The organism is Rhodopseudomonas sp. BAL398, assembly GCF_033001325.1.
Lineage (GTDB): Bacteria > Pseudomonadota > Alphaproteobacteria > Rhizobiales > Xanthobacteraceae > JARJEH01.
Map to the genome: position 1 here is coordinate 1,417,312 of NZ_CP133111.1, position 224,030 is coordinate 1,641,341.

General features: G+C 64.8%; 221 protein-coding genes, 2 tRNA genes and 1 pseudogene (2 of these 224 only partly in view). 109 read left to right on the forward strand and 115 right to left on the reverse strand.

Annotated features, from left to right (window positions below; all coding sequences use genetic code 11):
* Positions 1–577: the 5' portion of an SDR family NAD(P)-dependent oxidoreductase gene (locus tag RBJ75_RS06760; protein ID WP_044411899.1), read on the reverse strand. Its footprint begins 233 nt before the window's first position; the window shows 577 of its 810 coding nt (coding positions 1–577); its start codon is at positions 575–577; the stop codon falls past the left edge of the window.
* A 47-nt stretch (positions 578–624) separates the two neighbouring features.
* Here RBJ75_RS06760 and RBJ75_RS06765 point away from each other — a divergent pair, with 47 nt between their 5' ends.
* Positions 625–1,008, forward strand: coding sequence for a winged helix-turn-helix transcriptional regulator (locus RBJ75_RS06765; protein WP_044411902.1), 384 nt, complete (start codon positions 625–627; stop codon positions 1,006–1,008).
* A 139-nt stretch (positions 1,009–1,147) separates the two neighbouring features.
* Here the strand turns inward: RBJ75_RS06765 and RBJ75_RS06770 are convergent, their stop codons facing one another.
* Positions 1,148–2,296, reverse strand: coding sequence for a sensor domain-containing diguanylate cyclase (locus RBJ75_RS06770; RefSeq protein WP_044411905.1), 1,149 nt, complete (start codon positions 2,294–2,296; stop codon positions 1,148–1,150).
* 196 nt (positions 2,297–2,492) lie between these two features.
* Between RBJ75_RS06770 and RBJ75_RS06775 the strand changes: the two genes are divergently transcribed.
* The 3 genes from RBJ75_RS06775 (at position 2,493) to RBJ75_RS06785 (ending at position 3,788) form a co-directional block, all read left to right on the forward strand.
* The gene (locus RBJ75_RS06775) at positions 2,493–3,161 is read left to right on the forward strand and encodes an oxidoreductase (protein ID WP_044411909.1); all 669 of its coding nucleotides are present in this window, start codon (positions 2,493–2,495) and stop codon (positions 3,159–3,161) included.
* A gap of 100 nt (positions 3,162–3,261) precedes the next feature.
* Complete coding sequence (locus RBJ75_RS06780) at positions 3,262–3,498, forward strand: hypothetical protein (RefSeq protein WP_044411912.1); 237 nt, start codon at positions 3,262–3,264, stop codon at positions 3,496–3,498.
* Positions 3,495–3,788 (forward strand): type II toxin-antitoxin system RelE/ParE family toxin, encoded by a 294-nt coding sequence (locus RBJ75_RS06785; protein WP_044411915.1) that lies wholly within the window; start codon positions 3,495–3,497, stop codon positions 3,786–3,788. Before RBJ75_RS06780 ends, RBJ75_RS06785 begins: the two co-directional genes overlap by 4 nt.
* A gap of 18 nt (positions 3,789–3,806) precedes the next feature.
* On the opposite strand, the gene RBJ75_RS06790 is transcribed toward RBJ75_RS06785, so the two are convergent.
* Together RBJ75_RS06790 and RBJ75_RS06795 are read right to left on the reverse strand one after the other, a co-directional pair.
* Positions 3,807–5,015 carry an MFS transporter gene (locus RBJ75_RS06790; RefSeq protein ID WP_044411918.1) on the reverse strand — a complete coding sequence of 403 codons (1,209 nt, stop codon included), beginning with the start codon at positions 5,013–5,015 and terminating at the stop codon, positions 3,807–3,809.
* 211 nt (positions 5,016–5,226) lie between these two features.
* Positions 5,227–5,451, reverse strand: coding sequence for a hypothetical protein (locus tag RBJ75_RS06795; RefSeq protein ID WP_317528818.1), 225 nt, complete (start codon positions 5,449–5,451; stop codon positions 5,227–5,229).
* A gap of 273 nt (positions 5,452–5,724) precedes the next feature.
* On the opposite strand from RBJ75_RS06795, the gene RBJ75_RS06800 reads away from it, so the two are divergent.
* Complete coding sequence (locus RBJ75_RS06800; protein WP_152647729.1) at positions 5,725–7,020, forward strand: MFS transporter; 1,296 nt, start codon at positions 5,725–5,727, stop codon at positions 7,018–7,020.
* A gap of 124 nt (positions 7,021–7,144) precedes the next feature.
* Here the strand turns inward: RBJ75_RS06800 and RBJ75_RS06805 are convergent, their stop codons facing one another.
* The 3 genes from RBJ75_RS06805 to RBJ75_RS06815 form a co-directional block, all read right to left on the reverse strand.
* The gene (locus RBJ75_RS06805) at positions 7,145–8,626 is read right to left on the reverse strand and encodes an amidase (RefSeq protein WP_044411927.1); all 1,482 of its coding nucleotides are present in this window, start codon (positions 8,624–8,626) and stop codon (positions 7,145–7,147) included.
* Positions 8,627–8,844: 218 nt separating this feature from the next.
* Complete coding sequence (locus RBJ75_RS06810; RefSeq protein WP_044411954.1) at positions 8,845–9,210, reverse strand: hypothetical protein; 366 nt, start codon at positions 9,208–9,210, stop codon at positions 8,845–8,847.
* Between the two features lie 80 nt (positions 9,211–9,290).
* Entirely contained in the window at positions 9,291–9,797 is a 507-nt protein-coding gene (locus tag RBJ75_RS06815; RefSeq protein WP_044411930.1) for a hypothetical protein, read from the reverse strand.
* A gap of 304 nt (positions 9,798–10,101) precedes the next feature.
* Here RBJ75_RS06815 and RBJ75_RS06820 point away from each other — a divergent pair, with 304 nt between their 5' ends.
* The 5 genes from RBJ75_RS06820 to RBJ75_RS06840 all read left to right on the forward strand — a co-directional run bounded on the left by RBJ75_RS06820 (position 10,102) and on the right by RBJ75_RS06840 (position 13,762).
* Positions 10,102–10,542 carry a hypothetical protein gene (locus RBJ75_RS06820; protein WP_044411933.1) on the forward strand — a complete coding sequence of 147 codons (441 nt, stop codon included), beginning with the start codon at positions 10,102–10,104 and terminating at the stop codon, positions 10,540–10,542.
* Between the two features lie 207 nt (positions 10,543–10,749).
* Positions 10,750–11,865 carry a beta-ketoacyl-ACP synthase III gene (locus tag RBJ75_RS06825; RefSeq protein WP_044411957.1) on the forward strand — a complete coding sequence of 372 codons (1,116 nt, stop codon included), beginning with the start codon at positions 10,750–10,752 and terminating at the stop codon, positions 11,863–11,865.
* A 104-nt stretch (positions 11,866–11,969) separates the two neighbouring features.
* Positions 11,970–12,128: a porin gene (locus RBJ75_RS06830; RefSeq protein WP_234707424.1), complete on the forward strand. Its 159-nt coding sequence runs from the start codon at positions 11,970–11,972 to the stop codon at positions 12,126–12,128.
* Positions 12,129–12,309: 181 nt separating this feature from the next.
* Positions 12,310–12,915, forward strand: a complete 606-nt coding sequence (locus RBJ75_RS06835) for a CPBP family intramembrane glutamic endopeptidase (RefSeq protein WP_044411939.1) — start codon at positions 12,310–12,312, stop codon at positions 12,913–12,915.
* Between the two features lie 94 nt (positions 12,916–13,009).
* Complete coding sequence (locus tag RBJ75_RS06840) at positions 13,010–13,762, forward strand: tyrosine-protein phosphatase (RefSeq protein ID WP_044411941.1); 753 nt, start codon at positions 13,010–13,012, stop codon at positions 13,760–13,762.
* A 23-nt stretch (positions 13,763–13,785) separates the two neighbouring features.
* Here the strand turns inward: RBJ75_RS06840 and RBJ75_RS06845 are convergent, their stop codons facing one another.
* The gene (locus RBJ75_RS06845) at positions 13,786–15,651 is read right to left on the reverse strand and encodes a potassium transporter Kup (protein ID WP_044411943.1); all 1,866 of its coding nucleotides are present in this window, start codon (positions 15,649–15,651) and stop codon (positions 13,786–13,788) included.
* 281 nt (positions 15,652–15,932) lie between these two features.
* Positions 15,933–16,718: a tetratricopeptide repeat protein gene (locus tag RBJ75_RS06850; protein ID WP_080901041.1), complete on the reverse strand. Its 786-nt coding sequence runs from the start codon at positions 16,716–16,718 to the stop codon at positions 15,933–15,935.
* 366 nt (positions 16,719–17,084) lie between these two features.
* On the opposite strand from RBJ75_RS06850, the gene RBJ75_RS06855 reads away from it, so the two are divergent.
* Positions 17,085–17,258, forward strand: a complete 174-nt coding sequence (locus tag RBJ75_RS06855) for a DUF1328 domain-containing protein (protein WP_044411948.1) — start codon at positions 17,085–17,087, stop codon at positions 17,256–17,258.
* Between the two features lie 201 nt (positions 17,259–17,459).
* On the forward strand, positions 17,460–17,759 hold the full coding sequence (locus tag RBJ75_RS06860; protein ID WP_276156485.1) for a hypothetical protein: 300 nt from the start codon (positions 17,460–17,462) through the stop codon (positions 17,757–17,759).
* A gap of 197 nt (positions 17,760–17,956) precedes the next feature.
* Here the strand turns inward: RBJ75_RS06860 and RBJ75_RS06865 are convergent, their stop codons facing one another.
* Complete coding sequence (locus RBJ75_RS06865) at positions 17,957–18,592, reverse strand: GNAT family N-acetyltransferase (protein ID WP_044410791.1); 636 nt, start codon at positions 18,590–18,592, stop codon at positions 17,957–17,959.
* A gap of 259 nt (positions 18,593–18,851) precedes the next feature.
* A complete protein-coding gene (locus tag RBJ75_RS06870; protein ID WP_044410794.1) occupies positions 18,852–19,250 on the reverse strand; it encodes a PaaI family thioesterase in 399 nt (132 codons plus the stop codon).
* A gap of 115 nt (positions 19,251–19,365) precedes the next feature.
* Here RBJ75_RS06870 and RBJ75_RS06875 point away from each other — a divergent pair, with 115 nt between their 5' ends.
* A complete protein-coding gene (locus RBJ75_RS06875; RefSeq protein WP_044410798.1) occupies positions 19,366–20,151 on the forward strand; it encodes a cobalamin-binding protein in 786 nt (261 codons plus the stop codon).
* Between the two features lie 72 nt (positions 20,152–20,223).
* Here RBJ75_RS06875 and RBJ75_RS06880 read toward each other — a convergent pair whose 3' ends face one another.
* From RBJ75_RS06880 to RBJ75_RS06890, 3 genes are all read right to left on the reverse strand, one after another.
* On the reverse strand, positions 20,224–20,424 hold the full coding sequence (locus RBJ75_RS06880; protein ID WP_044410801.1) for a hypothetical protein: 201 nt from the start codon (positions 20,422–20,424) through the stop codon (positions 20,224–20,226).
* Between the two features lie 95 nt (positions 20,425–20,519).
* Positions 20,520–21,611 (reverse strand): helix-turn-helix transcriptional regulator, encoded by a 1,092-nt coding sequence (locus RBJ75_RS06885; RefSeq protein WP_044410888.1) that lies wholly within the window; start codon positions 21,609–21,611, stop codon positions 20,520–20,522.
* Positions 21,612–21,826: 215 nt separating this feature from the next.
* A complete protein-coding gene (locus RBJ75_RS06890) occupies positions 21,827–23,107 on the reverse strand; it encodes an ArgE/DapE family deacylase (protein WP_044410804.1) in 1,281 nt (426 codons plus the stop codon).
* Positions 23,108–23,318: 211 nt separating this feature from the next.
* Between RBJ75_RS06890 and RBJ75_RS06895 the strand changes: the two genes are divergently transcribed.
* On the forward strand, positions 23,319–23,471 hold the full coding sequence (locus tag RBJ75_RS06895) for a hypothetical protein (RefSeq protein ID WP_173427348.1): 153 nt from the start codon (positions 23,319–23,321) through the stop codon (positions 23,469–23,471).
* Positions 23,472–23,554: 83 nt separating this feature from the next.
* A complete protein-coding gene (locus tag RBJ75_RS06900) occupies positions 23,555–23,758 on the forward strand; it encodes a DUF6719 family protein (RefSeq protein WP_411194496.1) in 204 nt (67 codons plus the stop codon).
* 24 nt (positions 23,759–23,782) lie between these two features.
* Here the strand turns inward: RBJ75_RS06900 and RBJ75_RS06905 are convergent, their stop codons facing one another.
* The 3 genes from RBJ75_RS06905 to RBJ75_RS06915 form a co-directional block, all read right to left on the reverse strand.
* Positions 23,783–24,160 carry a hypothetical protein gene (locus RBJ75_RS06905; RefSeq protein WP_234707403.1) on the reverse strand — a complete coding sequence of 126 codons (378 nt, stop codon included), beginning with the start codon at positions 24,158–24,160 and terminating at the stop codon, positions 23,783–23,785.
* A 38-nt stretch (positions 24,161–24,198) separates the two neighbouring features.
* Positions 24,199–24,357 (reverse strand): hypothetical protein, encoded by a 159-nt coding sequence (locus RBJ75_RS06910; protein ID WP_173427349.1) that lies wholly within the window; start codon positions 24,355–24,357, stop codon positions 24,199–24,201.
* Between the two features lie 738 nt (positions 24,358–25,095).
* Positions 25,096–25,659, reverse strand: a complete 564-nt coding sequence (locus tag RBJ75_RS06915) for a CreA family protein (protein ID WP_044410810.1) — start codon at positions 25,657–25,659, stop codon at positions 25,096–25,098.
* A 231-nt stretch (positions 25,660–25,890) separates the two neighbouring features.
* Here RBJ75_RS06915 and RBJ75_RS06920 point away from each other — a divergent pair, with 231 nt between their 5' ends.
* The 4 genes from RBJ75_RS06920 to RBJ75_RS06935 all read left to right on the forward strand — a co-directional run bounded on the left by RBJ75_RS06920 (position 25,891) and on the right by RBJ75_RS06935 (position 29,836).
* A complete protein-coding gene (locus tag RBJ75_RS06920) occupies positions 25,891–27,420 on the forward strand; it encodes a L,D-transpeptidase (protein WP_052628918.1) in 1,530 nt (509 codons plus the stop codon).
* A gap of 120 nt (positions 27,421–27,540) precedes the next feature.
* Positions 27,541–28,113 (forward strand): glutathione peroxidase, encoded by a 573-nt coding sequence (locus RBJ75_RS06925; RefSeq protein WP_044410812.1) that lies wholly within the window; start codon positions 27,541–27,543, stop codon positions 28,111–28,113.
* A 168-nt stretch (positions 28,114–28,281) separates the two neighbouring features.
* Positions 28,282–29,241, forward strand: a complete 960-nt coding sequence (locus RBJ75_RS06930) for a polysaccharide deacetylase family protein (protein WP_044410816.1) — start codon at positions 28,282–28,284, stop codon at positions 29,239–29,241.
* An 88-nt stretch (positions 29,242–29,329) separates the two neighbouring features.
* Entirely contained in the window at positions 29,330–29,836 is a 507-nt protein-coding gene (locus RBJ75_RS06935; RefSeq protein WP_044410894.1) for a dihydrofolate reductase family protein, read from the forward strand.
* Here RBJ75_RS06935 and RBJ75_RS06940 read toward each other — a convergent pair whose 3' ends face one another.
* The 3 genes from RBJ75_RS06940 to aspS all read right to left on the reverse strand — a co-directional run bounded on the left by RBJ75_RS06940 (position 29,837) and on the right by aspS (position 34,602).
* Entirely contained in the window at positions 29,837–30,298 is a 462-nt protein-coding gene (locus RBJ75_RS06940) for a DoxX family protein (RefSeq protein WP_044410819.1), read from the reverse strand.
* Positions 30,299–30,468: 170 nt separating this feature from the next.
* Complete coding sequence (locus tag RBJ75_RS06945) at positions 30,469–32,778, reverse strand: NADP-dependent malic enzyme (protein WP_044410822.1); 2,310 nt, start codon at positions 32,776–32,778, stop codon at positions 30,469–30,471.
* Between the two features lie 48 nt (positions 32,779–32,826).
* The gene (gene aspS / locus RBJ75_RS06950) at positions 32,827–34,602 is read right to left on the reverse strand and encodes an aspartate--tRNA ligase (RefSeq protein ID WP_044410824.1); all 1,776 of its coding nucleotides are present in this window, start codon (positions 34,600–34,602) and stop codon (positions 32,827–32,829) included.
* A 258-nt stretch (positions 34,603–34,860) separates the two neighbouring features.
* Here aspS and RBJ75_RS06955 point away from each other — a divergent pair, with 258 nt between their 5' ends.
* The 3 genes from RBJ75_RS06955 to RBJ75_RS06965 all read left to right on the forward strand — a co-directional run bounded on the left by RBJ75_RS06955 (position 34,861) and on the right by RBJ75_RS06965 (position 40,745).
* Complete coding sequence (locus RBJ75_RS06955) at positions 34,861–36,339, forward strand: protein adenylyltransferase SelO (protein WP_044410826.1); 1,479 nt, start codon at positions 34,861–34,863, stop codon at positions 36,337–36,339.
* 114 nt (positions 36,340–36,453) lie between these two features.
* Positions 36,454–37,602: a ribonuclease D gene (rnd, locus tag RBJ75_RS06960; protein ID WP_044410828.1), complete on the forward strand. Its 1,149-nt coding sequence runs from the start codon at positions 36,454–36,456 to the stop codon at positions 37,600–37,602.
* Between the two features lie 911 nt (positions 37,603–38,513).
* Complete coding sequence (locus RBJ75_RS06965; RefSeq protein ID WP_234707404.1) at positions 38,514–40,745, forward strand: autotransporter domain-containing protein; 2,232 nt, start codon at positions 38,514–38,516, stop codon at positions 40,743–40,745.
* A gap of 201 nt (positions 40,746–40,946) precedes the next feature.
* Here RBJ75_RS06965 and RBJ75_RS06970 read toward each other — a convergent pair whose 3' ends face one another.
* Together RBJ75_RS06970 and RBJ75_RS06975 are read right to left on the reverse strand one after the other, a co-directional pair.
* Positions 40,947–41,588, reverse strand: a complete 642-nt coding sequence (locus RBJ75_RS06970; RefSeq protein ID WP_044410831.1) for a response regulator transcription factor — start codon at positions 41,586–41,588, stop codon at positions 40,947–40,949.
* Position 41,589: 1 nt separating this feature from the next.
* Complete coding sequence (locus tag RBJ75_RS06975) at positions 41,590–42,972, reverse strand: histidine kinase (protein ID WP_044410834.1); 1,383 nt, start codon at positions 42,970–42,972, stop codon at positions 41,590–41,592.
* A gap of 326 nt (positions 42,973–43,298) precedes the next feature.
* On the opposite strand from RBJ75_RS06975, the gene RBJ75_RS06980 reads away from it, so the two are divergent.
* From RBJ75_RS06980 to RBJ75_RS06990, 3 genes are read left to right on the forward strand one after another with little or no spacing between them, the layout of a single operon-like run.
* Entirely contained in the window at positions 43,299–44,060 is a 762-nt protein-coding gene (locus RBJ75_RS06980) for a MotA/TolQ/ExbB proton channel family protein (RefSeq protein WP_044410897.1), read from the forward strand.
* Entirely contained in the window at positions 44,057–44,686 is a 630-nt protein-coding gene (locus tag RBJ75_RS06985) for a hypothetical protein (RefSeq protein WP_044410837.1), read from the forward strand. The genes RBJ75_RS06980 and RBJ75_RS06985 overlap by 4 nt, the downstream gene beginning before the upstream one ends.
* Positions 44,687–44,692: 6 nt before the next feature.
* Complete coding sequence (locus tag RBJ75_RS06990; RefSeq protein ID WP_044410840.1) at positions 44,693–45,313, forward strand: hypothetical protein; 621 nt, start codon at positions 44,693–44,695, stop codon at positions 45,311–45,313.
* Positions 45,314–45,409: 96 nt separating this feature from the next.
* On the opposite strand, the gene ppx is transcribed toward RBJ75_RS06990, so the two are convergent.
* The 4 genes from ppx to RBJ75_RS07010 form a co-directional block, all read right to left on the reverse strand.
* Positions 45,410–46,912 (reverse strand): exopolyphosphatase, encoded by a 1,503-nt coding sequence (gene ppx, locus RBJ75_RS06995; protein ID WP_044410902.1) that lies wholly within the window; start codon positions 46,910–46,912, stop codon positions 45,410–45,412.
* A gap of 15 nt (positions 46,913–46,927) precedes the next feature.
* The gene (locus RBJ75_RS07000; RefSeq protein ID WP_044410842.1) at positions 46,928–49,129 is read right to left on the reverse strand and encodes an RNA degradosome polyphosphate kinase; all 2,202 of its coding nucleotides are present in this window, start codon (positions 49,127–49,129) and stop codon (positions 46,928–46,930) included.
* Positions 49,130–49,275: 146 nt separating this feature from the next.
* On the reverse strand, positions 49,276–49,953 hold the full coding sequence (locus RBJ75_RS07005) for a DnaA ATPase domain-containing protein (protein ID WP_044410845.1): 678 nt from the start codon (positions 49,951–49,953) through the stop codon (positions 49,276–49,278).
* Positions 49,954–49,989: 36 nt separating this feature from the next.
* Positions 49,990–50,544 (reverse strand): CDP-alcohol phosphatidyltransferase family protein, encoded by a 555-nt coding sequence (locus RBJ75_RS07010; RefSeq protein WP_044410848.1) that lies wholly within the window; start codon positions 50,542–50,544, stop codon positions 49,990–49,992.
* 260 nt (positions 50,545–50,804) lie between these two features.
* Here RBJ75_RS07010 and purM point away from each other — a divergent pair, with 260 nt between their 5' ends.
* Both purM and purN read left to right on the forward strand, forming a co-directional pair.
* Positions 50,805–51,878, forward strand: a complete 1,074-nt coding sequence (gene purM / locus RBJ75_RS07015) for a phosphoribosylformylglycinamidine cyclo-ligase (protein ID WP_044410851.1) — start codon at positions 50,805–50,807, stop codon at positions 51,876–51,878.
* A gap of 49 nt (positions 51,879–51,927) precedes the next feature.
* Complete coding sequence (gene purN / locus RBJ75_RS07020) at positions 51,928–52,536, forward strand: phosphoribosylglycinamide formyltransferase (protein ID WP_044410854.1); 609 nt, start codon at positions 51,928–51,930, stop codon at positions 52,534–52,536.
* A gap of 61 nt (positions 52,537–52,597) precedes the next feature.
* Here purN and RBJ75_RS07025 read toward each other — a convergent pair whose 3' ends face one another.
* Complete coding sequence (locus tag RBJ75_RS07025) at positions 52,598–52,801, reverse strand: cold-shock protein (RefSeq protein WP_044410857.1); 204 nt, start codon at positions 52,799–52,801, stop codon at positions 52,598–52,600.
* Between the two features lie 195 nt (positions 52,802–52,996).
* Positions 52,997–53,488, reverse strand: a complete 492-nt coding sequence (locus tag RBJ75_RS07030; protein WP_044410860.1) for a hypothetical protein — start codon at positions 53,486–53,488, stop codon at positions 52,997–52,999.
* Between the two features lie 443 nt (positions 53,489–53,931).
* On the opposite strand from RBJ75_RS07030, the gene RBJ75_RS07035 reads away from it, so the two are divergent.
* Complete coding sequence (locus RBJ75_RS07035; RefSeq protein ID WP_234707406.1) at positions 53,932–54,624, forward strand: Crp/Fnr family transcriptional regulator; 693 nt, start codon at positions 53,932–53,934, stop codon at positions 54,622–54,624.
* 39 nt (positions 54,625–54,663) lie between these two features.
* On the opposite strand, the gene RBJ75_RS07040 is transcribed toward RBJ75_RS07035, so the two are convergent.
* Together RBJ75_RS07040 and ndk are read right to left on the reverse strand one after the other, a co-directional pair.
* Positions 54,664–55,521, reverse strand: a complete 858-nt coding sequence (locus RBJ75_RS07040; protein WP_044410866.1) for a TerC family protein — start codon at positions 55,519–55,521, stop codon at positions 54,664–54,666.
* A gap of 75 nt (positions 55,522–55,596) precedes the next feature.
* Entirely contained in the window at positions 55,597–56,019 is a 423-nt protein-coding gene (ndk, locus tag RBJ75_RS07045; protein ID WP_044410869.1) for a nucleoside-diphosphate kinase, read from the reverse strand.
* Positions 56,020–56,222: 203 nt separating this feature from the next.
* On the opposite strand from ndk, the gene RBJ75_RS07050 reads away from it, so the two are divergent.
* Positions 56,223–56,417, forward strand: a complete 195-nt coding sequence (locus RBJ75_RS07050) for a hypothetical protein (RefSeq protein ID WP_044410872.1) — start codon at positions 56,223–56,225, stop codon at positions 56,415–56,417.
* Between the two features lie 87 nt (positions 56,418–56,504).
* On the forward strand, positions 56,505–58,394 hold the full coding sequence (locus tag RBJ75_RS07055; protein ID WP_044410875.1) for an ABC-F family ATP-binding cassette domain-containing protein: 1,890 nt from the start codon (positions 56,505–56,507) through the stop codon (positions 58,392–58,394).
* An 80-nt stretch (positions 58,395–58,474) separates the two neighbouring features.
* Here the strand turns inward: RBJ75_RS07055 and RBJ75_RS07060 are convergent, their stop codons facing one another.
* The 3 genes from RBJ75_RS07060 to RBJ75_RS07070 form a co-directional block, all read right to left on the reverse strand.
* Positions 58,475–59,050: a hypothetical protein gene (locus RBJ75_RS07060; protein WP_317528828.1), complete on the reverse strand. Its 576-nt coding sequence runs from the start codon at positions 59,048–59,050 to the stop codon at positions 58,475–58,477.
* Between the two features lie 112 nt (positions 59,051–59,162).
* Complete coding sequence (locus RBJ75_RS07065; protein WP_044410877.1) at positions 59,163–59,615, reverse strand: DNA polymerase III subunit chi; 453 nt, start codon at positions 59,613–59,615, stop codon at positions 59,163–59,165.
* Between the two features lie 9 nt (positions 59,616–59,624).
* On the reverse strand, positions 59,625–61,133 hold the full coding sequence (locus RBJ75_RS07070) for a leucyl aminopeptidase (protein WP_044410880.1): 1,509 nt from the start codon (positions 61,131–61,133) through the stop codon (positions 59,625–59,627).
* 441 nt (positions 61,134–61,574) lie between these two features.
* Between RBJ75_RS07070 and lptF the strand changes: the two genes are divergently transcribed.
* The 8 genes from lptF to RBJ75_RS07110 all read left to right on the forward strand — a co-directional run bounded on the left by lptF (position 61,575) and on the right by RBJ75_RS07110 (position 71,360).
* Complete coding sequence (lptF, locus tag RBJ75_RS07075) at positions 61,575–62,753, forward strand: LPS export ABC transporter permease LptF (RefSeq protein ID WP_044410883.1); 1,179 nt, start codon at positions 61,575–61,577, stop codon at positions 62,751–62,753.
* Position 62,754: 1 nt separating this feature from the next.
* On the forward strand, positions 62,755–63,840 hold the full coding sequence (gene lptG / locus RBJ75_RS07080) for an LPS export ABC transporter permease LptG (RefSeq protein WP_044410885.1): 1,086 nt from the start codon (positions 62,755–62,757) through the stop codon (positions 63,838–63,840).
* Positions 63,840–66,350, forward strand: a complete 2,511-nt coding sequence (locus RBJ75_RS07085) for an LPS-assembly protein LptD (protein WP_276156808.1) — start codon at positions 63,840–63,842, stop codon at positions 66,348–66,350. Before lptG ends, RBJ75_RS07085 begins: the two co-directional genes overlap by 1 nt.
* 74 nt (positions 66,351–66,424) lie before the next feature.
* Complete coding sequence (locus tag RBJ75_RS07090) at positions 66,425–67,339, forward strand: SurA N-terminal domain-containing protein (RefSeq protein ID WP_044405830.1); 915 nt, start codon at positions 66,425–66,427, stop codon at positions 67,337–67,339.
* Between the two features lie 39 nt (positions 67,340–67,378).
* Positions 67,379–68,377 carry a 4-hydroxythreonine-4-phosphate dehydrogenase PdxA gene (gene pdxA / locus RBJ75_RS07095; protein WP_044405828.1) on the forward strand — a complete coding sequence of 333 codons (999 nt, stop codon included), beginning with the start codon at positions 67,379–67,381 and terminating at the stop codon, positions 68,375–68,377.
* Positions 68,374–69,228 carry a 16S rRNA (adenine(1518)-N(6)/adenine(1519)-N(6))-dimethyltransferase RsmA gene (rsmA, locus tag RBJ75_RS07100; RefSeq protein WP_044405826.1) on the forward strand — a complete coding sequence of 285 codons (855 nt, stop codon included), beginning with the start codon at positions 68,374–68,376 and terminating at the stop codon, positions 69,226–69,228. Before pdxA ends, rsmA begins: the two co-directional genes overlap by 4 nt.
* 19 nt (positions 69,229–69,247) lie before the next feature.
* Complete coding sequence (locus RBJ75_RS07105) at positions 69,248–70,306, forward strand: alcohol dehydrogenase (RefSeq protein WP_044405823.1); 1,059 nt, start codon at positions 69,248–69,250, stop codon at positions 70,304–70,306.
* A gap of 205 nt (positions 70,307–70,511) precedes the next feature.
* Positions 70,512–71,360: a hypothetical protein gene (locus RBJ75_RS07110; RefSeq protein WP_044405821.1), complete on the forward strand. Its 849-nt coding sequence runs from the start codon at positions 70,512–70,514 to the stop codon at positions 71,358–71,360.
* Positions 71,361–71,362: 2 nt separating this feature from the next.
* Here RBJ75_RS07110 and gmk read toward each other — a convergent pair whose 3' ends face one another.
* From gmk to fabD, 7 genes are all read right to left on the reverse strand, one after another.
* Entirely contained in the window at positions 71,363–72,022 is a 660-nt protein-coding gene (gmk, locus tag RBJ75_RS07115; RefSeq protein ID WP_044405819.1) for a guanylate kinase, read from the reverse strand.
* Between the two features lie 2 nt (positions 72,023–72,024).
* Positions 72,025–72,912, reverse strand: coding sequence for a YicC/YloC family endoribonuclease (locus tag RBJ75_RS07120; RefSeq protein ID WP_044405817.1), 888 nt, complete (start codon positions 72,910–72,912; stop codon positions 72,025–72,027).
* Between the two features lie 101 nt (positions 72,913–73,013).
* Positions 73,014–74,240 carry an endolytic transglycosylase MltG gene (gene mltG / locus RBJ75_RS07125; RefSeq protein ID WP_044405815.1) on the reverse strand — a complete coding sequence of 409 codons (1,227 nt, stop codon included), beginning with the start codon at positions 74,238–74,240 and terminating at the stop codon, positions 73,014–73,016.
* A 285-nt stretch (positions 74,241–74,525) separates the two neighbouring features.
* Positions 74,526–75,791, reverse strand: a complete 1,266-nt coding sequence (fabF, locus tag RBJ75_RS07130; RefSeq protein WP_044405813.1) for a beta-ketoacyl-ACP synthase II — start codon at positions 75,789–75,791, stop codon at positions 74,526–74,528.
* Positions 75,792–75,889: 98 nt separating this feature from the next.
* On the reverse strand, positions 75,890–76,129 hold the full coding sequence (locus RBJ75_RS07135; RefSeq protein WP_006610957.1) for an acyl carrier protein: 240 nt from the start codon (positions 76,127–76,129) through the stop codon (positions 75,890–75,892).
* Positions 76,130–76,431: 302 nt separating this feature from the next.
* Complete coding sequence (fabG, locus tag RBJ75_RS07140) at positions 76,432–77,169, reverse strand: 3-oxoacyl-[acyl-carrier-protein] reductase (RefSeq protein WP_044405801.1); 738 nt, start codon at positions 77,167–77,169, stop codon at positions 76,432–76,434.
* An 18-nt stretch (positions 77,170–77,187) separates the two neighbouring features.
* Positions 77,188–78,147 carry an ACP S-malonyltransferase gene (gene fabD / locus RBJ75_RS07145; protein ID WP_317528838.1) on the reverse strand — a complete coding sequence of 320 codons (960 nt, stop codon included), beginning with the start codon at positions 78,145–78,147 and terminating at the stop codon, positions 77,188–77,190.
* A 454-nt stretch (positions 78,148–78,601) separates the two neighbouring features.
* Between fabD and RBJ75_RS07150 the strand changes: the two genes are divergently transcribed.
* The 5 genes from RBJ75_RS07150 to rplI all read left to right on the forward strand — a co-directional run bounded on the left by RBJ75_RS07150 (position 78,602) and on the right by rplI (position 82,536).
* Complete coding sequence (locus RBJ75_RS07150; RefSeq protein WP_160297940.1) at positions 78,602–79,720, forward strand: GGDEF domain-containing protein; 1,119 nt, start codon at positions 78,602–78,604, stop codon at positions 79,718–79,720.
* 302 nt (positions 79,721–80,022) lie between these two features.
* The gene (gene rpsF / locus RBJ75_RS07155; RefSeq protein ID WP_044411881.1) at positions 80,023–80,511 is read left to right on the forward strand and encodes a 30S ribosomal protein S6; all 489 of its coding nucleotides are present in this window, start codon (positions 80,023–80,025) and stop codon (positions 80,509–80,511) included.
* Positions 80,512–80,516: 5 nt separating this feature from the next.
* The gene (rpsR, locus tag RBJ75_RS07160) at positions 80,517–80,756 is read left to right on the forward strand and encodes a 30S ribosomal protein S18 (RefSeq protein WP_027536720.1); all 240 of its coding nucleotides are present in this window, start codon (positions 80,517–80,519) and stop codon (positions 80,754–80,756) included.
* 136 nt (positions 80,757–80,892) lie between these two features.
* On the forward strand, positions 80,893–81,879 hold the full coding sequence (locus tag RBJ75_RS07165; protein WP_044411884.1) for a hypothetical protein: 987 nt from the start codon (positions 80,893–80,895) through the stop codon (positions 81,877–81,879).
* 60 nt (positions 81,880–81,939) lie between these two features.
* The gene (gene rplI / locus RBJ75_RS07170; protein ID WP_044411875.1) at positions 81,940–82,536 is read left to right on the forward strand and encodes a 50S ribosomal protein L9; all 597 of its coding nucleotides are present in this window, start codon (positions 81,940–81,942) and stop codon (positions 82,534–82,536) included.
* A gap of 79 nt (positions 82,537–82,615) precedes the next feature.
* Here rplI and RBJ75_RS07175 read toward each other — a convergent pair whose 3' ends face one another.
* A complete protein-coding gene (locus RBJ75_RS07175) occupies positions 82,616–83,836 on the reverse strand; it encodes a hypothetical protein (protein WP_276156387.1) in 1,221 nt (406 codons plus the stop codon).
* Positions 83,837–84,080: 244 nt separating this feature from the next.
* Between RBJ75_RS07175 and RBJ75_RS07180 the strand changes: the two genes are divergently transcribed.
* From RBJ75_RS07180 to alr, 4 genes are all read left to right on the forward strand, one after another.
* A complete protein-coding gene (locus RBJ75_RS07180) occupies positions 84,081–85,334 on the forward strand; it encodes an SAM-dependent methyltransferase (RefSeq protein ID WP_173427343.1) in 1,254 nt (417 codons plus the stop codon).
* A gap of 393 nt (positions 85,335–85,727) precedes the next feature.
* Positions 85,728–85,871: a hypothetical protein gene (locus tag RBJ75_RS07185; protein WP_160297928.1), complete on the forward strand. Its 144-nt coding sequence runs from the start codon at positions 85,728–85,730 to the stop codon at positions 85,869–85,871.
* Positions 85,872–86,119: 248 nt separating this feature from the next.
* Positions 86,120–87,619 (forward strand): replicative DNA helicase, encoded by a 1,500-nt coding sequence (locus tag RBJ75_RS07190; RefSeq protein WP_044409804.1) that lies wholly within the window; start codon positions 86,120–86,122, stop codon positions 87,617–87,619.
* A gap of 47 nt (positions 87,620–87,666) precedes the next feature.
* Positions 87,667–88,911, forward strand: a complete 1,245-nt coding sequence (alr, locus tag RBJ75_RS07195) for an alanine racemase (RefSeq protein ID WP_044409801.1) — start codon at positions 87,667–87,669, stop codon at positions 88,909–88,911.
* 97 nt (positions 88,912–89,008) lie between these two features.
* On the opposite strand, the gene RBJ75_RS07200 is transcribed toward alr, so the two are convergent.
* Positions 89,009–89,197, reverse strand: a complete 189-nt coding sequence (locus RBJ75_RS07200) for a hypothetical protein (RefSeq protein WP_234707381.1) — start codon at positions 89,195–89,197, stop codon at positions 89,009–89,011.
* 338 nt (positions 89,198–89,535) lie between these two features.
* On the opposite strand from RBJ75_RS07200, the gene RBJ75_RS07205 reads away from it, so the two are divergent.
* Entirely contained in the window at positions 89,536–90,744 is a 1,209-nt protein-coding gene (locus tag RBJ75_RS07205) for a sensor histidine kinase (RefSeq protein WP_044409586.1), read from the forward strand.
* Between the two features lie 5 nt (positions 90,745–90,749).
* Here the strand turns inward: RBJ75_RS07205 and RBJ75_RS07210 are convergent, their stop codons facing one another.
* Complete coding sequence (locus RBJ75_RS07210; RefSeq protein WP_044409588.1) at positions 90,750–91,046, reverse strand: hypothetical protein; 297 nt, start codon at positions 91,044–91,046, stop codon at positions 90,750–90,752.
* A gap of 184 nt (positions 91,047–91,230) precedes the next feature.
* Here RBJ75_RS07210 and RBJ75_RS07215 point away from each other — a divergent pair, with 184 nt between their 5' ends.
* The 9 genes from RBJ75_RS07215 (at position 91,231) to RBJ75_RS07250 (ending at position 100,371) form a co-directional block, all read left to right on the forward strand.
* Complete coding sequence (locus tag RBJ75_RS07215) at positions 91,231–91,965, forward strand: sulfite exporter TauE/SafE family protein (protein ID WP_044409591.1); 735 nt, start codon at positions 91,231–91,233, stop codon at positions 91,963–91,965.
* 180 nt (positions 91,966–92,145) lie between these two features.
* Positions 92,146–93,222: a histidinol-phosphate transaminase gene (gene hisC, locus RBJ75_RS07220; protein WP_044409594.1), complete on the forward strand. Its 1,077-nt coding sequence runs from the start codon at positions 92,146–92,148 to the stop codon at positions 93,220–93,222.
* A 185-nt stretch (positions 93,223–93,407) separates the two neighbouring features.
* Positions 93,408–93,650 (forward strand): DUF4160 domain-containing protein, encoded by a 243-nt coding sequence (locus tag RBJ75_RS29465; protein WP_080900986.1) that lies wholly within the window; start codon positions 93,408–93,410, stop codon positions 93,648–93,650.
* A complete protein-coding gene (locus tag RBJ75_RS07225; protein WP_201776309.1) occupies positions 93,637–94,179 on the forward strand; it encodes a hypothetical protein in 543 nt (180 codons plus the stop codon). Before RBJ75_RS29465 ends, RBJ75_RS07225 begins: the two co-directional genes overlap by 14 nt.
* Before the next feature lie 126 nt (positions 94,180–94,305).
* The gene (radA, locus tag RBJ75_RS07230) at positions 94,306–95,778 is read left to right on the forward strand and encodes a DNA repair protein RadA (protein WP_044409597.1); all 1,473 of its coding nucleotides are present in this window, start codon (positions 94,306–94,308) and stop codon (positions 95,776–95,778) included.
* A gap of 213 nt (positions 95,779–95,991) precedes the next feature.
* Positions 95,992–96,618: a CvpA family protein gene (locus tag RBJ75_RS07235; protein ID WP_044409600.1), complete on the forward strand. Its 627-nt coding sequence runs from the start codon at positions 95,992–95,994 to the stop codon at positions 96,616–96,618.
* 23 nt (positions 96,619–96,641) lie between these two features.
* A complete protein-coding gene (gene purF / locus RBJ75_RS07240; protein WP_044409603.1) occupies positions 96,642–98,171 on the forward strand; it encodes an amidophosphoribosyltransferase in 1,530 nt (509 codons plus the stop codon).
* Positions 98,172–98,289: 118 nt separating this feature from the next.
* Entirely contained in the window at positions 98,290–99,039 is a 750-nt protein-coding gene (locus RBJ75_RS07245; RefSeq protein WP_044409606.1) for an SDR family NAD(P)-dependent oxidoreductase, read from the forward strand.
* An 81-nt stretch (positions 99,040–99,120) separates the two neighbouring features.
* Positions 99,121–100,371: an ABC transporter substrate-binding protein gene (locus RBJ75_RS07250; RefSeq protein ID WP_044409609.1), complete on the forward strand. Its 1,251-nt coding sequence runs from the start codon at positions 99,121–99,123 to the stop codon at positions 100,369–100,371.
* A 15-nt stretch (positions 100,372–100,386) separates the two neighbouring features.
* Here the strand turns inward: RBJ75_RS07250 and RBJ75_RS07255 are convergent, their stop codons facing one another.
* The 14 genes from RBJ75_RS07255 to gatA form a co-directional block, all read right to left on the reverse strand.
* Positions 100,387–101,676: a TCR/Tet family MFS transporter gene (locus RBJ75_RS07255; RefSeq protein WP_044409633.1), complete on the reverse strand. Its 1,290-nt coding sequence runs from the start codon at positions 101,674–101,676 to the stop codon at positions 100,387–100,389.
* A 298-nt stretch (positions 101,677–101,974) separates the two neighbouring features.
* A complete protein-coding gene (gene der / locus RBJ75_RS07260) occupies positions 101,975–103,363 on the reverse strand; it encodes a ribosome biogenesis GTPase Der (RefSeq protein WP_044409612.1) in 1,389 nt (462 codons plus the stop codon).
* Positions 103,364–103,459: 96 nt separating this feature from the next.
* A complete protein-coding gene (locus tag RBJ75_RS07265; RefSeq protein ID WP_044409614.1) occupies positions 103,460–103,966 on the reverse strand; it encodes a hypothetical protein in 507 nt (168 codons plus the stop codon).
* 50 nt (positions 103,967–104,016) lie between these two features.
* Positions 104,017–104,670: a tetratricopeptide repeat protein gene (locus RBJ75_RS07270; RefSeq protein WP_044409617.1), complete on the reverse strand. Its 654-nt coding sequence runs from the start codon at positions 104,668–104,670 to the stop codon at positions 104,017–104,019.
* Positions 104,671–104,826: 156 nt separating this feature from the next.
* Complete coding sequence (gene panB, locus RBJ75_RS07275) at positions 104,827–105,663, reverse strand: 3-methyl-2-oxobutanoate hydroxymethyltransferase (RefSeq protein ID WP_044409620.1); 837 nt, start codon at positions 105,661–105,663, stop codon at positions 104,827–104,829.
* A gap of 12 nt (positions 105,664–105,675) precedes the next feature.
* A complete protein-coding gene (locus RBJ75_RS07280) occupies positions 105,676–106,260 on the reverse strand; it encodes an NnrU family protein (RefSeq protein WP_044409623.1) in 585 nt (194 codons plus the stop codon).
* A gap of 485 nt (positions 106,261–106,745) precedes the next feature.
* Complete coding sequence (locus RBJ75_RS07285) at positions 106,746–107,012, reverse strand: hypothetical protein (protein WP_044409626.1); 267 nt, start codon at positions 107,010–107,012, stop codon at positions 106,746–106,748.
* Between the two features lie 659 nt (positions 107,013–107,671).
* The gene (locus tag RBJ75_RS07290) at positions 107,672–107,815 is read right to left on the reverse strand and encodes a hypothetical protein (protein ID WP_173427342.1); all 144 of its coding nucleotides are present in this window, start codon (positions 107,813–107,815) and stop codon (positions 107,672–107,674) included.
* A gap of 563 nt (positions 107,816–108,378) precedes the next feature.
* Positions 108,379–109,863: an Asp-tRNA(Asn)/Glu-tRNA(Gln) amidotransferase subunit GatB gene (gatB, locus tag RBJ75_RS07295; RefSeq protein WP_276156423.1), complete on the reverse strand. Its 1,485-nt coding sequence runs from the start codon at positions 109,861–109,863 to the stop codon at positions 108,379–108,381.
* Positions 109,864–109,913: 50 nt separating this feature from the next.
* Entirely contained in the window at positions 109,914–110,324 is a 411-nt protein-coding gene (locus RBJ75_RS07300) for a type II toxin-antitoxin system VapC family toxin (RefSeq protein ID WP_044415283.1), read from the reverse strand.
* Between the two features lies 1 nt (position 110,325).
* Entirely contained in the window at positions 110,326–110,751 is a 426-nt protein-coding gene (locus tag RBJ75_RS07305) for a hypothetical protein (protein WP_044415281.1), read from the reverse strand.
* A 65-nt stretch (positions 110,752–110,816) separates the two neighbouring features.
* Positions 110,817–112,193 carry a patatin-like phospholipase family protein gene (locus tag RBJ75_RS07310; RefSeq protein WP_044415279.1) on the reverse strand — a complete coding sequence of 459 codons (1,377 nt, stop codon included), beginning with the start codon at positions 112,191–112,193 and terminating at the stop codon, positions 110,817–110,819.
* 218 nt (positions 112,194–112,411) lie between these two features.
* Entirely contained in the window at positions 112,412–113,506 is a 1,095-nt protein-coding gene (locus RBJ75_RS07315) for a sensor histidine kinase (RefSeq protein WP_044415277.1), read from the reverse strand.
* An 84-nt stretch (positions 113,507–113,590) separates the two neighbouring features.
* A complete protein-coding gene (gatA, locus tag RBJ75_RS07320; protein ID WP_044415275.1) occupies positions 113,591–115,066 on the reverse strand; it encodes an Asp-tRNA(Asn)/Glu-tRNA(Gln) amidotransferase subunit GatA in 1,476 nt (491 codons plus the stop codon).
* A gap of 167 nt (positions 115,067–115,233) precedes the next feature.
* Between gatA and RBJ75_RS07325 the strand changes: the two genes are divergently transcribed.
* Both RBJ75_RS07325 and RBJ75_RS07330 read left to right on the forward strand, forming a co-directional pair.
* Complete coding sequence (locus tag RBJ75_RS07325) at positions 115,234–115,515, forward strand: BrnT family toxin (RefSeq protein ID WP_044415273.1); 282 nt, start codon at positions 115,234–115,236, stop codon at positions 115,513–115,515.
* Complete coding sequence (locus tag RBJ75_RS07330; RefSeq protein WP_234707484.1) at positions 115,493–115,756, forward strand: BrnA antitoxin family protein; 264 nt, start codon at positions 115,493–115,495, stop codon at positions 115,754–115,756. Before RBJ75_RS07325 ends, RBJ75_RS07330 begins: the two co-directional genes overlap by 23 nt.
* 3 nt (positions 115,757–115,759) lie before the next feature.
* Here the strand turns inward: RBJ75_RS07330 and RBJ75_RS07335 are convergent, their stop codons facing one another.
* The 4 genes from RBJ75_RS07335 to RBJ75_RS07350 form a co-directional block, all read right to left on the reverse strand.
* Complete coding sequence (locus tag RBJ75_RS07335; RefSeq protein ID WP_044415269.1) at positions 115,760–115,966, reverse strand: hypothetical protein; 207 nt, start codon at positions 115,964–115,966, stop codon at positions 115,760–115,762.
* A 12-nt stretch (positions 115,967–115,978) separates the two neighbouring features.
* A complete protein-coding gene (gene gatC, locus RBJ75_RS07340) occupies positions 115,979–116,266 on the reverse strand; it encodes an Asp-tRNA(Asn)/Glu-tRNA(Gln) amidotransferase subunit GatC (protein WP_044415267.1) in 288 nt (95 codons plus the stop codon).
* 65 nt (positions 116,267–116,331) lie between these two features.
* The gene (locus tag RBJ75_RS07345) at positions 116,332–117,408 is read right to left on the reverse strand and encodes an NAD(P)H-dependent flavin oxidoreductase (RefSeq protein WP_276156422.1); all 1,077 of its coding nucleotides are present in this window, start codon (positions 117,406–117,408) and stop codon (positions 116,332–116,334) included.
* A 76-nt stretch (positions 117,409–117,484) separates the two neighbouring features.
* Positions 117,485–117,712 carry a hypothetical protein gene (locus RBJ75_RS07350; RefSeq protein ID WP_044416742.1) on the reverse strand — a complete coding sequence of 76 codons (228 nt, stop codon included), beginning with the start codon at positions 117,710–117,712 and terminating at the stop codon, positions 117,485–117,487.
* A 250-nt stretch (positions 117,713–117,962) separates the two neighbouring features.
* Here RBJ75_RS07350 and RBJ75_RS07355 point away from each other — a divergent pair, with 250 nt between their 5' ends.
* The 4 genes from RBJ75_RS07355 (at position 117,963) to RBJ75_RS07370 (ending at position 120,805) form a co-directional block, all read left to right on the forward strand.
* Complete coding sequence (locus RBJ75_RS07355; protein WP_044416746.1) at positions 117,963–118,898, forward strand: cyclase family protein; 936 nt, start codon at positions 117,963–117,965, stop codon at positions 118,896–118,898.
* A gap of 80 nt (positions 118,899–118,978) precedes the next feature.
* Positions 118,979–119,479 carry a Holliday junction resolvase RuvX gene (ruvX, locus tag RBJ75_RS07360; RefSeq protein ID WP_044416748.1) on the forward strand — a complete coding sequence of 167 codons (501 nt, stop codon included), beginning with the start codon at positions 118,979–118,981 and terminating at the stop codon, positions 119,477–119,479.
* Positions 119,473–120,399 carry an AEC family transporter gene (locus tag RBJ75_RS07365; RefSeq protein WP_044416750.1) on the forward strand — a complete coding sequence of 309 codons (927 nt, stop codon included), beginning with the start codon at positions 119,473–119,475 and terminating at the stop codon, positions 120,397–120,399. The genes ruvX and RBJ75_RS07365 overlap by 7 nt, the downstream gene beginning before the upstream one ends.
* Before the next feature lie 16 nt (positions 120,400–120,415).
* Positions 120,416–120,805, forward strand: coding sequence for a YchJ family protein (locus RBJ75_RS07370; protein ID WP_044416752.1), 390 nt, complete (start codon positions 120,416–120,418; stop codon positions 120,803–120,805).
* A gap of 164 nt (positions 120,806–120,969) precedes the next feature.
* Here RBJ75_RS07370 and RBJ75_RS07375 read toward each other — a convergent pair whose 3' ends face one another.
* From RBJ75_RS07375 to ipdC, 6 genes are all read right to left on the reverse strand, one after another.
* Positions 120,970–121,113: a hypothetical protein gene (locus RBJ75_RS07375; protein WP_276156491.1), complete on the reverse strand. Its 144-nt coding sequence runs from the start codon at positions 121,111–121,113 to the stop codon at positions 120,970–120,972.
* A gap of 170 nt (positions 121,114–121,283) precedes the next feature.
* Positions 121,284–121,688 (reverse strand): host attachment family protein, encoded by a 405-nt coding sequence (locus RBJ75_RS07380; protein WP_044419249.1) that lies wholly within the window; start codon positions 121,686–121,688, stop codon positions 121,284–121,286.
* Between the two features lie 88 nt (positions 121,689–121,776).
* Positions 121,777–123,423 carry an acyl-CoA dehydrogenase family protein gene (locus RBJ75_RS07385; RefSeq protein ID WP_276156492.1) on the reverse strand — a complete coding sequence of 549 codons (1,647 nt, stop codon included), beginning with the start codon at positions 123,421–123,423 and terminating at the stop codon, positions 121,777–121,779.
* 99 nt (positions 123,424–123,522) lie between these two features.
* A complete protein-coding gene (locus RBJ75_RS07390) occupies positions 123,523–125,811 on the reverse strand; it encodes a heavy metal translocating P-type ATPase (protein WP_044412913.1) in 2,289 nt (762 codons plus the stop codon).
* A 194-nt stretch (positions 125,812–126,005) separates the two neighbouring features.
* Positions 126,006–126,500, reverse strand: a complete 495-nt coding sequence (locus RBJ75_RS07395) for a hypothetical protein (protein ID WP_152647749.1) — start codon at positions 126,498–126,500, stop codon at positions 126,006–126,008.
* Positions 126,501–126,651: 151 nt separating this feature from the next.
* Positions 126,652–128,280, reverse strand: a complete 1,629-nt coding sequence (ipdC, locus tag RBJ75_RS07400) for an indolepyruvate/phenylpyruvate decarboxylase (RefSeq protein ID WP_044412917.1) — start codon at positions 128,278–128,280, stop codon at positions 126,652–126,654.
* Positions 128,281–128,451: 171 nt separating this feature from the next.
* Here ipdC and RBJ75_RS07405 point away from each other — a divergent pair, with 171 nt between their 5' ends.
* The 4 genes from RBJ75_RS07405 to dprA all read left to right on the forward strand — a co-directional run bounded on the left by RBJ75_RS07405 (position 128,452) and on the right by dprA (position 132,755).
* Positions 128,452–129,405: an aspartate carbamoyltransferase catalytic subunit gene (locus RBJ75_RS07405; RefSeq protein ID WP_044412920.1), complete on the forward strand. Its 954-nt coding sequence runs from the start codon at positions 128,452–128,454 to the stop codon at positions 129,403–129,405.
* A 20-nt stretch (positions 129,406–129,425) separates the two neighbouring features.
* Positions 129,426–130,727 carry a dihydroorotase gene (locus tag RBJ75_RS07410; RefSeq protein ID WP_044412923.1) on the forward strand — a complete coding sequence of 434 codons (1,302 nt, stop codon included), beginning with the start codon at positions 129,426–129,428 and terminating at the stop codon, positions 130,725–130,727.
* A gap of 54 nt (positions 130,728–130,781) precedes the next feature.
* The gene (plsY, locus tag RBJ75_RS07415; protein WP_276156493.1) at positions 130,782–131,372 is read left to right on the forward strand and encodes a glycerol-3-phosphate 1-O-acyltransferase PlsY; all 591 of its coding nucleotides are present in this window, start codon (positions 130,782–130,784) and stop codon (positions 131,370–131,372) included.
* A gap of 261 nt (positions 131,373–131,633) precedes the next feature.
* A complete protein-coding gene (gene dprA / locus RBJ75_RS07420; protein ID WP_044418903.1) occupies positions 131,634–132,755 on the forward strand; it encodes a DNA-processing protein DprA in 1,122 nt (373 codons plus the stop codon).
* Positions 132,756–132,758: 3 nt separating this feature from the next.
* Here dprA and RBJ75_RS07425 read toward each other — a convergent pair whose 3' ends face one another.
* Positions 132,759–133,154: a winged helix-turn-helix transcriptional regulator gene (locus RBJ75_RS07425; protein ID WP_044418905.1), complete on the reverse strand. Its 396-nt coding sequence runs from the start codon at positions 133,152–133,154 to the stop codon at positions 132,759–132,761.
* A 132-nt stretch (positions 133,155–133,286) separates the two neighbouring features.
* Here RBJ75_RS07425 and RBJ75_RS07430 point away from each other — a divergent pair, with 132 nt between their 5' ends.
* Entirely contained in the window at positions 133,287–133,901 is a 615-nt protein-coding gene (locus tag RBJ75_RS07430) for an FMN-dependent NADH-azoreductase (RefSeq protein WP_317528845.1), read from the forward strand.
* Between the two features lie 163 nt (positions 133,902–134,064).
* Here the strand turns inward: RBJ75_RS07430 and RBJ75_RS07435 are convergent, their stop codons facing one another.
* On the reverse strand, positions 134,065–134,838 hold the full coding sequence (locus RBJ75_RS07435; RefSeq protein WP_044418595.1) for an SDR family NAD(P)-dependent oxidoreductase: 774 nt from the start codon (positions 134,836–134,838) through the stop codon (positions 134,065–134,067).
* A gap of 102 nt (positions 134,839–134,940) precedes the next feature.
* On the opposite strand from RBJ75_RS07435, the gene RBJ75_RS07440 reads away from it, so the two are divergent.
* Positions 134,941–135,384 carry a winged helix-turn-helix transcriptional regulator gene (locus RBJ75_RS07440; protein WP_044418587.1) on the forward strand — a complete coding sequence of 148 codons (444 nt, stop codon included), beginning with the start codon at positions 134,941–134,943 and terminating at the stop codon, positions 135,382–135,384.
* Between the two features lie 3 nt (positions 135,385–135,387).
* Here RBJ75_RS07440 and RBJ75_RS07445 read toward each other — a convergent pair whose 3' ends face one another.
* Positions 135,388–135,615 (reverse strand): hypothetical protein, encoded by a 228-nt coding sequence (locus tag RBJ75_RS07445; RefSeq protein ID WP_044418589.1) that lies wholly within the window; start codon positions 135,613–135,615, stop codon positions 135,388–135,390.
* Between the two features lie 248 nt (positions 135,616–135,863).
* Here RBJ75_RS07445 and topA point away from each other — a divergent pair, with 248 nt between their 5' ends.
* The 4 genes from topA to RBJ75_RS07465 all read left to right on the forward strand — a co-directional run bounded on the left by topA (position 135,864) and on the right by RBJ75_RS07465 (position 142,281).
* Positions 135,864–138,650 carry a type I DNA topoisomerase gene (topA, locus tag RBJ75_RS07450; RefSeq protein WP_044418591.1) on the forward strand — a complete coding sequence of 929 codons (2,787 nt, stop codon included), beginning with the start codon at positions 135,864–135,866 and terminating at the stop codon, positions 138,648–138,650.
* 2 nt (positions 138,651–138,652) lie between these two features.
* Entirely contained in the window at positions 138,653–141,010 is a 2,358-nt protein-coding gene (rnr, locus tag RBJ75_RS07455) for a ribonuclease R (protein WP_317528846.1), read from the forward strand.
* Positions 141,007–141,438, forward strand: a complete 432-nt coding sequence (locus tag RBJ75_RS07460) for a DUF983 domain-containing protein (protein ID WP_044418402.1) — start codon at positions 141,007–141,009, stop codon at positions 141,436–141,438. Before rnr ends, RBJ75_RS07460 begins: the two co-directional genes overlap by 4 nt.
* 84 nt (positions 141,439–141,522) lie before the next feature.
* Positions 141,523–142,281, forward strand: coding sequence for an NUDIX hydrolase (locus RBJ75_RS07465; RefSeq protein WP_044418398.1), 759 nt, complete (start codon positions 141,523–141,525; stop codon positions 142,279–142,281).
* Between the two features lies 1 nt (position 142,282).
* Here the strand turns inward: RBJ75_RS07465 and RBJ75_RS07470 are convergent, their stop codons facing one another.
* Both RBJ75_RS07470 and RBJ75_RS07475 read right to left on the reverse strand, forming a co-directional pair.
* On the reverse strand, positions 142,283–143,161 hold the full coding sequence (locus tag RBJ75_RS07470; protein ID WP_276156300.1) for an NAD(P)-dependent oxidoreductase: 879 nt from the start codon (positions 143,159–143,161) through the stop codon (positions 142,283–142,285).
* A gap of 43 nt (positions 143,162–143,204) precedes the next feature.
* Complete coding sequence (locus tag RBJ75_RS07475; protein WP_044407819.1) at positions 143,205–144,413, reverse strand: MFS transporter; 1,209 nt, start codon at positions 144,411–144,413, stop codon at positions 143,205–143,207.
* A gap of 92 nt (positions 144,414–144,505) precedes the next feature.
* Here RBJ75_RS07475 and RBJ75_RS07480 point away from each other — a divergent pair, with 92 nt between their 5' ends.
* Both RBJ75_RS07480 and rpmG read left to right on the forward strand, forming a co-directional pair.
* Entirely contained in the window at positions 144,506–145,435 is a 930-nt protein-coding gene (locus tag RBJ75_RS07480; protein WP_044407818.1) for a LysR substrate-binding domain-containing protein, read from the forward strand.
* 127 nt (positions 145,436–145,562) lie between these two features.
* Positions 145,563–145,730, forward strand: coding sequence for a 50S ribosomal protein L33 (gene rpmG / locus RBJ75_RS07485; RefSeq protein ID WP_011472688.1), 168 nt, complete (start codon positions 145,563–145,565; stop codon positions 145,728–145,730).
* Positions 145,731–146,094: 364 nt separating this feature from the next.
* Here the strand turns inward: rpmG and RBJ75_RS07490 are convergent, their stop codons facing one another.
* Positions 146,095–147,468, reverse strand: coding sequence for a PleD family two-component system response regulator (locus RBJ75_RS07490; RefSeq protein WP_044407816.1), 1,374 nt, complete (start codon positions 147,466–147,468; stop codon positions 146,095–146,097).
* Positions 147,469–147,478: 10 nt separating this feature from the next.
* Positions 147,479–147,844, reverse strand: a complete 366-nt coding sequence (locus RBJ75_RS07495) for a response regulator (RefSeq protein WP_044407814.1) — start codon at positions 147,842–147,844, stop codon at positions 147,479–147,481.
* Between the two features lie 138 nt (positions 147,845–147,982).
* On the opposite strand from RBJ75_RS07495, the gene RBJ75_RS07500 reads away from it, so the two are divergent.
* Both RBJ75_RS07500 and RBJ75_RS07505 read left to right on the forward strand, forming a co-directional pair.
* Entirely contained in the window at positions 147,983–148,282 is a 300-nt protein-coding gene (locus RBJ75_RS07500) for a DUF3572 domain-containing protein (RefSeq protein WP_044407812.1), read from the forward strand.
* Positions 148,279–149,574, forward strand: a complete 1,296-nt coding sequence (locus tag RBJ75_RS07505; RefSeq protein WP_044407809.1) for a DNA polymerase IV — start codon at positions 148,279–148,281, stop codon at positions 149,572–149,574. Before RBJ75_RS07500 ends, RBJ75_RS07505 begins: the two co-directional genes overlap by 4 nt.
* A gap of 89 nt (positions 149,575–149,663) precedes the next feature.
* Here the strand turns inward: RBJ75_RS07505 and RBJ75_RS07510 are convergent, their stop codons facing one another.
* Complete coding sequence (locus tag RBJ75_RS07510) at positions 149,664–150,539, reverse strand: cell envelope integrity EipB family protein (protein ID WP_080900929.1); 876 nt, start codon at positions 150,537–150,539, stop codon at positions 149,664–149,666.
* A 129-nt stretch (positions 150,540–150,668) separates the two neighbouring features.
* On the opposite strand from RBJ75_RS07510, the gene dmeF reads away from it, so the two are divergent.
* From dmeF to RBJ75_RS07535, 5 genes are all read left to right on the forward strand, one after another.
* Positions 150,669–151,724 carry a CDF family Co(II)/Ni(II) efflux transporter DmeF gene (gene dmeF, locus RBJ75_RS07515; protein ID WP_044407806.1) on the forward strand — a complete coding sequence of 352 codons (1,056 nt, stop codon included), beginning with the start codon at positions 150,669–150,671 and terminating at the stop codon, positions 151,722–151,724.
* Between the two features lie 131 nt (positions 151,725–151,855).
* A complete protein-coding gene (locus RBJ75_RS07520; protein WP_044407803.1) occupies positions 151,856–152,323 on the forward strand; it encodes a RidA family protein in 468 nt (155 codons plus the stop codon).
* A gap of 29 nt (positions 152,324–152,352) precedes the next feature.
* Positions 152,353–153,105 carry a glycerophosphodiester phosphodiesterase gene (locus tag RBJ75_RS07525; RefSeq protein ID WP_044407799.1) on the forward strand — a complete coding sequence of 251 codons (753 nt, stop codon included), beginning with the start codon at positions 152,353–152,355 and terminating at the stop codon, positions 153,103–153,105.
* 97 nt (positions 153,106–153,202) lie between these two features.
* A complete protein-coding gene (locus RBJ75_RS07530; RefSeq protein ID WP_152647640.1) occupies positions 153,203–154,435 on the forward strand; it encodes a GNAT family N-acetyltransferase in 1,233 nt (410 codons plus the stop codon).
* Between the two features lie 50 nt (positions 154,436–154,485).
* Positions 154,486–154,914: an HIT family protein gene (locus RBJ75_RS07535; RefSeq protein WP_044407793.1), complete on the forward strand. Its 429-nt coding sequence runs from the start codon at positions 154,486–154,488 to the stop codon at positions 154,912–154,914.
* Between the two features lie 199 nt (positions 154,915–155,113).
* Here RBJ75_RS07535 and tsaA read toward each other — a convergent pair whose 3' ends face one another.
* The 4 genes from tsaA to RBJ75_RS07555 all read right to left on the reverse strand — a co-directional run bounded on the left by tsaA (position 155,114) and on the right by RBJ75_RS07555 (position 157,244).
* Complete coding sequence (gene tsaA, locus RBJ75_RS07540; protein ID WP_044416786.1) at positions 155,114–155,575, reverse strand: tRNA (N6-threonylcarbamoyladenosine(37)-N6)-methyltransferase TrmO; 462 nt, start codon at positions 155,573–155,575, stop codon at positions 155,114–155,116.
* Positions 155,576–155,660: 85 nt separating this feature from the next.
* On the reverse strand, positions 155,661–156,041 hold the full coding sequence (locus tag RBJ75_RS07545) for a response regulator (RefSeq protein ID WP_044416788.1): 381 nt from the start codon (positions 156,039–156,041) through the stop codon (positions 155,661–155,663).
* Between the two features lie 121 nt (positions 156,042–156,162).
* Complete coding sequence (locus tag RBJ75_RS07550) at positions 156,163–156,507, reverse strand: AzlD domain-containing protein (RefSeq protein WP_044416790.1); 345 nt, start codon at positions 156,505–156,507, stop codon at positions 156,163–156,165.
* The gene (locus tag RBJ75_RS07555; protein WP_044416792.1) at positions 156,504–157,244 is read right to left on the reverse strand and encodes an AzlC family ABC transporter permease; all 741 of its coding nucleotides are present in this window, start codon (positions 157,242–157,244) and stop codon (positions 156,504–156,506) included. The genes RBJ75_RS07550 and RBJ75_RS07555 overlap by 4 nt, the downstream gene beginning before the upstream one ends.
* A 157-nt stretch (positions 157,245–157,401) precedes the next feature.
* On the opposite strand from RBJ75_RS07555, the gene RBJ75_RS07560 reads away from it, so the two are divergent.
* Positions 157,402–157,761, forward strand: coding sequence for a PilZ domain-containing protein (locus tag RBJ75_RS07560; RefSeq protein ID WP_044416794.1), 360 nt, complete (start codon positions 157,402–157,404; stop codon positions 157,759–157,761).
* A gap of 28 nt (positions 157,762–157,789) precedes the next feature.
* Here RBJ75_RS07560 and RBJ75_RS07565 read toward each other — a convergent pair whose 3' ends face one another.
* On the reverse strand, positions 157,790–158,779 hold the full coding sequence (locus RBJ75_RS07565) for a lytic transglycosylase domain-containing protein (protein ID WP_044416796.1): 990 nt from the start codon (positions 158,777–158,779) through the stop codon (positions 157,790–157,792).
* A gap of 104 nt (positions 158,780–158,883) precedes the next feature.
* Between RBJ75_RS07565 and RBJ75_RS07570 the strand changes: the two genes are divergently transcribed.
* Together RBJ75_RS07570 and RBJ75_RS07575 are read left to right on the forward strand one after the other, a co-directional pair.
* The gene (locus RBJ75_RS07570; RefSeq protein WP_044416799.1) at positions 158,884–159,816 is read left to right on the forward strand and encodes a glycine/sarcosine/betaine reductase selenoprotein B family protein; all 933 of its coding nucleotides are present in this window, start codon (positions 158,884–158,886) and stop codon (positions 159,814–159,816) included.
* A 331-nt stretch (positions 159,817–160,147) separates the two neighbouring features.
* Positions 160,148–160,492 carry a PilZ domain-containing protein gene (locus RBJ75_RS07575; RefSeq protein WP_044415886.1) on the forward strand — a complete coding sequence of 115 codons (345 nt, stop codon included), beginning with the start codon at positions 160,148–160,150 and terminating at the stop codon, positions 160,490–160,492.
* Between the two features lie 110 nt (positions 160,493–160,602).
* Here RBJ75_RS07575 and RBJ75_RS07580 read toward each other — a convergent pair whose 3' ends face one another.
* A complete protein-coding gene (locus RBJ75_RS07580) occupies positions 160,603–160,803 on the reverse strand; it encodes a hypothetical protein (protein ID WP_080901177.1) in 201 nt (66 codons plus the stop codon).
* A gap of 163 nt (positions 160,804–160,966) precedes the next feature.
* Between RBJ75_RS07580 and RBJ75_RS07585 the strand changes: the two genes are divergently transcribed.
* Positions 160,967–162,493, forward strand: a complete 1,527-nt coding sequence (locus RBJ75_RS07585; protein ID WP_080901176.1) for a glycosyltransferase family 39 protein — start codon at positions 160,967–160,969, stop codon at positions 162,491–162,493.
* A gap of 81 nt (positions 162,494–162,574) precedes the next feature.
* Here RBJ75_RS07585 and clpA read toward each other — a convergent pair whose 3' ends face one another.
* Together clpA and clpS are read right to left on the reverse strand one after the other, a co-directional pair.
* Entirely contained in the window at positions 162,575–164,977 is a 2,403-nt protein-coding gene (gene clpA / locus RBJ75_RS07590; protein ID WP_276156299.1) for an ATP-dependent Clp protease ATP-binding subunit ClpA, read from the reverse strand.
* A gap of 193 nt (positions 164,978–165,170) precedes the next feature.
* A complete protein-coding gene (gene clpS, locus RBJ75_RS07595) occupies positions 165,171–165,503 on the reverse strand; it encodes an ATP-dependent Clp protease adapter ClpS (protein ID WP_152647763.1) in 333 nt (110 codons plus the stop codon).
* 467 nt (positions 165,504–165,970) lie between these two features.
* On the opposite strand from clpS, the gene RBJ75_RS07600 reads away from it, so the two are divergent.
* Complete coding sequence (locus tag RBJ75_RS07600; RefSeq protein WP_044413669.1) at positions 165,971–167,359, forward strand: pilus assembly protein; 1,389 nt, start codon at positions 165,971–165,973, stop codon at positions 167,357–167,359.
* A gap of 106 nt (positions 167,360–167,465) precedes the next feature.
* Here the strand turns inward: RBJ75_RS07600 and RBJ75_RS07605 are convergent, their stop codons facing one another.
* Complete coding sequence (locus RBJ75_RS07605) at positions 167,466–167,807, reverse strand: phasin family protein (protein ID WP_044413672.1); 342 nt, start codon at positions 167,805–167,807, stop codon at positions 167,466–167,468.
* Positions 167,808–168,208: 401 nt separating this feature from the next.
* Between RBJ75_RS07605 and RBJ75_RS07610 the strand changes: the two genes are divergently transcribed.
* Complete coding sequence (locus RBJ75_RS07610; RefSeq protein WP_044413675.1) at positions 168,209–169,927, forward strand: D-alanyl-D-alanine carboxypeptidase; 1,719 nt, start codon at positions 168,209–168,211, stop codon at positions 169,925–169,927.
* A 243-nt stretch (positions 169,928–170,170) separates the two neighbouring features.
* On the opposite strand, the gene RBJ75_RS07615 is transcribed toward RBJ75_RS07610, so the two are convergent.
* The 4 genes from RBJ75_RS07615 to RBJ75_RS07630 all read right to left on the reverse strand — a co-directional run bounded on the left by RBJ75_RS07615 (position 170,171) and on the right by RBJ75_RS07630 (position 174,052).
* Positions 170,171–170,899 (reverse strand): DnaJ domain-containing protein, encoded by a 729-nt coding sequence (locus RBJ75_RS07615; RefSeq protein WP_044413684.1) that lies wholly within the window; start codon positions 170,897–170,899, stop codon positions 170,171–170,173.
* 73 nt (positions 170,900–170,972) lie between these two features.
* Positions 170,973–171,719: a hypothetical protein gene (locus RBJ75_RS07620; RefSeq protein WP_044413678.1), complete on the reverse strand. Its 747-nt coding sequence runs from the start codon at positions 171,717–171,719 to the stop codon at positions 170,973–170,975.
* 275 nt (positions 171,720–171,994) lie between these two features.
* Entirely contained in the window at positions 171,995–172,834 is an 840-nt protein-coding gene (locus RBJ75_RS07625; protein ID WP_044413687.1) for an alpha/beta fold hydrolase, read from the reverse strand.
* Between the two features lie 294 nt (positions 172,835–173,128).
* Positions 173,129–174,052, reverse strand: coding sequence for a division plane positioning ATPase MipZ (locus RBJ75_RS07630; protein ID WP_044413681.1), 924 nt, complete (start codon positions 174,050–174,052; stop codon positions 173,129–173,131).
* Positions 174,053–174,281: 229 nt separating this feature from the next.
* Here RBJ75_RS07630 and panC point away from each other — a divergent pair, with 229 nt between their 5' ends.
* Positions 174,282–175,133 (forward strand): pantoate--beta-alanine ligase, encoded by an 852-nt coding sequence (gene panC / locus RBJ75_RS07635; protein WP_044417610.1) that lies wholly within the window; start codon positions 174,282–174,284, stop codon positions 175,131–175,133.
* Between the two features lie 64 nt (positions 175,134–175,197).
* On the opposite strand, the gene RBJ75_RS07640 is transcribed toward panC, so the two are convergent.
* From RBJ75_RS07640 to RBJ75_RS07655, 4 genes are all read right to left on the reverse strand, one after another.
* Positions 175,198–175,635, reverse strand: a complete 438-nt coding sequence (locus tag RBJ75_RS07640) for a DUF1489 family protein (RefSeq protein ID WP_044417612.1) — start codon at positions 175,633–175,635, stop codon at positions 175,198–175,200.
* Between the two features lie 37 nt (positions 175,636–175,672).
* Complete coding sequence (locus RBJ75_RS07645) at positions 175,673–176,644, reverse strand: polysulfide reductase NrfD (RefSeq protein ID WP_044417614.1); 972 nt, start codon at positions 176,642–176,644, stop codon at positions 175,673–175,675.
* A 436-nt stretch (positions 176,645–177,080) separates the two neighbouring features.
* On the reverse strand, positions 177,081–177,272 hold the full coding sequence (locus tag RBJ75_RS07650) for a hypothetical protein (RefSeq protein ID WP_044417616.1): 192 nt from the start codon (positions 177,270–177,272) through the stop codon (positions 177,081–177,083).
* A gap of 207 nt (positions 177,273–177,479) precedes the next feature.
* Entirely contained in the window at positions 177,480–178,136 is a 657-nt protein-coding gene (locus tag RBJ75_RS07655) for a glutathione S-transferase family protein (RefSeq protein WP_044417618.1), read from the reverse strand.
* Positions 178,137–178,268: 132 nt separating this feature from the next.
* Here RBJ75_RS07655 and RBJ75_RS07660 point away from each other — a divergent pair, with 132 nt between their 5' ends.
* Complete coding sequence (locus tag RBJ75_RS07660; RefSeq protein WP_044417620.1) at positions 178,269–178,544, forward strand: DUF3253 domain-containing protein; 276 nt, start codon at positions 178,269–178,271, stop codon at positions 178,542–178,544.
* A gap of 16 nt (positions 178,545–178,560) precedes the next feature.
* Here RBJ75_RS07660 and RBJ75_RS07665 read toward each other — a convergent pair whose 3' ends face one another.
* The 3 genes from RBJ75_RS07665 to mgtE form a co-directional block, all read right to left on the reverse strand.
* The gene (locus RBJ75_RS07665) at positions 178,561–179,355 is read right to left on the reverse strand and encodes a YdcF family protein (RefSeq protein WP_044417622.1); all 795 of its coding nucleotides are present in this window, start codon (positions 179,353–179,355) and stop codon (positions 178,561–178,563) included.
* 73 nt (positions 179,356–179,428) lie between these two features.
* Positions 179,429–180,247 (reverse strand): aldo/keto reductase, encoded by an 819-nt coding sequence (locus RBJ75_RS07670; RefSeq protein ID WP_276156592.1) that lies wholly within the window; start codon positions 180,245–180,247, stop codon positions 179,429–179,431.
* A gap of 167 nt (positions 180,248–180,414) precedes the next feature.
* Positions 180,415–181,836: a magnesium transporter gene (gene mgtE / locus RBJ75_RS07675; RefSeq protein ID WP_044415333.1), complete on the reverse strand. Its 1,422-nt coding sequence runs from the start codon at positions 181,834–181,836 to the stop codon at positions 180,415–180,417.
* Between the two features lie 160 nt (positions 181,837–181,996).
* Between mgtE and RBJ75_RS07680 the strand changes: the two genes are divergently transcribed.
* Both RBJ75_RS07680 and RBJ75_RS07685 read left to right on the forward strand, forming a co-directional pair.
* Positions 181,997–182,776 carry a polysaccharide deacetylase family protein gene (locus RBJ75_RS07680; protein ID WP_044415335.1) on the forward strand — a complete coding sequence of 260 codons (780 nt, stop codon included), beginning with the start codon at positions 181,997–181,999 and terminating at the stop codon, positions 182,774–182,776.
* 127 nt (positions 182,777–182,903) lie between these two features.
* Positions 182,904–184,205, forward strand: a complete 1,302-nt coding sequence (locus RBJ75_RS07685) for a polysaccharide deacetylase family protein (protein WP_152647811.1) — start codon at positions 182,904–182,906, stop codon at positions 184,203–184,205.
* A gap of 16 nt (positions 184,206–184,221) precedes the next feature.
* Here RBJ75_RS07685 and RBJ75_RS07690 read toward each other — a convergent pair whose 3' ends face one another.
* The 5 genes from RBJ75_RS07690 to efeU form a co-directional block, all read right to left on the reverse strand.
* Positions 184,222–184,596 carry a hypothetical protein gene (locus RBJ75_RS07690; RefSeq protein WP_044415337.1) on the reverse strand — a complete coding sequence of 125 codons (375 nt, stop codon included), beginning with the start codon at positions 184,594–184,596 and terminating at the stop codon, positions 184,222–184,224.
* A gap of 894 nt (positions 184,597–185,490) precedes the next feature.
* On the reverse strand, positions 185,491–186,318 hold the full coding sequence (gene efeO / locus RBJ75_RS07695) for an iron uptake system protein EfeO (RefSeq protein ID WP_044406760.1): 828 nt from the start codon (positions 186,316–186,318) through the stop codon (positions 185,491–185,493).
* Positions 186,319–186,322: 4 nt separating this feature from the next.
* Positions 186,323–187,642 (reverse strand): iron uptake transporter deferrochelatase/peroxidase subunit, encoded by a 1,320-nt coding sequence (gene efeB, locus RBJ75_RS07700; protein WP_044406757.1) that lies wholly within the window; start codon positions 187,640–187,642, stop codon positions 186,323–186,325.
* A 13-nt stretch (positions 187,643–187,655) separates the two neighbouring features.
* Positions 187,656–188,732: a cupredoxin domain-containing protein gene (locus tag RBJ75_RS07705; RefSeq protein WP_052628830.1), complete on the reverse strand. Its 1,077-nt coding sequence runs from the start codon at positions 188,730–188,732 to the stop codon at positions 187,656–187,658.
* A complete protein-coding gene (gene efeU / locus RBJ75_RS07710; protein WP_044406754.1) occupies positions 188,732–189,601 on the reverse strand; it encodes an iron uptake transporter permease EfeU in 870 nt (289 codons plus the stop codon). Before efeU ends, RBJ75_RS07705 begins: the two co-directional genes overlap by 1 nt.
* A gap of 636 nt (positions 189,602–190,237) precedes the next feature.
* On the opposite strand from efeU, the gene nikR reads away from it, so the two are divergent.
* Positions 190,238–190,669: a nickel-responsive transcriptional regulator NikR gene (gene nikR / locus RBJ75_RS07715; protein WP_234707326.1), complete on the forward strand. Its 432-nt coding sequence runs from the start codon at positions 190,238–190,240 to the stop codon at positions 190,667–190,669.
* Positions 190,670–190,755: 86 nt separating this feature from the next.
* Here nikR and RBJ75_RS07720 read toward each other — a convergent pair.
* Both RBJ75_RS07720 and RBJ75_RS07725 read right to left on the reverse strand, forming a co-directional pair.
* A tRNA-Leu gene (locus RBJ75_RS07720) sits at positions 190,756–190,840 on the reverse strand.
* An 80-nt stretch (positions 190,841–190,920) separates the two neighbouring features.
* Positions 190,921–191,163, reverse strand: a complete 243-nt coding sequence (locus RBJ75_RS07725; protein ID WP_044406750.1) for a FliM/FliN family flagellar motor switch protein — start codon at positions 191,161–191,163, stop codon at positions 190,921–190,923.
* Between the two features lie 64 nt (positions 191,164–191,227).
* Here RBJ75_RS07725 and lipB point away from each other — a divergent pair, with 64 nt between their 5' ends.
* Positions 191,228–191,962: a lipoyl(octanoyl) transferase LipB gene (lipB, locus tag RBJ75_RS07730; protein ID WP_044406747.1), complete on the forward strand. Its 735-nt coding sequence runs from the start codon at positions 191,228–191,230 to the stop codon at positions 191,960–191,962.
* Positions 191,963–192,039: 77 nt separating this feature from the next.
* The gene (locus RBJ75_RS07735) at positions 192,040–192,960 is read left to right on the forward strand and encodes a PepSY domain-containing protein (protein ID WP_044406744.1); all 921 of its coding nucleotides are present in this window, start codon (positions 192,040–192,042) and stop codon (positions 192,958–192,960) included.
* A 10-nt stretch (positions 192,961–192,970) separates the two neighbouring features.
* Here RBJ75_RS07735 and RBJ75_RS07740 read toward each other — a convergent pair whose 3' ends face one another.
* The 4 genes from RBJ75_RS07740 to RBJ75_RS07755 all read right to left on the reverse strand — a co-directional run bounded on the left by RBJ75_RS07740 (position 192,971) and on the right by RBJ75_RS07755 (position 198,145).
* Complete coding sequence (locus tag RBJ75_RS07740) at positions 192,971–193,270, reverse strand: acylphosphatase (protein ID WP_044406741.1); 300 nt, start codon at positions 193,268–193,270, stop codon at positions 192,971–192,973.
* Between the two features lie 6 nt (positions 193,271–193,276).
* Complete coding sequence (locus tag RBJ75_RS07745; protein WP_044406738.1) at positions 193,277–194,152, reverse strand: oxaloacetate decarboxylase; 876 nt, start codon at positions 194,150–194,152, stop codon at positions 193,277–193,279.
* Positions 194,153–194,156: 4 nt separating this feature from the next.
* Positions 194,157–196,172 (reverse strand): acetyl/propionyl/methylcrotonyl-CoA carboxylase subunit alpha, encoded by a 2,016-nt coding sequence (locus RBJ75_RS07750; RefSeq protein WP_044406735.1) that lies wholly within the window; start codon positions 196,170–196,172, stop codon positions 194,157–194,159.
* A 440-nt stretch (positions 196,173–196,612) separates the two neighbouring features.
* Entirely contained in the window at positions 196,613–198,145 is a 1,533-nt protein-coding gene (locus RBJ75_RS07755) for an acid phosphatase (protein WP_276156266.1), read from the reverse strand.
* Between the two features lie 135 nt (positions 198,146–198,280).
* Between RBJ75_RS07755 and RBJ75_RS07760 the strand changes: the two genes are divergently transcribed.
* Positions 198,281–199,561 (forward strand): cytochrome-c peroxidase, encoded by a 1,281-nt coding sequence (locus tag RBJ75_RS07760; RefSeq protein ID WP_234707510.1) that lies wholly within the window; start codon positions 198,281–198,283, stop codon positions 199,559–199,561.
* A 62-nt stretch (positions 199,562–199,623) separates the two neighbouring features.
* Here the strand turns inward: RBJ75_RS07760 and RBJ75_RS07765 are convergent, their stop codons facing one another.
* Positions 199,624–200,205 carry a hypothetical protein gene (locus RBJ75_RS07765; RefSeq protein WP_044416225.1) on the reverse strand — a complete coding sequence of 194 codons (582 nt, stop codon included), beginning with the start codon at positions 200,203–200,205 and terminating at the stop codon, positions 199,624–199,626.
* Positions 200,206–200,528: 323 nt separating this feature from the next.
* Positions 200,529–200,930 (reverse strand): DUF2177 family protein, encoded by a 402-nt coding sequence (locus RBJ75_RS07770; protein WP_044416229.1) that lies wholly within the window; start codon positions 200,928–200,930, stop codon positions 200,529–200,531.
* Between the two features lie 123 nt (positions 200,931–201,053).
* Here RBJ75_RS07770 and RBJ75_RS07775 point away from each other — a divergent pair.
* Both RBJ75_RS07775 and RBJ75_RS07780 read left to right on the forward strand, forming a co-directional pair.
* A pseudogene (locus tag RBJ75_RS07775) lies at positions 201,054–202,503 on the forward strand (cryptochrome/photolyase family protein).
* Positions 202,504–202,597: 94 nt separating this feature from the next.
* Positions 202,598–203,008 carry a hypothetical protein gene (locus RBJ75_RS07780; protein ID WP_160297970.1) on the forward strand — a complete coding sequence of 137 codons (411 nt, stop codon included), beginning with the start codon at positions 202,598–202,600 and terminating at the stop codon, positions 203,006–203,008.
* Positions 203,009–203,256: 248 nt separating this feature from the next.
* Here the strand turns inward: RBJ75_RS07780 and RBJ75_RS07785 are convergent, their stop codons facing one another.
* The gene (locus RBJ75_RS07785) at positions 203,257–204,132 is read right to left on the reverse strand and encodes a DMT family transporter (RefSeq protein ID WP_044416221.1); all 876 of its coding nucleotides are present in this window, start codon (positions 204,130–204,132) and stop codon (positions 203,257–203,259) included.
* A gap of 101 nt (positions 204,133–204,233) precedes the next feature.
* On the opposite strand from RBJ75_RS07785, the gene RBJ75_RS07790 reads away from it, so the two are divergent.
* Entirely contained in the window at positions 204,234–205,361 is a 1,128-nt protein-coding gene (locus RBJ75_RS07790) for an S-(hydroxymethyl)glutathione dehydrogenase/class III alcohol dehydrogenase (protein ID WP_317528855.1), read from the forward strand.
* A 316-nt stretch (positions 205,362–205,677) separates the two neighbouring features.
* Entirely contained in the window at positions 205,678–206,586 is a 909-nt protein-coding gene (locus RBJ75_RS07795) for a PhzF family phenazine biosynthesis protein (protein WP_044415639.1), read from the forward strand.
* Positions 206,587–206,659: 73 nt separating this feature from the next.
* On the opposite strand, the gene RBJ75_RS07800 is transcribed toward RBJ75_RS07795, so the two are convergent.
* Both RBJ75_RS07800 and RBJ75_RS07805 read right to left on the reverse strand, forming a co-directional pair.
* Positions 206,660–207,106, reverse strand: coding sequence for a hypothetical protein (locus RBJ75_RS07800; protein WP_044415636.1), 447 nt, complete (start codon positions 207,104–207,106; stop codon positions 206,660–206,662).
* A 542-nt stretch (positions 207,107–207,648) separates the two neighbouring features.
* Positions 207,649–209,136 carry a porin gene (locus RBJ75_RS07805; protein WP_276156239.1) on the reverse strand — a complete coding sequence of 496 codons (1,488 nt, stop codon included), beginning with the start codon at positions 209,134–209,136 and terminating at the stop codon, positions 207,649–207,651.
* A 460-nt stretch (positions 209,137–209,596) separates the two neighbouring features.
* On the opposite strand from RBJ75_RS07805, the gene RBJ75_RS07810 reads away from it, so the two are divergent.
* Positions 209,597–210,010 carry a MarR family winged helix-turn-helix transcriptional regulator gene (locus RBJ75_RS07810; protein ID WP_317528856.1) on the forward strand — a complete coding sequence of 138 codons (414 nt, stop codon included), beginning with the start codon at positions 209,597–209,599 and terminating at the stop codon, positions 210,008–210,010.
* 157 nt (positions 210,011–210,167) lie between these two features.
* On the opposite strand, the gene RBJ75_RS07815 is transcribed toward RBJ75_RS07810, so the two are convergent.
* Complete coding sequence (locus tag RBJ75_RS07815; protein WP_152647860.1) at positions 210,168–210,887, reverse strand: alpha/beta hydrolase family protein; 720 nt, start codon at positions 210,885–210,887, stop codon at positions 210,168–210,170.
* On the opposite strand from RBJ75_RS07815, the gene RBJ75_RS07820 reads away from it, so the two are divergent.
* From RBJ75_RS07820 to RBJ75_RS07845, 6 genes are all read left to right on the forward strand, one after another.
* Complete coding sequence (locus RBJ75_RS07820) at positions 210,867–211,235, forward strand: hypothetical protein (RefSeq protein WP_152647861.1); 369 nt, start codon at positions 210,867–210,869, stop codon at positions 211,233–211,235. The genes RBJ75_RS07815 and RBJ75_RS07820 overlap by 21 nt on opposite strands.
* Before the next feature lie 457 nt (positions 211,236–211,692).
* Positions 211,693–211,769, forward strand: a tRNA-Arg gene (locus tag RBJ75_RS07825).
* 216 nt (positions 211,770–211,985) lie between these two features.
* Entirely contained in the window at positions 211,986–212,750 is a 765-nt protein-coding gene (locus tag RBJ75_RS07830) for a Crp/Fnr family transcriptional regulator (RefSeq protein ID WP_044416945.1), read from the forward strand.
* 104 nt (positions 212,751–212,854) lie between these two features.
* On the forward strand, positions 212,855–213,118 hold the full coding sequence (locus RBJ75_RS07835) for a hypothetical protein (protein WP_044416937.1): 264 nt from the start codon (positions 212,855–212,857) through the stop codon (positions 213,116–213,118).
* 4 nt (positions 213,119–213,122) lie between these two features.
* A complete protein-coding gene (locus tag RBJ75_RS07840; RefSeq protein WP_044416939.1) occupies positions 213,123–213,371 on the forward strand; it encodes a hypothetical protein in 249 nt (82 codons plus the stop codon).
* Positions 213,372–213,519: 148 nt separating this feature from the next.
* Positions 213,520–213,870 carry a GrlR family regulatory protein gene (locus tag RBJ75_RS07845; protein WP_044416941.1) on the forward strand — a complete coding sequence of 117 codons (351 nt, stop codon included), beginning with the start codon at positions 213,520–213,522 and terminating at the stop codon, positions 213,868–213,870.
* 53 nt (positions 213,871–213,923) lie between these two features.
* On the opposite strand, the gene RBJ75_RS07850 is transcribed toward RBJ75_RS07845, so the two are convergent.
* Positions 213,924–215,609, reverse strand: a complete 1,686-nt coding sequence (locus RBJ75_RS07850; protein ID WP_411194497.1) for a methyl-accepting chemotaxis protein — start codon at positions 215,607–215,609, stop codon at positions 213,924–213,926.
* A 542-nt stretch (positions 215,610–216,151) separates the two neighbouring features.
* The gene (locus RBJ75_RS07855; protein WP_044417420.1) at positions 216,152–218,854 is read right to left on the reverse strand and encodes a PAS domain S-box protein; all 2,703 of its coding nucleotides are present in this window, start codon (positions 218,852–218,854) and stop codon (positions 216,152–216,154) included.
* Positions 218,855–219,784: 930 nt separating this feature from the next.
* Here RBJ75_RS07855 and RBJ75_RS07860 point away from each other — a divergent pair.
* On the forward strand, positions 219,785–221,350 hold the full coding sequence (locus RBJ75_RS07860; RefSeq protein ID WP_234707480.1) for an anti-phage dCTP deaminase: 1,566 nt from the start codon (positions 219,785–219,787) through the stop codon (positions 221,348–221,350).
* Between the two features lie 688 nt (positions 221,351–222,038).
* On the opposite strand, the gene RBJ75_RS07865 is transcribed toward RBJ75_RS07860, so the two are convergent.
* A complete protein-coding gene (locus RBJ75_RS07865; protein WP_044412392.1) occupies positions 222,039–223,664 on the reverse strand; it encodes a peptide chain release factor 3 in 1,626 nt (541 codons plus the stop codon).
* 167 nt (positions 223,665–223,831) lie between these two features.
* Here RBJ75_RS07865 and sugE point away from each other — a divergent pair, with 167 nt between their 5' ends.
* Positions 223,832–224,030: the 5' portion of a quaternary ammonium compound efflux SMR transporter SugE gene (gene sugE, locus RBJ75_RS07870; RefSeq protein ID WP_044412394.1), read on the forward strand. It continues 116 nt past the right edge of the window; the window shows 199 of its 315 coding nt (coding positions 1–199); the start codon lies at positions 223,832–223,834; its stop codon lies off the right edge, out of view.

A 224,030-nucleotide genomic window follows, 5' to 3' on the forward strand; every position in this document is an offset into this window, starting at 1 on the left:
CGCTATGGATGGTTCCGGGCGATACCGTGTTCGCCGTAATGCCATCCATGGCGACCTCCTTTGCCAGCGAGGCCGTCATCGCGATCATCGCAGCCTTGGCGGCACCATAATCGGGCCTTTTCGCTGGAGCCATCATCGCTGCCATGCTGGAGATATTGACGATCCGTCCCCATTTGGCGGCCCGCATGCCTGGCAGCAGCCGAGCCGTCACCCTGACTGCCGCCAGCACGTTGCGGTCGTAACCCGATGCCCATGTCTCCGGGCGCGTGGTCGTCCAGTCTTCTGCCTCGCCGGAGCCGCCTGCGTTGTTGACCAGGATGTCGACCGGTTTCACGAAAGCCTGCGCAGCATCGGTGAGCCGTTGGACGTCGTCGTCATTCGTCAGGTCGCCAAAAACCGTATAGGCACGCCCCCCCTGGGCGACGATGTCGTGGGCGACCACTTCGGTCCTGATCTTGTTGCGGCCATGAACGATAACGATCGCACCTTCACGCGCCAAGCCTCTGGCGATTGCTTCGCCGATGCCCCTGCTGCTTCCCGTGACAAGCGCGATTTTTCCATCAAGCTTTAAATCCACCTGGCAATTCCCATGTTGGTGCGATGCACCGATAAAGGGACAAGCCGATGAACGAGGCAATTACGCACTTTAAAGTGCCTGTCGAACCAGAACCAAGGGAGCTTTGTCTCGGCCCCAAAGGTTCGGTCGCACATGTCGCCAGGGTGCTTCGAATGATCACGGGTCGGTGGAAGCTACCCATCCTGTTCCGGCTCTTTGCCGAGCCGTCGATGCGGACTTCGCAATTCATGAGGAGCATTCCTGCCGTCTCCCAAAAAATGCTGACGCAACATCTTCGCGAACTGGAGAATGATGGCCTTGTTGAGAGGCAAGATTTCAACGAGCGGCCGCCCCGCGTCGAATACAGTCTCTCGATCGCTGGCCGCGGTCTTATGCCGGTCTTGATGGCCGTGCGGGAATTTTCCCGGGATCACCCTGAAACGTCTGCCTGAAAATCATGCGCTATTGGCTGCAATTGGCGCATTCTTACTATCAATGCCGCAATAAGCGTCGCCCGGGTGAGCGCAGCGACACCCGGGCGCCGCTGAGATGCTGGTCCCGAATGTCGCTTCGCTCATCCGGGCAACGGGACTACACGCCACGGTCGACCGTCTGGTCGCGGCCCGATGCCTTGGCCCGGTATAGTCGACTGTCCGCCATCTTGTAGAGCGCGGCCCAGTCGCCGGCCTCCTGGATCGTCGCCACCCCGAAGCTCGCCGTCACCGACCTGTTGCCGAGCCCCGGAATTTGGCTGTTCGCGATCGTCTGCCGGAGCCTTTCGGCGCACTCATAGGCGTCGGACAATGATGCATCCGGCAGGAACACCGCAAACTCCTCGCCACCCAAACGGCCGATGAGATCGCCCTTGCGCGCGGTTCTGCGCAGGATCGCGCCAATCTCCTTGAGAACGACGTCGCCGACAGCATGACCGAACGTGTCGTTGATCGATTTGAAATGGTCGACGTCGCACAAGATCAGCGACACCCCTTCGGGAGCGCGATGCATCGGAGCCGCGATCTCCGCCTCGAAGCCGCGGCGGTTGAGCAGCCCGGTCAGATGGTCGAGATCCCGTTCGCGGCGCAGATCATCCATCAGGTCGGACACCGCCGCAGCCAGGATGGCCATCGCCAAGGCAGCGCCCAGCACCGCGAGGGACAATTGCAGGGTCTGCCAAAACACGGAATCGGCGAAGGCCAATTCACCTGCCGGCGGCGACACGCCGACGGTGAAGACGGTGCGGGGAAAGAAGTGAAGTCCGAACAGAAACAGTGTCCAGAACAGGATCCGGTCCACGACCCGACCGCGGCGAAGTCGCGACAGTCTGAGCGCGGCCGCGCAAAGCAGCAGTCCGTAGCCGAAGTTCTGCACGTAGATGCGCGCCAGCAGACTGCGATCGACATAGAAGAAGAACCATAATGCCAGAGAAAACCCGGCGAAGATCGCAACGTCTATCCAGAGTCCGAAAGCCCTGCCCGACCGGATCAGAACGCCTTCGACCGTCGCAATGACGGCGCAGGTGTAGAGCGCCCCCGACACCATCGCGTTCAAGCCCGTATCGCGAGGCCAGTAGATGATCTGACTCGAGGCCCCGAGAGCGAATAGCGCACAGGCGGCGGCCAGGATGCCGAGATAGGGCCGCCGCCGCTCATAGCTCCAGGCCGCAAGAAACGCACAACCGAATACGCCGATGATGCCTGGCCCGATCAGGGACAGCGTGACTCTAACAACCGAACCCTGCATCTTGAACGTCGTGACCCCGCAAGCTGAAGCCCGCGTCTTTTGCCTCTATCCGCTGTAGGAATCCACCACACACCCCGTTCAATTTGAGTCAAAATGAAAGGGCGCCGTTGCGAGCGTCGACGCTCGACCCCGCCATTGTCCCTGGCCCTTCCTCATGCGATCCTGCCGGCCTGTCCCCGTCCCGTGAGACCCCGCCATGAAAACCGCCCTCGTGTTCGGCGCCACCGGCCTGATCGGTTCGCATCTCGTGCGCGGCCTGCTCGACAGCCCGGACTACGCAGAGGTGATCGCGGTGGCGCGGCGGCCGCTGCCGTTGAGCGATCCGAAGCTGACGGTGCTGATCGGCGACCGCGACGCCCTGCCCGCGCTGGCGCCCCAGCTTGTCGCCGACGAGGTGTTCATCGCGCTCGGCACCACGCGCAAGCACACGCCCGACGAGGCGGCGTATTACCGGATCGACCATGATTATCCGGTGGAGGCGGCGCGGATCGCGCGGCGCAACGGCGCGCGGGCGGTGTTGCTGGTCACGGCGGTGGGCGCCAAGGCCGCGTCGGGGCAGTTCTATCTCCGCACCAAGGGCGAGACCGAGCGCGACGTCATCGCGCTGGGGTTCGACGACACCCACATCTTCCGCCCGTCAATGCTGATCGGCGAGCGCGCCGAGCACCGCCCGCTGGAGCGGCTGTTCATCGCGCTCGCGCACCTCGTCAACCCGCTGCTGCGCGGCGCGGCCGACCGCTATCGCGGCATCGACGCCGCTGACGTCGCAGAAGCGATGCTCGCGGCGGCCCGGACCGGCGCCGCCGGCCTGGGAATCTATCACTGGCGGGAGATGATGGCGCTGCTGCCGGGCCGGCGGGCGTAGCCCCGGATGCCAAGTTGGGTTCGCCCTCACCGCCCAACACGCAGCGCTCTTGCGCCCTGCGACGCTTTTCCGTCGGCGGGGGCCATGCTAAAAACCCGCGATGAAAACCAAACCCTTGGCTGAGATTCTCGAACGCGTCGAAAGCTGGCCGCCGCATCTGCAGGACGAGCTGGCCGCCTTTGCGCGTGAGCTCGACGCCGGTGCCGACGGCCGCGACTATCAGCCGACGCGGGAGGAACTGGCGGGGATCGACCGCGGTTTGCGCGATGCGGCCGACGGGCGCTTCGCCAGCGATGCGCAGGTCGACGCCGCGTTCGGCAAATTTCGCGGTCAATGAAGGTTGTCTATACCGACCAAGCGCTGCGTGATCTCGATGCCATCGCCGATTGGTTGACCGCGCACTATCCAAAGGTGGCGCCGGCCGTCGGTCGGCGCATTCGGAGCGTGGTGGCGCATATCGCGCGCTGGCCCGCGAGTGCCCGACGTTCCGCCGGTCGACCGGACGTTCGCGTCGTACCGCTCGGTCGCTATCCCTATCTGATCTTCTACCGCGTCACTGCGGACACCGTCGAGATCCTGCACATTCATCATGCGGCCCGGCAGCGTCCGGATGACGATCCGTCATGAGCCCGGCACCCATTCGCGCTACGCCCTCGCCGCCTCCATCTCCGCCGTCCGGAACGGCCGGAAGCTCAGCGCCATCAGGAAGGCGCCGATGCCCATCCCCCAGGCGCCGATATAGAGCCAGGCGTAGCTGGCAAAGCTGTCATAGATGAGCCCACCGGCGATCGGACCGATGGCCATCCCGAGGCTGCCCGCCATCGCCAGGCCGCCGATCACGCTGCCCATCATCGACAGCGGAAAGTTCTCGCGCGCCAGCACGGCATAGAGCGGCATGACCCCGGCATAGATGAAGCCGAACAAGGCTGCGACAGCGTAGAACGCCGCAAGGTCGCGGACGAACACATAGGCCAGCGCGCCGAACGCCTGGACCAGCAGGCCGCCCGCCAGCACGCGCCTGGCGCCCAGCCGGTCGCCGAGAATGCCGAAGGCGACGCGGCCGAACAATCCGGCCAGCCCCTCAACGCTGTAGATCGACACCGCCGCCAGCATCGGGATGCCGCAGCTGAGGGCGTAGCTCACCGTATGGATGATCGGGCCGGAATGGGTCGCGCAGCAGAAGAAATTGGTCATCAGCAGGGTGATGAATTGCGGCGAGCGGACCGCGCGGGCGAGTGACATCTCGACTGGTGCCGTCTCGCCTGATTGCGGCGCCTGGCCGGCAAGCGCCGGCGGCCGGCGCACCAACAGTGCTGCCGGAATCATCAGCATCGCCACCACGACAGCCAGGATCTGCAGCGCGGTGCGCCAGTCGTAGCTCGACACCAGCCAGGCCACCAGCGGCGACATCGTCATCGGCGCCATCCCCATCCCGACCGACACCAGCGACACCGCCAGGCTGCGATTTGTGTCGAACCAGCCGGTGACGCAGGCCATCATCGGCGCGAAAATCGCGGCGGTCGCGCTCCCCACCAACAGCCCGAACACCAGTTGAAACTCGACCATCGAGGACGCCCGGCTGGCGAGCGCCAGCCCCGCCGCGACAGCAATCGAACCGGCCAGCACCACTGGCAGCGGCCCGATCCGGTCCGACACAGTGCCCCACACCACGCTGCCAACCGCCATCGCCAGAAAGCCGATCGTCATCGCGCTGGAGATGCCGCTCACCGACCAGCCGGTGTCGCCGGTGATCGGCCGCAGCAGCACCGGCAGCGAAAACATCCCGCCAGCCGCGACGCAGCCCAGCAGCGCGCCGGCGGCGACGATCACCCAACGATAGCGCGACTGTTCCATCCTGTTTCCCCCGATCCGGCCCGCAGGACGAACGAGAACGCCCCCAGCCGACAGCCGGCGCAGGGCGACGGCTCACTTTCAGGTGAGCGGTGTCGCGGCATTCTCGCGGCGGCCCGCAACACAGCAAGCCTAGGAAAGGCCCCCTTGTGCCGTGCCCACGCGAGACTCCGCAAGCCAGGACAGGATGGCCTGCCCCCTACGGTCTGGCTAACTACCCCGAATTCTTCGCGATCTTGTGCGCGAGATGGCCGGTCTCGTGGTCGCGCAGGATCTGGCCCAAGGACGCCTCGCTGAGATGGGGCAGGACGTCGCTGAGCTTTTGGGAGGCCGGATAGCCCGCCGCGAAATACTGGCCGTAGATCTTGCGCAGCGTGCCGACGGGCGTTTCGCCGTATTTGGTGTTGATCGGACCGTTCGCGTCGCGGTGCTTGCTCATGGTGCTCTCCTGTGGTGCGAGCATCCTCCCGGCCACACGCGATGGCAACCGACCCGCCTTAGCCTTTAGGATTAGCAATCCGCTCCGCCCTGCCCGGGATCGGGCCGCGCCTAGCGCCACGAGCTGCCCGGATTGCTCAGTGCAGATCTGCATCCGCCGCCTCAGGGGTATTCCGGGTACCGCGCCCTCCGGTATTGGGCTAAAGCGCGCGTTCCTCGCGGTTGGGCGTCACGCCGTCACGGCCGACCCCATTTCTGACGGATCTGACCCATCATGGACGCGATCAATTATGCGCCGGCGGCCGCCGGCCACGGCCGGCCGTTGAATTCGCCCGCGCAAGTGCTGCTGGCGAGCCTGATCGGCACCACCGTCGAATTCTTCGATTTCTACGTCTACGCCACCGCCGCGGTGCTGGTGTTTCCGACGCTGTTCTTCCCCAACAGCGATCCGACCACGGCGCTGTTGGCCTCCTTCGCCACCTTCTCGATCGCGTTTTTCGCCAGACCCTTCGGCGCCATCATATTCGGCCATTTCGGCGACCGGATCGGACGCAAGACCACTTTGGTCGCCGCCTTGCTGACCATGGGGATTTCGACCCTGGTGATCGGGCTGTTGCCGACCTATCACCAGATCGGCTTGATGGCGCCGCTGCTGCTGGCGCTGTGCCGGTTCGGTCAGGGCTTTGGGCTCGGCGGCGAATGGGGCGGCGCGGTGCTGCTCGCCACCGAGAACGCGCCGGAGGGCAAGCGCAGCTGGTACGGGATGTTTCCCCAGCTTGGCGCGCCGGTCGGGCTGTTTCTGGCCTCCGGGGTGTTCTGGATCCTGCTGCACTTCATGTCGCAGGAGGCGTTGCTGAACTGGGGCTGGCGGATTCCCTTCATCGCCTCGATCGTGCTGATCGCGATCGGGCTGTGGGTGCGGCTGTCGATCACCGAGACCCCCGAATTCCAGCGCGCCATCGACAAGGCCGAGCGGGTCTCGGTGCCGGTGCTGGAAGTGTTCCGGCATCACAAGCGCAGCCTGGTGCTCGGCACCTTCATGGCGCTGGTGACCTTCGTCGCCTTCTACATCTGCACGGCCTATTTGTTGTCCTACAACGTCAAGGTCGCGGGGGTGTCGTTTCGCGACGCGCTGATGGTGCAGATCTACGGCTCGGTGCTGTTCGGCGTCAGCACGATCGCGGCCGGCAAGCTCGGCGACCGCTTCGGACGTCGCTTCTTGCTGCTGGCAAGCACCATCATCTTCGGGCTGTTCTCGTTTGCGCTGGCGCCGCTGCTGGGCGCCGGGCTGCTCGGCATCTACGCCTTCACCACCGTCGGCATGCTGCTGTTCGGCATGAACTATGGGGTGATCGGCGCCGCTTTGGCGGCCCCCTTCCCGACCCGGGTGCGCTACACCGGGTCGTCGATCACCTTCAACCTGGCCGGCATTTTCGGCGCGTCGCTGGCGCCCTATATCGCCACCTGGCTCCAGGCCAATTACGGCATGACTTATGTCGGCTATTATCAGCTCGCGGCCGCGCTGGTCTCGCTGCTATGCATCCTGGCGGCGCGCAAGGGCGAGCTGTAACGGCGCGCGCAGGCGGCGCTGCCCGACCGGCGCCGCGGGCCCGAGTGCGGCCTCGGCGCCCGCCATTCCAAACCGATCTGCGCCGGGTCCCGCCCGACGCATGGGGGAGCCGTCGTCACCCGCCCTACGGCCCCTCGTCGCGGCAGACATGCCGCGCCGGCAGCCTGCCGGCGTTCCACTTGCCGTCGATCGCGCGTTCGATCTGCGCCGCCAATTGCAGCAGCAGACCGTCATTGGCCTGTGCCGCCTGGGCCTGGATGCCGAGCGGCAGGCCGTTCTCCTGCGCCGCCAGCGGCAGCGAGATTCCGGGGATGCCGCACAGATTGGCCAGCGGCGTATAGGCGAAATTCTCCCACAGATTGGCGAACCAGTCGTGCACCGACGGGTTGGCGCTGGTGGTGAGATAGTCCGATGTACCGACCTTCGGCGTCGGCCGGGCGGTGATCGGCGTCAGGATGATGTCCCAATCCTGGAAGAAATCGCCGAAGGCGCGCGACGTGGTGTTGAACACCGCCTGCATCGCGGCGCGTTCGGTGTAGGAGATCGGCAGGCCGGCCTCCCAGATCTTGATGTTGATCGGCTCCAGCCGGTCGACGGGTGGCTGCTGCAGCCCGAGCCGCGCCAGATGGCCGGCGATCACCTGGGCGAAATTGCTGATGTAGCAGGTGGTCTGGGCGGCGAAGGCGGCGCGGAAATCGACCTGCGGCAACGCCCATTCGACGTGGTGGCCGAGCCCTTCGAGCAGCCGGCCGGCGCGCTCCAGCTCGGCGACGAAATGCGGCGGCGCGGAGTAATCGCCCCATTCATGCGACAGCGCGATGCGCAGCCGGCCGGGGTCGCGCTTGATCAGCTCGCCATAGGATTCTTTCGGTGACCAGAACGGCATGAACTCGCCCGGCGCACCGCCGCGGCAGGCATCGACAAAGGCGGCGGTGTCGCGCACGGAGCGCGACAGACAGCCCTGGATCGACACCAGCCCCGAGAGGTCCGACAGGTTCGGCGCCAGCGAGAACACGCCGCGCGACACTTTGAGGCCGATCGAGCCGGTGGCGCCGGCGGGAATCCGGATCGATCCGCCGCCGTCGCTGCCATGCGAGATCGGCAGCACGCCGGCCGCCACCATCGCCGCTGTGCCCGCCGAGGAGCCGCAGGTGGTGTAGTCGGTGTCCCACGGATTGCGGGTGACGTAGAGCGCGTTCTCCGCCGAACTGCAGACGCCGAATTCCGGCGTGGTGCTGCGGCCGATGATGTTGAGCCCGGCATTGCGGATCTTGCCGGTCAGGAAGCTGTCCTGCGCGGGCCGGTTGCCCTGCATGATCATCGAGCCGAATTCCTGCAGCCGCCCCTTCAGCGTCGGGCCGAGATCCTTGATCAGCATCGGCACGCCGGCAAAGGGACCGGCGGGATTCATGCCGTCTTTGGTGGGATCGGCCACCACGTCGTCGAACACCTCGACCACGGCGTCGAGCGCGGGATTGAGGCGGGCGATCCCGGCCCTCGCCTGCGCCGCCAGCTCGGCCGGCGTCAGCTCGCCGCGGCGCACCCGATCGGCCAGCGCCACCGCGTCGTGTTCGGCCCATTCGTCCCAGCTCATCGCCAACGTCATGTCGCCATTCCGATTCGAGATCCGTTGGACGCAGCGTGACCCGGATACAGGCCAGTGCACAATCCGCGACTTTGCAATGCCGCGATCTGCCATCCGCCGGGCGCCGAACCGCGGTCGCGGCGCCGTCAGCGCGCAGCATTCAACCGGTTCGGCGAGGGGGCAAATGATCGTGCATCGGCGCGGGTTCGGTGGGCTTCAGATCGACCGCCCGGTCCGCCTCAGCGGCCGCAATTCCACACCGGCCCGATCGGCGTCTGGGTCCAGCACGGCCCGAGACTGCCGCCATTGTAGCGGCCGCCATAGAAGCCCGGTCGGCCGAGATAATGATGCTCGCCGTCCCACCAGTCCCAATAGCCGGGCGTCGGGTCGATATACCAGGGGCGCCGATCGCGGCGGGCGCGGCGCAGATCGGCGGCCTTCTGCCGCGTCAGCGGGATGGCGTTGTTCAGCGGCTGCTGATAGCCGGGCAGGAAGCCGTAGCCATGCCAGCGCAGCGGCTTGCGCTTGTGATGCGGCGCCGCCTGCGCGGCGGCACACAGCAGCGACAGAATCAGCACAATCGATAGAGATGAAAAACGCGACATCAGCCGACCATAGACGCGCGGTGCGCCGCAGGCCATTCAATTCCCGGTGCGCCAATTCCGGTGCGCGCCAAGGCGCCTGGCTACTTCTTGTCGCCCGCTGCCGGCTTCTGCTTGGTCAGGATCGCGACCAGGCTGTAATCCGGCGTGATGCAGGGCTTGCTGGCGATCTGGTCGTAGATCAGCATATCGCCATCGAGCCGCATCTTGATGTCGTCGATCTTGTCGTCGTCGATCGGGTTCAGCGTGGTCAGCCGATTGCCCTTGACCGATCCCACTTTGGTGTTCGGCTTCAGCGTCGTCGCGGTACCTTCGACAAAGGTGATCACCCCGTCCTGGTCGATGGTGAATTTGTCGATTTCGGTGAAGGTCTGTTTGCCGAGATCCTCGCAGGTCATCTCCGCTTCGCGGACCTCGTAGCTGGTCGCACTGCCGACGAAGGTCATCTTGATGTCGCCGCAGCTATAGATCTTGTCACCCATCTGAAAGGTGCCCTTGCCGACCCAGATCCCGTCGACAAACGCGGCGCCACCGGCGACGGCCGGTGCCCCCAACGCGATCAGGATCGCGGCGCTCAAGCTGAATTTCATCGCACGACCTCCGGCCGGAAAAGGTTTTAGAGTACCAATTATTCCAATGATTACAGTATGTTGACATGATTTCAGCGCTATCGCAAGCCCCCGGGAAGCGCAAGTTGTCCACCCCCCTCCCCGCAGTCCGAACATCGCCGCGGTGCGCGCGCGCCTCGACAAACATCTGCGCAGCGCTCGGCCGCCACCGCGGCGTCGTTGCGTGCGCCCGACTCCTGTGGTCTCACTCCTCACCATCATCCGCCGCGGAGTCGCATTGACGGCATTCAAACGGCAGGCTGATTGCAAACCCAAAGGACCCACCATGTCATTGCGCAACGTTCGCATCTTCGTCGTCGCTCTGATCGCCATGTTCGCCGCCGGCCTGGCGCCGGCTGCTCATGCCGATAGCGGCACCATCCGGATCTCGTTCCTCAAGGCCGGCTGGGTGATCGGCGGCTCGTTCGGCAGCGGCACGTTGCGGTTCCACGGTCGCGACTATCCGCTGTCGATCGGTGGCCTGAGCTATGGCCTGACCTTCGGCGGCTCGCAGACCGAGCTGCATGGCCGGGTCAAGAACATCCGCCGCCCGCAGGATATCGAAGGCGTCTATGGCGCCGCCGGCGCCGGCGCCACCGTGCTGCGGGGCTCGCAGGCCATCGTGCTCACCAACCAGAACGGCGCGGTGCTGGAACTCAGCGGCCAGCAGACTGGCCTGATGGTCAATCTCGACCTCAGCGGGATGGCGCTGTCGCTCAGCCGCTAATCGCCGCGGGCGCCGCGGCTGGACCGCCGCGGCGCCCGGGTAAACTACGGTGGGTCAACAGGCTTGCCGGACGGCGCGAAATCCGGGATGATTTGTCTGGCGTCAAAGCACGCTACCCTGAATCGGCGTCGGATATTGGCATGGGCATTGCGCCTGCGCAGATCCATCGGCCGCCGCGCCCCCTCAACCATCCATCCGGAGTTTACGGTGCGCCCTGCCGTCATTGCCGCTACCGGCCTTCACACCCCGCCCGATAGCATTTCGAATGCCGAACTGGTGGCGGCGTACAACGCCTATGTCGAGCGCTTTAATGCCGACCACCACAGCGATATCGAGTCCGGCCAGATCGCGCCGCTGCAGCCCTCCTCGGTGGAGTTCATCCAGAAGGCCTCCGGCATCAAGTCGCGCTATGTGGTGCAGAAATCCGGCATCCTCGATCCCGCATTGATGCGTCCGGTAATTCCGGAGCGCCCCAATGAGCAGATTTCGATCCTGGCCGAGATCGCCGTCGCCGCCGCCGAGGACGCGCTGACGCGCTGGGGCAAGCCCCGCGAGCGGATCGGCGCGGTGCTGTGCGCGGCGTCGAACATGCAGCGCGCCTATCCGGCGATGGCGGTCGAGATCCAGGACGCGCTCGGGCTCGGCGGCTTCGCCTTCGACATGAATGTGGCCTGCTCCTCGGCGACGTTCGGGATCAAGACCGCGGCGGATTATGTCGCTACCGGATCGGTCGACGCGGTGCTGATGGTCAATCCGGAAATCTGCTCCGGCCACCTCAATTTCCGCGACCGTGACAGCCACTTCATCTTCGGCGACGTCGCCACCGCGGTGATCGTCGAACGCGCCGATCAGGCCGAGGGCGGCTGGGACATTCTCGGCACCCGGCTGAAGACCCAGTTCTCCAACAATATCCGCAACAACACCGGCTTCCTCAACCGCGCCGCCCCGGAGGGCCGCGATCTGCCCGACAAGCTGTTCGTCCAGCAGGGCCGCAAAGTGTTCAAGGAAGTGGTGCCGATGGTGTCGGACATGATCCTGGCCCATGCCGCCGATCTCGGGCTGGACCCGCAGGCGTTGAAGCGGCTGTGGCTGCATCAGGCCAATATCAACATGAACGAGATCATCGGCCGGCGCGTGCTCGGCCGCGAGCCGTCGCCGCAGGAAAACGTCATCATCCTCGACCAATATGCCAACACCTCGTCGGCCGGCTCGATCATCGCCTTCCACAGCCACTCCGACGATCTGGTCGCCGACGATCTGGGCCTGATCTGCAGTTTCGGCGCCGGCTATTCGGCCGGCACGGTGTTCGTGCGCAAGCGCTGAGCGCGCCGGTGCCGGCTGGAAAACGGGCGCCGGCTGCGTTATCAAGGCGGATGCGCCATGGTGTTCTCGCAGCTTTTCTCATCGCGGCATTGCCGGTCTCGGCGATGGCCGACGACAAGCGCGCAACCAAGCCGCCGCCGCGGCAGGTCAAGTCCAACCCCTGCGCCGCCTTCGGCCCGGGCTTTGTGATGGCCGAAGGCACCTCGACCTGCGTCAAGCTCGGCGGCAGCATCAGCGTCGGCGTCGGCAGCCGCACGCGCTGAACGACCGCGCCGCGCGGCGCGCTCGCCGTCGCGCTGATCCCGCGCAGGGAACCCGTCCGCCAGACCGGCATTTAAAAATCCCGGCCACCGACCTCGGGCGATTGCGGGGACGCAAACGTGATCGGCGGCGCGGCGTTCGGCCACACGAATCCAGCCTCCATGATGCTATGTTGACGGTGAGATGACATATTTGCGTCAATTGCGCCCCTTCGCGCCGCTGGTGGGATTTGCGGTCCTGCTCACTCTGCCCGGATTGGCGATCCAGGCGGGGCTGCTGCCGTTCGAATACCGGTTCTACGCCCTGCTGGCGGTGTCGGCGCTGTGCATCGCGCTGTGCCTGCTGGCCGGCTTTTCCTATGTCGAGCTCGGCTTCGGTCGGCCCCATGAACGCTGGCACTGGATCGGCTGCGGCACGCTGACGGTCGGACTGGCGGCGATCATGGTGCTGGCCACAAGGCTGTTCAGCTTCGATCAGCAGCAGCCGGTCTGGCTGAGTTTCGCGCCGTTCTACGTGCTGGTCTCCAGCCCGTGCCAGGAGGTGGTGTGCCGCTCGATCCCCAAGCTGATGACCGACCGGCTGCAGAGCAGCGGCTGGACCTATGTGCTGTATTCGGCGACGATGTTTTCGCTGATCCATCTGGCCTATGGCGACACCGCACTGCTGTTGAACACCTTCCTGCTCGGCGTGGTGTGGGGCATCGCCTATCTGCGGATGCGCAACATCTGGCCGTTGATCATCTCCCATGCGGTGGTCGGAACGCTGGCGTTTTCGCTCGGTCTGGCCTGATCGCGCATTGCGACCGCTGATCGGCGCGCCTGCTTTCATTGCAGCGCAACCCCACCGTCATTCCTTCGCCGCGCCGATGGCGTAAGTTGGTGGCATGCCCGATTCGCTCACGCGCCATCTCGCGCTGGCCGGTGCCAGCAATTTCCGCGATCTCGGCGGCTATCCCGCCCGCGACGGCCGCCTGGTTCGCTGGCGGCGGCTGTTCCGCTCCAGCCACCTCGGCGATCTGACAGTACCGGATATCGAACTGCTGCGCGGCCTTGGCCTGAAAAGCGCGTTCGATCTGCGCGGCATCGAGGAGCGGCTGTCGAGCGCGTGTTGCGACGACACTATCACGGTGCATTCGCTGCCGATCGAGCCCTCGGTTCTGGTGGCGCTGAAGACCCGACTGCTGAGCAGCGAGCCGCTGACGGGCGCCGAGACCGCGGCGCTGATGCGGGAGTCCTATCGCGGCTTTGTGCAGGAGAACACGCCGGCATTCCGCACCTTGTTTACACATCTGCTTCGGGACGACGGACCTTTGGTGATCCATTGCACCGCCGGCAAGGACCGCACCGGTTTCGCCTGCGCGCTGATCCTGAACGCGCTCGGCGTGTCCGAGGACCTGGTCGTCGAGGATTATCTGCTGACCAACCGGCACTACCGGATCGATCCGGCGACGGCGCGCAGCATCGATCTGCCCGATGACGTCAAGGCGGTGCTGATCTCGGTCGAGGGATCGTTCCTCGCTGCCGCATTCGAGGCGGTCCAGGCCAGCTATGGCGGTGTGGACGCCTATCTGGCGGACGGGCTCGGCATCGGCCCGCGCGAACGCGCGGCCCTCGAGCAGCGCTATCTGGAATCCTAGCCGACGCCCCGGCCGCAGCGGCTTCAGATCTCCAATTGGGTGCCGAGCTCGACCACGCGCTCCGCGGGAATCTTGAAGAAGATCGTCGCCCTTGTGGCGTTCAGCGTCATGAAGGTGAACAGCCGCTCCCGCCACAGCGCCATGCCGGGATTGAGGCTCGGCACGAAGGTTTCCCGGCTGAGGAAGAACGAGGTCGACATCATGTTGAACTCGTGGCCGAACTTCTTGCACAGCCTCAGCGCCTCCGGCACGTCGGGGGTCTGCATGAAGCCGTAGCGGATGGTCAGGCGATGAAAGCCGTCGCCGAGATCGGTCATGTCGACCCGCTCCGATTCCGGCACATAGGGTGTCTCCGCGGTCATCACCGTGGCGAGGATGACGCGCTGGTGGACGGTCTGGTTGTGCTTGAGATTATGCAGCAGCGCCGGCGGCACGCCGTCGGCGGAGGCGGTGAGAAACACCGCGGTGCCGCGCGCGCGGGTGACCGACGAGCCCAGCGCGCGCATCACCACGTCGAGCGGCACCGCTTGCTTTTTCAGCTGCTTGCGCACCAGCGAGCGGCCGCGACGCCAGGTCGTCAACACCGTGAACGACACCAGGCCGATGACCAGCGGAAACCAGCCGCCTTGCGCGACCTTGATAATATTGGCGAAGAAGAAGGCGACATCGATCAGCAGCAGCGTGCCGGACACCGCCGCAATCGCCAGCCAGTGCCAACGCCACATCAGCGCCATCACAAACGAAACCAGAATCGTGTCGATCATCATCGTGCCGGTGACGGCGATGCCGTAGGCGGCCGCCAGATTGCTCGATGATTGGAACCCGATCACCAGCGCCATCACGGCGATGTACAGCGTCCAATTGGTGAACGGCACGTAGATCTGGCCGGCTTCCTCGCCCGAGGTGTGGACGATCGTCATCCGCGGCAGCAGCCCGAGCTGAATCGCCTGTCGCGCCACCGAATACGCCCCGGAGATCACCGCCTGCGAAGCGATCACGGTGGCGAGCGTCGCCAGCCCGACCATCGGCATCACCATCCATTCCGGCACCAGCCGGAAGAACGGGTTCTGGATCGCCGTCGGCTGGGTGATCAGCAACGCGCCCTGGCCGAAATAATTCAGCAACAGCGCCGGCAGCACCAGACCGAACCATGCAAGCCGGATCGGGAATTTGCCGAAATGTCCCATATCGGTGTACAGCGCCTCGCCGCCAGTCACCGCCAGCACCACCGAACCCAGCGCATAGAAACTCATGACCGGATGAGCGACCACGAACGCCGCCGCATAGGTCGGGCTGATCGCCGTCAGCACCTCGGGTGCCGCCGCGATATTGATGATGCCGAGCACCGCCAGGGTGGCGAACCACAGGCACATCACCGGCCCGAACAGCCGGCCGACCAGGCCGGTGCCGCGCTTCTGGATCATGAACAGGCCGGTCAGCACCACCGCGGTGATCGGCACCACATAGGGCGCCAATTCGGGGGTCACGACCTCGAGGCCTTCGACCGCGCTCAGCACCGAGATCGCCGGCGTGATCATGCTGTCGCCGTAGAACAACGCCGCGGCGGTCACGCCGAGCAACATCAGCGGGTAGTAGACCCGGCGGCCCTTGGTCAGTTCGGTGACCAGCGCCAGCAGCGCGAGGCTGCCGCCCTCGCCGTGATTGTCGGCGCGCATGATGACGATGACGTATTTCACCGTGACCAACAGCATCACCGTCCAGAACACCAGCGACAGTACACCGAACACATTGTCTCCGGTGACCGGGATCGGATGGTGGCCGGCGAAGGTTTCCTTGAGCGCGTAGAGCGGGCTGGTGCCGATGTCGCCATAGACGACGCCGATCGCGCTGACGACCAGTCCGACACCCTTGTTCTTTGGTGCGCTCATCGTCCGCCTCTGGCGTGCATCAAGGGTTTGGCCAGGGAAAGCGTCGGCCGCGAACCAGCGTCGAGGCCGTCCCGACGGCGCATCGGCGCTGCAGCGCGCGCGATCCCGTCGCCATTCGCTTCGACTCTGGTCGTGTCATTCCACATCGGATCGGCTTCTTGTTGAGCTGGATCATGGCGGCGGCTCGGGCCCCGATCCGGCGCTGGACAGGTTTCGATAGACTGAACTGAGATTCTTATGAGTTCGCGGCGCCGGCGATCGGCATTGTCACCAGCACAGAGTCAAAAGCACAGATTGGTCACCAGCTTGCCGCGCTTGTCCTTGATGGCAAATGGGCAATCCGCGCGTTTCAGCGCCGCCTTGGCGTCGTCATTACCGAGTGCCGCGGCTTTTTCATAGTACGCTTTGGCTGCGTCCGAATCCCGCGGCCCGCCGCGGCCGGCCTGGGCGAAGGCACCCAGCCGTTCCAGCGCGCCCGGATGGTTCTGCGCGGCGGCCTTTTCGAACAAGGCCTTGGCGCCGGCGTCGTCCTTGGCGCCGCCGAGTCCTTGGGCCAGCATCATGCCGAGCTGATATTGCGCCTCGGCGTTGGTTCCAGCGCCTTTTTCGAGCAGCGCCCGCGCCCGCACCGGATCGGACGGCGCGCCGCCCGATAGCGCCGCAAGGTTGCTGACGCCGCGGGGGTTACCCGCCTCGGCCGCGCGTTCGAACAGCGCGCGCGCCTGGGCCTCGTCCTTGGGTAGGCCGTTGCCGGTCGCATAGATCACGCCTAGCTCCACCATCGCCGAGCTGCTGCCCTTGTTCGCGGCCTTGCGAAAGCTGTCGATCGCCTGCGGCAATTGCCTGTTAGCGGCGTAAGCGCGCCCGAGCTCATAGAGCGCCCGGCGTGACGAGCCCGCGGCGTTTCGGCAATATTTGATCGCGGTCGCAATGTCGGATGGCGCGATCTCGGCGACGCCACTGACATTCGCCGGCTTGTCCGGATCGGATGGATCGGCGGCGACGCGATCGCACAGCACCAGATCCGCCGATTGGGCGCGAACCGGCGTCGGAGCCAGAATCAACATCTCGACCAGCGCCAGCGCAACACCGAGGCAGGCCGCCGGACTTGCATTCAAGCGAAATGTCATCACGCGATCCCCTACACGCGGCATCGGTCCGGTCGAAGCCGGAACGTCACCAGCGCGCTTTCAGTTCCGCCTTCCGGGCTGCAGCCGCCGGAAGATCGGACCGACCTCTTAGCCGCCCGCGTTCGGGGGCTCAACCCCGACCGGGATGCCTTCCGACATGCGGTTTCATGAGAGCCTGCGGCCATTCGCGATTGCGCCATTGCTCGATCGCCAGCGCCAAGTCGCCGCTCGCGGCCCGATGGAACCATCCCCAGATTGCGCCGTTCCAACCTGGAACCTGACCAAGCCGATAGGAGCATATGCATGACGATCTTGAAGTGGGCGCTGATTTTTCTCGCAATTTCGGTCGTCGCCGGTATCTTCGGCTTCGGCGGGGTGTCGGCAGCCTCGGCGGACATCGCCCGGCTGCTGTTCTACGTGTTCGTTGTGATCTTCTTGGTCCTGCTCGTACTGGGACTAACGATATTCAGAGCCTGACGCCGTTGTCGCCGCTCGCTCACTGCGCCAATCAACGCGCAGCTGGGCGGCGACTGCCGTTCCTTTGAATCGCTCTCGTGTTGATTTGTCGCAACAGCAACGCCCGCTATTGCGACCATTGTTGCCCCAGCGTCGCCGATTCACATATTGCAATGCACCATCGGCTCCACTAGGTAAGCAGAATTCAAACCGAGGCGATCGATGAGCGAAGATTGGAACACAAAATACGGCACGCGACGGGTACGGCGCGATCCGCCAACGCTTGACGAGGCCATCTTCGCCGCCATGGGCATCACCGACGATCTCGATTCCCAGGCCGAGATTGCGGCGTCGCTGATGGGGCTGCCGCTCGAAGCGGTGCAGCCGGAGGTCAAGAAGGCCGGGCGCGCCGCGGCGCGCAGCACGCGGGTCATCACCGGCGAGCAGGGTTTTCAGCGTTCGATCGTTGTCGAACGCAAGGTGTCGCGCAAAATCTCCCCCGACAAACGGCTCGGTTCCTGAGCCGACCGCCGCGATCTTTTCGATCACTCACGAGCAGACACGACAATGCCGCGCATGACGCGCGGCATGGCGTTGTGCCGTCAATAATGGCTGGCTAGAGCAATTCCGGTTCTGATGGAATCAGAACCGGAGCTCTAGATTCTTGTTTTGACGCGTTTTCTTCACGCGAACCGGTATCCACTTCGCTCGAAAACGCTCTAAGCGACTCGGCTGACCCCGGACATTTTCAAGAACAGCTTCCAGCACGCCTGATTGAAATCCATCAAGGCGCTGGCCGCGCCTGCCGGAATCTCGATCGTCGGCTGATCTTCGCCGGGCTGATCGGCACCGTCGCGATCGCGATACAGATCGATGGTGCCGGTCGACTCGCCTTGACGGAAGTTCAGATGCGCGCCGAACTTGTTGGCCAGCGCCCGCATCGCCTGATTCTGTGATCCCGTGGTGATGCGCAGATTCTCATAGCCGAGCGAACGCGCCACCGCGATCAGCTGCTTGAACAGGATACTGCCGATCCCCTTGCGGCGAAGATGGCCTTCGACGCTGAACGCGATCTCGGGCAAGGAATCGGTAGAAAGATCTGGCTGATGCAATTCGGCCGCCGCATGCACCGAGCCATCCTCGGCGAAATACGCGATGATGATGGTTCCATCACTGGCGCATTTCTTCGCGTAACGGTCGACAAAGCCTTCATCCGCGTATCCGTTGAATCGATCGCGACGGCTTTCGGGATCCAGCCGCAACAAATGATCTTTCAACAGCGGAAGCTCTTGATTGATCAGGGACCTGATCGTGCCCTTGGAGCCGGTCAGGACCTCGATTACAGCGTCGTGCATATTTGTCTCCTCTTGGAAGGCCCTCAAGGAGGCGTTCGAATCCCTAGACCATCTATATTGTGCGACGCACAATAATATTCAAGATGAATTGGCGGGCAGTCGCATCAAACCTTGGGCTGCCGGGCGGCATTTTCTCGACTTCGTCATATTCGACGGGGCTTAACAATCGCTTGACCCAACTCAAATTTGCCCTCGCACACGCTCCCGACAGCCGTGGTTGCACTGCAACAGTGGTAGTCCTACTGAGGCCGCGGGCCGGCTACAGCACCATCTGGGTCTGGGTCACGATCGCGACCAGCTTGCCCTCCTCGGTTTCCAGCCGGGTCTGCCAGACCTGGGTCCGCCGGCCGCGGTGGACAGGCGTCGCGATCGCCCGGATCGTGGTGCCGGCCTTGGCAGCGCCGATGAAATTGGTCTTGCTCTCGATCGTCGTGGTGCCTTTGGCGTCGGCCGGCAGGTTGATGACGGTCGCCGCCGCGCCGACGCTGTCGGCCAGCGCCATCACGGCACCGCCATGGACCGCGCCACCGAGGGTGCACAGATCGTCCCGCACCATCATGGTGGCGACGACGCGCTCCTTGTCTGCCTCGATGAAGCGGATGCCCATCAGCACGGCGAATGGCATCGGCCGCGCATTGATCAATTCGAGCGGTGTCATTGTGGATCTCCCCTGGATGCCCGGCTTGATGGCACGGGACGATGTTGCGTCGGCCGGCCGCCGCCGATGGCGACAACCATCTGGCCAACCTTGCGCATTGTGCATATCACCGCGCATGCGCCAATTCCCTCCCCGCCGGATCGTCTGCCTCACCGAAGAAACGGTGGAGACGCTGTATTTGCTTGGCGAGCAGGACCGCATCGTCGGCGTTTCCGGCTATGCGGTGCGACCGCCGCAGGTCCGCCGCGAGAAGCCGCGGGTGTCGGCCTTCATCTCGGCCGATGTCCCAAAAATCCTGGCGCTGGAGCCCGATCTGGTGCTGGCCTTTTCCGACCTGCAGGCGGAGATCGCCGCGGCGATCGTGCGGGCGGGAATCGCGGTCCACGTCTTCAATCAGCGCGACATTGCCGGAATCCTGGCGATGATCCGCACGCTGGGCGCCCTGGTCGGCGCGGCCGATCGCGCCGAGGCGCTGGCGACCAGCTATCAGCGGCGCCTCGCGGCGATCGCCGATGTCGCGCGCCGGCATCCGATCAAACCCAAAGTCTATTTCGAAGAGTGGGACGATCCGCTGATCAGCGGCATCGGCTGGGTCGCCGAACTGATCGCAATTGCGGGTGGCGAGCCGATCTTGCCGCATCTGCAAACCAAGCAGGCCGCGACCGACCGGATCGTTGCGCCCGACGCGGTGCGGGCCGCCGCCCCGGATGTGATCCTGGCGTCGTGGTGCGGCAAGAAAGTCGTGCCGGAGCGGATCCGGCAGCGCCCCGGCTGGCACGAGATCCCGGCGGTGCGCAACAACCGCATTGTGGAGATCAAGTCACCGCTGATCCTGCAGCCCGGCCCCGCCGCGCTGACCGAAGGTCTCGATGCCATCGTGGCGGCGCTATGGCCGCGGTGACGCGCGCGGGATCGCCAGCCGCCGAGGGCTGTGGGCCCACCGGCAAAGCAGTGAGCCCCAGACAGCCGCGCCCTAACAGCGCTGGCCGTTGGACAGACGGCACTTGCCGCTGCCCGGCTGGCTGCGCGGGTCCGACGCGGTCTGGGCCTGCGCGATCGATCCGCCGATGAAAACCGCAAGCGCAAAGGCCGCTGCGACAACAGTCGAAAAACGAGTCATGGGTTCCTCCGAGTTTTCAAACGCCAGCTCCGGCTCGACGAAGGCTGGTGACATGGTCTGTCATGCCGATCATGCGGTGGGCCTATCGGGGCGTCATCCTCAATATGGATGAAACCGGTCGCATTCGATCCGGCGCGCGCCCGCGTCGCTCAGGGCTTCGGCGCGCTGCGCGCGAGCGTGACATTGCCCAGCAGCGACACCACCTCGGCCTGACGCGCGCAGCCGGTCTTTTCCAAAACCCGGCGCAGTTGCGAACGGACGGTGGAGATCGCCACGCCGCCGCTGGCGGCGATGTCGTCCAGGGTTTCGCCGGCGGCGAGTGCGCGCGCCACGCGGGCTTCCGACGCGGTCAGGTCAAACAGCGAGCGCATCAGTTCGATCGGCGGCGCGGCCGGCGCCGCGACCGGCGTGATCACCAGCAGCGCGTAGCTGCCGGCGAATATATCCCGGGCGGAGCGCCGGATCGGAACGACATGGGCCACCAGCACCGCCGTATCCGCATCCCTGATCGGAAACGAATGCACCGCCATGTCGGAGGCGCCGTCGAGCGCCGCCAGCGCCGCCGCCAACAGCTCATTGGCACGGCCGTCGATCAGCGCGATGCGATTTTGCGCGCGCCATTGCAGATGCCCGCTCAGATCCCCGACCAGCGGATTGGCCTCGATCACCGTGCCGTCATGGCCAAGCAGCAGCGCCGGCAGTCCCATCGTGGTCAGCGCTTCGCTCGCGCCCCTGGCGCGCTGCAACCCGAGCCGGGCCGCCACAAAGGCGCTGCGCGCCAGATGGGAGCGCAGTTCATTGAGCGCGTCGATCCGGTCCTTTTCGATCGGCCCGCGGCTATGGGCGCGCTCGATGCTGAAGACGATGCGATCGCCGGTCGGCATCTGCAGACCGGTCCCGGCCGACCAGCCGAGCCCATGGGGGCGAAAGAAATCACGATAGATCGGATTGGCGTCGATCTGATCCGGCGTCCAGAAATCATGTTCCACGAAGAAGCCGGGCTGCGCCTGACCGAACAGGCAGACCCGGCGGGTGCAGCGCGGAAACCAGCCGTCTTCCACATAGGCGCGAAAGATGTCGCTCAGACTGTCGGAGGCGGTCCATTTCAGCACGCGGTCACGGGCCGAGAACAAAAGCCCGCCGCTTGAATCGGTCAGTCGGGCGAGGTCGTCGAGAACTCCAGGCCACAGTTCCGGCACGAAGGAACATTCGTAGATGCGGTCGATCAGCGCGCTCGTCACAAAGATCCCATCCGGCAACGGCCAGCCACGCTTAGCGGCGAACCAATCCGACCGATCACGCCCGATGACTACTCACCCTCGCGGCGCGATGGTCGTCCGGCATCCTAAAGGCTTCGCCGGACCGATCAAGTTTGCCTGCGCTGATGACGGGTCCCGCGGTCGACATCGCGACGAAGTCGACCACGTCGTTGGCCGGGCGAAACCGGCTGCGCGCGCTAAACCGGCTCGACGCCGCACCACTCGGCGATGAACAAGGCCGTCGCCTTGGTCGATTGGCGCAGCGACTCCAAATCGACATATTCATTGAAGCCGTGCATCGCCGCACCGCTGGCGCCGAAGCACAGGCTCGGGATGTTGTAGTTCAGCCCGTAGAACCTGGTATCGGTCAGCGCGGTGAATGCCAACTCCGGCGTCGCTCCGCCATAGACCGCGTCATAGGCCTTGCCGAATGCGGCTTCGGGCGCAGCCGAATCCGTCAGCTCATAGCCCTCCGACAGAAAGCCGGACCATTCCACCTGCGGCGGATTGTTCGACAGGAAGCGGTGGTCGCGCGCCGCCTTGTTGATGCAGGCGAGGATCTCGGCCTGATGATCGGCCACCGACCAGCCCGGCAGGATCGCGATTCGGCAATCGACATCGCACCAGGCCGGCACGCTGGACGCCCAGTCGCCGCCCTTGATGATGCCGGGATTGAAATTGATCGGGTGGTTCACCGCCTTGAAATGCGGATCGGAGGCCGCGCGCTTGTTCCATTCGATCTCGAGCTGCTCGACCGCGTGAATCAGGTGATAGGCCGCCATGATCGCGTTGGCGCCGGAGCCGGCCTCGAACACATGGACCGGGAAGCCGCGCACCTTGATCCGGAACCAGATCACGCCGACCTGCGAGCGCACCATCTGGCCCGAAGTCGGCTCGGGAATGAAGCAGGCATCGGCGCGATAGCCGCGCTGCAGCGTCGACAGCGCGCCGACCCCGGTGCTCTCCTCCTCGATCACCGACTGGAAATGAATCCGCGCGGTCGGCTTCAGCCCGGCGGCCTTGATCGCATCCAGCGCATAGAGCGCGCCGATCGTGCCCGATTTCATATCGCAGGCGCCGCGGCCGAACATCTTGCCGTCCTTGACGGTCGGCGAGAATGGCGGTGTCTCCCACATGTCGAGCGGGCCGACCGGCACCACGTCGCAATGGCCCTGCAGGATCAGCGATTTGCCGGCATTGGTGGCCGGCCGATAGGTGCCGACCACGGTGCGGGCCTTGGAGAAATCATGTTCGATCGGACCGAAGCCGCGCAGATCCTTGAGATTGTCGAGATCGATATGCCAGTCGTCGACCTCATAGCCGCGCTGCCGCAACAGATCCGCCATCATATCCTGGCACGGCCCTTCGGCGCCGCGGGTGCTGGGGATGGCGACAAAGTCGCGCGTGGTCGCGAGCTGGGCGTCAAAGCCGGCATCGACGGCGTCGAGAATTTTGCGCTGCTGTTCGGTAACGCTCATGAATGACAGGTCCTATCGATCTTGCGGGTTCGGTTACGCTGGCACAATAGCGCGCCCCCGGATCGCCGGGTATCGCAGATAATAGGCATTGGCTGTCGCTTCGCCGAGCAACCAGGGCCTGAACAAAAAGCCACAAACCGTTCCGCGACTTTGAGAATCGGCCGCAAGCGGCTAGACTCTCGGGCTCAATCAGTGGTCACGGAGACACAGCATGTCCGGCAATCGTAATCTTCTTTATGTGATCGTCGGCGCGCTCATCGTGGGCATCGGCGTGCTCGGCTACAATCTCTATCAGGCCAAGAAGGAGCCGAGCGGCGTCCAGATCAATGTCGGCCCCGACGGGCTGAAGATCCAGAACAAGTAAGCAGCGGAGAGCAGGTGATGTCGCATGTCACGCGGTCCACCCCTCGATTGTCGCGCCCGGTTGTTGCCCTGCTCGGAGCGGTGATGCTTGTCGCGGCTGCCGGCCCGGCCGCCGCGGCGCAGATCACGCGCGAGCAGGACATCGTCGGGTTGCGGCTGGGACAGAAGGTTCTGGTCGATGACGGGTCCTGCCCCACCGGGCAGATCAAAGAAGTCACCGGCACCACCCTGACCGCGGCCGGGGTCACCCGTTCCGCCAAATGCGTCCCCCGCGCCGGCCGACACTAGGCCGGCACACAAGGCCTGACGCGCCTACTCCCGCGGCGCGAACATGCATTGCAACGTCGGCTTGGCGATCGCCGTGAAGGTGGTGCTGATCTGGGATTGCTTCGACGCCGGCACCGAGCCGCTGTCGATGTTGGGCACCCCGCTCTCGCTGATTCCGCGCAGCACGGCGGCGCGCAGATCGTCGTCCACGACCGCCGCCGCCACGTGATCGTGCAGGCAGCCGCAGACCGCCTCGGGATGGGCCCAGCGTCCGGTCATGTGGGTGATGCAGCGGCGAATGAAATCGGCCCGCGAATCCTGCGCCTGCACCAACGATCGAAACTGGGCGTGAGCGGGACCGCCGACGGAGGCGCCAGCTGAAACGAGGACTGTGACCGCGAACAGAACTTGACGATACATCATAAACGGAACCGGCAGTTGATCGATGAGATGCCGGTGCCTTAACGCACTGCAACAACAATGACGGGCTCGGCCACCGGAGCCGGCGAGCCGATATAGGCGAAGGTGCCAATCCCGGGCAATCCGGGGTCCGATGAGCCCGCGATCGACGGCCCCATCAAGACGATACCGAAAGCGACCATGAAGCTGAGGGTCCGCATCTGCCTGTCTCCAAGTTGAGGCGCTCGCCGTTGCCTTGACAACGTCGTTAACCACCCCCGGTTTCCGGATATCTGCGTCGACGGCGAAAAATGGTTTCGTGGCGCGCCGAAGTGTTTCGTCGGCACCGACGGGACGAAACAATCACAGACAGCCCGGTCACGCCTCCGGCCCTGATTAAAAGTCGGGCCAGATAAGGCGTGGCGTCGCCGCCATATCGTTGCGGGAACAATCCTATCACCGAAGGATTATTTCAGGATTGGTCCCTCTCCAATGGAAGGATGAACGTGGTGATCAGCAGCACGCAACGAAGCAGCGCTCCTGACTTCGAAGAGTCGCAGAATTCGACTAATTACCCTGAACAGGGTACCGCTGGATCTGCATCGGCCGACAAGTCGAGCGCAGCGGGAGACGGTGCCGTCCACGATCGCCCGCGACCCGCGCGCAAGGTTGAAGCTGTGCCATGCAGGGAGATGGCACTGCAGGGGCTGTTCGACCACCACGGAACGGACTCAGCGCCGCAGAAGCTCCTCCATCTGGTCGGACACCGGGAACCGACTGCACCGACGGAGCGGCAGCCTCCGGCCACCCCGGGCAAGGCTGGCTGACGTCCGATAGTGACGTCTATCGCATTGAACTATTCAGAACACATCGAGGCGCCACAATCGGCGCCTCGATTGTTTTAGCCCGGATTGCAGCGCGCCGCCGTCATCGGCGGCGGCGAATCCCTGGCCGTCGATTCACTTAATGAAATCGCCGCATTTTTCCACCGATCCAGCGGCCGTTCCCCAGGGCATGACCGGTACCGACGAGGTCGAGTTCTTCGGCGAACCTTCGATCAGCCTGTCCGAATACACCATGTAGACCAGCACATTGCGCTTGGCGTCGCAGCCTCGGACGATCTGCATCTTCTTGAAGAACAAGGAGCGGCGCTTGCTGAACATGTCCTCGGCCTGGTCGAGCTTGGCCTTGAAGTGGATCGGGCCGATCTGCCGGCAGGCCAGCGAAATATCCGACACTTCCTCGGCGAGTCCGAGCCATCCCTTGAAGCCGCCCTTCTCCGGAACCGTGAAGTGGCAGGCCACGCCCTCGATTTCCGGATCATCGACCCCATAGGTCGCCAGCTTGTCGTTGGGGCTGAGCAATTTGAAAACCGTGGAGCGGCGGAAGATCAGATCCGGCTCGTCGGCCGCAACGGCTGGCGCGCCCGACAGAGTCGCCGCCGACAGTGTCGCCAGGACAAGCGCGGCCAGCGCACCGGATTTCAAACGTGTGACAAAAGGCATGGACTCGCGAGCGCTCATCGAAATCTCCGTGAACAAAGGTTCCTCGCATGTGGGGTCGGAGGAAACGTCTTGAAAGGTGCTGATCGTTCGATCCCTGCCATTAACCTCCCGTGAGGCTTTTTTGCTATAGTTGGATTCAAATGCGTGGTGAACTTTCGACAGGCGGTGCTGAACGAGGCCCCCCGCTTGCGAGACTGGTGTAGACCGATTGTGAATGAATTCGGGGGCGGTCGCGTGCGTACGCAGCAAATGTCGATTTCAACCGGGTGGTATCAACCACTTACCGGCAGTGCTGCCTTCGGCAGCAATCTGAGCATCTGCGGCGCGCTGTTGCGCGTCGGTGTTCTGACCGCGGCGGGGATCGTCGGCATCTCCTGCTCTGCCGAAGCAGCCCCGTCATCCTCATTGTTCTGGCCCGATAGCGACCCGGTCTATGATCGCCAGGAACCGGTCCGACCGGTCGCGAAACGCCGGCCAACGGTTCGGCACCATCTGGATACCAAGCGCGAAAAGCAGGCCAAGCAGGCCGCCAAGCCGCAAGGCCCGCTGATCGTCTCGATCTCGATCAAAGACCAGACTCTCAAGGTCTACGACGCCAACGGCCTTTTTGCCGAAACCCCGGTCTCCACCGGGATGCGCGGACATTCGACGCCGATGGGCGTTTTCAGCGTGATCCAGAAGCACAAATACCACCGCTCCAACATCTATAGCGGTGCGCCAATGCCCTATATGCAGCGCCTCACCTGGTCCGGCATCGCGATGCATGCCGGGGTGGTGCCCGGCCATCCGGCGTCGCATGGCTGTATCCGGATGCCGCGGGATTTCGCGATCAAGATGTGGAGTTGGACCAAGATGGGCGCGCGGGTGATCATCACCCCCGGCGAGATCGCGCCGGAGAGTTTTTCGCATCCGTTGCTGATCGCTAAGAAACCGGTGCCGGTCCCAGAGCAGCCGGTGGCCGCAGCGACATCGAACTCGGACGATGCTGCACGCGCAGCGGAGATGCCGACCGGCACCACGCCGACGCCAGCCGTCGAATCCGCCAAATACGAATTGCGCGCCGGCATCAACTTGATCGATGCCAAGAGCGGCAGTGAGGCCGGCACGACGGCCGCGCGCGAACCGGTGCGGACCGCGGACGCCAGCCCGTCCGGCTCCGCCACGCCGGTCGTCGCGTCCGACGCCAGCGCCGCAACGGCTCCAGCCACGACCAAACCGGGCAGCATTACCGCACCGACCACCAATACCGCCAATTCGACCGTCGACATTGAGCCGACAAGCGCTGCCACCACCACGCCCCCCGCAGCCAAAGCGGAGCCTGCTGCCGTTCCGAAGCGGACCGGTCGGATCGCCGTCTTCATCAGCCGCAAGGACGCCAAGATCTACGTCCGCCAGAGGCTCGAGCCGCTGTTCGACGCGCCGATCACGATCGCGCCTGGCGACCGACCGCTGGGCACGCATATCTTCACCGCGCAACTCGCCAAGGACGACACATTCAACTGGTCGGTGGTGTCGCTGCCGACGACCGCGCGCCAAGCCGCGGCGCATGATCGCGATCGCGTCTCGCGACGTCGCAAAGCCGCCGGCGCGGTCGAGACCGAACCCGCTCCGCTGCCCGACAGCGCCACCGAAGCCCTCGATCGCCTGACCATTCCGCCCGACGCCATGACCCGAATCGCCGACGCGCTGTCGACGGGCGGCTCGATCATCGTCTCCGATCAGGGCATCGCCGGCGGCGAGACCGGCGAAGGCACCGATTTCATCGTGCCGCTGCATTAGGCGTCGCGACGATCATAACGGCTTGTTGAACGCGGCGCCGGCCCGTTCGCGCTAGGCTCGCCGGATGCAGCGCCTCACCTTCACAGATCGCCGCGAGCGGCGATCACGGAGATCAGCGATATGATCGACCGCAGGACGATCGTCGGCGCAACGCTTGGCGCATTCGTAGGCGGTCTTGTCGCGCCGGCGCGCGCGCAAATCGCGATGAGCCGGATCACTGCTTACGGCTTTTCCTTCGCCGCGCTGAGCGGCGACGACATCCGCCTGGCGGATTTCGCAGGTCGGCCGTTCATGGTCGTCAATACCGCCTCGCTGTGCGGTTACACGCCGCAATATGCCGGGCTGCAGACGCTGTGGACCACATATCGCGACCGCGGTCTGACCGTCATCGGCGTTCCCTCCAATGATTTCGGTGGACAGGAGCCGGGCGGTGTCGCCGAGATCGCGCAGACCGCACAGCATCAATATGGCGTCACCTTCCCGATCGCGGCCAAGACCGTGGTGATCGGCGCCAATGCCCACCCGTTCTACAAATGGGCCGCCGAAGCCCGACCGCGCGACGTCCCGCGCTGGAATTTCCACAAATATCTGATCGGTCGCGACGGCTATATCGCCGATGTGTTTCCGCAGGCGGTCGAACCGACCGACAGCAGGGTCCTGACCGCGATCGGCCGGGCGCTGGCCGACAGCTGAGCTTCCATCCACAGGAATCGAACAGCACCGCCGGCAAATCGCCGCCGCGCCGTAAAAACCGTTGCCGCGATGGCGCGGCTGCCACTAGGCTGCGGTCCAGTCAGGCGACTATCGCCATTTCCGCGGTCAATTGATCCCGGTCGCGGCCTATCGCTGGAGGGAAACACGATGAGGATTGCGGCTGGACTGATCTTTGCGGGGGCGGTTTCGGTCTTTGCCTTGGGCGTGACCGGGTCACAGGCAGCCCCCCGCAGCGCCGGCCCCGCGCCGCAAGCCGCGACCTCAACCGCGCCTCCTGGCGCTACGCCGCAGCCGGCAACGGTCGCAACTCCAGCGTCTTCAGCTTGCACCAATCCGGATGCGCTCGGCGTGTCCCGCGTGGTGCAGATCGATACCTCCGGCGGGCCGGGCTTCGGCTTCGAACATTTCAAGCAACTCGATTTTCTGCGCGACAAGGAAGTGGTGCTGACCTTCGACGACGGCCCCTGGCCGGTCAACACGCCGTCGGTGCTCAAGACGCTGGCCGAACAATGCACCAAGGCGATTTTCTTTCCGATCGGCAAGCACGCCACCTACCACCCGGAGATCCTCAAGCAGGTGGCGGCGGCCGGCCACACCATCGGCGCGCATACCTGGTCGCACGCCAATCTCAGCAACAAGAAACTCAGCGAACAGCAGCGCAAGGACGAAATCGAAAAGGGTTTTAGCGCGGTGAAATGGGCGCTCGGATCGCCGCCGTCGCCGTTCTTCCGTTTCCCGGCGCTGCGCCACCCACCCGAGATGGTCACCTATCTGGGCACCCGCAACATCGCGATATTCTCCTGCGATCTCGACTCGTTCGATTTCAAGGCGCGTAATTCCAAGCAGGTCGTCGACACCGTGATGAAGAAGCTCGACAAGCTCGGCAAGGGCATCATCCTGATGCACGATTTCCAGGCGCATACTGCGCAAGCGCTGCCGGATTTGCTGCGCCAGCTGAAAGCCGGCGGCTACAAGGTGGTGCAGATGAAGGCCAAGGCGCCGGTCGCAACGATCCCACAATATGACGAGGACCTCGTCAAGAACGTCGCCTTGCCGACGATCAGCACCCGGCCGCTCAGCAGCGTGGTGCAGACGATTTCGGAATGAGCCACGCCATGCTGCGATTCCCCGCGCGGTGACATTGCCCTCACCCGCGATCATCATCGAAGGCTACGTCATCGTTTCCGCCGACGGCATGTTGGCGGATGCGCAACGCGTGATGCCGGATGCGTTGAAATTTCCCGGTGACCAACGCTTCTTCGCCGCCGCGCTGGACCGCGCCGACCTCATCGTGCATGGCCGCAATTCATTCGAGGATCAGCCGAATTCTGCACAGCGCAAGCGCATCGTGCTGACCCGCACGGTGGCTGCGCTGGCGCCCGACCCGTCCAATCCCAATGCGACATTGTGGAATCCGGCGGGCGCCGCATTCGATAATGCCCGCGCGCAAACCGGCGTCGATGCCGGCACCGTCGCGATCATCGGCGGCCCGGAGGTGTTCGCGCTGTTCTTCGATCGCTTCGATCGCTTTTGGCTGTCGCTGGCACCGCGCGTCACGCTGCCCCGCGGCGAGCCGTGCTTTCCCGGCGTGCCGCAACGCACGCCGCAGCAGATACTTGCGGCGCATGGCATGCACCCGGCCGAGACCGAGATCCTCGACGCCGCGGATGACGTCAGCGTCACTATCTGGCGGCGCGGCTAGCTACAGATCGGTGTAGCTCCGCTCGGCGGGGGGCGGCGTCGGGCCGATCCCGGCGATCATGAACAAGCCGCCGATCAGCGACAGGTTCTTCAGCGCATGGATCATGTTGTTGGTGGATTCCGCACCGGTCTGGTTCCAGAAGTCATGATAATAATAGGTCGCGGCGACAACGAACAGCACCAACACCCAGGCGAAAAACCGGGCGCCGAAATTCAACGCAATCATCAGTCCGCAGACCAGTTCGAGAATTCCAGCGCCGATCGCCAGCTGCTGGGCGATCGGCATGCCGGTGAGGGTTTCAAGCTGCGTGACATAAGGCGACGTGTAAGCGGCCAGGAATGCCGGCATCACCAGCTTTTCCGTCAGCAGTGTCGTCGCCGCGACGTCGAGCAGCTTTGACGCACCCGAGACGATGAACAGCACCGCGAACAGGAAACGTCCGAACGAAATCAATGCCGGCATGTCAAACCTCATTGGGGTGCAGCCGATGCGGCACGATCGCGCGCAATTATGGCCGTTCGCGGGAGGTTTTCAAACTATCAAATCAGAATGTGGTGCCGATGACACGCCTGCGGTGTCCGTTCGGATCGCAAGAGATCGCTGCCGGGTCCCCGGCAGCGATATTCAAACAATCAGGTGAACAGCGTCGGCTGATGCCGGCCGGCCCTTTCCTGGGCCTCGACCGCGGCGACCGCGGTCATGTTGAGAATGCCCCGCGACGTCACCGATGGGGTCAGGATATGCGCCGGGCGCGCCGGACCGATCAGGATCGGCCCGACCGGCAGCGCGTCGCCCAGCACCTTGACCATCTGATAGGCGACATTGGCGGCGTCGAGATTCGGCATGATCAAGACGTTGGCCACGCCCTCCAACCGCGAATGCGGCAGGATCAGCTTACGCGCCGCCTCCGACAACGCGGTGTCGCCCTGCATTTCGCCGTCGGCCTCGATCTCCGGATGGTTCTCCGCCAGGATCGCGGTGGCGCGACGCATCTTGCGCGAGGATTCGGTGTCGTAGCTGCCGAAATCGGAATGCGACACGAAGGCGATCTTCGGCTTCAGGTTGAAACGCTGGACGTGGATCGCCGCCAGGGCGGCGATTTCCGCCAATTCCTCGGCGCTCGGATTCGGCCGCACCTGGGTATCGGCGATGAAATAGGCGCCCTTGCTGGTGATCATCAGCGCCAAGGCCGCGAATTCGGTGACGCCGGGAAGCGTGCCGATGATCTCGCGGACGTGCCGCAGATGGCTCATGTAGCGGCCATCGACACCGCAGATCATCGCATCGGCCTCGCCGCGGCTCACCGCCAGCGCGGCGATCACCGTCGCATTGGTGCGAACCACGGTGCGGGCGCTGTGAGGCGTCACGCCATGCCGGCCGGCGACGTCGATATAGGACTGCACGTAAGACCGGTAGCGCGGATCGTCCTCGGGATTGATCAGGTCGAAATCCTGCCCGGCCCGGATCGACAGTCCGTACCGCTTGATCCGCGCTTCCACCACCGAGGGCCGCCCGACCAGGATCGGCCGCGCCAGCTTCTCCTCGAGGATGGTCTGGGTGGCGTGCAGCACGCGTTCGTCTTCGCCTTCGGCGTAGATCACCCGGACGGGCTGCGCCTTGGCCTTGGTGAACAGCGGCTTCATGACCAGGCCGGAGCGGAACGCGAAACGTTCGAGCTGGGCGTAGTAATCGTCGAAACTGGTGATCGGACGGGTGGCGACGCCGGACTCCATTGCCGCCCGCGCCACCGCCGGAGCGATGCGCAGGATCAGCCGCGGATCGAACGGACTGGGAATCAGCGAGCCCGAGCCGAAGCCCAGCACCTCGTCGGCATCGAAACCGACCGCGACCGCTTCCGACGGCGGGTCGCGCGCCAGCTGCGCGATGGCGTCGACCGCGGCGTGCTTCATCGCCTCGTTGATCGCGGTGGCGCCGACATCGAGGGCGCCGCGGAAGATGAACGGAAAGCACAACACATTGTTGACCTGGTTCGGAAAGTCCGACCGCCCGGTGCAGATCATCGCATCCGGCCGGACCTTGCGGACTTCGTCCGGCATGATCTCCGGGGTCGGATTGGCCAGCGCCATCACCAGCGGCCGCTCCGCCATCTGCTTGACCATCTCGGGCTTCAACACATTGCCGCCCGACAGGCCGAGAAAGATATCGGCGCCGCTGATCACGTCGCTAAGCGTGCGCTTGTCAGTCTTCTGCGCATAGATCGCCTTCCAGCGGTCCATCAGCGTGTTGCGGCCCTCATGCACCAAACCATCGACATCGCAAACCCAGATGTTCTCGCGCTTGGCCCCGAGCGAGACCAGCAGATTGAGGCAGGCCAGCGCCGCGGCGCCGGCACCGGCGGTGACGATTTTGACGTCCTCCAGCTTCTTGCCGTTCAGCAGCAGCGCGTTGGTGACGGCGGCGCCGACGATGATCGCAGTGCCGTGCTGATCGTCGTGGAACACCGGGATCTTCATCCGCTCCTTGAGCTGGGCTTCGATCTCGAAGCATTCCGGCCCCTTGATGTCCTCGAGATTGATGCCGCCAAAGGTCGGCTCCAGCGCCGCGACGGTCTCGACCACGCGCTCGACGGTGTCGGCGGCGATCTCAATGTCGAACACGTCGATGCCGGCGAACTTCTTGAACAGCACCGCCTTGCCTTCCATCACCGGCTTCGCCGCCAGCGGGCCGATATTGCCGAGCCCCAGCACCGCGCTGCCATTGGTGACCACCGCCACCAGATTGGCGCGGATGGTCAGCGCGGCGGCCTGCGACGGATCGGCGGCGATCGCCAGGCACGCGCTGGCGACGCCCGGCGTATAGGCCAGCGCCAGATCGAGCTGGTTGGCCAGCGGCTTGATCGCTTTGATCTCGAGTTTGCCTGGGCGCGGCAGGCGGTGATACGCCAACGCCGCGGCTTGCAAATCTTCAGAATTGGACGCCATGAGTTCTCCCGGCGACTTTCGTCGACTTCGAAATTTCAGAAAAGTTGATTATTTGCTGTCCGGCAGATTGAGCCGGATGTGCAAGTCGCGCAGCTGCTTGGGGGCAACCTCGGAGGGCGCTCCCATCAACAGGTCTTCGGCTCGCTGGTTCATCGGAAACAGCGAGATCTCGCGCAGATTGTTGGTGCCGCAAAGCAGCATCACAATGCGGTCGACGCCGGCCGCCATGCCGCCATGCGGCGGCGCGCCATACTGAAAGGCGCGGTACATGCCGCCGAAACGGTCGACCACTTCCTGCTCACCATAGCCGGCGATCTCGAACGCCTTGACCATTGCCTCGGGGCGATGATTGCGGATGCCGCCCGAGGCGATCTCGTAGCCGTTACAGCTGATGTCGTATTGGAACGCCTTGATGGTCAGCGGATCCTGCGTGAGCAGCGCGTCCATGCCGCCCTGCGGCATCGAGAACGGGTTGTGTGAGAAGTCGACCTTCTTGTCGTCCTCGTTGTATTCGTACATCGGGAAATCGACCACCCAGGCGAGTTCGAAGCGGTCCTTGTCGATCAGGTTCAGCTCCTCGCCGAGCCTGCTGCGCGCCAGGCCGGCGAATTTGTAAAATTTGGCCGGGTCGCCGGCGACGAAAAACGCCGCATCGCCCGCCTTCAGGCCCAGCTGATCGCGGATCGCCGCGGTGCGCTCCGGGCCGATATTGTTAGCCAGCGGACCGGCCCCCTCGCCGGCTTCGCGCCACATGATGTAGCCCAAGCCCGGCTGGCCCTCGCCCTGCGCCCAGGAATTCATCCGGTCGCAAAACGCGCGGCTGCCGCCGCCCGGTGCCGGGATCGCCCAGACCTGGTTGCGCTCTTCTTCGAGCATCCTGGCGAACACCTTGAAGCCGGAGCCGCGGAAATGTTCGGAGACGTTTTGCATCTCGATCGGATTGCGCAGGTCCGGCTTGTCGGTGCCGTATTTCTTCAAGCTGTCCGCATAGGCGATCCGCGGCCAGCCCTTGGTCACCGGCTTGCCCTTGGCGAAATCCTCGAACACGCCGGTAATCACCGGCTCCATCGCAGCAAAAACATCGTCTTGGGTGACGAAGCTCATCTCGACGTCGAGCTGGTAGAACTCGCCCGGCAGCCGGTCGGCGCGCGGGTCCTCGTCGCGGAAACACGGCGCGATCTGGAAATAGCGGTCGAACCCCGACATCATCAGCAGCTGCTTGTATTGCTGCGGTGCCTGCGGCAGCGCGTAGAACTTGCCCGGATGAATGCGGCTCGGCACCAGGAAGTCGCGCGCGCCTTCCGGCGACGAGGCCGTCAGGATCGGCGTCTGGAATTCGAAGAAGCCCTGCTCCTTCATCCGCTTGCGCATCGAATCGACGATCGCGCCGCGGGTCATGATGTTCTGGTGCAGCTTGTCGCGACGCAGGTCGAGGAATCGGTATTTAAGCCTGATGTCCTCGGGATATTCCTGCTCGCCGAACACCGGCAGCGGCAATTCGCCGGCCGGACCCAGCACTTCGATCTCGGTGATGAAGATCTCGACCTGCCCGGTCGGCAGCTCAGGATTTTCGGTGCCTTCGGGACGGCGGCGGACCTTGCCGTCGATCCGCACCACCCATTCGGCGCGCAACTTCTCGGCGTCCTTGAATGCCGGCGAATCCGGATCGGCGACGCATTGGGTCAGGCCGTAATGGTCGCGCAGATCGATGAACAGCAACCCGCCATGGTCGCGGATGCGGTGGCACCAGCCGGAAACGCGGACGGTCTGGTCGATGTCGCTGTCGCGGAGCGCGCCGCAGGTGTGGGATCGGTACCGGTGCATGGAAATCCTGGAAAGCCGTCAGAGGGCAGAATCAAGCGGTTCCGCAGCCTTGCGGAGAGCGTCAGGGTTTAGCCGAGCCGACCCATCGCGGCAACACAATGAGCCAGCGCAGATCGCGCATCAGCATCGCGCGACCCGGAAAAACCGCCATGAAATCAACGGCCGTGCTCCGCCGCGGCGCAAAAACCGCCGAACATATTGAAGCCGGGCGGATTCTGGCGGATTGTCTCGGCTCGATCCTTACCTATCTGGATACGGATGACCGTTCATTTTCCCTTCGACAACAGCTACGCCGCGCTGCCCGAGAATTTTTTCGCGCGGGTGGCGCCTTCCCCGGTCGCCGCGCCGCGGCTGATCAGGCTGAACCGCCCGCTGGCGCGCCGGCTCGGGCTCGACCCGGATCTGCTCGCCAGCCCCGAAGGCGCAGCGATACTCGCCGGCGCCACCAGGCCGGACGGCGCCGCCTTTATCGCGATGGCCTATGCGGGGCACCAGTTCGGCCATTTCGTGCCGCAGCTCGGCGACGGCCGCGCGCTGCTGCTCGGCGAGGTGATCGACAGTGACGGCAAGCGCCGCGACATCCAGCTGAAGGGCTCGGGCCGCACCCCGTTTTCGCGGATGGGTGACGGCCGCGCCGCGCTCGGGCCGGTGCTGCGTGAATATATCGTCAGCGAGGCGATGGCGGCGCTCGGGATTCCGACCACCCGCGCGCTCGCCGCCGTCCTGACCGGCGAGCGCGTCGCCCGCGACGGCATGCTGCCCGGCGCGGTGCTGACACGAGTGGCGTCGAGCCATATCCGGGTCGGCACCTTCCAATATTTCGCCGCGCGCCGCGACGATGACGGCGTCCGCAAACTCGCCGATCACGTCATCGCCCGGCACTATCCCTCTGCGATGGCAGCAGAAAACCGCTATGTCGCGTTGCTGGAGAACGTCGTCGCCCGGCAAGCCGAGCTGATCGCGCGCTGGATGCAGATCGGCTTCATCCATGGCGTGATGAACACCGACAATTGCTCGATCGCCGGCGAGACCATCGATTACGGCCCCTGCGCCTTCATGGATGCCTTCGATCCGAAGACCGTGTTCAGCTCGATCGACCAGATGGGCCGCTACGCCTATGGCAACCAGCCGGCGATCGGGCTGTGGAATCTGACCCGGCTGGCCGAATGCCTGATCCCGCTGCTGGCGGCCGACCAGGACGAAGGCATCGCCGCCGCCGAAACGGCGCTGGGCGGCTTCGCCGAGACCTTCAACGCCGCTTATCAGTCCGGCTTCACCGCCAAAATCGGACTGACGAGCGGGCGCGCCGACGATCTGGCGCTGCTGCAGGACCTATTAGTGGCGATGAAACAGGGTCAGGCCGACTTCACCCTGACGTTCCGGCGCCTCAGCGACGCAGCGGGCGATCCGTCTGAGCTCGGGGCGGTGCGCGCTTTGTTTACCGACCCGACCGGATTCGACGACTGGGCGGTGCGCTGGCAGAGCCGGATCGCGGCGGAGCCGCAGGACGGCGCGGCGCGGCAGGCCGCGATGCGGGCGGTGAATCCGGCCTATATCCCGCGCAATCACCGCGTCGAGGCGGTGATCGAGGCCGCGGTGAACCGCGACGATTTCGCGCCATTCGAGCAATTGCTGGCGGTACTCGCCAACCCATTCGAGGAGCGACCGGAATTCGCTCGCTATGCCGATCCTCCGCAGCCGCATGAGCGCGTCACAGAAACGTTTTGCGGAACTTGATCGCGGCCGGTCGAGCGTGTCTAGTGCATCGGATTCGACTGGTTCATGTGCGAAAGTCTTCGACACATCAGCACGTTCAGCCGAACGCCGCTCTCATAGTGTGATGGACTTTTCATGGATCTGATTACCACCACCGACGAACTCGCCGCCGTCTGCGCCCGCCTCGCCAAGCATCCCGTCATCACGGTCGATACCGAATTCCTGCGCGAGACCACCTATTACCCGCTGCTTTGCGTGGTGCAGATGGCCAGCGCCGAGGAAGCCGTGGTGGTCGATACGCTGGCGCCCGGCATCGACCTTGCGCCATTTTTCGACCTGATGGCCAATGAAAGCGTGCTCAAGGTATTCCATGCGGCGCGGCAGGACATTGAAATCGTCTGGCACCGCACCGGCGTCGTGCCGCGTCCGATCTTCGACACCCAGGTCGCCGCGATGGTGCTCGGATACGGCGATTCCATCGCCTATGACCAGCTGGTCGAACGCATCACCGGGCATCGCCCGGACAAGACCCATCGCTTCACCGACTGGTCGCGGCGGCCGCTGACCGAAGAGCAGATGCATTATGCGGTGTCGGACGTCACCCATCTGCGCGACGTGTTCGCCGCGCTGGACGCCGACCTGAAGAAGCGCGGCCGCAGCGACTGGGTCAGCGAGGAAATGGAAGTCCTGACCTCGCCCAAGACCTATGATTTCGATCCCGGCAGCGCCTGGGAACGGCTGAAGACTCGGGTGCGCAAGCCGAAGGAACTCGCCGTGCTGATGGAAGTCGCCGCCTGGCGCGAACAGGAGGCGCAGAGCCGCGACGTGCCGCGCTCGCGGGTGCTCAAGGACGACGCGCTCGGCGACATCGCCACCCATGCGCCGACCACGCTGGAGCGGCTGGCCAATCTGCGCTCGCTGCCGAAGGGATTTGATCGCTCGAAATGGGGCGCCGACATCATCGCCGCCGTGCAACGCGGCATCGCCCGTGATCCCGCCACCCTGCCCAAGATCGAAAAGCCGCGCGGCAATTCCAACGGCGCGGCAATCGTCGAACTGCTCAAGGTGCTGTTGCGCATGACCTCGGAGCGCCACGCGGTGGCCGCCAAGGTGATCGCCACCGTCGACGACCTCGAACAGATCGCCGCCAATGACGAGGCCGATGTCGGCGCGCTGCGCGGCTGGCGCCGCGAATTGTTCGGCGAAGCGGCGCTGGCCCTGAAACAGGGCCGCTCGGCGCTGGCGATCGACAAGGGCAAGGTCATCAAGGTCGATCGCGACTGAGCGCGCGACGGAGCACTGCACCGATCCCAGAAGACTCGGCCATGACTGCAGGTCCTGGCGGTCCTCGTCGAAGTCCTGCGGCTGCCGCTTTGTCTGGGAGCGATTCCATGCGGTCTGCCACGCCTGCTCAGGCGACTTCAAACATCATGACCGTGACGGCTCCGCCTTCACCGGAGTGTGCGCCGGGATAGATGCCGCAATCCCACGACCCGGTCGCACCGCGTCCGGGGAGACGGGACCTGATCGTAGGTCGGAATCGAAGCCGGCGCTTCGCTCAACCCGCGCGGCAACTACCTGCCGGTTCCACCGGCCTGTCGACCGGCTGCACGCAACGCGTGTGAACTTTTGCGGCAGTGGCCTGAATTGTTTGCGAATTGTTAGAAAGCGCGCTTTTTCAGACACTTACGCGGAGCATTTTCGTCACCGAACGCCAAGTCTGGTTGTGAAGGTGCCCCACTCCGCGTTGTACTGCCCTTCAGGGATGCGCCACGGCGCGGGATGATGGGGCGAACATGCAGTTTGGTCGGGGACAGGGATGGATGCGGAGCGTTGCCAGCGCGGCTTTGGCGATCGGGTGCGCCGGGCTTGGTTTCGCAGGAACGGCACTGGCCCAGACCGCCGGCGGCTCAGGCGGCCAAGGCTCGACGGTAGGCGGAGCTGGAGGCGCGGGCGGAACCGGATTCTCGGGGATGGCCGGAGCGGATGGCGGCAGCAGTAATCTCGGTGGCGGCGGTGGTGGTGGTGGCGCGGGAGGCGGGCTAGGCGGCGCTGGGGGAATGGGCAGCACGACCATGCAGTCTGGTGGCGCGGGCGGTGCCGGAGGTGCCAACGGCAATGGCGCAGGCGCCGCTACGATCAGCAACACCGTCCCGTTGTCTGGCCTCGACGGTCTGACCGGTGAAGGCACGGGGATGACAGGATCGGGCGGCTTCGGTGGCGGAGGCGGCGGCGGCGGTGCCGGCGGTTACGGCGCGATCGTCACCGGCCCGTCCGCCAGTTCGAACACCAGCACCGTTTCCGGCGGTCGTGGCGGCGCTGGGGGCGTGAGCGGCGACGGCACGTCGGGAAACGGTGGTGACGGGGGCATCGGCATCTATTTTACGACGCCGGGCGCGACGCTGGCGAACTCCGGATCGATTTCCGGCGGTGCAGGCGGGGCCGGCGGGGCTGCCGGACCGTCCGTCGGACTCGGCGCGGGCTCGGCTGGTGCGGGCGGTGCGGGTATCGTGGGCGCTGATCTGACCATTATCAATTCGGGCGCCATCGCGGGAGGTCTCTCCGGCGGAGCGACCCCGGTCCGGGCCGACGCGATCACCTTCACCGGCGGCGCCAATACCCTGACGTTGCAGGACGGTTTTTCGCTCACGGGAAATATTGGCGTCACCGGCAGCGTCAACTTCAATCAGGTCACCGACCAGACGCTGGGCAACGCGATCACCGGCACCGGCAGCGTGGTCAAAACTGGAGCGGGGACTCTGACGCTCTCCGGCGCCAGCACCTATTCCGGCAACACCACCGTGAATGCCGGCACGCTCAGTGTCATCGGCTCGATCGCGTCGTCCTCGCTGGTCAGCGTGAATGCCGGCGCCACGCTCGGCGGTACCGGCTTTGTCGGCAACACGCTGATCAACGGCGGCAGCCTGGCGCCGGGCAACTCGGTCGGCACGCTCAACGTCACCGGCAATCTCGCCTTCACCTCGACATCGCGCTACATGGTCGACGTCACGCCGGCGGATGCGGATCGGGTCAACGTATCGGGCACGGCGACGCTCGGCGGCGCCACCGTCAATGCGTCGTTCGCCGCGGGCAGCTACGTCAACAAGCACTACACCATCGTCAACGCGACCGGCGGCGTGACCGGCACGTTCGGCTCGCAGGTCAACACCAACCTGCCATCGAACTTCACCTCGGCGCTCAGCTATGACGCCAATAACGCCTATCTGGATCTGACGCTCAACCTGGCGCCAGAGGCATCGGCGCCGCTCAATGGCAATCAGCAGCAAGTGGCCAATGCGATTGCCAGTTCCTTCAACACGAACGGCAGCATTCCGCTCATCTTCGGCTCGCTCGGTCCATTGGGGCTGCAGCAATTGTCGGGCCAGCTCCGGACTGGAATACAGGCAATGTCTTTCAGTTTCAGCAATATGGCGATGAAGATCCAAAGTGTCTTTGCTCCCATCCCGACCCCATATGGTGCACTCGGCTATGCCGACGAGGCGTTGACCGACAGGTCGCAGCGCCGGCCGAGCGATGCGCTCGCCGCGATCTATCGCAAGGCGCCGCCGAGGGCGCCGGTGTTCGTCGAGCGCTGGAACGTATGGGCGTCCGGTTTCGGCGGATCGCAGACCACCGACGGCAACGCCACGATCGGATCGAGCAGATCCAACAGCCTGATTTTTGGCGCCGCAGTCGGCGCTGACTACTTGTTATCGCCGGCAACGACGGCCGGCTTCATGCTGGCCGGTGGCGGCACCAATTTCGGCACCGACGGCGGCGGCTCCGGCCACTCCGACGTGTTCCAGGTCGGCGTTTCCATGCGGCACTCGATGGCTTCAAGCTACATCGCCGCCGCTATGGCCTATGGCTGGCAGGACGTCACCACCGAGCGCTCCATCGGCACCGGCCTGTTGCAGGGTCGCTTCCAGACCAATTCCTGGTCGGGTCGCATCGAGGCCGGCAACCGCTTTGCCGCGCCATGGTTCGGCGGCGTCGGGCTCACGCCCTACGCAGCCGCGCGGGTCACGGCGCTCGTGCTGCCGGCCTATGCCGAAAGCGGTTTCGGCGGCTCCAGCATTTTTGCGCTGAACACAGCCGGCCAGACGGTGACAGCGCCGCGCAGCGAACTCGGCCTGCGAACCGACAAGTCCATTGCCCTCGACGACGCGATCCTGACCTTGCGCGGCCGCGCAGCGTGGGCGCATGACTTCAACACCGAGCGCAGCGTGCAGACGACGTTCCAGGCGCTGCCGGGGGCGTCCTTCGTGATCAACGGCACGCCGGCAGCGAGCGACGCCGCGCTGACCACCGCGGAAGCCGAATTGCGCTTCGTCAGCGGCATATCGGTCGGCGCGACCTTCGAAGGTGAGTTCTCGGACGTGACGCGCAGCTATGCCGGCAAGGGCGTGGTGCGCTATGCTTGGTAGCTCCGTCGCGTAGCGTTCCACAACCCTGTCGTATGAATTTCCGGCTCACTCGCCGCTGACGCGGCTGGCGCCGCGAATTGTTCGGCGAAGCCGCCCTCGCCCTGATACAGGGCCGCTCGGCGCTGGCGATCGACAAGGGCAAGGTTATCAAGCTCGATCGCGCGCAGCGCGCGCCGCGCGACCGATCAGCGCGGCAGGATGTTAGTCCAACGTCACCAGCCCGGCCGCGGTCGCCAGCCATACCAGATGCGCGTCGGTGCGAGCGCCAATCTTGGCCTTGATCTGATAATGATAGTTTTGGATGGTCTTGGCGCTGAGATTGAGTGCGGCGGCGATGTCATCGGTGGTCCAGCCCGACGCGACCAGCCGCAGGATCTCGGTTTCCCGCGGTCCCAGATCCTCGACCAGCGAGCGTTCGCAGGACAATCGCTCGGCGGCGACCTCACGGGCGATGTCCTCACTGACGGCGCGGCCGCCACGGGCCACGGTGGCAATCGCCCGCAACAATTCGGGCGGCGCGCTGCTCTTGGTGACGTAGCCGCGCACCCCGGCCTCGAACGCTTTCAGCGCGAAGGCGGCGCTGGCGTGCATGGTGAACACCAGGATTTTGGCGGCGCGGTCCCACTGCCTGATGTGCCGCACCGCCTCCAGCCCGCCGGCGCCGGGCAGCGACAGATCCATCACCACCACATCGGGCTTGGAGTCGCGATAGGCCTGGTAGGCCGACGCCGCATCCTCGGCCTCGGCGCAGACCCGAAACCCGGGCTGGCGTTCCAACAGCCGCCGATAGCCTTCACGCACGATCGGATGATCGTCGACCAGCATGATGCTGAGCGCGCTCACCTCACGCCGCCGCAGCGGTCGGACGCGACGCCGGCAGCGGGATCGAGGCGGCGACCCGCACGCCGCGCGCAGCGCCGGAAATCGACAGGCTGCCGCCGAGCGCACTGATGCGTTCGCGGATCCCCAAAATGCCGTGGCCGGAGGCGGCGTTGATCTGCCCGGCATCGCCGCCGCCGTCGTCCTCGACGCTGAGTGCCACGCTGTTGGCGGCATCGGTCAAATGCGCGACCCGCAGATGGACATGGCGCGGCCGGCCGTGGCGCGCCGCGTTGGTCAGGCACTCCTGCGCGATCCGATAGACATTGACGGCGGCATCGGCCGGCACGGTGGCGAGATCGCCGGCCATTTCGAGGTGGAAGACCGCGCCGTGGGTGCCGCAATTCCAGCGCGCCACCAATTGCGCCAGACTGTCCTGCAGGCCCAGTTCCTCGAGATCCTGCGAGCGCAGCCGCGCCAGCGCGCCGCGCAAGGTGCTCATCATCTGCTTGGTGATACGGGTGATGGCGCGGGCGTCGTCGCGCATGTCGGGGCGATCGCCGGCGTCGGTCTCGATCGCGGCGGCCAATGCCGCGGTGGCGGTCAGGCATTGGCCGAACTCGTCGTGCAGGTCGCGCGCGAGTGCCCGGCGTTCGTCTTCCTGCACCTGGAACAACCGCTTGGTCAGCGCCACCCGCTGGGCGGTGGTGTGCGCGAGGCGATCGGCCAGATCGTTGGTCGCGCGCGCGATGTGATTGAATTCGGCGGTGGCGAAGCCGGGCAGCCGATGCCGATAGTCACCCTGTTCGAGCTGGCGCAGTCCGCGCACGATGCGGCGCGCCGGCTGCAGCGCATGGCCAAGCAGCGCGGCCGCCAACAGCCCGATGCCGATCGCCATCGCCGAGGCAAATCCCAGCATCACCACCACCTGCCGCCACGCCTGCCGGATCGCGGCGGCCGGATCGGCGCGCGCCGCGATCGATCCGGCATCGCGGTCGCGGATCGTCAGCGGCCGTGTGGCGATGCTGTGCGGGCCGAACACCGCCGTATAGGCGGCGACGAACCAGTTCGGCGCGGCGCTGCCGATCGCGTCGGTCTGGCTGCAAACCTCGCGCGGGTCCTGCCGTGCCAGCCGGAAGCCGACGCAGATGCCGGGCGCGATCACCTTCAGGGTGGCGATCGAATCCCAGTCCGGCGCCGGCAGCAGCGCCTCGCGATAGACCCCGTCGCGCCACAGCAATTCGCGCCAATACAATGATTGCAGCCGGGCGGCGACGCGGTCGGCGGAGCCGGCGATGTCGGCCTCGATGCTGCGCTGCGCATCGATCAGCACCCAGCCCATGGTGCAGACGAGGCACAACAGCACCACGCCGACCAGCCGCAAGATCAGGTGAATCAGCAGGCGCATGACCCAAAACCCTCCCGTCGCGTATCCGCATCTAAGAGGAGCCGACCCGGGCTTGGCAAGGGTTTGTGCGACAGATCGGGCAATTTGCCCGGCCGCGCGCGGGTGGATTGCCCTGTCCCCGGCGCCGCGGCGGCGTCTACCATGAGGAGCTCAATTTCGTCATTGCGAGGAGCCCTTGCGACGAAGCAATCCAGGGCAGCGCGAAAAGCCTGGATGTGCGGCCGCTGGATTGCTTCGCATTCGGACGGCGCGTTGCGCCGCCCTTCGTTCGCAATGACGAGGAAAAGCGCGGAACAATCCGCAGCGCAGACGTCGGAGGCAGCGCGATGGCCAAACCCGAAGCGGACACGGCCGATCGCGCCCCGCTGCTGCGTTGGCTGATCTTTACCGGGGTCTGGCTGTTCGGGCTGCTGCTGGCGTGGCGGTTCGGGCTGATCCGGCAAATGCTGGCAGCGGATCGCACCTATCTGTCACTGCTGATCGTGCTGTTCTATGGCGGCGCCGCGCTGCATTGCCTGTGGCGCACCATCGTGGTGTCGCGCGAGGCCGATGCGACGCGACGCACTGCGGCGCTATTTTTGCGCGGCGGACCACGACTCGTGGTGAGCCCGGACGCGGTGGCGCTCGATGGCGTCGGCGCCTTGCCGCGCAGCCTGATCGCCGATTTCATCCGCGATCTGGCCATCAAATCCGGACTGCAGGGTGGCCGGCCGCTGGACTACACCATGCTGCTACGCAGTTTTGCCGGGCATCTGCGCGGCTCCAACGCGTTCGGCGCCTTTGCGGGCGATACGCTGATGAAGCTCGGGCTGATCGGCACCATCATCGGCTTCATCATGATGCTGGCGCCGATCGCCGGCCTCGACACCGCCGACCGCGCCGCGATCAAGTCCTCGATGAACCTGATGAGCGAGGGCATGGCGGTGGCGATGTACACCACCTTGGCCGGCCTGGTCGGCTCGATCCTGGTCCGGGTGCAGTACTATATGCTGGAGAGCGCTACCGCAAAACTGTTTTCCGATTCGGTGGCGCTGGTCGACGTCCACGTCGTGGCGCTGCTCGACCGCACCACGGAGGCCGCGGAGTGATCGACGATTTCGATTTCGCCGAGCGCGACGGCGGCTTCGATCCGTTCGGGGTGATGCTGTTCAAGGCGCTGCAGGTGCTGGCGTTCCTGTTCTTCATCGCGCTGCTGGCGATCAACCCCAAGGACGACGGCGGCAAGATCGATCCGAAGCTGGAATTTCTGGTGACGGTGAGCTGGCCCGACAACCATCCGGACGACATCGACATGTTCGTGCAGGATCCGCTCGGCAACATGGTCTGGTATCGCCGCCGCGAGTCCGGCTTCATGGTACTGGATCGCGACGATCGCGGCGGCCTGAACGATTTCATCATGGTCAACGGCCGCAAGGTGCCCTCGCCGATCCGCCAGGAGATCGTCAGCATCCGCGGCGTGGTCGCCGGCGAATATACGGTCAACATCTATCACTTCGCCGCCCTGACCGGAAAGCCGGTAGCAGTCACCGTCAAGGTGGAAAAGCTCAATCCGACCGTGCAGGTGGTGTTTTACGATAGTCTGCCGCTCGATCATGGCGGCCAGGAAAGGACCGCGGTACGCTTCGTGCTGGACGGCGCCGGCAAGGTGCTGGATGTCAACCGCAACGACAAATCTCTGTTGCAGACATTGCGCAAGCCGCGCAATGCCGGGTAGGACGTCATGAGCCTGCGCGGTGAAATTCTGGCGCTCTCGCTCGGCTACGCGCTGCTCGGCGTGGTGCTGCTATTGGGGCTGCTGCGGGCGCGGCTGCCCTGGGGCGTCAAGGCGGCGGCGATCATCGTCACCAGCGCGTTCTACGCCGTCGTGTATTTCAAGACCGAGGGGCTGCTCGGCTGGTCGGCCTATTCAAAACTGCCGCCGCGATTTCAGGTGCTGTGGACCCGCGTCGTCGAGCCCAATCTGGCGCTGGACGAGCCCGGCGCGATCCATCTCTGGGTCGAAGAACTCGACGACGCCAATCTGCCGAGCGGGGTGCCGCGGGCCTATCGGCTCCCCTATGCGGACAAGATTGCCCGCAAGGTCGATCATGTCCGCGACGAGATCGCCGCCGGCCGGCCGCAAGGCGGCCGCGCCGAGCAGTTCGGCTCGGCCGATGCGCCGCCGGCGCCGGCGGATGCAGTGATTGCGGTACGCGGCGAAGAGGCCGGCGGCGATGCCTCGAGCGGCGGCTTTCTGGATTCGGCGTTTTTGGGCGGCGATTCGCAATCGGTGGAATTCGCCCCGCTGCCCGTGCCGAAATTGCCGGACAAAGACGTTCTGCCCCGCGCTCCGGCACAGTAGGTCGGTCATTGCGGCGCGATCAGCGTCAGCCGCACGCAGCCGGAACAAGATCTGAAGCTCCAGTTCTGATTCGATCAGAACCGGAATTGCTCTCGTCTAGCGCCGCACGATCGATCCCGAGCGCCCCGCCAGCTTCGCCAGCTGCTTGAAGCGGCTGCCGACGCGGTCGGCGACCAGATCGACCAGCCGATGCTCGAACACCAGCGTCAGCTTGCGGCCCTTGCTGGCGAAATGCGTCGCCGGCAGCACGCCCGGCATCGCCGCGCTGATCAGATGGGCGACCCGAAACGCCGCGCCGAGCAGCCGCGCGCGCTCGTCCATCGCCGGGGTCACCAGCGCGCGGACCGATGCCGGCGGCTCGTTCTGCTCGCTGAAGCCGGCATAGCGATAGAACACCGACAGCGCCATGAACGCCCTGCCCTGGTGATTGACGTCGCCGAAATTGCCGTTGGTGATCAGATTGAGGGTCTGCTCGCCGCGATGATCCGGATGCACCCGCCAGCCGACGTCGGACATCAGGCAGGCGGCGTGGCGCAGCCGGCGATCCTCCTCGGTTTCGCGCAGCTTGGCGACCCGGACGAAGCGATCGGTCCAGCCGATCAATTCCTCGGCGTGGCGCGCCGAGCGCGACAGCAATTCGTTCAAGGTCTGCGCCGCGCAAATCAGCCCGTCCTTGGCCCGCTCCGGCGCCGGCAGCATCGCATAGAGCAGCCCCTCGCGGACCCCATAGGTGGAGAACACGATGGCTTTCGGCTTGGCCACGAGAATGATGTGTTCGAGCACCAGCGCCGCATAGACCAATAGCGGCCGCCGCGCCTCGGCGATGGTTTCGATGTCGGCCAGCGTTCCGGCGGCCACCAGCCGGCGCAGCCGCCGCGCAAAGGCCAGCGCGTCGGCGGCCGGAATCGTGTAGCCGTGCATCACCTTGAGCTGATAGCCGCTCTGCATGATATGCAGCCGCGCCAGCGCCCGCCAGGTTCCGCCGACTGCGTAGAAATTGCGATCGCGGCCGGCCTTCAGCGGCACCGAGCCGGTCAAGGCGGATTGCACGATCCGCGCCGCGCGCTTCAGCGATTTTTGCGATTCATCCTGCAGCGCCAGGCTGCCGAGCGGCAGCGTGATGCCGGTGCCGACGCGGTTGCCGTGCACGCCGATCAGTTCGAGCGATCCGCCGCCGAGATCGCCGACGAGGCCATCGGGCTTGTGAACACCGGAAATGACGCCCAGCGCCGACAGCTTGGCCTCGCGCTGGCCGGTCAGGATCTCGATCTCGACGCCGCAGATCCGCTCGGCATTGCCGATGAACTCCGCGCCGTTCTTGGCGTCGCGGCAGGCCGCGGTGGCGATGGCGTGAACCTGGCCGACCTTCATCACCCGGATCAGGGCGCGAAACCGCCGCAGCGCGGTCAACGCCTTGGCGACGGCGTCCGGCGCCAGCAGGCCGGTCGACTGCACCTCGCGGCCAAGCCCGCACAGCGCCTTTTCGTTGAAGACGGTGACCAGGCTGCGCGCCAGCGACCTGTAGACGACAAGGCGCACGGAATTCGAGCCGATGTCGATCACCGCCACGCTAGATTCGCGCTTGCGCGCCCGCTTGATCACTGCGGGGATTCCTTAAGAAGGCTGATGCCGCTCCGAACGGCGCGTGAGGCGTCGCGGCGAAGATTCCTTGAGCGACTTTCCACGGCCAGACAGACTCGGATTCGTCATGAAGTAATTATGCACGTTGAAAGGCTCCTCGCCCTTCGCGGCCTTCATACGCGTTGACGATCCATCCGGCAATAACTGCCAGCTCTGCTCGGTATCTTTCAGGTTGGCGACCATGATCTGCTCGAGCACCTGCTGATGCACGGTCGGGTTCTGCAGCGGGCACAGCACCTCGACGCGACGGTCGAGATTGCGCGGCATCAGGTCGGCCGAGGAGATGTAGACCGCAGCCTTCGCGCTCGGCAGCCCGTGCCCCATGCCGAAGCAATAGATTCGGCCATGCTCGAGGAAGCGGCCGATGATCGACTTGACGCGGATGTTCTCCGACAATCCGGGGACGCCGGGCCGCAGGCAGCAGATGCCGCGCACCACCAGCTCGACCGACACCCCGGCCTTCGAGGCGTCGTACAGCGCATCGATGATTTCGGGATCGACCAGCGAATTCATCTTCAGCCAGATCGCCGCGGGCTTGCCCTGGCGGGCGAAGGCGGATTCGCCGCGGATGTGATCGAGCAGGGTCTTGCGCAGCGTCAGCGGCGACACCGCCATCTTCTCGATGTCGCTCGGCTCGGCATAGCCGGTGATGTAGTTGAACACCCGGGCGGCGTCGCGCCCGATCGTCGGATCCGAGGTGAAATAGGACAGGTCGGTGTAGATCCGCGCCGTCACCGGGTGATAATTGCCGGTGCCGGTGTGGACATAGGTGGTGAGGCCACCGCCCTCGCGGCGCACCACCAGCGACAGCTTGGCGTGAGTCTTCAACTCGAGGAAGCCGTACACCACCTGCACGCCGGCGCGTTCCAGATCGCGCGCCCAGCGGATATTGGCTTCCTCGTCGAAGCGGGCCCGCAATTCGATCAGCGCGGTGACCGATTTGCCGGCCTCGGCGGCTTCGGCAAGGGTCTTGACGATCGGCGAATTGTTGGAGGTGCGATACAGCGTCTGCTTGATCGCCACCACGTCGGGATCGCGCGCCGCCTGCTGCAGAAACTGCACGACGACGTCGAAGGATTCATAAGGATGATGGACGATCAAATCCTTCTTGCGGATCGCCGCGAAAATGTCGCCGCCATGATCGCGAACCCGTTCCGGGTGCCGCGGCACATAGGGCACGAATTCCAGATCGGGCCGGTCGAGCCGGGTCAGTTGCGACAATTCGTTCATCGCCAGCACGCCGTCGACGAGCAGCACCTCGTCATTGGCGGCCGGCAGCGCGCGCTGCACGAAGGCGCGCAGCTCCTCGGGCATCTCCGCCTCGACCTCGAGCCGGATCACCGAACCGCGCCGGCGCCGCTTCAGCGCGGTCTCGAACAGCCGCACCAGATCCTCGGCCTCTTCTTCGATTTCCAATTCGCTGTCGCGGATGATCCGGAACGAGCCCTGCCCCTTGACCACGTAACCGGGAAACAGCCGGCCGATGAACAGCGACGTGGCCTGCTCCAGCGTCATCACCCGAACGATCCCGTCCTTGCCGCTCGCCGGCAGCCGGATGAAGCGGTCGATCTTGCCCGGCATGCGGATCAGCGCATTCATCGGCCGGCCGTCGGACACCCGGGCCAGCTGCAGCCCGATGGTGAAGCCAAGGCTGGGAATGAACGGGAACGGATGCGCCGGATCGATCGCCAGCGGCGTCAGCAGCGGAAAAATGTTGTGGAGGAAATGGTCCTCGATCCAGGCCCGCTCGGCCTTGGTGGCGTCGCGGCCGTCGAGCAGCACGATCCCCTTTTCGGTCAGAATGCCGCGCAGGTCGCGCCAGATCGCCTGCTGGTCGGTGGCGAGCCGGGCTACGGCCTCATTGATCAGCGTCAGTTGTTCGGACGGCGACAGCCCGTCGGGGCTGCGCTCGGTGATCCCCTCGCGCACCTGGGCCTTGATGCCGGCAACCCGGACCATGAAAAATTCGTCCAGGTTATTGGCCGAAATCGACAGGAACCGGACCCGTTCCAGCACCGGATGTCCCGGATTGACCGCTTCCTCAAGTACCCGGCGGTTGAAGTGCAACCAGGACAATTCGCGATTGATGAATCGCTCGGGTCCCGACGCGACCACGGAGGCCGGCTCCGGCGCGCCGTTCTTTTCTGCAATTACAATAACTTGGTCGCTGTCCATGAGAAGCAGGTCCACTCGCGCTTGGGGCTACGGCATTTCGGGGTCATTGGCGGCGAACCTTGCGGCAACCAGATGACGTTCCCATGACATTGGCGACTTGCGGATCGCGCCGTCAAGCCGGGCAAGATGCCACAGCACGCCGCCGCTCAAGCGTGGCGCAGCAGCTCCGCCGCCAGCGCCCGGGTGACCGGCCGGCCCAGGCGCAACGCCTCGGTATCGAGCAGCTCGACCGCCTGCCGCGCCGCCGCAAAGGAGCGGTCGATCCGGTTGGCCAGATAGCCGACCAGGGCTTCGTCGACGCTCATCTGGCGGTCGGCGCAGAATTTCACGATCAGGGCCCGCAGCAGCCGGTCGTCGGGCGGCATCAGCTGCACCACCGGCACCGCGCGCAGCCGCGAACGCAGGTCGCGCAGCTCCGGGGGAAAGGCTGATGGCGCATCCCGCGCCGTGATCAACACATAGGCCTCATATTCGCGCGCGAGATTCAGCAGATGAAACAGCGCGCGCTCGTCGAAACCGCCCGGCACCAGGTCTTCCACGACCAGCGCCCCGGTCGCCAGCGCCGCCGGAACCGCTGCCGCGGTCAAAGCGTGCGCCGCGGTCGACCGCGCGCCAGCCAGCTCGGCCCAGATCGCGGCCAGATGGCTCTTGCCGGCCCCCTCGGGGCCGACCAGCAGCATCACCCGGTTCGGCCAGTCCGGCCAGCGCTCGATCAGATCGAGCGCCGCCGCATTGGCGGAGCCTTCAAGAAAATCCTCGCGGGACAGATTTTCGGCATGCGGCAACGCCAAAGCCAGCTGACGCGGTTGAAACGGGGGTGCCACGCAATATGCTCCATGCCGGCCTGCGGCGTGCCTGGCCTATTTCTGCTGCTGGCCGGGTTCGATAGTGCTCATATGCCGCATCCACTCGACGAGATAGAAGGACACCGAAACCAAGGTCAAGGCCGCGACGAAGCCCATCATGATAACGTCATACGGACCCCATTCAAAGCCGAAGCTGAGCGCGGCCAGCACCGTCGCGGCGAAAGCCACCTGCGCCGCGGTATTCAATTTCGAGACCATCAACGGCTTCATCGGTATCGGCTTGCCGAACAGCCATGAGATCAGCACCGCGCCGACGATCATGATGTCGCGCGACACCACCAGAATCACGATCCAGCGCGGAATCGCGCCCCAGATCCCGAGCGCGATATAGATCGACACCAGCAGCGCCTTGTCGGCCAGCGGATCGAGCAGCGCGCCGAGTTCGCTGGCCATGTTGAAGCGCTTGGCCAAAAAGCCATCGACCGCATCGCTGACGCCTGCGACGATAAACACCCCGAAGGCGATTTCCATCTCATTTGACGCGATCGCCCAGACAATGACCGGCACCAGAAGGATCCGGCCAAGCGTAATGATATTCGGAATACTCACACCACATTCCCGGCTTCCGGCCCGACATCGCAACCGCGTTGAGCGGTTGCGAGCCGGATCGGCTGGCAGTCTACATAGTACAGGCCGGCCCCGCATGCGAGCCATTGCACGCCGGCAGAATCCGACGTAACCACCCAAAAAGACAACGCCAGCCTCGAACAAGTGGCCTTTGGTCTAGCAGTCACGCACGGCCGATTGGGCCGGGCGTTTGTCGGAAATTCGCGGTGCGTGCCGCCGCAAGGGCGATTTGGGAACCGGTCATGACCGAGCATAACAACGGCCTCACCTATGCCGATTCCGGCGTCGATATCGACGCCGGCAACCGCCTGGTCGATCTGATCAAGCCGCTGGTCCGCCTCACCGCCCGCGCCGGCGCCGACGCCGAAATCGGCGGTTTCGGCGGGCTGTTCGATCTGAAAGCCGCGGGCTTCACCGACCCGATCCTGGTGGCCGCCACCGACGGCGTCGGCACCAAGGTCAAGATCGCGATCGAAGCCGGGCTGCACAACGGAATCGGTGTCGACCTGGTCGCGATGTCGGTCAACGACCTCGTGGTTCAGGGTGCCGAACCCTTGTTCTTTCTGGACTATTTCGCCTGCGGCAAGCTCGACCCGGAGGCCGTCGCGGCGATCGTCGCCGGCATCGCGGAAGGCTGTCGGGAATCCGGCTGCGCCCTGATCGGCGGCGAGACCGCGGAAATGCCGGGCCTCTACAAGGACGGCGATTACGATCTGGCCGGGTTTGCCGTCGGCGCCGCCGAGCGCGGCACGCTGCTGCCCGCCGCCGACATCGCCGCCGGCGATGCGGTGATCGGGCTGGCCTCGTCCGGAGTCCATTCCAACGGCTTTTCGCTGGTGCGCAAAATCGTCGAGCGGTCGGGGCTGGGCTATGACGCGCAGGCGCCGTTTTCCCCGGTGATGACCTTGGGCGGCGCGCTGCTGGCGCCGACCCGGCTCTATGTCAAATCCTGTCTCCGCGCGATCCGCGAGACCGGGGCGATCAAGGGGCTGGCACATATCACCGGCGGCGGCTTCACCGACAACATCCCGCGGGTGCTGCCGAAGCATCTCGGCGTCGGCATCGATCTGCCGCGGCTGCCGGTGCTGCCGGTGTTCAAATGGCTGGCGGCGCAAGGCGGCGTCGCCGAACTGGAGCTGCTGCGCACCTTCAATTGCGGGATCGGCATGATCGCGATCGTCAAGGCCGAGGCCACCGATCAGGTGATCGAGCTGTTGACCGAAGCCGGCGAGACCGCCGTGCTGCTCGGCGAGGTGATCCCGGCAGAAAGCGAGCATCGCGTCGTCTACAGCGGACATCTCGACCTTGCCTGGTAACATCGCAAAACGCCGGGTCGCCATCCTGATCTCCGGGCGCGGCTCCAACATGGCGGCGTTGATCGAGGCCGCGGCCGAGCCCGGATTCCCGGCCGACATCGTCATGGTGATCGCCAACACCGCCACCGCCGGTGGGCTTGCGATCGCGCAGCGTAGCGGCATCGCCGCGCTGGTGATCGAAAGCAAGCCGTTCGGCAAGGATCGCGCCGGGTTCGAAGCCAAGCTGCAACAGGCGCTCGACGAGCACCGCATCGAGCTGATCTGCCTCGGCGGTTTCATGCGGCTGTTCACCGCCGACTTCGTGCAGCGCTGGCACGGCCGGATGCTGAACATCCACCCCTCGCTGCTGCCGTCCTTCCCCGGTCTGGACCCGCACGGCCAGGCCTTGCGCGCCGGGGTGAAAATTTCCGGCGCGACCGTGCATTTCGTCATCCCCGAAACCGACGCCGGTCCGATCGTGATGCAGGGCGCCGTCGCCGTCCGCGACGACGATACACCGGAGACATTGGCGGCCCGGGTCTTGTCGGTCGAACACCGCATCTATCCCGACGCGTTGCGGCTGGTGTCATCCGGCGCAACGCAGATCGATGGCGACGTCTGCAAATCCGCGGCGCCCGCGACGCGCGACGATGTCCTGGTCGTGCCGGCGCTGCGCTGAGATCACCGCGCCAGCCCCGACCGCTGGACAGGGCTGGCGGGATCAGGTCGTCGTGACGGCGCTACGAGACCTTCAGATTTTCCGCCGAGGTCTTGCCGCGGTTCTCGACAAGCTCGTATTCGACCGTCTGGTTTTCATTGAGCGTGCTTAGTCCGGCGCGCTCGACCGCCGAGATGTGAACGAATACGTCCTTGTCGCCGACGCTCGGCTTGATGAAGCCATAACCCTTGGTCGGGTTGAACCACTTGACGGTGCCCTTCTGCATCGCCTGTCTCCTGATCTAGAAACCAAAAAGACGCGGCACGCTTCACGCGCGCCACGCCACAAACGGTGATCCCGATACTTGCTCAATTTCCCAGTCGTGAAACATACAGCCGAACGGCCCAAATCCGAATGTAGCTAGATTGCAACACGAAAATACCAGGTACGCAAGCCTCTGCGCGCCGAGGCCCCGGCGCGACTAGTCGTCCTGACCGTCGCCGCCGAAGTCGCGTTTTTGATGGGCGGGCCGGCCGGGGTTTACGCCCCTGCCCCGGTTGTCATGACCAGTGGCGCGATGTCGATCATTGTTGTTGCCCGAGCCGATGATCGCCCCGAGAACCCCGAGCCCGACAGCCGCGGCGGCTGCGCCGTCGTCGTCGTCGTGATGGGAGCGCCGGCCGTCGCGACGCCGCTCGTCGCGAAAATCGTCGGGGCGCTGAAAATCCTCGACGCATCGGTCGCGGCTGTGGCTGAAGCGCATGCCGCGGCCGCAACCGTCGCGAATCTGGATCAGGTTGCTTTGCAGGGGCGCCGCACCGAGCGGCCGCGGTGCAGCCTTGGCGGTGGTCGCAAGGGCGAGCCAGACCGCCCCGACAGCGAGCGCAATCCCCGCCGCCAAGGCAATCGACAAGACATTCCGCTTGAAACCGGCTGTCGCGCCATTCGTTGCGAATTGATGGTGATCACGCATTGCCAGTCTCCTTTGGGTGCTGTCGTGCATAGCGGCGTTCCCTTCCGGTAAGCGGTCGACGTTCGGAGCTACTAACAGGTCAGTCGTTGCTGACACGCCGGCTGCATTCACGCAGCCGCCGCTCTCGTGACGCCTTGGAACCGGAATGTGTTCACGTCGGTTCCATCCGCGCAACCGCAGTTCCTGCCGACGGTACGCTACTGCACGAATTAAATTGGTACGCTGCCGTGCTCGATAGGGTTCGCTAAATCCTCGTATTTTTACCTGCTGTTGAACCTCGTCGCGATGTCATCATACTAATCAGCGGCTTGGCCTGGTCTCGTCGGGTCGCAGTGGGGGATCAACGGACATTGACATTTGCTCGGCATGACCGCGTCACAACAGTCAGGAATAGGGTTCTGGCAGCGCTTTCCGTTGATGACTTCCGCGCCCTCAAGCCCTTCTTGAAGCATGTCGTGCTTCCCGGCCGGGCGGTCCTGCAGGACGCCGGCAAACGCGTCGACCAAGTTGATTTCATCGAGGACGGCCTGGTCTCGCATTTCTCCGGCAGCCGCGCCGGTTTTGTCGAGACCGCGATAGTGGGATGTTTCGGCTATGTCGGCATTGCGCCGGTGCTTGGGGCGCCGGTGGCGTCACAGCGCTCGATCGTCAGCCTGCCCGGCAGCGCGCTCCGGATCGCCGCCGACGATCTCACCGGCGTGATGCAGCAACGTCCGCAAATCAGGGACGAAATGCTGCGCTATCTTCAAGCGCTGATCGCGCAGAACAGCCAAAGCGTGTTGTGCGCCGCCAAACACGAGATCCATCAGCGCCTGGCGCGGTGGCTGCTGCTGGCCAAGGATCGGATCCAGAGCGACGTTCTGTTGGTGACGCACGATCTGCTGGCCTCGAGCATGGGGGTGCGCCGCGCCGGCGTGACCAATGCGCTGCTGCAATTCGAGGCCGACGGCATGTTGCAGAAGACGCGCGGGGCGTTGCGGGTGGTGGATCGCCCGGCACTGGAGCGACGCGCCTGCGACTGCTATCAGATCGTCCGCGACGCCTATGCATGGGCGCAGGCGCCGCAATGCGCCGATCATCAGCTCGAATTGCCCCATCCGGCCCGCCACGCCGTGGCGATCGCCGGCACGGCGTGATCGCAAGCACCATCTCTTTCGACTGGTGCAGCGACCTGACTAAGCTTCGGGGGGCGAGCGATCGGCCGGGCGCGCCAGCGCCGCAGCTTCGCGCGACAATCGCATGCGTCGCCAAATCGATCCGCCGATCAGAACCACCGCCACGCCGAGCAGCGACAAGATAAGCTCACCGACGCTGCCGCCGCCATCGAAGCGCGGCGCCAGGCCGACTAGCGCCAGCCACACGTCTAGCCTGGCGGCGAGCGGATCGAAGATCGATAGCAGAGGATGGATGGCCGGATCGGTCGCAATCACGCCGCCGGCGATCCAGCCCAGCAGCGCTGCCCCGGCCCAGACCAGCAGCGGCAGCCGGGTCAACACCATCATGATCAGCGCGGCGCCGGCGACGATCAGCGGCACGCTGACCGCAAGGCCCAGGATCAGCAGCGGCAAACTGCCATTAGCAGCGGCCGCCACCGCAATCACATTGTCGAGGCTCATGACGACGTCGGCGATGACGACGATCTGGATCGCTTGCCACAGATGCGATCCGGCGGCGACGTCGGACTCGTCCTCGTCGTCGGGCACCAGCAATTTCGCCGCGATCACCAGCAGCGCCAGGCCGCCGATCAGCTTGAGATACGGCCACTCCATCAAAGTGACGACGATGCCGGTGAAGACGATGCGCAGAACAACGGCGGCGCCGGCGCCCAGCAGCATGCCCCAGAAGCGGTGTCGCGGGCTGAGGCCGCGGCACGCCATCGCGATCACCAGCGCGTTGTCGCCGGACAGCAACACGTTGATCCAGACGATCTTGCCCACCGCGAGCCAGAATCCCGGCTGCTGGAAGTCGCTGCGGAACTCGCCAGCCAGGCCACCGATGGTCGCCGGATCGACGAAATTCAGCAACCAATCCACGGCGATGTCCCTGCTGGCCGAGCTTCATCCGCGCCCCAACCGTCAGCGGGTTGCGCGCGCGGTCGCAAGGAAAGCTTAGCCGACGATCTCGTTGCCGGAGAAGAACTGGGCGATTTCGATCGCGGCGGTCTCGGCGGCGTCGGAACCATGCACCGAATTCTCGCCGATCGACTTCGCATGCAGCTTGCGAATGGTGCCGTCCGCGGCTTTCGACGGATCGGTGGCGCCCATCACGTCACGATGCTTGAGCACGGCGTTCTCGCCCTCGAGCACCTGGACCACGACCGGGCCGGAGGTCATGAAATCCACCAGCTCGCCGAAGAACGGGCGGGCCTTATGGACCGCATAGAAGGTCTCGGCCTGGTCCCGGGTCATGCGGATGCGCTTTTGCGCCACGATCCGCAATCCGGCCTGTTCGATCAGGGCGTTGATCGCGCCGGTGATGTTGCGCTCGGTCGCATCGGGCTTGAGAATCGAGAAAGTCCGTTCAATCGCCATGGGTTGTCCTTGCTAAGCAGCTGGTCGGTGAGTTGCCGCGCTTATATCGACGCAGTTCCCGCACGGCAAGCCGGGCCGACGCGCCGACGGCCCCACATTCATTCAATGTTTACCGATTCAGCGTGCAATCCATTTGCTACGAAACTATTGGTGCCCCCAAGACTTGGTATGCAGCGACGAGACTGAACCGATTGGAACTCGCGATGCCGATGCGAACCGACAGAAACGAAACCATCGATGGAGTCACCAGCCGCTCGATCTGCGGCGCGATCGGCGAGCGACTGCGGCGTAACCTGCGTCCCGACGATTCGGAGCTGCCGCCGTCGATGCAACGCCTGCTGCTGGAAATGCAACAGCAGGAAAGCCGCGAGCGCCAGCAAACCAGTGAGCGGGCCTGAGGCTGCGAATCGCCCTCGCGGCACCCGTTGGCGGACATTTGATCCGATAATTGTTGCGTTTACGCCCGGTCCCGGTCAAAACGCCGGATGCTTTCAATCACAGACATTTCTGTCCGGATCGCCGGACGGCTTTTGATCGATCAGGGCTCGGCGCAGATCGCGCCCGGGGCCCGCGTCGGGTTTATTGGCCGTAACGGGGCCGGCAAGTCGACCCTGTTTCATGCCATTCGCGGCGAACTGCCGATCGAGACCGGCAGTATCAGCATTCCGCCGCGCTGGCAGATCGGAAGTCTGGCGCAGGAAGCGCCGAACGGACCGGAAAGCCTGATCGACGTGGTGCTGAAGGCCGATCGCGAGCGCGACGCGCTGCTGATCGAGGCCGAAACCGCGCATGATCCGCACCGGATCGCCGAAATCCAGACCCGGCTCGTTGACATTGACGCCCATTCGGCCCCGGCCCGCGCCGCCGCCATCCTAGGCGGCCTCGGCTTCTCCACCGCCGACCAGGCCCGGCCCTGCTCCGAATTCTCCGGCGGCTGGCGGATGCGGGTGGCGCTAGCCGCCACGCTGTTCTCGGCGCCGGACCTGCTGCTGCTCGACGAGCCGACCAACTATCTCGATCTCGAAGGCACGCTGTGGCTGGAAGACCATCTCGCCAACTATCCGCGCACCGTGATCGTGATCAGCCATGACCGCGACCTGCTCGACACCTCGGTCAACGAGATCCTGCATCTGGATCGCGGCAAGCTGGTGCATTATCGCGGCACCTACAGCGCCTATGAGGAGTTCCGCGCCAATAAGGAGGCGCTCGACGCTAAGAATGCCAAGCGCCAGGAGGCCCAGCGCAAGCATCTGCAATCTTTCGTCGACCGCTTCAAGGCCACCGCCTCGAAGGCGCGTCAGGCGCAGTCGCGGGTCAAAATGCTGGAGCGGATGAAGCCGGTCTCGGCGCTGGTGACGCAGGACGTCAAGGAATTCCACTTCCCTGCCCCCGAGAAGATCCTGTCGCCGCCGATCATCGCGGTCGACGACGTCACCGTCGGCTACGACAAGAAGCACCCGGTGCTCAAGCACGTCACGCTGCGGATCGATACCGAGGACCGCATCGCCCTGCTCGGCTCCAACGGCAACGGCAAGTCGACGCTGGTCAAGCTGCTCGCCGACCGCCTGGCGCCGTTTTCCGGCTCGGTCACCCGCGCCGACAAGCTGGCGATCGCTTACTTCGCCCAGCATCAGCTCGACGAGTTGAACGAGGACGGCTCGCCCTACGACCATGTTCGCAAATTGATGCCGGAGGCCACCGAGACCAAGGTGCGCGCCCGCACCGGCGCGATCGGCTTTTCCGGCAAGGCCGGCGACACCATCGTGCGGAGTCTGTCGGGCGGCGAAAAGGCCCGGCTGCTGTTGGGGCTGGCGACCTTCTTCGGCCCCAACATGATCATCCTCGACGAGCCGACCAACCATCTCGACATCGACAGCCGCGCCGCCTTGGCCGAGGCGATCAACGACTATCCCGGCGCGGTGATCATGGTGTCGCATGACCGCTACCTGATCGAGGCCTGCGCCGATCAGCTATGGGTGGTCGCCGATCACAAGGTCACGCCCTATGACGGCGATCTCAACGATTATCGCCGCACCGTGCTGTCGGCACGCGGCATGCGCTCGAGTTCGCGCGACCGCGGCGGCAACGCGCAGGATCGTGGCCAGGACCGCGGCAACGGCAAGCCGGCAGGCGGCAAATCCGAAAAGAAGGTGCCGCTGAAGCGCCAGATCTCGGAAGCCGAGGCCGAAATCGAACGTATCACCGGCATCATTGCCAAGATCGATACCGCGCTGGCGCTGCCCGGCCTGTTCAAGCGCGATCCCAAACAGGCCGCGCAACTCAGCAAGGCCCGCGCCGGCGCCGAAAGCGCGCTGCAGCGCGCCGAGGAGCAATGGCTGGCGGCGAGTTCGTCCTATGACGAGGCCCGCGGCTGAACGCCGTGTTGATTAAGCTGAGGTCGATCAGTCCCAAGCCCGCGCGGTGATCAAGCCGATCGCCGCGGCTGGCAAAGCGTTCAGCGCGCCGCGCGTTTGTGGTGTCGGGGCTTGGTGGATCGGGATGGCGCCGCCGCTTCCGGCAACCGCTCGATCGAGCGCAGCCGTCCGGCCCTGAAGGTATAGAGTCCGGCGCGCGGACCGCTCGAATAGGTCAGCGTCGCGATGCGGTCGCCGCGCTCATTGGCCGAGATGTTGACGCTGTCGGGGGCGCCGGCGCCGCGCGCGACGTCGCATTCGGTATGGCCGAGCGCGACGATTCCCGTCGTTGACGGTCCGGCGCCCGCCTCCGTGTCGGACAAGGCGCTGGCGCCATTCGCAGCGGGCGGCGCCATCCCGGGGCACATCCCGTTAGCGCTGATCAGATCTTCCGGCGTCACCGGCTTTTCCGGGGTCAACGGCGGCGTTTCGATCGACACGTTCTTGATGAACAGCCGGCCGGAGCGCTGGAACCAGGCGTTATCCCGCGACAACAGGTCTGATGAGAACATATCCGCCGTGCTGCCACAGCCGGCCAATAGCGGAGCCGTCAGCACCAGACCGAGCAATGCCCGCCGATAAGTAGATTGATAAGAAGAATGCTGACGCACGATCAAATTGGTCCCACCCCAAAGCCGCAAGCGGCTGTACAAACATCCATTTACGGCACCACCATGGCCGCTGGCGCGTTCATCAGCAACGCGGAATGTCATTAACCAGGTCTTATCACTAATTTCGCCGCCGCCAGCGGCCGTCCTCGTCCGCCTGCCAATAGGTGACATCGAAGCCGGCAGACTTGCTCTGGGTCCAGGCGGCGCGCGCCATCGCTACAGCGTCGGCATCGCCGCCATTGAACACCAACACCATGCGCTCATAGGCCTCCGGATCGGCGGGCAGCGCGGCGTTGTCGACCAGAAACCGGACGTTGGCCCGGTTCGGATTGCCGTCCTCCGCCATCAGCACGATCGGCTGATGCGCTGCATCAGCCGCCCGCCAGGTCGCATGCGGCAGAAACGAATCGTCGCGATAGGTCCACAGATGCGCGTCCAGCGCGTCGACGTGCTGTTCCGAACCGGACTGCACCACGACCCGCCAGCCACGCTCCAGCGATTTCTCCAGAAGTGCCGGCAACACCTTCTCAAGCGTCAAATTTTCCAGATGATAGAACAGCACTTCTGGCATTGCGCGCGATTACTTCTTGGATTTGGCTTCGTAGTATTCCGCCACCAGCCGATCGAGCAGCCGGACGCCATAGCCGGAGCCCCAGCTGTGATTGATGTCGGTATTCGGCGCGCCCATTGCGGTGCCGGCGATATCGAGATGCGCCCATGGGGTGCCGTCGACGAAGCGTTGCAGGAACTGCGCGGCGGTGATCGAGCCGCCATTGCGGGCGCCGGCGTTCTTCATGTCGGCGAATTTCGAATCCATCATCTTGTCGTATTCGGGACCCATCGGCATCCGCCACACCAGTTCGCCGGTCGACAATCCGACCGTGGTCAGCCGCTCCGACAATTCGTCATTATTGGAGAACAGGCCGGCATGTTCGGTGCCGAGCGCGACCAGGATCGCGCCGGTCAGGGTGGCGAGATCGACCATGAATTTCGGCTTGTGCTTCTTGGCCACGTACCAGAGCACGTCGGCCAACACCAACCGCCCCTCGGCGTCGGTGTTGATGATCTCGATGGTCTGCCCCGACATCGAGGTGACGATATCGCCCGGTCGCTGGGCGTTGCCGTCCGGCATGTTCTCGACCAGGCCGATCGCGCCGACCACATTGACCTTGGCCTTGCGGGCCGCCAGCGCATGCATCAGCCCGACCACGCAGGCGGCGCCGCCCATGTCGCCCTTCATGTCTTCCATGCTGCCCGACGGCTTGATCGAGATGCCGCCGGTGTCGAAACAGACGCCCTTGCCGATGAAGGAGATCGGCTGCTCGCCCTTCTTGCCGCCGTTCCAGCGCATCACCACCAGCCGGCCGGGCTGGGTTGAGCCCTGCGACACGCCGAGCAACGCGCCCATCCCCAGCTTGGTCATCGCCTTGACGTCGAGAACCTCGACGCCGACGCCGAGCTTGCGCAATTGCGCGGCGCGACGGGCGAATTCCACCGGAAACAGCACATTCGGCGGCTCATTGACCAATTCGCGCGCCAGGATGACGCCGTCGACCACATGGCTCTCGGAGCTGAAGGCTTTTTTCGCCGCGGCGACGTCGGCCACCGCGATCGACACATTGGCGCTGATCGGCCCCTGATCGTCGTCCTTCTTCTTGGTCTTGTAGCGATCGAATTTATAGGCCCGCAGCCGCATCCCCGCCGCCACCGCCGCGGCCTGACCAGGCGTCAGCGCCGCCCCAGGCAATTCGGCGATCACCGTGACGGCGTCGGCGCCGGCGTTGAGCTTGCCGGCGATCTTGCCGCCGAGCTTGAGGAAGTCATAATCCTTGATCGCGTCCGATTTACCGACCCCGAGCACCACCAGCCGGCCAACTTTGAGGCCTTCCGGCTCCAGAATCTCCAGCGCCGAGCCGGACTTGCCCTTGAACTGCTTGGTCGCCGCCGCCCGCTTGACGAGGTTCGTCGCCGCGCCCAGCGCCTTGGCGGTCGCCGCGCCGAATTTCAGAGTGTCGTCACACAGCACAAAGAGAGTGCCGCGCGCGCTCGCGGAAAACGGGACGAAGCCGACCTTGACGGCGTCGGTCATGAGCAATCCTCCAAATCAGGGCTAGCGCAGGAACAGAATTCCGCTGCGCAATGGTCGGTGAAAGGTTTTGGTTTCCTGAGCCATTATGTCAAGGCAGCTTCTGAACCATAGTCAAACTCTGAATAAATTGCGGCTGCCGATTCCCCCCGCGCGGCACGGACCGCCCAGCGCCGCAATCAGCGGCCAATCGCGCAAATCCCGGACGGGCGATCTCGCCCCACCTCAATACCACTCGGCAGCGGCGGGCGTGTCTTTCGGGCGACACTCCATTCTCCATTAACCATATTTCGACGCCATCACGGCTCAGCCATTTTGTTGACAGATCAAACAGATGGTAATGCCAAACTGGGACCGGAGACGGCCTGGCCGCCATGGGGGGGATTCACCATTGAATCCTGGCAGCCGGAGATGTCGCATCTTTAACGGGGATCGTGCCGACCGATGGGGTCCGTCGACAGCTACATTTTTCGGATGACCATGACCTCCTTCACGGTGGTTCTGGCGAGTCTGACCGGCGTGATCTGGATCACGCAGGCGCTGCGCGGCATCGACCTGATGACCAGTCAGGGCCAGACCATCGTGACGTTTCTCGGCCTCACCGGCCTCGCCGTACCCGTGCTGGTGCTGGTGATTGCCCCGGTGGCGCTGATGATTGCGGTCGCCCATACGCTCAGCCGGTTGGCCACCGATTCTGAAATCATCGTGATGAATGCCGCTGGCCTGTCGCCGATCCGCCTGCTCCGCCCCTTCATCTTCGCCACCATCGCGGTCTCGATCCTGGTGACGATCATTTCGGCCTATATCGCGCCCGACGGGCTACGCCGCATCAGTCGTTGGGACAGCGAGATCACCGCCGACATTCTCGCCAATATCCTGCAGCCTGGGCGGTTCGCGCAGATCGAGCCGAACCTCACCATCCGGGTCCGCGAAAGGCAGCCGGGCGGGCTGCTGGTCGGCGTGTTCATCGACGACCGCCGCGATCCCAAGGAGCGCATCAGCATCGTCGCCGATCACGGTTCCGTGGTGAAGAACAAGGATGGCTCGTTTCTGGTTCTGGAGGACGGCAATCTCGAGCGCTTCGAGGCCGGCAAACAGGATCCGGTGCTGGTCGCGTTTACCCGCTATGCCTTCGACATGTCGAAATTCTCCCGCGCCCGCGACGTCACCTATGGAATTCGCGAGCTCTATCTGTGGGAATTGATGTGGCCTGCGGCCGACGACCCGCTTTACGTCAAGATGCCGAACCGATTCCGCTCCGAAATGCACGACCGTCTGATGGCATCGATCTATCCGTTCGCCTTCACCGCGATCGCATTCATGTTTCTCGGCCTGCCGCGCACCACGCGGCAAAGTCGCAATTTCTCGATGATCGGCGCGGTCGCTCTGGCGTTTACGGTGCGGCTGGCCGGCTTCGCCTGCTCGGTCGTGACCCACAACATGCCCTGGGTGGCCGCGGTCCAATATCTGCTGCTGGCGGTTTCGATCGGCGGCGGGGTCTGGGTGATCGCGAACCACGTCGTGATCGAACCGCCGGCGAGGTTGACCGAAGCGCTGAAGACCCTGAGCGAATCCTTGACCCGCCTGCTCCGCCGTCCGCAGCCATCCGGAAGCGGAGCCTGAGATGGTGGGCACAACCCTCGGACGTTACTTCGCGGGCCGCTTCGTAGCGGCGTCGCTCGGCGTGTTCTTCGGCCTGTTCGTGCTGCTGGTCTTTGTCGACTATATCGACATGCTGCGGCGCGCCGGCAATCTCAACGTCTCGGCTCTGGTGCTGGCGCAGGCCTCATTTTACCGGGTTCCGCAGCTGCTCGAGCGGATGATGCCGTTCTGTATCCTGATCGGCGGCATGACCTGCTATCTGGCGCTGTCACGAAGCCTCGAACTCGTGGTCGCTCGCGCCGCCGGACTGTCCGCCTGGGAATTCATTTCGCCGGCGCTGTGGAGCGCGGTGGCGCTGGGCATATTCGCCAGCACGGTGTTCAATCCAGTCTCGGCCTATATGCAGGAACGGGCCAAGCAGATGGAGGCCGAACTGTTCGGCGACGGCTCGGGCAGCCTGCAGGACGCCAATGGGTTCTGGATCAATCAGATCACCAGCGAGGGCCAGGCCATCATCAGCGCGGCGCAGAGCCAGCGCCAGGGAGCCCTACTCACTGGCCTGACCGTCTTCCGATTCGAACCGAACTTTCAGTTCAAGGAACGGATCGAAGCGCGCGAGGCGACGCTGCAACCGGGCTATTGGCTGTTCAAAGGCGTCCGCCGCTACACATTGGGGGAATTGCCCGTCGATCAGGACAGTTTCCGCCTGCCGACCACGCTGACCGTGGCCCAGATCCGCAATGATTTCACGGTCCCCGAGAGTGTGTCATTTTGGCAACTTCCGGATTATATCCGGTCGTCGGAGAGTTCCGGGTTCGCGACGTCGGGCTATCGCCTGCAGTATTATAAGCTGTTGGCAAAGCCGTTTTTGCTGGCCGCGATGGTCATGCTAGCGGCTTCTGTAAGCTTGCGATTCTTTCGATTTGGCGGCGTGCAGAAGATGGTTTTGAGTGGCGTGGCTGCAGGGTTTCTGCTCTACATCCTGTCGAAAGTCACCGAGGATTTGAGTAAGGCTGAATTGATGAATCCACTCGCTGCGGCTTGGCTACCTGTCTCGGTGGGTGGTCTCGCCGGATTTTTGGCCTTGCTGTACCAGGAGGACGGGTAGTGGCAGTTTTCGCCGCCCTCCACGGAAAGCTGACCGCCCTGCAGCCGCGCGTCGTAACGCGCGGCGACCGCCGGGCCGTGGCTTCACGGCTGGGGCCATTTCTGGCAATCCTGCTGCTGGCGGGCGCGGTCGATCTGACCGCCACGACACCCGTTTCCGCCCAAAGCTTCAATTATAACCAGCCTCCGGTCCGCCCCAAGACCCCTCGCCCGGCCAATAACGGGCAGATGTTCGTGCAGGCGACCGAGGTGAATTACGATTACAACAATTCGCGGGTGTCGGCCGTCGGCAACGTGCAGATGTATTTCAACGGCACCACCGTCGAGGCCGACCGGATCGTCTACGATCAGAAGACCAAGCGGCTACAGGCCGAAGGCAACGTCCGCATGACCGATGTGGATGGCAAGATTACCTATGCCAATCTGCTCGATCTCAGCGACGATTACCGCGACGGATTCGTCGATTCGCTGCGGGTTGAAACCGCGGACCAGACCCGAATCGCCGCCTCGCGTGCCGACCGCACCGGCGGCAACTACAACGTGTTCCAAAACGGCGTCTACACCGCCTGCGCCCCCTGCAAGGACAACCCCAAGAAGCCGCCGCTGTGGCAGGTGAAGGGCGCGCGGATCATTCACGACCAAACCGACAAGATGCTGTATTTCGAGAATGCGCAGCTCGAATTCTTCGGCGTGCCGCTGGCCTATCTGCCGTATTTCTCGACGCCGGATCCGACGGTTAAGCGCAAGACCGGATTTTTGATGCCGTTCTATGCGAGCAGCAGCACCTTCGGCTCGGCATTCGAAGTGCCGTTCTATTGGGCGCTGGCGCCGGATTACGACATCACGCTGTCGCCGCGCTACACCACGACCCAGGGTCTGTTGATGCAGGGCGAGTTCCGGCAGCGGCTGATGGGCGGCGCCTACCAGATCCGCGCCTATGGGATCGACCAACAGAGCCAGTCGACCTTCGCCGGACAGCCCGGCGACCGCGCCTTCCGCGGTGGCGTGGAGACCAAGGGCCAGTTCGCCATCAACGACAAATGGGTCTGGGGCTGGGACGCCGTCGCCCTGACCGACAAGGCGTTCTTCACCGACTATCGGCTATCGCAGTATAAGGATCCCTGGGGCTCGTTCCTGACGCAGTCGACCGAAGGCGTCTCGCAGCTGTATCTGACCGGCGTCGGCAACCGCAGCTATTTCGATGCCCGCACCATCTACTATCTGGGCTATTCCTCGGCCGACATCCAGGGCCAGATCCCGATCGTTCATCCGGTGATCGACTATGCGAATGTGCTGGATCATTCGCTGCTGGGCGGCGAATTCAGCTATCTGACGAACTTCACCAGCCTCAGCCGCGATACCGCGCAGTTCGATGCGATAACCTCAGCCGCCAACAACAGCAGCCTGTGCTCGCTGACCTCGGCCGATCCGACGGCGCGGACACCAGCCAACTGTCTGCTGCGCGGCGCACCGGGCACCTACACCAGGCTGACTGCCGAAGCCAAGTGGCGCCGCACCTTTACCGATTCCTACGGGCAGCTCTGGACCCCGTTCGCCTCGATCCGCGCCGATGCGATCGACTCCTCGATCTCGAATCAGCCAGGCGTTTCCAACTTCCTGCCGAGTGGCGATACCCAGGCGCTGCGGCTGATGCCGACGATCGGCCTGGAATATCGCTACCCCTTCATCAACGTCCAGCCCTGGGGCACCACGACGATCGAGCCGATCGCGCAGGTGATCGTGCGGCCGAACGAAACCTATGCCGGCAAGCTGCCCAACGAAGACGCGCAAAGCATGACCTTCGATGCCAGCAACCTGTTCAGCGTCGACAAGTTTTCCGGCTATGACCGGGTCGAGGGTGGCGGCCGCGCCAATGTCGGCGTTCAGGCCACCACGCAGTTCGACCATGGCGGCGCGATCAATGTGCTGTTCGGCCAGTCCTACCATCTGTTCGGGCTGAACTCCTACGCGGTCGCCGACGCGACCAATACCGGACTCGATTCCGGACTGGCGACGTCGCGGTCGGACTATGTCGGCCGGGTGTCCTACGCGCCCAACAGCACCTACAAGTTCACCGTGCGGGCGCGACTGGATGAGGCCACGCTTGACGTCAATCGCTTCGAGGCCGAGGCCAACGCGAATTTCAATCGCTGGTCGGTGAGCATGATCTACGGCAATTATGCCGCACAGCCGGATCTCGGTTATCTGACGCGGCGCCAGGGTATCCTGGGCACCGCGTCGTTCAAGCTGGCATCGAATTGGGTGGTGACCGGCGGCGCACGCTGGGATCTCGAAGCCAACCAGATCAATCAATATATCGTTGGCGCCGGTTACGTTGACGACTGTTTCGTGATGGCTCTAAATTACGTCACATCCTACGGCTACACGACCTATGCGACGTCGCCCACGCTCAGTCATTCGGTGATGCTGCAGATCGGGCTGCGAACCATCGGCATGAGTGCCGTATCGCAGAATGTGGCGGGCCTCGCGAACGGCGGCATCGGCCAATAGCGTATATTGCGCACACGCGGCGCCGTCGCATTCGGAACAGGGCAACCTCGAATCGCTGGATACCTGACTTGACCATGACGACGATATTTCGCACTCGTTTCCTCTCCCTGCTGCTGTGCTGCGCCGCGATGCTGATCGCCGGCACGGTGTCGTCGCAGGCGCAATCCGTCGCCGTGATGGTCAATGGCGAGCCAATCACCAATTTTGACATCGAGCAGCGCAGCAAGCTGCTGCAGATCTCGACCCACAAGACCCCGAGCCGCAAGGATGTCATCGACGAGCTGATCGACGAGAAAGTCAAACTCAAGGAAGGCAAGAAATACGGCGTCGATCCCAGCGCCGCGGAGGTCGACGCGTCATTCGCCACCATGGCCTCGCGCCTGCGGATCTCCCCGGAACAGCTGGCCAAGTCACTCGAAAGTCAGGGCGTACGAGCCGACACGCTGAAGAGCCGCATGAAGGCCGACATGGTCTGGACCAGTCTGGTGCGCGGCCGGTTCAAGGATGCCCTTCTGGTCGGCGAAAAGGACGTGATGCAGGCGCTCGGTAGCGACGACAAGCAGGCCACCGACAGCTTCGAATACCAGATGCGGCCGGTGGTGCTGATCGCCCCGCGCGGCGCCAATCTGGAAGCAAGGCGCAAGGAAGCCGAAGTGCTGCGCGACCGCGTCCAGAGTTGCGCGGAAGCCAACCGGCTGTTCAAGAACATGCGCAATGCCGCGATCCGCGGAACCGTCACCAAGACCTCGGCGGATCTTCCTCCGGTGCTTCGCGAATTGCTCGACAAGACTCCGATCGGCCATCTGACCCCGCCCGAGGTCACCAAGCAGGGCATTGAAATGGTCGTGCTGTGCAGTCGCAAGCCGACCAAGGCCGACACGCCGAAGATGCGGGAAATCCGCGACAAGATGTATGCCAAGAAATATGAAGCGAAGTCGAAGGCCTATTTGCGCGATGTGCGCAACTCGGCGATGATCGAGTACCGCTAGCGCACGCGATACTGCGCGAGAAAGACTCGAGTCAGCGACATGACACACCCTCTGGCGCTGACCCTCGGTGACCCCGCAGGCATCGGAGCGGATATCGCGCTGGCCGCCTGGCTACGGCGCAACGAATTGTCGCTGCCGCCCTTCTATCTGCTCGGCGACCGCGCCTTTCTCGCGCAGCGCGCCAACGCGCTCGGCCTCGACATCGCCTGCGCCGAGGTCCTGCCCGAGCAGGCTGCCGATTGCTTCGCCGATGCGCTGCCGGTGGTCTCGACCGGGGTCGGCGTCACGGCGAAACCCGGCGCGCCCGACGATTCCAGCGCGCCCGCCGCGATCGCATCAATCCGTCAGGCGGTCGCCGACGTCACGGCCGGCCGCGCCAGCGCGGTGGTGACCAACCCGATCGCCAAGAGCGTGTTGTACAAGGCCGGCTTTGCCTTTCCCGGCCATACCGAATTCCTCGCCGCCCTTGCCGGCGGCGACGGCCCGGCGCCGCAGCCGGTGATGATGCTGTGGAGCGCGCCGCTCGCGGTGGTGCCGGTCACCATCCATGTGTCGCTGCGCGACGCCATCGCGCAATTATCGACCAAGCTGATCGTCGCGACCGCGCGCATCGTGGTGGCGGCGCTGCGGGATCGCTTCGGGATCGCGCGGCCGCGGCTGGCGATTTCGGGGCTCAATCCGCATGCTGGCGAGGACGGCGCGCTCGGCAGTGAGGATCGCGCCATCGTGGCGCCGGCGGTAGAAATCCTGCGCGCCGAGGGCATTGACGCGCGCGGCCCGCTGCCGGCCGACACCATGTTTCATGCCGCCGCGCGGGCGCGCTATGACTGCGCGATCTGCATGTATCACGACCAGGCGCTGATCCCGATCAAGACCATCGCCTTCGATGACGGCGTCAACGTCACCCTCGGCCTGCCCTTCATCCGCACCTCCCCCGATCACGGCACCGCCTTCGACATCGCCGGCAGCGGTCGCGCCAATCCGTCGAGCCTGATCGCGGCGCTGCGGCTGGCGGCGCGGATGGCGGCGACGCCATGATCGACGATCTGCCGCCGCTGCGCGACGTCATCAAGCGGCACGATCTGGCGCCGCGCAAAGCGCTCGGCCAGAACTTCCTGCTCGACCTCAACCTCACCACGCGGATCGCCCGCGCCGCCGGTCCGCTCGAGGATACCACAGTGATCGAGATCGGCCCCGGTCCGGGCGGACTGACCCGGGCGCTGCTGGCGCTGGGCGCCCGGCGCGTGATCGCTATCGAGCGCGACGAACGCGCGCTCGGCCCGCTGCAGGAGATTTCCGCGCATTATCCCGGCCGGCTCGATATCGTCTGCGCCGATGCGCTGGAATTCGATCCGCGGCCATTGCTCAACGGCGAGCGCGCCAAGATCGTCGCCAACCTGCCCTACAACATCGCCACCCCGCTGCTGATCGGCTGGCTCAGTACCGAACCGTGGCCACCCTGGTACGACGCGATGGTGCTGATGTTTCAGCGCGAGGTGGCGCAGCGCATTGTGGCGGGCGCGGACGACGAGGCCTATGGCCGGCTCGCCGTGCTGGCGAATTGGCGCGCCGAGACCGCGATGCTGTTCGACATCGCGCCGGCGGCCTTCGTGCCGCCGCCCAAGGTGACCTCCTCGGTAGTGCGGCTGCTGCCGCGCGCAACACCCGCACCTTGCGACCGCAAGGCGCTGGAGCAGGTCGCGGCGGCGGCCTTCGGCCAGCGCCGCAAGATGCTGCGGCAGAGCCTGAAATCGCTCGGCGTCGATCCGGCGCGGCTGGCGGCGGCGGCCGGGGTCGAGGCCTCGCGGCGCGCCGAGACAGTCCCGGTCTCGGGCTTTGTTGCCATGGCCAATGAATTGACCAATATACGCGGCACAAAATCAAACTGACCTAAGGGAGAGACCGACCATGGCGCAGATGCGTCGCCAATCGCTCGTCAAATTCGATGCCCCGCTGTGCGAGACCATCATCGATACCCCGAAGCCGCAGGGCACCGAGGTGCTGGTGCGGATCGAACGCTGCGGACTGTGCCATTCCGATCTGCACATTCAGGACGGCTATGCCGATCTCGGTGACGGCAACAAGCTCGATACCACGCGCGGCATGACGCTGCCCTTCACGCTCGGCCACGAGATCGCCGGGATCGTCGACGAGGTCGGCCCAGACGCGCCCCAGGATCTGATCGGCACCAAGAAGGCGGTGTTTCCCTGGATCGGCTGCGGCAAGTGCCGCGACTGCCTGGCCGGCGACGAGAACCTCTGTGCGCGCAACCGCTTTCTCGGCGTCGCGATCGACGGCGGTTTCGCCACCCACGTGCTGGTGCCGGACGCCAAATATCTGTTGGATTACGATCCGCTGCCGATCGACGTCGCCGCCACGCTGATGTGCTCGGGCATAACCGCCTATGGGGCGTTGAAGCGGTTGGTCGATCGGCCGCGCCAACGCAACATTCTGCTGATCGGCCTGGGCGGCGTCGGCATGATGGGGCTGTCCTTGGCGCAGGCGAGGTTCAAACAGGACATCTCGGTCGCCGACCTCAATCCGGCGGCGCGCGACGCCGCGCTCGCGAACGGCGCATCCTTCGCCTACGATCCGTCCGAGCCCAACATCGCCAAGCGCATCTTCAAGGAAACCGACGGCGGCTTCGACGCCATCGTCGACTTCGCCGGCAATGACAAGTCGATGAATTTCGCCGTGTCCACCGTGGCACGCGGCGGCAAGATCGTGGTGTCGGGCCTGATGGGCGGCAATTTCAGCCTGCCGATGGTGCAGTGGATCTACAAGCGGATGACCATCGAGGGCTTCATGGTCGGCACGCTCGACGAGGCCAAGGAGTTGATGGCGCTGGCGCGCGCCGGCAAGATCAAGCCGACGCCGATGAAGGAAGAGCCGATGGGCGAGGTCCAGAAGTGGATCGATCAATTGCGCGCCGGCAAGGTCGTCGGCCGTATCATGCTGAAGAACTGACGCGGCGGCGTGTTGAGCGGCGTTGGCGCACCCCGCCTTCGCCGGCTCTGACCCGATCGAGACGGTCCGGCCCGCAGGCGAGTTCCACCTCGCGGGTCAGACTTTTGCCCAATCAACTCCGGATTCGTGGCTTATTGCGACCCCATTTTTCGCGCAGAACGGACACTAAGCTTCCTGTTTCAGCCGAGTTCTACCGGGGGATGACATGAACAACCGAACCGCGAAATTCGCCGCATGGGCGGTCGTGGCCGCAGGCGTTGCACTGCCGGCGATCACCGCCGCTCCCGCCCTTGCCGCCGACGAATGTCTCGCCAAACCCAACGCGCCGGCGCCGCAGGGCAGCCATTGGTACTACCGGACCGATCGCACCCAGAATCGTAAATGCTGGTATGTCCGAGGCATCGACGAAAAGCCCGCGGCGATTCCGACGGCATCCGCCGAGCCGGCTGCGCCCGAGCCCGCCGCAACGCAGCCGGTGTTGCACCCAGGGGTCGCCAATGCGCGGGCCGAATTTGCGCAGGACGCTGTGACGCCCGCCCCCGCTCCGGAAAATGCGCCCGTCGCGCAACCCGCCGAATCACCATTTCCGAATCCCGCGGTGGCGCTCAATGCCGAGCCGCAAGTGCAGCCCGCCGCAGCCTGGCCGGATCGGCGCGATACGCTGAGTTCGGCGGATCGCGATCCGGGCGCAAGCACTGCGACGCAGACCGCAGTACAGGCCGCGCCCGCCGCCGTGGCGGCCGAAACGCCGGCCGAAACCGCCGCCGGCTCCTCGATCCGGATGTTGCTCGGTGCACTGGTCACCGCGCTGGCGGTGGCGGGCCTTGCCATCGGAGCGATCGTAAAATTCGGCGGCACCCGGCCCAAGGTCCGGCGTGACGCCAATGGCCGCCCCGATATCTGGGGCGATGCCTTCCCCGCGGCGCCCTCCCCCGACGCCCGCAGCGAGCCGCAGATGCAGTGGATCAAGGTCGCGCGCCAGCGCGAGGAAGTGCTCGATCAGAGCAATGAGATCGAGCGATTGCTCTCGGGCGCAGCCAAGCGGTCGGGTTGAGCCTAACGCTCCAACTGCTGTTGCAATTCGCGCACAAAGGCAGTGAGCCCGGTGCGGCGCTCGCGCTTCAGCCGCTCGGCTTTGAGGATCGACTGCACCTCGGCGAAGGCCTCGTCGAGATCGTGATTGATGACGATGTAGTCGTATTCGGCGAAGTGACTCATCTCATGGCTGGCGCGGCTCATCCGACCGCGAATGACCTCGTCGGAATCCTGCGCCCTTGTGTGTAGCCGCTTTTCCAGATCCGCCGCCGATGGCGGCAGGATGAACACGCTGACGACGTCGTCGCGGGCCTTCTCGCGCAGTTGCTGGGTGCCCTGCCAGTCGATGTCGAACAGCACGTCCTCGCCGGCCGCCAATGCGGCTTCGACAGGCGCCCGCGGGGTGCCGTAGCAATTGTCGAACACATTGGCCCATTCCAGCAATTCACCGTTGTCGGTCATTGCCTTGAACCGCGGATGGTCGACGAAGTAATAGTCGCGCCCTTCTTCTTCGCCCGGACGCTTGGTTCGGGTGGTCGCCGACACCGACATCTTCAAGCCGGACATGCGCGCGATCAGCAGCCGCGACAGCGTCGTCTTGCCGGCGCCGGATGGCGACGACAGCACGAACATCAAGCCGCGCCGCTCGAGACTTTCGAAGCCGTGCCCCGAGGCCGTCATGGTCACTCCAGATTCTGAACTTGCTCGCGGAACTGCTCGACCACGTTCTTCATCGCCAACCCGGCATTGGTCAGGTCGAGGTCGTTCGACTTCGAGCAGCAGGTATTGACCTCGCGGTTGAATTCCTGGGACAGGAAATCGAGCTTGCGACCGACCGCGCCGCCCTTGGCGAGCATCTCGCGGGCCTGGGCGATGTGGGAGGCGATGCGGTCGAGCTCCTCGCGGATATCGGCCTTGGTGGCGATCATGATGGCTTCCTGATGCAGCCGGTCGGCGTCGAAACGGTCCGACGAGTCGATCAATGCGGCGATCTGTTCCGCCAGCCGCGCCTTGATCGCCTCCGGCTTGCGTCCGGGCGCCGCCTCGGCCTTGCTGGCGAGCACCTCGATCTCGTCGAGCCGCAGCGACAGGATCTCGCCCAGCGTCGCGCCTTCGCGCTTGCGCATCTCGACCAGGCTGGCGAGCGCCTGCGCGAACGCGGCCTCGACGGCGACCCGCGCCGCCTTGTCCTCGGTCTCGTCGCTTTCCGGCTCGGCCACTTCGATCACGCCCTTGATCGCCAGCAGCCCATCGACGCTTGGCGCCACCGCATCGATCTTGCCGGCCAGTTCGGCGGCGACCTTCAGGATCGAATTCAGCACGTCCTCATTGATGCGGATCGTCGACAACGCGCCGGCACGCTTGACGCTCAGATTGGCGTAGATCGTGCCGCGCGACAGCACTTCCGCGGCGCGCTTGCGCGCGGCCAGCTCGACGTCGTCCCACCCCGGCGGCAGCCGCATCCGGAAGTCGAAGCCCTTGGCGTTGACCGACTTCAATTCCCATTCGAACGTATACGGCCCGCTATTGCCGTGGCTGCGTGCAAACCCGGTCATGCTCGATAACGACATCGCGTGATGGTCTCCGCAGATTTCAGGTTTGAGATTCGGTCAGACGACGGCGGCGACCTTAGCCATGATCCGTCGCCGTGTGAACGGTATGACCGGCAAAGCTATTGCCGGTGGGCTCCGGTGCGTCCGCGCCGCTTGGACGGTTTCGGAGTCGGCAGGGGCTTGTCCGGCTCGGCCGAGGCATTGGCGTCGGGCGCGATCGTGGCGGTCGGGTCCTGATCGTCCGTCGATTCGGCCGCGTCGTTCTTGGTCTGCTTTTCCTGCGCGCGCAGCTTGGCGACGTTCTTCTGGTGCTGGTCGTAGGTCTCGGTGAAGGTGTGACCGCCGGTGCCGTCGGCGACGAAGAACAGATCTCGGGTCCGCGCCGGATTGGCGGCGGCTTCCAGCGAGGCGCGACCGGGATTGGCGATCGGACCCGGCGGCAGGCCGTCGATCACATAGGTGTTGTAGGGTGAAGGCTGCTGGATCTCGCTGCGCTTGATCGGGCGGCCCAACGTGCCCTTGCCGCCGACCAGCCCGTAAATAATGGTCGGGTCGGATTGCAGCTTCATGTTGCGCCGCAACCGGTTGACGAACACGGCTGCGACCCGGCTGCGTTCGTCGGCCCTGCCGGTTTCCTTCTCAACGATCGAGGCCAATGTCACCAGTTGCTCGGGCGTCTTGACCGGAACGTCGGGATTGCGCCGCTCCCAGATCTCGGCGAGCACCCGCTTTTGCTCGCGCTCCATGCGCTGGATCACCTTCTCGCGCAACGTGCCGCGCGGAAACTTGTAGGTCTCCGGCATCAACGAGCCCTCGCGCGGGATCTCCCGGATCCCGCCGGAAAAAATATCATTGTCGGACAGCCGGGCCACGATCTGTTCCGAGGTCAGGCCTTCCGGAATCGTCACCGCGTGCTGCACCACCTTGCCTTCAACGATGGTGCCGATCACGTCGCGCAGGCTGGCGTTCTTCTGGAACAGATACTCGCCCGGCTTCAGGCCGGCGCGCGCCTTCAGCGCGAACACGCTGCCGATGAAGGCCCAGCGGTTGCTGTCGATCACCCCCTGGCGCTGCAGAATGTCGCCGATGTCGCCCATGCCGGCGCGCGGCGGAATGTTGACGATCTTGTCTTCCTGCAGCGGCCCGGGCGCCTCGATCTTCTGCTTGCCATAGACGTAAATGCCGCCGGCACCGAGCATCACGACGAGCAACAGCGTAATGATGGCATTGCCTATCACGATGAACGGATTGCGGGCCCGGTCGGACCGCTTCGGCGGCGGCGGCACCTGCTCCGGCTCCAACGCTGCGCGCGGGCTTCTCGGTGAAATCGGCGGCCTTTCACTCATCGGTGCAACCTAAAGTCCTATCGGTTCAATTTTGACTTGTCGCAACGACCGCTTAGTCGCTGCGCGCCGGTTCCGATCGATTGCGGCATCGCCTGCTCGCGGGGATTCTTTAGCTTATTTCGGCTCCTACGGCACAGCTGAAACTTCGGAATCGCATCACAACCGGGGTTGTACCGGAGTTGTTTCAGATCGCTTTGCACCGTCGCAGGCGCCAAGTCAAAATGATCGGCCACCCTAGAAGATCGCAGCGATTGCGGCGAAATGGTGAAGCCGCCGCATCGCGCGCTAATTGACCACGCGCTGGACAATCAACGATGCGTTGGTGCCGCCGAAGCCGAATGAATTGGACAGCGCAACATTGATTTCGCGCGACCGCGGCTTCCACGGCACGAGGTCGATCGCGGTGTCGACCGATGGATTGTCGAGATTGATGGTCGGCGGCGCAACATTGTCGCGAATCGCCAGGATGCAGAAAATCGCCTCGACCGCACCGGCCGCGCCAAGCAGATGCCCGGTGGAGGATTTGGTCGAGGACATCGACACCGTCGATGCCGCATTGCCGAGCAGGCGTTGCGCCGCGCCGAGCTCGATCTCGTCGCCGAGCGGCGTCGAGGTTCCGTGCGCGTTGATGTAGTTGAGATCGGACACCGAGATGCCGGCGCGCTTCATTGCCGCGCTCATGCAACGAAACGCCCCGTCGCCGTCGGGAGACGGCGCGGTGATATGATAGGCGTCGCCTGACATGCCATAGCCGATCAGTTCGGCGTAGATCCGCGCGCCACGCGCCTTGGCATGTTCGTATTCCTCGAGCACGACGACCCCGGCGCCCTCACCCATCACGAAGCCGTCGCGATCCTTGTCGTAGGGCCGCGAGGCCTTTTGCGGCGTATCGTTAAACCCGGTCGACAGCGCCCGCGAGGCGCAAAATCCCGCCATCGCCAGCCGGCTGATCGGTGATTCGGTGCCGCCCGCGACCATCACGTCGGCGTCGCCCAGCGCAATCAGCCGGCCGGCGTCGCCGATCGCATGCGCGCCGGTCGAGCACGCCGTCACCACGGCGTGGTTCGGCCCCTTCAGGCCGTGCGCGATCGACACATAGCCGGAGGCGAGATTGATCAGGCGGCCGGGAATGAAGAACGGCGAGATCTTGCGCGGCCCGCGTTCCTTGAGCAGCAACGCGGTATCGGCAATGCCGGACAGCCCGCCGATGCCCGACCCGATCATCGTGCCGGTGGCGCAGCGCTCATCCTCGGTCGAGGGGTGCCAGTCGGCGTCGTCGAGCGCCTGCTTGGCCGCACACATCGCATAGACGATGAAGTCATCGACCTTGCGTTGGTCCTTCGGCTCCATCCACTGATCGGGATTGAAGGTGTCTCCGGTGCCATCGCCACGCGGAATGACGCAGGCGATTCGGCTGGTCAGATCGGACACGTCGAACGTATCGATCTGCTTGGCACCGCTGTCGCCGTTGAGGATCCGCTTCCAGGTCGCCTCAACGCCGCAGCCGAGAGGCGAAACCATGCCAAGGCCTGTGACGACAACCCGCCTCATATACAATACTCCAGCTCGGCACCCGCGACCCACAACAAGAAGCCGGTGGACCGCGGCGTCGCGGCCCGTCCGGCTTCATCAGTTGCTGCGCGAAGGTGTCAGCTCTTCGCGTTCTTTTCGAGAAACTTGGTGGCATCGCCGACCGTCAAGATCGTCTCGGCGGCATCGTCCGGAATCTCGCAACCGAATTCTTCTTCGAACGCCATCACGAGTTCGACCGTATCGAGGCTGTCGGCGCCGAGATCGTCAATAAAGCTCGCATTGTCGACCACTTTTTCGGGTTCGACACCAAGGTGTTCCACCACGATCTTCTTAACCCGCTCGCCAATCTCGCTCATCGTATAACCCCGTGCTGTTCCATTGGACCCGACCGACAAACGATACGAGCCATCGTGGTGCGTTAACTCGTTAAGTTCTCGTCGCAATCGCGCAGTGTAGTGATTTTGCCCCGTCCCCGACGGTCGAAGCCGGGCTATCGACGCCAAGCTCCGCACCGCCAATATACAGGGTTTCGAATTCCTGCAATGGCCTTCTTTGTCCATCCGCTGGTGGTTCGGTTATCATACTTCCGATGCATTGACCACAAGGCCCAACGGCCCCCAAGTGACGCATTTGCACCGCCAAATGCGCGCAAGTCACGTCAAATCATCGCCATGCCGCCGTTGACGTGAAGTGTCTGGCCGGTGACATAGGCGGCTTCGTTGGAGGCGAGATAAACCGCCGCCGCCGCAATGTCGTCCGGCGAGCCCAATCGTCCGGCCGGTACCTTTGTCAGAATCGCCTCGCGCTGCTTGTCGTTCAGCGCATCGGTCATCGGCGTTGCGATGAAGCCCGGGGCGATGCAATTGGCGGTGACGTTGCGCTTGGCGTATTCGGCGCCCAGCGTCTTGATCATGCCGATCAACCCGGCCTTGGCCGCCGTGTAGTTGCCCTGCCCCGGATTGCCGGTGACGCCGACCACCGATGTGATCGCGATGATGCGGCCGAATCGCTTGCGCATCATCAGCTTGGTCGCTGCGCGCGCCAGCCGGAAGGTCGCGGTCAGATTGACATTGATGACCTCGTCCCAGTCCTCGTCCTTCAACTGCACGAACAGATTGTCGCGGGTGATGCCGGCATTGCTCACCAGGATATCGAGCTGCCCCATCGCCTGCTCGGCCGCCGGCACCAGCGCCTCGACCGCGGCGGCGTCGGACAGGTTGCACGGCAGGATGTGGGTGCGCTCACCGAACTTGGCGGCCAGCGCCTCCAGCGCCTCGTGCCGCGTCCCCGACAGCGCCACCGTGGCGCCCTGGGCGTGCAACGCCTGCGCGATCGCCCCGCCAATGCCCCCGGTCGCGCCGGTGACCAGCGCGGTCTTGCCTGTTAGATCGAACATGCTGTCTCCTTGGTCGGCTCACGCCGAATGCGACGCGGCGAGCGCGTCCTTGGCCGCCGCGATATCACTGGGGCCACCGACCGACACGCCAACGGCGCCATCGGCGATGCGCTTGACCAGACCGCTCAAAACTTTGCCGGCGCCGAGTTCGAAAAACCGGGTGACGCCATGGTCGGCCATATAGGCCACCGATTCGCGCCAGCGTACCGTGCCGGTGACCTGTTCGGCCAGTCGGGTGCGGATTTCGTCCGGATCGGTGATCGGCGCTGCCAGCACGTTGCACACCAGCGGCGATACCGGAGCCTTGATGGCGACGCCGACAAGCGCCTCCGCCATCGCCTCGGCCGCCGGCTGCATCAGGGTGCAATGGAACGGCGCCGACACCGGCAGCAGCATCGCGCGCCGGGCGCCCTTGGTCTTGGCGATCTCGAGCGCGCGCTCGACCGCGCCCTTGTGGCCCGAGACCACCACCTGACCGCCGCCATTGTCATTGGCGGCCTGGCAGACCTCACCTTGCGCGGCCTCGTCTGCGATAGCGACCGCCGCCTCGTAGTCGAGCCCGAGCAACGCCGCCATCGCGCCGACCCCGACCGGGACCGCCTTCTGCATCGCCCGCCCCCGGGTCCGCAGCAATCGCGCGGCATCGGTGATGGTCAGGCTGCCTGCGGCCGCCAGCGCTGAATATTCCCCGAGCGAATGCCCGGCGACGAATGCGGCATCGCGGCCGACCGAAAACCCGGCCTCGGTCTCCAACACGCGTAACGTCGCCAGCGACACTGCCATCAGCGCCGGCTGGGCATTTTCGGTCAATTGCAGCGTTTCGGCCGGGCCATCCCAAATAATCGCGGTCAGTTTCTCGCCGAGAGCCGCGTCGACCTCGTCGAACACCGCGCGCGCCGCCGGAAATGCCTCGGCCAGCGCCCTGCCCATGCCGACCGTCTGGGAACCTTGCCCCGGAAAGGTAAATGCTGCGGTCATCTGCGCCCCTGAATGTCACTAAAGTGCGCCGAAAGACACCGCCCGGCCCGGCAATGTCAAGCTGGACTGAGGCCGGACGCCATAGCAGCCCCGCCGCCATTCTGGACGATGGCACCGCCATCGCGAGCGCAACCGGCCTTTATGGAAAGCCGCGGCACAACAGCCGATCAGCCGATTCGCTGCCAGAGAAAATTTACCCTGGCCCGCAATTGCGGATAATTCTTAAAACCCTTTCGACATTCGCGTCGTTATTGGATGACATCATTCGAATGGCGCCTCCTTGAATTTGAACATGAACAATGCAACGAACGACCATCGGCATTCTGCTGCAACAGCAGATCAGCGATGGCGATCAAACCGCTTGAGCAGATGGCTGGTTTGCGGGCCTCAGCCGCAGCCACAGCCGATCGCCAAGAAATTGCTCCTGCAGGGCCAGACCAAGCTGCGGACGCTTGTGCTGGCGATCGTCGGAACCACACTGACCGTTGGCTTTGCCGCTTACCTGACAGGAGCCGTTTGGGCTTACGTCTGGTTGGGGATCGAACTACTGCTCGACGTCGGCAGGATGGTCTCCGTGGTCGCCCTGCAAAGGGCGACGGCATCGGGCCGCGACGGCGATACCTCGTCGCCGATCATTCTCGCTCTTATCTGGTCGACGACCTTTGCGGTTGGCTGCGCGATGTGCGTGCTGTCGGGCGTTCCGGCACTGACCTTGCTCGCCGGCATGGCGGTCGCGGGGCTGGCGGGCGGGATTTCCTCTCGCAACGCGGGAACGCCGCGGTTTGGAATTGCGCAGATCGTCATCCTGGTGACGCCCTTCGCCCTGGCCACGATCTTCTCGCCGATTCCCCATTTGCACATCGTGGCCGCGCTGTTTCCGATCTACGGGATCGGCGTGGTGGTCATTTTGCTGGAGAACTACCAAATCCTCCTCGATTTGCTGCTCTCCGAGAGCAAGAACCTTCGGCTGGCGAGCTACGACGCCCTGACCGGCCTGCCCAACCGGATGATGAAAAGCAAACGGCTGGCCCAATTGCTCGACAAGAAGGTCTTGGCATCCCGAACCGGCCGCAAGCCGTTCACGGTGTTCTGGCTCGATCTCGACGGCTTCAAAAAGATCAATGACGAGTACGGCCACGCGGCTGGCGACGCCGTCCTGGTTTGCGTCGCGGACCGGTTGCGCGATGTCGTTCGTGACGACGACGTCATCTTCCGCATCGGCGGCGATGAATTCGTCACCATCCTGCCGGGTGCAGCGCCGGCCGAAGCCGAAGCCTATGCGCGCCGAATCATCGCCCGCATCACCGAGCCCTTCGACCTCGGCCTCGGCACGCCTCTCAATGTCGGGATCACCATCGGCAGCGCCTGCTTCCCGCAGGATGGCGTCACCGCCGATGAATTATTGCGCGCGGCCGACAGCGCCATGTACGCAGCCAAACGCCGCGGCAAGGGCGTCCACGTCGCTCACGGCACCTGGTCCGTCGAGACCGTGGAACTTGTTCCCGAGCCCGACGCCGACCTCGGAATGGCCCGCCGCACCGAGAAGCCTGCGGAACCCGGCTATCATATCTGATCAGCCGGGCTGATCAGCTGCCGGCGAAATTGCCCGGGCGACGGCTGGCCGCGCTGATCTGCGGCCAACGCTTGCCAATTCGTCAAAACCCCCTATAACCCGCGCATCCGCAGATCCCGGCCGGGAGCTGAACGGACGGTCTCATCAATTTCACCTGCAAATTCAATCTGTATGGCGATTTGATGCGGCAGGGCCAGTTGGCCCGTCGTCCCGTGCTTCCGCCTTCTGAGCATTCCGAGTCCTTTCCGAAGGTCTCGAAGGGCTTGCCGCCAGGATCAGCGCTAACCTTGGAAAGGACAGCCATGCCTCTTTATGAGCATGTTTTTCTCGCGCGTCAGGATGCGAGCACCCAGCAGGTGGAAGAACTGACAACCCAGATTACCGGCGTGATCGAAGGTCTCGGCGGCAAGGTCGTGAAGATGGAAAACTGGGGCGTCCGCTCCCTGACCTATCGCATGAACAAGAATCGCAAGGCGCATTTCGTGCTCCTCAACATCGACGGCCCCTCCGCGGTGGTCGCCGAGATCGAGCGCCAAGAACGCATCAACGAGGACGTGATTCGCTACATCACCATTCGGGTCGAAGAGCACGAGGAAGGCCCGTCGGCGATGATGCGCAAGGCCGATCGCGATCGTGATCGCGACGACCGTGGCGGCGGCTTCCGTGGCGACCGCGAAGGCGGTGGCTTCCGTGGCGGCGATCGCGAAGGCGGCGGCTTCCGTGGTGATCGTGGTCCGCGACGTCCGCGTGAAGACGCCGACGCCCCCGCTGCCGCATCGGTTGAGGAGTAAGAATCATGGCTGAAGCAGGTGCCCGCCGTCCGTTTTTCCGTCGTCGCAAGACATGCCCGTTCACGGGTGCGAATGCGCCGAAGATCGACTACAAGGATTCCAAGCTGCTGATGCGTTACGTCTCCGAGCGCGGCAAGATCGTGCCGAGCCGCATCACCGCCGTCTCCGCCAAGAAGCAGCGTGAACTCGCGCGCGCCATCAAGCGCTCGCGCTTCCTCGGTCTGCTCCCCTACGTGATTCGCTAACACGGCCGGTCCCGCGGCGTTCGCGCCGCGGGACTTGTCTTTCAGTCGTTTGTTTTCAGTCATAAGGCGTCCGGGTCGTCCGCGCGCCGATGGTTGGGGTCCCAAGACCTCTAACCGCTCGAAGGGAGCGGGACAGCTGATGATGCCAATCCTGATCGCCCTCGCGGCCGGTTGCGCTTCGGCGCTGATGTTCGCCTCGATCATCTCGGGCGCGCTGGTGTCGCTGCTGCTGTTCTATCTCGCCCCGCTGCCCTTGCTGGTCGCGGCGCTGGGATGGGGGACCACCGGCGCGGTGGTTGGCGGGCTGGTTGCCGGCATCAGCCTTGGCGCCCTTTTCGGCATACCCTATTTCATTACCTTTGCCGTGACCGTCGTATTGCCGGCCTGCTTGCTCGGCCACGTCGCCCTGCTCGCGCGGCAGCTGCCTGCGCCGGCAGCCTCGGGCAATGATTCGGCGCCGCAGCCGACGACCGTCACCGAATGGTATCCGGTCGGCCGCCTCGTCGCCTGGATCGCCGGCTTCGCCGCCTTGACCACGATGGCCGCGCTGTTCACCCTCGGCACCGACGCCGCAACGATCACGAGCGCGCTGCGCGGCGGCTTGCAGCGCATGTTGGGCGCCCGCGACGCCACTGACGCCGCTGACATTGCCGACATCGCCAAGCTGGCCGGCGCAATGGCGGTCGTCGCCCCGGCCGCCGCGGCGATCGTGGCGACGATGATGTTGACGCTCAACCTATTCCTCGCCGCCAAGATCGCCAGGATCTCGGGACGGCTGCATCGGCCGTGGCCCGATTTGAAAGCGACCGAACTGCCGCCGATGACGCTGGCGGTGCTGTCGGCCGCGATCGCACTGTGCTTTCTCGACGGGCTGCCGGCGATGTTCGGGCAGACTTCAACCGCGGCGCTGACGATCGCCTATGCGCTGGCGGGTTTTGCTGCGCTGCACACGCTGACACTGCCGATCCGTCACCGCACCTTCGTCCTCAGTTCGACCTACGCCTTGGTGATGGTGTTCGGCTGGCCGGTGCTGGCGATGGTCGCGCTCGGCATCGCCGACGCAGTGCTGGGGCTGCGCCATCGCAACGTCCTCCGGCCACCACCGCCGCCTTCGCCGGTCTGAACATCGGACTTGTCCAACCACGCTTTCCCAACATTCCAACCAACCCACGAGGAGAACAATATGGAAGTCATTCTATTGGAGCGCGTCGCCAAGCTTGGCCAGATGGGCGAACTGGTCCACGTCAAGGACGGTTACGCCCGCAATTTCCTGCTGCCGCGCGGCAAGGCGTTGCGCGCCACCGCCGGCAACCGCGATAAATTCGAACACATGAAGGCCGATCTCGAGGCCCGCAATCTGCAGGCCAAGGAAGAAGCCACCAAGGTCGCCGAGAAGATCACCGACCGCAACGTCGTGGTGCTGCGGCAGGCCTCGGAAACCGGCCAGCTGTTCGGCTCGGTCTCGGTGCGCGACATCATGACGGCCTTCGAGAGCGACGGCGTCATGATCAGCCGCAGCCAGGTGATGCTCGACGCGCCGATCAAGACCATCGGCAAGCACAAGATCGCCATCGCGGTGCATCCGGAAGTCGAGGTCGAAGTGTCGGTGACGGTCGCGCGCAGCGCCGACGAGGCCGAGCGGATCAACCGCGGCGAGGATATCTCGAGCCGCAAGGAAGATCAGGACGCGGCAGCCGAGGCCTTGGCCGCGGCCGGCGAATTCTTCGACCCCGACGCTCAGAACCGCGACGACGAAGCTGAAGCCAACACCGAGGAATAGGCCGCAAGATCTTCATCAGATTAAATAAAATAGCCCGGCCGCAAGGCCGGGCTATTTCGTTTGAGGCTACCGCCCGCGTCTACCGCGAACTCGGCGGCACCGGCCCCGCAGGCGCCGGCACAACATTCGTGGCCGCCGGCGCTGGGCTGGATTCAGTTGTAGCCGGCGCATCGTCCGCCGCGGGCGCGTCCGACTTCTTTTCCGTCTTGGTTTCAGTCCTGGTTTCCGTCGCTTTCGGCGAAGCCGCCGGGGGTGCCGGTGGGGTCGTCTGCGCCGGCGCGACGGCATTTTCCACCGGAGCCGGCGTCACCGGCGGAACCGGATCGGCCCGCAACGGCACAGCGTCCTTGCTGGCAGCAGCCTTGTCAGCGTCAGCCTTGTCATCGCCAGCCTTTTCATCGCCAGCCTTGCCGCCATCCGCCTTGGGCACGTCGGTCTTACTGGCGTCGGTCTTGGGGGACGCGGTCTTGGCCGCATCAGACTTCGCCTCGGACTTGGCGTCCTCAGACTTGGCGTCCTCAGACTTGGCGTCCTCAGACTTGGCGTCCTCAGACTTGGACCGCGCCGGCTTGGCTTCGGGCTGGGCCGCACCCTTGGCGCCGTCTTTGGCCTCGTCGGATTTCGTCTCGCCAGTCTTCGCGGTGTCTTCGCTCGGCGCCCCGGGTTTGGCAGTTTCGGTTTTGGCGGGCTCGTCCTTGCGCGACTCGCTCTTGGCGGAATCCTTCGCCGATTCCGTCGTGGGCTTCTTTGACGTCTCTTTGGCGGCCTCGGCGGCGGGCGCTTCCGGATGCCGCTTGCCTTTGTGACCACGTTTGCGCTTGCTGTGGGCGGCCGGCTTGTCCGGCTCCGACGTCGCCGCCTCGCGCTCGCTCTCCGTCGCGGTGTCCGGCTTGGCGGTTTCCTGGACAGCGGGCCGCTGCCGGCGGCGCGGACGCTCCTCGGCCTGAACCGGCTCCGGCCTGGATTCGGGCTTTGCCGCTCTCTCCTCGCGCCGCTCTCTGGCCGGCTCGTCCCCGTAGCGCTTGTCGGTCGCGCCATTGGAAATCAGATAGCCGCTGAGCAACCCGGCCATATTGCTGCTGGTGGTGTAATGCTGACGCAGGAACGACGTCAACGAACCCGGCGGGACCGTCTTGAGCAGGCCCCGAGGGCTCTTGTGGCATGCAGTGCAGGACCCCGCGAAGATCTGGCCGGCGCTCTTGCCGGCCTCGAGATTCTGGGCCTGCGCCTCGGTCTGCAATGCCAGCAAGGTGCCAATCAGAAGCACCACCGCCGCTGAACTGAGCGCTCGGGTCGACATAAAATCCTCCAGATGCGGAAATCGCCGTGGCTGCGGCGGTCACCTTTTAGCCGATTGTGAAATGAATGGAAGCGGACAGATGATGCAGCGTCGCGAATGTTGCGCGCTCATCCCAGCCCTGCGGCTGCTGCATTGCGGACCGCGATTTTTAGCTCGAATGTTTGAGCAACCAGTGACAATTTACCGCGTTGGATCGTCGGAACCGGTCGAATGACGGATTGAAATTGGTCACTGGGTGCTAGCGATGGACCGCCTGTTGCGTTTCTTGTTGAGTCGATACATCCGCCGCGGAAATATCCTGTTCACCACCGCCGGGGGCAATTCGTTTAGCTGCGGCGACGGCACCGGCGATCAAGTCGCCGTCAGATTCCTGACCGCATCAGCCCAGCGCCGCTTTGTGACCGACCCCGAACTGGCGTTCGGCGAAATCTATATGGACGGCGACTTCGTAGTCGAGCGCGGATCGATCGCCGACGTACTCGCAATCGCCATGGACCAGCCCGACATGGCGCCGCGCTGGGCCAGAGCGCAATGGTGGATCCGCTACCTGGTGCGCGATCTGATGCAATTCAATCCGCGGCGGCGCGCCAAGCACAATGTCGCGCATCATTACGACCTCGACGGCCGGCTCTACGGCCTGTTTCTCGACGCCGACAAGCAATATAGCTGCGCTTATTTTGACAGCCCCGACGCCACGCTCGACGATGCCCAGCTCGCCAAAAAGCGTCACGTCGCCGCCAAGCTGCTGCTCGCGCCCAGTCACCGCGTGCTCGACATCGGTTCGGGATGGGGCGGGCTCGGTCTCTATCTGGCGGAAAGCTGCGCGGCCGACGTCACCGGCATCACCCTGTCGCAAGAGCAATTGCAGGCCTCGAATGCCCGCGCCGCCGAAAAGGGCCTGAACAGCGGGTCGGCGCAATTTCTGCTGCAGGACTACCGCGACATCCCCGGCCCGTTCGACCGCATCGTCTCGGTCGGGATGTTCGAGCATGTCGGCATCGCCCATTACGACACCTATTTCAAGCGCTGCGCCGAGCTGCTCGACGACGACGGCGTGATGCTTCTGCACGCGATCGGCCGCTCCGAAGGCCCCGGCATCACCAATCCGTGGATCGGAAAATACATCTTCCCCGGTGGCTATCTGCCGGCGCTGTCCGAGGTGCTGCCGGCGATCGAGCGGGCCGGACTGCTGGTATGCGACATCGAAATTCTACGGCTGCATTATGCCGAGACGCTGAAGGCTTGGCGCGAGCGCTTCCTGGCACGGGAAGAGGAAGCCGAAAAACTCTACGACGCGCGGTTCGTCAGAATGTGGGAGTTTTATCTCGCCTGCTCCGAAATGGCATTCCGCAAACAAAACACCATGGTGTTCCAGATTCAGATCAGCAAACGCCAGGGCGTGGTGCCGATCACCCGCGATTACATCATGCGCGAGGAAGCGCGGCTGCGCGGGATCGAGCGCGGCCAGCGACCACGACTGCAAATGGCGGGCGAGTGAGCAAGACCTGAGCCGGCGCGGCGTGAACCCGCTGCTCGACCGAACCGGCGAGATGCGTCCGCGCGGCCATCAGGACCGCGGGATCGCAGGGCGTCGTCCTGATATCGGCGCGCGCGACCCATTCCAACGAATCGATCAGCCGGCGTAGCCACGCGCATTCCTCGCCGGCTCCGGAACGCCAATTCGGTTGCTGAATGTGCCGCGCCATTATACGCTCCGTTGTGTCTCTGACCCCACTTCTATGGCACCCCTGCGTTCCCGCAGCGTTAGCGGGACTATCGGTTTTTTATGTGATTTTGCTCACGGTGCCACCTGGGCATCAGACGTAAACGCATTTCCTGACCAAGAGGTCCATTCCTCGCCCAGACATTTTTAACCAAGAGATTCATCGCAATGACCAAGAGATTCGTCGCCCTCACCGAGAGATCCACCAAATCCCTGGACCAGATCCGGAAGGATTTTGCCATCGATTACGCGCTGATCGCGGTCGGTTTCGCCTCCTGCCTGCTCGGTCTGATATTTCTGCTGCTGATCTGACTGGATCGGCCGGTTCGGCGTTGGTCTGCGCTGCGCCCGCGCAGGTTCACCCCGGTCCGGAGCGCGTTGCGGCCGAGGAGCGCCGGCGATTCGCCCGAAACTTGGTCAAGGCAATTGCGTCCGCTCGCACAGGTTTAACCCTTTGGATTGTGTGAATCGGGCATAAGGAGGGTTCGCGCTTTCGCCTCTGCGCGCAGAGGTGCTTAGTCGCGCCCGCAACCGCCATATCCAGAGAACAAGCACGCTCCATGGTCGCCTCCGATTCCAACGTTCTCAAGCTCTCCCCCGATCCGGGAACTCCGGCCTACCGGACGGCCCCGCACAATATCGAGGCCGAACAGAGCGTGCTCGGCGCCATTCTGGTCAATAATGACGCGTTTTACCGGGTCTCCGACTTTCTCGAGCCGCGGCATTTCTTCGAGCCGATCCACCAGACCATCTTCGAGACCGCCTCCAGCATCATCCGCGCCGGCAAGGTCGCGACCCCGGTCACGCTGAAGACTTTCGTCGCCGCCGACACCGATCTGGGCGGCATGACGGTCGGGCAATATCTGGCCCGCCTCGCCGCCGAAGCCACCACCATCATCAACGCCCATGATTACGGCCGCACCATCTACGAGCTGGCGCTGCGCCGCGACCTGATCGGGATCGGCACCGACATGGTCAATGTCGCCTTCGACGCCCCGGTCGATTTCGCGCCCAAGGCCCAGATCGAGGACGCCGAGCGCAGGCTCTATGAGCTCGCCGAATCCGGACGCTATGACGGCGGTTTCCAGCGCTTTTCCCAGGCGCTCACCATCGCGGTCGACATGGCGGCCAAGGCGTTCCAGCGAGACGGCAAGCTGTCGGGCGTCGCCACCGGGCTGCGCGACCTCGACGACAAGATGGGCGGGCTGCAATCGTCCGATCTGATCATCGTGGCTGGCCGCCCCGGCATGGGCAAGACCGCGCTCGCCACCAACATCGCCTATAACGTCGCCCGGGCGCATCGCGCCGAGCTGCAGGCCGACGGCACCAGCAAGACCGTCAATGGCGGCATCGTCGGCTTCTTCTCCTGCGAAATGTCGGCCGAACAGCTCGCCACCCGTATTCTCGCCGAGCAGACCGAGATCGCCTCCTCGAAGATCCGGCGCGGCGGCATTTCGGAGTCCGATTTCGACAAGATCCGGGATTATTCGATCGAGCTGCAATCGCTGCCGCTCTATGTCGACGAAACCGGCGGCTTGTCGATCTCGCAGCTGACCGCGCGGGCGCGGCGGCTGAAGCGGCAGAAGGGTCTCGACCTGATCATCGTCGACTATATCCAGCTGCTGCAGGGCTCCGGCAAACGCTCCGACAACCGCGTCCAGGAAGTCACCGAAATCACCACCAGCCTGAAGGCGCTGGCCAAGGAGCTCAACGTTCCGGTGATCGGACTGTCGCAGCTGTCGCGTCAGGTCGAAAGCCGCGACGACAAGCGTCCGCAATTGTCGGATCTGCGCGAATCCGGATCGATCGAGCAGGACGCCGACGTGGTGATGTTCGTCTACCGCGAGGAATACTATCTGCAGAACAAAGAGCCGCGGATCGGCACGCCGGAATACGAAAAATGGCAGCTCGACATGTCGCTGGTGCACGGCAAGGCCGAAGTCATCATCGGCAAGCAGCGTCACGGTCCGACCGGCACGGTCGAATTGCAGTTCGAGGGCCAGTTCACCCGCTTCAGCGATCTGGCGCAGGACAGCCATCTCCCCGCGCCGCACGACTGATACCGCGGCACGGTTGAACGCCCCGCTGCCCCCGCGTAAAGTGCAGCATGAACATCGTCTATGACGCGAAATCGATAGCGGCTGATGCCGCGGTGTCTGCCGAGGCCGACCAGGCCGCGGCGCTGGCCGCCGCCATTGCCACCTCTCCGGGCCTGCTCACCATCGACCTCGACGCCATCGCCGCCAACTGGCGCAAGCTGGAAAAGACCGCGGTTCCGGCCGAATGCGCCGCCGTGGTCAAGGCCAATGCCTATGGCTGCGGCATCGGCCCGGTGACCCGCGCGCTCGCCAATGCCAGCTGCAAGACCTTCTTCGTCGCCACCCTCGACGAGGCCCGCGCGGTGCGGGCGATCAGCTCGTCGGCGGCGGTCTATGTGCTCAGCGGTTTCATGCAGAACAGCGGCGACGCGTTCGCGCAGATCAATTGTCAGCCGGTGATCGGCGACCTCTACGAGCTGGCCGAATGGGACGTGTTCTGCCGCCGCACCGGCTGGAACGGCGGCGCCGCGATCCATATCGACACCGGCATGAGCCGGCTCGGCCTCACCATCACCGAAGCGCAGGGCATCGTGCCGCGCATCAATGCCGGCGATCACGGCATCACATTGGTGTTGAGCCATCTGGCCTGCGCCGACACCGTCAACCACCCGTTGAATGCCAAGCAGGTCGCGAGCTTCCGCGAGATCGCCAGCCTGTTTTCCGGGGTACCGGCCTCGCTCGCCGCCTCCTCCGGAATCTTTCTCGGCTCGCACTTCCATTTCGATGTGGTGCGACCGGGCGTCGCGCTATACGGCGTCAATCCGACGCCGGAGGCCGACAATCCGATGCTGCCGGTGGTCGATCTCAAGGCCAAGATCCTGCAGGTCCGCAACGTCGAAAAGGGCGACAGCGTCGGTTATGGGGCGACCTGGACCGCGCGGCGGCCGACCAGGCTGGCGGTGATCGCCACCGGCTATGCCGACGGCTATTTCCGCGCCTGCGGCAGCAGCGACGGCACCCGCGGCGCCGACGTGGTGATCGCCGGCAAACGCTGCCCGGTGGCGGGGCGGATCTCGATGGACCTGCTGGCGGTCGATATCACCGACCTGCCCGCCAACGCCGCGCGCCGTGGCCATCTGGCGACGCTGATCGGCGACGGCATTACCGTCGACGAGCTGGCGCACCATTTCGGCACCATCGGCTATGAGGTGCTGACAAGCCTCGGGCGCCGCTATGCGCGTGTCTATAAGGGCGGCGACGCCGTCGCCGTGACGCCGGCGGAACATCCCGAGGGCGAGACCGCCGCCAGCTAGAGCAGGATGACTTATCTTCGAATCGTCATCCCGCTCTAGCTTCTTGTTTGAGCATGATCTTTTCCGAAAACCGGGATCCATTTTTCGGGATCATGCTCTAATCGTCCGATGAAGCCATCAGGAACGCGGTCAGCGCCGCGCCCAGCGCGAAGTGGAAGGCGACGCCGATCACGAACAGCACCTGAATCGTGCGCGGCGCGACGCTGGCCGCGATCATGTCGGACAGGCCGAAGCCGTTGCGCCACAGCAGCAGCACCGCGAACACCGTGCCCAGCGCCGCGCCCATGGCGAATTGCCCGGCGAGTCGCCGCGCGGTCGCCCTCTCTCTGCGCCGTCGCTGGTCCGACCACATCCTGCGCTGCCCTGCTGGTTCGCCCCTGTGATTATTTCCACAAACCAAGCCCACCGCCAACCGCATCGCTTTGGCGGCGGTACCGCAAAGCCGCCGCGGCGCGACGGTCAGATGCGAAATGCGGAATCACCGCTCCGAGGGTTGCTTGCAGCCGGTGTGCGGTCCATCCTCCGCCGAGTTGCAATGCCAATTTGGTCTGTCTTGGATCCGCGCCCCGCTCGATGGCGCAGGTCCCAACGTGTTGCGTGTCGCTCGCTTCAGAATGGTTTTCGATGTCAGACGATCCGGTGACGGGCAAGGCGCCACAAGCAGCCACGGAGAAACTTCGTGGCAGCGATGAATTGCGCTACCGGCTGCGGCAGCAATCGCTGCTCGGCGAATTCGCCCGCCAGGCTCTGCTGACCCGCGATTTCGGGCAGATCCTGCAACGCGCCACCGAATTGTGTGCGCTAGGCCTGGAAACCCCATTCGCCAAAGTGCTCGAATATATCCCCGAGACCGACCGCCTGCTGGTGCGCGCCGGCGTCGGCTGGGCGCCCGGCACGGTCGGCGAAGTGACGCTCGGCGCCGATATCGACTCGCCGGCCGGCTTTTCCTATCAGACCGGCCAGGCGGTGATCTCCAACCATTTGCAGGCGGAGACCCGCTTTCGCACGCCGCGTCTGCTCGTCGATCACGGCATCAAGCGCGCCATCAACGTCTTGATCACCCGCGGTGGCGAGGGCGCCGCCGCCTTCGGCGTGCTCGAGGTCGACAGCGACGAGATCGGCCAGTTCGACCAGGGCGACGCCTATTTCCTCGACGGCTTCGCCGGCCTGCTCGGCATCGCCATCGAGCGCCAGCAGGCCGACGCCAAATTGCAGTCCGCGCTGGAACATCAGGCCCTGTTGACCCGCGAGATGAGCCATCGGGTCAAGAACAGCCTGACCTCAGTGGTCAGCCTGTTGCGGGTCCAGGGCCGCAGTGCGACGTCGCAGGCCGTCCAGGACGCGCTGGCGGACGCCAGCTCACGCGTCGCCACCATCGCCCAGGTGCACGATCATCTGTGGCGTGGCAGCAAGGTGGGATATGTCGAGCTCGCCGACTTCCTGTCCGAGTTGTGCGGCAATCTGCAGGGCAATTCGTCCGGCCACACGCTGCGTTGTGAGGCCGACGCGATGCTGATTGCGGCGGATCACGCGATCCCGCTCGGCCTGATCGTCAACGAACTGGTCACCAATGCGGTGAAATACGCCTATCCGGGCGGCGCTGGCGTGATCGATGTCATCGCCCACGAAATCGACGGCCGGCTCCATCTCGAAATCGCCGATCATGGCGTCGGCCTGCCGATAGGTTTCGACATCGATCAGCCGCGCGGCAGCCTCGGATTCAAGGTGGTCAAGGGGTTGGTGCAGCAGCTTCAGGGCCGGCTGGAGGTCGCCGTCGGCGCCGATGGCGGCGCGCGCTTCCTTGTCGATGTTCCGGTGTTGCTGGAAAACTAGGTTGGTCAGGCCGGCTGCAGCCGCCGAGCATTGGCGGCGACGTGTTGGCGATAGCGATCGACGATGCTGGCGGCGCTGGCGCCGGACTGCATGCTGGCCATCGCCTCGAAACTGGCGTCGATCTTTTCATTGACCATCAAGCTGGCCTCGCGACACGCGGCGTGATCGCCGCCAGCCAATTTCATCGTCCGCAGGCAAATCACCTCGAACGACTCGATCGCCAGCATCGTGGCGGCGAGCCACGGAAACGCATCGTCATGGCGGGCGGCAGGCGTGGCGGGTTTGTTGGCGCGTGACGTCATCGTGGCATTCCCTCTTGGTTGGGGACAGCATGCGCGCACGGCTTTAACATTGCGGCCGCTCCGCGACGCCAAACTGGCGCGGCCGATCCACCTGAAATTAACATCATGCCCGGCCAGCTTGAGATTCGCCGTGGCCTACTCGACAAAGGCCGAGTCGCCAACCTTGCCGCCGGGGGCATCGGATTTGAATTTCATCTTTGTCCTCGCGGTCGGCCTCGTCGCCGGCACGCTGTCCGGCATTGTCGGCACCGGCTCGTCGATCATGCTGGTGCCGGTGCTGGTCTATCAGTTCGGGCCCAAGCAGGCGGTGCCGATCATGGCGGTGGCCGCGGTGATGGCCAATGCCTCGCGGATTCTGGCGTGGCTGCGCGAGGTCGACTGGCGCGCCTGCGCCGCCTATTCGGTCACCGGGATTCCGGCCGCCGCGCTCGGCGCCCGCACCCTGTTGGTGCTGCCGTCGCGCGGCGTCGATGTCGCGATCGGACTATTCCTGATCGCGATGGTGCCGGTGCGGCACTGGCTGGCGCGCCACCAGTTCAAGCTGTCGCTGTGGCATCTGGCGGTCGGCGGCGCCGTGATCGGCTTTCTCACCGGCATCGTGGTCTCGACCGGGCCTTTGAGCGTGCCGCTGTTCCTGTTCTACGGATTGTCGCGCGGCGCCTTTCTCGGCACCGAGGCGGCCAGTTCGCTCGGGCTCTATGTCAGCAAATCGGTGACGTTCCAGCAATTCGGCGCGCTCGATTGGGACGTGCTCCTGAAGGGCCTGATCGCCGGCTCGTCGCTGATGCTGGGCGCCTTCATCGCCAAGCGCTTCGTGCTGAAGCTGGAGCCGGAGGTGTTCCGGCTGGTGATGGACGGGATCATGATCGTGGCGGGGCTGAGCATGCTGTGGAACGCCCATTGGTCGCCGGCCAATTGACGGGCGCGGCGCGTCAGGCTGGTCTCGATCTTCGGGTTTCGGCGACGCGACGCGGCTGCTAAAGAGATCGCCGAGCCAGGGATTGCCATTTGGCTCGCCTGTGTCTCACAACCGACGCCGCGGTCCTGCGCGTCAACGGGGCGCCGCCGCGCCGCCGCTTCTGAGCAATTTGGATAGAGCATGAGCCGGTTCTGGAGCAGCTTGACGCGCGACCTGAAGCCTTATGTGCCGGGCGAACAGCCCCGCATGGCGGATCTGGTCAAGCTCAACACCAATGAAAATCCACTCGGTCCCTCGCCGCGCGTGCTGGACGCGATTCGCGGCGAAGCCAGCGACGCGCTGCGGCTATATCCGGACCCGCAGGCCGCCGCGCTGCGGGCCGCCTTGGCGACCTATCACCGGGTCCGCCCCGAACAAGTCTTCGTCGGCAACGGCTCCGACGAGGTGCTGGCCCACGCCTTCGCCGCGCTGCTCAAGCATGACGCGCCGTTGCTGTTTCCGGATATCACCTACAGTTTCTACCCGGTCTATTGCCGGCTGTTCGGCATCGCCTACGAGACCGTGCCGCTCGACCCGGCGATGCGGATCCGCATCGCCGATTATCGCCGCCCGGCCGGCGCGCTGATCATGCCCAATCCGAATGCGCCGACCGGGGTGGCGCTGTCGCGGGCCGAGATCGTCACCCTGCTCGACGACCATCCTGACGCACCGGTGGTGATCGACGAGGCCTATGTGGATTTCGGCGCCGAAACCGCGATTCCGCTGGTCGCCTCGCATCCGAACCTTCTGGTGGTGCAAACCATGTCGAAGTCGCGGGCGCTGGCCGGACTGCGGATCGGCTACGCGATCGGCGACGCCGCGCTGATCGAGGCGCTCAACCGGGTCAAGGACAGCTTCAATTCCTATCCGCTGGGCCGCCCCGCCCAGGCCGGCGCCATCGCCTCGCTTGAGGACGAAGCCTATTTCCAGCACAGCCGCGCTTGCGTCATCGACGGCCGCGAGCGGCTCAACCGCGGGCTCGCGCAGCTGGGCTTCGATGTGCTGCCGTCGGCGGCGAATTTCGTGTTCGCGCGACATCCGGCGCATCAAGGCGCGGCATTGGCGGCCGCGTTGCGGCAACGCGCGGTGATCGTCCGCCATTTCCCCGCGCCCCGCATCGCCGACTATCTGCGGATCACGGTGGGCACCGACCAGCAAACCGACCGGCTGCTATCGGCCTTGACCCAGATTTTGAGCGGCGCGCCTGGATCGAGCTGAAATCAATCGCCGGCCCATCGCTGATGCGGGCACCTTCATCGCCCCGCGCTTCGTGCCTGAGCTGAATGTTGTTCGGCGGACAGCGCCGTGGGCGTCAAATACCAGGCAGGAAAATGCGCAACCATTGCACAATTTATTGACCGTGTGAGCCTGCTGTCCTATCCTCGCCTCGCCGGAGAGCCGTCATGGTGAGTTTGGATGCGAAACTAACCAATTGTAAAATATGCATTTATCCCGGAGATCACCACCCGCCTCACTTTCATCTACGGGGACCGAATTCGAACGCCCTAATCGACATGGTGACCTTGGAAGTCGTGATCGGCAGAGCTTCGCGACAGGACCTGGACGAGGCCCGCGCCTGGGCCAGCCAGCCTGAGCACCTGGCGTTGCTGATGAGCGAATGGAGACGGCTCAATGAGCGAGACTGAGATCATCGACAGCGGCATCGAACTACCATTGCTCGGAAGCATCGAAGCCCTTCCGGATTTTTCGCTGCGGGTGACGTGGGCCGCAGGCAGTCGCAGCGGCGTCACTGAGATCGTCGACCTGCGCCCGGCGCTGGGCAGCTTCAAGATCTACAAGCCGCTGCGCGGCAATCCGCCATTGTTTTCCACCGTCCGCCTCGCCGACGACGGCAATGCCGTGAGCTGGGATGGCAAGGATCTGGAGATGTCGGCCGAGATGCTCCTGTCCTGGGCCGAACAGGCGATGCGCCCGCAGGATTTCGCCGCCTTCCTGAAGCGCAACGGCTTGACCCAGGAGGCGGCAGCGGCGCTGCTCGGCCGCAGCCGCCGCCAAATCGCCAACTACCTGGCAGCCGGCCCGATCCCGCGCATCGTCGCGCTGGCCTGCTACGGCTTCGAGGCGCGCCAGCGCGACCGGGAGATCGCCCGTACATTGCAAGACGCCGCCGCCTCGTTCAGCGACCCGACCGGCAACGACAAGCGCGCCGCGTGAACCGCAAGGCCGCCTCGCGACCGTCTCGCTGATGCCAGCGTGAAATGCGCCGCCAAATCCGCGCCGACTTGACAGCGATGGCTACGTCAGAACAAATGGCGAACACACTCCGTCGAGTCATTGCCTATGGCCAAAGCCACCCTCTCCTTCGTCTGCCAGAATTGCGGCGCGGCGTTCAATCGCTGGCAGGGCAAGTGCGAATCCTGCGGCGAGTGGAACACGCTGGTCGAGGAGGATGCCGGCGGCGCCTCAATTCCGGCCTCGATCCGCTCCAAGCGGCGCGGTCGGCTGTTCAAGCTGGAGAGCCTGACCGGCCAAAGTGTCGACGCGCCCCGCACCCCGTCGGGCATGGCCGAGCTCGACCGCGTCACCGGCGGCGGCTTTGTCCGCGGTTCGGTGCTGCTGGTCGGCGGCGATCCCGGCATCGGCAAGTCAACGCTGCTCACCCAGGCTACCAGCCTGATGGCCAAGGCCGGGCATCGCGCGGTTTATATTTCGGGTGAAGAAGCCGTGGCCCAAGTCCGGCTGCGCGCCGAGCGGCTCGGCCTCGCCGACGCGCCGGTCCAGCTCGCCGCTGAGACATCGGTCGAAGATATCATCGCAACCCTTTCGGAAGGTGCGGTACCGCGGCTGATCGTGATCGACTCGATCCAGACCATGTGGACCGACACGGTGGAATCCGCCCCCGGCACGGTGACGCAAGTCCGCGCCTCGGCGCAGGCGCTGATCCGCTTTGCCAAGAAATCCGGCGCCACCATCATCCTGGTCGGCCATGTCACCAAGGACGGCCAGATCGCCGGGCCCCGCGTGGTCGAGCACATGGTCGACGCGGTGCTGAGCTTCGAGGGCGAAGGCTCGCAGCAATTCCGGATTCTGCGCGCGGCCAAGAACCGGTTCGGGCCGACCGACGAGATCGGCGTGTTCGAAATGACCGGGCTCGGCCTGCGCGAGGTGCTCAACCCGTCGGAACTGTTCCTGTCGGAGCGCGATCTCGGCAGTCCCGGCACCGCGGTGTTCGCCGGGCTCGAGGGCACCCGCCCGGTGCTGGTGGAATTGCAGGCGCTGGTGGTGCCGACCACGCTGGGCACGCCGCGGCGCGCCGTTGTGGGCTGGGATTCCTCGCGACTGTCGATGGTGCTGGCAGTGCTGGAGGCCCATTGCGGCGTGAAACTGTCCGGCTACGACGTCTATTTCAACGTCGCCGGCGGGTTGCGCATCAACGAGCCGGCCGCAGATCTCGCCGCTGCCGCCGCCCTGGTGTCGTCGCTGGCCAATGCGCCGCTGCCAACCGACGCGGTGTATTTCGGCGAGATCTCGCTGTCGGGCGCGGTGCGGCCGGTGGCGCAGACCGCGGCGCGTCTGAAGGAAGCCGCCAAGCTCGGTTTCGCCCGCGCGGTACTGCCGGAATCAGCCCGCGGCGATTCCGGCGGCGACGCCGGAATGACGCTCGGCACCGTCGCCGGCCTGTCCAGCCTGGTTGCCGATATCGCCGCCCGCGGCACCGCGCGGCCGAGCCGCGACACCGGCAAGGACACCGCCAAGGTCGACGCGGCGGAGAAAAATGCCACACCGGCGCGATTCCGGCGCGACAATCACTGAACCGGGGTGACGCTGGCGCGCACCGCCGCTATACAACGCTCGCAGCTGGCACGCGGCCTGCAACACTGACCTTTAACCGACCCGAGCGATGCTATTGCGATGGGTCCGTTAGTGGTTTTCCAGCCTTGCGGGACGTGCCATATCACCGTCACTTGTGCCGGCACCCACCACGCCGATTCGCGCCCTGACTGACCGAGCGGACCTGAGCAGCCGATGCCGATTACGATTCTCGATTTCGTTGTGCTCGCGGTGATGTTGGTGTCGGGCCTGCTGGCGATGGTCCGCGGCTTCATGCGCGAGGTGCTGTCGATCGCCGCCTGGGGCGCCGCCGCGCTGGTCACGCTCTACGCCTTCCAGCGGCTGCTGCCGACCGCCAAGACCTATTTCAACAACGACACCGTCGCCGCCGCCGTGGTGATCGCCGGCGTGTTCATCGGCACGCTGATCGTGGTGTCGATCGTCACGGTGCGGATCTCCGACATGATCCTGGATTCGCGGATCGGCGCGCTCGACCGCACCCTCGGTTTCCTGTTCGGCCTCGCGCGTGGGTTGTTGATCGTGGTCGTGGCCTATCAGTTTTTCATCTGGCTGGTTCCCGACAAGCAGCGCCCGGACTGGGTGACCGCCGCGAAGTCGCGCACCGTGCTGGAAGGCACCGGACAATGGCTGATGGCACTCTTGCCGGATGACCCTGAAAATACCATCTTGAAGAGGTTCAAGAAGACCAAGCCGGACGATGACCAGACCGACGAGGCTGCGACGCCCGGGGCTGCCGACGGCTACAGCAAGAATCAGCGCGACAATCTGAAGAAGCTGATTGAGAAACCGGCCGCCCAGTAATTCGCAGCGAATAGAGAGGCGCGATGGACACGATACAGAGGCCTTCCGACGACGCAGGCAAGCCTGAGCAGCTCGATCCCGATCTGCAGGATTTCATTCTGCAGGACGCCGATCTGAACGGCGACACGCTGCGCGAGGAATGCGGCGTGTTCGGCATCTTCAACCATCCGGACGCCGCCGCCATCACCGCCTTGGGCCTGCACGCCTTGCAGCATCGTGGCCAGGAAGCCGCCGGCATCGTCTCGTTCGAAAACGGCCGCTTCCACTCCGAGCGCCGCCTCGGCCTGGTCGGCGACACCTTCTCCCGCGCCGATGTGATCGCGCGGCTGCCGGGAACCGCGGCGGTCGGCCATGTCCGCTATTCCACCACTGGCGAGACCATCCTGCGCAATGTGCAGCCGCTATTCGCCGAGCTCAATGCCGGCGGCTTCGCCATCGGTCATAACGGCAATCTCACCAACGGGCTGACGCTGCGCCGCGAGTTGGTGCGCAACGGCGCGATGATGCAATCCACCACCGATACCGAAGTGATCCTGCATCTGGTCGCACATTCCAAACGTCCGCGCTTCGTCGATCGCTTCATCGAGGCGCTGCGCGCAATCGAGGGCGCCTATTCGCTGGTGTCGCTGACCAACAAGAAGCTGATCGGCGCCCGCGACCCGCTCGGGATTCGCCCGCTGGTGTTGGGCGAACTCGACGGCTGCCCGATTCTGGCGTCGGAGACCTGCGCGCTCGACATCATCGGCGCCAAGCACGTCCGCGACATCGAGCCCGGCGAAGTCGTGGTGTTCGACCGCCACGGCGTCACCAGCCACAAGCCGTTTCCGCCGCAGCCGCCGCGGCCCTGCATCTTCGAATACATCTATTTCTCGCGCCCGGATTCGATCGTCGGCGGCCGCTCGGTCTATGACGTCCGCAAGGCCTTCGGCGCGCAGCTCGCGCGCGAAAGCCATGTCGAGGCCGACGTGGTGGTGCCGGTGCCGGATTCTGGCGTCCCCGCCGCGATCGGCTACAGCCGCGAATCCCATGTGCCGTTCGAACTCGGCATCATCCGCAATCATTATGTCGGGCGCACCTTCATCCAGCCGACCCAGAGCGTGCGCGAGCTCGGCGTGCGGATGAAGCATTCGGCCAACCGCGCCGCGATCGAGGGCAAGCGCATCGTCCTGATCGACGATTCGCTGGTCCGCGGCACCACCTCGCGCAAGATCGTCAAGATGATGCGCGACGCCGGCGCCAAGGAAGTGCATTTCCGCATCGCCTCGCCGCCGATCGCCTATCCGGATTATTACGGCATCGACACGCCGGACCGCGCCGGACTGCTGGCGGCAACCCGCACCCTGGAAGAAATGCGGGATTTGATCGGCGCCGATTCGCTGGCGTTCCTGTCGATCGACGGCATCTACCGCGCGATGGGCGAGCCGGGGCGCGATCCGGCCAATCCGAAATTCACCGATCACTGCTTCACCGGCGACTACCCGACGCCGCTGACCGATCTGAACCAGACCGAGTCGCAGCCGCGGCAGCTGTCCTTGCTGGCCGAGGCGAGCTGAGCCGCGACCCGGCGCAGCACTAAAGTTCGTCATGCCCGGCCTTGTGCCGGGCATTCACGTCTTTAAAAGGACGGTGAGAATGGCCGGGACGAGCCCGGCCGTGACGGATGAAGCAGCCATGACCCTTCCCCTTGCCTCCCGCATCGCTCTCGTCACCGGCGCCTCGCGCGGCATCGGCTTTGCCACCGCGCTGGCTTTGGCAAAAGCCGGTGCCCATGTGGTGGCGGTCGCCCGCACCCAGGGCGGCCTCGAAGAGCTCGACGACGAGATCCGCAAGCTCGGCCGCGATTCCGCCACGCTGGTCCCGCTCGACCTCACCGATTTCGACGCCATCGCCGGGCTCGGCGCGGCGCTGTATGAGCGCCACGGCAAGCTCGACATCCTGGTCGGCAATGCCGGGATCGGCGGTCCGTCGTCGCCGCTCGGCCATATCGAGATGAAGCTGTGGAACGAGGTGATCGCGCTCAACCTCTCGGCGAATTTCCAACTGATCCGCTGCATGGAGCCGCTGCTGCGCGCCTCCGACGCCGGCCGCGCGGTGTTCGTCACTTCCGGCTCCGGCACCAAGGCGCCGGCCTATCGCGGCCCCTACGCGGCCTCGAAGGCGGCGCTGGATTGCCTGGTCCAGGTCTGGGCCAAGGAAATCGCCAATACCACGCAGATCCGCGTCAACCTGTTCAATCCGGGCCCGACCCGCACCAAGATGCGCGCCAAAGTGATGCCGGGCGAGGATCCGCAGACCCTGACTACGCCGGACCAGGTCGCCGAACTGATCGTGCCGATGTGCGCGCCAGCCTGGACCGCGACCGGACAGCTTTATGACTATCCAACCCGCGCGCTGCGGGCCGTCGGGGTTCCGGCTGATTGACTCCTGATCGGTGGCGCGATTGACTGACGTCCAAGCGGGGCCAACACCCGCTGTCAATCAATACCGATAGAGGAAACCACCATGAGAGCCATGTTCTCACGACGCCACGCGATGGCTATCGCGCTGGCCGGCGCAGCCTTCGCGTCGCCCGCTTTGGCCCAAGACAAGACCCAAGACAAGACGCAAGACAAGACCGTCAAGATCGGCGTGCTCAACGACATGTCGAGCCTGTACGCCGATATCGGTGGGCCGAATTCGGTGGTCGCCGTCAAGATGGCGGTCGAGGATTCCGGCCTATTGAAGAAGGGCTGGACCATCGAGGTGGTCAGCGGCGATCATCAGAACAAGCCGGATGTCGGCGTCAACATCGCCCGCCAGTGGATCGACGTCGACAAGGTCGACGCCATCGCCGATACGCCGAATTCCGGCGTCGGCCTGGCGATCTCGACGCTGGTCAAGGAAAAGAACGCGGTGCTGCTGAATTCCGGCGCCGCCACCGCCGACCTCACCGGCAAGGCCTGCAACGCCAACACCGTGTCGTTCACCTACGACACCTACATGCTCGCCCACGGCACCGGCGCCGCCCTGACCAAGGCCGGCGGCGACACCTGGTTCTTCCTGACCTCGGACTACGCGTTCGGCCATGCGCTGGAGCGCGACACCACCGCGGTGATCCTGGCCAATGGTGGCAAGGTGGTGGGCGGCGTCAAGCACCCGATCAACACCGCAGACTTCTCCTCGTTCTTGCTGCAGGCGCAGTCCTCCAAGGCCAAGGTGATCGGGCTGGCCAATGCCGGCGGCGACACCACCAATGCGATCAAGCAGGCGGCCGAATTCGGTATCGTCCAGGGCGGCCAGAAGCTCGCGGCGTTGCTGCTGTTCATCAACGACGTGCACTCGCTCGGGCTGAAGACCGCGCAGGGCCTGTCCTTCACCACCTCGTTCTACTGGGACATGAATGACAGCACCCGCGCCTGGTCGAAGCGCTTCGCCAAATTGACCAACAAGGGCGCGATGCCTTCGATGACCCAGGCCGGCAACTACGCTGCGGTGCTGCATTATCTCAAGGCCATGGAAGCGCTCGGCGGCAATCCGCATGACGGCGCCAAGGTGGTCGCCAAGATGAAGGAGTTGCCGACCGACGATCCGTTGTTCGGCAAGGGCACGCTGCGGATCGACGGTCGCAAGATGCATCCGGCCTATCTGTTCGAGGTCAAGAAGCCCTCGGAATCCAAATATCCGTGGGATTATTTCAAGCTGGTCGCGACCATCCCGGCCGAGCAGGCCGCGCGCCCGCTGTCCGAAAGCGAATGCCCGCTGGTCAAGAAGTAAGCGCCATTGACGCTGTCATCGATCAGACGCCGCTTGCGGCGCCTGATCTCTGTTCATCGCCGTGATCGCGCTCGCCGCGATCAGCATCGACAGCGCCAGCAGCGCGCCGGCGAGCAGGAACGGGGCGCCGGGCAGATGCAGCGGCGCGCCACCGCCGATGAAATACGCAAAGATCATGGTGAACAGAAACGGCCCGATCAGTTGGGCGACGCTGTTGACGCTGGTGGTGGCGCCCTGCAGCTTGCCCTGCTGCTCCGGCGATACCAGCCTTGTCATCAGCCCGGAGGTCGCCGGCTTGGCAATGCCCCAAATCGTCATCACCGGAATTCCGATCCAGAACAGCGCACCGGTCGGCGCCAGCGCATAGATCAAGAATCCCAGCGCGCCGCCGCCATAGCCGATGATCATGGCGCGGCGCTCGCCCAGCAGTCGCAATGCCGGGGCGACCGCAAAGCCCTGCACCACCGCGGTACAGACGCCGACGAAGGCCAGCGCCAGCCCGACCGTGGTCTGGTCCCAGCCATAGCGATAGGTGGTGTAGAGCACGAATACGGCGGGCAGCGCGATATGCGCCACCTCGGTGCAGAACACCACCACCGCCAGCGCCGCCAGCGTGGCGTTGGAGCGCAGCAGCCTGAGTGCGCCGAGCGGATTGGCGCTCTTCCAGCGAAATCCCGAGCGGCGCTCCTTGGGCAGCGATTCCGGCAGGATCAGAAATCCGTATAGCGCGTTGGCCAGGCTTAAGCCCGCCGCGACCCAGAACGGCAGCCGCGGATCTACGCCGCCAAGCAGGCCGCCAATTGCCGGGCCGAAGATGAAGCCGAGCCCGAACGCCGCGCCGACCTTGCCGAACACCGCGGCGCGTTTTTCCGCCGGCGTCACATCGGCGATATAGGCAAAGGCGGTCGAGATCGACGCCGAGGTGATGCCGGAAATCACCCGCCCGACAAACAGCCATAACAGCGACGGCGCCAGCGCCATCAGGACGTAGTCGAGCCCGAGCCCGAAATTCGACAGCAGGATCACCGGGCGACGGCCGAAGCGGTCGCTCAGTCCGCCCAGCACCGGCGAGGCGAAGAACTGCATCAGCGCCCAGGCGGTGCCGAAAATGCCGTAGATCCTGGCGGCTTCGGCGGTGTTGTTATTGGCAAAGCTCTCGATCAGCTTCGGCAGGATCGGCAGGATCATGCCGACGCTGAGCATGTCGAGCAGGATGGTGACGAAGATGAAACCGACCGCGGCGCGGCGCGGCTGCTGCACCGGCGGCGTCGTCATTTCCGCCGTTGCGGGCTGCTCGAAGCTCATCAGATCGCCGAAATTGCGCTGCGCCCTGACGTCCATCGCCAGCGCTTCTTGCGCCGCAAACTAGTGCGTCGCGGTTAGCCCGGCAATTCGAAACAAGACATAGGGCGGAGGCAACATAGTAGTGGGATCGGCGAGCCGAGCCACAACCCTGGTCATTCCGGGGCGCCAGGCCGCAGGCCGAGCGAACCCGGAATCCTGCCGCGAAGGAAGCTTTCACCCGCCGCGAGATTCCGCGTTCGCACGAGCTTTGCTCGCGCACCCCGGAATGACGCCTGAAGGAGTAGCCGGGTAACAGGCCTCAGCGCGTCGGCCGCTTGCGCTTGTGGGCGAAGGGGTTGGCCTTTTCGCGCAGCATGATCCGGACCGGCGTGCCGGGCAGATCGAAATAGCTGCGCATGCTGTTAACGAGGTAGCGCTGATAGGATTCCGGCACCGCGTCGGCGCGCGAGCAGAACACGATGAAGCTCGGCGGCCGCGCCTTGGCCTGCGTCACGTAGTTCAGCTTCAGCCGTCGGCCCGATACCGCCGGCGGCGGATTGGCTTCGATCGCCTGCTCGAACCAGCGGTTCAGCGTCGCGGTCGGCACCCGCTTATTCCACACCGCATAGGATTCCTCGATCGCCTTCATCAGCCGATCGATGCCCTCGCCCATCAGCCCGGACACCGCGACGATCGGCACGCCCTTGACCTGCGGCAGCAAATGATCGACGTCGGTGCGCAATTGCCCGACCAGATTGGCCTGCCGCCCCATCAGATCCCATTTATTGGCCGCCACCACCAGCGCGCGGCCCTCGCGTTCGATCAGATTGGCGATCCGCAGATCCTGTTCCTCGAACTTGTTCTGCGAATCCATCATCAGCACGACGACTTCGGCGAAGCGAATGGCGCGCAGCGCGTCGGCGACCGACAGCTTTTCCAGCTTGGCCTCGATCCGCGAGCGCCGCCGCAGCCCGGCGGTGTCGAAGATGCGGAATTCGCGGCCCTGATAATTGACCTCGACGGAGATCGAATCCCGCGTGGTGCCGGCCTCGGGGCTGGTCAGCAGCCGCTCCTCGCCGAGCAGATAGTTGATCAGCGTCGACTTGCCGGCATTGGGCCGGCCGACGATCGCCACCCGGATCGGGCGCTTGGCCAGTTCCTCTTCGGATTCGATGATGTCGTCGTCATCGAACTCCTCCGCCTCCTCGACCGGCTCCGGCATCAGCGCGCGCAGCGAATCGTAGAGATCGCTGAGGCCCTCGCCGTGCTCGGCGGAAATCTGGATCGGATCGCCGAGACCCAGCGCGTAGGATTCCATCGCGCCCACCTCGCCGTGGCGGCCCTCGCTCTTGTTGGCGACCAGGACCACCGGCTTGTTGGCGCGGCGGGCGAAATCGGCGAAGGCGCGGTCGTTTGGGGTCAGGCCGGCACGGGCGTCGATCACGAACATCAGCGCGTCGGCCAGCGCGATGGCGACCTCGGTCTGTTCCTGCATCCGCGCCGTCAGCGAGCCCTTGGCGCCCTCGTCGAGCCCCGCGGTGTCAATCAGCGTGAATTCGAGATCACCGAGCTTGCCCTCGCCCTCGCGGCGGTCGCGGGTGACGCCGGGCGTGTCGTCGACCAATGCCAATTTCTGCCCAACCAGACGGTTGAACAGCGTGGATTTGCCGACATTGGGCCGGCCGATAATCGCAATGGTGAAGGACATCGGTGATCCCTGCGCCCTAATGCGGCGCCATGTCAATGTCGGCGCGCGGCAGGACCCGCCCGATCAGCGGGCGGCAAGGCCGGATCTGCGGCCGGATCAGCGCGAGAAGCTGCCGCTGGGCAGTGGCGCCGGGAATGGCGGCGGCGACGATTGGTCGTCGGCTGGCGCGGCAGATTGCGCCGGCGGCTGCTTCGACGGCTGGGCTGTCGGCGTGGCGGTCTGGCGCCGCGCCGGCCGCTCCCGCTTCGGCGCCGGCGCGGAACTCGCTGCGGCCGGCTTGTGCCTCACCCGGGCGCGTCGTTGCGGCTTGGGTTGCTCCGGCGGCGGCGCCGGGGCGGCTTCGGTTGCGCCGGCCGCCGCGGCGTTCTGCTGATCGATCATCTCCTGCTGCGAGCCCTTGTACAGGTCCTTCGGCACGCCCTGCTCAAGCCCAGGGACGCCCTCGGGAAACACCGGCCTGCGGTCACCCGGCAGCTTCTTCTTGGTGTCGAGAAAATCAAACATGTCGGTCGGATCGAACCCACCCATGCTGCCGCACCCGGCCAATGCGCTCGACAGCGCCACCAGCACGGCAAGAGAGATCAAACGTTGGCTAGGGCGCATGGTCGGTTCTCACTCAACTCTTGTCGGTCAGATCAGCCAGATGGTGGGCATCAGCTCTTGGCGACAGGCGGCAGCAATGCCTGCAATATTTCGGCCCGGCTGCGCAGGCTGCTCGGTGTCTCGGCGTCGGTATTGATCAGGTCGAGCCATTTCCGCGTCGCCGCGACATCGTTGGAATGCCACGCCGACAGCGCCAGCATTTCGCGGGCGCTGTGGCGATAGGTGGCGGTCGGCGCGGCGGCGGGTTCGAGGCGCGGCAGCATGTCGGCATAGCTCGTGGTGTCGAGCAGCAGCCCGGCGGCGCGAAGCACGGCAAGGTCGCGATCGGCAGCAGGCACGCTGCGGTCGGCCGCGATCTGGTCATAGAGAGTCACCGCTGCCTTCGGGTCGCTCACCCCGACTTCCGCGGCCTGACGCAGCCGCGCCAAGGTGCGATATCCGGACGGCGCAGTGGTCGCCAGCTTGGCGAAGGCGGCCGCCGCCTCAGCGTGCTTGTTCTGCTCGGCCAGATCGGCGGCCGCGGAGAACGACGCGCCAGCTTCGGCGGCCTTCTTGGCCTCGAAATACTGATAGCCGCGCCAGCCACCAACTCCGACGATGATCAGAATCGCGCCGGCGATGATCAACAGCGAATAGCGGTCCCACAGCCCCTTGAGCCGTTCGCGACGCAGCTCTTCGTCGACTTCATTAAATAATTCAGACACTTGAATTGACCCCGTCCCGGCTTGGCCGCGTCCCGAATGGGCGGCACCGCGCGCGCGCCCCCGGGCATCGCGGCGGCGATACCTTAGTGATATGGCGACGACAAGGCAAAGCAAGCCCGATCAACGCGTTAACCGACGCAATCGCGCCCGCGGCGTTCAAGCCTTCGGCGTCGTCTGCGCCTTCATGCCGTAGACGTGCTCGGGCCCCGGAAAGGCGCGCGAGCGGACCTCGCTGGCATAGTCCTTGATCGCAGCTTCGATGCCGGGGCCGAGATCGCCGAACCGCTTGACGAATTTCGGCGCCCAGGGCGACAGCCCGAGCATATCCTCCAGCACCAGCACCTGACCGTCGCAGGCGGCGCTGGCGCCGATGCCGATGGTCGGGATTGCGATGTCCTGGGAGATCTTGCGTCCGAGCGGCTCGGCCACCGCCTCGATCACCACCGAGAACGCGCCGGCCTCGGCGACCGCGCGGGCATCGGCTTCGATCGGCTCCCAGCTGCCCTCCTCGCGGCCCTGAGCGCGGAACGAGCCCAGGGTGTTGATCGATTGCGGCGTCAGCCCGATATGGCCCATCACCGGCACGCCGCGCTCGGTCAGGAAGCGGATGGTCTCGGCCATCTTCACCCCGCCCTCGAGCTTCACCGCCCCGCACAGACTTTCCTTCATGATCCGCACCGCGGCATGAAACGCCTGCTCCTTCGACGCCTCGTAGGAGCCGAACGGCATGTCGACGACCACCAGCGCGTGCTGCGAGCCGCGCATCACCGCGCGGCCCTGCAGGATCATCATGTCGAGGGTCACCGGCACCGTGGTCTCGAAGCCGTGCATCACATTGCCGAGCGAATCGCCGACCAGGATGACGTCGCAATAGCGGTCCACCAGCGCGGCAGTATGGGCGTGGTAGGAGGTCAGCATCACGATCGGATCGCCACCCTTGCGCGCGCGAATCTCCGGCGCGGTCTTGCGCCTGATGGCGGATTGTACCGACATTTTTGCTCTTCCTTAGTTGCCGAACACAGAGACGCCGATCACCATCGGGTGGAACACGAAGGCGAGCGCGGCATAGACCACGATGCCGAGCACCACGGCGATCACATCGTTCTTGACGCCGCCCACCGGGATCGGCGGGCCGCCGGGATCGGCACGGCGCTTCAACGAGATCCGGTCAAACACCGCCCAGCCGAGAAACGAGCCGAACAGGATGATCGAACCGAGGTCGCCATTGGCCAACAGATGCGCCGCTGCCCACAATTTGACCGCGGTGATCATCGGGTGCTTGACCGCCCGGTAGATCCGGCCGCGGCTATAGGCCGCCACCAGCAGGATCGCCGCCGGCAGCATCAGCGCCGCGGTGACATGCTTGGTCCATTTCGGCGGATACCAGAGGTCGATCATCCCGGCCGAGCGGTATTCGGCAAAGCCGTAGGCGATCAGCACGATGCCGCCTAGCGCCAGCAGCGCGTAACCGATCTTGTAGACCGCCTCGCCGCCGATGCCGATCAAGCGGGCGCGCAGATCCCGCCGCGTGGTCACGACATGGGGGCCGATGAACAGCACCAGGCCGAGGATCATCACCACAAGTCCCATCACGCTACCCCCTGTATGGACGCACATTGCGGCTTCGGCGCCGGTGACATGCATTCTGGTCCGCGCCGTCGCGCCCGCCAAAGCGCAGCGGGCATCAGCTTGGAACGGCTTCGGGTATCATTTTTTGTGGGACGGACGCAATGCCGCGGGGAAGACGCGGCAAACCACGGCTGCGGCCGAGGTCGACCAACCCACGCCGGACGCGCCGCCGACCTGGGCGGTCAGGTCGCTGCGCGCGGCGCCGGCATGCCGTCACAGTCTGAATGTCGTCGAAGAAAAGCAGCGTCACCGTGGTTCGGTCGGCGGGGCCCCCCAGGGTGCCGACCTAACTGATCTGACCGCGGGCCGCATTGCGCTGCCGGGGCGAGCGATGATGACCAAGGATAAGATGCGCCGCGGCGGCCAGCCCGGCACGGCCCGATCTGGATCGCATGCGATCGGGGAACTCTACGCGAACGCCGCCTCCTTCGACGGATCCGGCGCAATCAGTTCGAGGCCATCCAGGCTCGCGCCTCGCGCTGCGCCCTGGCGATGTCGTCGGCCGACATCAGCTCGGCGATCTCGCGACGCAGCGCGATGGCGTCGACGCGGCCCTTCAGCGCCGCGAGATTGAACCATTTGTGCGCCGCCACCAGATCGACCGGCGCGCTGCGACCCGACGCGAACAACATGCCGAGGTCGAATAGCAGGTCGGGGCTGGCGCCGGCTTCCACCCGCATCGCGGTATCGAGATTGAAGTGACCCTGAAACATCGTACCCTCCATCTGCGGCCGGCTCGGTTCCGAGCGAGGCTCCTGTCCAACCGTTCAACACATCCCACCGCCGTAACCCGGCGCGTTGGGATCATCATGTCGTTCAAATTTGAAGAGCTGTTTAAGTATCGCGATGAATCGAATCTGAACGCGGCACGCCGATGACCGGTCGGAAAACGCCAAAACCGTTGTGCCGCAGCGATTCCTGCGCCATCTCCAGAGCTTGTTTACCCTCGGTTTTGGGGAAACGATAACCAACGCGGTCGATGCCGCCGGCGGCGACCGTGGCGCGCGGAAGCCGGCATCGCTGCCAAGTCCAGGGATGGGAAGGGTTTGATTTCGGGGCCCGGCATACTAAGCGGGGCAAAAAACGAGGGCGTCGGCGAACACGTCAGGGCCAGATCTCACCCAGCGGTGAGCGCCGGTGAAACTGCGGACGCGAGGTCCACATCGTAAGAAGAAAGACCGTTCCTTCTACCGGTCCGGCTCAACCAGGGTCACCCCTGTCGAAACTTCGATCCGGCCGCCTGACCTGATGTCTCGCCGACACCCTCTGTCGTCGACCAAAGCCTCCCCGCCATCCGCTTCGCAAAGCAAACCGTCCTGAGGGCTCTCGTGACGTCGCCGGCATCGACCTGCCGGCAAACTCGTTGTGGCAGTTACTTCTTCTTGGCAGCCTTCGCCTTCTTGGCGACCTTCTTGGTCTTCTTCGCGGTCTTCTTCACGGCGCTCTTCGAAACCTTCTTCACTGCCTTCTTCGGCGCCTTCGTTGCCTTCTTCGCGGTCTTAGCTTTCTTGGCCATGTTGCCCTCCTGGATAAGTGAGATGGCTTAAACGCTGCGTGCACTCGGGAATCGAAATGCACTACATTCCGAATACACCAACACATTGAAAAAAACAGTGTCCCGCTTAAGGAAGTGTTGATGACGCTATGTCGCCGCGCGCACCTCGCGCGTGTTCGTAGCAGCGGGACGCATCGGCGACCCGATGCAAATTGTCCGCGAAAACACTACGTCGGCGATTGTCAAGATTGCATAAAACCCTTTAACGGCAGGCATTTCTGTATTTCTAACTACCAACGAACAATGCACATCGAGCCCAAGCCCGACTCACCATGCCGAGCAGCAAAGCGCGGGCGCGGACTCTGAGTCGGGAATTTTGGCAATGAAAAAATTTTCGTGCCGATGGGGTTGGCGTCGCATCAAGCCTCGCCTAGGCGCAGTTTTGAAGCGAATCGGAAATGCTGATTCGCGATGCGGCGGGCCAGGCGCGGTCGTCCGCTAGGCGCGCGACGCGATCGAAACCGCCCCCACCGCACCGGTGGAACGCCCGCGCCGCGCCGGAAATCCGGCGCCGCGCGCCGCCTTCACAGGCCGAGCTTTTGCTTCAGCAGATCGTTGACCGCCTGCGGATTGGCTTTGCCGCCGGACGACTTCATCACCTGGCCGACGAACCAGCCGATCATCGCCGGCTTGTCGCGCACCTGCGCCGCCTTGTCCGGATTGGCCGCGATGATGTCGTCGACCACCTTCTCGATCGCGCCGAGGTCCGTCACCTGCTTCATCCCGCGCGCCTCGACCAGCTCGCGCGGGTCGCCGCCCTCCTGCCAGACGATCTCGAACAGGTCCTTGGCGATCTTGCCGGAGATGGTGGCGTCGCCGATCAGGTCGACGATGGCGGCGAGTTGCGCGGCAGAGACCGGCGAGCTGGCGATGTCCTGGCCGTCCTTGTTGAGCCGGCCGAACAATTCGTTGATCACCCAATTGGCGGCGAGCTTGCCGTCGCGGGCGGCGTTGGCGAGCTGGCCCAGCACCGCCTCATAGAAATCGGCGCTCTCGCGCTCGGCGACTAGCACCCCGGCATCCTCCGCCGACAGGCCGAAGTCGCGAATGAACCGCGCCTTCTTGGCGTCCGGCAGTTCCGGCAGTTCGGCCTTCAGCGCGTCGACGTAAGCTTGCGAGAATTCCAGCGGCAGCAAATCGGGGTCGGGGAAGTAGCGGTAGTCATGCGCCTCTTCCTTGGAGCGCATCGACCGGGTCTCGCCTTTGACCGCGTCGAACAGCCTGGTTTCCTGGTCGATGCTGCCGCCGTCCTCGAGCACGCCGATCTGGCGCCGCGCCTCGTAGTCGATCGCCTGGCCGATGAAGCGGATCGAATTGACGTTCTTGATCTCGCAGCGGGTGCCGAGTTCCCCGCCGGGCTTGCGCACCGAGACATTGACGTCGGCGCGCAGGCTGCCCTTCTCCATGTCGCCGTCGCAGGTGCCGAGATAGCGCAGGATGCTGCGCAGCTTGGCCACATAGGCCTTGGCCTGTTCGGCGGAGCGCAGGTCCGGCTTGGAGACGATCTCCATCAAGGCCACGCCGCAGCGATTGAGATCGACCAGGGACATCGTCGGGTTCTGGTCGTGCAGCAATTTGCCGGCGTCCTGCTCCAGATGCAGCCGCTCGATCCCGACCGTGGCGCTGTCGCCATCGCCGAGGTCGACGATCACCTCGCCCTCGCCGACGATCGGCGATTTGTATTGGCTGATCTGATAGCCCTGCGGCGAATCCGGATAGAAATAGTTCTTGCGGTCGAAGGTCGAGCGCAGATTGATCTGTGCCTTCAGCCCGAGCCCGGTGCGCACCGCCTGGCGGACGCATTCCTCGTTGATCACCGGCAGCATGCCCGGCATCGCGGCGTCGACCAGCGAGACATGGGCGTTGGGATCGCCGCCGAATTCGGTCGATGCGCCGGAGAACAGCTTGGAGTGCGTGGTCACCTGGGCATGGACTTCCAGCCCGATCACGATCTCCCAGTCGCCGGTGGCGCCCTTGATCAGCTGTGATGGTTTGACAGGTGCGTTCATGGTGTCCGTTCTCGCAGGTCGACGATGCAGGTTTGGGGTCTAGCGAGACCTTAGCAGGCCAAGGCGCGAATATGCCCTCGATCAGAATAAGCCAATAGTTGCTTATCGCGCGTCAACAAAGTGAAGCCATATTCGCGGACGGTGGCGACGATGATGCGGTCGGCAGGATCGCGCAACGGAAAATCCGGGAGAAACGATGCTGCGATCAGGACTGCCGGTGGCATTTCGGCCAATCCGATACCGGATTTTTGCATGACAGCGTCGAACCATCGCTTTGGCTCCATCGAAAGGTTGATCCGGCCAAGCGAAACCAGAATCCCAATCTCCCACGCCGAAATCGGCGAAACGAAAACCATTTCGTCGGTCTCGTAAGCGCGCTGCAACTCCGCCTTAACGGAGTCGGCCTGAGCCTCGTTCGTGGTCAAGAAAAGCAGGGCACAGGTGTCCAATAGCAGCGCCACGTCACCGCGCCCATTTCGACATATCGCGACCGTAAGCGAGCTCACCCCATCCGGGGTCGGCTGGTTCGGTCAGGTCCACGCCGTGCGGGAGATGCACCGTGCCTTTCATGCATCCAATCAGCGGATGCTGACCTGATTTTCTTGCCATCGTTCCAGCCGGAAGATCGTCTTTTTTCGTGTTTGGTCCGACCACCCGGCGAAATACCAATTTGCGGCCGGCAATATCGACCTGCTCGGTCTGGAAACCGGCATTGAGCCACACCCTGGTCATCGGATTGTTCATCGGGTTGTTGCTCCACCACGCCGGATAGCGCTGGGAGCCCGGGAGTTTCCCGCCAATGATCTTCTCAATCTCGGCGAAACTGACGTGAACCCGTCCGGTCCGTTGTTTACTCAGAAAACTGCCCAAGGCGGCATATTTGCTCATATCATGCCTCCGATCAGTCGGCTTAACTTAAGTAAGCTTAGTTAAACTGTCAACCGAAGGGCCTCTCACATACTGGCCGCAAACGCCTTGAACACCGGGCTCACGCGCAGCACGTCGCGCCCCGCGGCGATCACCTCATCGACCTGCTGCGGCGGCAAGTGGAACCGGCTCGGCACCGCCTCCAGCAGCGCGGCGCGCGCCGGATCGAGCTGGTCGAAGCCGAGCCGCCCGATGAAGAATTTGAGGTCGCGGCAATTCCAGCCCGGCCGCGCTCCGTAGCGGGTCCGCTCCGCCGCCGACAGGCCGCAGCGCCAGCGCACCAGCGAGGTCTGCCAGTCGCTCATGGTCTGGTCGAACGCCGCATAGCTGGAGCCGACGCTGGCATCCATCGTGGTATCGACCGCGGCCTTGATCAGGTCGATGCCGCTCGGCCCCTCGACGCTACGCACCCAGTCTCCGGAGATCCCAGCCTTGGCATCCACCACCAGGAACAGCGCCCGGCGCAGCTTCACCGCCTGCCGCGGCGTCATCGGACCATAGGCGGTCTCCGAGGATTGCCGTTCGATGGTGAAGCCGGAGATGCCGTAATTGTCGACCAGCCCGCCATCGAGCAGCTTGATGAAGGGCACTTTGCCGTCGCGGTAGCGCATGATCGCCTTGGCGTAGGTATTGAGCATCGGCGGCGCGTTGCGATCGGCGGCGGCGCGCGCGATCCAGCGCGGCAGCGGATCGTCGCACGAGCCCGGGAAGGCCTGAACCACCGCCGGCGCGAAGGCCAGCGGCACTGCGGCCGACGCCGCCACCGCGTTGGAGATCGGGTAGCGCGACAGATCGCTGCAGATTGCCGTGAAAGCGGTGGCGCCGAACACGAACGGAACCCGGTTGTAGATGTCCGAAGCGTTGATCCAGACCTGCGGTCCGCCGTCGGTGCCGAACTGGCCGAGCGTCGCGCCGTCGAACAGATGGGCATCAAGCCAGTTGGTGAAGCCGACGGAATCATTGACGCCGCCGGAGAACGCCCGGCCGATGGTGCCGAGCGTCAGCGAGGTCTGCAGCCCCTCCTCGGCATTGCGCACCAGAAAGCGCTCGCGGAAATCCGCCAGCGCCGCCCGCTTCTTCAGGCCGAAATAGGCGGCCGTCACCGAGCCGCCGGACACGCCGGAGACGAAATTGATCCGCTCCAGCATCGAGCCCGCCGCGCCGTGCACCGGCATCTTGTCCATCGCCTGCAGCACGCCGAACGAGAACGCCGCCGCCCGGGTTCCGCCGCCGGAAAACGACAGGCCGACGACGACATCATCCATGTCGGCGGCGGTGTTGAACCCGGTCTTGGCGTTTTGAGGCTCGCCGGCGGCCAGCGGCACATTGACAGGAACGTTGTGCACCGAGGCACAGCCGATCAGCACGGCGCAGACGGCAAGGCTGAGCAGGGAGGACCGCATCCTAAACATGGTGTTTGCCTGAGCGTCACTTCAGGCGAAGCGTCGCGGTTGAGGTTAAGCTTGGGTCAGCCCCATGCCGACAATGATCCTGCCCTCGGAAAGGTGCAGCTTACCTTAATGGAGGGGCCGATCAGCATCCGCGCCTTTATCATGGTGATTGCAAGGCGCTCCGGCCCGATCCGTCCGGCTCACGGCATCAGCGCCACAAGGATAGGCGCTCAATTGACCGGCGGCTGCGCCGCGTCGAAGGTCAGCGTGAACCAGGTGCCTTGACCGCGGATGGTCTCGACCCGGAACACGACATTCCTGGCGTTTTCCTTCAGCGTCTGCAGGATCAGGGCGCCAAGCTTGCGCGGCGACGGCCATTCCTGATGCTCGCCGAGACCGACGCCGTCGTCGGACACGATGATCGTAAAGCGGCCCTGCTCCAGCTTGCAGATCAGCTTCAATTTTCCCGCGCTGCGACCCACAAAGGCGTATTTCAAGGCGTTGGTCAGCATCTCGTTGACCAGCAACCCCGCCGGCATGGCGACATTGATCGACATCGGGCAATATCCGGTCTCGAGCTCGATCTCGATATCCGACGCGGCATTGGCCTCCATCACCGCGGTGGCGACGTCGGACAGATATTGGCCGAGGTCGATCTCGGCCAGCGCGTCTTCCGCCGACAAGATCCGGTACAGCACCGTCAAGGCATCGATCCGGCTCGCCAACCGGCCGAGCGCCACGGTCTCGCCCTCGGCGGCCGAGCGCGCCTCCATCCGCACCAAAGCGGTGATCAGCTGCAGATTGTTCTTTACCCGGTGCTGCAACTCCCGCATCAGCATATCGCGATCGCGGATCTGGCTCTCGAACCGTTCGATCTGGGCACGCTCGCGACCGCCGACATCGACCAGCGCGGCGATCCGGAAATTCTCGATGCCGTTGTCGCTTTCGATCACCGAGGCATAAGCCTGCACGATCACCAGACGGTCGACCGGCCCTACCGGCCGAAACACACCGATAAAATCCTCGCCGTCGCGGATCGCGGCGCCCAATGTCTGGGTCTGATTGTCTTCGTTGAGGAAACCGTCGAGACAGGTCCAGCTCTGGCCTTCGACGTCCGCCCGCGCCATCGCCATCAAGGTCTCGAATGCCTTGTTGGCATAGACGACGTGCTGCGCCGCGCCGGACCCGCGCGAGACCGCGACCGCGACCGGAACGTGATCCAGCAGATGCTTGTAGCGGTCGCTTTCCAGCGCCACGGCGAGCTTCGACGAGCCGAGAATCTGGTCGACCTGTTGGGAGGACGGAGTTCCCTCGTCAGTGCTCATGCCGGACCCTGCTCATGCGCAAACCATGGCGAAACACGGGCCTGAACGCAACAAAACACATGCCGCCAAGCGCAAGATTTGCGCCTACCACCATTTCGAAGGCGTGAAGCGCCCGGCGGCCTGTTCGATCACCTCGCCGAGCGAGAACAACGTCTCCTCGTCGAACGGGCGGCCGATCAGTTGCAGCCCGAGCGGCAGGCCCTGCGCATCCTTGCCGGCCGGCACCGCGATGCCCGGCAATCCCGCCATGTTCACCGTCACGGTGAAGATGTCGTTGAGATACATCTCGACCGGATCGGCGCCGCCCTTCTCGCCAATGCCGAACGCCGCCGACGGCGTCGACGGGGTCAGGATCGCCGACACGCCCTTGGCGAAGCAGTCCTCGAAATCGCGCTTGATCAAGGTGCGGACCTTCTGCGCGCGCAGGTAATAAGCATCGTAATAGCCCGCCGACAGCACATAGGTGCCGATCATGACGCGGCGCTTGACCTCGGCACCGAAGCCGGCGGCGCGGGTATTCTCGTACATGTCGGTGATGTTGCGGCCATTGACGCGGGCGCCGTAGCGCACGCCGTCATAGCGCGCCAGATTCGACGAGGCCTCCGCCGGCGCCACGATATAATAGGCCGGCAGCGCGTATTTGGTGTGCGGCAGCGAGATGTCGACCAGTTCGGCCCCGGCGGCCTGCAGCCACGCCGCACCCTCGCTCCACAGTTTTTCGATTTCGGCCGGCATGCCGTCGAGCCGGTATTCCTTCGGAATCCCGATCTTCATGCCCTTCACCGAGCGGCCGATCGCAGCCTCATAATCCGGGACCGCACGCTCGACCGAGGTGGTGTCCTTGGGATCGTGGCCGGCCATCGAGCGCAGCAGGATCGCGGAATCGCGCACCGTGCGGGCGATCGGGCCGGCCTGGTCGAGCGAGGACGCAAAGGCCACGATGCCCCAGCGCGAGCAGCGGCCATAGGTCGGCTTGATCCCGACCGTGCCGGTGAACGCCGCCGGCTGCCGGATCGAGCCGCCGGTGTCGGTCGCGGTGGCGCCGAGGCACAGACCGGCCGCGACCGCCGAGGCCGAGCCGCCGGACGAACCGCCAGGGACCAGCTTGGTATCCGAGCCGTCGCGCCGCCACGGATTGACCACCGGGCCGAAGCAGGAGGTCTCGTTCGACGAGCCCATCGCGAATTCGTCATTGTTGAGCTTGCCGAGCAGCACCGCACCGGCGCGCCACAGCTGCGACGACACCGTCGATTCATAAGGCGGGGTGAAGTCGTCGAGGATCTTCGAACAGGCGGTGGTGCGCACGCCCTTGGTGCAGAACAGATCCTTGATGCCGAGCGGCAGCCCCTCGAGCGGACCGCCCTCGCCGCCGGCGAGCCTGGCATCGGCCGCCCGCGCCATGCCGCGCGCCTGCTCCGGGGTTTCCAGGACAAAGGCGTTGAGCACTCGGGCGGCTTCGATCGCCGCCAGATGGGCGTCGGTCAATTCCAGCGCGGTGAAGGATTTTGCCGCCAGCCCGTCGCGGGCCTCAGCGAGCGTCAGCGAAGTGAGATCGGTCATTAGGACGGTACAGCCGTATTGATGTCGAATGAAGGCCCGAAAAAGCGCGGGCATCGTGATGGGCTGCGGGCTAGCATAGCGAGGGCGGAAAATGAAGCAATTGCGGCGCTCCGATTTATGGAGTTACATTAATCTTGACGGCGCCATTTAAGTAGCTACATATTTCCATGGCGATCAGCTTCGATCCCGCCAAGCGCGAGATCACCTTGAAGGAGCGCGGCATCGATTTCGCCACCGACGCGGCGCTGGTGTTCGCCGGCAAGACCGCGACTTTCGCCAGCGATCAGACCGGCCATGGCGAGTTGCGTCAGATCACCGTCGGGTGGTTGAACCGTCGCATGGTGATGATGGTCTGGACGCAGCGGGGCGCCGACCGCCATGTGATCTCGATGAGGTACTGTCATGCCCGAGAAGAGAAGAAACTCGTTGAGCGCTTCAGGCAAATCTAAACCCTGGGTCGACCCGGACGATGGACCGGAACTGACCGATGAGATGTTGGACCGCGCGGTATTTCGTGACGGCGACAAGGTAATCCGCCGCGGCCGGCCGCCGCTCGGCGACAGGCCGAAATCCTCGGTGACGCTGCGGCTCGATGCCGATGTGCTGGACTCCTACCGCGCGCTGGGCCCCGGCTGGCAGTCGCAGATCAACGCCGACCTGCGCCGCGTCCGCAAACTGAAGAAAGCATGAGAGTCATTTATTGACCGGGCTGCAGAAGAACGGCGACAGCGTCTTGTCGTTTTCCGGTGCGTTGGCGCGGGCCTTGTCGGCGGCCTGCAGCTGGTCTAGCACGGCGTCCATCGCCTTATCGGGATCGGCGGCCTTGCCCTGGCGCTCCATCGCGTCGAGGTAATCCATATAGGCCTGATAGGCCTTCTCGTCGTCGCACAGCAGGCACATCGGCTTTCCGTCCTATTCGACGACCTTCGGCACCAGGAAGAAATGCTCCTCGGTGGCCGGCGCATTGGCCACCACCGAATCGGCGATCTCGCCGTCATTGACCAGGTCGGCGCGCGGCTTCATCTGCATCGGCATCACCGAAGTCATCGGCTCGACGCCGTCCACATCAACCTCGGAGAGCTGCTCGACAAAGGCCAGCATCGCATTGAGCTCGCCCTGCAGATGCGGCACCTCGTCGTCGCTGACCGCGATCCGGGCGAGATGGGCGATCCGGCGGACCGTGGCGGCATCGACCGACATGATGTTTGGCCTCGTATGATTGAGCCTCGCTCTATAGCAGAACGGGCTTCGCCGCCGCAACCGCGTCAGCCGGCGAGATAGCCGAACCGCGCCAGTGCGGCGCCCGCCAGCGCCCTTGTGAGTTCCGCAGCCGGCATGTCGCGGCCGAGCCGCACCGCCTGCCCGGCCCACAGATTGGTGAAATCGGTCTTGCCCAGCTTTTCCGCCGCAGCCTTCAGCGGACCGAGCGCGGTGGCGGCATGCGGGAACACCGGCGCGTCCGCCGAGATCGGCCCGAGGTCGCGCATCACCCGGTTAGGAACGCCGCGCGCCGGGCGGCCGCTCATCACATTGGTCATCACGGTGGAATCGTCGAACGCCTGCGCCAGCACCGCGCGGGCCAGCGCGCTCACCTTGGATTCCGGGCAACGCAGATAGGCGGTGCCGATCTGCACGCCGGCGGCGCCCAGCGCGAAAGCGGCCGCGATGCCGCGCCCGTCGGCGATGCCGCCCGCCGCGATCACCGGCGCCCGCACCGCGTCCACCACCTGCGGCAGCAGCGCGAACAGGCCCGGCTGCTGCGCGATAGCGTCGGTCAGGAACATGCCGCGATGGCCGCCGGCTTCGGCGCCCTGCGCGATGATGACGTCGGCGCCGTGTTCCTCCAGCCAGATCGCCTCGCGCACTATCGTCGCCGAACCCATCACCACAGCGCCTGCGGCCTTGACCCGTTGCAGTAGGGCCGGCGCCGGCAGACCGAAATGAAAGCTGACCACTGCGGGCTTCAACTCCTCGACCAGCGCGCACATCGCCTCATCGAACGGCGCGCGGTTGGCGGCGTTCGCCGACGCCGCCGGATCGAGCCCCAATTCCTGATAATAAGTGCTAAGCCGCGCGCGCCATCCGTCCTCCCGTGCCGGATCGGCATCGACCGGCTGGTGGCAGAAGAAATTCAGATTGATCGGCGCGGTGACGCGCTGGCGAAAGATTCCGACCTGCTCGCGCGCCTTGTCGGCCGTCAGCATCGCGCAGGGCAGCGAGCCCAGCGCGCCGCCTTGCGCCGCGGCAATCGCCAGGTCGGAATCCATCACCCCGGCCATCGGCGCCAGCACGATCGGAAATTCAATGTCGATCAGGTCGAGAAGTCGGCGGTCCGGCCACATGGTTTGCTCTCGTGCTGATGGGAGGGCGGCCGGCATCAGGCCGGTGACGGGTCTAACATGCCCAAGCGCCGCAGCGCTATATGCGCTGCGGACGCGGCGTCAACATCCAGCGCCGCAGCGCTACCCCGGCCCAGATCGCCTCCACCAGCCCGAACGGCCAGGCGCCCTGCAGGAATCCGTAGATCGATCCAAGCCCGCAGGCGCCGGCGAAGGCCAGAACGAACCAATGGCTGCGCTGCTCCAGCGCGTAACAGATCAGCATCGCGGTGACGGCGAACAGGCCGAACAGGGTCAGAGCATCCATGCAAATCTCTCGGTTGAGGCGCGCAGCAGCATAGCCTTGCGCGCCGCGCTGATCGCAACAATTCGAATTGATCGCCGCATCGAGCGCGCATTTCCGCGTTGCGAAATTGGCGGATTGCCATTGTGCGGCGAGATGTCGCGAGCGGCGACGCGGCCACCTTGCGGGTCCCGGATGACGCTCGCATCCGCCATGCACTAACATCCAACCGCGATTAACAACAAACATAACGACAAGATCAGGGAGGACTGCAATGCTGAGGACAATCATCTTGAGCTGCTCCGTCACCTTGTTGGGAATGTTGGGGACGGCAACCGCACAGGACTGGACCAAATCGAAATGGGGCCCGACCGACGAGATCGGCGCGGCGAACTATCTAAAACCAGAACTGGCGCTGAAGGCGGCAGAGCTGGTCAAGACCGGCAAGGTCTATGCGCTCGGCATTCCGGTGGATTCGACAACCCCGGCCTACCCGCCGCGCGGCTTCAAGATTACCATCGTTCAGCCGGGACAGGCCGGTATCCCGGGAATCGGTCCCAGCAAGACCACCTATAATGACGACATCATCGAGGGCTGGCTCGGGATCGGCAGCCAGATCGACGGGCTCGGCCATATCGGCGTCGAGCACGTCTATTACAACGGCAACAAGCTGGCCGATTTCGCCGACCCGAAAGGGCTGAAGAAGCTCGGCGTCGAGAAGATCCCGCCGATCGTGACCCGCGGCGTGCTGCTCGACATGGCCGCCTATTACGGCACCGACGTCGTCAAGGAAGGCACCGCCTTCAACGTCAAGGAAATCGAGGAGGTCGCGAAGAAACAGGGCGTCGAGATCCGCCAGGGCGACGTGGTCCTGTTCCACACCGGCTGGATCAGCCTGATCGGCAAGGACGACAAGCGCTACAGCGCCGGCGAACCGGGGCTCGGCGTCGAAGGCGCGAAATATCTGACCGGTAAGGGTGTGGTCGCGATTGGGGCCGACAGCTGGGCGCTCGAGGCGATCCCGTTCGAATCCAAGAATGTGTTCGAGGTTCACCAGATCCTGTTGCCGATGAACGGCACCTATATTCTGGAGAACATGGACACCGCAGAACTCGCCAAGGACAAGGTCTACGAGTTCATGTTCGTGCTGGGGCAGCCGCGTTACAGAGGCGCGGTGCAAAGCATCATCAATCCGGTTGCGATCCGCTGACCCGTCGGCGCGGCGCCGGCTCGTCCGGCGCCGCGCCGCAATCGGCTTTGCGGGCCATATCCCGCGTGCTATGCGGAGCCATGCCTGCACCCATCCTCCCATTGATCGAGGCCGCCGCGCTGTGGCCCGCCCGCGGCGCGCTGATTGGCCTTGATCTCGGCACCAAGACCATCGGGGTGGCGGTGTCGGATCCCGATCGCCGGCTCGCGACCGGGGTCGAAACCGTCGCCCGCACCGCCTTCAAGGCCGATGCAGCGCGGCTGCTGGTGCTGGCCGGGCAGCGCGGCGTCTGCGGCTTCGTGCTCGGCCTGCCGATCAACATGGACGGCAGCGAGGGACCGCGGGCGCAATCGACCCGCGCCTTCGCGCGCAATTTCGCCAGATTGACCGAATTGCCGATCGGGCTGTGGGACGAGCGGCTGTCGACCTCGGCGGTGGAACGCGAATTGATCGCCAACGATGTCAGCCGCGCCAAGCGTGCCAAGATCATCGACGAACACGCCGCCATTTTCATCCTGCAGGGCGCGCTCGATCGTCTGGCGGTGCTCAACCAGACGCCCGGAGATCGCCCGCGATGCTGACGGTGTTCGGGGCGCTGGTGCCGGTGTTCCTGCTGATCGTACTCGGCTATGTGCTGCGCCGGGTGCTGCTGAAACAGGACCTGATGTGGACCGGGCTGGAACACCTAGTCTACTACGTGCTGTTTCCGGCGCTGCTGGTCGACACGTTGTCGCGCGCCAATCTGGCCTCGGCGCCGATCGCCGGCGTCGGCGGCGCGCTGCTGCTGGCGGTGATCGCGATGGCGGCGCTGTGCCTGGCACTGCGGCCCTGGCTGGCGCGCGGCTTCAATGTCGACGGCCCGGCGTTCTCCTCGGTGTTTCAGGGCTCGACCCGCTGGCAGACCTTCGTGGCACTGTCGGTCGCCGGCAATCTGTGGGGCGATCGCGGCATCACGCTCGCGTCGGTGGCTATGGTGGCGATGATCCCGTTGCTCAACGTGCTGGCGGTCTGGGTGCTGGCGCATTACGCCGCGCCGCAGCGGATGTCGTGGCCGAAGCTGCTGCTCGCCATCATCCGCAATCCGCTGATCTGGGCCTGCATCGTTGGCCTGGCGATCAATCTCAGCCATCTGCCGGTGCCGGGCCCGCTGCACGAATTCGCCGACGCGCTCGGCCGCTGCTCGCTGGCGCTCGGTCTGCTGCTGGTCGGCGCCGGGCTGCATCTCGAAGGCCTGCGGCGGCCGCGCGCCGCGGCCGGGCTGACGGTGGTTCTCAAACTGGTGTTGCTGCCGCTGATGGCGATCGGTTGCGGACACGCTTTTGGCCTCTCCGGCGTCGATCTCGCCATCGTGGCCTGCTGCGCCTCGGTGCCGAGCGCCTCGAACGGCTATATCCTGGCGCGGCAGATGGGCGGCGACGCGCCGCTCTTGGCGCAGATCCTGACCATGCAGACCATCCTGGCGGTGGTCACCATGCCGCTATTGATCGCGCTGGCGGGTTGAAACCGGAGTGAGCGCGATGCAATGCCTGTGCGGCTCCGGCCTGGACTATGAGCAATGCTGCGGGCCGCTGCTGGCCGGCACCCGACCGGCGGCCTCGCCCGAGGCGCTGATGCGTTCGCGCTACACAGCCTTCGCGTTGAACAATTACGACTACGTCTATGAGACCACCGATCCGGAGCGCCGCGACCTGTTCGATCACGACGCCAATCGCGCCTGGATGAGCAGTTCGACTTTCACCGGGCTCGAGGTGTTGAGCCATTCGCAGCGCGGCAGCAAAGGCACGGTCGAATTCATCGCCCGCTTTCGCCGCGACGGCGGCCCCGAACAGCGCCACCACGAACGCTCGCAATTCCGCAAGCATCGCGGCCGCTGGTATTTCTCCGATGGCGAGACGGTGGAGTCCTAAACCGTCACAGGAGGCAACGTGTCCCGGGCGCGATGCGGCACGCAGTGCCGCTTCGCAGAACCGGGACCCCGCTCTTGGCGCAGACAACAACAGCGGGGCCCCGGCTCCGCAGCGCACCACGCCGCTCCGCGGCGCGCTGCGTCCGGGGCACGCATCGGATCAGGCTAAATCTCCGGCAGCGTCAGCAGCGCGCGGCCCTGCTCGAGGCTGAGATCGGCGGCGCCGTAGAGGATGCCCAATTGCGGCTTCAGCCGCGAGGCGGCGAATAATTCGACGTGGGCCGGATGCACCGCGTTCAGCGCAATCACCCCGCCCGCCTCGCGGTCATGCCGGGACGCACCCATCGGGCGAGCGAACCCGGAATCTTGCGGCAAGGCAGAATGCTTGAGCGAGATTCCGGGTTCGCTCGCAGCTATCGCTGCGCGCGCCCCGGAATGACGCCGATTCTCTTGAAGCGCAACGACGCGACTTCGCGAGGTCACGCCGCCGCGATGGTTTTCTCGATATCGTGCAGGGCATGCCCGGTGAGATCCTTGGCGATTTCGCCGCGCAGCACCTCGGACAGTTTCTTGTGATAGCTCTTGCGCAATTCGCCCAAGGTGCGCGGTGCCGCGATGATCACCAGATCGGCGATCTTGCCGTCCAGCACCCGCTTGTTGAGCAATTCGGCAATGCCGCCGGCGAAACCGTCTTCCGCAGCCTGGCTGGCGTCCGGGTTGCCCGAGCTGTTCTGGTGGCCCGATCCGGATCCCGCGTTGACGCTTTCCACTTCCGGCTCAGACATCGCGCTCAGCGCCGGATTGCTCTCGTCGCCGGTGTTCTGGAACAGATTGAACTTCTCGCCGTCGGCGACAGCCACGATTGTTCCTTGGGGAAGCAGCATAAGGTTTCCAATATGTTGGGGTGGCCGATGGTCGGCTGCCGAACCAACCGCTCACCCCGCATATTGTTCCGGATCCGTGGGCGCGCCTTCAGTCGGGCAGCGCCCGCGTCAGCAGTTCGCGGCCCTGCTCGGCGCTGAGATCGGCGGCGCCGTAGAGGATGCCCAATTGCGGCTTCAGCCGCGAGGCGGCGAATAATTCGGCGTGGGCCGGATGCACCGCGTTCAGCGCCGCGGCGGCGGCGAGCTTGGCCAGGGTTTCGACCGCGAGCCGCGCGGCGCGTTCGCTGTCCGGCCGCAGGAACGTCCGCGCGATCAGGCTCGCCGCCTCGGCGGCGCCGGTCAGGCCGGCGGTCTCCATCATCAGCCCCTGCAGCACACTCATCGCCGCGTCGCTTTCGCGCGACAGCGCGCGCAGCACGTCGAGGCACATCACATTGCCGGAGCCTTCCCAGATCGCGTTGACGGGCGCCTCGCGGTAGTGTCGCGCCAAAATCCCGTCCTCGACATAGCCATTGCCGCCGAGGCACTCCATCGCCTCGTAGATGAAGCCCGGCGCGGACTTGCAGACCCAGTATTTCACCGCCGGTGTCAGCAGCCGCATATAGGCGGCCTCATTGGCATCGGCCGGCGCCTCGTCGAAGGCGCGGCACAGCCGCATCACCAGCGCCACCGAGGCCTCGACCTGCAACGCCATGTCGGCCAGCACGGTCTGCATCAAGGGCTGGTCGGCGAGATGTTTCTGGAACACGCTGCGGTGCCTGGCGTGATGCAGCGCATGCGCCAGACCCGAGCGCATCAATCCGGCGGAGGCGATGGCGCAATCCTGCCTGGTCAATTGCACCATCTGGATGATGGTGCGGATGCCGCGCCCCTCCTCGCCGACCCGCAGCGCATAGGCGCCGGTGAACTCGACTTCCGACGAGGCGTTGGAGCGGTTGCCGAGCTTGTCCTTCAGTCGCTGGAACTGCAGCCCATTGACCGAGCCGTCGGGCCGGAACCGCGGCATGAAGAAACAGCTCAGCCCGTCATCGGCCTGGGCGAGCACCAGAAACGCGTCGCACATCGGCGCCGACATGAACCATTTGTGGCCGACAATGCGATAGGCCTCGCCGTCGCGGATCGCGGTCGTGGCGTTGGAGCGGACATCGGTGCCGCCCTGCTTTTCGGTCATGCCCATGCCGATCGTCATGCCGAGCTTATCGGGCCAGGGCGCGAAGCTGTGATCGTAGCGTTTGGAGCCCAGCACCGGCATCACCTGGGCCAACAGATCCGGCTGCGCGCCGAGCGCCGCCACCGCGGCGCGGGTCATCGTCACGGGACACAGATGCCCGGTCTCAACCTGGGCCGCCATGTAGAATTTCGCGGCGCGGATCACCTCGGAGGCGTCGCCGGCCGGCGTGCCGTGGGCAGTCCAGGTCGAATTGTGAATCCCGGCATGAACGCTCTCGGTCATCAGCTCGTGATAGGCCGGATGAAACTCGACCTCGTCGCGGCGCTGGCCGCGGGCGTCGAAGGTTTTCAGCTTCGGGGTGTTCTCATTGGCGAGCCGGCCACGCGCCGCCATCTGCGCCGAGCCCCAATGGTGTCCGAAGGCCGACAGATCGGCATGCGCCGCGCTGCCTTGATTCATCGCCACCGCCTCGACCAGCGGCCGGTCGAGTCCGAACAGATCGACGTCCTCGAATGGCGGCGACTGGTTGAACACCTCGTGGGTGGCGAAGGATGTCTCGGTCATGGCTTCCCCGGTCAGGTCATCAAGGTCAGATCATCGGATTCGGGCCGCATGTTACGCAGAAATCGGCGCGACATCACCCCGCATCGCGCCGACCCGCAGCTAGCCGACCGTCGCCTGGTCGTAGATGTCCTCCTCCTGGGCGTTGTGCATCCGCACCAGGGCCTCGATCGATTCCACCACGCGCTGGGCGTCGCGAATGGCGTAGCGGTCGACGGTCTCGGCGGTCAGCCCGGTGCTGAGCCGCGCCAGCAGCCGGGCCAGATGCATGATCTCGCGATGCGCCCGGCTCATCGCGGTCAGCCCGTGATTGTCGCCGAGCGCCTTGGTGATCCGCGGATAGACCGCGCTTTCGTCGTCACGCTCATGCGCGATGATATTGTCGTCGACCACGCCGCTGGCCTCGGCGATCAGCGCCACGGCCGCCGCCGGATCGGCGTCGTCGAGTTCGTCGGTGATTTCGCGCAGCCGATCCAGCGGGCGCTCCAGCGCCCGGTGCTCGTCGTGCAGCGCAACGGCGGCGCTCGATGACAGCCCGTGCACCCCGGCGCGGCGGCCCGGTCCGAGCGCGCGCAGCGCGTTGAGGATCACCGCGACGTCGATCGCCTCCTGGATCAGCGCACCCGCCACCGGCGTCAGATAGCCGAAGGCCGCGGCCAGCATGGCGACGGCCGACAGCGCCATGCCGACGCCGATGCTTTGCAGTGCGATGCGGTAGGCGCGCCTTGCAATCACCACGGCGTCCGAGACGCGATCGAGCCGGTCGACCAGGATCACCACATCGGCGGCCTCCGACGACGCGGTGGCGCCGCGCGCGCCCATCGCGATGCCGACTTCGGCGGCGGCCAGCGCCGGCGCGTCATTGATGCCGTCGCCGACCATCAAGGTCGGGTGCAGCCGCTGCTCGATCGTCACCGCTTCGAGCTTTTCCGCCGGGGCGCGCTCCGACAACACCTCGTCGAGATCGAGCGCGGCCGCGATGGTCTCGGCGGATTCCGCGCGGTCGCCGGTCACCATCACGATGCGGACGATGCCGGCGGCGCGCAGCGCCTGTACCGCGCGCGGCGTCTCGCGGCGCAATTCGTCGGCCAGCAGCAGCGCGCCGATCGGGCGATCGTCGACGGCGACGAAGACACACAGCGCCGATCGCCACGACGCCCGGCGTAGCGCCCGCATTGCCCAATCGGCCGGCCGCGCATGGCCGAATGCCAGATCCTGCGATCCGATCCGCACCCGCGCGCCGCCGATCAGCCCTTCCAGTCCCGCGCCATGGGTCTCGCGCACCTGCTGCGGCATCTCGAGCGAGAGCCCGCGGAGCTTGGCCGCCGCGACGATCGAACTCGCCACCACATGTTGCGAGGATTGCTCCAATGAGGCGGCGAGCCGCAGCACCTCGTCGGCACCCTGCTCTGGCGCGCATTCGATCGCCACCAGCCGCGCGCCGCCGACCGTCAGCGTCCCGGTCTTGTCGAACAACACGGTGCGGGCGCGCGCCAGCGCTTCCAGCGGCCCGCCACCCTTGATCAGGATGCCGCGCCGCGCCGCCTGGGCGATGCCGGCGACGAAGGCCACCGGCGCGGCCAGGATCAGCGGACATGGCGTTGCCACCACCAGCACGGCAAGCGCCCGAATGCTGTCGCCCGATAACCACCAGGCGGCGCCCGCCATCGCCACGGTGACCGGCAGCAGCAGCAGCGCGAAGCGATCGGCGACGCGGATGAAGGGCGACTTGCCGGCCTGGGCGGCTTCCACCAGCCGGACGATGCCGGCGTAGGTACTTTCGCCGGCGCTGGCCGAGGCAATCATCTCGAAACTGTCGCCGGCATTCACGGTGCCGCTGCGCACCAGATCGCCGCGCGCGCGCGCCACTGGAATCGGCTCGCCGGTCAGCGCCGATTCATCCAGCGTCGCCGCCGCCGAATTGACGCTGCCGTCGACCGGCACCACCTCCCCGGAGCGCACCAGCAGCAAATCGTCGATCGCCACGGCGTCGATGGCGATATCCGCCACGGCGTCGCCGCGCCGCAGATGCGCAATGCGCGGCGCGCGGTCGGCCAGCGCCCGCAAATCGCGTTGCGCGCGCGACACCGCGAAATCCTCCAGCACATTGCCGCCGGCCACCATCACGGCCACCACCGAGGCGGCCAGGTTTTCGCCAAAGCCGAGCGCCGCGCTCATCGACAGCAGAGCCACCGCATCGACGCCAAATCGGCCGGCGAGGACATCGCGCAGGATCGCCACCGCCAGCGCGATCACCACCGGCACGGTGCCGATGAGCCAGATCAGGCTGGCCCAATCGTCGCGCCCGAACGCGTAGCGCGCGCCCAGCCCGGCGGCGAGGCCGCATAGAGCGATCACGATCAGCGATCGGCGCATCAGGCTCTCGGTCATCTTGTCCCCATGGCACGGCGCGGCGCGCGATCATAGCCGATGATTGCATCAACTACGCGTCCGTAGTTGCGACTGATACGCGCGAGCGACGCTCGCAATGCAGCATCAGCGCCGACCGTTCTGCCTGAGCCAAGCTGTCAGCTGGCTCACCGAGCTGGCAAAGCCCACCGCGGGTTGCGCGCGGACCGCGACGGTCAGGCCGCAAAGCGGATCGGCGCCAGTCCCGCAGCGGCCGTGCTTATTCGTTGCGCCAATTGCCTTGCCCGCGCCAGACAGTCCGCCGCGCTGCCGCGCTCGGCATGGCTCACCGTGGCGTCAATGGCGCGCCGCTCCGCGGCGGGGCCGAACATGGTGATCAACTCGCTGGTCACCCGCGCGGCGGCCTGCAGCAGCACGCGCGTCTCATCGGCATCGAACGTGCCGTCGACATGATCGAGCAGCCGGGCCAGCTGCCAGATCCGGGACGACAGCGCCTGGGTATGACGCTGCGCGATATCGCCGGCGGCCTCCGACCGCTCAGCCGGCCGCAGCAGCGGCGACTGGCTCTCAACCAGGCACAAAGCGGTTTCGAACGCATAGCCCGCGATGCTTTCGCCCGTCGACCAGGCGGCCGGATCGCCGTCATCGCCGCCGAAGCGGACGGTCCGTGCATGCGCGACGAGATGTGTGCTGCTGTTGCTATGGGACATCGTCTTGGCCTCCAACTGCCCGATGCGACCAATCGCATCGACGACGGCAATCTGCGCCAGAGCCGCTGACCGGCCGCTGTCCGGCGGTGTCAGGCGATTGTCATCGGGCAGCGGGGCCGTCGCGGCCCGGGGGCGCCGAGCCGCGAACCGATCACGCCATCCGTTCGCGCGCGGCCTTAAAGCCTTTGACGAAGCGCGCCAGCGTGTCGGAGGTGACGCCGCGCGGCAGCATTACCTCGATCAGCGAAAACTGCCCGCGTCGGACCACGGCGGCGTCGAGCGCGCTGGCCAATTCGGCCCGGGTCGTCACCCGCAGGCCATGGCCGCCGATCGATTTGGCGATGTCGGCGAAATGCCAGTCGTCGAGATCGTTGAATTTCGATTCCGGCTGGAACACCCGCAGCATTTCCCAGCTGCAATTGTTGAACAGCACCACGATCGGATCGAGGCCGTAGCGCTTGCAATTGCCGAGTTCCCAGCCGGTCATCTGGAACGCGCCGTCGCCGACCAGCACCAGCGGGCGGCGGCCGATCGCCGCCACGCCGAACCCGGCCGGCACGCCGAAGCCCATCCCGGCATAATAGCCGGGCGCGGCCAAGGCAGTGTTGTCGATTTCCATCGCGGTGAATAGGCAATCGCCGATATCGGCGGTCATCGGCATCTTGCCGTGGCGGTCGAACAGGTCATTGATGGCGGCGGCGATGTCCGAGGGCGCGATCGGGTGATCATCGGCCGGCAGCCCGCGCGGATAGGCCATACCCTGCCCCGGCTGGCGCGGCCGCGGCGGATGCTGCGTGGCGCTATCGATGAGCCCGGCGATCAGGTCCGCCAGCGGCAGGTCGCGATAGAGGTGATGGCCGACCTGAACCTCGCGGCCGGCGGCGAAGATGGTGCGGCGCGGGTCCGGCGCATTGGTCGACAGCGCGAAATTGGTGTCCGACAGGATCACGCCGACCATCAACACCAGATCGGCGTCGTCGACCAGCGCCGACACCGCCGGATCGCCGGCGGCGCCGAGATAAGTTCCGGCGACGACGTCGGCCGCGGCCAGCAATCCGCGCCCCATGAAGGTTGTCACCACCGGGATCCCGAGCTTGCGCGCCAGCGCCGCGACCTGATCCTCGATGCCGTAGCGGCGGATCTCGACATCGACCACCAGCACCGGCGATTTGGCCTTGGCGATCCGCGTCAGGATTTCCTCGGTGCATTCGCCGAGCGCGCCCGGTTCGGCGGCGCGGCGCGGCAGGCGTTTAACCGGCTCGACCCTGGCCTCGACCATGTCGCGGGGAAATTCGATATAGACCGGCAGCGACAATTCCATCGCGCTGCGCAACACCCGGGCGATTTCAGCCGGCGCGGTCGCGGGATCGGTCAGCACCGCCTGGTCGCAGGTGAATTCCCGGAATACCGCCAGCTGGGTGTCGACGGTGCGGACCTGGTGATGCAGCAGATAGCCCGAGGCGCGCTCACGCGCCCCCGGCGCGCCGGCGATCACCACGACGGGCGAGCGCTCCGCATAGGCGCCGGCGATCGAATTCACCAGATTGAAGGCGCCGGCCCCATAGGTCACCGCCGCCACGCCGATGCCGCCATGATAGCGCGCCGCAGCGTCGGCGGCGAAGCCGACCGCCGGTTCATGGCTCAGCGTGAAATAAGGCAGCGTGCCGCTTTCCTCGATCACCTTGAAGAATGGCAGCACGAAATCGCCCGGAATGCCGAAAATCTCCTTGGCGCCGTGGTCCTTGAGGGCGTCGAGCAGGGCTTGAGCGAGTGTCGGCATGTGCAATCCTGACATGGTGTCGATGACGCTGCCGGACTTATCTACCAGAGCGGCCGAAACAGACCAATATCGCGCGCCCACCACCGTCTTCCGACGCAGCGGGGGATTATTCCGGCGAGCTGCTTTTCGGCCTTGCCCCGTTTTGCAACTCTGCCTATAGCTCTTGCTTTAATGACCCCTGCATCAAAATCGACTTTTGTCCTCGCGCACCGGCATTTGCTGGGAATTGAGGGACTTTCCGCTGCCGACATTACCGGCCTGCTCGACCTCGCCGAGGAATATGTCGAGCTCAACCGGCAGATCGACAAGAAGCGCACCTCGTTGCGCGGCCGCACCCAGGTCAATCTGTTCTTCGAGGCCTCGACGCGGACCCAATCCTCGTTCGAAATCGCCGGCAAACGGCTCGGCGCCGATGTGATGAACATGTCGGTGTCGTCGTCCTCGATGCGCAAGGGCGAGACGCTGATGGATACCGCGGTGACGCTGAACGCGATGCACCCCGACATTCTGGTGGTGCGCCACCATGCGTCGGGCGCGGTCGAGCTCTTGGCGCGAAAAGTCGACGGTTCGGTGATCAATGCCGGCGACGGCGCCCATGAACATCCCACGCAGGCGCTGCTCGACGCGCTGACGATCCGCCGCAACAAGGGCCGGCTCGAGGGCCTGGTGATTGCGATCTGCGGCGACGTCACACATTCGCGGGTGGCGCGCTCCAACATCATCCTGCTCAACACTATGGGCGCCCGCGTCCGCGTGGTGGCGCCCTCGACGCTGCTGCCGCCCGGCATCGAGCGGATGGGCGTCGACGTTCATCGCGACATGCGCGAGGGGCTCGACGGCGCCGACATCGTGATGATGCTGCGGCTGCAGCGCGAGCGGATGAACGGCTCGTTCGTGCCGTCGTCGGGCGAATATTTCCAGTATTTCGGGCTCGACCAGAAAAAGCTGGCCTATGCCAAGCCGGACGCGCTGGTGATGCATCCGGGGCCGATGAATCGCGGCGTCGAGATCGATTCGATCGTGGCCGACGGCGCGCAGTCGCTGATCCGCGAACAGGTGGAAATGGGCGTGGCGGTGCGGATGGCAGTGCTCGAAGCGCTGGCCCGCAACCTCCCCAACGCGTGATGCCTAAACCGGGATATTCGATGCTGACCGACCGCCGTCCGATATTGCTCGCCAATGCCCGCCTGATCGATCCGGCGCGCGATTTCGACGGCGTCGGCGACGTGCTGATCGCCGACGGCGTGATCCGCGAGGCGCGCCGCGGCATCGGCGCCGCCGGCGTCCCCGAGGGCACCGACATCGTCAATTGCGCCGGCATGATCGTGGCGCCAGGGCTGATCGACATGCGCGCTTTCGTCGGCGAGCCCGGCGCCAGCCATCGCGAGACCTTCGCCTCGGCCAGCCAGGCCGCCGCCGTCGGCGGCATCACCACCATCATCTGCCAGCCCGACACCTCGCCGGTGATCGACAATTCGGCGACGGTGGATTTCGTGATGCGCCGCGCCCGCGACACCGCGATCGTCAACATCCATCCGATGGCGGCGCTGACCAAGGGCATGAACGGCGTCGAGATGACCGAGATCGGCCTGCTCAAGGCCGCCGGCGCCGTCGCCTTCACCGATGGCGAGCATAGCGTGATGAACGCCCAGGTGATGCGCCGCGCCTTGACCTATGCGCGCGATTTCGACGCGCTGATCGTGCATCACACCGAGGATCCCGATCTGGTCGGCGAAGGGGTGATGAATGAGGGCGAATTCGCCAGCCGGCTCGGCCTGGTCGGCATCCCCAACGCCGCCGAGACGGTGGTGCTGGAACGCGACATCCGCCTGGTGATGCTGACCCGTGGCCGCTATCACGCCGCCTCCGTCACCTGCATCGAGTCGCTCGAGATCCTGCAGCGCGCCCGCGACCTCGGCCTGCCGGTGTCGGCCTCGGTGTCGATCAATCATCTGACGCTGAACGAAAACGACATCGGCCCCTACCGCACCTTCCTGAAACTGTCGCCGCCGCTGCGCAGCGAGGACGATCGCAAGGCGCTGGTCGCGGCCGTCGCCTCGGGGCTGATCGACGTCATCATGTCGGATCACAATCCGCAGGATGTCGAGACCAAACGGCTGCCCTTCGCCGAAGCCACTCCCGGGGCGATCGGGCTGGAGACGATGCTGCCGGCCGGGCTGCGGCTGATCCACAATGGCGAGATGGATTTTCTGACGCTGATCCGCGCGATGTCGACCCGCCCGGCCGAACTGCTCGGCCTGCCCGGCGGCACGCTGCGCGCGGGCGCACCGGCCGATCTCATCGTGATCGACGCCGAAGTGCCGTGGGTGGTCGATCCGGACGAGTTGAAATCGAAATGCAAGAACACCCCGTTCGACGAGGCGCGGTTCTCCGGCCGGGTGGCGCGCACCATCGTCGGCGGCCGCACCGTGTATGAACATGTCTGAGCGCGACCAGACGCCACTGTTGCATCCGCTCGCGCGCCCTGATGAGATGGACCGATGATCGGGATCTATATCGCAGCTGTGGTACTGGGCTATCTGCTCGGCTCGATTCCATTCGGCCTGATCCTGACCCGGCTCGCCGGCACCCAGGATCTGCGCAGCGTCGGCTCCGGCAATATCGGCGCCACCAACGTGCTGCGCACCGGCCGCAAGGGCCTGGCCGCCGCGACGCTGCTCGGCGACGCGCTGAAGGGCACCGTTGCGGTGGTCATCGCGTCGTCGTTCGGCGGCGCCGAAGCCGCAATGCTGGCGGCGCTCGGCGCCTTTCTCGGCCATCTGTTTCCGGTCTGGCTGAAATTCAAGGGCGGCAAGGGCGTCGCGGTCTATATCGGCGTGCTGATCGGGCTGTTCTGGCCGGCAGCCGTGGTGTTCTGCGTGCTGTGGCTCGCTACCGCCCTCACCTCGCGCTACTCGTCGCTGTCCGCGCTGGTCGCCGCCTTCATCACCCCGATTTTTCTGTGGTGGTTCGGCCACCCCGCTCTGGCCTCGCTATTCGCGGTATTGACCCTGCTGCTGTTCTACATGCACCGCGACAACATCGCGCGGCTGCAGGCCGGCACCGAAGGCAAGATCGGCGAGAAGAAGTAGCGACGTGGCCGGTGACGGCCGGGGCGTCGCTTGGTTGCCGAAGTCGTGTCGGCTGCGTCGCCGCATTATCAGCCGTCATCCCCGCGAAAGCGGGGACCCAGTACGCCGCAGCCTTGGCGGTAATTTTCAACGCTCTGGAATACTGGGTCGGCCGCTTGCACGGGCGATGACGGTGGTCGCGTGGCTCGGCTGCGTAGTATCGTGGCCGCCGATCTTGTCCACACGCAAAACTTGCGCGACACTGCGGCGCGGGGGCAGCGCGTGGACAATCGCGAGAGCAGCACAACACACCTCACCGAGGCGCAGCGGATCGATTGGCTGCGGCTGATCCGCTCCGACAATGTCGGGCCGCGCACCTTCCGCTCTCTGGTCAATCATTTCGGCTCGGCCCGCGCGGCGCTCGACGCTTTGCCCGATCTGGCGCGGCGCGGCGGTGCCGCCCGGCCCGGGCGTATCGTGTCCGAGCACGAGGCGCAGCGCGAGCTCATCGCAAGTCACAAGCTCGGCGTGACGCTGGTGGCGCCCGGCGAGCCCGGCTATCCGCCGCGTTTGGCGCTGATCGACGACGCCCCGCCACTTCTCGGCGTTCGCGGCGCGACAGAGACACTGATGCGGCCGATGATCGCCATCGTCGGCTCGCGCAACGCCTCGGGCGCCGGGCTGAAATTCGCCGAGCGGCTGGCGCGCGACCTCGGCGATGCCGGCTTCGTCATCGTCTCCGGCCTGGCGCGCGGCATCGACCAGGCCGCGCATCGCGCCAGCCTCGGCGGCGGCACCGTCGCAGTCATGGCCGGCGGCCATGACAAAATCTATCCGCCCGAGCATGACGAATTGCTGGCGCAGATCCTGCGCCAGATGGGTGCTGCGATCTGCGAAATGCCGCTCGGCCATGTGGCGCGCGCCCGCGACTTCCCGCGCCGCAACAGGCTGATCTCCGGCGTGGCGCTCGGCGTCGCGGTGATCGAGGCGGCGCATCGCTCCGGCTCGCTGATCACCGCGCGGATCGCCGCCGAACAGGGCCGCGAAGTATTCGCGGTGCCGGGCTCACCGCTCGATCCGCGCGCCGCCGGCACCAACGAGCTGATCAAGCAGGGCGCGGCGCTGATCACCGAGGCCGCCGACATCATCAACGCGGTGGCGCCGATCCTGGAACGGCCGATCGAATTGCCGAGCCGCGAGCCCGACGAACTGCCGCCGATCGAGGAGCCGGCGCAGGGCGACCGCGCCCGCATCACCGCCCTGCTCGGGCCGAGCCCGATCGGCCTCGACGATCTGATCCGGCTGTCCGATGTGGCGCCTGCGGTGGTGCGCACCGTGCTGCTCGAACTCGAACTCGCCGGACGGCTGGAGCGCCACGGCAACGGGCTGGTGTCGTTGCTGTGACAATCAGCGCGCCGCGTTACGGCGATCGAAGGCCTGCCGCGCGCTTTCGATCTGCGGCTGATGCTGCCGCGCCCACCTGCCGAGCTGTTTGACCGGCACGCTCAGGCCGCGGCCGAGATCGGTGAGCTCGTAATCGACCCGCGGCGGAATGGTCGGAAACACCGTGCGGGTGACCAGGCCGTCGCGTTCCAGCCCGCGCAGCGTCAGGGTCAGCATCCGCTGCGAAATACCGCCGACCATCCGCTTCAACTCATTGAAGCGGCGCGGCCCGTCGCCCAGCAGCATGATGACGTAGACGCTCCATTTGTCGCCGATCCGCGCGAAAACCGGAGCCACGCCCTGGCATTCGCTGCTGATATGCGGGGGCAGCGGCACGGTTACAGTGCTGTGCCCGGGCACCTCACTGTGCGTGGGCACCTCGCTGTGCGCGGGCAGTTCGCTGTGCTCGGGTTTCAAAATAGTGCCTTCTTGTGCGGTTTGGACAGTCACTCATAGTGCGTCGGTTACAAACCTATACCAAGGACGATGCAAATGAAACTGCTCCACATCGACTCCAGCGTGCTCGGCGCGCTTTCCGTCAGCCGTCAGGTCTCGGCCGCCATCGTCGAGCGCCTCAGCGGGGCCACGCCCGGGGTCGAAATCATCTATCGCGATCTCGCCGCCACACCGCTGGCGCACCTGTCGGGCGCACATCTCGCCGCAGCGCAGGGCGCTGCGGCCGACACTGCACTCCTGCCCGATCTTGCCGCTGGCCAAGCCGTGCTGGAGGAATTTCTGGCCGCCGACATCGTGGTGATCGGCGCACCGATGTATAATTTCTCGATCCCGACCCAACTGAAGTCGTGGATCGATCGCATCGCGGTGGCCGGCAAGACATTCCGCTACGACGCCTCCGGCGTCCACCAGGGTCTCGTCGGCGGCAAGCGGGTCATCATCGCCTTGTCGCGGGGTAATTTTTACGGTGCCGGCGCCCCCGCCGCGATCTACGAGCATGCCGAAAGCTATTTGCGCGGCGTGTTCGGCTTCATCGGGGTGACCGATATCGAACTGATCGTTGCCGAGGGCATCGGCAAGGGTCCGGAGCATCGCGAACAGTCGATCGCCGGCGCCTTGCAGGCCGCGACGCAACTGCGCGCCGTGGCGTAGCGGCGCGACGGCCGCCCTCGCCGCAAAAAGCAACGGCCCGAAGTGAAATCACTTCGAGCCATCTTTAGAGGCGGACGTACATCCGGCCCGCCTCCTGCTGACGACCATCGTCAACTATCGCAGTTAACGATCCGTTAACGACAGGCTGATGACTTGCCGCGATCTAGCCGCGATAGATCGGCGCACCGGCCGGCGACGCGGTGGCACCGCCGTCAACGAAGATCTCCTGGCCCTGGATATGCGCCGCCTCGTCCGAGGCCAGGAACAGCACGGTGGCGGCGACGTGGTCGGGTTCGCCGAGATGGCCGAGCGGCGTGCTCAGCGCGATCCGCTGTTCGAACGCCCGCTCCGCCTCCGGGGTCGCGATCGCCGCGCCCCAGATCGGGGTCCGGATCGCGCCCGGCGCAACCACGTTGACGCGGATGCCGCGCGGCGACAATTCCGACGCCATCACCCGCGCCATCGCCCGCACCCCGGCCTTGCTGGCTGCATAGGCGGCATAGCCCGGAATCCCCAGCACGCTGGTCACCGAGCCGTTGAGGATGATCGAGGCGTTGTCGTTGAGATGCGGCAGTGCCGCCTGCACGGTGAAGAACACCCCGGTCAGGTTGGTGCCGATCACGCTGGCGAAGGCGTCCGGCGTGGTCGCGCCGAGCGGCGAGCCGGCAGCGATGCCCGCATTGGCGAACAGGATGTCGAGCTTGCCGAACCGCTCTACCGCCGCGGCGATCGCCGCCTCGGTAGCCTCCGTATCGGTGGCGTCGGCAACGAAGCCGATGGCGTTGCCGCCGAGCTCGGCCACCACGGCATCGAGCCGGGCGCGGTTGCGGCCGGTGATGGCGACCCGGGCGCCTTCGGCCACGAAGCGTCTGGCGGTGGCCAGTCCGATGCCGCTGTTGCCGCCGGTAATCAAGGCCGTCTTGTTTGCCAATCGCATCGCCCGCTCCATGTGGTTGCATATTGAAACTAGATCGACATTTAGCGGCGATGGTTTCATAATGCAACCATCGAGCAACCGATTTGCAGGCGAGGCCCCGCGATGGTGAAACGCACCCGTTTCGAACACGACGCCTGCCCGATCGCCCGTGCGCTCGACTCGCTGGGCGACGGCTGGTCGCTGCTGATCCTGCGCGACGCCTTTTTGGGGATCAGCCGGTTCAGCGCGTTTCAGAAGAGCCTGGGCGTCGCCAAGAACATCCTCGCGGCGCGGTTGCGCGCGCTGGTTGTGCACGGCCTGCTGCGTGAGGCCCCGGCCGCCGACGGCAGTGCCTATAAGGACTACCTGCTGACCGACAAGGGCCGCGCGGCGTTTCCGGTGCTGGTGGCGCTGCGGCAGTGGAGCGAGGCCTATGGCTTCGAGGGCGAGACGGTGACGACCGCGCTGGTCGACCGCAGCTCGCGGCGGCGGGTTAAGCTGGAATTGCGCGCCGCCGACGGCCGCCTGCTCGGCCCCGGCGATATCGAAATGGTGTCCGCGGGATAGCGCCTATTCGCCGGGCTGCTGCGGCGGCGGGGTCCGGCGCAGCCGCACCATCTCCTGGGCCTCCAGCAGCGCCATTTCCAGCAGATAGGCCAGCATCTCAAGGCGGTGGATTCGCGCCAGATGCAGCAGGTCGGCGATGGCTTCGGAGATATAGCCCGCGGCCTCGACAGGGCCGCCGTCGCGCTCCATCGGGTCCGTGGGTGGCTGATCGCTCCTGCGCCGCGACGACATCAACCAAGTCCTTCCGAAAGCCGGGCCACCACGCACATCTACGGGCTTTTTATAGATTTACTCGCTATGGTTGTGCAACCCCTGGTTTTAGTAAAACCGAATCGCACTGTTTTTGAGGCTCCGGAACCCGCACTGTCACCCGATCGGTATTTGACAGCGGGGTCGCCACCACCCATGTTCCGGACAATGTGGCTGGCGCGAGTCTCGCGGAACCGGCTCGTATCTCCCAGACAAGCCATTGGAATGACATGAATATCGTCATTGTCGAGTCGCCTGCGAAGGCCAAGACGATCAACAAATATTTGGGCGCGTCGTATGAGGTCCTGGCCTCATTCGGGCATGTGCGCGACCTTCCGGCGAAGAATGGATCGGTCGATCCGGACGCCAATTTTCAGATGATCTGGGAAATCGACCCCAAAGCAGCCGGGCGGTTGAACGACATCGCCAAGGCGCTGAAGGGGGCCGACAAGCTGATCCTCGCCACCGACCCTGATCGCGAGGGCGAAGCGATCTCCTGGCATGTTCTTGAGGTGTTGAGAGAAAAGCGCGCGATCAAGGATCACAAGATCGAACGCGTGGTGTTCAACGCGATCACCAAGCAGGCCGTTACCGAGGCGATGAAGAATCCGCGCCAGATCGACGGCGCGCTGGTCGACGCCTATATGGCGCGCCGCGCGCTCGACTATCTGGTCGGCTTCACGCTGTCGCCGGTGCTGTGGCGCAAATTGCCCGGCGCCCGCTCCGCCGGACGGGTACAGTCGGTGGCGCTGCGGCTGGTATGCGACCGCGAGATGGAGATCGAGAAATTCCTGCCGCGCGAATATTGGTCGCTGGTGGCGACGCTCACCACGCCGCGCGGCGACAGTTTCGAGACCCGCCTGGTCGGCGCCGACGGCAAGAAGATCCAGCGGCTCGATATCGGCACCGGCGCCGAGGCCGAGGATTTCAAGCAGGCGATCGAAAGCGCCAATTTCACGGTGTCCTCGGTCGAGGCCAAGCCGGCGAAGCGCAACCCTTATGCGCCGTTCACCACCTCGACGCTGCAACAGGAGGCCAGCCGCAAGCTCGGCTTTGCGCCCGCCCACACCATGCGGATCGCGCAGCGGCTCTATGAGGGCATCGACATCGGCGGCGAGACCACCGGTCTCATTACCTATATGCGAACCGACGGCGTCCAGATCGACGTCTCGGCGATCACCCAGGCGCGCGAGGTGATCGGCGAGGATTACGGCAAGAAATATGTTCCCGAGACGCCGCGGCAATATGTGGCCAAGGCCAAGAATGCCCAGGAAGCGCATGAAGCGATCCGCCCGACCGACCTGTCGCGCCGCCCCGACGCGCTGCGCGCCCGGCTCGACCATGATCAGATCCGGCTCTACGAGCTGATCTGGATCCGCACCATCGCCAGCCAGATGGAATCCGCCGAACTCGAGCGCACCACCGTCGATATCGCCGCCAAGGCCGGATCGCGGGTGCTGGAATTGCGCGCCACCGGCCAGGTGGTGAAGTTCGACGGCTTTCTCGCGGTCTATCAGGAAGGCCGTGACGACGATTCCGACGATGAGGACAGCCGCCGGCTGCCGATCATCAACCAGGGCGAGGATCTGAAGAAGAAGGACCTCGCCGTCACCCAGCATTTCACCGAACCGCCGCCGCGTTTCTCCGAAGCCTCCTTGGTGAAGCGGATGGAAGAGCTCGGCATCGGCCGGCCCTCGACCTATGCGTCGATCCTGCAGGTGTTGAAGGACCGCGGCTACGTCAAGCTCGACAAGAAGCGTCTGCACGGCGAGGACAAGGGCCGCGTCGTGGTGGCGTTCCTGGAGAACTTCTTCGCCCGCTACGTCGAATACGACTTCACCGCGGCGCTCGAAGAGAAGCTCGATCGGATCTCCAACAACGAGATCTCCTGGCAGGAAGTGCTGCGCGATTTCTGGACCGACTTCATCGGCGCCGTGAACGAGATCAAGGATCTGCGGGTGACGCAGGTGCTGGACGCGCTCGACGAGATGCTGGGACCGCATATCTACGCCCCGCGCGAGGATGGCGGCGATCCGCGGCAATGCCCGAGCTGCGGCACCGGCAAGCTCAACCTCAAGGCCGGCAAGTTCGGCGCCTTTGTCGGCTGCACCAACTATCCGGAATGCCGCTACACCCGTCCGCTGGCGGCCGATGGCGGCGGCGATGGCGATCGCATTCTCGGCCCCGATCCGGTGTCGGGCCTCGAAGTCGCAGTCAAGTCCGGCCGGTTCGGGCCCTATATCCAGCTCGGCGAGGCAAAGGATTACGCCGAGGGCGAGAAGCCCAAGCGCGCCGGGATTCCGAAGAACTCCTCGCCCGGCGACATGGAGCTGGAGCTGGCGCTCAAGCTGCTGTCGCTGCCGCGCGAAGTCGGCAAGCATCCCGAGACCGGCGAGCCGATCAAGGCCGGGATCGGCCGCTTCGGGCCTTACGTTCAGCATGAGAAGACCTATGCAAGCCTCGAAGCCGGCGACGAAGTTTTCGATATCGGCCTGAACCGCGCGGTCACGCTGATCGCCGAGAAAATCCTCAAGGGCCCGAGCAAGCGCAAATTCGGCGCCGACCCCGGCAAGCCGCTCGGCGAGCATCCGTCGCTCGGCACCGTCGCCGTCAAGGGCGGCCGCTACGGCGCCTATGTGACCGCCGGCGGCGTCAACGCCACCATCCCGAGCGACAAGACCGAGGACGGCATTACGCTGGCGGAAGCCATCGCGCTGATCGACGAGCGCGCCGCCAAGGGTGGCGGCAAGACCAAGAAGGTCGCCAAGAAGAAGGCGCCGGCCAAGAAGACCGCGGCCAAGTCTGATGCCAAGTCGGATGCCAAATCCGACGCCGAAGGCAAGCCCGCCAAGAAAGTCGTCAAGAAGGCGGTCAAGAAGAAAGCCGCCGCCAAGCCGAAGGCCGAAAGCGCCGCCGCCAGCAAGGCGCGAGCGCCGGTGACGGCGAAAACCTCGACGGCGAACGCCGCTGCCAAGTCAAAACCTGTCGCCAAGAAGAGCGCCGGCAAGAACGGATAAAAGTGAGCAAGAAACGCGAGGCCAGCTTTCCTGACCGCGACGCCATCGTGGCGTTTATTCGCGGCGCCGCCGGCAAGGTCGGCACCCGCGAGATCGCCCGCGAATTCGGCCTGAAAAACGCCGACCGCGCCGAGCTGAAGCGGATTCTGCGCGAGCTTGCCGATAGCGGCGTGATCAAGAAATACCGCAAGAGCGTCGCCGAACCCGCGGCGCTGCCGCCGACTTTGGTCGCCGACATCACCGCGCGCGACGACGACGGCGAATTGATCGCCACCCCGGCCGAATGGGACGAGCAGGACGGCGAGGCACCGAAGATCCGCATCCATGTGCCACGCCGCGCCGCACCGGGCACCGTGCCCGGCATCGGCGACCGCGCGCTGCTGCATGTCGAAGCCGCAGAGCGCGACAAAGTCGCCGCCTATCGGGGCCGCGTCGTCAAGGTCGTCGACCACACCAAGACCCGCATTCTCGGCATCTTCCGCGCCCTGCCCGATGGCGGCGGACGCCTGATCGGCGTCGACAAGAAGCAGGCCGGCCGCGAACTCAACATCGCCAAGGCCCACGCCAATGGCGCGCAGGACGGCGATCTGGTCAGCGTCGATCTGATCCACACCCGCGGCTATGGCCTGGCCTCGGGCAAGGTCAAGGAACGGCTCGGCTCGCTGGCGACCGAAAAGGCAGTCAGCCTGATCGCGATCCACTCCCACGAAATCCCGCAGGAATTTTCGTCCGCGGCGATCCGCGAGGCCGAAGCCGCCAAGCCCGCGACGCTATCGGGCCGCGAGGACTGGCGCGAATTGCCGCTGGTCACCATCGATCCGCCCGACGCCAAGGACCATGACGACGCCGTCTATGCCGAGCCGGATCCCGATCCGAGCAACAAGGACGGCTGCATCGTCTATGTGGCGATCGCCGATGTGGCGTTCTATGTCCGGCCCGGCTCGGCGCTGGATCGCGACGCGCTCAATCGCGGCAATTCGGTGTATTTCCCCGACCGCGTGGTGCCGATGCTGCCGGAGCGGATCTCCAACGATCTGTGCTCGCTGCGGCCCGGCGAAGCCCGCGGCGCGCTCGCCGTGCGCATGGTGATCGATGCCTCTGGCCGCAAGCGTTCGCATTCGTTTCACCGCATCCTGATGCGCTCGGCCGCCAAGCTGAGCTACGCCCAGGCCCAGGCCGCGATCGACGGCGATCCCGACGACACCACCGGCCCGCTGCTGGCGCCGATCCTGAAGCCGCTTTACGCCGCCTATGCGATCGTCAAGCGCGGCCGCGACGAGCGCGATCCGCTCGACCTCGATCTGCCCGAGCGCAAGATCGTGCTCAAGCCCGACGGCACCGTCGACCGCGTCGTGGTGCCGGAGCGGCTCGACGCCCACAAGCTGATCGAGGAGTTCATGATCCTCGCCAATGTGGCCGCCGCCGAGATGCTGGAGAAGAAGGCGCTGCCGCTGATCTACCGGGTGCATGACGAGCCCAGCGTCGAGAAGGTGCACAACCTTCAGGAGTTTCTCAAGACGCTCGACCTGTCCTTCGCCAAGGCCGGGGCGTTGCGCCCTGCGTTGTTCAACCGCGTGCTGGCGCAGGTCAAAGGCCATGACGCCGAGCCGCTGGTCAACGAGGTGGTGCTGCGCTCGCAGGCGCAGGCCGAATACGCCTCGCAGAACTACGGTCATTTCGGCCTCAATCTGCGGCGCTACGCGCATTTCACCTCGCCGATCCGCCGCTACGCCGATCTGGTGGTGCATCGCGCGCTGATCCGCGCGCTCGGGCTTGGCGACGGCGCGCTGCCGGAGACCGAGACCGTCGAGACGCTGGCCGAGGTCGCGGCGCAAATTTCGGTCACCGAGCGCCGCGCCATGAAGGCCGAGCGCGAGACCACCGACCGGCTGATCGCGCATTTCCTCGCTGACCGCATCGGCGCCAGCTTCCAGGGCCGCATCTCCGGCGTCACCCGCGCCGGCCTGTTCGTCAAGCTCAGCGACACCGGCGCCGACGGGCTGATCCCGATCCGCACGCTCGGCACCGAATATTTCAACTATGACGAGGCCCGCCACGCGCTGGTCGGCACACGCAGCGGTGCCATGCATCGGCTGGGGGACGTCGTCGACGTCCGTCTGGTAGAAGCTGCTCCTGTAGCCGGCGCGCTGCGCTTCGAACTGCTCAGCGAGGGTCAGGCCGCGCCGCGCGGCCGCCGCCGCGACGCCGGCAAGCCGCAACGCACCACGCGCGCCAAGGCCGCTCCCGGCCGCAGCCCGCGCAAGAAGGATCGCAAGCCCGGCACCACCAAGCCGGGCGCCAAGAAAACGAGCAAGGCCAGCAAGGCCAAGCCGAGCCGACCAAAAAAGGGGAAACCATGAAGACCTTGGCCGCACGTGCTCCCGCTACCTGGTCGTCCGGTGCCGAACCGGCGGACAAGCGCAATGTCTGGACTGCGATGCGTCGCGGCCTGCGCGGCCGCTGCCCGAATTGCGGCGAAGGCAAACTGTTCCGCGCTTTTCTGAAGACCGCCGATCAATGCGCCAATTGCGGCCAGGATTTCACCGGCCACCGTGCCGACGATCTGCCGGCCTATCTGGTGATCGTCATCGTCGGCCACATCGTGGTGCCGATGGTGCTGTGGATCGAGACCAATTATGCCCCGGCGGTGGCGCTGCAGCTGGCGATCTACCTGCCATTCACGCTGATCGCGTCGCTGCTGCTGCTGCAGCCGGTCAAGGGCGCGGTGGTCGGCCTGCAATGGGCGTTCCGGATGCACGGCTTTGACGATACCAATCCGGACGGCTAGCCGGCATCCGAAATCGACACACAATCAAGAAGCTGGCGCGATAAGCTCGGCTTCAACAAAAACAGCATGGGGATCGGACATCAGATGAGCCAGACGGAAAGCACGCCCGCCGCGGTGGAGAAGATCGAGAAGGAAGCCGATCACCACCCCTATTTCCGTCCGAAGGATGCCGCGACGCTGATCCTGATCGATCGCAGCGCCGCCGTGCCCAAAGTGCTGGTCGGCAAGCGCCACGACAATGTGGTGTTCATGCCCGGCAAATTCGTGTTCCCCGGCGGCCGCGTCGACAAGACCGACAACCGGATCCCGGTGGCGGCGCCGATCCCGCCGCAGCTCGAAGCCAATCTGCTGCAGGGCAGCCCGAAGATATCGGTCTCGCGGGCCCGCGCGCTGGCGGTGACCGCGATCCGCGAGGCCTGCGAGGAGACCGGGCTGTGCCTCGGCTGCAAGCCCGCCGGCAAGGCCCCGACGCTCGACGGGCCATGGGCGCCGTTCACCGAGGCCGGGCTGCTGCCGGACCCCTCCAGCCTGTATCTGATCGCCCGCGCCATCACCCCGCCGGGCCGGATCAAGCGCTTCGACACAAGGTTCTTCACCGCCGACGCCTCGGCGATCGCGCATCGGGTCGAGGGCGTGATCCATCCCGAGGCCGAGCTGGTCGAGCTGGTCTGGGTCGAGATCGGCTCCAAGCCGCTGGCCGACCTGCATCCGATGACCACCAAGGTCCTGCAGCAGCTGGAAAAACGCCTCGCCACTGGGCCGCTGCGGCACGACGCCCCGGTGCCGTTCTTTCACTTCTTCGGCGGCAAGATGCAGATGGAGCTGCTGGCCGGCACCGCGTGAGCTACGCGACGTCGTCGCCGAGCCCGCCGCGGCGGCGCGCCATCTTGGCGAGGACCGACCAATCCTTTGCACCCAGGCCCTGATCGATCGCGCTCAGCATGTTCTCGCGCACGATCGCGGCGGCGGGCAGCGTGGTCTTGGTGGCTTCGGCCGCCGCGAAGGCCAGGCTGACATCCTTCAGACCCAGCGTCAGCTTGAAGCCGGGCTCGTAACTGCCGGCGGCGATGAAGCCGCCATAGCGCTGATAGCTCGGGCTGGCGAAGATCGAATTGGTGACGATCGGCAAAAACTCCGCCGCCGTCAGGCCATAGCTTTCGGTCAGCGCGGTGGCCTCCCCCATCGCCTCAATCGCCAGCGCGATCATCATGTTGCCGGCAATCTTGGCGACATTGGCTTGCTTCGGATCGGTGCCGAGCTGCCAGGTCTTCTGCCCGATCGCATCGAACAGCGGTTGCACCCTGGCGATCGCGGCGGCGTCGCCGGCCGCCACGATGTTCAACTGCGCCTTGGCGGCCGCCGCCGGCACGCCGAACACCGGCGCAGCCACATAGGCAATGCCGGCCTTGCGATGCAGGTCGGCGAGTTCGTCGACCAGCGCCAGCGAGATCGTCGCCGCCATGACGTGGACGCAGCCGTCGCGCGCCGAGGCCAGCGCGCCGGATTCGATGATGACGCTGCGCACCGCCGCGTCGTCCGCCAGCATGGTGATCACCGCGTCGTTCTGGAACGCCTGCGCCGGCGTATCCAGCACGGTGACGCCGGGCAGCGCCCGCGCCGCCTCGGCGTTGCGATTCCATACGCTGACGCGGTGGCCGGCCTTGAGCAGATTCGGCACCATCGCGGCGCCCATGCTGCCGACCCCGATAAATCCGACATTCATTTTAGAACCTCCAAGCAGGTTGATTGATGGGTGGTGATGGGCCTCAATGGCCGGATTGGCGCGAGCGGCCGATCAGTTCCACCGCCAACGCCGTCAAAGCCAGCGCGGCGCCGAAGCCGCAGACCGCAGGCCAACCGGCCAGCCCCCAGGCGAAGGTGGCGCCGGCAGAACCCGCGGCGCCGCCGAAGAACATCCCGGTCATGAACACGGTGTTGATCCGGCTGCGCGCCGCCGGCTCCAACGCGTAGACCAAATGCTGGTTCGAGATCAGCGAGCTCTGCACGCCGAAATCCAGCGCGATCACGCCCAGCATCAGCCCGGGCAACGCGCCCCAGAAGCCGAACAGCAGCCATGACAGCGCGCTCAGCAGCGCGCCGGCGGCGATCACCAGCGCCGGGCCACGGCGATCCGCGATCCGCCCGGCGATCGGCGCCGCCAGAATGCCGACCGCGCCGACCACGCCGAACAAGCCGGCCGCATCGGCGCCGAGATTGAATGTCGGCTCCTGCAGATGCAGCGCCAGCACGGTCCAGAACACGCTGAACGAGCCGAACAGCGCCGCCTGCACAAAGGTGGCGCGACGCAGCGTCGGATAGCGCCGCCACAGCCCGGCCAGCGACGCCAGTGCCTCGCCGTAGCGCAGATCCAGATGCGGCGCGTTGCGCGGCAGCAGCCACGCCATCAACGCTGCGGCGGCGAGAGACATCGGCCCGGACAGCCAGAACATCTCGCGCCAGCCCAGATGGGTGGCGACGAAACCCGCCAGGGTCCGGCTCAGCACGATGCCGCATAGCAACCCGGCCATCACCGTGCCGATGGTCTTGCCGCGCCGCGCCGGATTCGCCAGTGCGGCCGCGAATGGCACGATCTGCTGCGCCACCGTGGCGCCCGCGCCGACCGCCAGCGACGCCAGCAGCACCAGCCAGGCCGACGGCGCCAGCGCCACCAGTATCGCCGCCGCCGCCAGCAAGGCGAATTGAATGATGATCAGCCGCCGCCGGTCCATCAGGTCGCCCAGCGGCACCAGCAGGAACAGGCCCGCGGCGTAGCCGAGCTGGGTCGCGGTCGGAATCATGCCGGACAGCCGCAGATGACCGAGATCGCGCTCCATGATCCCGAGCATCGGCTGGTTGTAATAGATATTGGCGACCGCGATCCCGGCGGCAAGCGCCATCGCCAGCGTCAAGGCGGTGCCGATCGCCGGCGCAGGCTTGGTTTCGCGGAGGCGTTCATGTGGGACAGTCAGTGTCATGGTTTACCCTTTGCTCCTGTGAGCAGATTTGGCCATTCAGCCCTTGGGCGTTAGAGCCTTGTACGGATATTATTTATCCATAATATGAATGAATGTCCGACACGATCGCCCTCTTCCGTGCCTTCATCCGCGTCGTCGAGGCCGGCTCGTTTACCCGGGTGGCGGCGGAACAGAATTCCAGCCAGCCGACGGTCAGCCGGCAGATCGCGGCTCTGGAAGAGCATCTCGGCGCCAGGCTCTTCACCCGCACCACCCGCCGGCTGACGCTGACGGACGACGGCCGCAGCTTCTATGAGCGCGCCCGGCTGGCGCTGGAGGCGGTCGGCGACGCCGAGGAATCCGTGGGACGACGCCGCGCGCGACCGTCCGGCACGCTGCGGCTGGCCTGCCCGGTGGTGTTCGGCCGGCTCCGGGTGATTCCGCATCTGAAGGAGTTCTTCTCGCGCTACACCGGCGTCAGCGTCGATCTGGTGATGAATGACGGCTATGCCGACCTGGTCGAGGAAGGCATCGACCTGGCGATTCGATCCGGCGAGATCCCCGACACGGCGCTGATCGCCAAACGGATCGCCAGCACACGGCGCGTGGTCGTCGCTGCGCCGTCCTATCTGCGCGGCCGCCCGCTGCCGGCGCATCCCCCCGACCTCGCCGCGCATGATTGCATCGCCTTCAGCCGCGCCGCCTTCGGCGTGCAATGGCCGTTCGAAAGTCCCGAAGGCCCGATCAGTTTCGAGGTCAAGGGCCGGTTCCGAACCCAGAATTCCGAAGGCACCCGCGAAGCGGTGATGTCCGGCCTCGGCATCGGCTTGCTGCCGATCTGGCATTTCACCGATGAGATCGAGACCGGCCGAGTCGTGGTGCTGCTGCAAGCCTATGAGCCGAAACCGGCGCCGATCCATGTGGTCTATCCGTCGCGGCGGCTGTTGCCGCGCAAGACGCGGGTGATGATCGACTTCTTGGAACGGCAATTTGCCAGCGATCCCAAGCTCAATCCGCCTCTGGAGGGTGCCGCGCGGGGCTGAATCGGCGAAATTGCCCGGCGATCCGCGAAATCCTTGACTTTGGGCGATTGGAAGCTAGTTTGCGCCCCGAATGCAGGCTGGCACCGGCTGGCTCGCTCCCGATTCCCGATATTTCGAGGTTTTCACCATGGCCAAAGCGGTCACCATCAAGATCAAGCTCGTTTCGACCGCGGATACCGGCTTCTATTACGTGGCGAAGAAGAATTCGCGCACCATGACCGACAAGATGGTCAAGAAGAAGTATGATCCGGTCGCGCGCAAGCACGTCGAGTTCAAGGAATCCAAGATCAAGTAAGCCCGCTTTGCTTGCTGAATGATCTTTGACGGGGCCGCGAGGCCCCGTTTTCCGTTTTGGTGCGCTGTAGAACGCCTGCCGATGTCATCGCCCGCGACAGCGGGCGACCCAGTATCGCAGAGCATTCGCGATCCATCCCGGCTACAGAATGGCGAGAAATCCGTGTCCCGGGCGCGGTGCGGCGCGCAGCGCTGCTCCGCTGAACCGGGACCCCGCTTGTGGCGCCGACAACAACACCGGGGCCCCGGCTCTGCAGCGCACCACGCCGCGAAGGGCGGCGCGTTGCACTGCGTCCGGGGCACGCGGTCGATGTGACGGCGTTGGATGAGCGCCAGTGGATGAGAGATCGAGCGCCGCCGCGCGCTTACGCGGCCGCCGAAACCACGCGGTTGCGGCCGTCGTGCTTGGCGCGATACAGCGCGACGTCGGCGCGCTTCATCACGTCGGCGACCGGCTCGCCCTTGCGCTCCAGCGTCGACAGGCCGATCGAGATCGTCACTTCGATCCGCTTGGCGCCCTTGTCGATCGCGAAGGGTTCATTGGCGATGGCGCGGCGCAGCCGCTCGGCGACCATGCCGGCGACATTGAGATCTGTCTCCGGCATCACGATGACGAATTCCTCGCCGCCATAGCGGCACGCCAGATCGATGCCGCGGATCGATTTGCGGATCCGCACCGCGAATTCGCGCAGCACGTCGTCGCCGCCGTCGTGGCCGTAATTGTCGTTGATCGATTTGAAGAAGTCGATGTCGAGCATCATCAGCGCCAGCGGCTTGCCGCGGGCCGAGGCCTGCTCGGCCAGGGTCTGCAGATGGGTCTCCATGTAGCGCCGGTTGTGCAGCCCGGTGAGCCCGTCGGTAATCGCCATCTCGATCGAATGCTGCACATTGTCGCGCAGATGGTCGGTGTAGCGCCGCCGCCGGATCTGGGTCCGCGCCCGTGCCAGCAATTCGTTCTTGTCGACCGGGCGCAGCAGATAGTCGTTGACGCCGATTTCGAGGCCGCGCAGCAGCCGCGCATTGTTGTCGGCGTCGGCGATCGCCAGCATCGGCAATTGCCTGGTGCGCTCCAACGAGCGCGCCTGGCTGCACAGCCGCAGCCCGTCATAATTTTCCAGGCCGAGCGAGACGATCATCAGATCGTAATTGCCGTCGGCGAGTTGAAACAACGCGTCCGCCGGATTGGTCTCGACGTCGACGCTGTGTTCGGTGCTGAGCACCGGCGCCAGCCGCTCATAGGAGGACGGCCGGTCGTCGACCAGCAGGATGCGCCCCCCGATGCCGAGATCGGCCACCGCGTTGCGTTCCGGCGCCTGCATCCCGATCTCCAGCGAGGTGATGGCGCGCATCCGCAACTCGTCGGTCATCATCTTCAGCCGCGTCAGCGAGCGCACGCGCGCGATCAGCACCACGTCGGATACCGGCTTGGTGAGGAAATCGTCGGCGCCGGCTTCCAGTCCGCGGACGCGATCGGCGGGACTATCCAGCGCCGTCACCATCACCACCGGGATGAAATGCGTCGCCGGGTTGGCCTTCAGCCGGCGGCAGACCTCGAAGCCGTCCATGTCCGGCATCATGACGTCGAGCAGGATGATGTCGCATTCGGCGCGCGAGCAGATCTCCAGCGCCTGCGCGCCATTGCTCGCCGTCAGCACGTCGAAATATTCCGCCGACAACCGCGCTTCCAGCAATCTGACATTGGCCGGAATGTCGTCGACGACCAGGATCCGTGCAGACATCGAAGCTCTCCTAGCCGATGAAACGGCGCACCGTTTCGATGAACTTGCCGACCGAGATCGGCTTCGACAAGTAAGCCTCGCAGCCGCCTTCGCGAATCCGTTCCTCGTCGCCCTTCATCGCGAACGCCGTCACCGCCACCACGGGAATCATGCGCAGCTCGGGATCGTCCTTGATCCAGCGGGTGACCTCGAGGCCGGAGACCTGCGGCAGCTGGATATCCATCAAGATCAGATCGGGGCGCAATTTGCGGACAAGATCGAGCGCCTCATAGCCATTGCTGGTTCCCGACGTCTGGTAGCCATGGGCTTCCAGCAAGTCGCGAAACAGTTTCATGTTGAGCTCGTTGTCTTCCACGATCAGGACGGTTTTTGCCATCCCGCCCTCCAATCCCCAATATAGTCCAAACAACAATGCCCAGCACCGCGACCAGCGATACAGTTCGCCACGCCGCAGTGACTCGGGCATGATGCATCAAAATAGAGACTATAAGTTACGGAAAGGCAAACATTGGCGATGACAAAGCGTTCTCACAACGCCAGGCAAGTAGCTGAAATCGTGGCCGTCCAGGCGCTGTCCTTCGTTGCCGGCGATCCCGAACGGCTGGGCCTTTTTCTCGCCGAGACCGGGCTCGGCCCCGAGACGCTGCGCTCGGCGGCGGCGGATCCGCAGTTCCTCGCCAGCGTGCTGGATTTCGTGATGCGTGATGACGCCACCGTGAAGGCGTTTGCCGCGGCGTCCGAGCTCGATCCGACCACGATCGCGGCGGCCCGGCAGGCGCTCGAAGAGCTGCCTCCGGAGAGCGGCGTGCGGTGACCAGCGACGCCCGCGGGCCGAACGGACCGGACTGCTTCTGCCGCGACTGCCTTGCCGATCTCGGCGGGGCGGCGCGGCGTTGCACCGTCTGCGGCTCCCCGCGCCTGGTCCACCATGCCGCGCTCGCGGCGCTGACGCTGGCCCATATCGATTGCGACGCGTTCTACGCCACGGTGGAGAAGCGCGATAATCCCGACATCGCCGATCGTCCCGTGATCATCGGCGGCGGCCGGCGCGGCGTGGTCTCGGCCGCCTGCTACATCGCGCGGACCTATGGGGTGCGCTCGGCAATGCCGATGTTCAAGGCGCTAGCGCTGTGTCCGCAGGCCGCGGTGGTGCGCCCCGACATGGCCAAATATGTCCGGGTCGGCCGCGAGGTCCGCCAGGCGATGCAGGCGCTGACGCCGCTGGTCGAACCCTTGTCGATCGACGAGGCCTTTCTCGATCTGGCCGGCACCGAGCGGCTGCACGGCATGATCCCCGCCAAGGTGCTGGCGCGGTTCGCCCGCCAGGTTGAGCGCGACATCGGCATCACCGTGTCGGTCGGGCTGTCCTGCAACAAGTTTCTCGCCAAGATCGCCTCCGACCTCGACAAGCCGCGTGGCTTCGCCGTGCTCGATCAGATCGACGCATGCGCGATGCTGGCCGAGCGGCCGGTCGGCTTCATCTTCGGCGTTGGACCTGCGACCGCCGAGCGGCTGGCGCCGCGCGGCTTCCGCAAGATCGGCGATCTGCAACGTGCCGACCCGATCGACCTGATGCGACTGTTCGGCGCCGAGGGCCAGCGGCTGTGGCGGCTGGCGCGCGGCATCGACGACCGCAAGGTGGTGCCCGATCGCGGCGCCAAGAGCATCTCCAACGAGACCACCTTCGACACCGACATCCGCGACTTCGCCACGCTGGAGAAGATCCTATGGCGGCTGTCCGAGAAGGTGTCGTCGCGGCTCAAAAGCGGCGACCTCGCCGGCGCCACCGTGACGCTGAAACTGAAGACCGCGGAATTTCGCCAGCGCACCCGCTCGCAGAGTATCCACGCGCCGACCCAGCTCGCGGCGAAAATCTTTTCGATCTCGCGCGACATGCTGGCCAAGGAAATCGACGGCACCGCGTTCCGGCTGATCGGCACCGGCGTCAGCGCGCTCGCCCCCGGTTCACAGGCCGGCGACACCGACATGATCGATCGCCGCTCCGCCAGCGCCGAACGCGCCATCGACGATCTGCGCAAAAAATTCGGCGACGCCGCGGTGATCAGGGGCATCGCCTATGAGGGCCCCGACAAGCCGCGGCAGTGAGATTAAACACGCTACGCCGATGCTGCGGCACTCTGCGGAGCGGCGCTACGCGCTGCACCGCGTCCGGGACACGGTGATCACTTCCAAGCTCACTTGCAGGGCGCGGTGTCCTTGACGTCGAATTTTCCCATCGCGCCGGCGATCACAAAATCATTGTAGTCGAGCACCAGCGATCGCGACACGCCGTTCTCGTAGAGTTCGAACGACATCGCATAGACCGGCGTCTGCTCGCCCGCATTGGCCTTGGCGCTGCGGTCGTAATAGCTCACCGTCACCGGCCAGCGCGTCAGCGACTTCATCGCGTCGGCGGTGGTCGATGCGTCCGGCGTCGCTGCCGCCCGGTCGCCCGGGATCGGCTGGCCGATCACCGTCAGCGTGTTGTAGACCTTCTCGCCATTGTCGGAACCGTCATAGACCGCCAGCTCCAGCAACGATTTGCCGGCGCGCGCGGCGGCGATGATGCGGTGGATCTGCTCGGTCGGAAACACGATATCGCCGTCGAGCGTGAAGGTCTTGGCCACCGGCTGCTTCAGCTTGACGGTGATGTGATCGCCGCTGCGCTCGGCGATGCCGTCGACCTGGCTGGCCTCGGCGTCGTTCATTTTGGTCTCGATCTTGAACCGGTAGCTGTTGCCGGCGCCGTCTTCCCAGCTGGTCGAGCGCAGATCGCTCAGCGTCTCCTTGCCCTCGCCGCTTTCCAGCTCGGACACCTGGCGGAAATCCGAACTGTAGCCGACGCAGGAACTTCCCGAAAAATTATACAGGATGCGACCGCGCACGCTGCCGATCGAGGCGTTGCCGCGGGATTTCAGCAGGCTCAAATCGTACAGTGCCTGATGGGCGAGGAAGCCGACATTGGCGCCGGCATGGGCCGCGTCATGCAGCGGCACGGCAGCGGCCGCGATGGCGAGGCCCAGCGTCAGGGCGGTGGCACGAAAACCCGAAATCTGGCATGACGGACGCATGTCGTCTCCTCGCGATTTGAAGCAAGGAAGATAGTTGTTCCAATATTGCGTCGCAACTAGGGCTCAATTGATGGGAACCCGCCATTGAGGCCGGATTCCCGCTCCTCGATCTGAACCAAGGACAGCTTGATGCATTCCGAATCGCTTGAGGGCTGGACCCACGACCACGTCTTTCTGGGCCGCGCGCACGCCCGCAACGAACGGCGGACCTGGCTGGTGGTGTGGTTGACCCTCGCCATGATGGTCGCGGAAATCGCCGGCGGCACGCTGTTCAGCTCGATGGCGCTGCTGGCTGATGGCTGGCACATGTCGACCCACGCCGCCGCCATCGGCGTCGCGGCGCTGGCCTATCGCTACGCCCGCCGCCATGCCCATGATCCGCGTTTCGCATTTGGCACCGGCAAACTCGGGGAGCTCGCCGCCTTCACCAGCGCGGTGGTGCTGGCGATGATCGCGATCGCGATCGGCTATGAGAGCCTGCTGCGCCTCGGCAATCCGCGGCCGATCGCCTATGGCGAAGCCATCGGCATCGCCAGCGCCGGCCTTGCCGTCAACCTGCTCTGCGCCTGGCTGCTGCGCGACGACCACGATCACCACCACGGTCACGGTCACGGTCACGGTCACGGCCATGGACACGGACATGCGCACGATGCGCATCACGATCACGCCGAAGCCCAAGACCATGACCATGACCATGCGCATCATGCCCATGCGCATCACGACCACGCCCATCAGCGCGACAACAATTTGCGGGCCGCCTATGTGCATGTTCTGGCCGACGCCGCGACCTCGGTGCTGGCGATCGGCGGATTGCTGGTGGCGCGCGCCTTTGGCTGGGTCTGGATCGATCCGGCGGTCGGCTTGATCGGCGCCTGCGTGATCGCAAGCTGGGCCTACGGGCTGATGCGCGACTCCGGCGCGGTGCTGATCGATATCGTTCCGGACGATGCCACCGCCCGCGAGATTCGCCGCCATCTCGAGATCGATGGCGACCGCGTCAGCGATCTGCATCTTTGGCAGATCGGTCCCGGCCACCAGGCCGCGATCGTCTCGGTCGTAACCGATCGGCCACGCCCGCCGGCATTTTACAAAGCGCGGTTGGCCGGGCTGCGACGCCTCAGTCATGTCACTATCGAAGTCGACAGCTGCATGCACAATCATGCCGAATCGGCCATCGGCGGCTGACGTCGCGGCGCCGATTTCAAGGGTTTGGTCACGACCGGGCTCGCTTGCAAGTCGGGGCGCAATCGGCGAAACAGGTCGGGCAGTTCGCATCGATTTGACTGCAGACAACACACAATCAAATGGGGACTGGCATGGCCGGAACGATTGAGCAAAAACTTGGCGCGCAGGGCATTGTCTTGCACGAGCCCGTGAGCCCGGTCGCCAATTATGTCGGCTTCGTGCGCACCGGCAATCTGCTGTTCGTCTCCGGACAGATCTGCTTCGACGCCGAGGGCAAGCTGATCGCCAAGGGCAAGCTCGGCGCCGATGTCACCATCGAGCAAGGCAATGCGGCGGCGCGCGGCTGCGCCATCAATCTGCTGGCGCAATTGAAGGCGGCGCTCGGCGACCTCGACAAGGTGGTCCGCGTGGTGCGCCTCGGCGGCTTCATCAATTCCACGCCCGACTTCATCGATGGGCCCAAGGTTCTCAACGGCGCGTCGGACCTGATGGTCGCCGCGTTCGGCGACAAGGGACGCCATGCCCGCACCACGGTCGGCGTCGCCTCGCTTCCAGTCGATGCCGCCGTCGAAGTCGAAGGCCTGTTCGAGGTCGCCTGATCCATGCCCCAGCAATATCGGCCTCAGTGATGCGCGCGCCCGGCTGGCTCACGGCACGACCGGTCGCGCATCGCGGCCTGCACGACAAGGCGCGCGGCGTGATCGAAAACATGCCGGGCGCGATCGCCGCGGCAATCGCCGGCAATTTCAGCATCGAAGTCGACGTGCAGCTTACCGCCGACGGCGAGGCGATGGTGCATCATGACGATGCGCTCGGCCGGCTCACCGACGGCAGCGGCGCACTGTTGGAGATGACCGCGGCGCAGCTGCGGCAGGTCCCGTTCAAGGGTACCGCTGAGCGGATGATGTCGCTGCCCGAGCTCTGCGCCCTGGTCAATGGCCGCGTCCCGCTGATCATCGAGCTGAAAAGCCATTTCGACGGCGACCGCCGGCTGGTGGCGCGGCTGGTCGAGGTGCTTCGCTCCTATGAGGGGCCGGTGGCGGCGATGTCGTTCGATCCGGACCTGGTGGTGGCACTGCGCCAGGCGATGCCGCAATTGCTGCGCGGCATCACCGCCGAGCGCCGCTATGACGATGCCTATTGGCACCATCTCAATGCGGCCCAGCGCGACCCGATGCTGGCGCTGCGTCACGGCTTTCGCACCAGGCCCCACTTCATCGCCTATGCGGTCAACGACCTGCCCGCCCCCGCTCCCTGGATCGCGCGCAATATCTTCGGCTGCGCGCTGCTGACCTGGACGGTGCGCACGCCGGACCAGCGCGAGCGCGCCTTGCGCTACGCCGACCAGATGATCTTCGAAGGATTTCTGCCGCAGGATTGACCCGAACAGCGCCCTTGAAGTGGCGGACGGAAATGCACAATCTCTAACGGATGGTCACCCTTGCAATGTTCGCCACCGCGACCGGTTCGACTGATTGATGACCTCGCCTGACATTGTGCTTGAGGCCGTGTCGTCGGTCGGCCAGATCCCGGCCGCCGACTGGGATGCCTGCGCCACGTCCGCAATCGAGCCCGGCGTCGCCTCGCCCGATGCCGCAACCCGCTCAGGCGCGGACTCCCGATCCTCGTACAACCCGTTTGTTTCACACGCATTTTTCTCCGCACTGGAGCACTCGAAGTCAGCCTGCGCGCGGACCGGATGGGGCCCGCGTCACCTCGTCGCCAAACAGGGCGGCCGGATCGTCGGGATCGTGCCGGCCTATCTGAAATCGCATTCGCAGGGCGAATATGTGTTCGATCGCGGCTGGGCCGACGCCTATGAGCGCGCTGGCGGCCGCTATTATCCGAAGCTGCAGATTTCGGTTCCGTTCACCCCGGCGACCGGGCCGCGGCTGCTGATCCGCGGCGATGCCGATGCCGGGCGGGTCGGCTCGGCGCTGGCGGGCGGCCTGGTGGGGCTCTGTGCTGCCACCAAGGCGTCCTCCGCCCATGTCACCTTCGCCCGGCACAGCGAATGGACGTTCCTCGCCGGCCACGGCTTCCTGCAGCGCACCGACCAGCAGTTTCACTGGCGCAATGCCGGCTATGGCAGTTTCGACGATTTTCTCGCCACGCTGGCCTCGCGCCACCGCAAGGCGATCAAGCGCGAGCGCCGCGACGCGCTGGCCAATGGCATCACCATCCACGCCCTCACCGGCAGCGCCATCACCGAGGACGCCTGGGACGCCTTCTTCGAATTCTACATGGAGACCGGGTCGCGCAAATGGGGCCGGCCCTATCTCACCCGCGACTTCTATTCGCTGATCGGCCAGAGCATGGCCGACGACGTCGTCCTGGTGATGGCCAAACGCAATGGGCGCTGGATCGCCGGCGCGATCAATTTCATCGGCTCGGACACGCTGTTCGGGCGGCACTGGGGCGCCATCGAGCACCACCCGTTCCTGCATTTCGAGGTCTGCTATTATCAGGCGATCGACTTCGCGATCGCCCGCAAGCTGGCCACGGTCGAAGCCGGCGCCCAGGGCGAGCACAAGATCGCGCGCGGCTACCTGCCGCAGACCACCTATTCGGCGCATTACATCGCCGACCCGGCGTTGCGCCGCGCGGTCGACGACTACCTCACGCATGAGCGCGCCTATGTGGCGCAGGCGGCGCGCGAACTGACCGAGGCCGGGCCGTTTCGCAAGACCGACGCCGCCGAGGAGCCTTGACCGGCCGGCGTGGCGCGGCGACAAGTCTGGGTCCCATCAGGAGATCAGCCATGACCGCGTATGACCCCGACAATATCTTCGCCAAGATTCTGCGCGGCGAAATTCCCTGCTACAAGGTCTATGAGGACGACCACGTCTTCGCCTTTCTCGACATCATGCCGCGCTGCCCCGGCCATACGCTGGTGATCCCGAAGGCGCCGGCACGCAATATTCTCGATATTTCGGCGGAGGATTTCGCCCATGTGGCGCGCGGCACCCATAAGATCGCAGCCGCCGCGATGCGGGCACTCGACGCCGACGGCATCACCGTTCAGCAGCACAGCGAGCCGGCCTCCGGCCAGATCGTCTACCACCTGCACATGCATGTGATGCCGCGCTTTGACGGCGTGGCGCTGCTGCCGCCGGCCAGCAAACAGGAAGACCCCGAGATTCTCAAGCAAAACGCCGCCAAGCTGATCGCGGCGCTGCAAAGCGCCTGAGAGTCTGACCGAAAAGAAGCCCAATAAAATCAAACTTGATTTCGTCATTGCGAGCCGAGGACGGCGCCTGGCGCCGTCCGAAAGCGAAGCAATCCAGGGGCGCCAAGCAAAGACTGGATTGCTTCGTCGCTGCGCTCCTCGCAATGACGAGCTCGAAGGCTTGATTCTATTGATCCCTTTTTAAGTCAGACTCTGAGCATCACGCCGATGGCGAATGTTCGCAGCGGTCGGGCTTGAGATCGAGCAGCGGCGTCTCGTCGAGGCAGTCCAGCCCGCGCACCAGCACGGTCGCGCCCTCGATCCCGACCAGTCGCACCGTCGAAATGCCGATCGGATTGGGCCGCACCGGCGAGCGCAGCGAGAAGGTGCCGCGCGGCTCGCCCTCGTGGCGCCGCCGCTGCAGCACCAGATCGCGGCGCGACAGATGCAGCCAGTAGATCACCTCGATATCGGTGAATCTTTCCAGCCCCCGCAGCGCCGGCGTCCACGGATCGAAAATCTCCAGCCGGCACACCGGCCCGGTGACGCTGCCATGATGCGGGGTGTCGTCGCGTGAGGTCCAGGGCGTGCGGATGCGGCCGATGAAGACCAGACCGGCATCGCGCGGCGGCGGCGCATCCACCGCAACCTCGCCGTCTCTTATTGTGCTGTCACGATCCATCGCCGTCCCCCCGCTCCATCGCCGCGAACCGGCTGCGGCACGGACGTCTTATATAGCGCAACGCGCGCGGGGGGCATGATCCGGATCAGTTGATCTCGAGCAATCGTCGCATCGTGCGGACCACATCAGCCGCCACATAGGGCTTGCCGAAGAACACGCCGCCGCTCGGCAGATCCTCGTCACGCACCTTGTAATGGCCCGACGTGACGACGACCTTGATCGGCGGCCAGCGCCCGCGCACCGCATGCGCGAGTTTCATTCCGTCCATGGAGCCCGGCATATCGACGTCCGTGAAGATCAGCCTGACATTCGCATTGGTCTCGAGAATGGCGATCGCCTCGTCGGCGTCGCCGGCCTGCAGAACCTCGAACCCGGCCATGGCAATCTGATCGACGATATCCATTCGGATCAGGGTTTCGTCCTCGACGACGAGGACGACCGGCTTGGTCGTTGCGGCATTCGTCATTCCAAAATTATCCGGTGCTGCGGTTATCGGGGCCTGTCTGGCAAATACAATTCACCACGGGCCGGAACGATCCCGGCGATCTGCAATCGACGTTAATTCCGCGCACCACTCGCGCCGGACGTCACCGCAGCCACCATTGGCCGGCCAGCATGATCGCCTCCCCGCACACCACGCCAACCAGGATCGACCTTTTGGTAAGCGCGAAGGCCGCGAAGCCGCCGGCAACCGCGCCATAGCGCAGCGCGGCCGGCACGCCGGCCAGGGCGCCGGGCGGCAACACCAGGATCTGGGCGATCACCCCGGCCAAGATCGCGGTGGCGACGGCGCGGACCCAGATCAGCAGTTCCGAACCCTCGTCGATGCCGCCGCCAAGCCCGAGGCCAAGCATCCGCCAGATCTCGTTGGGCAGGAAACCCGCCACCACGAGAATCAGCAGCGCGTGCCAGTCGCCAATGAAATTGCTCATGCCCGCCGCTTCCGCCACCGATGCACCCCATAGGCGATGGTGCCCGCCGCCACGCCGCTGATCAGGATGTCGACGCCGGTGTGCAGCGTCGCGGCCAGCGGGAACAGCGCCAGCCCGAGGACCAGGGCTAGAATATCGGCCAGTTCCCGGCAATTGCGCGCGGTCGACAGCAGGAACGCCAGCGGCGTCAGCAGCAGGATCGCGGCGGCGAAGATCTGCGGCAGATTGGCCGCCAGCGCGTAGCCGACGACATTGGCGACGAGGCAAACCGAGACCAACCCGGTTCCAAGTCCGATCGTGAAGACGATGCGCTTCTCGCGCGGGATCTGCGGCAGCAGCCGGAAGCACTCGATCCACAGGGTGACGGCGGTGAAATGCGCCGGCAGGATCAAATGCCGCATCCGGGTGGTCGGCGTGCGCATCATCGGCAACACCGCGACCACCATCGGGAACAGCCGGACCGCGCTCACCGTGACGGCGATCGCGGCCTGCGCCAGGGTGGCGCCTGACCCGAGCGACGAAATCAGGATGATCTGCGCCGGCCCGGCCCACACCAGCGCCGTGCTGACCAGCACCCAGCCGAGACTGAAATGGGTGTCGTGCGCCAGCGCGCCGATGCCCAGATAGGTTGCAAACAGCACCAGCGTCAGCACCGTCGAGCCGACTGCGCGCAGCCCGAGCGCGAAGACGCGAACGGAACTTTGCCATCTGGGGGAATCGAGCGGGGGTAGCGGCATCGCACTCGCAAGCAAAACACTGCGTGCCAGGCGCAGCTGAAGTCCGACCGATATCGCGGATGGTTTACCTTAACAAATGGTTTCTCTTAAGTCCGATGTTGGGCGACGGCCGGATCGAATATGGTGAAGCATTGGTTAATTTCGCATTGGAAATCCCATGCTTGATCGACGGCAGATTTTCCGAGGACGCGTCTATTATGGCGGCCGCATCGCCTTCAATGCGCGAAAATCGACGCTCGATTGCATCGTCCGCAACTTCTCGCCCGCCGGCGCCAGGGTCGAGTTATCGGCGTCGGCGATGCTGCCGGACGAGGTTGATTTCACGATCCCGTGTAAGGGGCAGGCCTTCCTCGCCCGGATGATCTGGCGGCGGCAGGACGATGCCGGATTTGAGTTTCGCTATCCGCGGCGGCTGCACGGCACCGTGCCGCTGGACTGGACGCTGCGGCTGCGCGCCAGCGAGCACGCCAGGCGGTCGTTGCAACAGCGTCTCGATCGGCTCAGTTCGGAATTATAGCCGCAAGCCCGGTCGCCCCGTCGACCGCTCAGCCCCTGCTTCGGCCGTTGCGCAGCACCAGACAGCCATGGCCGGCGCGACGGATCCGCACGCACAGATCATTGGCTGCCGGGCGGGTCTCGGTGCCGATCCGCACCTGATAAAATGGCCTTGTGCCGCGGCTGCGAAACACCGAGCGAATGAGACTCGGATCGCGGTCGCCGATCACGGCGCTCAACCGCGTCATCGCGCGGGCATAGCTGGCCAAGGCGCGATCGCGATTGAACCCGGCGGCCAGTTGCACGCCCCATGGCTGATCGGCGCCGAGTTTGACGCGTCGCTCGAGCTGGGTGACGAAGGGATTGGGCGCGCGCTTGAGCAGCGCCATCAAGTCGCCGCAGCTCGAGGCGGCCGGACGTTCCGCCGGTTTGGCGCTTCGCCCCGCCGCCGCCCACTCATCGATCGACGTGCCGGTGATGGCGTAGACATAGTGGCGGGTCTGTTGCGGCATGAAGCCGGTGCCGGAGATCCATTCCTGCACCCGCCTCGGGCCGGCATTGTAGGCCGCGGCCGCCAGGCCAAGATTGCCGAATTGCGCGCGTAGCTCGCTGAGGAACTCCGCCGATTTCGGCAGCGCCTGCACCGGATCGAACGGGTCGAGCAGGCTGCGCTCGCTGGCGGTGCCGGGCATGAATTGCGCGATGCCGAGCGCGCGGTCTCCGCTGCGGGTGATCGGACCGACCGCGTCGGGCTGAAACCGGCTCTCCTGCCAGATCACGCGGGCGAAGAATTCCAGCGGCAGATCATGCGCGCGCGCCGCCGACTCGATCATCAGACACATCGCGGCGCCGGTATCATGCTCGGGGGCGGCCTCGGGCGACCGCGTGGCTGGCTCGCCCGCGACGGGTCGCGCGGCAGCGCCTTGTGACGACGGCGCGATCGCTTTGTCCGGCGCTGCGTCCTGCGCGATCGACGACACCAGCGTGGCGACGACGAAACAGCAACTAACCAGCGATCTGGCAAGGAGACCTGAGCGCATGATTCCATGCCTTTTCAACGATTGCGTCATCCCGCCACGCAGCTTGACACGCCGGGCCGACGCGCTCCACCCTGACATGCACAACGTGAAACCGGGACAGTAATATGGCCAGCACCCAAGAACTATCCGGCTTCGCATCCGACGAGGATGTCCCCATCGCCTATATGGCACGAACCCGCGCCTACTATCAGGCGATCGGATATGATACGCCGTATCGCTGGGCGCACTATTGCGGCGCGCCCTTTCAACCGTTGCGGACGCCGCTGGCGCAGGCCCGCGTCACCATCGTCACCACGGCGGCGCCGTTCGATCCGTCGAAGGGCGACCAGGGTCCTGGCGCGCCCTATAATGGCGGCGCCAAATTCTATTCCGTCTATGACGGCGACACCCGCAAGGACCATGATTTGCGGATCTCGCATATCGCCTATGACCGAATCCACAGTCCGGCGACCGACAGCGGGAGCTGGTTTCCGCTGGCGCAATTGCGACGGCTGGAAAGCGAAGGACGGATCGGCAGCGTCGCGCCGCGCTTCTTCGGCGCGCCGACCAATCGCAGCCATCGTGTCACGCTGGAAACCGATGGGCCGGAAATCCTGAGGCGGTGCCGGGCCGACAAGGTCGACGCCGCGGTGCTGGTGCCGAACTGCCCGGTCTGCCATCAGAGCGTCACCCTGATCGCGCGCTATCTTGAGGCCAACGGCATTTCCACCGTGGTGATGGGCTGCGCCAAGGACATCGTCGAACACGCGGCGGCGCCGCGTTTCCTGTTCAGCGACTTCCCGCTCGGCAATTCCGCCGGCAAGCCGCACGACCGCGATTCACAGGCGTTCACCCTGGAGTTGGCGCTGCGCTTGCTTGAGTCCGCGCCCGGAGCACAAACCACGATGCAATCGCCGCTGCGCTGGAGCGTCGATCCGTCGTGGAAGCGTGACTACAACAATGTCGACAATTTGAGCGCCGAGGAACTGGCTCGGCGGCGCGGCGAATTCGATGCCCAGAAGGCGGCCGCACTCGACATCCGCGAACGTACGTCCTGAGAGACTGACCGAAAAGCAGTCAATGGAATCAAGCCTTCAAGGCCGTCATTGCGAGGAGCTCTTGCGACGACGCAATCCAGTCCTTGCCTGGCACCCCTGGATTGCTTCGCTGTCGGACGGCGCTGCGCGCCGGCCTCGGCTCGCCATGACGAACCAGGCTTGATTTGAGTGGCTTCCTTTTCGGTCAGACTCTCAGGCGGTGCCGGAGCGATGCGGGCCGCGATCGCAGATCGACAAATGATTCAGGTTAACAAAGGTTGCCGCGGCCGACGATCTTCCATCCGCAGGCAATGGCGGTAAAGTCCCCCACCTCTTCGGCATGGTGGGCATAATGATCGAGCGTCGCAACAATCCGCGGGACAAAGTGATTTACGGCGGCGTCGCCTCGATCAAGGAAGGCGGCACCACCCGCGACTGCGTGGTCCGAAACCTCTCCGAGAAGGGTGCCAGCATCGAATTCCGCAGCGTCGCCGGGCTGCCCGAGGAAATCGGGCTGACCATCGCCAAGAAGGGACGCTCATTCCTGGCCAAAGTAGTCTGGTGGGGAAGCAACACGGTTGGCGTCGCATTCCGTGACGAGGCCGATCCGTCCGACCTCGGCGAGCGGCTGCGGATCAGCGAGAAGAAAAAGCGCGAACTGCAGCGCCGTATCAAGATACTACTTGGCGAAGGCTGACCCTGACGGCGGCGCAGCGCAGGCATTTCGCGACCGCGTCATGAGTGGGCGTACTGCGCTGTTGCGCAGCCGCAATTGCCTTGCCGACGGATTGGATTAAAAACGTCGTCCTAGCCATGATCCAGCCGGCGCTTCTGCTCCGCAGCGCCGCTTGATCCGCCGAGGACGACGAGCATCAAGCGCAACAAGCCAAAAAACCGCAAGCCGAAGAAGCGAAACGGTGGTCCGCCGAACATTGCGGCGCGTCGTCCCGCGCCTGCCGTGCCGTCCGCCGATCCCGCGCCCACGACCACGACCGCGCCGACGACCAAGGCTGCTCCTGCTGCGGCCGCCATCGAGGCCGCGCCAAGCGCTGCGTCACCAGCGCCCCCTACTCCGACACCTACCGCCCCCGCAGCGGCGGCCCCAGCTCCTCGCGGCCGGTCGTCGCGCGTCACCGGCGTCGTTGCGCTGCTGGACAGCTGCGATGCCGTTATGCAGGCGCTGCAGACCTCACCGCGGCGACTGCTGATTTGGATTCTATGCATCTATGGCGGCCTGTGGTTGGTCGCCGCGATCGGCTTCCCGGGCCTGCCGGCCAGCAGTTACGAGATGTTTCTGTTCGGCCAGGAGATGCAATTTGGCTACTGGAATGATCCGCCGCTCGCCCCCTGGCTGACCCAGACTGCCTATACGCTCACCGGGCACTGGATCTCATCCCAATTCGTGCTGGCGGTCGGCTCGGTCGTGGTGACGCTTTACGTCGTCTGGAAACTCGGCAGCGAGATCGTCGGCCAAAGCGGTGCCGCACTCGCCGTCGCCCTGACGCTGCTGATCTATTACTTCGGCCCGCCGGCCACGGCCTACGGCCCCAGCGTCGCGCAATTGCCGCTGTGGGCCGCGACGATCTACCTCTACCGCGCGGCGGTATTGAAGGACGGATCGGCCAGTTGGATCCTGCTGGGCGTGGCGTCGGCCTTGCTGCTCTATGCCAAATATACCGGCGGGCTGTTGCTGATCGTGCTCGCGCTGCATTTCTTCCTGACGCCCGAGGGCCGCAGCCGAAAATCCGGCACCGGCCCCTATCTCGGCCTGTCGACCATGCTGATCCTGCTGATGCCCAATCTGAGCTGGCTCGCGCATCACGATTATTCGCCGTTCAGCGTCGACCGGCCGGGCGTGAAGGGGATCTGGCTGCGGGGCTGGGTCGCGATCAAATTCCTGCTGGCGCAGCTCGGCTTCCATGCCGGCGTGATCGCCATCGCGGTGGTGGCGACGCTTCCCAAATTGCCGCTGCAGGGCGAACCGGTCACGCTCGAGCTCGGCGCGCCGAGCCGGTTCGACCGCTCGCTGATCTTGGCCACCGCGTCGATCCCCTTGCTGCTGATCGCCGCCATCAGCCTCATTGCCGGCATCGAGCAGCGCGCCGCCGTCGGCCAGGCGATGGTGGCGCTGTCCGGACTGGCGCTGGTCGTGCTGTTGCCGCCGCGGATCGTCCTGCAGGCGCCGCGGCTGGCCGTCGGCGTTTGGGCGCTGGTGTTGATCGCCCTGCCGATCGGCCATGTCGCCCTCACCCAGGCCAAGGCCCGCTATGGTAGCCGGATGCCGACCCAGATGGTCCCCGCCGGCAACCTGTCGAGCGCGATGCAGTCGATCTGGCACAGCAAGACATCGCTGCCGCTGGAGATCGTGACCGGCGATGTGGTCCAGGCGGGTTTCGTCGTGATGTCGGCCAGACCGCGACCGTCGGCCTTCATCGACGCCGATTTTCGCAAGAGCCCCTGGATCACCCCGGAGCGTCTGCAGCAATCGGGTACGCTGGTGCTGTGGCCGACCGACCAATTCCCGCGCACCGATGAGTTGCCCGCGCCCTACCGGGCCGCGCTCGGCAAGCTGAAACCTGTCTTCGGCACGATGGTTCTGCCGCTCGGCTTCGGCAAGCTCAGGACCTATGGCTGGGCGGTGTTGTTGCCCCAGCCAGCGAAACCCGCCGAACCGGCGAAGCCCGCCCCCGCGCAGTGAAGCACTGGTCGAATCAGCAGGGCCGGCAATCGCTTGCCGGCCCTGCGTCATTCAATGGAACGGTACGATGCCGCGCCGCGATCAGACCTTGACCAGCGGCCCCTTCGGCGCCGGCCCGTTGGGGCCGCCCGATTTCGGCTTGCGCGACGAACTGCGCTTGCCCGGCAGCTTGTCCGGCTTCGGCGTGATCGGACCGTCGACGAATTCGAAGCCGATCTTCTCCAGCTCGACGCCGGCCAATGCCTCGTCCTTGACCAGCACGACCTTGACGTGGCCGCCGCCCTTGAGCTTGCCGAACAGCACCTCGTCGGCCAGCGGCTTCTTGATGTGCTCCTGGATCACCCGGGCCATCGGCCGCGCGCCCATCTGCTCGTCATAGCCATGCTGCACCAGCCAGGCCTTCGCCGGCTCGGACAATTCGATGGTGACGTCACGATCGGCGAGTTGCGCCTCGAGCTGCAGCACGAACTTCTCCACCACCATGCCGATGACATCGGCATTGAGATGGGCGAACGACACCACCGCGTCGAGACGGTTGCGGAATTCCGGCGCGAACTGCCGGTTGATCGCCTCGTGGTCGTCGCCTTCGCGCTTGTTGCGGGTGAAGCCGAAAGCCTGGCGGGCCAAATCGGCGGCGCCGGCATTCGTCGTCATGATCAGGATCACATTGCGGAAATTGACCTGCTTGCCGTTGTGATCGGTGAGCCGGCCGTGATCCATGATCTGCAGCAGCACATTATAGAGGTCGGGATGCGCCTTCTCGATTTCGTCGAGCAGCACGACGCAATGCGGATGCTGGTCGACGCCGTCGGTGAGCAAGCCGCCCTGGTCGAAGCCGACATAGCCCGGAGGCGCGCCGATCAGGCGCGACACGGTGTGCCGCTCCATATATTCCGACATGTCGAAACGGATCAGCTCGACGCCCAGCGAGGCCGCCAACTGCTTGGCCACTTCGGTCTTGCCGACGCCGGTCGGGCCGGAGAACAGATAGGAGCCGATCGGCTTTTCCGGTTCACGCAAGCCGGCCCGCGCCAGCTTGATGGAGGCCGACAGCGCCTCGATCGCCTTGTCCTGGCCGAACACCACCCGCTTCAGGGTGCTCTCGAGATGCTTCAACACCTCGGCATCGTCCTTCGACACGCTCTTGGGCGGAATCCGCGCCATGGTGGCGACGGTGGCCTCGATTTCCTTGATGCCGATGGTCTTCTTGCGCTTGTTCTCCGCCACCAGCATCTGCGCCGCGCCGGATTCGTCGATCACGTCGATCGCCTTGTCGGGAAGCTTACGATCGTGAATGTAACGCGACGACAGCTGCACCGCGGCTTCGATCGCCTCGCTGGTGTATTTCAGCTTGTGATAGTCCTCGAAATACGGCTTCAGCCCCTTCAGGATCGAAATCGCATCCTCGACCGTCGGCTCGTTGACGTCGATCTTCTGGAACCGGCGCACCAGCGCACGGTCCTTTTCGAAATGCTGGCGATATTCCTTGTAAGTCGTGGAGCCCATGCAACGGATGGTGCCCGATGCCAAGGCAGGCTTGAGCAAATTCGAGGCATCCATCGCCCCGCCCGAGGTCGCGCCGGCACCGATCACGGTGTGGATTTCGTCGATGAACAGGATCGCGTTGGGATGGGCCTCGAGTTCCTTGAGGACCTGCTTCAGCCGCTCCTCGAAATCGCCGCGATAGCGGGTGCCGGCCAGCAGCGTGCCCATGTCGAGCGAGAACACCGTGGCGGCGGCCAGCACTTCGGGCACTTCGGAGTCGACGATGCGCTTGGCAAGGCCCTCGGCGATCGCGGTCTTGCCGACGCCGGCTTCGCCGACGAACAACGGATTGTTCTTCTGCCTGCGGCACAGCACTTGGATCGCGCGGTTGATCTCGGAGGTGCGACCGATCACCGGATCGATCTTGCCGTCGCGCGCCTTCTTGTTCAGATTGACGCAATAGGTGTCGAGCGCGTCGCCCTTTTTCTTGGAGTCCTCGCCGCCCTTGGTCTCGGTCTCCTCGTCGACGCCGCGCACCGGCCGCGCCTCGGAGACACCGGGCCGCTTGGCAATGCCGTGGCTGATGTAGTTGACCGCGTCATAGCGCGTCATGTCCTGCTCCTGCAGGAAATACGCGGCGTGACTTTCGCGCTCGGCGAAGATCGCGATCAGCACATTGGCGCCGGTGACTTCCTCGCGCCCCGATGACTGAACATGAATCACGGCGCGCTGGATCACGCGTTGAAAACCGGCGGTCGGCTTGGCGTCGTCGGCGCCGTCGGTCACCAGATTCTCGAATTCGGTCTCGAGATAATTGACGAGGCTGGTGCGCAACTTGTCGAGATCGACGCTGCAGGCACGCATCACCGCGGCGGCGTCGGAATCATCCACCAGCGACAGCAGAAGATGCTCCAGCGTCGCGTATTGGTGATGGCGTTCGTTGGCGATCGCGAGCGCGCGGTGGAGGGATTGCTCAAGACTTTGGGAAAATGTTGGCATTCTCGTCCTCTATGACCCCCGCCCATCATGATCGCCGTTGCTGTGGCAGGCAACAACAACCTTTCGCGTCATATAGTAACACAATCCGACAGCGGAAGACCGGTTCCATCGGGTCGTGCACCAAGCGTGTCGGGGAAAACCCGCTGTCACACACAATGCAAAACCCGTTCCGACTCCCGACCTTGTCGAAAGGCTACCTCTTTTCCATCACGCATTGCAAAGGGTGCTGGTGCTTGCGGGCGAAATCCATCACCTGCGTCACCTTGGTCTCGGCGATTTCGTAGGTGAACACGCCGCACTCGCCGATCCCATGATGATGAACATGCAGCATGACCTTGGTCGCCGCCTCGACATCCATCTGGAAAAACTTCTCCAGCACATGAACGACGAACTCCATCGGCGTGTAGTCGTCGTTGAGAATCAGGACGCGGTACAGATTCGGACGCTTGGTTTTGGGCTTGACCTTGGTGATGACCGAGGTCGCAGGGTTGCCGGGGCCGCCCGCGCGGCCGCCGTCGGTGGCCATTCGCGGCTGAGACAGCAGGCCACCAGGCTCGGTGGACAGGTCCGGTTTTGAGGTTGAATGCAGCATGGTTTAGGTGTTCGAGATCCCCGCAAAATATCAGCCAGCCACGAGCATATAACGATTCCCTAGGAAACCGTTTGGCCGTCGGACCGGCTCAGAAGCCGCGCCCAGCGGCCACCGCCCATCGGATGGATCGGATAGGCCGAATATGGGTCCAGAGCCGGTCCTCTGCAAGCGCCGAAATCTCAAGCCGTTCCAGACTGGCCGCCGCCCCGGGGTTAACAGATTGTGACAGATTCCGATTGAACCGAGCGCCGGACGTTGTCGGGCCGTTCACGATACGGCGCGGCAATTCCCGGTCGTGGGCATTTGTGCAGCAATTTAGGGAGTTTCCGCGGACGACTTTACCGGCTGTTTATCCCTGGCGCCTCAACGTCGCGGAAACGCTTCAATCTTGAGTGCCAGATATGCCAATTGCCTCCCTTCGCTCCAGGTTGCGGACGTCAGCCGGTGGTTTTTCCGGCGCAGCCGACGGCAATGTCGCGGTGATTTTCGCGATCGCGCTGCTGCCGATCCTGACCTTCATCGGCGCCGCGATCGATTATTCCCGGGCCTCCAGCGCTCGCACATCGATGCAGGCGGCGCTCGATTCGGCAGCCCTGATGGTGTCGAAGGATCTCGCTTCGGGAATCATCAATGCCTCCGACGTCCCGGCGAAGGCGCAGGCCTATTTCAACGGCCTCTACAACAACACGGAGGCCACCGGGGTCACCGTCACCGCCAGCTACACCGCCAGGAACAGCAAGGGGCAGACCACCGTGGTGATGAATGGGGCCGGCGCGATGCCGACCGATTTCCTGCGGGTCGTCGGCATGTCCACGCTCGATTTCGGCAGCAGTTCCACGGCGACCTTTGGCGGCACGCGGCTGCGGGTGGCCATGGCGCTCGACGTCACCGGCTCAATGGCCTCCTCCGGCAAAATGCAGGCGATGAAGGACGCCGCCAAGAAACTGGTCGATACGCTGAAATCCTCGGCCACCACCGCCGACGACCTTTATATCTCCGTCGTCCCCTTCGCCCAGATGGTCAATGTCGGCGCCAGCAACAAGAATGCGAGCTGGCTCGATTGGACCGATTGGGACCAGACCAACGGCAGCTGCAGTTCATATTGGTACAGCACCAAGAGCAGCTGCGAGTCTGCACGAAAGACCTGGAATCCCGACAATCATAACACCTGGAAGGGCTGCGTGACCGATCGCGATCAGCCCGCCGACACCACCAATGCCGCTCCGACATCCAGTTCGACCCGGTTTCCGGCGGTTCAATACGAACAGAACGGTTCCAACATCTGCCCGGAACAGATTCTGCCGATGACGTCGGCCTTTGCGGCCAGCAATGTGCAGACGATCAAGGCCAAGATCGATGCGCTCGACCCCAATGGCGGAACCAACCAGCCGATCGGGATGGCGTGGGCCTGGCAAACGCTGCGCCCCGGCGATCCGCTGAACACGCCGCCAAAGGATCCGAATTTCGCCTACACCGACGCCATCATCCTGCTGTCGGACGGTTTGAACACGATGGACCGCTGGCCGTCCTACGGAAATGGTCAGGTGCAATTTAACGGTCAGATCGATGCGCGGCAGAAGCTGCTGTGCGACAACATCAAGGTGCCGGTCGATGGCAAGAAAACGGTCGTCTACACCATCCAGGTCAATACCGACGGTGACCCGGAATCGGCGATCCTGAAATATTGCGCGGACAGCGGCAATTTCTACGGGACCAGCACCGCCGCCGGGATCGGCATCGCATTTGCCCAGATCGGCGCCTCGCTGGCCAAGCTGCGCATCGCCAAATAGCGCCGCATCGGGCGATCGACAACGTCCGTCCCAAATGGAAAGAGCCCGGCCGCATTGGCCGGGCTCTTTGGTGATTTGAACCGTTATTTGACGGATCGAGGCCGATTCAGCGGGTCGCGCCCGGGGTGAATTTCGCCGCCATGCTCTCAAGCGGCTTGAAGCTCTGCTTGGCCAGATCGGTGTAGAGACCGGCGATCTTCTGCGACTCTGCGACAAAAGTCTCATAAGCCGATTTCGCGAACTCGGTCTGCACTTCGATCGCCTTGTCAAGCGACTTCACGCCCGACAGTTTTTCGACGAACGCGTTGCCGTCTTCGAATGATTTCTTGGTGTAATCACCGACCGCGGCCGCGATCGCCTGATAGCCCTTCTGCAGGCTGCTTGCCGACGCCACTGCGGTATCGAACTGCTCTTTGCTGTACTGCTGGATCTCTTCGACCTTGACCATATTTCGAGTCCTTTCCCAGACGTGTGGCGCAGCCGGCAAATACCGGCTAGGTCACTGATGCTGGCTTACCGCAACGCACAAATTTGTCAATAAAATTGTGCGGTACACAAGTGTATTTTCTGATAGATACGCGCGATCATTTGCGACGAATGCCGCAGGCTACAGCAAGGATTGTTTAACCTTTTGGAAACTCACCCCGCCTAACCTGTCTTTGAAATGGTCGCGCTGTCGGGAAAAACCGGCGTAAACACAGTCAAATAGCCCGGTTTTTCAATCTGCTCTCAGCGCCTTTCGGGTTGCATGTGGCTGAATGGAAAGCGGACTGCGGAAAGCCGCTGGTCCGTTGGGCATAATTTCGCCTCACGAACCAGTGATCTAATGGAAATCGGACGGGGACGTTCATGCATCGTACACACTTCGCCCACTCGCGCACTATGCGAGCATGCGCTCTCGGACTGGCCACGATCTTCTTGGCTGTGCTCTTCACCAATGACACGGCGGATGCGCGCCGCAAGCATCGCAGTCACACCCGTCACCACGTCGCCCGATACAGCTACAATCCCCCCTTCGCCTCGATCATTGTCGACGCCAATTCCGGCGCGACATTAACCGCCACCAATCCCGACGCGCTGCGCCACCCAGCTTCGCTGACCAAGATCATGACGCTCTATCTGCTGTTCGAGCGTCTCGAATCCGGCAAGATCGATCTCGATAGCGAGATGGAGGTCTCCCAGCACGCCTCGATCCAGGCGCCGACCAAGCTCGGATTGCGCCCCGGCCAGACGCTGCGCGTCGAGGACGCCATCAAGGCGCTGGTGACGCGCTCAGCCAACGACGCCGCGGTGGTGATCGCCGAAGCGATCGCCGGCGATGAAGGCGATTTCGCCAAGCTGATGACCCGCAAGGCCCGCTCGCTGGGGATGACCCGGACCGTCTACCGCAACGCCTCCGGTCTTCCCGACGACGATCAGGTGACCACCGCGCGCGATCAGTCGATCCTCGGCCGCGCCGTCCAGGAGCGCTTTCCGCGCTATTATCGCTACTTCTCCACCAGCGTATTCAATTACCGCGGCCATGCGATCCGCAACCACAACCACCTGATCGGCAGCGTCGAGGGCGTCGACGGCATCAAGACCGGCTACACCAGGGACTCCGGATTCAATCTCGTCACCTCGATCCACCGCGGCAACCGATTCCTGGTCGGTGTGGTGCTGGGCGGCCGCAGCGGCAGCGCCCGCGATGCCACCATGCGCAAGCTGCTGGCTGAAAATCTCGACAAGGCCTCGACCAGGCGCACCGCTGCGGCCATCGTCGAACGCAGCACCTCGACTGCAAATGCCGAGGTCGCGGAAGCCGCGGCCGCCTCCCGCCCGACCCAATCCTACCAGGTCGAAGGAGCCGTGCAGGTCGCCTCCGCCGCCCCCGCCAAGGCGCCGATGCTGCCAGTCGCACGTCCGTCGGTGCCGCCGTCCGCTTCGCTTGATGCCGTGCCGATGCCTGAGCCCGGGCCGTTCAACAGCGGCACGATCCAGACCCGGTCGATTACGGCGATCCCCGGCTCGACCGATCCGATGAAGCCGGTTCGGGTGAAGACGGTTCACGTCAGGTCGGCGCCGCTCAAGCTCGCCTCGGCAATGCAGCGGGGCCCCGATTCGGCTGTGCGCGCCGAGGCCCCCGAGACCTCAGGTTCGATCAATTCCCACGCCGAAATGCCACCGCAGCCCGCGAACCACGGCACCGGGCACGGTCTGCTCGGCGTGTTGCCGGCGTCGAGCCTCAGCGCGGGCAATTCGCAGGTGGTCGCCTACGCCGCCGAGCAGGCGCCGCAGCCGACCGCCATTCAGCACAATGGCGGGATCAAGCCGGCGCCGGTTCGCACCGGATGGATCATTCAGGTCGGCGCTCTGGAATCGGAGAGCCAGGCGTTAAAGCGGATCGAGGTCGCGCGCGACCAGGCCAGCGGCATGCTCGGCAAGGCCGATTCCTTCACTGAGCCGGTGGTGATGAAGGGCGAGAAACTGTTTCGCGCCCGCTTCGCCGGCCTCGACCGTCATCAGGCCGAAGCGGCGTGCCGCAAGCTCAAGCGCAACGATATTTCCTGTTTCGCCATTCGAAACTGAGCCGCTGCGGCAGCGCGCGATCGGCGCCGGCGCATCGCGCCGGGGCGGCCGGGCAAACTAGCGGCGCGCACCCTGCGCACAGCCGCGATCCGACGAGAAAACCCCGCGCTGAAACCTCTCGTCAAGACTTCCCCGATACAACTCCAGATGATCGACCACGCCGGCTAACGACGGGCGATCAAGGGGCGTCAGCAGAGACCAGAAGCGACTCGCAGTTTGTAGCGTTTGTTTGCGTTGCTGGAGTTAGCTGCGATGAGTGCGAAGCAAAGTATCCTTGGCCGCGTTTACACGGGCGGCAAGGTACGTCGACCCCCCTTGGTCGGGATGCAATTTCTTCATGAGCGTACGGTGGGCATGAGCAATCTCGTCGCGCCCCGCCCCCGGCTGCAGGCCAAGGATCTGATAGGCCTCCTCGGTCGTCATTTTGCTGCTCGACGACTCGCGTCCCTGCCGCCCTGCCGCGTCTCCCTGCGCGTTCTGACGCCAGGCGGGAAACCTGCGGTCCAGATAGCTTTCAAGTAGCGCGCAGCTTTCGGCGTCGAACCCGGTCAGCATCTGCGCCAACGCCGGCAGATCGAAGGCGTCGAGCGACTGCCCGGCGTGCGGCCCGGCCACGATCTGCCCGCTCATGTCGCCGCTGTCATGGTTCAGCGTCATCTCGATGAATTGCGAGCGCACCTGCGAGGTCTGGCCGCTCGAACGCTGCGCCCGCGGGCCGAACAGGCCGCCGATCGCCGAGAACCCCGCATTGCCCATCGGCGACCAGCCCAACAGGCCGGCCCCGAACAGGCCGAGCGGCAGCGCCACCGCCAGTTCGCCCTTGATGCCGGTGAACGCCGCCACCGCGAGCGCCACCACGCCGCCAGCGATCTTGACCCCACGCGCGAGCAGCGCCGGATTCGCCGAGCGGAGCATCTGCAGCAGCGAATAGAGAACAAAGACAGCAATGGCACCGGCGATTAATGTAGGCATGGCACCCATATAGTCCCGACCGCCGCAAATTGCACCGCCCATGCGATGCATCGCGTCGCGGCACCTGCCCCGGTCATCTCAGCTGGCCGAGCAATTTCGCCGCGCCGCTGCCGGTCGTGGCGAGCCGCTGCAGCGCCTCGCGTCCGCCGGCCGCATAGGCCGCGACCGCGCGCAGCAACTCGCGCAACTGCGCCGCCGCGCCGGGATCGAACCTGCACCAGGCGCCGCCGGTGAGCCGCGCGATCTCCCGGAACGCGGCTTCCGAGGTCGGATCGTGGCCTTCCTGGAACACGAACACCGGCACCTTGAGCAGGCCGAGTTCGCCGGCTTTGGCGCAGATCTCGTCGATCCCCTCCTCCATGGCGTCACCGACGAACACCACAGCGCGGATCCCGGCGGCGACGGCCTCGCGGCGGGCTTCCGACAGCACCCTGCCGATCTGGGTGTGGCCGCCCTGGCAATCGATCTTCGCCATCAGCCGCGCCAGCTGTGTGCTGTCCGAAATCCAACCGCTGGCGCGGCATTCGTTGAAACCGCGGTAATACACCAGACGGATTTCCAGGCTGCCGATGGCGGCGGCTTCGCGGAACATGTCGGCCTGCAGCGCACAGGCCATGTCCCAGGTCGGCTGCCGGCTCATGGTGGCATCGAGCGCGAACACCAGCCTGCCCTTGGCCCCGGCCGCAAAGGGCGACATCGCCCGCGCCTTGGCGACGAACGCGGCAATCTCCGCCGACGCCGAGGGCTCGGCCTTCGGCAGCGAATGCCCTTGCGCATCGGTAGGGCTTCGAAACGGTGATTTGGTCGGCTCGCGTGTCATCAAGGCTCGCTGTGTGACGCGAGACTTATGTGGAGAGTGACGCAGCGTTGGTCAATGGAGGCGGTGGAGCTCACGCGCTCAGAGTCTGGCTCAAAAAGCGATCGATAGAATCAAGCCTTCAAGGTCGTCATTGCGAGCAGCCCTTGCGACGAAGCAATCCAGTCCCTGCTTGGCGCCCCTGGATTGCTTCGCCATCAGCCGGCGCTGCGCGCCGGCCTCGGCTCGCAATGACGGCATCAAACTTGATTGTCGTTGTTTCTCTTTCGGTCAGGCTCTCAGGATCGGCCGGCCTGCAGCGCAGCAGGCTTGCCGGGCGTCTGCAAATGGGTGCGCTGCGGCCTCAGCACACTGTCGTCATCGAGGAATTTGGCGAGGACGTTTTCGATCGACTGTTTGACCTCCTGCGGTCCACGATCGCTCATCTCGACATGCTGGTAGCCGGTCTTGACCACCGTAATCCCCGCCTTGGCGCAGATATTATCGCTGGGAATCACACCGGGATCGGTCTTGAACACCGGGTCCTTGGAGCGGAACGACAGGATCTTGAACTTGCCGTCGACCATGAACGGCACGCGAAGATTATCCAGCGTGACGACCTTCCGGATCCGATCCGGATGCAGCTTGGCGAAGTACATCGAGATGTCACCGCCATTGGAGTGCCCGACCATGGTGAGATGCTCGTAGTCCGCGTTGGGCTGAATCCTCTTCAACTGATCGATCGCAAACAGGATGTTGGCGACGCCGCGCTGATACACCGGAAGCCGGCCGACATAGAGTTCACCGACCTTTGTGACCAGCGGCGCGTCGCGATCCAGATCGTGCTGGATGCTGACCGCCATGTAGCCGCGCGCGGCAAACAGATTGGCAAGGAATGAGTACTCGGTGAACTTCACCGTATTGCCGTGATTGAGGATGGCGACCGGCAGCTCGATCAGTCCGGCCTCGGCCTGCATTTCCTTGTCGCGGCGGATCGCGATATCGACCGCCACCGGCCGGTTGCGGCTGGCATCGAAGAAGGTCAGCGTCTCGTGGCGGATCGCCCATTTGCTCGCCGTGAAGTAAGCGACAGCAGATACAAGGCACACCGCGGCCAGAATTAGAATTCCGCGCTTCATGTTCATTCCTGTATCGGCCACGCACCCATCTTGGGACTCGCCGGCCGATCCGATGAAGTTGAACGGACTATACGTCACGGTGTTTTGACGAGAAGGCTAAATGTTGTGACTTCACGGCCCTATAGCTGTGCAGTGCACTAATAATTAGTCACGATATTGGCTATGGATATTTGCTATTTACATGAGATGCGCAATCTTGCCGCGCAACTACCGCGCGCAACACGCCGACATCTTGCACCGATCGATGGACTGCAAATGCCTGCGCCAGCGCATCCGCGCGACCCAATGGCCGCTTCAGGCGCCCAGAATGTCGTGAAGTTCCAGCGGAGTGTCGACCTGCGCGAACCATTCGGCGCGATTGGCGGCGCGACGGCGGCCGCGCTCGTCGAGCGGCAGCTTGAGCTGGCGCAGCAGGCCGTTGACCTCTTCCTTGGCGGTGACATGCCCCATGCTGGGGCGCGTCCCCAAGGTGGCCTCGTTGAGGTCGTCGAGCGCGGTCAGGCCGCGCGGAAAGAATTCCCGATACACCACCCGTTCGGCAAATCCGTCGAGCGCGCGGAAGCCGAGCTGCAACGACAGGTCCTTCAAGCCGCCGGCGACGAGCTGATTGTTGCGCGAGCCCAGCATCGACAGCCGGTTGCGCACCACGATCCAATCGGTCCCGGCGCCGTCGAGCTGCCGGCGCTGGCGTCGGGCGTCCCGGACCATGGTGGAATAATGGCTTTCGCCGGTGACCGCGTAGCTCACCGGGTCGATGGTGCCGAGCACGTCGAAGTCGAGAAAGCTGTCGTTGATCGGGGTCACCAGCGTATCGGCCATCGAATGCGCCAGCCGCATCAGATAGCTGTCGTGACCGGGCGTATCGATCACGATGAAGTCGAAGCTTCGCTCCACCGCACCGACGGCATCGACAAATTGCTGGAATTCCGAGGATTCATTGTCGGCGATCTGCATGGTCTCGCCGAGCTTGATGCAGCAATGCTGCGGCAGTTCGAGGTCGAGGCCGGCATGGCGCGCCCAGCTCCGACGGTTGGCGAGGTAGCGCGTAAAACTCTGCTGACGGCAATCGAGATCGATGGTGGCGACGCGCTGGCCGGCCTGCAGCAGCGCCACGGCGATGTGAAGCGCGAGCGTGGACTTGCCCGATCCGCCCTTCTCATTGCCCAGCACGATCACATGCGCCGTACCAGCCTGTCCCTGGGTCGCCTGAACCAGCATTGATTTCACCTTTCGGTTATCTTCAAATCGCGCGGCGCCACGGTCAAGCCATTTGCTTGCGCAGGCTCATGGATGGCGACGCCTTCGCGTTTAATCATGAATCGCCGCCCCCGGGCGGACCGGCCCGATGGCGGCGCGGCCACGGCTTTGCTATAGGGTGGTTCCCGCCACATGGTTAGAAGCGCGTCTGCGTTAGAAGACGTGTTCGGCCATCACCTGTCGAGCCTCGATGTCCCGCCCTCCGCTTGTTGCCCGAACCCTACCCGCCTTGCGCCGCGCCCTCACCGATCTGCGCGGCAAGAAGTCCACCGTCGCCCTGGTGCCAACCATGGGAGCGCTGCATGATGGCCATCTGACGCTGGTGCGGCAAGCCAAGCAGCGCGCCGACAAGGTCATGGTTTCGATCTTCGTCAATCCGGCGCAGTTCGCGCCAAATGAAGATTTCGCCTCCTATCCGCGGACCTGGAAGGCCGACATGGCCCGGCTCGCCGCCGAACAGGTGGATCTGGTGTGGAACCCGGACGTCAAGACGATGTACCCTGACGGCTTCGCCTCCAAGATCGTCACCGAGGGGCCGGCCGTGGTCGGGCTGGAGGATCGTTTTCGGCCGCACTTCTTCGCCGGCGTGACCACCGTGGTCGGCAAATTGTTCACGCAATGCCGGCCCGATATCGCGCTGTTCGGCGCCAAGGATTTCCAGCAATTGCGCGTGGTGACCCGGATGGCGCGCGACCTCGATCTCGGCGTCAAGGTGATTGGCGCGCCGATCGTGCGCGAGCGCGACGGCCTGGCGATGTCGTCGCGCAACGTCTATCTGTCCCCGGAGCAGCGCGCCGCCGCGCCGACGCTGTATCGGGCCTTGAAGGAGACCGCCAAGCGGATCCGCGCCGGCGGCCGACTCGAAGCCGCGGTGACGGCCGGTGCCAAATTGGTCAGCGTCGCCGGTTTCGAGCTGGATTATTTCGAGGCGCGCCATGGCGAGACGCTGGAGCCGATCGCCTCGACCAAGGCCGGTCCGGTCCGAATTCTGGTCGCCGCCCGGATCGGCAGCACCCGCCTGATCGACAACGTCGCGGTGTAGCGCGGATCGCGGCGTCCGGCGCTGCGTCCGCGTCGTCGCGCCGCCAAGGATCGCTCAAGGATCGCTACAGCAGCCCCAGCTCGCGCAATTCGCGGCGCATCGCCTCCGGCATCGCCGCGACGCTGGCGGCGGCCTTGCCGAGATCCGGCGGCGCATCGCTGTCGGCCAGATAGCGCCAGCCCTGAAACGGCCGCATCGGCCGCGGCGCCACCGCCAGCACCTTGGGCTGCATGATCAGCCGGCAGCGCGCGATGCCGTCGCTGTCGCGGAACGGCTCGATCCCGATCAGCTTTTCCCGCGCCGCGATCTCGCCGCGGATCACCCAGTAGATCGAACCGCCGGCCAGCAATTCGGCATCGCGCTTCGGCGTCATCCGGGTGACGTGGATATGATGGCGCGGCTGGCCCTGCTGCGTGGCAGCCTTCATACGTGCCGCGATCCGACCCGCCAGGTCCTTCACGGACTCGCAGCCAACGGCGAGCTTGATCAGATGCAGTGGCATGAGCCCGGTTACGCTGGAGGGTAAGGCAGAGAGCGGATCAATTTTTGTCGTCGGATGCAGCCGGCGTCAGCTGCACCGGCGCCGACAAATGCGGTTTCGGCCTGGGCGGCTTTTTGGCGGCCGCCGGGCGCGGCGCCTGGGCCGCGCTCGGCGGCGCTGGCCGGCCGAGCGTAGCCTCGGCGGGCTTCGGTTTCGGCGTCGGTTTCGGCTGAGGCGGCGGCGCCGCAGCCAAGGGCGGCTCCGGCGTCATGATATTGACCGGCGGAATCGAATCCGCGGTCGGAAAATCGGCGGTGGTCGGCTTGCCGCTCGGCGCCTCCACGGGCAGGCCGGCAAGGCCGGACAATGCGGGCACCGCAGCCTGGTTCCACGACGGCGCATGGCGTTCCACGGCGGCCTCGTAGGCGCGCGCGTCGATATTCGCCGCAATCTGGTTGTGATCGGCCAGCGAGGCATAGGCCGCGCAATCATTGGCCTGGCAATGATCGCGGACCGCCAGCACATGGGCGAACAGGCCGTAGCGGTCGCGCTCGATCGAGGCCCGCAGGCTGGCCAGCTCCGGGGTCATGTTGGCATTGGCAGTGGCGACATCGCCCAGCGCAGTCAGGCGGCTCAACCGCACCGCCGCATAGGACACCGCCGCCGCGACCGCTTCGGGCGATGCGAACAGCGCCTTCTCGCATGCAGTCAGAACAGTGTCGTCGGCAAGCTCGTCGATGCAAGCCAAGGCCGGCAGGCTGACGACGCTGATCGATGGCGGCGAAGCCGCGGCCCGCGTCGCGGGGCCGCCGGGCTCGGGGGCAAAGACGTGCAGCGCCGCCGACATCGCGACCACGAGCGCCAGCAAGGTGATCACCGCCAGCGTGGCATTGGCGACCGACCGGTCCGCCCGCAGCATCACGATCAAGACGACGATACCGAAAAAGACCGCGGCCGCCAGCGTCAACCAGACCGGCAGGCTGGGCGAATGCCACAGCTGCTCGATCGAATTCGTCCAAGTCCCATTCATGCGCGATGTCCCCTAGAGCATGATCCCGAAAAGTGGATCCCGGTTTTCGGTAAAGATCATGCTCAAACAAGCAGCGAGAGCGGGATGACGATTCGAAGATAAGTCATCCTGCTCTAGCGCGTCGCCGGCACAACAAACACCGACTTTGCGACCAAAATGCGCGCGATTCGCCGCGCTCCGCCTTTATGCGCAACAGGTCATCGGATGAGCAACGACATATCAAGCACCGACGAAGACGCCGCCCGCCGGCCGAGCCGGCGCAGCGCGATCCCCACAACGGAATTATTCCATCGCTGATGACCCCGGCCCGCCGAGCGTCAGCCGAACCGCGGCAGCCTAGCGCCATTCCGGTTCTGATCGATCCGAACCGAAGCTCCAGATTCGGGTTTTGACGCGTTGCTTTGCGCGAACCGGTGCCCGCTTCGCTCGACGACGTCTAGCAAACGTCGAGCTGGCTTTCCTTGGCGACGCGCTCGAACGCCTCGGTGGAATTCTTGATCCGATATTGGCAGTCATCACCATCGACCGGCAACAGCTGAATCACCTCATAGGCGCCGCTCGCTGCCGGACGGGCGACATTGCTGGCTGTATAGGAGACGCACGCTCCAACGACAAACTTATGCTTCAACGATCATTCCTCCGCGCCATGGAAATGCCGACCTGCTCGCGGTCCCACTGCAATGCCGGCTGAGAGATGTTGCGTTGTATACCACGGGGCGCGGCATTTTGACCAGTCCCGATCGGACATGGCAAACACGCTAATACTGCATATTTTCAGACAGATAGGCGTCATTTGGTGGCTTCTGAGTACCGCGCCGCCGGTCTCTTGCGCCCCTCAATCGGCTTCGAATTTCTCGATCACCAGGGTTTCGGCCAGCGCCGCGCCGGTCCATTCCTGAAACGCCGGCAGCGCCGTCATCACCTCCATATAGCTGGCCGCCTCGAAGCCGACGTCAATGGCGTAGGTGGTGAAGCGGTGCACCACCGGTGCGTACATCGCGTCGGCGCCGCTGAAGCCGCCGAACAGATACGGCCCGGTCCGTCCATAGCGCTGACGGCATTCGGTCCAGATCTGCTCGATCCGCGCGATATCGGCGAGCGCCGCCGGCGACAGCTTCTTGGCACCGACCGGCCGATGCAGATTCATGCCGCATTCATTGCGCAGCGCGGCGAAGCCCGAATGCATCTCGGCCGAAATCGAACGCGCATGGGCACGGGCCGCATAGTCATCCGGCCACAGCCGCGCCTTGGGAAAGCGTTCGGCGAGGTATTCGATGATCGCCAGCGAATCCCACACCGTCACATCGCCATCGATCAGCACCGGCACCTTGCCGGCCTGGCTGAAACCGAGAATCCGCTGCTTGTCGGCATCGCCGGTATAAAGCGGAATCACGAGTTCTTCGAACGCGATATTGCTGGCCCTGAGCGCCAACCAAGGCCGCATCGACCACGACGAATAGTTCTTGTTACCAATCACCAGCGTAAGCGCCATGCTGAATGCCTCCCATGCGGCCTCAGTTTGGCATGGCGCCTTCGCGGCGATCAACCTGTTCGGCAGCTCCCGTTCCGACCGCCTGCCTGTGCCTGCTTGCAGCGGGTGCTGCGATGCGGCACATCCACACTTATGACCGTTGAAGATTCGTCGCTTCCCTCGCCGCCTCCCCTTGAAGACGCCATTCTGGCCGTGCTGGCTCGCCCCGGCACCGCGACGCTGAGCGCGCCCGAAGTCGCGCACGCGATCGCCCCCGACGGCGACTGGCACGGATTGCTGATGCCGATCCGCCGCGCCGCGGTCGCGCTGGCGCTGGCCGGCCGCCTGGTGATCTACCGCAAGGGCAAGCCGGCCGACCCCAATGATTTCCGCGGCGTCTACCGGCTCGGCCTGCCGCGCCAGGATTGAGCTAAGGCCGCGACCGTTACGGGCCGGGCAGCAGCGCGCTGGTCCTGCCGCTCAGCCAATAGGCGATCAGGCCGGCCCATTCGTGGATGGCGACATCGGTCCGCGCCAGCCCGGAACTCAACCTGTCGAACGGCTGCGTCGCATCGATCCAGCCGCGGCTGCGCCAATCCACCGGGTAGGCCTCGACCGCAAAGCCGACGGCACGGAATGCGCCGACCGCACGCGGCATATGAAATGCCGACGTGATCAGCAGCCAGCGCTCGCCCGGTTTCGGCGACACCAATTGGCGGGTGAACCCGGCATTTTCGGCGGTGGTCCGCGACCTGGTCTCAAGCACGATACGATCCGGCGCCACCCCGAAACGCTGCAACTCCTGGCCGGCGATCGGGGCTTCGGCCAGCGACGGCTCGATCAGATTACCACTGCCGCCGCTGAACACGATCCGCGCCTGCGGAAAGCGCCGCGCCAATTCCAGCATCGCGACGATGCGTTCGGCGGAGGAATCCAGCTCCAGCGAATGGCGCGCGGCGGTGGCGTCGGAGTCGATCGAACCGCCGAGCACGATGATCCCGTCGGGGGCGCGGCCATCGGATTGCCAGGCCGGGAAGCGCTCCGACAAGGTCAGCATCAGGACCCGGCCCAGCGGCGAATAGCCGAACAGCAGCAGCAATACGATTCCCGTGACCACGGTGCGAATGCCCGCGCGGCGCCACCGGCTCAGCAGCAGCACCGCGCCTGCGGCGCAGATCACCGCGATCGCGTTGGACGGATGGAGGAAAAAGCCAAGGATCTTTGAGATGATGAAGAACATCGATCAACCTGCAGGTTGGCGCGCATCATCCCCGCAGGACGCGAGCTTTGCAGGCCGGGTCATTCTGCCGGGCTCAATCCCATTCCGGCGCGTGCATCACATTGGTCAGCCGGCGATTGGCGCTGCCCATCGCGAAAATCTCGGCCATCTCGCTGTCGCTCAATTCGAAGTCGAACACGTCGATGTTCTGCGACAGCCGCTCGATTTTCGACGTCCGCGGGATCGCCACGACATTCTGCTGGACCAGCCAGCGCAGCGAGACCTGGGCGGCTGACTTGCCGTGTGTCGCGCCGATCCGCGCCAGGATCTCGGCGCTCTTGGCCTGCCCCTTGGCGATCGGGCTGTAGGCCACCACCGCGATGCCATGCTCGGCGCAGGCTGCCAGCACCTTGGTCTGGTCGAGGAACGGATGATATTCGATCTGGTTGCAGACCAGCGGCGCCGGACAGGCCGCGACCGCCTGCGCCAGCAGCGCCACGGTGAAGTTCGACACTCCGATATGCCGGGTCATCCCGAGCTCTTTGGCATGCGCCAGCGCGCCCAGCGTCTCCTCCAGCGGCACCTGCGGGTTCGGCCAGTGCAGCAACAACAGGTCGATCTCGGACAGCCGGAGTTTCACCAGGCTCTCCTTGGTGGAGCGGATCAGGTCGTTGGGACCGAAATGGGTGGTCCACACCTTGGTGGTGACGAACAGATCGCTGCGCCGGACATGGGAGGCGCGCACGCCCTCGCCGACCTCACGCTCATTGTCGTAGATCTGCGCGGTGTCGATATGGCGATAGCCGAGCCGGAGTGCCTGCTCGACGACGCGCGCGCATTCGTTGCCGCTGAGCTCCCAGGTCCCGAGCCCGATGGCAGGGATTTTCGCGCCTTGCGCTTCAACGAACTGCATCTTGTTGGTCTTTCGATCAGCATGCGGAGCAATGCCCCAGCAAGTCTATCGCTTGGCCGGCCGTACGGCCAGCGGATGACGGGCCGATCTGGAAGAACGGTTTCCGAATCCTGTCCAAACGCCCGATTTCGACGGCATCGGCTGTCGCCGCGGCGCCGGCAGGCCGGCTATTTCAGCCCGAACCACAAGGTCGCGATGCCGAGGAACGAGAAAAAGCCGACCACGTCGGTGATTGTGGTGACGAAGGTTCCCGAGGCCACCGCGGGATCGGCCCGCACCCGCTCCAGCACCATCGGAATCAGGATGCCGCCCAGCGCCCCGGCGACCAGATTGCACATCATCGCCAAGCCGATCACCACGCCGAGCCCCGGAATCTTGAACCAGGCGACCGCGGCGACACCGGTCAGCAGCGCAAAGGCGATGCCGTTGACGAGGCCGACCAGGCCCTCACGCATCACCACCCGGAACGCATTGCCGGAATGCAGCTGGCGGGTCGCCAGCGCCCGCACCGCCACCGTCATGGTCTGGGTGGCGGCGTTGCCGCCCTGGCTGGCCACGATCGGCGCCAACACCGCCAGCGCCACCATTTGTTGCAACTCGCCGGAGAACAGACCCAGCACCGAGGACGCCAGAAAGGCGGTGGCGAGATTCACCAGCAGCCAGTTGAAGCGCGCCCGGGCAATGGTCCAGACGTCGTCCGACAGCTCTTCGTCGCTGGTCACGCCGCCCAGCGCCTTGAGGTCCTCGTCGGCCTCCTCCTCGATGACGTCGACCACGTCATCGATGGTGATGACGCCGACCAGCCGGTTGCCGGTATCGAGCACCGGCGCGGCGACCAGATTGTACTTGCCGAACAGCCGCGCCACCTCTTCCTGATCGTCGAGCACCGAGACCTTGCGGCGATCCTCGTCGATCAGATCGGCCATCAGCACCGGGCGGCGCGCCCGCAGCAGCACGTCGAGCGGCACCGCGCCCTGCCATTGCCGGGCGGCATTGACCACATAGATTTCGTAGAACCGGTCCGGCAGCTCCGGCGTGTCGCGCATGAAGTCGATGGTCTGCCCCACCGTCCAGTCCAGGCCCACCGAGATGATCTCGGTCTGCATCCGCCGGCCCGCGGAGTTCTCCGGATATTCCAGCCGACGCGCCAGCGCGGCGCGATCCGACGGCGGCAATTTGTCGAGAATCTTCGCCTGCTCGTCGTCGTCGAGGCCTTCGAGCAATTCGACGGCGTCGTCGGAATCCAGTTCTCGGACGCCGTCGGCGACGGTCTCGGGCTCGAGTTCCTCAAGCATCTCGTCGCGGACGGCGATGTCGACTTCGTTCAACGCCGCAAAGTCGAAATAGGCGCCGCTCAGTTCCACCAGACGAACGCGCTCGTCCGGTTCCAACGCCTCGATCAGGTCGCCGAGGTCGGCTTCGTGCAGTTCACTAACGATGTCGCGCAGGAAAGTGGCGTCAGGCGACGCGATCGCGCGCTCGATCGCCGCAATGAATTCGGGCCTGATATCGCCATCATCATCGCGCATCGGCATGTGATCGAGCGCGGTATCACCGGCACGCAGGGCCGTATCGACGTCATCGGCCATGCCGCACCTCGCTGGTTGGATGGGTTGCGGGCCTTACGCAAAATGGAAAGAAGTCGCCATCCGATCGCGGATCGAACGCATCAGGCAATACCCAATCGGCGACACAATGTGCAATGATATTTGTATGGCCTTCATTCGCAGGCCGTCACATGAGTACGTCATGATTGTGTCAAGGGTGGTTATTATCGGCCTGATGGCCTTCGCGACCACGGCCCAGGCTGCGGATTGCCCCCGGCCGGGCACGCTCGGCACCTCCCGTACACTCGCTGTCGATGCCGCAACATATCCCCGCGTGGGATTGAAGAGCTTTCCCCAGACGCTGCCGCTCAAGGACCACGAGGTGGTGCTGACCTTCGATGACGGGCCGACGCCGGGCAGGACGCCGCAGGTGCTGACCGCACTGGCCAATGAGTGTGTGCGCGCCACGTTCTTTCTGGTCGGCAGGCCGGCCTCCGAACACCCCGCTTTGGTCCGGCGGATCGCCGCCGAAGGTCATACGATCGGACACCACACCTGGACCCACCGCAACCTCGCCCACATCAAGCCCAGCGAGGCGATCGACGAGATCGACCGCGGCATCGCCGCCGACGAGATGGCACTGCATGGGCGGACATCGACCCGGCCGACCACGCCGTTCTTTCGCTTTCCCTATTTCGAATCGACGCCCGCCTTGCTCGACCTGTTGCAATCGCGGGGCATCGTGGTGTTCGGCGCCGACCTGTGGGCCAGTGACTGGGAGCCGATGACGCCGGAGCAGGAACTTAAGCTGGTGACCGACCGGCTCAACAAGGTCGGCAAGGGAATTATCCTGTTTCACGATCCAAGGGCGCAGACCGTGGCGATGATGCCGGCCTTCCTGCGCTATCTGCGCGAAAACCACTACCACGTGGTCCAGGTCGTGCCGTCGACGCTGGCGGCCAGTTCCGACGTCTCCCCCTAGCGAGCAGCCAGAAATTGCCAACGCTGCCTTGCCGAAATCAGGCACCGGGGCGGGCATTGGTTAATGGGACGTTCATGGTCGGGATCTAGATTTTGACGATAGGTAGAATTTGATGGGCGATGGCGTGATGTTGGGTGATCGAACTATCCGAATGAGGACGCGTTTTCTGACGATCGCTCTCGGTTTCGTCGTTGCCGGCGTTTCTGCGGTCTTGCCGCAGCCGGTTCTGGCCGGCGATTGCCCTGGCCATCCCGATGCGATCGGCACGTCGCGCACCTTGGTCGTGGACCCGCGCGAACATCCGCGGATCGGCACCATGCAATATGGCGAAACGCTGCCGCTCAAAGACCATGAGGTGGTGCTGACCTTCGACGACGGCCCGCTGCCGCACAACAGCAACAAGGTGCTCGACATCCTTGCCGCCCAATGCGTCAAGGCCACCTTCTTCGTCATCGGCCGGATGGCCAATGTCTATCCGGACGGCGTCCGCAAGCTGCGCGCGGCTGGGCACACCATCGGCACCCATAGCCAGAATCATCCGCTCAGCTTCAACCGAATGACGGTCGAGCAAGCCAAGAAGGAAGTCGACGACGGCATCGCCTCGGTCACGGCGGCGCTTGGCGACCCCGCCGCGGTGGCGCCGTTCTTCCGGATACCCGGTTTGCTGCGCGCCCACGCCGTCGAGGACTATCTCGCCTCGCAGGGAATCCAGACCTGGAGTGCCGATTTTCCAGCCGACGACTGGCGGCATATTTCGTCGGAACAGGTCTACCAGCTGGCGATCAGCCGCATCGAGGCCAAGGGAAAAGGAGTCCTGCTGCTGCACGACATCCAGGCCAGGACCGTCGGCGCGTTGCCGAAGATCCTGCATGAGCTGAAAGCGCGGGGCTACAAGATCGTCCATGTGGTGCCGGCGACACCCCAGCTGCCGAAAACGCCGACCGATCCGCAGCAATGGCAGCTTCACCCGGTTTCGCCGAACGTCGCGATGGCGCGCTGGCCGAAAATTCCGGCATTCGTGTTCGCCAGTGCCGAGACCATGCCGGGTCCCGCCTTCACTCAGTCCGATCTACATGAGGGTCGGCTCTTGCTGCTGCCGATCGTCGGTCATTCGCGGCGAATGACAGGCAGCGAAGTGCCGATGCCGGAATCGGCGCCATGGCCGCGGCAGTCGCGGGTCGAAACCTCGGACGATCTCGTCATGCTTCCGGTGCCGGCGGCCAGCGTGTTCAGTCTGCCCGAGCGCCACCCACCTGCCGTCACGGCGATGATGCGGCTGAAGCGTCATGCCGCCCGGCGTGCCCGCCCGCGCGTCGAAGCCAGCTCCAAGCCGCTGTCGATCGAGGTCGGCGCGTCCGCTCGATCGATCGCGGGCAGCGCGCCGATCGCCACTTCCCGGTTGCAGCCCGGCCCGGCCATCGGGCGCTGATTCGCGCCCGCGCCGCTTAATCGCTCACGATCTTGGCGACGCAGATCACCACGATCAGCGTCAGAAACATCAGATCCATATAGGCGCACATCTCGGCGCCGCGCCGCAGACCGGCGACGTCGTTGATGATGAGCCTGCGGGCGGCGATCTCGCTCGGCCCCGATTCCAGCAAGCTGGCGACCCGGCGGGTTTCGTGCTCCAGCCGCTCGATCCGATGGTAGAAATAGAATGACCGGAACGCGGTGACGGCGTGAAGCGCGCAATACACCAGAATCAACACCGCGAGGATGAAGCGCTGCTGATATTTCTCCATCAGGTTCAAGCTGTAATAGGCCAGCGCCAGGAACGCGAAGTTGGAGATGAAGCGATTGAGGTAGCTTAGAAATTTCATGGAGCCGATTCCGATCGTGCAGGTCGAGGGCTCTGCGATAACGCCTGAAGGTTACAGAGAGATGCAATGCCGCCCCGGCGGCTGGGAATTCGCTCGCAGTCCCCGCTGACTTGCCGGATACGCCGTGCGGTCGGTCCAAAACCCACTCTGGTACGCTCGGAGGGTGGTCGCATTCGTTGAGATTTCAATAGCCGATCCGAGCGCCGCGGCAATAGCCTATCCGAGCCCCGCAAATATATAGGTCCCGATCCGGCGGACTTAACGGTAATTTCAGCTTCGATGCCGATCGAATTTCGGAGTGCCACATGCCCCGATGCGGTGACGAATTGAGGTGTTGGCGACCGTCCCTGGGCCGCTGGGACGCTGGGACGCCGGTCGCGGGCCAAAGGCCGAGCGGTTCCCCGCCCGGTCCTTCCGTCAAGGCAGTCTGGGAAAGCTGCGAAAATCGACAGGAGCCGCCGTGTCCAGCGTCGACAGCCGTCCCAGAGGGCCGCTCGATGGTCCGATCGGAACCTGCACCAAGGGGGCGACGAGTAACGTCGCGCCCAGGACTGCCGCCCGGAATCTCTTCCGGCGCATCTAGAGCTCCGGTTCTGATAGATCAGAACCGGAGCTCTAGATTCTTATTTTGACGCGTTTTCTTTACGCGAACCGGTACCCACTTCGCTCGAAAACGCTCCAGCGGCTGCCGATGCCTGCGATGGCGAACGCCGTGCCGACGGTCACGAGGCCCCCAGCGGGAGATCTGCCGCCCTCCAGGTTCACGCCGTGTCGATCAACCAGAACATGCGTTCGGCAGACGCCGGCTCCCGGACCGTGGTCCACCGCCAAGCCGTCCGCGATCGCCCTGGCTGCGACCGCAGGACGCTTTGTCGTGCCTGCGGTCGCGGGGCGTTACTTCAACCCGAGTTCGCCACGCAGTCTGGAAAGATCCTCGGCGAGCGCCGTGACCGGACCGCGCACCGCGTTGCGGTCCTTCTTGGTCAATTCGTCGTAGCTCTTGTAGCCTCCGCCCGGCAGCGCGTATTTGGCGAGCACGGCTTCGACCTTGGTGAAGTTGGCGTCGATCCGGGTCACCAGCTTGGGGTTGGCCTTCTCGGTCAGCGACCGCAGCAGAGTGTGAATCTTCTTGGCGCCCTCGACATTGGCGTTGAAATCCCACAGGTCGGTGCGGCTGTAGCGATCCTCTTCGCCGGAAATCTTGGTCTTGGCGACTTCCTCCAGCAGCGCCGCGGCGCCGCCGACCACCTTCTCCGGCGGCACGGTCAGCCCCTTGATGCGGCTCTGCAACTCCTTGATGTCGGAATCCAGCTTGTCGGCCAGCGGGGCCAGGCCATCGACCGACTTCTTGGCGAACAGGCCGTATTCGATGCGATGAAAGCCAGTGAACTTCGGATCGGCCTCCTTCTTGGCGAAGTCGTCGGCACGAACGTCGATCGCCTTGTCGAGATCGGAGAACAATTCGGCGATCGGTTCGATCCGCTCGTAGTAGACCCGCGCCGGCGCATACAGCGCCTGCGCCTTGGCGAGATCGCCGGCCCGGACCGCGTCGGTGAAGGCCTTGGATTTGCTGACCAGCGCTTCGACCTCCTCGCCGACCCAGATCTTGTATTCGGAGATCGGCAACACCAGTTCGCCCGGCGCCACCTTCGACGCCGCATGGGCGAAGGTCGCGGCGGCAACGCCGGCGGTCACGATCGATAGCAGCTTCAGTCGCTTCATGGTGTCAGCCTTTCTTCGACGCCGCCTGAGCCGGCGCCCGTGGGGAGGGAGCAGGTAGAGATGCGGCATCGGCGAACAGCCGCTGGCCGAGATGGCCGCCGGGCGCGGCCACGCCGGGCAGCACGAAGTAGTAGCCGCCGCCGAATGGCTTGATGTATTCCTCGAGCGGTTCGCCGTTCAGCCGGTTCTGGGTGCCGATGAAGCCGAGCGCCAGATCCGACTGGAAAGCGACGAACAGCAGGCCCATGTCGAGCTGGCCCGATTTGCTGACGCCGTTCGAATAGTTGAAGCCGCGTCGGATCAGTCGCGCCGTCGCCTCCGGGGTACGCGGATTGGCGAGACGGATATGCGAATCGAGCGGGACTTTCTCGCCCTTCGGATCGGCCGGATAACCGGGGTCGTCGAATTCGTCGGCCTTGCCGAGCGGCGCGCCGGAATTGCGCGCGCGTCCGAAGATCGCCTCCTGCTCGCTGAGCGGCGTGCGATCCCAGCGCTCGACGAAATTGCGCACCAGCCGCACCACCTGATAGCTGCCGCCGACGCTCCAGGCCGGCTCGCCGGCATCCGGCTGCACCCAGACATAGGCGTTCATGAGTTTGTCGTCGCGGACATCGGCATTGGCGGTGCCGTCCTTGAAGCCGAGCAGATTGCGTCCGGTGCCGATCGGACCGCTGCGCGCGCCATGGGTGGCGGCGAATCCCTCCTGCTTCCATTTGATCGCGAGCAGGTCCGGCGTCGCCTTGACGACGTCGCGCAGCGCGTGGATCACCTCTTCGGGGGTTTCGGCGCAGAACTGGATCATCAGGTCGCCGTGGCACAGATCCGCATTCAGCGCGTCGTTGGGGAAATCCTCCATTTCGACCAGTTGGTTCGGCCGCAGCGCCGCGAGGCCGAACCGGCCGTCGAACAACGAAGCGCCGACCGCGACCGTGACGGTGAGGTGTTCCGGCTTGATGATGGGGCCGAGGACGCCGCTGTCGGCCGGCGGCAAGGCCGCGTCGAGTTGGGGCGGCGTGCCGCCATGCATCAGAAATTCCGCGCGGGCGGTCAGCGTGATGAACAGCTGGCGCAATTCCTCGCGGTTCTCCGCAAGCACATCGAAGGCGGCGACCAGGCCCGCATAGGGTTGCGGCGTGGTGATCCCGGCCTGATGCGGACCGTAAAACGGGATCGCCAGCGACGGCGCCGCCGCAGGCGCCGCTTGCGTCCCCGACGGCAGCAGACCGAGGCTACCCGCGGCCAATCCGACAAGCAGGCCGCGGCGCTGCGGCGACGACGGCGCGTCGCTGCGCGAACCGGCGGAATTGTGATGACGATCTTTCATGGCAAACTCCTCGTCACAGCCCCAAGATCGCCGGCAGGCGCGCGCTGCAGCGGGCGAAATCATCTGCCGCCCGAACCATGACGCGGCGATCGTCGTCGCCGAGCGCGGCACCGCGAGGCGCCTCACCCGCTTTCGTCAATGCCTGGCGCAAGCTCGCGGCGGCGGCATTCAGCTCGGCGGCGGCGGCGCTGTCGGCCCGCTCCGTCAGCGGGCCGAACAACTCGACGACCCGGACCGCGCCGCGCAGCCGGGCGTCGGCTTCGGCAAGATCGACCGGTGCCGTGCCGCCGAGGATTTCGGCCAGGGCCTTCGCCGCGGCAGCCGCGCCGGCAATCAACCGGTCCGGCGCCGGCGTCAATGCGCGCGCCGCGCGGCGGAAGGCGGCGACGTCGGTGCGCAACGTCGCGCTCGCCGGCGCCAGTCTCCCGAGCGTGCCGCCGTCGACGATTGCAGGACCGATCGCCACAAGATCGGCCGCGACGGCCCGGGTCTCGGCCTCGATCAAGGGCGCAATCGGCGCCAATTGCAGCAGCCCTCCCCGAACCTCACTCCAGCGCGCTCCGACGGCGGCAACATCGCCCGCCGCGACGGCCGCGGCGAGCGCAGCCGCCGCGGCGTCGAGGCTGCTCAGTTCGCCCGCCAGCCACACCCGATATTCCGCCACCGGGCCGATCAGATCGGTCGCGCTGGGCTTCTGCACATTGGCGGCGGTGGTGCCGGCGGCATTGACCACGGTCAGCCGTCCGCGCGGATTGTCGAGCAGCCCGCAAGTGATCTCGTATTCGCCGGGCTCGAGCCGCGTGGTCATCTTCTGGCGAAAGCCCGGCGCGATGTTCTCGCGCTCGTCGATCACCATCACCCCCTTCAGGATTTCCCATTCCAGCGCGCGGCTGGAGCGATTGGTGATCTGGAAGACGACGAGGCCGGCCGGCACCTTGAGCTCGTTGGGCTCGCAGGCCTTGGCGGTGACCACGACGGCGACCGGGCCGAACGGTGTCTCCGCCGCGACACCCGGCGTCGCGCCGGCAAGCAGCAGAACGCAAAGCGGTGCAGCCGCCGCGCGCCGTCCGGGTTTGGCTTTCAACGACATCAGCTCACCTCGGAAATCGATTGCGATGAAGCCGCGCCTGCGGATTGCGGCACGACCGCCGGGCGGCCGCCGCGCAGGAACAGCACCAGCGCAGGGATCAGGAAGAGGAAATAGGCCAGCACCTCGCCGATCGCGGGCGTGTCGTGATAGCCGAACAGCCCCGACAGCAGCGTGCCGAGCACACCGTCTTTTGGCAGCGCGGCGGACAGATCGAAGGCAATCGCCTGCAAGCCGTTCCACAGGCCCGCCTCGTGCAGCGAGCGCACCGCGCCCGCGAGCAGACCGGCGGCGACGAACAGGATCAGCACCCCGGTCCAGCGGAAGAACCGCGCAAGGTTGAGCCGGCGACCGCCGCGATAGATCGCCATGCCGATGCCGACCGCAACCGCGAGACCCAGCACCGCGCCCGCCAGCGCTTCAATGCCGACTTCATCGCGCTGCTGGAAGGCGGCGAGCAGAAACAGCACGGATTCCAGGCCTTCGCGGGCGACCGCGAAAAATGCCAGCGCCACCAGCGCCAGGCTTTGTCGGCCGTCGCCCGCCAGCGCATGATCGATGCTGTCGTGCAACTCCGCCTTGATCGAACGCGCCGCCCGCCGCATCCAGAACACCATCGCGGTCAGCACCACCACCGCGAAGAGCCCGACGCCGGCCTCGAACAGTTCCTGTAATTTCTGCGGCAATTCCGCCGACATCAATTCCAGCGCGATCCCGAACGCGAGGCTCAGCAGCACCGCTGCCGCGACGCCGAGCCACACCAGGTGCATCGCCGCGCCACGCCCGGTCTGCCGCAGATAGCCGGCGACGATCCCGACGATTAGCGCCGCCTCGACGCCTTCGCGCAGCATGATGAGAAAAGGCACCAGCATCAGAGATCCGAGGTGAGTTGCATAAAATGGCGGGTTTCCACGAACGGCCCGGCAACAGCGCAACGTGTCAGCATCGGTTTGCGCCAGCGCGGTCGCTGTCCGACGGGTACCAACTCCGACGTGCTACGCGAGAGACCTTGTGCAATCACATCGCACCAGAGCGCGACAGCCTCGATGGCCGTCCACAGTGTAGGGCCGATGCCCGTGAGGATGTATTGCATGGTCTCGAACCGGCGCGATCATGCTGTTGCGATGCATGCGCAGCTGCGGAGGTAATCGAGGACAAAATGCGCGTCAATGAGATTGCGCGGCTTGGATGAATTCTAATTCCATAGATTATAATCGCTCTATTCTAAGACCGTCACAGGACGCGTGGAGAGTCGTCGCGCCGCCTTATCAAATCGCAACACTTGCGCGCGATCGAAGGTCGGCATCGCGCCGCGATTTGAATCGCTATCTCGCCGAAGCCTCGCGGCCGGGCGCTCCGATCGCGCAGCAATTCGGCCCTGCCCCGGCGCCAGCCATGCTAGTCCTAAGCGTATTCTCATCCGACGAGCGACGCATGGAGCGAGTCGGGATTTCCCTCGACGACAATCTGCTGGACCAGTTCGATCAGTTCATTCGCCGCAGGGTTACGTGAACCGATCCGAGGCGGTCCGCGACGTGCTGCACGACCGCTTGCAGGAAGACCGGCTGTCGGAAGACAAGGCGCTGCTCTGCGTCGCCTCCCTGAGCGATGTCTGCAACCACCCCGAACGCGAACTGGCGCGGCCGATCGCCGAGATCCAGCACGCCCATCACGATCTGGTCCGCTCGACCATGCATGTCCACCTCGACCATGAGAACTGCCTGGAAGTGTCGATGATGGAAGGACCGACGATCGCGGTGCGAGAACTCGCCGACACCCTGATGGCCCAGACCGGCGTTCGCCACGGCCGGCTCAATGTGGTCCCGGTCGACGTCACGGTGGCGGCGCCCAGCCATGGCCATCACGGCCATCGTCACCATGACCACAGCAGCGAAACCGCGACGGCCGCTCCGCACGTCCGCACCAGCCCGAAGACCTGATCGGGCAGCGAGCGCATCGACAGGACAGCGGCCAATCCCGTCGATGAACAGGAACAGGCGCAGTTTCAATGGATTAGGCTTGGGTGTGGTGCGCTCGGAGGGACTCGAACCCCCACGATTTTACTCACTGCCACCTCAAGGCAGCGCGTCTACCAATTCCGCCACGAGCGCTAAGGATCGGGTTCAGGGGCCTGCCCTGACCGGACCAACGGCGCCCATTTAACAAATCAATGATGAAGGGACAAGGCCGCTTATCGATGATCCGGCGATCGCGGCAACATCTGTTTGACCTCGACCGCGATCCGATTGCGATCGACCAGCACCATGCCGCTGGCCACCGGCATATTATTGGCGAGGATCTTGACCTCGTCGGCCTCGGTGGCGTCCAGTTCGATGATCGCGCCGCGGCTGAGCCGCAGCACCTGATGGATGGGCATTGACGCGGTCCCGAGGACCACCATCAGATCGACGGAGACTTTATCGAGTGTTGGCACTGCGACCCATACTCACAAACTGGCGGAATTGCTGTGTTCCACAACACCACATTATGGTTAGCCAATGATTAATGCCCGGCAAACGCTCGATTTGCAGGGCTTCCTGCCGGTCGCCGGCGCCGCCGGTGTGGATTGGCAGATTGCCGATTCGCCGGTGCCCTATCTGGCGGCGGTGGCGGCGATGGAAGCCTGGGTGGCGGCGATCGCGGCCGGCACCGCGCCCGAACAGGTCTGGCTGCTGGAACACCCGCCGCTCTACACCTCGGGCACCAGCGGTCAGGCGAGCGATCTGCTCGACCCACGTTTTCCACTGTTTACTGCCGGACGCGGCGGGCAATTGACCTATCACGGCCCCGGCCAGCGCATCGCCTATGTGATGCTCGACCTGAAACGGCGCCGTCCCGACGTGCGCGCCTATGTGGCCGCGCTCGAGCAATGGATCATCCAGACCCTGGCGGCATTCAATGTGCGCGGCGAGCGTCGCGAGGACCGGGTCGGGGTCTGGGTGGCGCGGCCCGACAAGGGCGACGGCTATGAGGACAAGATCGCCGCCATAGGGGTCCGGCTGCGGCGCTGGGTGACGTTTCACGGCATCGCCATCAATGTCGAGCCCGACCTCAGCCACTTTAAGGCGATCGTGCCCTGCGGCGTCACCGACCCGCGCTACGGCGTCACCAGCCTGGTCGATCTCGGGCTCCCGGTCACCATGGCCGATCTCGACGTCGCCCTCCACGCCGCCTTTAACGAGGTGTTCGGCGCCACCGACCAGGCTTTGAATGCGGTAAGCGGCATCAGCTGAGAGTTTCCGTCAGTCGATTGTCAGGTTGATCGGTTCATACCTGCCGCAAATGCAACAGGCAGCGAAGGACCGAACCGATGTTGAAGATGTGGCTATTGCGACTGCACCGCTGGATCACGCTGGTGCTGTCTATCCCGCTCGCGGTGCTGATCGTCACCGGGTTGATCCTGTCGGTCGAGCCGATCGTGACCGGCGCCGAGCCGGGAATCGTCACCGCCGACACGCTCAATGCCGTGCTCGCCAAGCACGATCCGCAGGGCAACGCCCGGATGCTGATGGTGCGGGCCTATGACGGCACGGCCTCGATCGGTGGCGCCCGGCGCAGCGACGGGCTGGTCCATGTCGATCTGGCCAGCAATGAGCGTATCGAGTCTCCCGGCGCCCTCGCCCAATTCCTGATGTCCTCCCGGCGTCTGCACGAGCACCTGATCGGCGGCTTCGGCTGGCTGGTCACGGTCTCGACGGTCGCGATGCTCGGCCTGATCCTGCTCGGCATTCTGATGGGCCTGCCGCGGCTGACCAATTCGCTGTCCGGCTGGCACAAGGGCACCGCCTGGTTCTTGCTGCCGCTGCTGATCCTCAGCCCCCTCACCGGCCTGTTGATCGCGCTCGGCGTCAGCTTTTCCGCGCCGCTACCGCGGCCGGTTGCCGGCACCGCACCGATCCCGATCACCGAAGCGGTTCGTATCGTCGGCGCGGCCTATGACCTGTCGCGGCTGAGCTGGATCCGGCCACGCGGCGGCGTCATGCTGGCGCGGCTCGACGACGGCGGCGAGATGCGGGTGTTCGCGGTGACCGGCGACGGGCTGCAGCCGACCGCGCGCAACTGGCCACGCCTGCTTCACGAGGGCAACTGGGCCAGCACCGTTCCGGCGCTGCTCAATGTGGTCACGTCGATTGCGCTGCTGCTGCTGATCACCACCGGACTGTGGATCTGGGCAAGGCGCAAGCTGCGCCGTCGGCCGGTGCGGGCGTCGTCATCCGCAATGGCGCACTGATCCGCCGCCTTCACAGCGTCGGCAGCACCGAGAACCGCTCACCCGGCGCGCGCAGATCGAGCGCGTCGGGGCCAGCGGCTTCATCGACGACATCGGTCACCCGCGCCGCCGACGGTCCGCGCCGGCATTTCGCCACCATGGCGTCGACGGCCTTGGCCGGCCCGGCCAATACCGCCTCGACGCTGCCGTCGCGGCGATTGCGCACCCAGCCGGCAAGGCCATCGGCAACGGCGCTATGCGCCAGCCAGGCGCGATAGCCGACGCCCTGCACCCGGCCTTTGATCGTCACCTGACGAACCACATCATTCATGGACTGTCAGTCCGCTTGTGTCTTGAGCCCGAGAAATTGCCCGCCGCGCTCTTTGACAATGGCGGCGCGGGACACCCGTTCCATCAGTTCGGCCGAGGCCAAGCCCGATAATTCCTTCGGCCCCGCGCCGTCGCGGATCGCCGTCAGCGTCGCGAACACCGCCTCGGTGGCGGCCGCAATCGGGGCATGGCCCTGCACCGCGATCCGCACCCGCCGGCTCGCCAGATAGTCCCAGTCGGTGACCTCATCGGACGGCCCGCCGAGCACGATCGGCAGCGTCGTCGCGGCGGCGATGGTGTCGAGTTGGCCGCGGGTTTTGACCCCGGTGAAGAACAGCGCGTCGACGCCGGCCTCCTGATAGGCCACGGCGCGTTCGATCGCGTCGTCGAGCGTGCTGATCGTCAGCGCGCCGGTGCGGCCGACGATCACCAGTGTCGGATCGATCCGCGCATCGAGCGCCGCCTTGATCTTGCCGAGCCCCTCCTGCGGCGACACCAATTGCGCTGCGGCTTCGCCGAAGGCCTGCGGCAGCAGCGTATCCTCGATGGTCAGTCCGGCGGCGCCTGCGGCCTCCAGCTCCTGCACGGTGCGTCGGACATTGAGCGCGTTGCCATAGCCGTGATCGGCATCGACCAGCACCGGCAAGGCCGCCGCGCGCGTCATCCGCCGAATCTGTTCGGCCAGTTCGGTCAGGGTGATCAGCGCGATATCGGGATCGCCAAGGATCGCCAATGAGGCCACCGAGCCGCCGAACATGCCGAGTTCGAAACCCAGATCGTCGGCGATCCGGATCGAGATCGCGTCATAGACCGAAGCCGGCCGCACGCAGCGCGATCCCGACAGGACCGTGCGCAGCGCGGCGCGGCGGTGACGCCAGGCCACCGGCTCAGGCGAATTCGAGGATGACGGCGTCGACCGCCAGCGTCGCGCCGGCGGTGGCGTGGATCTTCTTCACCACGCCGTCGCGTTCGGCCCGCAGCACGTTCTGCATCTTCATCGCCTCGACCACCGCCAGCGTCTCGCCGGCCTTGATCTCCTGGCCTTCGGCGACCGCGATCGACACCACCAGACCCGGCATCGGGCACAGCACCTTCTTGCCGGTGTCGGCCTTGTTGCCGACCAGCATCCAGCGCGCCGAGGAGGCCTCGCGCTCGGTGAAGACATTGACCGCGACCTCGTAGCCCTGATGCGCCAGCCGCACGCCGTTCGGAATCGGCCGGACCTGCACCGCGATGGCATAGCCGTCGACGGTGCCCTGCCAAACCGGATCGCCCGGAATCCACGGCGACGACAATAGATGCGGCTGTCCCAGGGCGCCATCGGGGCCGACAAAGCGCACCACGAAATCCTCGCCCTCGCGGATGATATCGAGCGGAACTTCGCTGCGCTCCAGCCAGACCGAGCGGCGGCGTTCGCGGATTACCGCGCGGCCGATCATCTGGCCCGAGATTTTGCGCTTGCGCTCGCCGATCACCCGGTCGATCGCCGCGCCGACCGCGGCGATCCGGCGCGCGATGTCGCCTTCCGGCACCCGCGCCGCAAAGCCCTGCGGAAATTCCTCGGCGATGAAGCCGGTCGACAGATCGCCCTCGCGCCAGCGCGGATGCGTCATCAGCGCCGACAGGAACGGAATATTGTGGCGGATGCCGTCGATATAAAACGAGTCCAGCGCATGCGCCTGGGCCTCGATGGCGGCGGCGCGCGATGGTCCATGGGTGACCAGCTTGGCGATCATCGGATCGTAATAGATCGCGATCTCGCCGCCCTCCTGCACGCCGGTATCATTGCGCACGGTGATGCCGTCGGAATTGCTCTCCGCCGGCGGGCGATACTTCACCAGCCGGCCGATCGAGGGCATGAAATTGCGGAACGGATCCTCGGCATAGACCCGGGATTCCACCGCCCAGCCGGTCAGCGTGACATCCTTCTGAGCGATCGCGAGCTTTTCACCCGCCGCGACCCTGATCATCTGCTCGACGAGGTCAATGCCGGTGATCATTTCGGTCACCGGATGCTCGACTTGCAGCCTTGTGTTCATCTCCAGGAAGAAGAAGCTCTTGTCCTGGCCGGCGACGAATTCGACGGTGCCGGCGGAATCGTATTGGACCGCCTTGGCCAGCGCCACCGCTTGCTCGCCCATCTTGCGGCGGGTGGCCTCGTCGAGCAGCGGCGACGGCGCCTCCTCGATCACCTTCTGGTTGCGGCGCTGGATCGAACATTCGCGCTCGCCGAGATAAATCACATTGCCATGCTTGTCGCCCAGCACCTGGATCTCGATGTGGCGCGGGTCGACGATGAATTTCTCGATGAACACCCGGTCGTCGCCGAATGAGGATTTGGCTTCCGCGGTGGCCAGGTCGAATCCCTCGGCGACCTCGGAGGTCGAATGCGCGATCCGCATCCCCTTGCCGCCGCCGCCGGCGGAGGCCTTGATCATCACCGGATAGCCGATCTCGTCGGCGATCTGGACCGCGTGGGCGGTGTCGCGGATCACGCCGAGATGGCCCGGCACGGTGGACACATTGGCCTTGGCGGCGGCCTTCTTGGATTCGATCTTGTCGCCCATCGCGGCGATCGCGCCTGGATTGGGGCCGATGAAGACGATGCCGGCGGCCTCGAGCGCGCGCGGAAAGGATTCGCGCTCCGACAGGAAGCCATAGCCAGGATGCACCGCCTCGGCGCCGGTCTGGCGGCAGGCCTCGATGATCTTCTCCATCACCAGATAGCTCTCGGACGCCGCCGGTGGCCCGATCAGCACCGCCTCGTCGGCCATTTCGACGTGCAGCGCGTCACGATCGGCCTCGGAATAGACGGCGACGGTCTCGATTCCCATGCGCCGGGCGGTTTTGATGACCCGGCAGGCGATCTCGCCGCGGTTGGCGATCAGAATGCGTTTGAACATGTGCTTTTGCTTGCAACCTTGGGGTGGGCAGCCCTCCCGGTCGGGACGGCAATCTGGGAGCGCGACTGCTTGTAACAATTCTGACGCTGAGGAAAACTAGATATTGCGCAGGGGGGCCCCCATTCGCCTTTGTTCCCCCGCAGCCGCACTGCGCAAGCGCCGCCGTCATCCGGCCGGCAGCCTACAGCGGCGGGACGCAGCTCTGCTGCTTTCGCCCAGAATAACGCCTCGAAACCCCATTCCCGCCCGGTTTGGACGGATGAAGCAAGCTGCACCGCGCCCGGCATTACCAGCGGTGGGCGCAACAGCGCCAATGTTCCCGAATCTGGATTGGCGGGTTCGGCCGATCCGGCGGAAAGGCGCGGCGCGCGCCCCGGCAATGTCAGCCAGAGGCGGCCGATGGACCAAGCACCCGCTTGCCCGGCGCCTGAATTGAACGGTTACGGCGCCAAGGCCGCGGTCAAATCGCCCAAAGGCGGCTGGCCGTGGGCTTTGAGGGCCGCGTCCCGGGCCACGAGGCCGGGCAGCACCGGAAGTTCAAACCGCTTGGTGATGAACCGCAGAATCGATGTGGTGTCGTAGAATGTGTGGTCCACGGCGCCCTTCTTGGCCAAAGGCGACACGATCAGGGTCGGAATCCGCGAACCCGGCCCCCAACGATCGGCCTTGGGCGGCGCGACGTGATCCCAGAAGCCGCCGTTTTCGTCATAGGTGACGACGACCAGCATGTGGTCCCATTGCGGGCTCTTTTGCAGATGGGCAATGATGTCGGCGATATGGGCGTCGCCGGACTGCACATCGGTGTAGCCGGGGTGTTCGTTGAGATTGCCTTGCGGCTTGTAGAATGTGACCGCCGGCAGCTTGCCGGCGTCGATGTCCTTGATCAGGACCTCGCCATTCATGCCGCCATCCCGGAGATGCTCGGCCCGCGCCGAGGTGCCGGGCGCATAAGTGTCGAAGAAATTGAACGGCTGGTGGTGAAACTGGAAGTTCGGCACCGGCTTGCCGCGGTTGCCGTCGAGCGTCGCCTGCCAGGCGCCGGCGTACCACGCCCAGCTCACGCCCTTCTGGCTCAGCAATTCACCGATCGTCGTCTCGTGCTGCGGCGGCAGCGTGTTCGGCGCGGCCGGATCGGCGAAGCGCGGATCGCCGTCCTTGGCCGGCTTGTTGTTGCTCGGCTGATACGGCGGCTGCATCGTGTTGACGGCATAGAAATCCGGCGAGATCTGACCGTTATTGACGAATTTCGGAATTCCATCCATCGCCGATTTCGGCGAATTCGCCGCCAGCGTCAGCGAGACGCCGTCGGGTTCGACCGCGGCGATCAGCCCCTTGGCCGGACTCTTGTCGGCGTCGGGGTATTTCGGCACGCAGGCGCAGACCAGCTGAAAATGATTGAGGAAGGAGCCGCCAAAGGCGCCTTGAAAGAAATTATCGGCCAGCACGTATTCCCTGGCGATATTCCACAGCGGCAGTTTGGAGCCGTCGTAATGGCCCATCACCAACCCGCCGGCATCCGCATAGGCGGCGAATTTATCGTTCTTGCCGCCATCGATCTGCATCTGGTTCTGGAAAAACAGATGCCACAGATCGTGGGTCACGACCCCGAGCGGCGTCGCCAGACTTTTGGGATCGTCGATCGCAAACGGCCGGTTTGGCATCAACTCGGTCTGCGCTTCGGTCACCACCGGCGTCACGCCTTTGGCGGTCAAACCATTCCAGACCGGCGGCAAGGTTTTCAGCGGCGTGCCGTCGCGGTCGAGCTGGACGTATTGATCGGGCGTGACGTTCTGCAAGCCGTTGGCGCCCGGGAAATAGCCGTAGAGATTATCGAAGGACCGGTTCTCGGCGTAGATCACCACCACCGTATCGATGGCTTTGATCCCGGATGTCTGTGCCGTCGCCGGCTGGCCCCAGACCGCCGGCAGCGCCAGCGCGGCTGACAGAACAACGGATTGCAGTGGACGAGACATTCGGATCGCTCCTCGAAGGATGGCCTTGATTGGAACAATCCTAAACTGGCTTCGATGTCAGTCGGATGAAGGCATGGCAGGCTTGCGCGGCACTTCGGTCAGACCGTTGTCATGAAAGCACGGCAGGTTATTGCCATGATCAGACCCGGCATCTTTTTGTATTCCCTGGTGGTGCTGGCCGCGCTGGGCTTGACCGGCGCGACCCGCGCCGAAGCCGACGGCCTCACCCGGGCGCAGGCTTTTGCCAGGGCCGCGGCGCTGGAAGCGCTCGGCGCCAAGATCTTTGCCGATCGCGCGCTGTCGAGGTCCGGGCAACTGGCCTGCTCCAGCTGCCACGATCCGGCCCATGGCTTCGGCCCCGGCAATGACCGCGCCATGCAATTCGGCGGCAAGGATTTGCGGCAAACCGGCTTTCGCGCCACCCCGGCGCTGACTTATCTGCAAGCGGTGCCGCAGTTTTCCGAACACTATTACGAATCCGAGGACGAAGCCGACGCCAGCATCGACAATGGCCCGACCGGCGGCCTGACCTGGGACGGAAGGGTCGACCACGCCAGCGATCAGGCCCGGATTCCGCTGCTGGCGCCGTTCGAGATGGATAGCAGCGTCGCCACCGTCGCCGCGGCCTTGCGCAAGGCCGCCTATGCGGGCGAGATCAAGGCCATCTTCGGCGACGCTATTTTCAACGATCCGGACCAGACCTTTGCCGCCGCGCTGAAGGCGCTGGCGGTGTATCAGCAGAATGCCGCGACCTTCTATCCGTATTCCAGCAAATACGACGCCTATCTGGCCGGCCGTGCCAGGCTGACCGACCAGGAAGCGCGCGGGCTCGCGGCGTTCAACGATCCGGCCAAGGGCAATTGCGGCAATTGTCACCGCAGCGAACGCGCCGACGACGGCAGCGCGCCGCAATTCTCCGATTTCGGCATGATCGCGCTGGGCGTGCCGCGCAACCGCGCGATCGCCGCCAATGCCGATCCGGGCTTCTTCGATCTCGGCCTGTGCGGCCCGCTGCGCGCGGACTTCAAGGGCCGGGATGATTATTGCGGACTGTTCCGGGCGCCGTCCCTGCGCAACGTCGCGCTGCGCAAAACCTTTTTCCACAACGGCGTGATCAAGAGCCTGCACGACGCGGTCGAATTCTACGCCACCCGCGACACCGATCCGGGCCGCTGGTATCCGCGCAGGGCCGACGGCAGCATCGACAAATTCGACGATCTGCCGGCGCGCTACCGCGGCAACATCAATATGGAGCCGCCATTCGGCGGCAAGCCGGGCGATCCGCCGGCGCTGTCATCGGCCGAGATCGACGATATCGTCGCCTTTCTCGGCACTTTGACCGATGGCTATCGGCCTGCGCCAGCTGGGCAGCAACCGGGTGATGCGCCGCCGAAGGCCGTCGCCAATCGCCCATAGCTGGATACAATAATGGCGGGGCCAGGCCCCGCCATTATCGATTCAGGAAAATTTCGCCGGGCTCACATGCCGAGGTCGAACACGTTGGGCAGATGCTGCACCAGCGGCAGCGTCGCGGCGCCGATCACGGTGGCGGCGATCAATCGCATCAAAGCGAGGTTGTTGCGGCGGTTGCTGCGCATCTGCCGGCCGATCCACTCCAGCACCTCGATATTGACGCCGATCGCCTGGGTTGGGGCCCAGCTCTCGATCGCGACATCCGGCGACAGCGCCACGCTGCGCGACGGCACCGGCAGACCGGATGCGGCGGCGGCGTGGTGGACGATGGCCTTGGCGAACAGATCGTCGAACGATCCCTCGTCCTTCCGCTCGGCGGCGGCGTCGTTGATCTCGAACAGCGCCTCGGCCTCGGCCCGGCTGACCGGCTGGTTCGCGACCGCATCGGCGGTCAGGATCTGCACGCACCAGGCAGCGTCTGCGGCATCGAGCGTTCGCGAGAAATGGACGCGACCCCGGGTGGTCGGTCCTTCTCCGGTGATCACGCCGTCGCGCACAATGCCGAGGGCCTGTGCAGCGGTAAAGCGGTCCGCGATCCGGGAGGGGTCGATGATGCCGATCTCTTCGGCATGGGCGGCGGCAGTCATGGGTCTCGCTCTTCTCTTTGAACTTTGTGGTCAAATCCAGCATTTCCATGCTGGCGTAAACGGGTGGTTAAGACTTCAACGTTGGTACCAAGCAATCGGCATTGGCCGTGAGATTTACTCGCATGGTTGCCAAATTATCTCGGTGACCTGCGTCACAGCCGGAGTGATCGCAGCCTGCTTCGGCGGCGATGCGGCGCGCTCGCGGCGACATCAAGGCAACGGCAAATTCGTCGAGGCTGTGATGGCTCCTGCTACACGCCAACAAAGAGGCCGGCGCCACCGGCGCCGGCCTCCCTCATTTGAACGCAATCGCGCCACGCTCGCTAGATTTTGGTTGAGATCCAGTTCGCCAGTAACAACCCCAGTGAGGCGGAGAAGGCGGTGGCAAAGGCGCCCCAGGAGATATCGACCATCACCACCGGCCAGGTCCAATGCTTCAACAATGCCAAAGCGGTCAGCTCGAATGTCGCGTAGCAGAACAGCCCGAACAGCGCGCCATAGAGCAACGCCGATTGCCAGGTCGCATCGGACGAGCCGTTAACGAAGATGACGATACCGACGACATAGAGCAGATAGAATAGGATCGCCGGCGCCAGCCTGACCTGGCCGAGCATGTCGCCGACCTGTGAATTGAAGAAGTTCTTGGCGATCGTTCCCAGGAACAGGAAATCCAGCGGAATTAGGATGATGAAAGTTGCCAGATAGAGAATGCCGTAGCGCTTCAAATCGCCCTCCAATGTGATTTGGGTTCCGTCCAGTTCCAATACGTTCCAAATTGTTGAAGGTTGCAATCCTCCTCGCCGGGAGATTGCTGACCCACAAGGTCGAATTCGGATGACAATCTCCTGATGCCCCACGCCACCGCTCCTCCATCGATCGTCTGGTTCCGCGACGATTTGCGCCTGTCCGACCACCCGGCGCTGCACGCAGCGGCGCAGACCGGGGCGCCGCTGGTCTGCCTTTATGTCCTGGATCAAGACAGTTCAGCGATCAGGCCGCTCGGCGGCGCGGCGCGCTGGTGGTTGTCCCGCTCGCTGCAGTCGCTGCAGGCCAGCCTGACGTCAGGTGGCGGCTCATTGTTACTGCGTCGTGGTCCGGCCGCCGCCGTCATCGCGGCGCTCGCCTCCGAGATCGATGCCGCCGCGGTGTATTGGAACGAAAGCGAGGTCGCCGCGGATCGCGCCGTGGCCGACAACCTGGCGATCGCGCTGGCCGATCTCGGGATCGCCGCGCATCGCTGTCGCGGCGATCTGCTGGTGGCGCCAAGCCAGATCCGCACCAAGGACGGCAGGGGCTTGCGGGTGTTCACGCCGTTCTGGAAGCGGGTGCAAATGCAGGGCGCGCCGCCCAAGCCGCTGCCTGCACCGGCGACGCTGCCACCCTCGCCTCGCCTGCCTGGCGACGCGATAGCCGACTGGCATCTGGAACCGACGCAGCCGGATTGGGCAGGCGGCTTGCGTGCGAGCTGGATTCCGGGCGAAGCCGCCGCGCAGGCGCGGCTGGCCCAATTCCTTGCCGGCGTGTCGGACTATGCGACGGCGCGCGACCGACCGGATATCGACGCCACCTCGGGCCTGTCGCCGCATCTGCGGTTCGGCGAAATCAGTCCGCGTCAGGTCTGGCAAGCCGCGCGCTTTGCCGCCGCCGAACGTCCGGCCACCGCCGGCGATGTCGACAAATTTCTCAGCGAGCTGGGCTGGCGCGAGTTCTGCCGACACCTGCTGTTCGATCGGCCCGATCTGGCACGGAGCAATTTGCAGCCGGCGTTCGACGTCTTTCCTTGGAGGCATGACGCCGAAGCGCTGCTTGCCTGGCAGCGCGGCCGCACCGGCTATCCGATCGTCGACGCCGGAATGCGGCAGCTGTGGGCACAGCGGGACGATGCACAACCGGGTGCGGATGGTGGTGGCGTCGTTCCTGGTCAAGCATCTGCTGATCGACTGGCGTCACGGCGAACAATGGTTCTGGGACACGCTGGTCGATGCCGATCCCGGCAGCAATCCGGCGAACTGGCAATGGGTCGCGGGCTGCGGCGCCGATGCCGCGCCCTATTTCCGGGTGTTCAATCCGATCCTGCAGGGCGAGAAGTTCGATCCCGGCGGCGACTATGTCCGCCGCTGGGTTCCTCAGATCGCCGGCCTGCCGACCAGGTTGATCCACCAGCCATGGACCGCCACGCCGCTCGAATGCGCCGCCGCCGGCGTCACGCTTGGCGGCAACTACCCGCACCCGATCGTCGATCACAAGGTCGGACGGCTGCGCGCATTGGACGCCTACGACACGGTGCGTAACCGATGATTCAGCGTCAGCTTGTCAACACCAAATCCGCGAATCGGCTATCGTTATTTGTCACTAACCTTTTGAGGGGGATACCATGGACGACGATAAGCCGATGCTTGATCAAATGACCGACGTCATCAGCGACGCGGTGCAGGCAACCAAGAAGCTGGCCAAGAAGGCCCGCAAGGCCGCCACCAAGGCCACGAAGACGACCGCCAAGAAAGTGACGCCGGCCAAGAAAACGGCCAAGAAAGCCCCGGCGAAAAAGGCCAAGAAAGTCGCGGCGAAGAAGGCCGCTGGCAAGAAGTCGGCGGTGAAGACCGCCAAGAAGGCGACCAAGAAGACCGCGCCGAAGACCGCCAAGAAATCGGTCAAGAAAACGGTCAAGGCCGCCAAGCCGGCGAAGACCACCAAGAAGGCGGCCAAGAAAACCGCCGCCAAGTCCGCCAAGAAGGCCACCAAGAAGGCCACCAAGAAGGTTGCGCCGACGGCGAAGAAGAAGGCCAAGAAGTCGAAGCGCTAACGCGCCCGACCTTCGGCAGGCGGGAGCCTCCAGATCATCTCTGGAGGCTTTTTGCTGCCCCGACCTCGGAGTCGGACTGAAAATGACGCCAACAAAACCCGATGTCGTCATTGCGAGCGGAGGACGGCGCGCAGCGCCGTCCGACCGCGAAGCAATCCAGGGGCTACAGACAAGGACTGGATTGCTTCGTCGCAAGTGCTCCTTGCAATGACGAACTTTGAAGGCCTGATTTTGCTTTAAGTCAGCCTCTAGGCCCGCGCGCGGAGCACGAGCAGCACCGCGGCGGCGCAGGTCACCATTCCGGCGATCGAGATCGCATCGAGTTTCTCGTCGAACAGCACATAGGCCATCGCCGCGGTCACCGCCGGCACCAGATAGAACAGGCTGGCGACATGGCTCGACGCGTGGCGGCGCAGCAGCCAGTACAACAGCCCGATCGATCCGATTGACAGCACCACCGCGAGCCACATCACCGAGAGAACGAACTCGGTGGTCCAGTCCACCTGCCGGGTCTCGAACAGCCAGGCCCCGGCCGCGAAGAACGCCAGCGCCGCCAGATATTGCACGACATTGCCGGCGCGCCAGTCGATGCCGCTGCAATAGCGCTTCTGGTACAGCGTGCCGATGGTGATGCTGACCAGCGAGCAGCCCGAGGCCAGCCAGCCCCAGCCGGCGTCGCCGCTGATCGAACGGTTGTGCACGATCATCACCGCGCCGCCGAGCCCGAGCAGCAGCCCCGCCCATTGCCGCGGCGTCACCCGCTCGCCAAGCCAGCGGTTCGCCAGGGTCGAGGTCAGGATCGGCTGCAATCCCGGGATCAGCGCCGATAGTCCGGCGGGGATCGAATGCGCGATCGCGATCGCGGTGCCGGCCAGATAGATGCCGTGCACCAGGATGCCGGCGACGACGCTGTGGCCGAGACCGGCCAGCCCCGGCCAGCGCGGCCGCGCGATCGCCGCGATGATCGCCATCAGCGCCACCACCACGATCATCCGGATCGCCAAATAGGTCAGCGGCTCGGCGCCGCTCAGCGCATATTTGGTGCCGACGAATCCGGTGCTCCACAGCACCACGAAGATCGCCGGCGCCGCGCGCGTGGCAAAGTTTTCTGCATTGCGATTCATTGTCACCCCGGATGCCTGATCGTATGTTGCCCGGCCACGAGCAAATACGGCGCCGCGCTCGAATGACACGACTTGGCGCCAATCACCAGCAAGGAAACATCATGGACGTTCGCGCCGCTGTCGCCATTGCCGCCGGCAAACCGCTTGAAATCACCACCGTGCAGCTCGAAGGCCCGCGCGACGGCGAAGTGCTGGTCGAGATCAAGGCCACCGGAATCTGCCACACAGACGAGTTCACCCTGTCGGGCGCCGATCCCGAAGGCCTGTTCCCGGCGATTCTCGGCCATGAGGGCGCCGGCGTGGTGGTTGATATCGGCCGGGGCGTCACCAGCGTGAAGAAAGGCGATCACGTCATTCCGCTGTACACGCCGGAATGTCGGCAGTGCCCCTCCTGTCTGTCGCGCAAGACCAATCTGTGCACCGCGATCCGCTCCACCCAGGGCCAGGGCCTGATGCCCGACGGCAGCTCGCGGTTCTCGATGGGCGGCAAGCCGATCCATCATTATATGGGCACCTCGACCTTCGCCAATTACACGGTGCTGCCGGAAATCGCGGTGGCCAAGATCCGCGAGGACGCCCCGTTCGACAAGGTCTGCTACATCGGCTGCGGCGTCACCACCGGAATCGGGGCCGTCATCAACACCGCCAAGGTCGAGGTCGGCGCCAAGGCGATCGTGTTCGGGCTCGGCGGCATCGGGCTCAATGTGCTGCAGGGGCTGCGGCTGGCCGGCGCCGACATGATCATCGGCGTCGACATCAACAATGACCGCAAGCCCTGGGGCGAACGCTTCGGCATGACGCATTTCGTCAATCCGAAAGAGATCGGCAAGGATCTGGTGCCTCACCTGATCGACATGACCAAGGCCGGCGCCGACCAGATCGGCGGCGCCGATTACACCTTCGATTGCACCGGCAATGTCACGGTGATGCGGCAGGCGCTGGAAGCCTGCCATCGCGGCTGGGGCCAGTCGATCGTGATCGGGGTGGCGCCGGCCGGCGCCGAGATCTCGACCCGGCCGTTCCAGCTGGTGACCGGCCGGGTGTGGAAGGGCTCGGCCTTCGGCGGCGCCCGCGGCCGCACCGATGTGCCCAAGATCGTCGACTGGTATATGCAGGGCAAGATCCAGATCGACCCGATGATCACCCATGTGATGCCGCTCAGCGACATCAACAAGGGCTTTGACCTGATGAAGCGCGGTGAATCGATCCGCGGCGTGGTGACATTCTGAGGCTGCCGCGCCAGCCCGGTTGGAAAAGACCCTCATGGTGAGGCGGCGCGCCAGCGCCATCTCGAACCATGAGGGGATGTGTCAAGCGCGCTCAGCGTCTACTCAACATGCAACCAACACGATCAGACATTCAAGTTCGTCATTGCGAGCCGAGGACGGCGCATCGCGCCGTCCGACCACGAAGCAATCCAGGGACGCCAGGCAAGGGCTGGATTGCTTCGTCGCAAATGCTCCTCGCAATGACGACCTTGACGGCCTGGTCTTGTTGATCGCTTTTGAAGTCAGACTGTCAGGATGAAGGGTTGGAGGGCTTGCGATGCGCCTACAATTTGCAACCGTCGATGTGTTCACCGCCGATCAGTTCAGCGGCAATCCGCTGGCCGTGGTGCTGAACGCCGATGGCCTGTCGACCGCGCAGATGCAGAGCATCGCCGCGGAATTCAACCTGTCGGAGACGACCTTCGTGCTGCCGCCGCAGGATCCCGCCCACACCGCGGCGGTGCGGATCTTCACGCCGAAGGGCGAGATGCCGTTCGCCGGCCATCCCAATGTCGGCACCGCCTTCATGCTGGCGCGCGCCGGCGAAAGCTATGGCCGCGCCGTCGCCGGGGACCGCGTGGTGTTCGAGGAAAAGGCCGGGCTGGTCGCGATCGAGATCCTCAAGGACGGCGCGACGGTGGTCGGCGCGCGGCTCGGTGCGCCCCAACAGCTCACGGTCGGCGCCGAGGTTTCATCCGAACTGGTGGCCTCGGCTTGCGGACTGGCGATTGATGACATCGCGACGGCTCGACATCGGCCCTGCATCGCCTCCTGCGGCGCCGCCTTCATTCTCGCCGAGGTGACATCCCGCGCCGCGCTGGCGGGCGCGGAGGCGCAGGCCGATGTATTCCGACGCGAAGTCGCCAAGCAGCCGGCGGTCAGCATCATGATCTACACGCAGGTCGATGAGGCCGACATCGACATCCGGGCGCGGATGTTCAGCCCGCATCACAATATTCCCGAAGACCCGGCCACCGGCAGCGCCGCCGTGGCGCTGATCGGCCTGCTGGCACATTTGCGGCCCGAGGCCGATCTGTCGCTGTCGAAGCGGATCGCCCAAGGCGTCGAAATGGGCCGCCCCAGCCTGCTCAATGCCCATGCCGAAAAACACAACGGCGTCGTCACCGCGACTTTCATCGGCGGACGCTGCGTGCCGGTGATGACCGGATCGATCGAGCTGAATTGACCGACGCGCTCTGCCCGGTGGCCGCCGCAAGGCTCCGCAACCTGATCGTCCGCGGCGCGGCTGATCGGCTCGCTCAGAACGCCTCCGGACAGGGATCGACGATCTTCCACAGATCCTTGCCGTTCGTGATCTTCTTCATCTTGGTGGTGAGGCCGCCATTGCGGCCGATCCAGTCTTTCACCGGCTGCGGATAATACGACATCAGCTCCGAGGTGCCCTGCGTGCTGGTGACCTTGATGCCGAAGGTGAAGGCCTTGTCGTAATAGGCCTGGTGGAAGCCGAGACTGGCGCGCGGCGTGACGCAGATCTTGTTGATCGGCACGATGCCGAACACCATGGTGCAGGCGGAATTGCAGACGCCGTCGATGATGACGCGCTCATGGCGGTCGCGGATCCGCTCATACTTCGCCTTATAGGCGGTAACATAGCCGCCATGGTCGTCGGTGATTCGCAGATCGGCGCGGGCCGGCGACACCGCCAGCATCAAGGGCCACACCAGACAGCAGAGCAGTTTTCGCATCGATCGTTCTGAAACCCGGACGCCGTTTGCGGGCAACGGCCGAGCCGCTGCCGCGGCGCCATCCCGCGTAGACCAAGCGTTGAGCATTGCAATCCGGCAAAAATGCGGGAGTTTCGGCAAAAGGGCGAGATCGAAAATGTCCTGGGTTCGCGCCACCGCGGGTGAATAGGACCTCGCGTCGAATCACCGCCAATTCGTACCGACCGCGATCCGTGCCCAGCCCGAATTCAAAGCCAGAAATTGAAAAACCTCCGGCAGGGCATTGCCGGAGGTTTTGGAGGTTTAGCATCAAGAAGTCGTCTGTCTCCTCAAGCTCAAGGTCGCCGACCATGAGGCGGCGACCTTCAAAATATACCCGATACACAATTGAGTTCAACATCTAAGTTACTAAGCTTTATTGATCTGATTTGCTTGCGCTGCGCCGTCACCGCAGTGCGTCTTTCCGCGAAAACCGGCACCGCCGCTCGGAATTGACGTGGACGCATGCAACAACCCCGGCGGTTTCCCGCCGGGGTTGTTGGATGATCGTCGACTGATCGAAATCAGAATGTGCGCTGCGCGCGGAGCGCACCCGACCAGGTGCCCTGATCCTTGAACTCATAGACGAGACCAGCCGGCTTAGTCGCGCCGGGAGCGGTCAGCGCGGCCGTGCCGGAGTAACCCTGATCGAGATAGGTGTACATCACCTCACCCGAGAAGGTCAGGCCCGTGACCGGGGTCCAGCGGGTGACGGTACCGATCTGGGCGATCCTGAAGTCCGGATTGCAGTTAAAGCCAGCGATCGGAGCCCCCCAACCTGCGCAGATCAGAGCAGTCGCGTTGGTATTGTAGTCGATGGCGGTGTAAGCACCGAACAGCGAAGTCGACCAGTACGGGTTCCAGTTGTGGTTGAACGCGCCACGCACGCCCCATGCAGTCGTCAGCTCGATGCTGGTGCCGCCCCCGCCCACCAAGCTGGCGAACACGCCATCCGACGATCCGCCAACCGCAATGCTCTGATAGGCACCGGGAACGCCCGTGCTGCCATACATTGCAAAGCTGTTGCCGGTGACGCCGCCGAGCACGTAGCGTGTAGCACCGTGAGCATAGCCGGCGCTGACGTTGATGCTGTCACCCGGACCGGTGGGCAGGTTCTTGATCGACAGGGCCGCCTGCGCTGCGTAGCCCCATTTGTCACCCGGATGCCCGGTCGTTTCCAGCGCGGGATTGTAGTAGCTGGCGCGAACCTGGTGGCCAGCTGCCGACAGCTGGAACAAGCCCCACGCCTGATCGACCCGCAGCTGACCGACAATGTCGGGAACGCTGGTGCCGGCGTAGGAATTGGTGCCATAGACGCCCGCCGGATAGGCTGCGTTATAGGCGGCGGCCGTCAGGCCGGGGCCTGCGGTGTTGTAGAGGCCGGCCTGATTATAGGCTGACGGATCTTCGACCGAGAGCGAGGCCGACACGCCATTGCCGAACTGGGCCGTATAGGCGATCTGGTTGATGCCGGTCACGTCGTCGTGGCCGCCGAGCAGGAACGAGGTGTTGTTGCCGGGATAACCGGTCCAGGGTGCGTCGTATTGCGACACGGCCTTGCCGATGGTGAAGCCGGCGAACTGGATGAAGGCGTAGTACACGCCGAGGAAGCCGCCCGCGACACCGTCGGTGCCGGTGGTCCAGCTGAAGGTCGCATCGAAATAGGTGCGGACCACGCCGTATTCGGTCGCGGTGCGGGTGTCGATGTTGAGATCCTGACGGGAGCGGAAGATGTATTCGTTCCGCAGCCGGTTGCGCTGGCCGGCGGCGCCGGCCCAGGACGGGGAGTCATAGGCACCCGAACCGTTGAAGGTCACGTCGGCGCGCAGATAGCCGCCAAGCTTGATGCAGGTATCGGTGCCCGGGATGTAGTAGAAACCCGCGCCGTAGAGCGAGCAGATCCTGACATATTCAACCGCCTTGGCCTTCAACGGAAGATCGGCCGCCTGAGCCCCGCCCATCGCCAGCAGCGCCGCCGTGGAGCCGAGAATGAGACTCTTAGTCGCTTTCATTGCATCCTCCAAGTTAGACTGTTTGGGTCCTAGTCCTGCAGGTGATGCCTGAGGCGGCCCTGTACCCTGACGTCCGCCAGCCTCCCAGCTGTGCGAACCTCATAACCGGACGACTCGTAATCGATTGCCCCGCCCGTATGACCGTCACATTGCATGAATATATCACGTGTTCCAATTTGATTATTTACTCATCAGTTGCTTTGGCGCGCCTCGTTGCATTTGCGCAACAGAGTTATTTTCGCCGGATCCGCAAGTTTCCGTCCCATTCCCGCCCAACTATCTGATATAAAAAGCAATGTGGGACAGGTTCCTCTGCCAAGAGTGCTTTCGTCACCTGCCGAGGAACGTATACATGCCAAAAAAAGACGGATTAGAACTGGCGTCCCCAACGCCAAAGCTGCCACCACAAATCGATCATGACTCCGCCAGACGTTTCAGCTGGGCGATTGCCAACGTCGCCATGTACCTTGAAGAGCTGCGCTATTTCCGGGCAAAGACGCTGAGTATCAGCGGGCCGCAGCTGACCATTCTGATGGCGGTGATCGACCTGGAAGAGGGTCAGGGCGTGTCGGTCCGCGTCGTCGCCAAGGCGATCCATGTCGATCCCTCCTTCATCACGACGCAGACCAAGCTGCTGGAGAAGAAAGGGCTGGTGCGTCGCCGCACCGACGACACCGACGCCCGGGTGGTGAAGCTGTCGCTGACCGACAAGGCCTACAAGCAAATCGCCAGCACCGCGGGCGAGGAAGAGGCGCTCAATGAATTCATTTTCGCCGACCTCACCACGCAGAAGCTCGATGAGGTGACGCAACGGCTAAACGCCCTCAAGATTCGCCTGGAGAAAGCCTGCCTCAAGGTCGAGGGCGGATTCTAGAGCAATTCCGGTTCTGATAGATCAGAACCGGAGCTCTAGATTCTTGTTTTGACGCGTTTTCTTTACGCGAACCGGTACCCACTTCGCTCGAAAACGCTCTAGGGTTGCGCTATCGACAAGTAGTTCCGGAATCTTCGTCACAGAGCCGCTCGCCGGTCTAGCGCGGGCTGAACTGTCGATTCCCCGCCACCAGCCGCGCTGCCATCTGGCGCCCGATCCAGTCGAATATGAACTCATTGGCGAGAGTCGGATTATCCGCGCTGGCATGCGAGGCCCCGGTCTCGGCGGCTTCAAACACCTTCAGCGACAGATTTGATGGCGCGGCGTCGTCGTGCGCCAGCAGCTTGCCGGCCCATTGCGGATCGAGCCAGCCGAACTCGTCGATCACCACCAGCACCGGGCACCCTGTCTTCCGGGCCAGCGGGACCGGGCGAATCATGGCCGGAAACCCGCCATGGCCGGCTGCGGCGTCGCTCTGCCACAGCTCTTCGAGGCCGCCGTCGCAGACTGCGGCAGCCAGCCGCCGATCGAATGCCACGCCCCTGGTGACCCAGGACGACGCAGCGCCATCGCCGATCACCGCGATGCGATCGCCATCGATGTCCTCCCGCTCCATCAGGTAGTCGACCAAGGCGGCCACGCTGGTCTCGGGCCTGGTGGCGCGAACGCCAGATTCGACAAGAGCGGCGTCGTATCCGACGTCGACGCAAAGCAGCGCCATCCCGCGGTCGCGCGCGTGCCGGGCCATTGCGAAAAACAGCTCGTGCTTTCGGCGGCCGGATTCGCCGATGCAGATCACCGCCGGCACCGGCGCGGAATCCGACGCGACTGGAAATGACAGATAGCCGTCCAGGCTGTGGCCATCGAGCCACGGCACAACAACGACTTCTCCGCGCGGGCGAAGGTTCGCGAGATATTTCTCCACGCAGCGTCGGACCAGCGACAAATCCTCGCCCGCCACATCAGCATGTTGGATATCGGCCGGCTCGACATCGGCCGGCTGCGCTATCGACGCCGCCAGGTAGTAATTGGCCGAACGAAGCCAGCAATTCCGGGCCGTCGCAATATGTCCCGCACCGAACGCCTGTTCGGCGCGCCGCCTATTGGCGTCGGCCAACCTGCTCCACTCGCCGCGCCAGCTGGCCGGGTCAGCGACGTCGAGCCGGCTTGCGGCCGCAAGACATTCCGCAATCGTGGCGCCCCCCTCCTGCGCGACCGCCAATAACCGGCCCAGTTCCGTCGCATATGCTTCGTTGTCGGGCCAATCAACCCATCCGCGCAGCAGATCGCTATGAGAGCTCAAAATCAATTTCCAGCCTCTCGATAAATTCAGGCACCGACAGCAATCGAACGAAAACTAATTGATCTGATAAATTGTTATCTGCATGAAACGGCACAACCGCCAGCACTTAATTCTGCATCGATCCGATGGATGGTTGCATTGCTTTGGGTCAACCACGGTCGCTGGACAAGCTCTGCGGAGGCCGCCGCCAACAGGTTTGCGGCGCGGCTTGGACGGTTGGCGGTCGGTCCGCGCGGTCGCCTGATGACCGCCTTCCGGCATGGCGGTACCGCGCAGAGATCCGTTCGGAAAAGCCAGCCCGTTGAAAACGCGGATAAAACCCGGGATTCAGCGTCGTCGGGCTGGCATTCGCGGTTTTGCGCGGTATGGTGCGCCCTAGGCACTCGTAGCTCAGCTGGATAGAGCATCGGATTTCGATTCCGAGGGTCGGGAGTTCGAATCTCTCCGAGTGCGCCATGCCCGGCTGCGATGTGCGAGGAACATCGCGGCGCGCCGCGGGCCTCCGATCACCGCAGCTGGCCGCTGGAATTGCACTGATATGACGCTCCGCCGCGCGACGCCCACCATGCGTTCGCGCCTCACATCCTGCCTGGCGCGCATCCTGCTGCGTCCATCACGCAGCGTTTGTATTGCTCCGGCGTCGGTGCAAGTGTGGCCGCCGAAGGAGAATTGATGGCCCAATCTCGCGAGAACCGACTATTGACGATGATGCCCTCCGGCGACTTCGCGCGGCTGCGGCCGCATCTGCACAGGGTCAATCTGGACTACAGGATGCCGCTGTCCGAGGCCCACAGGCCGGTGACACATCTCTACTTTCCGGTGGAGGGCGTCGCCTCACTGGTCAATACCATGGCCGACGGATCGTCGGCCGAGGTCGGTACCATCGGGAATGAAGGCCTCGTCGGGATCCCGGCGATCCTCGGCGACACCGTCGGCCCGCTCAATGTCTATGTCCAGGTTCCCGGTTACGGCTTCAAGGTGCAGGCCGAGATCATCAGGGACCTGCTGGGGACCAGCACAGCTTCGCGGACCTTGATGCTGCATTACGCTCACGCCTTCTTCAATCAGGTGGCGCAATCGGCGGCGTGCAACACCTGCCACGACATCGAACAGCGCTGTTGTCGCTGGCTGTTGATGACCCACGACCGCATGCAGGCCGACAATTTCCTGCTGACCCAGGAATTCCTGGCCATGATGCTGGGCGTCAGGCGAACCGGCGTCACCGACGTCGCCCGCAAATTGAAGGGCAAGAACCTGATCAATTATGTCCGCGGCCAGGTCAGCATCCTCGACCGCGCCGGGCTCGAGCAGCTGTCCTGCGAGTGCTACAACGTCAGCAAAGTCGAATTCGATCGCCTGCTCGGGCCATCGCGCGGGCTTTCCGCCGGCGCGCCGGCTCTCCGCGACGCCCCGGCTGACGGATCACCGTCGGGATAACCCCGCGTGAGCGCGCCGCTGCACTTGACTCTGCAAGAACAAAAAGAGAACATGCTCCACTGCCGGCCCGTTCCCGGCTTGCCGCCTCACGAGAGATCGCCGCCATGTCAGACCCCGCTCACAAGCTGCCCGCCCCCGACCTGCAAGACCCCTATGAGGCGGCCTGCGACCAGGCCATCGCGATGTGCAATGGCAGCATGCGCGGCGCCATCAAGGTGCTGATCATGGCGAATGAATATCTCGAGGCCGAATTGCTGGAGGCGCAGACGGCGGCGTCGAAGGGGTTCGGGCGCGGCCGGCATGCCGCGGAACCGGCAACCGTCGCCGTCGATTCCGTGCCACCCAACCGCGTCGACTGGTACGACTAAGTCGATGGCAGACGTCACCTATTATGTCGCCCTGCCATTCGTCGCCAGCGATGACGGCATGGCACCGGGGGAGCCGACCGAATGCGTCAATCCGACCGCGGCGATCCGCTGTGCCGAAGCGCTGTCACGCGTAGCGGGACATGTCGGCGCCGTGGCTTTCAGCCGAACCGGCGATCCCGACATCGGCGAGTTCCGCGACGCCACCGTGTTGCGCAGATTCGGCGAGGTCCCGGACGATCTCAACGGGCTATGAGCTAACCACCGCCGCGCGCCGACCGATCAGCGCGGAAGTCATCCGATCTGGAAGTCACGTCAGTCTGCCACGTTGACGTTGGCGCGCTGCCTTTGGCATAACCCAACAGGCGCGCATTTCGCGGGGGCACGATGGCGACCGGGGCATCATGAAAAACGGGCTGTATTCGATCCATGTCGATTTGCTCGACGGGCGGTCGGGCAAGGGTAGCGGCGTGGCGATTTTCCGGGATGGCAAGATCCTGGGCGGCGACGCCTATCTGTTCTACACCGGCAGCTACGTCGTCACCGGCAACGCCTTCAAGGGCGAGGTGCTGGTCAGCCAGCACACGCCCAGCCCCAACGCCAATCCGCTGTTTGGGGGTCAGAAAAATCCGGTCGGCATCGGCGTCTCCGGCACCTCCACCGACACCGCGGCGGTGATGAGCGGAACTGCGCTGGTCGGCAAGGCCAGCCTGATTTTCAAGGCGACACTGCGCAAACTGGCCGACACTGATTAGCGCACCAGCCCGCTGATCGGCGCCTGTAGCTGTGAAAAGCCGCGACGCGCCGCTCAGGCGGCGCGCACCGTATCGAGGAATTTTCCGACTTCGAGCTTGAGCCGGTTGCTGTCGCGCGACAGCGACTGCGCCGCCGATAGCACCTGCGACGAAGCCGAGCCGGTGTCGGAGGCGCCCTGCTGGACGTCGGTGATGTTGGCGCTGACCTGCGTGGTGCCCTGCGCGGCGAGCTGAACGTTGCGGGCGATCTCCTGGGTCGCGGCGCCCTGCTCTTCCACCGCCGAGGCAATGGTCGAGGCGATCTCCGACATCCGCCCGATCGTGTCGCTGATCTCCTTGATCGCCGCCACCGAATCCTGCGTCGCCGCCTGGATGCCGGTGATCTGCTGGCCGATCTCGCCGGTGGCCTTGGCGGTCTGTTCGGCCAGGGCCTTGACTTCCGAGGCCACCACCGCAAAGCCGCGGCCGGCCTCGCCGGCCCGCGCGGCTTCGATCGTGGCGTTGAGCGCCAGCAGATTGGTCTGGCCGGCGATGGTGTTGATCAGTTCGACGACGTCGCCGATCCGCGCCGCGGCCTTGGACAATTCGCCGACCCGATCGTTGGTCTTGCGGGCCTGATCGACCGCGTCATTGGCGATCCGCGCCGAATCCTGCACCTGGCGGCTGATCTCATTGACCGACGACGCCATCTCCTCGGTGGCCGAGGCCACCGATTGCACATTGGTCGAGGCTTCCTCCGACGCCGCCGCCACCGCAATCGCCAGATGCTGCGAGCGCTCGGCAGTGGTGGTCAGCGAATTGGCGGAGGCTTCCAGCTCGGTCGAGGACGACGACACGGTGTCGACGATCTCGCCGATCGCGCCTTCGAATTCGTCGGCGAGACGGTTGGTATCGGCCTTGCGCTGCGCCAAGGCGCGGGCTTCATGCTCGCTCTGTTCGGCCTCCAGCTGCCGGCGCGCGACCGCGTTGATCTTGAACACCTCGACCGCCTCGGCCATCTGGCCGATCTCGTCGCTGCGGCCCATGCCGGGCACGGTGATGTCGATCCGCCCGCCGGCGAGATCCTTCATCGCGCCGGTCATGGCGACGATCGGCCCGGTGATCCGCCGCGCCATCACAACCGACGCAAGCAGCGTGATCAGCAGCACGATCGCGGAAGCGATCAGCGAGCGCTGGGTCGCGGCCCAGGTCTGGGCCTCGAGATCGTCGATATAGACGCCGGTGCCGACGATCCAGCCCCAGGGCGCGAAGCCCGCGACATAGCTCAGTTTCGGCGCCGGGCGATCGCTGCCCGGCTTGGCCCAGAAATAATCGACATAGCCGCTGCCATTGCGGCGCACCGTGTCGGCGATCTCGACAAAGAGCAGCTTGCCATTGGTGTCCTTGCTGGCGGATTGATCGGTGCCGTTGAGCTTCGGCGCGATCGGATGCATCACCATCCGGCTCTGCATGTCGGTGACGAAGAAGTAATCATTATTGCCGTAGCGCAACGCGGCAAGCTTGCTGGCCGCGCGCTTCTGCGCCTCGGCCGCCGTCACGCCGTCGCCCTCGCTGGCGTGCTCCTGCTTGAGGATGGACAACGCCAATTCGGTCATATGCTTCAGCTCGATCTCTTTCTGCTGCTTGAGACCAGAGGCCATTTCGCGGGAATCCAGCAATGTCAGGCCGAGTAGCCCGATCGCGGCAAGACCGATCAGCGCGTAGATCTTTCGACCGATGGTCATCTTGACCAATGACATTTCCAGCATCCCCCGAAGCGACCGAACCAATGACACACCCGGCATGACCAAAGCGCAGCCCGCGCATCCCGGTTCATTGCCGAGCATGGTTGCCAAGTCGGCAGCATCGCAGACAAGACTTTGCTAAGTATTAATCCGAAGTTCCCGTAAAACTACGAGGCTACTTCAAATTCGCATCGATCCGGCATCAAGATACCGACCGCTGGACGAATTTGCGATGAGCAGCGGCATCGAACTCGGCATCGAGCTTAGCATCGCGCCACACTCATGCGTCATCGCCCGGCTTGACCGGGCGACCCAGTATCCCAGAGCGCCGCCAATCAGCAACTAACCATTAAGCGCTCTGCCATACTGGGTCCTCCGCTGTCGCGGAGGATGACGGGTGATGATGAGGAAGCGCCGCGCCCTGCTCCGCCTCGGCGGCACATTCGCGCGGGCGTCGCACGGCGACAGCGCAGCCTGCGGCGACAGCAGAGCGCAAGTGCTGCGATGATTTGTCGCCGGACCAAAGTCGGAGGCGTGCGATCGGCGTTGCGCGATGGTCAGCCGGTGGCGGCGGCCGGCGCGGGCTCGGCCAAATCGCGCGGCGCAATCCGCGGCAGGATGATCTGAATGCGGGTGCCGCCGCCCGGCTCGGAATCGAGATCGAGCCGCCCGCCCAGCCGGTTGGTGACGATGCTGTAGACGATGTGCAGGCCAAGGCCGGTTCCGCCCTGGTCGCGCCGGGTGGTGAAAAACGGATCGAAGGCGCGGCGCCGAACGTCGAGGCTCATGCCGCAGCCGTCGTCGGAATACAGGATCTCGACATTGTCCTTGCCGGATTCCCGCACCTGAATATCGACCGTGCCGGCGCCGCCGCCCGGAAATGCGTGCGCCACCGAATTGAGGAACAGGTTGGTCAACACCTGCCCGTAGGGGCCCGGATAGGAGTTCATCATCAGCCCCGGCTGGCAGGCGACATTGAGCGTCAGGTTCTGCTTGCGCAGGCCGGGCCGCAGACTCATCACCACCTGCTCGGTGAGATCGCCGAGATCGAAGACCCGCTGGTCCGAATAGTTGCGATCGGCCGCGACCTGCTTGAACGACTGGATCAGCTCGGCGGCGCGGTTGAGATTGGCGACCAGCTGTGCCGCGGCGTCGCGGCTGCTCGCCAGGAACTCGGTCAGGCTCGACCGCTTCAGATCGCCGCGCGCGACCTCGGCGGCGAACATCGCGGTCTTGCGTTCCAGCGCCGACGCCACGGTGAGGCCGATCCCGACCGGATTATTGACCTCATGGGCGACGCCGGCGACCAGCCGGCCGAGCGCCGCGAGCTTTTCGGCCTCGATCAGCGATTGCTGGGTCTCCTTGAGATTGCGCAGCGCCGCCTCGGCGGCGTCCTTGGCCTTGCGCATCTCCAATTCGCCGCGCTTGCGATCGCCGATGTCCAGCGCCACCGTGACGATCCGCTCGATCTCGCCATCGGCGCCGCGCAGCGGCAATTTGTTGACCAGCCAATGCCGCATCACGCCGGCGAAATCCGGATACTCCTCTTCGTAGAACCCGAGATCCTTGCCCGCCGCCAACACCCGCTTGTCATTCTCGTCGGTCTTCCACGCGCCGTAACGCGCCATCAATTCGCTGGTGGTCTGCCCGATCGCATCGCGCGGCGCGATCCCGAAGATGCCCGCCATGTAGCGATTCATCAGGACGTAGCGCAGATCCCTGTCCTTGACATTGATCACCGCCGGGACGGTATCGATCACCTGCTGCAACAGCCGGCGGCCTTCGGCGACGGCGTGCTCGGCGCGCTTCTGATCGGTGATGTCGCGCACCGCCCCCTCATAGCGCACCACCTGACCGGATTCGTCGCGGACCGCGGTGGCGCTGTCGGACAACCACAGCACGTCGCCGTTGCGCTTGCGCGCCTGATATTCGAATTCGCGGACCATGCCGTCGCGCTCCATCAGCACGCGATAGATGGCGCGCGCATCGGGATCGGTATAGATCGAGCGCGAAATCTCGCCGATCTGCCGGATCAGATCCTCCGGCGTCTCGTATCCCATCATCCGCGCCAGCGCCGGATTGGCGTTGAGCAGCGCGCCGGCCGGCGTCGTCACATAGATTCCGTCGATCGAGCCTTCGAACAGCTTGCGGTAGCTCTCCTCGGCCAGCCGCTGTTCGGCCAGCGCGTGCACCGCGGCCTCGCGTGCGGCGTCGGCATCGGCCAAGGTGCGGCGGAACACCTCGGCGGCGCGGGCGATATCGCCGATTTCGTTTCTGACCTCGGTGGCCGGGATCGCGGTGTGCTGCTCACCGGCGGCCAGCGCGCGGATCGCCGTGGCGATCTTGGCCAGCGGTCCGACGGTGCGGCGGACCACGAACCCCGCCGCCAGCAGCCCGACCAGCACGCCCGCAATGCCGAGCACGATGCTCTGCCACTTGTCCTCGGCCAGCGTGCGCGCCAGATCGCGCGACAGTACGCGGCCGCAGCGGGCGGCGACATCGCGCAGCAATTCGGTGACGCGCCCGATCAGCCGTCCCTCGGTGCCGAGCACCTCCTTGTCCAACTCGGCGATCTCGCGCTCGGTCGCCGCCGACGCGCCGACCGCGTCGGCATAGTCGCGCACGGTCGCCGCGGCGGCGGGGTCGCCGGTCGGCAGATCGCGCAACCGCCGCGCCGATTGTTCGGCACCGGCGAGGTCGCGCGCCAGCAAGGCGGCGGTGATCCGGCCTTGCTCGCGGTACAGCGCGTCGGCCAGGCTGCGATCGGACAGGCCGGCAAGGCTGGCGTCGAATCTGTCGCGCAGCGGCGGCAGGGCGGCGAGCAGTTCGGCGCGGCGCGGGATCAGCGCGGTGATCCGCGCCAGCCCGTCGCGGTAGTTCCGCAGCCGCGCGGTGACGCCGTCGATCATGTCGATCTGGTCGGGCGCCAGTTCGAGGCGGGTCTTTTTCAACAGCGCGCTGAGCGCCGAGGCCGCCTCGAACACCCGTCCCGGCTGGGTGCCGGGATCGGTCACGACCTGACGGGCGGCGAAGCGCAGATCGCTCATCCGCCGTTCGATTTCCTCGGCGAGGTCGCCGACGCTTTGCAGCCGCTGCAATTCGCCAAAAGTGTTGTCGATATGCCGGATCGCCACCACGCTGCCGACGCTGGTCAGGGTGATGATCGCCAGCAACAGCAGAAAACTGCCGAATGTGAGCTGCCCGATCGAAAGCGTCTTCGCCTTCAAACGCTGACGCAACGCTGCGAATGCGGCTGGCATGGGGGCGGCCCGGCTCCTGTCCCCGGCAATATATATGCACTTTCGCAGCCGAGGAAACATGCTTGGCGGGGCGCGGCAGCAGCGCCGGCGGCGACGCCTCGGCCGCCGTGTCCCGGGCGCGATGCGGCGTGCAACACCGCTTCGCAGAACCGGGACCCCGCTTCTTGGGCAGATCACCGGGGCCCCGGATCAGCAGCGCACCCCGCCGCCAAAGCGGCGCGTTGCGCAGCATCCGGGGAACGGCGATCGGGGTTCGTCGCGCAAGAGAATTTGCCGCGTCATGCGTGGGCCTGCCCCGCCTGCGGGGGGCCGGACGCCTCTTGTCTGATAACCGGCAAGCGAGGCGCGCCCCCCCCCCCCGCCAGACATCACCTCTTGGCGGTCTAGGCAATCCGACCGCGGTCAAAACCGCCGACCGATGAGATGGTGGCGGGGAGCGACAAGGAGGCAATCCTGGGGGTGGGGAATATCAAGAGGGTAGCGGAGAGAATGAAATGACTCTGGCACCGATCGGCCCTGTGAATCATTTCTTAAAAACTCGCGACAATGCGAGAAAATTGGTATGTTATCTTCATTCGAAGTGCGAAGACGAAACGCAAAACAAATTTCATTCGAAAAGAAGCATCAAACCGGAGAAATTTACGGCGCGGCCAATCGAAGCTTACTTGTAACTTTACTACCCGTCCGCAACCGAAGTTCGCTATCGGAGATATCAAAAGGACCGCGCCGACCAGAGGGCCTCGCAAGTAAATTCTTGCAGATCAAAACGAGCTTTTGATCGAGCAGTTCAGATTGATCGTCATCATTGGAAAGCGGCATTGAAGGACTATGATTGGACATTGCATATCCTCCCAATAATTTCGAATCGAACCCTACACTCGCCAGCATTTTTTAACCATAGAACGATTGCATCAGATGGTAAAAAATTCGTTGACCAAGCCAAAAAGACCAACGGGAACAACAATCCCCATAAATGACCCCGAACTCGTTTTTGGGATCGTCGGGCCGATCGGCGTCGATATGGACGCAGTTGTGGAAGCCTTATGTGAATCCCTGAGGGCAGTAAATTATTCCCCCGAACCAATCCATCTTACGGACCTCATTCGCGACAAACGCATCAAGGTCAAACTCGATTTTTCCACTTATTTCCTGCGGTACAAGTCGCTCATCAAATACGCAAATGCCTACAGAAAGTTAGCCAAAAATGCTGCAGCATTGGCGGGAATAGCAATAGTACAGATTCGCGCGCTGCGTGCCGGCAAGAGCAAATCAGAAATGTCACCCGCCCGCGGGACTGCTTACGTCATAAGACAATTCAAACGACCGGAAGAGATCGATATGATGCGCCGTGTATACGGGCGTAAATTCATTCAGGTCTCGGTCTACGGAAGTGCCCCAGAACGACGACAAGTACTAATGGATAAGATCAGGAGATTCGATCCATCCCCGAAAACGGACGCCAAGTGTGAGGCTCAGGCCATTGAGTTGATTGATACTGACCACAATGAAAGTGAAGATGTGCATGGTCAGCGAGTATCCGACGTATTCCATCTTGGCGATGTATTTGTAAATGGAATTGACAAATCCAAAGCCAAACAAACTATCGACAGGTTCGTTCGAGCATTTTTCGGCGACACAAAATCCTCACCCAGCAAGGATGAGTACGGCCTCTATATCGCCTCGGCTGCAGCGCTTCGATCGGCGGACCTCTCTCGCCAGGTCGGCGCTGCGATCTTTAGCTCGACTGGCGAGATTGTTACATTGGGATGCAACGAAGTACCAAAATCTGACGGCGGAACATATTGGACCGACGACAAGCTCCCCATTTTTCGCGATGTTGACATTGGCTCTGACGCCAATCACGACCGAAAGAACGAAATTTTCTACGACCTCGTCGACCGATTGAACAAGGGGCATTTCCTTTCGAAGTCTTTGACGAGCCTTAAATCGCCACAGAAGCAATTGGACGCCTTACTAACTAGCTCAAAAATAAGAGACGCTCAGATGATGGACATCATAGAATTTGGACGGATGATCCACGCTGAGATGTCCGCAATCTCGGACGCTGCTCGACTTGGAAGGCCAACCAAAGGTGCTACATTGTTTTGCACGACTTTTCCTTGCCACCTCTGCGCGAAACACATTGTGGCTGCGGGAATCAATCGCGTTGTATTTCTTGAGCCTTATCCAAAAAGCTACTCTCAAAAACTGCACGGCGACTCCATCACCTTCGAGACCCACATTCCGGATAAAGTCTATTTTCAACCCTTTATCGGAATTTCTCCACGCCGGTATCGCGACATATTCGAGAAAAGAAAACGTAAAGATGAAAACGGAAAAGCAAGGGAGTGGTACGAGGGCAAGCCCGTGCCTCTCCTTGAAGACAGGAGCGCTGCCTATATCGAAAACGAAGAGCCATCAGCATATGTTGCGTTGAGGTTTTTGCGCCAGCGTCGCCCGAGCCTAAAGACAGCTAAGCAGAATTCGGCGGCCTGATCCCAACGAAACCCCTTATTGACTCTTCCGTTTTATAGATTATATTCCTATCCATCTCGTTCGCGAGGGGCGCTTCTAGAGGCGTCTTGAGGTGGGACGGGACAGCGGCGTCCTGCGCGTCGTGGCTCGCAACCACGGCCCCGGGAGGTCTTGGGTCCCCGTCCGAGCCCACTACGAGGCTCCGCGACTTGTTAGTTCGCTGGACGCGGGACAGGCGAACGGCGGGAAACCGTCGGGATCGGCGGGTCAAAGGGCTCGCGCCTGTCCCCGGAAGCACGGGCCTGAGGCCTAAAATCGCCGCGGTGGCGCGCCGAAAGGCGATGCGCGGTCGGGCTGTCGCCGTCGCATGGCGATCAGCGGATCGCGAGCCAACCACCCCCGCGCCTGTCGGCGCGCCTCCGCCCCTCATCGGGTTTGAGCGGCGGGAGTTTGCACTGCTCGGGCGCGATGGCGTCGCGAGGCTGCGCTGGCTGTTTGAAAATTGAAATCCGACATCGCGTGTCCCGGGCGCGATGCGGCGTGCAACGCCGCTTCGCAGAACCGGGACCCCGCTTCTTGAGCAGATCAGCGGGGCCCCGGATCAGCAGCGCACCACGCCGCCAGAGCGGCGCGTTGCGCAGCATCCGGGGAACGCAAGACTTCAAGGCAACGCTTTACAGCGCGTACAGCGCGATGCCACGCCCTCGCCTTACGTCTTCTTCTTCACATCCTTGATGTGGGCGAACACGATGCCGTCGGCGCGTTCCTTGGTGTAGCCGAGATAGAATTCGTTCTTGGCCAGGAACACCGGATCGCCGTCGACGTCGTCGGCGACGCCGGAGCCGTTGGCGGCGATGAAGGCGTCGAGCTGTTTCGGATTGTCCGACGAGATCCAGCGCGCCAGCGAGAATTCCGAGACTTCGAAATCCACCGGCAGCTGATATTCGGCCTCGAGCCGCGCCTTGAGCACATCGAGCTGCAGCGAGCCGACCACGCCGACCAGCGACGGCGCGCCGTCGCGCGGGCGGAACACCTGCACGACGCCCTCCTCCGACATCTGCTGCAGCGCCTCCTTCAGCTTCTTGGCCTTCATCGCGTCCTTGAGCCGAACCCGGCGAACGATTTCCGGCGCGAAGCTCGGCACGCCCATGAAGGTCAGGTCCTCGCCCTCGGTCAGCGTGTCGCCGATCCGCAGCGTGCCGTGATTGGGAATGCCGACGACGTCGCCGGCGAAGGCCTCGTCCGCCAGCGCGCGATCCTGGGCGAAGAAGAATTGCGGGCTGGTCAGGCTCATATTCTTGCCGGTGCGCACCAACTTGGCCTTCATGCCGCGGGTCAGCTTGCCCGAGCACAGCCTTGCAAAGGCGATGCGATCGCGGTGGTTGGGATCCATATTGGCCTGGATCTTGAACACGAAGGCGCTCATGCCCGGATCCGAGGCCTCAACCTTGCGCAGATTGCTCTCCTGCGCGCGCGGCGGCGGTGCGAATTTGCCGAGGCCTTCGAGCAGATCGCCGACGCCGAAATTGCGCAGCGCCGAGCCGAAATAGACCGGGGTTAGATGGCCCTCGCGGAAGGATTCCAGATCGAACGGCTTGCTGGCTTCCTTGACCAGCTCCAGTTCCTCGGTGATCTCGGCGACGTCGAGATTGGGGTTGCGGCCGGCCAGATGGGCGACGTCGATATTCTCGGCCGCCCCGGTCTTGGCGCCGCCGCCTTCCAGCAGCCGGATGCCGCCGGTGGCCAGCTCATAGGTGCCCATGAAATCGCGGCCGCGCCCGACCGGCCAGGTCATCGGCGTGGTGTCGAGCGCCAGGGTCTTTTCGATCTCGTCCAACAGATCGAAGGTGTCGCGGCTCTCGCGGTCCATCTTGTTGATGAAGGTGATGATCGGAATGTCGCGCAGCCGGCAGACCTCGATCAGCTTCAGCGTCCGGGCCTCGATGCCCTTGGCGGCGTCGATCACCATCACGGCGGAATCCACCGCGGTCAGTGTGCGGTAGGTGTCTTCCGAGAAGTCCTCATGGCCCGGCGTGTCGAGCAGGTTGAACACCAGACCCTGGAATTCGAAGGTCATCACCGAGGTCACCACCGAGATGCCGCGGTCGCGTTCGATCTTCATCCAGTCGGAGCGCGTATTGCGGCGTTCGCCCTTGGCCTTGACCTGGCCGGCCAGATTGATCGCGCCGCCGAACAGCAGCAGCTTTTCGGTCAGCGTGGTCTTGCCGGCGTCGGGATGCGAAATGATCGCAAAGGTGCGGCGGCGCGCCACCTCGACGGCGAGCGCGGCGCGCGCCGACGATGGCTGTTCGGTGGGGAGTGCAATGTCGGACATAGCGAGCCTGTGGCAGGGAAAGCCGGCGCAATCAAGGGGGTTATCGGCGCCGGCGAGCTTTAGCCGCAATTGCACGGCACAGCGGCTGAGACTCATATAGAGCTGCAAGGACACGTTCCAAGCATTTGAAATCCCGCTTGGATTGCAGTCAAATCCGGAGGCAGGCGATGGCCTGGTTGTTGCTGTTGGTGGCGGGCTTGTTGGAAGTCGGCTGGGCCGTCGGGCTGAAATACACCGAAGGTTTTACCCGGCTGTGGCCCTCGGTGCTGACGCTGGCGAGCATGACCGGCAGCGTGGGGCTGCTCGCGCTGGCGCTGAAGACGCTGCCGATGGGCACCGCCTATGCGGTGTGGACCGGAATCGGTG

Coding starts and splice junctions, on each gene's coding strand:
- RBJ75_RS06765 (WP_044411902.1), top strand. CDS start 625: ATGAACGAGGCAATTACGCACTTTAAAGTGCCTGTCGAACCAGAACCA.
- RBJ75_RS06770 (WP_044411905.1), bottom strand. CDS start 2,296: ATGCAGGGTTCGGTTGTTAGAGTCACGCTGTCCCTGATCGGGCCAGGC.
- RBJ75_RS06775 (WP_044411909.1), top strand. CDS start 2,493: ATGAAAACCGCCCTCGTGTTCGGCGCCACCGGCCTGATCGGTTCGCAT.
- RBJ75_RS06780 (WP_044411912.1), top strand. CDS start 3,262: ATGAAAACCAAACCCTTGGCTGAGATTCTCGAACGCGTCGAAAGCTGG.
- RBJ75_RS06785 (WP_044411915.1), top strand. CDS start 3,495: ATGAAGGTTGTCTATACCGACCAAGCGCTGCGTGATCTCGATGCCATC.
- RBJ75_RS06790 (WP_044411918.1), bottom strand. CDS start 5,015: ATGGAACAGTCGCGCTATCGTTGGGTGATCGTCGCCGCCGGCGCGCTG.
- RBJ75_RS06795 (WP_317528818.1), bottom strand. CDS start 5,451: ATGAGCAAGCACCGCGACGCGAACGGTCCGATCAACACCAAATACGGC.
- RBJ75_RS06800 (WP_152647729.1), top strand. CDS start 5,725: ATGGACGCGATCAATTATGCGCCGGCGGCCGCCGGCCACGGCCGGCCG.
- RBJ75_RS06805 (WP_044411927.1), bottom strand. CDS start 8,626: ATGACGTTGGCGATGAGCTGGGACGAATGGGCCGAACACGACGCGGTG.
- RBJ75_RS06810 (WP_044411954.1), bottom strand. CDS start 9,210: ATGTCGCGTTTTTCATCTCTATCGATTGTGCTGATTCTGTCGCTGCTG.
- RBJ75_RS06815 (WP_044411930.1), bottom strand. CDS start 9,797: ATGAAATTCAGCTTGAGCGCCGCGATCCTGATCGCGTTGGGGGCACCG.
- RBJ75_RS06820 (WP_044411933.1), top strand. CDS start 10,102: ATGTCATTGCGCAACGTTCGCATCTTCGTCGTCGCTCTGATCGCCATG.
- RBJ75_RS06830 (WP_234707424.1), top strand. CDS start 11,970: ATGGCCGACGACAAGCGCGCAACCAAGCCGCCGCCGCGGCAGGTCAAG.
- RBJ75_RS06835 (WP_044411939.1), top strand. CDS start 12,310: ATGACATATTTGCGTCAATTGCGCCCCTTCGCGCCGCTGGTGGGATTT.
- RBJ75_RS06840 (WP_044411941.1), top strand. CDS start 13,010: ATGCCCGATTCGCTCACGCGCCATCTCGCGCTGGCCGGTGCCAGCAAT.
- RBJ75_RS06845 (WP_044411943.1), bottom strand. CDS start 15,651: ATGAGCGCACCAAAGAACAAGGGTGTCGGACTGGTCGTCAGCGCGATC.
- RBJ75_RS06850 (WP_080901041.1), bottom strand. CDS start 16,718: ATGTTGATTCTGGCTCCGACGCCGGTTCGCGCCCAATCGGCGGATCTG.
- RBJ75_RS06855 (WP_044411948.1), top strand. CDS start 17,085: ATGACGATCTTGAAGTGGGCGCTGATTTTTCTCGCAATTTCGGTCGTC.
- RBJ75_RS06860 (WP_276156485.1), top strand. CDS start 17,460: ATGAGCGAAGATTGGAACACAAAATACGGCACGCGACGGGTACGGCGC.
- RBJ75_RS06865 (WP_044410791.1), bottom strand. CDS start 18,592: ATGCACGACGCTGTAATCGAGGTCCTGACCGGCTCCAAGGGCACGATC.
- RBJ75_RS06870 (WP_044410794.1), bottom strand. CDS start 19,250: ATGACACCGCTCGAATTGATCAATGCGCGGCCGATGCCATTCGCCGTG.
- RBJ75_RS06875 (WP_044410798.1), top strand. CDS start 19,366: ATGCGCCAATTCCCTCCCCGCCGGATCGTCTGCCTCACCGAAGAAACG.
- RBJ75_RS06880 (WP_044410801.1), bottom strand. CDS start 20,424: ATGTCACCAGCCTTCGTCGAGCCGGAGCTGGCGTTTGAAAACTCGGAG.
- RBJ75_RS06890 (WP_044410804.1), bottom strand. CDS start 23,107: ATGAGCGTTACCGAACAGCAGCGCAAAATTCTCGACGCCGTCGATGCC.
- RBJ75_RS06895 (WP_173427348.1), top strand. CDS start 23,319: ATGTCCGGCAATCGTAATCTTCTTTATGTGATCGTCGGCGCGCTCATC.
- RBJ75_RS06900 (WP_411194496.1), top strand. CDS start 23,555: ATGCTTGTCGCGGCTGCCGGCCCGGCCGCCGCGGCGCAGATCACGCGC.
- RBJ75_RS06905 (WP_234707403.1), bottom strand. CDS start 24,160: ATGATGTATCGTCAAGTTCTGTTCGCGGTCACAGTCCTCGTTTCAGCT.
- RBJ75_RS06910 (WP_173427349.1), bottom strand. CDS start 24,357: ATGCGGACCCTCAGCTTCATGGTCGCTTTCGGTATCGTCTTGATGGGG.
- RBJ75_RS06915 (WP_044410810.1), bottom strand. CDS start 25,659: ATGAGCGCTCGCGAGTCCATGCCTTTTGTCACACGTTTGAAATCCGGT.
- RBJ75_RS06920 (WP_052628918.1), top strand. CDS start 25,891: ATGTCGATTTCAACCGGGTGGTATCAACCACTTACCGGCAGTGCTGCC.
- RBJ75_RS06925 (WP_044410812.1), top strand. CDS start 27,541: ATGATCGACCGCAGGACGATCGTCGGCGCAACGCTTGGCGCATTCGTA.
- RBJ75_RS06930 (WP_044410816.1), top strand. CDS start 28,282: ATGAGGATTGCGGCTGGACTGATCTTTGCGGGGGCGGTTTCGGTCTTT.
- RBJ75_RS06935 (WP_044410894.1), top strand. CDS start 29,330: ATGTTGGCGGATGCGCAACGCGTGATGCCGGATGCGTTGAAATTTCCC.
- RBJ75_RS06940 (WP_044410819.1), bottom strand. CDS start 30,298: ATGCCGGCATTGATTTCGTTCGGACGTTTCCTGTTCGCGGTGCTGTTC.
- RBJ75_RS06945 (WP_044410822.1), bottom strand. CDS start 32,778: ATGGCGTCCAATTCTGAAGATTTGCAAGCCGCGGCGTTGGCGTATCAC.
- aspS (WP_044410824.1), bottom strand. CDS start 34,602: ATGCACCGGTACCGATCCCACACCTGCGGCGCGCTCCGCGACAGCGAC.
- RBJ75_RS06955 (WP_044410826.1), top strand. CDS start 34,861: ATGACCGTTCATTTTCCCTTCGACAACAGCTACGCCGCGCTGCCCGAG.
- rnd (WP_044410828.1), top strand. CDS start 36,454: ATGGATCTGATTACCACCACCGACGAACTCGCCGCCGTCTGCGCCCGC.
- RBJ75_RS06965 (WP_234707404.1), top strand. CDS start 38,514: ATGACAGGATCGGGCGGCTTCGGTGGCGGAGGCGGCGGCGGCGGTGCC.
- RBJ75_RS06975 (WP_044410834.1), bottom strand. CDS start 42,972: ATGCGCCTGCTGATTCACCTGATCTTGCGGCTGGTCGGCGTGGTGCTG.
- RBJ75_RS06980 (WP_044410897.1), top strand. CDS start 43,299: ATGGCCAAACCCGAAGCGGACACGGCCGATCGCGCCCCGCTGCTGCGT.
- RBJ75_RS06990 (WP_044410840.1), top strand. CDS start 44,693: ATGAGCCTGCGCGGTGAAATTCTGGCGCTCTCGCTCGGCTACGCGCTG.
- RBJ75_RS07000 (WP_044410842.1), bottom strand. CDS start 49,129: ATGGACAGCGACCAAGTTATTGTAATTGCAGAAAAGAACGGCGCGCCG.
- purM (WP_044410851.1), top strand. CDS start 50,805: ATGACCGAGCATAACAACGGCCTCACCTATGCCGATTCCGGCGTCGAT.
- purN (WP_044410854.1), top strand. CDS start 51,928: ATGGCGGCGTTGATCGAGGCCGCGGCCGAGCCCGGATTCCCGGCCGAC.
- RBJ75_RS07025 (WP_044410857.1), bottom strand. CDS start 52,801: ATGCAGAAGGGCACCGTCAAGTGGTTCAACCCGACCAAGGGTTATGGC.
- RBJ75_RS07030 (WP_044410860.1), bottom strand. CDS start 53,488: ATGCGTGATCACCATCAATTCGCAACGAATGGCGCGACAGCCGGTTTC.
- ndk (WP_044410869.1), bottom strand. CDS start 56,019: ATGGCGATTGAACGGACTTTCTCGATTCTCAAGCCCGATGCGACCGAG.
- RBJ75_RS07050 (WP_044410872.1), top strand. CDS start 56,223: ATGCCGATGCGAACCGACAGAAACGAAACCATCGATGGAGTCACCAGC.
- RBJ75_RS07055 (WP_044410875.1), top strand. CDS start 56,505: ATGCTTTCAATCACAGACATTTCTGTCCGGATCGCCGGACGGCTTTTG.
- RBJ75_RS07065 (WP_044410877.1), bottom strand. CDS start 59,615: ATGCCAGAAGTGCTGTTCTATCATCTGGAAAATTTGACGCTTGAGAAG.
- RBJ75_RS07070 (WP_044410880.1), bottom strand. CDS start 61,133: ATGACCGACGCCGTCAAGGTCGGCTTCGTCCCGTTTTCCGCGAGCGCG.
- lptF (WP_044410883.1), top strand. CDS start 61,575: ATGGGGTCCGTCGACAGCTACATTTTTCGGATGACCATGACCTCCTTC.
- lptG (WP_044410885.1), top strand. CDS start 62,755: ATGGTGGGCACAACCCTCGGACGTTACTTCGCGGGCCGCTTCGTAGCG.
- RBJ75_RS07090 (WP_044405830.1), top strand. CDS start 66,425: ATGACGACGATATTTCGCACTCGTTTCCTCTCCCTGCTGCTGTGCTGC.
- pdxA (WP_044405828.1), top strand. CDS start 67,379: ATGACACACCCTCTGGCGCTGACCCTCGGTGACCCCGCAGGCATCGGA.
- rsmA (WP_044405826.1), top strand. CDS start 68,374: ATGATCGACGATCTGCCGCCGCTGCGCGACGTCATCAAGCGGCACGAT.
- RBJ75_RS07105 (WP_044405823.1), top strand. CDS start 69,248: ATGGCGCAGATGCGTCGCCAATCGCTCGTCAAATTCGATGCCCCGCTG.
- RBJ75_RS07110 (WP_044405821.1), top strand. CDS start 70,512: ATGAACAACCGAACCGCGAAATTCGCCGCATGGGCGGTCGTGGCCGCA.
- gmk (WP_044405819.1), bottom strand. CDS start 72,022: ATGACGGCCTCGGGGCACGGCTTCGAAAGTCTCGAGCGGCGCGGCTTG.
- RBJ75_RS07120 (WP_044405817.1), bottom strand. CDS start 72,912: ATGTCGTTATCGAGCATGACCGGGTTTGCACGCAGCCACGGCAATAGC.
- mltG (WP_044405815.1), bottom strand. CDS start 74,240: ATGAGTGAAAGGCCGCCGATTTCACCGAGAAGCCCGCGCGCAGCGTTG.
- fabF (WP_044405813.1), bottom strand. CDS start 75,791: ATGAGGCGGGTTGTCGTCACAGGCCTTGGCATGGTTTCGCCTCTCGGC.
- RBJ75_RS07135 (WP_006610957.1), bottom strand. CDS start 76,129: ATGAGCGAGATTGGCGAGCGGGTTAAGAAGATCGTGGTGGAACACCTT.
- fabG (WP_044405801.1), bottom strand. CDS start 77,169: ATGTTCGATCTAACAGGCAAGACCGCGCTGGTCACCGGCGCGACCGGG.
- fabD (WP_317528838.1), bottom strand. CDS start 78,147: ATGACCGCAGCATTTACCTTTCCGGGGCAAGGTTCCCAGACGGTCGGC.
- rpsF (WP_044411881.1), top strand. CDS start 80,023: ATGCCTCTTTATGAGCATGTTTTTCTCGCGCGTCAGGATGCGAGCACC.
- rpsR (WP_027536720.1), top strand. CDS start 80,517: ATGGCTGAAGCAGGTGCCCGCCGTCCGTTTTTCCGTCGTCGCAAGACA.
- rplI (WP_044411875.1), top strand. CDS start 81,940: ATGGAAGTCATTCTATTGGAGCGCGTCGCCAAGCTTGGCCAGATGGGC.
- RBJ75_RS07175 (WP_276156387.1), bottom strand. CDS start 83,836: ATGTCGACCCGAGCGCTCAGTTCAGCGGCGGTGGTGCTTCTGATTGGC.
- RBJ75_RS07180 (WP_173427343.1), top strand. CDS start 84,081: ATGGACCGCCTGTTGCGTTTCTTGTTGAGTCGATACATCCGCCGCGGA.
- RBJ75_RS07185 (WP_160297928.1), top strand. CDS start 85,728: ATGACCAAGAGATTCGTCGCCCTCACCGAGAGATCCACCAAATCCCTG.
- RBJ75_RS07190 (WP_044409804.1), top strand. CDS start 86,120: ATGGTCGCCTCCGATTCCAACGTTCTCAAGCTCTCCCCCGATCCGGGA.
- alr (WP_044409801.1), top strand. CDS start 87,667: ATGAACATCGTCTATGACGCGAAATCGATAGCGGCTGATGCCGCGGTG.
- RBJ75_RS07200 (WP_234707381.1), bottom strand. CDS start 89,197: ATGGGCGCGGCGCTGGGCACGGTGTTCGCGGTGCTGCTGCTGTGGCGC.
- RBJ75_RS07205 (WP_044409586.1), top strand. CDS start 89,536: ATGTCAGACGATCCGGTGACGGGCAAGGCGCCACAAGCAGCCACGGAG.
- RBJ75_RS07210 (WP_044409588.1), bottom strand. CDS start 91,046: ATGACGTCACGCGCCAACAAACCCGCCACGCCTGCCGCCCGCCATGAC.
- hisC (WP_044409594.1), top strand. CDS start 92,146: ATGAGCCGGTTCTGGAGCAGCTTGACGCGCGACCTGAAGCCTTATGTG.
- RBJ75_RS29465 (WP_080900986.1), top strand. CDS start 93,408: ATGGTGAGTTTGGATGCGAAACTAACCAATTGTAAAATATGCATTTAT.
- RBJ75_RS07225 (WP_201776309.1), top strand. CDS start 93,637: ATGAGCGAGACTGAGATCATCGACAGCGGCATCGAACTACCATTGCTC.
- radA (WP_044409597.1), top strand. CDS start 94,306: ATGGCCAAAGCCACCCTCTCCTTCGTCTGCCAGAATTGCGGCGCGGCG.
- RBJ75_RS07235 (WP_044409600.1), top strand. CDS start 95,992: ATGCCGATTACGATTCTCGATTTCGTTGTGCTCGCGGTGATGTTGGTG.
- purF (WP_044409603.1), top strand. CDS start 96,642: ATGGACACGATACAGAGGCCTTCCGACGACGCAGGCAAGCCTGAGCAG.
- RBJ75_RS07245 (WP_044409606.1), top strand. CDS start 98,290: ATGACCCTTCCCCTTGCCTCCCGCATCGCTCTCGTCACCGGCGCCTCG.
- RBJ75_RS07250 (WP_044409609.1), top strand. CDS start 99,121: ATGAGAGCCATGTTCTCACGACGCCACGCGATGGCTATCGCGCTGGCC.
- RBJ75_RS07255 (WP_044409633.1), bottom strand. CDS start 101,676: ATGAGCTTCGAGCAGCCCGCAACGGCGGAAATGACGACGCCGCCGGTG.
- der (WP_044409612.1), bottom strand. CDS start 103,363: ATGTCCTTCACCATTGCGATTATCGGCCGGCCCAATGTCGGCAAATCC.
- RBJ75_RS07265 (WP_044409614.1), bottom strand. CDS start 103,966: ATGCGCCCTAGCCAACGTTTGATCTCTCTTGCCGTGCTGGTGGCGCTG.
- panB (WP_044409620.1), bottom strand. CDS start 105,663: ATGTCGGTACAATCCGCCATCAGGCGCAAGACCGCGCCGGAGATTCGC.
- RBJ75_RS07280 (WP_044409623.1), bottom strand. CDS start 106,260: ATGGGACTTGTGGTGATGATCCTCGGCCTGGTGCTGTTCATCGGCCCC.
- RBJ75_RS07285 (WP_044409626.1), bottom strand. CDS start 107,012: ATGTTTCAGGGTCACTTCAATCTCGATACCGCGATGCGGGTGGAAGCC.
- RBJ75_RS07290 (WP_173427342.1), bottom strand. CDS start 107,815: ATGGCCAAGAAAGCTAAGACCGCGAAGAAGGCAACGAAGGCGCCGAAG.
- gatB (WP_276156423.1), bottom strand. CDS start 109,863: ATGAACGCACCTGTCAAACCATCACAGCTGATCAAGGGCGCCACCGGC.
- RBJ75_RS07305 (WP_044415281.1), bottom strand. CDS start 110,751: ATGAGCAAATATGCCGCCTTGGGCAGTTTTCTGAGTAAACAACGGACC.
- RBJ75_RS07310 (WP_044415279.1), bottom strand. CDS start 112,193: ATGCGGTCCTCCCTGCTCAGCCTTGCCGTCTGCGCCGTGCTGATCGGC.
- RBJ75_RS07315 (WP_044415277.1), bottom strand. CDS start 113,506: ATGAGCACTGACGAGGGAACTCCGTCCTCCCAACAGGTCGACCAGATT.
- gatA (WP_044415275.1), bottom strand. CDS start 115,066: ATGACCGATCTCACTTCGCTGACGCTCGCTGAGGCCCGCGACGGGCTG.
- RBJ75_RS07325 (WP_044415273.1), top strand. CDS start 115,234: ATGGCGATCAGCTTCGATCCCGCCAAGCGCGAGATCACCTTGAAGGAG.
- RBJ75_RS07335 (WP_044415269.1), bottom strand. CDS start 115,966: ATGTGCCTGCTGTGCGACGACGAGAAGGCCTATCAGGCCTATATGGAT.
- gatC (WP_044415267.1), bottom strand. CDS start 116,266: ATGTCGGTCGATGCCGCCACGGTCCGCCGGATCGCCCATCTCGCCCGG.
- RBJ75_RS07345 (WP_276156422.1), bottom strand. CDS start 117,408: ATGTGGCCGGACCGCCGACTTCTCGACCTGATCGACATTGAATTTCCG.
- RBJ75_RS07350 (WP_044416742.1), bottom strand. CDS start 117,712: ATGGATGCTCTGACCCTGTTCGGCCTGTTCGCCGTCACCGCGATGCTG.
- RBJ75_RS07355 (WP_044416746.1), top strand. CDS start 117,963: ATGCTGAGGACAATCATCTTGAGCTGCTCCGTCACCTTGTTGGGAATG.
- ruvX (WP_044416748.1), top strand. CDS start 118,979: ATGCCTGCACCCATCCTCCCATTGATCGAGGCCGCCGCGCTGTGGCCC.
- RBJ75_RS07365 (WP_044416750.1), top strand. CDS start 119,473: ATGCTGACGGTGTTCGGGGCGCTGGTGCCGGTGTTCCTGCTGATCGTA.
- RBJ75_RS07370 (WP_044416752.1), top strand. CDS start 120,416: ATGCAATGCCTGTGCGGCTCCGGCCTGGACTATGAGCAATGCTGCGGG.
- RBJ75_RS07380 (WP_044419249.1), bottom strand. CDS start 121,688: ATGCTGCTTCCCCAAGGAACAATCGTGGCTGTCGCCGACGGCGAGAAG.
- RBJ75_RS07385 (WP_276156492.1), bottom strand. CDS start 123,423: ATGACCGAGACATCCTTCGCCACCCACGAGGTGTTCAACCAGTCGCCG.
- RBJ75_RS07390 (WP_044412913.1), bottom strand. CDS start 125,811: ATGACCGAGAGCCTGATGCGCCGATCGCTGATCGTGATCGCTCTATGC.
- RBJ75_RS07395 (WP_152647749.1), bottom strand. CDS start 126,500: ATGTCCCATAGCAACAGCAGCACACATCTCGTCGCGCATGCACGGACC.
- ipdC (WP_044412917.1), bottom strand. CDS start 128,280: ATGCCGACACTCGCTCAAGCCCTGCTCGACGCCCTCAAGGACCACGGC.
- RBJ75_RS07405 (WP_044412920.1), top strand. CDS start 128,452: ATGACCCCTGCATCAAAATCGACTTTTGTCCTCGCGCACCGGCATTTG.
- RBJ75_RS07410 (WP_044412923.1), top strand. CDS start 129,426: ATGCTGACCGACCGCCGTCCGATATTGCTCGCCAATGCCCGCCTGATC.
- plsY (WP_276156493.1), top strand. CDS start 130,782: ATGATCGGGATCTATATCGCAGCTGTGGTACTGGGCTATCTGCTCGGC.
- RBJ75_RS07430 (WP_317528845.1), top strand. CDS start 133,287: ATGAAACTGCTCCACATCGACTCCAGCGTGCTCGGCGCGCTTTCCGTC.
- RBJ75_RS07435 (WP_044418595.1), bottom strand. CDS start 134,838: ATGCGATTGGCAAACAAGACGGCCTTGATTACCGGCGGCAACAGCGGC.
- RBJ75_RS07440 (WP_044418587.1), top strand. CDS start 134,941: ATGGTGAAACGCACCCGTTTCGAACACGACGCCTGCCCGATCGCCCGT.
- RBJ75_RS07445 (WP_044418589.1), bottom strand. CDS start 135,615: ATGTCGTCGCGGCGCAGGAGCGATCAGCCACCCACGGACCCGATGGAG.
- topA (WP_044418591.1), top strand. CDS start 135,864: ATGAATATCGTCATTGTCGAGTCGCCTGCGAAGGCCAAGACGATCAAC.
- RBJ75_RS07460 (WP_044418402.1), top strand. CDS start 141,007: ATGAAGACCTTGGCCGCACGTGCTCCCGCTACCTGGTCGTCCGGTGCC.
- RBJ75_RS07465 (WP_044418398.1), top strand. CDS start 141,523: ATGAGCCAGACGGAAAGCACGCCCGCCGCGGTGGAGAAGATCGAGAAG.
- RBJ75_RS07470 (WP_276156300.1), bottom strand. CDS start 143,161: ATGAATGTCGGATTTATCGGGGTCGGCAGCATGGGCGCCGCGATGGTG.
- RBJ75_RS07475 (WP_044407819.1), bottom strand. CDS start 144,413: ATGACACTGACTGTCCCACATGAACGCCTCCGCGAAACCAAGCCTGCG.
- RBJ75_RS07480 (WP_044407818.1), top strand. CDS start 144,506: ATGTCCGACACGATCGCCCTCTTCCGTGCCTTCATCCGCGTCGTCGAG.
- rpmG (WP_011472688.1), top strand. CDS start 145,563: ATGGCCAAAGCGGTCACCATCAAGATCAAGCTCGTTTCGACCGCGGAT.
- RBJ75_RS07490 (WP_044407816.1), bottom strand. CDS start 147,468: ATGTCTGCACGGATCCTGGTCGTCGACGACATTCCGGCCAATGTCAGA.
- RBJ75_RS07495 (WP_044407814.1), bottom strand. CDS start 147,844: ATGGCAAAAACCGTCCTGATCGTGGAAGACAACGAGCTCAACATGAAA.
- RBJ75_RS07500 (WP_044407812.1), top strand. CDS start 147,983: ATGACAAAGCGTTCTCACAACGCCAGGCAAGTAGCTGAAATCGTGGCC.
- RBJ75_RS07510 (WP_080900929.1), bottom strand. CDS start 150,539: ATGCGTCCGTCATGCCAGATTTCGGGTTTTCGTGCCACCGCCCTGACG.
- dmeF (WP_044407806.1), top strand. CDS start 150,669: ATGCATTCCGAATCGCTTGAGGGCTGGACCCACGACCACGTCTTTCTG.
- RBJ75_RS07520 (WP_044407803.1), top strand. CDS start 151,856: ATGGCCGGAACGATTGAGCAAAAACTTGGCGCGCAGGGCATTGTCTTG.
- RBJ75_RS07525 (WP_044407799.1), top strand. CDS start 152,353: ATGCGCGCGCCCGGCTGGCTCACGGCACGACCGGTCGCGCATCGCGGC.
- RBJ75_RS07530 (WP_152647640.1), top strand. CDS start 153,203: ATGACCTCGCCTGACATTGTGCTTGAGGCCGTGTCGTCGGTCGGCCAG.
- RBJ75_RS07535 (WP_044407793.1), top strand. CDS start 154,486: ATGACCGCGTATGACCCCGACAATATCTTCGCCAAGATTCTGCGCGGC.
- tsaA (WP_044416786.1), bottom strand. CDS start 155,575: ATGGATCGTGACAGCACAATAAGAGACGGCGAGGTTGCGGTGGATGCG.
- RBJ75_RS07545 (WP_044416788.1), bottom strand. CDS start 156,041: ATGACGAATGCCGCAACGACCAAGCCGGTCGTCCTCGTCGTCGAGGAC.
- RBJ75_RS07550 (WP_044416790.1), bottom strand. CDS start 156,507: ATGAGCAATTTCATTGGCGACTGGCACGCGCTGCTGATTCTCGTGGTG.
- RBJ75_RS07555 (WP_044416792.1), bottom strand. CDS start 157,244: ATGCCGCTACCCCCGCTCGATTCCCCCAGATGGCAAAGTTCCGTTCGC.
- RBJ75_RS07560 (WP_044416794.1), top strand. CDS start 157,402: ATGCTTGATCGACGGCAGATTTTCCGAGGACGCGTCTATTATGGCGGC.
- RBJ75_RS07565 (WP_044416796.1), bottom strand. CDS start 158,779: ATGCGCTCAGGTCTCCTTGCCAGATCGCTGGTTAGTTGCTGTTTCGTC.
- RBJ75_RS07570 (WP_044416799.1), top strand. CDS start 158,884: ATGGCCAGCACCCAAGAACTATCCGGCTTCGCATCCGACGAGGATGTC.
- RBJ75_RS07575 (WP_044415886.1), top strand. CDS start 160,148: ATGATCGAGCGTCGCAACAATCCGCGGGACAAAGTGATTTACGGCGGC.
- RBJ75_RS07585 (WP_080901176.1), top strand. CDS start 160,967: ATGCAGGCGCTGCAGACCTCACCGCGGCGACTGCTGATTTGGATTCTA.
- clpA (WP_276156299.1), bottom strand. CDS start 164,977: ATGCCAACATTTTCCCAAAGTCTTGAGCAATCCCTCCACCGCGCGCTC.
- clpS (WP_152647763.1), bottom strand. CDS start 165,503: ATGGCCACCGACGGCGGCCGCGCGGGCGGCCCCGGCAACCCTGCGACC.
- RBJ75_RS07600 (WP_044413669.1), top strand. CDS start 165,971: ATGCCAATTGCCTCCCTTCGCTCCAGGTTGCGGACGTCAGCCGGTGGT.
- RBJ75_RS07605 (WP_044413672.1), bottom strand. CDS start 167,807: ATGGTCAAGGTCGAAGAGATCCAGCAGTACAGCAAAGAGCAGTTCGAT.
- RBJ75_RS07610 (WP_044413675.1), top strand. CDS start 168,209: ATGCATCGTACACACTTCGCCCACTCGCGCACTATGCGAGCATGCGCT.
- RBJ75_RS07615 (WP_044413684.1), bottom strand. CDS start 170,899: ATGCCTACATTAATCGCCGGTGCCATTGCTGTCTTTGTTCTCTATTCG.
- RBJ75_RS07620 (WP_044413678.1), bottom strand. CDS start 171,719: ATGACACGCGAGCCGACCAAATCACCGTTTCGAAGCCCTACCGATGCG.
- RBJ75_RS07625 (WP_044413687.1), bottom strand. CDS start 172,834: ATGAAGCGCGGAATTCTAATTCTGGCCGCGGTGTGCCTTGTATCTGCT.
- RBJ75_RS07630 (WP_044413681.1), bottom strand. CDS start 174,052: ATGCTGGTTCAGGCGACCCAGGGACAGGCTGGTACGGCGCATGTGATC.
- panC (WP_044417610.1), top strand. CDS start 174,282: ATGTCCCGCCCTCCGCTTGTTGCCCGAACCCTACCCGCCTTGCGCCGC.
- RBJ75_RS07640 (WP_044417612.1), bottom strand. CDS start 175,635: ATGCCACTGCATCTGATCAAGCTCGCCGTTGGCTGCGAGTCCGTGAAG.
- RBJ75_RS07645 (WP_044417614.1), bottom strand. CDS start 176,644: ATGAATGGGACTTGGACGAATTCGATCGAGCAGCTGTGGCATTCGCCC.
- RBJ75_RS07655 (WP_044417618.1), bottom strand. CDS start 178,136: ATGGCGCTTACGCTGGTGATTGGTAACAAGAACTATTCGTCGTGGTCG.
- RBJ75_RS07660 (WP_044417620.1), top strand. CDS start 178,269: ATGACCGTTGAAGATTCGTCGCTTCCCTCGCCGCCTCCCCTTGAAGAC.
- RBJ75_RS07665 (WP_044417622.1), bottom strand. CDS start 179,355: ATGTTCTTCATCATCTCAAAGATCCTTGGCTTTTTCCTCCATCCGTCC.
- RBJ75_RS07670 (WP_276156592.1), bottom strand. CDS start 180,247: ATGCAGTTCGTTGAAGCGCAAGGCGCGAAAATCCCTGCCATCGGGCTC.
- mgtE (WP_044415333.1), bottom strand. CDS start 181,836: ATGGCCGATGACGTCGATACGGCCCTGCGTGCCGGTGATACCGCGCTC.
- RBJ75_RS07680 (WP_044415335.1), top strand. CDS start 181,997: ATGATTGTGTCAAGGGTGGTTATTATCGGCCTGATGGCCTTCGCGACC.
- RBJ75_RS07685 (WP_152647811.1), top strand. CDS start 182,904: ATGTTGGGTGATCGAACTATCCGAATGAGGACGCGTTTTCTGACGATC.
- RBJ75_RS07690 (WP_044415337.1), bottom strand. CDS start 184,596: ATGAAATTTCTAAGCTACCTCAATCGCTTCATCTCCAACTTCGCGTTC.
- efeO (WP_044406760.1), bottom strand. CDS start 186,318: ATGAAGCGACTGAAGCTGCTATCGATCGTGACCGCCGGCGTTGCCGCC.
- efeB (WP_044406757.1), bottom strand. CDS start 187,642: ATGAAAGATCGTCATCACAATTCCGCCGGTTCGCGCAGCGACGCGCCG.
- RBJ75_RS07705 (WP_052628830.1), bottom strand. CDS start 188,732: ATGTCGTTGAAAGCCAAACCCGGACGGCGCGCGGCGGCTGCACCGCTT.
- efeU (WP_044406754.1), bottom strand. CDS start 189,601: ATGCTGGTGCCTTTTCTCATCATGCTGCGCGAAGGCGTCGAGGCGGCG.
- lipB (WP_044406747.1), top strand. CDS start 191,228: ATGATTAATGCCCGGCAAACGCTCGATTTGCAGGGCTTCCTGCCGGTC.
- RBJ75_RS07735 (WP_044406744.1), top strand. CDS start 192,040: ATGTTGAAGATGTGGCTATTGCGACTGCACCGCTGGATCACGCTGGTG.
- RBJ75_RS07740 (WP_044406741.1), bottom strand. CDS start 193,270: ATGAATGATGTGGTTCGTCAGGTGACGATCAAAGGCCGGGTGCAGGGC.
- RBJ75_RS07750 (WP_044406735.1), bottom strand. CDS start 196,172: ATGTTCAAACGCATTCTGATCGCCAACCGCGGCGAGATCGCCTGCCGG.
- RBJ75_RS07755 (WP_276156266.1), bottom strand. CDS start 198,145: ATGTCTCGTCCACTGCAATCCGTTGTTCTGTCAGCCGCGCTGGCGCTG.
- RBJ75_RS07760 (WP_234707510.1), top strand. CDS start 198,281: ATGATCAGACCCGGCATCTTTTTGTATTCCCTGGTGGTGCTGGCCGCG.
- RBJ75_RS07765 (WP_044416225.1), bottom strand. CDS start 200,205: ATGACTGCCGCCGCCCATGCCGAAGAGATCGGCATCATCGACCCCTCC.
- RBJ75_RS07780 (WP_160297970.1), top strand. CDS start 202,598: ATGCTTGATCAAATGACCGACGTCATCAGCGACGCGGTGCAGGCAACC.
- RBJ75_RS07785 (WP_044416221.1), bottom strand. CDS start 204,132: ATGAATCGCAATGCAGAAAACTTTGCCACGCGCGCGGCGCCGGCGATC.
- RBJ75_RS07790 (WP_317528855.1), top strand. CDS start 204,234: ATGGACGTTCGCGCCGCTGTCGCCATTGCCGCCGGCAAACCGCTTGAA.
- RBJ75_RS07795 (WP_044415639.1), top strand. CDS start 205,678: ATGCGCCTACAATTTGCAACCGTCGATGTGTTCACCGCCGATCAGTTC.
- RBJ75_RS07800 (WP_044415636.1), bottom strand. CDS start 207,106: ATGCGAAAACTGCTCTGCTGTCTGGTGTGGCCCTTGATGCTGGCGGTG.
- RBJ75_RS07805 (WP_276156239.1), bottom strand. CDS start 209,136: ATGAAAGCGACTAAGAGTCTCATTCTCGGCTCCACGGCGGCGCTGCTG.
- RBJ75_RS07810 (WP_317528856.1), top strand. CDS start 209,597: ATGTACCTTGAAGAGCTGCGCTATTTCCGGGCAAAGACGCTGAGTATC.
- RBJ75_RS07830 (WP_044416945.1), top strand. CDS start 211,986: ATGGCCCAATCTCGCGAGAACCGACTATTGACGATGATGCCCTCCGGC.
- RBJ75_RS07835 (WP_044416937.1), top strand. CDS start 212,855: ATGTCAGACCCCGCTCACAAGCTGCCCGCCCCCGACCTGCAAGACCCC.
- RBJ75_RS07840 (WP_044416939.1), top strand. CDS start 213,123: ATGGCAGACGTCACCTATTATGTCGCCCTGCCATTCGTCGCCAGCGAT.
- RBJ75_RS07845 (WP_044416941.1), top strand. CDS start 213,520: ATGAAAAACGGGCTGTATTCGATCCATGTCGATTTGCTCGACGGGCGG.
- RBJ75_RS07850 (WP_411194497.1), bottom strand. CDS start 215,609: ATGTCATTGGTCAAGATGACCATCGGTCGAAAGATCTACGCGCTGATC.
- RBJ75_RS07855 (WP_044417420.1), bottom strand. CDS start 218,854: ATGCCAGCCGCATTCGCAGCGTTGCGTCAGCGTTTGAAGGCGAAGACG.
- RBJ75_RS07865 (WP_044412392.1), bottom strand. CDS start 223,664: ATGTCCGACATTGCACTCCCCACCGAACAGCCATCGTCGGCGCGCGCC.